We start from the raw sequence: 230,686 nt of genomic DNA, 5'->3' as shown, positions 1-230,686 counted from the left end.
GCCATTTAGCATCCTGCAAATTGCTACGAATATACTGTGAATCACTTTCGCTTACTGAATCTTTTATCAGTGAAGCATAGTGATTGTTAATACTTAGTTTAGGGATGCTATCTGTATTTAATTCAACTTGCCAGTGTCCATTGATTTTTTTCACTAAAACATCAGGAATGACATATTCAGACTCTCCGGTATTGATGGATTGGCCGGGTTTGGGATTCAACGTCAATATCAGATCAATAGCGGTTTTTAGTGCATCTTCTTTTAATCGAGTCAGCTTAGTGAGCTGGCGAAAATCGCGATTTGCCAGTAAATCGATGTGTTGGCGAATAATCGTGCGAGCTTCCTCTAACCCAGGGGTATTTTTCGGATAGAGAGATAGCTGAATGAGTAAACATTCTTTAAGGTCTTGTGCCGCCACTCCAAGGGGATCAAAATGTTGGATTCGTTTTAAAACCGCGCTCACTTCTTCCAAAGTGATATCAGGATTATCAATACCTTCATGGATATCGGTAATTGATGTGGTGAGATAGCCTGAATCATCAATAGAATCAATAATTGCTGTCGCAATAGCACGATCCGTATCGGTAAAAGGAGTTAACTCGGATTGCCACTGCAAATAGTCCTGTAGGGTTTGTGTCGTTTCCCCTTGGTAGACCGGTAATTCATCGAAACTGTAGTCGTTGCTGGTGCCTGAAGGTGTGCCAGCGGTGTAAATCTCATCCCAATTGGCATCCAGTGGGAGCTCATCGGGCATATCACCCTTTTCGAGAGCATCTTTGGTATCGATTTCGCTACTATCAGTGTCGATATCGATGTCATCCAGCGAATCTAATTCATTGGCATTTTCTTCTTGTTCTAGAAGGGGGTTGGTTTCTAGAGCGAGTTGGATTTCTTGTTGTAGCTCAAGTGTAGAGAGCTGCAACAGGCGGATAGCCTGTTGCAGTTGGGGTGTCATTGCAAGTTGCTGACTGATTCTGAGCTGCAAACTTTGCTTCATGAATGGTCTTTTATCTCCATCTCAAAAATATATTTGTCATACAACCAGTGACGGTATCGCTAGCGAATGTTGTTGACCTGCTTTCTGATTTATTAAGACATTCAACAAATCGTGTCTCTGTCACCTAGCGATGCTCGACTTATTTTAGAGTCTATGACTAATAACTTATAGACGGAAGCCTTCCCCTAAATAAACGCGTTTGACTTGTTCATTTTCGAGGATCATCTCAGGTGTTCCGTGTGCTATCAGGTGCCCTTGGCTCACAATATAAGCTCTTTCACAGACATCGAGTGTTTCTCGCACGTTATGGTCGGTGATCAACACGCCCAGACCATAGTCACGTAAATGTTGGATGATTTTTTTGATATCCAATACTGAAATTGGGTCAACACCAGCAAACGGCTCATCTAACAAGATAAATTTCGGATTCGCGGCTAATGCGCGAGCAATTTCAACACGGCGACGTTCCCCACCTGACAACGATTGACCAATACTATCGCGCAAATGGGTGATACTAAACTCTTCCATTAGCTCTTCAGCACGTGTTTTACGTTGGTCTGAATTTAAGTCATGACGTATTTCTAGCACTGCCATCAGGTTATCATAAACGCTCAAGCGGCGAAAAATTGAGGCTTCTTGAGGCAGATAGCCAATACCACGGCGTGCGCGTTCATGAAGAGGCAACAGGCTAATATCTTCGCCATCAATGGTAATCTTACCTGCATCTCGCTGGACGATTCCGACCACCATATAAAAGGTGGTCGTCTTACCCGCACCATTAGGACCAAGTAAACCAACAATTTCACCAGACTTCACCTCAAGGCTGACATCTTCAACGACCTTGCGTTTTTTATAGGCTTTTGCCAGATTCTCAGCGGTTAATGTCGCCATAACGATTATTTACTCTTTCCGTTGTTTGCCGCGGGGCCTTTCTCTTGTAACTGTGATGGCAATAATACTGTGGTGACGCGTTTGCCTTTATCGCTAAATGCTTCCATCTGTTGTGTCGGCACGATATAGGTAATTTTATCACCCTTAATATTGCTATCTAACTGCTCAAGATAGGCATTACCTGTTAATGTCAGCAGTTCTTTATCCACTTCGTAGCGTGCTTTCGCTGCTCGCCCTTTAATTGGCTTACCATCATCTTGTAGTTGATAGAACGTCACTGGATTACCAAACGCTTCTATCGTAATTTTGTCAGAGTTACTGCTAGGACGCGTAACCACGACTTTATTGGCTCTGATATCAATAGAACCTTGTTTAATCACAACATCATCTGTAAATGTGGTGACATTTTTCTCTAAATCAAGGGACTGCTTGACTGAGTTAATTGTCATCGGTTGTTGTGTATCAGATTTCAATGCGGAAGCTGGTACGCTAAGAGCAAAAATTGCGCTGGCAACGGCTCCTTGAATAAAACGCTTTTTATTTACTTGATTCATTTTTTTGCTCTTCTTTTTGTAGCACGTAATGAGTTTTTACATCTTCAATTAACTCTGCGGTTCTTGAACGCAGGTTACCGCGCATTTTTAAACCAGTAGAATTAAGGCCTTGCCCGATGATGGTAACTTTATCATCCGATGAAACATCTTGTGTTATCAGATTAACGACAGCACTTTGGGTTGAAATTCGCTGAATTTGTGAATCAGGGCTTAAACTATCGACTTGGACATCGTCATACAAATAGAGCACTCTATCATTCGTCAGTTTGGCCTTGAGTGACCGCACCGTCCATGTCGGTACGCCTGCTTCGTTATAAGTTGTCAAAACAGGGTTAGTAAACCAAGTGAGTTTGTCTGCCGTATAATTATCAATTTTATCTGATACAAGTTTATAGGCCAAATCACCTGCTGGATTATAGACGAATGTCACTGAATCATCAGTTTGATAATTAGGTTGACTGTTATCTATAACGCCTGCTGTTGGGGTGCTGGTATCATAACCAGCGAGGTTCCAACCGATCAGGCCAAGTGCTATCAAGGATAACAGGATAATTAACCACTTTTTAGCGTTACTCATGGGTGTCTTTATTCTTTAAATCGATAAGCCTTTAGCTTCTTCCAGTTTATTTTGAGCAATCAGGATCAAATCGCAAAGTTCACGAACTGCTCCTTTACCACCACCAATGCGTGTAACGTAATCGGCTTTTGGTAGTAGCAATGGGTGTGCATCAGCAACCGCTACAGATAGCCCAACTTTTGCCATGACAGGCCAATCAATAAGATCATCTCCGATATAGGCTGTCTCTTCCGCGCTTACTTTTAGTGTATCTAACAGTTCATGATACGCCAAAAGCTTATCGCTCTGTCCTTGGTAAAGATATGTAATACCGAGTGTCTTTGCGCGATCTTCAAGCAATTTTGCCTTTCGGCCAGTGATAATGGCCACGTCGATACCCGAGGTCAACAAACAGCGAATACCGTAACCATCACGCACGTTAAATGCTTTCAGCTCTTCGCCGTTATTTCCCATGTAAATTTGGCCGTCAGACATGACACCGTCGACATCACAGATTAACAATTTAATCTTAGCGGCTTTTTTTAAAACATTTTGGGTTACAGGACCGTAACACGTGTCCTGAAAGTGCGGATCCATAATCATTCCTTTTCTTTATACAACACCAGCTTGTAAAAGGTCATGCATATGTAAAACACCGACTAGCTTATTACCTTCTGCGACCATCAATGAAGTAATATGTTTAGACTGCATAAGGTTAAGTGCTTCTACCGCTAACATATTCGGGGTTATTTTGATGCCACCTGGCGTCATCACATCGGCTATTTTTGCGTTGTTAAGATCAATACCCATATCGAAGATGCGACGCAAATCACCATCTGTAAAAATACCAGCAATATTCATCTCGTCATCACAAATCACAGTCATGCCTAATTTTTTGCGAGTAATCTCAATTAATGCTTCACGTAACGTCGCTGTTTGTGGAATATGAGGAATATCATCACCGACATTCATTAAATCACGAACTAATAATAAAAGTTTGCGCCCAAGTGCGCCACCAGGGTGAGAAAGTGCGAAATCTTCCGGCGTAAAGCCTCTCGCGGTGAGTAAGGCAATCGCTAATGCATCCCCCATCACCAGTGTTGCGGTGGTACTTGTGGTAGGGGCCAAGCCTAATGGGCACGCTTCTTTTGGCACCTTTATGCAGAGGTGAACATCGGCATATTTACCCATATTACTATTAGGGTTATTGGTCATGCAGATCAATGGAACTTTAATTCGTTTTAAAACAGGCAATAGCGCTAGGATTTCACTCGATTCACCAGAGTTAGAAATTGCCAATACAATGTCTTTATGGGTAATCATTCCCAGATCGCCATGGCTAGCTTCGCCAGGATGCACAAAGAAAGAAGGTGTACCTGTACTGGCCAAGGTTGCTGCAATTTTTCGCCCAATATGACCCGATTTTCCCATACCCATAACAACGACCTTTCCTTGGCAAGCAAAAATGCGCTGACAAGCGTGGGTAAAATCATCGTTGATATATTGTTCTAAATTTTTTAGGCCTTCACTTTCGATATGGAGAACTTCTTTGCCTACTTGCTGAAAATCGATGTTTGACATTTTCTGTTCCATGCGTAGCTTTTCAGTTAATCGGATTAGCGAGCGCGAATTGTATAACGAATACTTACTATCAGTAAGTGCTTTGTCAAATCAGTCGAATATTAATTATATTTTAATCAATGATGACTGGCGGAGATTAACAAAAGCTTAAGTCAGTGGCTCTCGGTATTCATTAGCATCATAAACCAAATAAAGAATGATGAACTTTAGTATTCTCAACGAATAACAAATTTTTAAAGTCTAAGAGCTATCTGCTTCAATTGCGCAAAAATAATGTTTAACTATTAATAATTCTGTTGTTGTATGTATCTTTTAGATATAAAAAAACACATTTTTCACACCAATAACGCTATTTAGAACGTTATAATACTATAAATAAAATCAGATGTGATATTAGACGATTTTTGGTCTATTTTTCTGTAAAATCGCGAGCCTAGCGCTTTGAGAAAATAAAAATTGATGATGTGACGGGCTATCAAACAAATGCAAACAAAGACAGACAACTTAATCGAAGTGCGTGACATGTCTTTTACTCGTGGCAATAGGAAAATATTTGAAAATATTAACCTAACAGTACCACGGGGTAAGATAACGGCAATTATGGGGCCATCGGGAATAGGGAAAACCACGCTATTACGCCTTATTGGCGGCCAGTTACGCCCAAATCAAGGTGAAATTTGGTTCGATGGTGATAATATTCCGGAATTATCACGCTCAAAACTGTATCAGGCTCGTAAAAAAATGAGCATGTTGTTCCAGTCTGGGGCGCTATTTACTGATATGGATGTTTTTAACAACGTAGCATTTCCTTTACGTGAACATACTCACTTACCGGAATCATTGATCCATACTACGGTCATGATGAAGCTAGAAGCGGTAGGTTTACGAGGGGCTGCAAAATTGATGCCTTCAGAGTTATCGGGGGGGATGGCAAGACGAGCAGCTTTGGCTCGAGCTATCGCACTTGACCCTGAGCTAATTATGTTTGATGAGCCTTTTGTTGGACAAGACCCCATTACGATGGGTGTGCTAGTCAAATTAATTGATGAGCTGAATCAAGCATTAGGCGTGACCTGTGTGGTGGTTTCTCATGATGTGCCAGAAGTGCTTAGTATTGCTGACAATGCCTATATCGTTGCTCAGCAGCATGTGATTGCACAAGGGACTGGTGATGAGTTAAGAGATAACCAAGAACCACGCGTTAGGCAGTTTTTAGATGGTATTGCTGACGGGCCTGTACCATTCCGTTTCCCCGCCAATGATTATCTGGCTGATTTATTAGGGTAAAATAAGATGATAGTAGAGGCAATCGCTGCCTTCGGACGTCGGTGGATTGAAATTTTTTCGGCTTTTGGGCGAGCCGGCTATATGCTGTTTCGTTCATTGTTTGGAAAACCCGAATTTTCCAAACAATGGCCACTGTTAATTAGGCAATTGTACGCTGTTGGTGTGCAATCATTGTTAATAGTTGCAGTTTCAGGGCTATTTATTGGTATGGTGCTTGGGTTACAAGGCTATCTTGTTCTAACAACCTTTAGTGCTGAAGCCAGTCTCGGAATGATGGTGGCATTATCGTTATTGCGTGAATTAGGGCCTGTCGTGACAGCACTGCTGTTTGCAGGGCGTGCTGGCTCTGCATTAACCGCTGAAATCGGCCTGATGAAAGCGACTGAGCAAATATCAAGCCTTGAAATGATGGCTGTCGACCCCTTACGTCGAGTGATTGCCCCGCGTTTTTGGGCTGGCTTTATTAGTATGCCATTGCTATCACTTATCTTTGTTGCAGTAGGGATCCTCGGTGGTGCATTGGTTGGCGTTGATTGGAAAGGGATTGATGAAGGCTTTTTTTGGGCTTCAATGCAATCTTCTGTTGATTGGCGCATGGATATTGTGAATTGCTTTATCAAGAGTCTTGTCTTTGCCATCACAGTCACTTGGATTGCATTGTTTAATGGCTATGACGCTATCCCAACATCGGAAGGGATAAGCCGAGCGACAACACGAACCGTTGTTCATGCATCACTCGCGGTTCTTGGTCTAGATTTTGTACTTACAGCACTGATGTTTGGGAACTAAGTCATGCAAAGTAAAAAAAGTGAAATATGGGTAGGTTGTTTTATGCTGCTGGCAATTGCAGCAATTGTTTTTCTATGTCTAAAAGTGGCTGATTTAAAGTCAATTGGTAGTCAATCCACCTATCAGGTTTCTGCCTCTTTTGAAAACATTGGTGGCTTAAAAGAAGGTTCCCCAGTGAAAGTGGGCGGTGTTGTGATTGGTCGAGTTGCAAGCATTACGCTGAATAAAGATAACTATGTGCCTGATGTGAAAATTGATTTGTTGAGTGAGTATGACAACATTCCAGATTCAAGTTCGTTATCTATTCGTACTTCTGGTTTGCTAGGAGAACAATATATTGCAATGAATATTGGCCCTTCTGGTGAAGAATTAGGAATTGAAACCCTTAAAGATGGGGGGCGCTTAGAAGATACTAAACCTGCGATGGTATTAGAAGATCTGATAGGGCAGTTCCTATATAAGAGTGGAGATAGTCAAGGTGCTGATCCTACAGCAAATTGATTCGACATTAATACGGATTTAGAAGGAATAATTTATGTTTAAGCGCTTAATGATGATAGCCATGCTGGCGATTGCACCATTTGCAATGGCGATTGACCAAACCAACCCCTATAAACTCATGGATGAAGCGGCTGAAAAAACGTTTACACGATTGAAGGAAGAACAGCCTAAAATCCGTAAAGATCCTAACTACTTACGAACTATTGTTCGTGAAGAGCTGCTGCCTTATGTACAAATTAAATATGCGGGAGCACTCGTACTAGGAACTTACTACAAAAATGCAACGCCTGCACAGCGTGAAGCATATTTTGCCGCTTTTGAAGCTTACCTTGAACAAGTCTATGGCCAAGCATTGGCGATGTACCATGGTCAAACGTATCAAATAGCGCCAGAGCAGCCTCTTGGCGATAAAAATATCGTCGCGATCCGAGTCACCATTATCGATCCTAATGGTCGCCCGCCTGTGCGCCTAGACTTCCAATGGCGTAAAAATAGCAAAACAGGCCACTGGCAAGCTTATGATATGATTGCAGAGGGTGTCAGTATGATCACCACTAAGCAAAATGAATGGGGCGATATTTTACGTAAACAAGGTATTGATGGTCTAACAAAACAGTTAGAAATCAGTGCGAAAGCACCTATTACTCTGGATGAGAAATAATCACATGAGTCATGCGCTTACGTGGGACACCGCATCGTCAACAGTTAAACTATCTGGCACATTAGGCCGAGAGTCTTTGCTCGTATTTTGGGAGCAGCGTGAGACTTTGTTATCCCAAGTTGAGCAAATCGATGTGTCAGGCTTGGATCACGTTGACTCAACTGGACTCGCTATGTTGGTCCGTTTAAAAGGTGAGTTTGAGCAGCAAAAACGCTCACTACAAATAGTAGGAATGAGCGATAATTTAACAACCTTGATGGAACTGTATGGCGTTAAGTCATTATTGCTAAGTTAAGGTCAGTTTGTGTAAAAAAAGCGCCTCTGCGTGTTTTTATGCACCGGGGGCGTTTTCTTTGGTTTAAGATTTGTTTCGGATCCTTTAGGATAGACGTCTATTTATACCAAAATCGATGATGATAAAATTGAGTCATATATGGAAACCAACGAAATAAAACAAGTATTGATGGACAAGCTATCTCTGGATGAGGTGATTGTTAATGGTGATGGCAGCCACTTTCAGGTTATTGCCGTCGGTGCCATGTTTGAAAATATGAGCAGAGTCAAGCAGCAGCAAGCTGTTTATGCTCCGTTGATGGAGTATATCGCGGACAACCGTATTCATGCGCTTTCAATTAAGGCATATACCCCAGCTGATTGGGCACGTGACCGCAAGCTAAACGGTTTTTGATAAAAAACTGCGAACAGTATTTAAAATCTATACTCAAAACTATCTCGGGTTGCATGCAGTGAGTCAATAAAGATAGCACTAGGCGTAAGGAACGCGATAGTCCTACTTTTCTGAAGACATTTGCAATCCGAAATAGGATGAATATGAATACGAGAGTAACCGAATGGATAAATTTTTAGTTAAAGGGCCCACTCGTTTAGAGGGTGAGGTGACAATCTCCGGTGCCAAAAATGCTGCACTACCAATTCTGTTCGCTGCGCTACTAGCCGAAGAGCCAGTAGAAATACAAAATGTCCCTAAACTTAGAGATATTGATACGACTATCAAACTTCTCAATCAATTAGGAACCAAAGTTGAGCGCAATGGTTCCATTTATGTTGATGCAAGACATGTTACAGAATATTGTGCTCCCTATGATCTAGTTAAAACCATGCGCGCATCAATTTGGGCTCTTGCGCCGTTGGTTGCACGTTTTGGTCATGGGGAAGTTTCATTGCCAGGTGGTTGTGCTATCGGGGCACGTCCTGTTGACCTACATATTTCTGGGTTAGAGCAACTTGGCGCACACATTGTATTAGAAGATGGCTATGTAAAAGCGACCGTTGATGGCCGTTTAAAAGGCGCTTGCATCGTTATGGATAAAGTCAGTGTGGGCGCGACTGTCACCATTATGACGGCAGCCACATTGGCAGAAGGGACAACGACGATCGAAAATGCTGCCCGTGAGCCAGAAATTGAGGATACAGCTAACTTCTTGAATACGTTAGGTGCCAAAATTACTGGTGCGGGTACTGACCGTATTGTTATTGAAGGGGTTGAACGGTTAGGTGGGGGAACTTACCGTGTGTTACCCGACCGTATCGAAACCGGCACTTTCCTTATTGCAGCAGCCGTTTCAAGAGGAAAAGTGATTTGCCGCAATGCCTGTCCAGATACACTGGATGCTGTTTTGGCAAAACTGCGTGAAGCAGGTGCTAAAATTGAAATCGGTGACGATTGGATCAGCCTTGATATGGAAGGTAAACGTCCCAAAGCAGTGACGTTACGTACCGCACCACACCCAGGTTTTCCGACAGATATGCAAGCTCAATTTAGCCTTTTAAACCTAGTGGCTGAAGGGGCTGGTATGATCACTGAAACCATTTTTGAAAATCGCTTTATGCATATCCCTGAACTTATCCGTATGGGCGCTCATGCTGAAATCGAAAGCAACACAGTGCTATGTCATGGTGTTGAGAAACTGACGAGCGCGCAAGTTATGGCAACGGATTTACGTGCATCTGCAAGTTTGGTGATTGCGGGTTGTATCGCAGAAGGCACGACGACAGTTGATCGTATTTATCACATTGACCGTGGTTATGAGCACATTGAAGATAAGCTACGTGGCTTAGGTGCGAATATTGAGCGTATCCACTCTGAAGATTAAGGGTGCTGTTGCCAATACAGAAGAAAGTCTACATTTTGCTTGCCCTTTACGAAGGGCTTGCTTCACTTTCAATCCCTCTATTCGTTTAAAAGGTGATTCTGGTCGCTTAAGGCCGAGTATGAGGCTGAACATACGTTTCAATGCCCAGTAATGACTCCTAATCACATTATTGTGATATTTAATTTGTTGATGCTCGCCACTTACCGTGAGCATCTTCTCCCCCTCAAATGAACCTGTATTTATCACTTTTGATATGCCTCCTTTTACCTTTAATTGAAGACGTTAATTAACAAAGAGAAAAGAGAGCTTGGTCCTGCAAAATAAAAGCTAAGGCCAAGACGATTATTTTTGCTATTAACAGCGTTAATATAGATAACGTGAGATTTGATTAATTTTTTGCTGAGTTCTCATTTGACTATAAGTTTCATGATTTGATTGAAGGAGGCCAACAACATCGCAGTTGTTTGGCTATTTTTAGTGGGAATCATTGGGTCCTATGGGAAAGAGGAATTCAATCTTTATATCTTCTTAGTAAATCATTCGTTAAGTTCACGCTATTTGCTACTGTATCGATAATATTAACAGTGCTCTCATTGTTTTTAACCGCTTAATTAAATAGTTTTAATATCAATATAAACATGTTTTCATTAAAAATGAAAAACGTTAGTGAATATTGTCACTAACGTTTCGTGGAGAACATTTATTTTATTGCGCGCATTGGTCTAATTTTACTTTGGCCGGATATTGAGCGACATTTAAATAACTTTCTCCAACCGGAGATGCAGTAATAACTCCGCTAGAATTATTTAAATTATCATTAATACCAGGGCCAATAAATGCGACAATTCCACGGGAAACACCCGCAATTGTTTGTTCACCATTAGGGACATTCATATTATCTGAGCGAATTTGTAAGTTTCTAACACCTGAAAAATCTTTTAATTTTACTTCGATTTTATTCGGTTGTGTTACAGATGGGCTAGATGATATTTTTTTCATTGTTTTATATGGAAGGAATTCATATTCAGAACCTTCACCCAAGAAAAACTGGAAGTAAACTCCCACAGCACTTGTTTTAAAAAATTGAATCTTATTTTCACTGTATGCCGGTGTTGCATTATCAGCCCAACCATAAGGTCTATAGGCTAACTCATAGAGTTTATCTTTATCTGATTCATCACAAACAAATAATACTTTTTCTAAATCAATATGGGTTTGCAGAGATATTTCTTGTGGTGTAACAAGCGTGTCAGCTAAAACTTTTCCAGCTTGTTGGATATTGCTAACAATCATGGGATTTTTTTTCACCAGCGTATATTGTTTTATTTTGCAATCCGGAGTTCACAATTTTACAAGCAGCTTGTGCACCAGAAGCAAATAGCAATGATAGCATAATGGTTGCTGAGATTTTCTTAATCATAATTATTCCTTAAATGAGATTTGTTTTTTATTTACATGGCATCTGTAAATTTCAATTTAAAGATAGATGACAGAAATATCTTGCACAAGAAAGTGATTAAATTAAAATTAAATCACCATTATTTTTTATGGTTGGTTTTTTAAATGCTCTTTTTTTTCTAAAATAGAGGTTGGATATAAATTAATTAACCATTTTTGGTTGATATTCCTTATTTGCTGGCATGAATAGAATATAAAACTTGCTCTATAAACTGATAATCAATTTATTCATGGCTTTTTATCTATTTCATTTTTGAAATGGAAATGTTTTTTTATTTAGTCTATTTAAGTCTTCTATTTTAAATCGTATTGTTTTATTTTTAGACGAGAGTTTATTAAATATCGAATTTTAGAGTTCATTGATTAATAATGAAATCAGACATGTAGCAATGTGTCTTATTAAACTGATATAAGAACGTTAGTCATGCGCTAATACTCGTAGCGTTTAAAAGGAAAAGAAATATTGGCAATACTCTGTATGAGTCACATTGGATATCATTTTTGGCTCAGCGATAAGGCTAATGATCGGCTATCCGAGCAGAAAAGCGTAATACGTCAATTGGCTAAAGTGTGTTGAACTGAAAAAGGCTATTTAAAGATAAAAGTGACTACGCATTTTCTGAAGGGAGAAAATAGATAATGAGATAATGAAAATTGACATCTACCGATAAATTAAAAATAAGGCAATAAATATATATCACCCAGTAATCACACTAACGTTAAAATAACCGTAAATGGTAACGGCCTATTTTATACGGGGCTGAAACCTAGTTTTATGGCGTGAATTAGCGTAAAGGAACCCTTCGCAGCCGTTTGCTAGCCAGCTTGGCCTTCAGGAATTTCTTCAATAATAACATCCACATCCTTTACTTCACCATCACGTAAAATTTTTACGGGTACTTTACTGCCAGGGCGAATTTCTGCGACTAAATCCATTGTTTCTGCGGCGGAAACGGCGGGTTTATTATCTACCGATAAAATAATGTCGCCTTGAAGAATCCCCGATTTCGCCGCAGGGCCGTTAGCTGCAACTTGGAATACACGTAGCCCTTTGATTTGGTCAATATTGTTATTGTTAGTTCTAATCTGTGGTAGTTCACGTGCCGTGATCCCAATATAACCACGGATCACACGGCCATCACGGATTAATTTTTCCATTATTTTTGTCGCTAGGGCGGTAGGAATAGCAAAACTTAAACCTTCTGAACTGATCCCTTGGCCCGCACTGAAGGAGAGGGTATTAATACCGACTAATTCCCCTTCTGTATTAATTAAGGCTCCCCCTGAGTTACCTGAATTAATAGAAGCATCCGTTTGTAGAAAGTTTTGACGTCGGGTGGAGCTTAAGCCAACTCGGCCCGTTGCACTGATAATTCCCTGAGTCACTGTTTGCCCTATGTTGTATGGGTTACCAATGGCAAGGACGACATCTCCAACATGGGTGACACGCAATTTATTAATAGGAATGACAGGAAGGTTTTCGGCATCTATTTTGAGTACCGCTAAATCCGTTAATGTATCGGAGCCGACTAATAGAGCATCAAAGATTGAACCATCCTGTAAGGCAACTAGAATTTGATCTGGATTATCAACAACATGTTTATTGGTAATGATATAACCGTTGGCGCTCATAATCACGCCTGAACCCAGTGATTTTAATTCACGGCCTGATTGAGAAAAACTCCCTTTAGAGCTGCTATACACATAAACGACAGCCGGTGCGGCTTTCCGGACGGCTTTATTATAACTGATAGGTTCGTTATCTATTTTACCATAAAGCAAATCAGCTAACCCTTGAGGGCGTAGGGAAGGCACCGCAACAATAAGGATCATCGCGGTTATTAGACCTAGCATTGCTGCCCAGAGAAGCTTTTTCACCATAAGATATCGAGTATTCAACTTGTTGATGTTAGTACAGGGAGATTGAGCATAACATAAAAAAACAGGCACAGCAGTTTGTACTGTACCTGTTTTGATCTTTTACAACAATTTTGTGTTGTGATTAATTTTTCATGAGCAGATAGAGTGTCTCACCACCACGTAAGACTTTCATTGCCAGTACTGGCGGTTTTGCATCAATCACTTTACGGAACTGTTCAATACTTTCAACACGAACGTCGTTCACGCCAAAAATTAAGTCACCTTTAACTAAGCCAACCGCGGCAGCAGGTGATTTTGGTGCGACATTATCAACTTGTACACCTTTAGTGTTGCTAACGGTTGCGTTAGATAGTGTGGCGCCAAGTAATGATTCGCTCAGTTTTTCCGCTTTAGTCGCTTCGCCTTCATTGTTTTCTAAAACAACTTTAACATCCATTGGCTTGCCTGAACGGATCAGACCAATCGTGATTTCTTTACCGATCTGGCTGGTACCAATTTTAGCTCTCAGCTCAGCAAAGCTGTTAATACGCTTACCATCGACAGAGACTAAGACGTCACCTGATTTAATGCCAGCTTTAGCCGCGGAAGACTTAGGCAGAACTTCGCTCACGAATGCACCACGTTGAGCATCAATATTAAAGGCTTTTGCAATATCCGAATTCATTTCGGTACCTTTAATACCTAAAATCCCACGTTTCACCTCGCCGTGCTTAATGAGTTGTTCACTGAGGTTTTTAGCCATATTACTTGGGATTGCGAAACCAATACCAATGTTACCGCCACCCGGTGCTAAAATTGCGGTATTAATACCGATCAGTTCACCATTTAGGTTCACTAAGGCACCACCGGAGTTACCACGGTTGATAGAGGCATCTGTTTGGATAAAGTTTTCTAGACCTTCAAGATTTAAGCCGCTACGTCCAAGTGCTGAAATGATCCCTGAAGTTGCAGTCTGTCCTAGACCAAACGGGTTACCTACGGCAACGGCAAAGTCACCGACGCGTAATTTATCGGAATCGGCCATGCTAACGGCAGTGAGATTTTTAATGTCTTTTGCATTGGTGATTTTTAATAATGCGATATCTGTCTGTGCATCTTTACCGATCAGCTTAACATCGAGCTCACGACCATCATTAAGTTGGATTTGAATTTTATCTGCACCATCAATCACGTGATTATTGGTTAAAATATAACCCTGCGCAGCATCAATGATTACACCAGAACCTAACCCTTCAAATGGTCTAACACTTTGCTGTTGTGAAGGGATGTTCGGGCCAAAGAAGAATTTTAATTCTTCTGGGATTTGTTGGTTTTGAACACGTGTACCAGAAACATGAATGTTGACGACAGCAGGGAGCACTTTTTCAAGCATCGGTGCTAAGCTTGGCATATTTTGGCTCTGTGCCGTGGCTGGTAATGTTGCAGGTAAAGCCGCACTGCTAATCGAAGGTAAAATTGACAGGGATAACCCTAGGCTCATTGCGACCGCAGTGAGAAAGAAATTTTTTCTTTTCATCATTCCGTAGATTCTCTCAAGAATAAAATTTATCAGGTAGCAGCAATGCTGCACTCATCACGATATTTTTCTCATATCAGATTTGATTTTACTGATAGCTATGACTATGGATTATGCGCAAAAGTTCATACAACAGGTAGCAAATATCCACTCTTTTACATCTATTTACATGGATTGTAGATGAAATAGAACTTCTATACAGTTTTGAAATAAAAAGAAATACTTTAAATAAGACGATCTTTTGTCGTGTTGTATTTAACTGACTAGTTAGCAGCAGTAAACTCGCCAGTGCTAACGAAACAAAAAAGGATATGTGGTATTCACCAGTAAATGATTTTACTGGTGAATAAGTTAGCTATATTTCGTGTGATAGAGCAATTGAAGGTGTCGAACCACCTTCAAGACTCATTATTTTTCTTCATTCTGATTCACGAACCATTTAGATGATATATGAATAATTACTTTTCTTTTTCATCTAAAGGGCGGAACAGGCCAGAAGCACCATCTGAATAATCTCTCGGTGGCATTTTTACTGGCGCCTGATCATTATCAGCTTCTGATTCCGTTAAGCGATAATTGAACGGATTATCTTGAGCGGGCATATCTGGCATTAACTCTGAGGAGCTTTGTGCCATATGTTGATATAGCTGACGATAATCACGAGCCATTTTATCAAGTAACTCTGCACTGCGAGCAAAATGGCTGACGAGCTCCTTACGGTACTCTTCTAGCTCAGTGTTTTTCTTGTCTAATTCAGCTTGTGCTGTCTTTTGTTGGCGAAGTTTTGGGTTACCATAACGGACGACTAAGGCGCCGATAATGAAACCGATAACTAGTCCAATTAGTGCATACTCCCAGGTCATGCTGACTCCTTCGTTTACTTCACTGTTCGCAGAAATTAAGCTTATCCATCTATTACTATACTCTAAATCATTCGAGGTGCAGCGAGGCGACAAGTGAATAAGTCGCTAAGAGTATAGATAATGCTATGACGAGTCTGAATAAATGTCGTCAATAACGCTGCAACTTGAAGTATAACGAGTAAATTCCGGTTAATCACTAAAGAGTGGAATACTAAGACGAAATTCCTTACTCCTCTAACATTCGTTAACTAGACGTTAAATAATAAATGAATCTGGTTATAATAAGGGCAGTGTATACCATATAACGGTAAAAAAACCGAAAATTTTTCAAGGATTATTCAGTTAATGTCACCGATAACCCCGATTATGCGTTATCAACAGGCTCTTGCTGAAGGTAACTATCAGCCTGATGACGTACAAAGACGTGCAGTAGAGCGTCTAAATGAAATTTATCAGCAGTTGATCTCGACATCCTCTTTAAATGAACACAATGAGAAGCCTTCAGGCCTAAAAATGCGTTTAGGGCGCTTATTGGGCAAAAAACACACCTCAACGATCGAGCCTGTAAAAGGACTATACATGTGGGGTGGCGTGGGGCGAGGAAAAACCTGGCTGATGGATATGTTCTATGAAAGCTTGCCAGGAAATAGAAAACTCCGTTTGCACTTTCATCGCTTTATGAAAAAGGTCCAAGACGATCTGATGGCTTTACAAGGTCAAGAAAACCCATTGGATATTATTGCTGATGAATTTAAAAAGCAGACAGATGTCCTGTGTTTTGATGAGTTCTTTGTGTCTGATATTACTGATGCAATGATTTTAGGCACTTTACTGGAAGGCTTATTTGCTCGAGGCATCACCCTAATTGCAACATCCAATATTATCCCAGATGACCTATATCGCAACGGTTTACAACGTGCGAGGTTTTTACCCGCGATAGAGCAGATTAAAAAGTATTGTGAAATTATGAACGTGGATGCTGGGGTTGATTATCGACTAAGAACATTAACTCAAGCCCATCTTTTCTTATCGCCGATTAATGATGAAAGTCGTCAACATCTCAATGAGGTTTTTAACAAACTGGCTGGGAAAAAAGGCGAACAGCAACCGATCTTGGAAGTTAATCATCGTAAAATGCAAGCGATAAACGCCGCAGAAGGGGTGCTGGCAATTAGCTTTAAAGCGTTGTGCGAGGAGCCTCGTAGTCAAAATGATTATATTTATCTCGCCAATTGTTATCACACCGTACTTTTGTATGATGTGCCTGCTTTGGACGGTAAACAAGAGAGTGCGGCGCGGCGTTTTTTAGCGTTAGTGGATGAGTTTTATGAACGAAAAGTGAAGTTAATCATTAATGCGCAAGTGCCTATGGCATCGCTCTATCAAGGTACTTTGCTCACATTTGAATATCAGCGTTGCTTATCTCGTTTACAAGAAATGCAAAGTGAAGAGTATTTGAAGATGCCACATTTGGCTTAAGTCTCATTGGTAGTTTTTGTACAAAAAAACATCTAATATAGACAAGAAGAAAAAAAAGTGTTTTTGGGGTCGATTTTTATTGCTGACTTCTCTATAATCTTGCGACCCCACGTTACAGCGATGTTTTTTATTTCCCAAGAAATATCGCATTAATGCCGGCTAGGCTGCTCGAAGGGGTGGGTTTGCTGGACAAGAGTCGTGTGAACCTCACAAAGCTTATGAACATGAGTGTTCACCAACGTGTAACTTCAATATTGGGTAAGTTTTAATGAAAACTTTTACAGCTAAACCAGAGACCGTAAAACGCGACTGGTACGTTGTTGATGCAGATGGCAAAACTTTAGGTCGTCTTGCAACTGAATTGGCTCGCCGTCTGCGCGGTAAGCATAAAGCGGAATATACTCCGCACGTGGATACTGGTGATTACATCATCGTTCTGAATGCAGAAAAAATTGCTGTTACCGGCAATAAACGCGAAGACAAAATCTACTATCGCCACACTGGCCATGTAGGTGGAATTAAGCAAGCGACTTTCGAAGAAATGATTGCTCGCAGTCCTGAGCGTGTGATTGAAATCGCGGTTAAAGGCATGTTGCCAAAAGGGCCTCTGGGTCGTGCAATGTACCGTAAACTGAAAGTTTACGCAGGTAACGAGCACAACCACGCGGCACAACAACCGCAAGTTCTTGACATTTAATCGGGATTATAGGCAATGGCTGAAAATCAATACTACGGCACTGGTCGCCGCAAAAGCTCTTCCGCTCGTGTCTTCATTAAGCCAGGTAGCGGTAACATCACAATCAATCAGCGTACACTGGAACAGTACTTTGGTCGCGAAACTGCGCGCATGGTCGTTCGTCAGCCGCTAGAGTTGGTTGAAATGTTGGAAAAACTGGATCTGTACATCACTGTAAAAGGTGGCGGTATTTCAGGTCAGGCAGGCGCAATCCGTCACGGTATCACCCGTGCACTGATGGCTTATGATGAGACTCTTCGTTCTGATCTGCGTAAAGCTGGTTTCGTTACCCGTGATGCGCGTTCTGTTGAACGTAAGAAAGTTGGTCTACGTAAAGCACGTCGTCGTCCACAGTTCTCCAAACGTTAATTTATTGCCCTTTGGGCATAAAATTGATGAAAAAACCCGTCTTTATGGCGGGTTTTTTATTGGGCGCAATATATTGCTTGATGTTTATTGATGAGATGCGAGCGGTTTCTTTTATCTGAATTCGCACTATGGCGCGTGCTGGAAAAGATAAATATCATTGAATTTAATATATTAGTGATAGACTTCAAATTGAATTTTTATTGGAAAATCAATGCACATAATATTTGTGTATTATTATTTGAATAATATACCCAAGCACTCAATGAGTTGTGTTCGGAAAACAGGAAATAACCTAGGCTGAACTTCTTTGATATGCAAATTAATAGTATCTAGGTGGCAAGACAAATCGAATGGGTAAAAGCGTTCTTTTCTAAGACATATTATTGTTCATGTTGGCTTTCGTATTGTAAGGTGGGCCAATAAAAATGATCAAAATAAAACTTATTCATTTAATAACGGATTTTTGATGCTGAGATAGTATTTAGTTGATTGCGCTAGTGTAAGAGGTTTTGTCATTGATTTACCTGCCGGTTTAAGTAACTCGTGTCAGACGAGATTTCTATTATTCGAGCGAATCAAGCAGTTCAATCTTCATTAATGTTTATGCAGCGAAAGTGCGCAATACAGAGCCGTCAGCGGGGATAAAAATTTTTGTGGGTATGCGGACGGGTTGCATCATAGGGTTATTACTTGAGAATTCAGAATCGCACCACAAATCATTCGTCTATTGAGGGAAAAACAATCGAAACTGACAGTTTAAACGCCATTTTAAAGTGGAATAGTGTTCGCCTTCCAAGCTTCCCTAAATAAGCTTTTAGAAACGTTTGTATATTGAATCTCTAAGTTGGTTGTTTTATTTGCCATCTTACTTATTTCATGTTCGACTATACAAAATAGATATAACTTACCTTACCAGCATTTTTCTTTATGAGTAGGCGTTAGTTGAGGATTTTTAGGCTGACATTTTTTATTTAAAAAAACATTTTTTAGAGTTAGCTCTAAGGTTTTTTAACTAGTTTTACATGTATTATTGAATTGATATTCTAATTTTTTGTCTTTTATCTACTTTAAACTACATTTAGTTATGATTTTCTCATCTACGTCCCCCTAAGTTGTACAAAATCTGCTAGAATATGCGACTGCTTTTTATTTTCTTATTTCTCGCTGCACTACAGCGAGAGGGTTGTGCTGACTTTCTATATGGATAAATGAGAGCTTTGGCACAGGGGATTGTAAAATGGGCGGGCTCGTAATTATTCAAAAACTTATTACAGTTTAGTTCATTTTTATTCAACTTGGAGGTTTTAATGGCTGTCGCTCCTAACAAACGTTCGGTAATGACATTATTTTCAGGCCCAACCGACATTTTTAGTCATCAAGTTCGTATCGTTTTGGCTGAAAAAGGGGTTAGCGTTGAGATTGAGCATGTCGAACCTGGTCATCTGCCTCAAGATCTGATCGATCTAAACCCATATCAGAGTGTACCTACTCTTGTTGACCGTGATCTGACCCTATATGACCCACATATTATCATGGAATACTTAGATGAGCGTTTTCCTCATCCTCCTCTCATGCCTGTTTATCCAGTTGCTCGTGGTACAAGTCGCCAACTGATGCACCGCATTGAAAAAGACTGGTATTCTCTGATGTACAAAATTGAAAAGGGAACGGCACAGGAAGCGGATAACGCACGTCGTCAGTTAGCAGAAGAGCTGATTGCGGTATCACCTGTTTTTGCTGAAATGCCTTTCTTTATGAGTGAAGAATTCAGCTTGGTTGATTGCTACTTAGCCCCACTGTTGTGGCGTTTACCTGTACTAGGTATCGAACTCAAACCATCAAGCAGCAAACATCTGCAAATGTACATGCAACGTGTTTTTGAACGTGATGCATTCTTAGCTTCACTGACTGAGTTAGAACGCGAAATGCGTCTTTCGGCACGAGGCTAAGTGGCATGATGGAAATGGCGCCAATGACACCGAGACGCCCTTATCTATTACGTGCGCATTACGAGTGGCTGCTTGATAATGATATGACGCCCCATTTGGTTGTGGATGTCACTGTGCCAAATATCAATGTGCCAATGGAATTTGCTCGCGATGGGCAAATTGTATTGAATATAGCACCGCGCGCAGTAGGTAACTTTGAGATTACGAATGATGAAGTACGCTTCAGTGCGCGCTTTGGTGGTGTACCTCGTCAAGTATATGTGCCAATGGCCGCGATTATCGCAATCTACTCCCGTGAAAATGGCGCTGGGATGATGTTTGAACCGGAAGCCGCCTATGAAGAACAGCTATCAGCTGATCTTGAAGGGATTGAAGAAAACCCTGCGGATAACATCACGTTGGTCCATGAATCAGACCCAACAAGTGATCACTCGTCATCTTCAGATGATGAGCCTACGCCACCCCCTAAAGGTAGGCCATCACTCAGAGTCATTAAGTAATTCGTAAAGTATATCGATCAAAAAACAGAGGGTTTCCCCTCTGTTTTTATTTTGCGATCTGTTCGCTGATTAAACGCCCATAAAGCATAAGATACCATCTGCCGCTTTGCGCCCTTCAGCAATTGCCGTCACCACTAAATCAGAACCGCGAACAATATCTCCCCCAGCAAAAATTTTGGGGTTTGATGTTTGGTAAGCTAACAGCTCATCACTGCTTGCAATGATCCGCCCCTGAGCGTCTAGCTGCACATTATGCTCTGCTAGCCAAGGCATGGCATGTGGGCGGAAGCCGAATGCCGTGATCACCGCATCCGCTTGTAATAAGTGTTCAGAACCCTCTATAACCTCTGCTTGAGCGCGCCCATTTCTAGCCTCACTCATCTGTGTTCTGACTACTTTGACTCCACACACATTGCCTTTCTGATCGACTTCAATACTCATCGGTTGTAAATTGAATAAAAATTCAGCCCCTTCTTCTCGAGCATTTTTCACTTCTCGTGGTGAACCAGGCATACTTGCTTCATCGCGACGATAAGCACAAATCACCTTTTTCGCGCCTTGTCGAATAGCGGTACGCACACAATCCATTGCGGTATCACCGCCACCGAGGACGACAACCTGTTTGTTTTTAAGGTTGACATAAGGTGCATCGGCTGGGTTTTCAAAGCCCATTAATTGGCGAGTGTTGGCAATAAGGTAAGGTAAAGCATCATACACTCCCTTTGCATTCTCATTGGCGAGTTGTCCTTTGGTGGACTGATAAGTTCCTGTACCAATGAATACGGAGTCATATTCAGCAAGTAAATGATTTAATGGCAGGTCTTTACCAATCTCGGTATTGAGTTTGAATTCAATCCCCATTGAGGTAAAGATCTCTCGACGGCGAGTCATAATTTCTTTTTCGAGTTTGAAAGCCGGAATACCGAAGGTCAGTAACCCGCCAATTTCAGGATGGCGATCGTACACGGTCGCTTGTACGCCATTGCGAGCTAACACATCGGCACAGGCTAGACCAGCAGGCCCAGCTCCAATAATAGCAACGCGTTTATTCACAGGGACAACATGAGAAAGGTCAGGACGCCAGCCCATTGCAAAGGCGGTATCGTTAATATAACGCTCAATATTACCGATAGTGACAGCGCCAAAGTCATCATTTAAGGTACAGGCACCTTCACATAAACGATCTTGAGGGCACACTCTACCACAAACCTCAGGCAAACTATTGGTTTGATGAGATAGCTCTGCGGCCTCGATAATACGTCCTTCATTGGCAAGCTTGAGCCAATTGGGGATATAGTTATGCACCGGACATTTCCATTCACAGTAAGGATTACCGCATGAAAGGCATCGATCTGCCTGTGTCTGAGCTTGGATCGCGCTAAAAGGCTCGTAGATTTCTACAAATTCAATTTTACGTACATTTAACGTTTTTTTAGGCGGATCAACACGTTGTAAGTCGATAAATTGATAAACATTCTGGCTCATTTTTCTCTCCTTACTGTGCTTGGACGCGTAATTCAGCCGCAGAACGGCTACGGTGGCCTAAGAGTGCATTGATATCGCTTGATTTGGGTTTGACCAAAGTAAAGTGGCAAACCCAATTTTCCCAATCCGCGAGAATGGCTTCACCGCGCGCTGATTGCGTCAAACGGACATGTTCAGTAATTAATCCACGCAGATGTTCCGCGTGAATTGGGTAATCATTGACTGACAGTAGTTCCACCATCTCATTGTTGACCCGGCGTGAGAAGTGAGATTCTTCATCAAGCACATAAGCAAAGCCCCCCGTCATACCTGCACCAAAATTGATCCCCGTGCTGCCAAGGACACACACTATCCCACCTGTCATATATTCGCAGCCATTATCACCAATTCCCTCAATAATCGCCGTTGCGCCTGAGTTACGGACCGCGAAACGCTCACCCGCAAGGCCTGCTGCATAGAGTTTACCGCCTGTTGCACCATATAAACAGGTGTTACCAGCAATAGTGGTTTTATGGGTGGCAAATGAAGAGCCCACTGGTGGACGGATAGCGATAACCCCTCCTGTCATCCCTTTACCAACATAGTCATTGGCATCACCCGTTAAAATTAATTCCACTCCACCTGCATTCCAGACACCAAAGCTTTGCCCAGCCGTTCCTGTAAAATAGAGCTGTAATGGTGTGGCTGCGAAGCCTTGATCACCGAAGCGACGAGCAATTTCACCAGACAAGGCGGCACCAATTGAACGGTCGGTATTCATGATGTCATAGAAAAAGGTTTTCGATTGCTTCTGAGCCAAATAAGGTTCTGCATCTTGTAAAATGCGTTGATTCAGTAAGCCTTCATCAAATGGAGGATTAGTTTCTGTACAAAAAACGGCTTTCTCTGGCTGCGGTTCGCTCGTTTCTAACAAACTTTGCAGATTAATGCGGTTTTGTTTAGCAGTCGTTCCTTCAATAATCTCAAGTAAATCGGTACGACCAATGAGATCGGTGAGTTTAGTGACGCCTAATGCCGCCATCAGTTCACGCGTTTCTCTGGCAATAAATCGAAAGTAATTGATAACACGTTCTGGTAAACCATGGTAATGATGTTGTCTTAATGTTTCATCTTGTGTTGCAACACCCGTTGCACAGTTATTGAGATGGCATATGCGTAGATATTTGCACCCAAGGGCAACCATTGGGCCGGTACCAAAGCCAAAGCTTTCAGCACCTAGTATTGCCGCTTTGATGATGTCTAGGCCTGTTTTGAGACCGCCGTCCGTTTGTAAACGAATTTTATGGCGCAAACCATTGGCGACAAGTGCTTGTTGAGTTTCAACAAGGCCTAATTCCCATGGGCATCCCGCGTACTTCACTGAGCTAATAGGGCTAGCACCTGTGCCTCCATCATATCCCGCAATGGTAATTAAATCGGCATAGGCTTTTGCAACACCGGTTGCGATAGTACCAACACCGGGTTCTGAAACCAATTTAACGGAAATCAAAGCATGTGGGTTAACTTGTTTAAGGTCAAAAATCAGTTGTGCCAAATCTTCAATCGAATAAATATCGTGATGTGGTGGTGGGGAGATCAGTGTAACGCCCGGCACGGAATAGCGTAAACGTGCGATATATGGCGTGACTTTATCTCCGGGGAGCTGGCCGCCTTCACCCGGCTTAGCCCCTTGAGCGACCTTGACCTGGATAACATCAGCATTGACCAAGTACGCAGGCGTTACACCGAAACGCCCTGAGGCAACTTGTTTTATTCGAGAACGTTTTTGTGTGCCATAACGCGCAGGATCTTCACCTCCTTCGCCAGAGTTTGAAAAACCGCCCAATGTATTCATCGCAATCGCGAGGGCTTCATGGGCTTCTGGGCTCAATGCACCGATCGACATGGCGGCAGTATCAAAGCGAGAAAATAGTGCTTCTTCAGGTTCAACATCGGCTAAGGAAATGGCTTTATTTGTCAATTTTAATGCTAACAAATCACGAAACGTCGCCGTAGGGCGATTGTTCACGAGCTGAGCATATTTTTGGTAATCATCATAATTGCCGCTGTGCACTGCATTTTGCAGGGTTTTGACAACATCTGGGTTGTAGGCATGATATTCCCCATTATGCATATATTTGAGCAAGCCACCTTGTTCTATCGGTAGACGGGGTAACCATGCTTTACGAGATAAATTAAATAGATCTAACTCAAAGTCACTAAAATTAGCCCCGCTGACGCGGCTAACGACACCCTCGAAACACAGTTGAGTCACTTCTTCATGTAAGCCCACAGCTTCAAATAATTTCGCGCAACGGTATGATGCGATTGTCGAAATACCCATTTTCGACATAATTTTATATAACCCTTTATTGATGCCGTTACGATAATTCAATAACACTTTGCCAAGTGGTTTATCAAAAAGTTGGCTTTCAGACATAGCAGCCAGCGACTCGTAGGCTAAATAAGGATAAATCGCTGTCGCGCCAAAACCTAACAAAACGGCAAAGTGATGTGGATCTCTGGCACTTGCTGTTTCAATGATTAAGTTAGCATCACATCGTAAATTATTTTCGACTAAGCAGCGTTGGACCGCACCGACTGCCATCGCGGCAGGAATAGGGAGGCGCTCCGGAGAAATATTTCGATCAGAAAGTACGAGTAAAACAGCACCGTCGAGAACTTTTTGTTGGGCTTCTTGGCAAAGATTTTCAATAGCTTGTTTTAATGAGTGGGTTGACGATGCGTAAGTCATGTCGATAGTCTGTGTTTGATAATAGCGGCTATCTTGTTGACATAACTGTTGGAAATCAGAGTAGAGCAAAATAGGGGACTTGAAACTCAATCGATGAGCCTGCCCTTCAGCTTCGCAAAATACATTCATTTCTCGCCCAATACAGGTGGCGAGTGACATGACGTGAGCTTCCCTCAGCGGATCAATCGGTGGGTTTGTGACCTGTGCAAACATTTGACGGAAATAGTCATAGAGAATACGTGGTCGCTGTGACAATACCGCAAATGGAGTATCATCCCCCATTGAACCCGTCGCTTCTTGACCATTTTCACCAAGCACACGAATAACTTGTTCTAATTCTTCGCTCGTATAGGCAAATTGCTTTTGATAGGTTGCCAGCGTTTGATTATCCATTGAGCGCTGACCAACGGTATCTTGTTGTTGCTCCATCGCTTCAAAAGGAATTAAGCGAATCACATTTTTTTCAAGCCATTGCTTATAGGGGTGGCGGCTTTTTAAGTCGTTATCGGTCTCTGCACTCTGTAAGATACGGCCTTCTTGAGTATCGATAAGCATTAATTCACCGGGGCCAACACGCCCTTTTTCAACGACTTCATCGGGTTGGTAATCCCAAATACCGACTTCCGATGCACAGGTGATCAATTTATCTTTAGTAATAACGTAGCGTGCTGGACGTAAGCCATTTCTATCAAGATTACAGGCAGCGTAGCGACCATCGGACATGACGAGTCCTGCTGGGCCATCCCAAGGTTCCATATGCATGGAGTTAAAATCAAAGAAGGCTTTGAGGTCTTCATCCATATCAGGATTATTTTGCCAAGCCGGAGGTACTAGTAAACGAATCGCCCGAATCAAATCCATCCCGCCATTAAGTAACAACTCCAGCATATTATCTAGGGAGCTAGAATCGGATCCTGTTTCATTAACAAAAGGTGCCGCTGACTGCAAATCAGGGATAAGGGGAGTTCGAAATTTATATGAACGTGCTCTAGCCCACTGGCGGTTACCCGTGATCGTATTTATTTCACCATTATGAGCCAAAAAGCGGAATGGTTGCGCTAATGGCCAGCGTGGTATCGTATTGGTTGAAAAACGCTGATGGAACAGGCAAATAGCGGATTCCATGCGTAAATCAGCAAGATCAGGGAAAAAACGCGGTAAATCGGTGGCCATACATAGCCCTTTATAAACCGTCACAAGGTTAGAGAGGCTACAGATGTAAAAATCACTATCGGTAATACGTTTTTCGATACGACGACGGGCGATGAATAAACGTCTTTCGAGATCTCGAGGGCGCCAGCCTGCGGGCGCATTGATAAAGAGTTGTTCAATCTTAGGGAGACTTGCGAGGGCAATACTACCGAGAATTTCACGGTTAATAGGTACTTCACGCCAGCCAACAATCGCTAGAGTTTCATCTAAGATCTCTTCTTCAACAATACGCCGGCAGTCAGCGGCAATCGCGTCATCTTGACTTAAAAAGATCATACCAACAGCATAATTGCGTGCTAAGCGCCAACCCTGATCCTGTGCAACTAAATGAAAAAAACGGTCGGGTTTTTGCAATAGCAATCCACATCCATCGCCCGTTTTACCGTCGGCAAGGATCGCTCCACGATGCTGCATTCTTGCAAGTGCGTGGATTGCTGTTCTGACGATTTTATGGCTAGGCTCACCTTCAATATGAGCGATAAGGCCGAAGCCACAATTGTCTTTTTCTAATCTTTTATCGTACAGCATAGATTCTCCGTCGTCTTTCGTACTACAACGTTGTTACCTGCGTTTTGCTCCCTAGTCAGCTTGAACTGTGTCTAAGGATTCATTCTCCTATCGCCGAGTTGTAGTGTGAAATACAGGGAGGAAGAGTCCTGTAAAGACCATAACTACAACTGTTTTAGCGTACTTCTTTGCTCATTCATTACAAATCTAATAAATTCAAATGGTTAGTTTCTATAAGCAGAACGAACTCATTGTTTTTAATTTACTCATTTATTATTTATTCATTATTTTTAGTGGCTAATCTTCTGCGCACACCAAATGACAGCGTCAGTAATTCGCTGTTTTCATTATTAATAAAAATAAACAGTGTATGAGGGTAATCGTTATGTATACGTCATCAGATGAGAGGGCGGACACGGTAAGGTTTTAAATTAGCGAGATTCTTTTTCTAGGTCAAATAGCGCGTAAATAACATTATTTGCGATATAAAATAATGTTATTTAATTGATTAAGAAGAAAAAAGTTACCAAAAATGCTTTTGTGACACAGGTCTTGTTTTTGTAAATGCTGTGATATACATCACTAATAAGTGCGCTTTTTGGTCGCAACTCTATCGGGTTTTACTTATTAGGTAATGATATATTTTTAATTTTTAAATTTATCTGGTTTTTTGCTCTGTTTTTTGTCGTTTTATAAAATTAATAAGATAACGGGAAATCATCATAAATACTTATGATTTTGAAAAATAAAGTTTATTTTTCATTTTTGGTGCTATTTTGGCTTGATTATATTAAATATTACATTATTTTATTTGGTAATAATAAAGCGATGACCATAAAGATTTCACCGAGTACGGTGAAATATCGTGTCGATAAAAACACTTAAGATTAATGAGCCGGATCGACATTTTTTACCAACAATGAATCGAATGTGCCTCATTTGATATATGATTCAGTGAGTATCATATTAAGGGGTGGTTATGAAAGTACTTCGCGGTCTTGCGCAATATTATGTCGATCTCATGATGAAGCTAGGGCTAGTTAGGTTTTCTCTCCTGCTTGCATCTGCGTTAGTCGTTCTGGCGATGATAATGCAAATGGCAGTAACTATTGTGTTACGTGGGCAGGTCGATAGTCTCGATCTCGTCGGTTCTATTTTCTTTGGCTTAATTATTACGCCTCTGGCTGTTTATTTTTTATCTGTTGTTGTTGAACAGCTGGAAGAGTCACGACAACGCCTCTCTCGCATGGTTGATAAGTTGGAGGTGATGCGTAAGCGTGATGCAGAACTAAATAGTCAATTACAAGGCAATATTGAGCAGCTAAATCAGGAAATTATTGAGCGTGAAAGGGCAGAAAGAGCCCACCTTGAGTTGCTTGAGCAATTAAAACAAGAAATGAAGCATCGCGAGCAAACTCAAATTGAGCTTGAACAACAATCTGTGCTGTTACGCTCATTCCTTGATGCCTCACCTGACTTGGTTTATTACCGCAATGAGAATAACGAGTTTTCAGGGTGTAACCGAGCCATGGAGTTACTCACAGGTAAGAGTGAAAAACACCTCGTTGGTTTAACGCCGATGGATATCTATGATATTGAAATCGCTTCAAAAGTTATGGAAACCGATGAAAAGGTTTTCCGTCACAATGTCTCGCTTACCTATGAACAATGGCTTGTTTATCCTGATGGTAGAAAAGCGTGTTTCGAGCTACGTAAAGTTCCTTTCTATGACAGAGTGGGTAAACGACACGGTTTGATGGGCTTTGGTCGAGATATTACGGAACGTAAGCGTTATCAAGAGGCTTTAGAGAACGCAAGTAGGGATAAAACAACGTTTATTTCTACAATCAGCCATGAATTACGTACACCACTTAATGGTATTGTTGGGCTGAGTCGTATTCTATTAGATACCGACCTAACAGCTGAACAAATGAATTACCTAAAAACGATTCATGTCAGTGCAGTCACATTGGGGAATATTTTCAATGATGTGATTGAAATGGATAAAATTGAGCGTCGTAAGGTACAACTGGATAACCAGCCTGTCGTATTACCGCAATTTGTTAATGATTTAGAAAACCTTAGTGGCTTGTTAGTGCAACCGAAAGGCTTGAGATTTGTGATGGATGTTGCGACAGGCCTACCAGAGACAGTGCTGACAGATGGCACACGACTTCGTCAAATTCTATGGAATTTAATTGGCAACGCCGTCAAATTCACGCAGCAAGGTGAGGTTAAATTAAGCATCTGGCGAGAAGGAGAAGACAAACTGTTTTTCAGTGTGCAAGACAGTGGTATTGGTATTCCGAAAGACGAACTCGATAAAATTTTTGCGATGTATTATCAAGTGACCGATAGCGCTGGTGGTAAACCTGCAACAGGAACTGGCATCGGTTTATCGGTATCGCGTCGTTTAGCCCAAAACATGGGGGGAGATATTCAGGTTGAAAGTGAAATAGGCAAAGGTTCAACCTTTACGCTTTCGATCGTTGCCCCTGTTGTTGAAGAAGAAATTATCGATTCTCAAGAAAGTGATGATGACTATCCATTACCAGCCTTGCATATTTTGCTGGTGGAAGATATTGAACTCAATGTGGTTGTGGCGTGCTCTGTGCTAGAAAAATTGGGTAACACCGTTGATGTCGCAATGAATGGCAAAGAGGCGTTAGCGATGTTTACCCCTGGTGAATACGATTTAGTGTTGCTGGATATTCAGCTCCCTGATATGACTGGAATTGATATCGCACAACAATTAAACCAGCGTTATCGCAAAGACGAACTTCCTCCGCTCATTGCACTGACTGCAAATGTTCTAAAAGATAAGAAAGAGTATTTCGACGCAGGAATGGATGGCGTTTTAAGTAAACCACTAGCGGTATCCGCCCTTAAACAGGTCATAGAGCAATACTGGGGTGAGAATACCAACGAAACGCCTCAGGATGGCGTACAAAGCGTTTCTAGCGATACCGATGAGTCAGTACTCGATTGCGAGATGCTAGAACAATACTTGTCGTTGATCGGTCCGAAGGTCATTTACGATGGCCTTGAAGTCTTTGAAAAAATGATACCGGGATATTTGGCTATTTTAGATTCCAATATGGTGGCTAAAGATCAGAAAGGTATCGTTGAAGAGGCGCATAAAATTAAAGGGGCAGCCGGTTCTGTCGGGTTGAAGAACCTACAAAACATCGCTCAGCAGATCCAATCACCTGAACTTCCTGCTTGGTGGGATAATGTACAAGAGTGGGTTGATGAATTAAAGCAAGATTGGAAGTCGGATATAGAAACTTTAAGAAACTACGTTGATAGACGTACAAAAAAATAACCCCAACCGAAGTTGGGGTGCGCGAATACTGCGCCAACACCAGGGAAATCGTTGATCTACCTATGGTTTTCTTTTTGGGCAGACCTTTAAAATTTGATTACTGCTCAAGGGAATAATACCAAGATACCAAATATTAGCGATTTTGTTACAAGATTCATTAAAATCTGTGATGAAGATTGATGTTTATTCCCTTTTCGCGGTTCAGTGATAATTTACTACAAATGGAGCAAGATATGAAATCAATTGCGGTTATTTTAAGTGGATGCGGTGTTTTTGATGGAAGCGAGATTCATGAGTCAGTGTTAACTATGCTTGCTTTGAGTAAAAAAAATGCTGAAGTTCATTTTTTTGCACCAAATGAATCTCAACCTACTGTAATAAATCACATTACTGGTGAATTGAAAAAGGATAATCGTAATCAAATGGAGGAAGCTGCACGTATTTCTCGTGGGAAAATAGCGCCTTTATCCTCTGCTGACGCAAATAAGCTGGATGCCCTCATAATTCCTGGTGGTTTTGGTGCGGCAAAGAATTTATGTGATTTTGCGGTTAAAGGAAGTGACTGTGAAATTAATAAAGAACTATTAAGTTTAGTCCAACAAATGTACCAGCAGAAAAAGCCTCTAGGTCTGATGTGCATAGCACCGGTCATGCTTCCTAAGCTCCTCAATACTTCAGTTGAATTAACAATTGGTAATGATAAGGAAACGATTGCTCAGATCGAAAAGATGGGGGGTAAACACATTACCTGCACAGTGGATAATATTGTAGTCGATCATGCTAATAAAGTTGTTACGACTCCCGCTTATATGCTGGCTCAATCAATCTCCGAGGCTGAAGTCGGTATTAATAAGCTTGTTGAGAAAGTATTAGAAATGGCATAATTGACTCGATGAGCATGAGAATTTCTCGATTATGGCGCTGGTTACGGAAAGTTTTGCTTTCGCTAGTCGCGGTTTGGTTTTTGACTGTGATTGCGTTTAAATTCGTGCCAGTGCCATTTTCTGCTGTCATGGTAGAAAGGCAATTATCCGCATGGATAAACTTAAATTTTTCTTATGTTTCTCGTTCGGAATGGGTTGATGAAAATCACATTTCTCCTTACTTATATTTGGCTGTTATAGCAGCAGAAGATCAAAATTTTCCTCATCACTGGGGTTTTGATCTGGAAGCTATAGAGAAGGCTTATAAGCATAATATGAGTAAAAAAAGCACAATTCGAGGGGCTTCAACTATCTCTCAACAGACAGTAAAAAACTTGTGGTTATGGGATGGGAGAAGCTGGATAAGAAAAGGCCTTGAAACATTGATGACTCCTGTTATGGAGCTTATGTGGTCAAAAACAAGAATATTGACTGTTTATTTAAACATAGTTGAGTTTGATGAGGGGGTTTTTGGGGTTGAAGAGGCATCAAAAAAATTCTTTAAAAAGTCAGCAAATCAACTAACTATGGAAGAAGCTGCACTATTAGTGGCTGTTTTGCCGAATCCTCACAGGTTTAAGGTAAAATCACCCTCTTCATATGTGTTAAAGAGACAGGCTTGGATCTTGAATCAGATGTACCTTCTTGGGGGTAGGAATTATCTGAAAAATAATACCATCGGTCCTGACGAATAAAAAAGTCATGAATTTTCATTCATGACTTTTCTTTTTATAACAATATATTATTGTTTATGATTAATTGAGATAGGTGAAAGCGGTCGTGACACGACGAACACCTTCTGTTTCACTGGCTATTTTTGCCGCAGCATCCCCTTCTTGTTTGGTTAAAATACCCAATAAGAAGACTTCACCATTTTCAGTAATCACTTTCACGCTGGATGACTTCACAGCATCACTGGTGAGGATCTTTGATTTCACTTTCGTTGTCAGCCAAGTATCTTTTGACGCGGTGCCTAAATCAACAGGTTCACCTTGACGAACTTCATTATAGACAGCGTTAGTTCCTTCAACATTTGCTGCTATTTGTTTTGCTCGCTCAGCCCAAGATAAATCAGGGCTTTGACCTGTCAGCAAAACATTTCCTTTATAAGCGGTCGCAATAATGCGAGCTTTGCCTGTTATGTCTTTATCTTTATTCAATTGGCCGCTGACGCGCGCTTCTAATGTACCATCATCAACTTGTTGGCCGACAGAACGTGGGTCAGTTGCGCTTTTTGTCGCAACCGCAGCAGAACCGACAACGGCAGCGCCGATACAGCCTTGTAGCATTGTCATACTAAGAATAATGGCTACTATTGGGAGTAATCGCATTTTTGCTCCTTAATCATCCTGATGAGGGAAAAGTGTATTATCGATGAGATCACAAAGACAATTCACCGTAAGAAGATGAACCTCTTGGATTCTGACACTACGTTGTGATGGTATACGTATTTCAACATCTTGTGGTCCCAAGAGACCCGCAAGTTCGCCGCCATCATAACCTGTCAGAGCAACAATTGTCATATCACGAGTGACAGCAGCTTCAACGGCTTTGATAATATCACTGCTATTACCATGTGTTGAGATAGCCATTAAAACATCACCATGCTGACCGAGTGCTCTCACCTGTTTAGCATAGATTTCAGTGGGTTGTTTGCTACCGGAAATGGCCGTTAACACTGCATTATCCGTATTGAGAGCGAGTGCGGGTAGGCTTGGACGCTCAGTTTCAAATCGGTGGATCATGCTAGTCGCAAAGCGTTGCGCTGTTGCGGCAGAAGCCCCATTTCCACAACATAAAATTTTGTTACCGTTTAGCAGTGATTGAACCATCATCATTGCTGCGCGTGATATAGCATCGGGCAGCGCTTCTGCTGCTGCTATCTGAGTTTGAATACTTTCTGTAAAACAGACTTTAATTCTATCCAGCACTTGCTTATTTTCCTGTGAAATTAACCAACATGTTCACTATCGTTAAAGGCATTCTGTATCCATTCAAACTGACGATCAGTAATCGCACAGATATCAAAACGACATGCAGTAGTTTCGAAGCTTTCTTGTTTTTCGGCAAGCCAATATTTAGCAGCAGCAATCAGTTTCCTGCGTTTGCATCTATCGATTGATAAGAGTGCGCCACCATATCGTTTGTCTTGACGAAAACGTACTTCAACAAATACCCAACCAGTATCATCGCGCATAATTAGGTCGATTTCACCATGGCGATTTCTGGCATTTCGCTCAACAAATGTTAACCCCTGTTGTTGCAGGAAGGCCTGTACTTGACTTTCATAGTACCGACCAGCTAACCATTTTAATGTTTTTTTGAGAGGTTGCATGACGTCCTTGTCTTAAAGTTGGGCAATCATCCTAATTGCACGGCAAGATTATCTTGCTAATTTGATTTGTCCTTGGTTGAACTGTAACCAAGGAAGGTCGCGGTAAACAACACAGTTTTCTCCCACACTCAAAGTACCTGATGCACCTTGTAGACGGAATTGGGCATTTTGTTGTAGTTGATCGTAGTTATTCGCTAGCGACCAAGCATCGATACCTAACGCATAGAGGCGCAACAACGAATAATCATTATTTATCTTTTGTTGGGCCTGTTTGCGTAAATTGTTATTTGCACCAGCTAACAATGGGATATCACTGAATTTTAAGCCTTCCATTTCGAAACGAAAATCAGCGCCATTGCCTGCTTGGTTACTGCGTGAACTTGCATATAGGGCTGGGCGTTGACGGCTACTAATCGCCATTTCAATCATCGGCTTGATCAAGGTTAGCTCATCACGAGTAGCAACAATATAGACCGCATCGATAGAATTAGAGGAACTCATTTGAGGCTCTGGTTGTGAAAGCTCAGGATAGTTTTGCCCATCAATCGATTTTGCTGCAACTGGGGGATTGACGACGACAGGTGTACCGGTCATACGAATCCCCGCGCCTCGGTTAATCGACTCTTTCAGCGAGGCCACAGAACCAAAAGATTGTTTAAGGACGGTAGACCCCCCTTTTGATTGCCACTCTTCAGCAAATGCTTTGGCAATACGTTCACCAAAGGCATTGTTCGGCACTAAAATTAATGGCGCTCGTTTACCCTCCGCCATGATATGTGCCGCGGCATTCTTAGCTTCATCTTCAGGAGACAGTGAAAAATAGCAAAGGTTGGGGCGGGGCTGCAATTTATCGGCATCTAACTCATTCAGTGTTAGGACACTTAACGGCGAACCTGCTTGTGCAATCGCTTGTACTTCAGGTTTCAATAACGGGCCTACCACTAAAGTAAAGCCTTCACTTTGGGCTTGTTGCAACAACTGAGAGATTTGCTTTCCATTGGTATCAAATACTTTGATACTTTGGGAATTGGTTGGTGTAGCTGCAATACTCAAAGACGGGTTAACGATATCAGCATCATTGGTTGCATTATCATTACCTGTTGCCGCGGCCATCTCAGCGTAAATTTGCTCTAATACATCATTATGACTACTTTGCTCAGGCGTTGGTGCTGTATTTGACGTTGCAGCCGGCGCTTGTGGTAAACCTTTTTGTGCATCCATGAAGCCTTTCATGATAGCTTCACCGAAAACTTTTCCTTGACCACTCATTGGCAGAAAAAGGGCTATTTTAGGGTTTTTACCGACAGGTGGCTGCATGGATTGTAGCAGTTGGCTAGGCGGTGTTTGTGCTGCTGGGTGATTTGGATAACGAATTTTCCAATCATCAACACCTGCTTTTAGCGTTGCAACATCATCTCGATTATTGAGATAAATATCGAGTAAATCGACCCAGCCTGCTAAGGTGATTTCGTCAGCGCCAATGCCTTGAATTTGCTCAGGCGTCATTTGTGTTAACATTTGCCATGTGCTATCGATATTGGCTTGGCGGGCTGTTTGTTCGGTCAATAAGGCTTCTTGACCAATATAAGCTCGCAGAACATCGCTAGAAGGCTTACCTTGCGCGGAATCAATGATAGACTGATACCGATTTATTTCGGAACTGATCTGTTCCGGTGTCGTTGGGGTAATAGGTGCTTTGTTATCCCCTGTAAGCTGACAGCCTGACAGCATTAAAGCTGATAGCATTGCTGTGCAGATTAACCCTTTTTTTACATGCAAAAAAATTGAAGGACGCATACTGTATCCAGTGGTGTATTTTCAGTTGCTTAATTTTAAACCGGCTATTCGGATGAAACAATGAATCAACCTAATCAAGCAGTGGTTATGGCATCCACGCTGTATATCGTGCCCACCCCTATCGGTAATATGGGCGATATCACGCAACGTGCGTTGGATGTTCTTAAACATGTTGACCTTGTCGCTGCAGAAGACACACGGCATTCAGGAATACTGTTACAGAATTTTGCCATTAATGCACGCATGTTCGCCTTGCATGATCATAATGAACAGCAGAAGGCAGATCAATTAATTAGCAGACTTCAACAGGGCGATAGTATCGCATTAGTTTCCGATGCAGGTACACCTTTAATTAACGATCCTGGCTATCATTTAGTCACTCGTTGCCGTGAAGCGGGGATCCGTGTTGTGCCATTACCCGGTGCATGCGCTGCAATCACGGCGCTTAGTGCCGCGGGTTTGCCTTCTGACCGTTTTTGCTATGAGGGATTTCTGCCCGCCAAAAGTAAAGGCAGAAAAGATGTCCTTAAAGCACTTGAACGAGAAACGCGTACATTAATTTTTTATGAGTCAACACATCGCTTACTCGATAGTTTAGCAGACATGATTGAAGTTTGGGGACCCGAGCGTCATGTGGTGCTTGCTCGTGAAATCACAAAGACTTGGGAGTCAATTGAAGGGCGGCCTGTCGGGGAGCTATTCGCTTGGGTAAAAGAGGATGAAAATCGTCATCGTGGTGAGATGGTGCTGATAGTCGAAGGCTATAAAGCAAATCCGGATGACGATGACATTTCACCTGATGTTATCCGTACGTTGAATCTGCTACAGCAGGAGCTCCCCCCTAAAAAAGCGGCAGCGATTACTGCTGAAATTTATGGCTTAAAGAAAAATCGCCTTTATAAATTGATGCTTGAACAACCTAATAACGATTGATAACTGCATAAACCCCTATACAAGGCTAGGCAAAGTGCCTATAATCCGCAGCGGAGTTGGCCAGACAACCGCTGCTCTATCGTTGTCCTTCGGGAGACGGGTAGAGGGGAGGAAAGTCCGGGCTCCATAGGGCAGGGTGCCAGATAACGTCTGGGAGGCGCAAGCCTACGACTAGTGCAACAGAGAGCAAACCGCCGATGGCCTGTTTACAGGCACAGGTAAGGGTGAAAGGGTGCGGTAAGAGCGCACCGCGCGACTGGCAACAGTTCGTGGCACGGTAAACTCCACCCGGAGCAAGACCAAATAGGGGTTCATATGGTGCGGCCCGCATTGAACTCGGGTAGGTTGCTGGAGCCAGTGCGCAAGTGCTGGCCTAGATGAATGGTTGTCCAAGACAGAACCCGGCTTATCGGCCAACTCCAATTTTTTCATCATACATCAAACCGTGGCTGCGTTGGCCCTAGTGACATACCTTAGTATGCACCTAGGGATATCTTCGTTTTGCCGCCTTGCCACAACTGGAATGACTGAGCAAAAATTCCAGTGATCCAGTTGCTGCCTTACCATAACGTGAGTTACTGAGAAAAAACGTCAGTGCTATTCAAACTTATTAAAAAAGAATCACTGTTGATGGTTTTTTAAATAGCTACTTAACGGCTTGTTTAACCATTTCTAGCAACTTACGCACATCGTCTGGACGGGTGTCGCCGCTTTCTTTATCAATGATTGAACTGTAAATGTGCGGAATAATTTTCTTCACACCAGCATCGAGGGCGATTTGCAGGATTTGTGGAAAATTCTCCAAATCAATGCCACCTGTTGGTTCTAGTGAAAAATCAAACTTAGCACAGGCTTTAGCAACCGCTTTATATTCTTCAATATAAGTTAATCCTTTCATATTAAAGAACTTGATAGAGCTTGCACCCATATCTTTCAGCATCATAATGGCGGTTTCAACAGGAACGATTCCTTCTGGCGCCTGAGAGCTGAGTGGGCCAGTAGAGATTTTTACCATACCAACAGTACCACTCGGTGACACTAACGCGTTGACAAACGTTTCATTTTGTCCAAGCAGTGCACGGCTAATCGGTGCACCTGTGAACACTTGGTTGACGTGCTGTGGTTGGATTTCCTGAGAAATTAATGAAACTATGGTGGATTGATTAGGGTCACCTGCCCCAAGTCCTACAGATAGCGCATTATCGGTCTCTTTTGCGTAAACACGCATATCCGCAATCGCGCTATCTAAATCAGGGTAATTTTTCGATAGTACACCAACAACGACAAAGGTTTCAGCTGCTTGATAGATATCTTTGGCATTTTGATGGCTGCCAGCGAGGACATTCAGGCAAACACGGTTTTGGTAAAAATTTGGTGATAATTTCATGTTAAATTCCTTTGACTAACAAACGGATACGCTCTGCAATGATATTCAGTTGATCATTGCTGACACTGCGAATATCCGCTTCTACCTTACCTTCATTGGCTTTATATTCGCGAAAGTAGATTGCAGTATCCCCTTGTTTTAATTCGCTCATGATTTGATAGGTCGTTTTACCCATCATTTTTTCATCAAAGCTAATTTCAGCGCGGGCGATATCACGTCCGGCAGCATCCCATACGATGCGAGCCGAAATCGCAGGGATCTCATTGAGCTCTTCAATAAAGTCATTCATGCGATTCACCATGTCAGCGCCAGTTTCTTTTGTGGCGGTTAAGTATTGTTCTATCGCCAGTGTTAATCCTAAAATGCCTTCCTTGCCGACTTTCATTGCGCGGCCAATACCTTGGCTTTGGCGTTTTACCCATTCGATATAGGTTTTTTTACCCACAACGAGGCCGCTGGTTGGTCCTTCGATCGCTTTAGCGCCACTGTAAATCACTAAATCAGCGCCTGATTGATAGTAGCTGGTCAGATCTTCCTCTGCCGCGGCGTCAACGATCAGTGGCACATGATGTTGACGAGCAACAGCCGCGGCTTCGCTCACGCTAAGCATACTTTTTTGCACTGTGTGGTGGGATTTGATGTACAGAATAGCTGCTGTTTGTGGCGTGATCTTCGCGGAAAGTTGAGCCGCCGAACATTCATTAGCAAAACCCGCTTCAATCACTTTGCCGCCACCGAGTGTGATCATCGTATCGACGGGGGCACCAAAATTAACGTTATGACCTTTGGGTAAGACGATTTCACGTGGAACAGCCTTAGAGGATGAGTGTAAATTTAGCAGCAAGTCATCGTCATCACGTACAATCACAGCAGCAACGGCTTGTGCGATCCCCGCGGAAGCACAAGAAACCACAACGGCACTTTCAACATCAAGTAATTTCGCAATGTAATCGCCAGTTTTATTCACTAAATCTTTAATTTCAAAATAGTGATTAAGGCCATAAGCGACACGTTCAACCACCTCTGGTGTTGGGGTTGAAACGCCAAGAATGGTCATGCGGCCAGAGGCGTTAATCACGTGTTTTAGTTGATACTTCTCATAAATCGATTGCATGTTCAGATTCGCCTTCTGCATGAATAATATGTTTTCCACCAATAATCGCGGCAATGGGCACAAAGCGATGAGTACCGATGCGGCGTTCGCCTTCAGCATCCGTGAGTTCAGTGGCTTCTTCTTTTAAATCAAACAGTGTGATGTCGGCATCAAAGCCAGGCTTTAAATAACCTTTTGCAGGTAGAGCTAATAAATCGGCGGCTTTTTCTGTCACACAGCGCAATATTTTTTCTGCGCTAAAGCCCATACACAGGAATTTGGTCATCACAAAAGCAAGGCTATAAACTGGACCATTAACCCGATTTCGATGATAGATATCAGAGCTAATAATGTCTGGATAGGTACCAATACGCATCGCTTGTTCTGCGACTTTAAAACTAAAGCTTTCACCGCCATGACCGACATCTAAGATCACACCGCGCGCAAGTGCACGTGCAATCGACGGTTTTAAATTTCCATCATTATCAAGAATGCGATTCGGCTTACCATTAAAGCAGTGAGTAATAATATCCCCACGCGTCAATAAATCTGCAATCTCATCAATATTAGGTGGGTTATTACCAATGTGTACCATTAATGGCAATCGATGCTTTTTCTGCATCTGTTTGGCTTTGAGGAGGGGGGCAATACCGTTGTCACCAACGACACTTTTACTCATGCGTGCTTTCATTCCAACAACAAAACCTTCGTGGCGTTCTATCGCCTCTTGGAAACAGGTTTCGTCGATATTATTCATATCAGATAATTCATTTTGCGCGATAATACCGATACGTGAAATGTTTAATAAGGAAAATACGTTAGTCTGGGCTTTTTGTGTTAGCTGATAAAATTTATCAATATCATCAGCACCGACACTGCCTGCATCAACCAGTGAGGTAACCCCACCAGCAGCACCTGCTAAATCGGGGTCATCGAAGTAAATAGGTGACTCCACAAAACAGTGAGCGTGCGAATCAATCCACCCTGCGCTGACATAGGTTTTTCCTTTTAGATCAATCCATTTTTCAGCTTGTTGGTTGCAGGCCAACGCCGGGCCCGCAGCTTCGATCTTTCCATTTTTAATCAGAATATCGATTAATGTTCCATCGATATGTTTACCCTGTTTGATGATTAAAGAATACATAATTACCTTCTTTGCTATTTAGTCATTAGGCGGCGAGAGGGAAGAAATAACCAAATAACATCGCGCCTAAAATTGCACCACCTGCGACAGGTTTCTGCCATACATAGAAGATGAGTGAACCAATCAGCGAACCAATACCAATCGGAATGGAGGCAGCCATCGCAGCCAAAATAATTAAAGGACCTAAGAAACGACCGGACGTATTACCTGCTCCCATCATTATGTCAGCACCGAATGTCGAGTTGGCTTGTGCGATGGTAAATTTACGCGCAAATACAATGATCAAGCCAATTAACACGCCGAGTAACAAACCAGTAATCAGGGAGATCCAGAAATTGGTAACCAAAATATCCCAACCCGCCGCAAGAAATAGCGCTGGGACGCCAAGGCCAATACCTGTTTGTAATGCACCACCGATATCCAAAATACCGACTAGGGAGCCTTCGATGATCCGTGCGAACAGAAAGCTCGCACCAAATGCCGCAACAGCGCCATAAACGCCTGTATCTAAGCCTGCTTTTAACATTGCGACGAAAGCAACTTCGTTAAATGCGCCGAATCCGTAAACAACATACATGTGAGTCCCTGCAAAAATGCCTGCTGATAATAGCCCGACAAAAATAGGGAACGACCACTCAGCGTACCAAAAATCTTGTTTGTTAATTTCAGTTGTCATAATTATTTCCCGCTCAGTAATCCATGGATGTATTCAAGCCACAGAGGTTTATCTAAGTTGAAAGAGGTGATCATCTTCAGGTCAAACTCACGGAAGAAGCCACTTAAAACAAACAGTAAGACAACGGTGATCATCATTGTACGTGTGACACGGTTCCAGCCGTTATCATCAACACCTTTACCGATCAGGATACCCAGAACCAAGCCAGGGATAGCATTTCCCATAATGAGTTGTGCACAGCCACCGAAAAGGGTAGCCCAAAAACCTGAGCGTCGACCTGCATCCATCGCGGCTAACCAGAAAATAACTGGCATTACGGTATTTACCAGTAGGTTTGCAGCAGGCACTAATACGTTGATTGCTGTCGTTTGTAACGCAGCAGGAACAGCGGACGCTGTTGTATTTAAGAAGGCAACAACCAATGCACCGATAATGGTACAAGCTAGAGCCATTTTTTTCGGGTTATGCAGTGTTTCAGCGACATTACGGTTTTTAGAGAGCAATGCAGCCGCACCCCAGTTAGGAATGATGCGGTGGTCAACGTCTTGTGTGAATGCACCGGCGGCAACCGAGGATGCCCATGCGTTAAAGAAGAAGCCTAAACCGAACGAGAAGTGAGAAGCAGGATCGCCTTCACATGCATTCAGTTCGCCGAGTGTACGGAATGCCCCCATCCCTTGGACTGTAGGAGCGTGGAACATGCGGGCAGCACCTGCACCAAGGCCAAAGCCACATAGGCCGCCTATAATGAGGGACATACCCAGTATTTCTAAGAAAGATGCAGTTTCACTCATGGAAATGCCTCCAGACCTGAATTGTTTTTATTGTTCTGTAAATGGTATTTCGTTGACAGAAAGTAGGGTGACATCTAGCGAAACGTCGAGCACCACACGGAAATGTTCACGTTTGCGCGGCAGAAAAACGAAAAGAAACTTTTCTGTCCGCGAGTGCGAATATGCACTCACAACGGCAACATCCTTAGGTTCGATTCGCAGGATAATGTCATTGCTCTCTTTTAGTACCGTGCGTTGAATCGAGTTCAGTGCATCAGCAATGGCTTTTTGTTTGCTGTCACCTTGCCCAGAGACTCGCACAACCGTTTCGATAGATTTCTTCATTACGCGTCGCCGTATTTTTTGAGGTAAGCTTTAACTAAACGCTCGCCTAATTCTTCTTTATCCATAAAGCCAAAGCCTAAAACAGTGCAACCCTCAGCAATCGCGGTTTCACCTTCCTCAATCGAGCGCATGCCATAACGCGCCTTATAGCCGTATTTAGTTTGTGCTGTGATAGCACCTGCACCACCACTTCCACAAAAGGAGATACCTAAATCAGCGTGTTCAGCATTCATAACATCACCGAGCTTCATATCTGCCGCTACACCCGGGACAACAATGGCTTTACCGCCTGCACTTTCAACTCCTACTGCCACTTTTTGGCCTTTTCCTAAACGGTCTCCGATAGCAACAACAACTTGTTTCATAGTGATATTCCTCAAAAATTAATCATTCGAACGGATAACTTCAAAGTGAACAGAGAGTAAAAATGTCTCTTCTGGCGCGAGCCCTGGTAGGGTATCGACAACACGTTGCGATAAAGCAATCGAGTGTTCTGAAATCTCATCAAATAGGCTGATATCGACTTCAGGTAAGGCTTCACCCGTTTTAGCTCTAACCACCATGGCTCTAAGATGAGACTCCAACATCTGTTGTTGTACATCCGTGGTGTAGCAATTTTCCTGTTTAAGCCAGCCACTAATGACGGCCAGCAGTTCTTGTGTTACCTCATCGATATCGAGGTTATTTTCCGACATCTTAAAAACGACAACTGATTCACTCATAACTGTTTAAAATCCAAGGTAATAATGCAATTAAACTGCTTTGTTCCTTTATGATAAATACCTTAGTCGCTTCAAGAGAACTTGTGCAGACATTGAATTTCCACTTGTAAGTGGAAATTAATTGGAAGGATATAACGTGCTTTTGTGTATGAAATCCGAGCTAATCGGAAATTAAATGGAAACTTAGACTTTTTTCGAGTATTGAAAATAAGTAGTCTTAAGTAGGGAGCTACATTAATGTATTAAAATTCAACCTATTAATGATTTTCTGCTAGTGATGGAAAATAGGCATTGTGATTAAAAAAGAAGTGGAAATGAAAAAGTGGAAATAGGCGCTAAAGGTCATTTTGCATTTCCACTTACGAATATGGCACAACAAAAAGGCGATTTTGGTGATAAATAAAATGATGGATTTGCGGTCATGATCACGCAAAATGCCGGAATAGCGATTTTTCCAATAATAAGTGGAAGTGTAGGTTTGACTCAAAAGATCTTTCCAGAAGGATAAATTCATCATGCTAAGGTATAGAAGCAATAGGTTATTTGATGATGATGATATTCATGGTTAGTAATTAAAATTGATTGTTGATGAATTCATAATAACTTGAGTCGACCTGTATTTATCTAGGCTGTCTTTACATCCATAGGAAAGAATGATGGTTGGTTTAGCTAATAATCCGCTAGATAATTGTAAACGTTAAAGCTAGCCCCACCATTTTCTATTATTTATGAGTAAGGGGTCAGTCTTATTTCAATCAATAGACCACAAAAACCCTTATGAACTTATTTTGTTTGCAATCGGCTGTAAATTGAAATGTTTTATATTGTTTATCAAGGTCTCTCTCTTAGTTGAGGTTAAACATATTTTTCACCGTGGATTGAGTCATGCCTTAATTTTTATGTGCTGTCTACGCGTAGAATAATCGTAATTTAGTGTGATTGTTATAACACTTGTCGTTCTGCCGTACTCTTAAATCTATTTGCTTTACCCAAGAAGCATTCGGACGTTCAGCCATATTAATACTTCTATTAAACTGAAGTAATATCATATTGCTAGAGTTTTCAGTCCTTGGGTATGACCTCTACGTTTATTAATGGCCATCTTTTGTGTATTTCTTGCTTAAATGATTTATTTCGACTGAATTTTTAACCCCTATATTCGCGCTAGGCTGTCCTTAGCAATGACTTGGAACTCATTGAAATTCTTAACAGTGATAAGTCTACGGGTGGTTTTTTCTTTCACAAACGTGACAAACAGGTCGTAGATCGCCATGGCTTCTTCATAGTCAGCTTTACTGATTGCCAGCAGGAAAATCACGTACGCGTTTTCTTTCGTCTCTCTATTCCATTCAATACCTTTGGGGGCGACAATGGTGACAACCACCGTTTTATTTGCCAGTAAACCTAAAGAGTGGGGTAATGCAATTCCTTCACCAAGCAAAGTAGAAACAATCGATTCACGTTCTTGTAATGAGGGATAGAAATCAGCAGTGACATAGCCATCTTGTTGTAATTTATGGCAAACGGTTTGGAATAAAGTTTCTTGGCTGATCTTGTCATTAATCACCATAAAGTAACGTTCATCAAAGAAGCGTTCAATAATATAAGGACGAGTTTGATCCATCATTGCCAATTTACCGACTTGTTCTAATTGATAAGGCGTCGGGAAAGGGGCTATTTTTATGACAGGCTTATTCTTTTCCGAAATACGCACTGTGGTGATCACAAAGTCTTCCTCGACCTCATCTAACGACTCATATTCTTGCAGTGTTAGTCCTCGGCTAAATTTGAGTTGTGGAAACTCACGCATGATCTTTGATTCAACAACTCGAAATGTTGAATTTCCAGCATCGGTGACGACAAGCACTTCTGTTTGACGAATTGACCCTGCACCATAATTCCTTTCTAGACTGACGCCGATATGCACCGCAAGATAGCCAAGTTCATCTTCATTGATGGGGTAAGGCAGTAATTGCTTACTGGCACTGGTGAGTGCGCTGAGAGTGACATCATATGCAAAGGGATAATATTGTTTTATATCACTTAATAATGGATTAGGGGTAATAATGTGATATTGAAGCCGTGTCATTAATGCAGCGATGTGAGTATTGAGATCCTTTTTCAGCTTTTCATCACTGCGTAGGTCATAGTTATACAATTCGTTAATATAATTAAGAATATATTCAACCAATTCATTGTGATTAGCACTTTTTTGCTGAGCGGCATCTTGATGACTGATCCGCTGGGCGATGATTTGATCATGTAGGTAACTCAGCTCTGCACTGGATAAGTCGTTTCCAAGAAAATAGATCAATCCTTTAGAGACTTCTTCACAGGCTTTACGTAGCGTCTCTTCACTATCATGGTTTTTCACCGTAGATGTTAATTCATGACCACGAGTAATACGTAAGATCGTCACAGCACAGTTGAAAACCAAATATAAGTGCCCCTCATTACTTAAGCGAACATCGAAACGGTTCATGCTGTTATGAAGAACCTTATCGATATAGGTTAAATCGAGGTTATCTAAACACTCAGGCTGAAAAATGGATAAGTCCTGATTGATTTGCAATGAAAAACGTCGCCAAAGGGTTTCTGTCATACAGGCCCGAATAGCCCATTCGCTTCCGTTTAAACGGATTCCTTGATGTGGAATGCTTTCTAATAAGATCTGATATTTCTGCAAATGTTCTCTGACAATGCTCATGTCTTGTTGCAGGGTTCCACGGCTAATAAACCACTCTTCGGCAATATCATCCAATTTTACTGGCAAAGACAGCATTAATAGTTTTAGCAGTAAGGCATCGACACGCTCTTTACTTGTCCGAGGGATACTATTTTCGACTTGAGTTTGTTGGGTCAGTTTAGCAAAAAGCCCTTCATCATCGATTTTTAAGCGATAGCCACGGCCTCGCTCATAGAGAATATGGGCACTGTAGTTTTGTATTAGCTCATTTATTTCATTGATATCAGAGCGTATCGTCCGTGTTGAAACAGAAAAACGCTTTGCGAGCTCATCTTGAGGGACAACCTCTTCGAGTATACTTGCAAAAATTTGATTAAGTCGCTGCTGAGTGAATAAAGCCACAAAAATACCTTCTAGACCTAAAATAATAAGCTTAATAACCAAAATACCCACTCTATTTTGGCTGACTATTGCTTGGACTCTATCATAAGGCTATCAACATGCGGAGTATGGAAGATCATAAATTTGAGAATATCTTCGCAAAAAAAGAGGATTTTTAGGAGGAAGGCATTTTTTGAGGGGCCAAAAAAGAAAGTTGGCCCTTCAAAGGTTATTCACCAATATCAATAAGTAAAGCGCGCATTGATTTTACTGATGAGAGTGTTAACGTATTTTCGTCCTGAATGAAAACGCCATCATTGCAACTCATTTCTATTGTGTTACCACTACTACCTTGTAGGCGAGCTCCACCGTGAATAGATTGGAGATAAGCATTTTTTCCCCTCAACTGAATGTGTTGTGGATTATCTGACGTGACATTAAGCTGTGTAACCCAAATTTGTTGACGTAATTGAATACTGCCATTTACCCCATCGGGTGAGGCGACTAACATGTTACTTTCTGTTGGTAAACTGATCTTTTGAGTCGGATAATACTCTTGTTGCGGGCAAGCATTTAACCACAACTGTAGGCGTGTTAAGGGTTTATGTGAACACATATTGTGTTCGCTGTAACTTAAATCAGGGCGTGGTGAGAAGCGGATACATTCACCTTCACTGACTTCAATTTTATTTCCTAAACTATCGCGATACTCTGCACTGCCTTGTAATACAAAATTAAGAATATCCACATGTGGGTAGGTTTTAGGCTGAAAAGCACTCTCAGGTGCGATAACTTCCTGATTAAGTACTCTTAATGTCTTAAATCCCATAAAATCAGGATCAAAGTAATGGCCGAAGGAAAACGCGTAACGCGCTTGTAACCAACCATAGTCAGCCTTACCACAGTGTTTTACTTGTCTTAATGTCATCATGGTGGCTAACCCTCCTTCAATCGACAAAAATATACAAAAATTTATATTGTTATAATAAATAGCTGGACGTTGAATTGTTAGCCAGTTAATCTGTTTACTTCATTCAAATTTACTGAAAGAGATATTCCATGAGTAAAGAGAGAGCATTAACACTTGAATCATTAAGGGTGATGGATGCAATCGACCGGCGTGGTAGTTTCGCTGCTGCTGCTGACGAATTGGGTCGAGTGCCCTCGGCGCTCAGCTATACGATGCAAAAATTAGAAGAAGAATTAGATGTTATTCTATTTGATCGTTCAGGGCATAGAACGAAATTCACTAACGTTGGCAGAATGCTGTTAGAGCGAGGCAGAGTATTACTTGAAGCCGCGGAAAAGCTAACCTCCGATGCTGAAGCGCTGGCTAAAGGCTGGGAAACTCACCTGACAATTGTATGTGAAGCATTAATACCTGCATACTACTTATTCCCCTTGGTTGATAAGTTAGCAGAAAAATCAGACACGCAACTTTCTATTTTAACGGAAGTACTCGCGGGAGCGTGGGAGCGGCTTGAGAGTGGTAAAGCTGATATTGTCATCGCTCCAGATATGCATTTTCGCTCATCGTCTGAAATTAACTCTAAATCCTTATACAGCATTAACCATGTATATGTGGCTAGTCCAGAACACCCGATTCATCAAGAACCAGAACCGCTTTCGGATACAACTCGCATTAAATATAGGGGGATTGCTGTTGCTGATACAGCACGGGAGCGTCCTGTTATCACTGTGCAACTATTAGATAAACAGCAAAGATTAACGGTATCAACGATCGAAGATAAGCGTAATGCTTTATTGGCTGGATTAGGCGTGGCAACGATGCCATATCCTATGGTTGAACAGGATATACGTGAAGGACGTTTACGCGTTGTTAGTGCGGAATATAGCCATCAAACGAATATTATTATGGCATGGCGCCGAGATAGCATGGGAGAAGCAAAATCTTGGTGCTTACGAGAAATACCTAAATTATTTGTTAATAAATAACGAATAAAAAAGCACCTCTATACAAGATATATAGAGGTGCAAACCAAAGTCGGTTATCAAGCTAAGATAAGGCTAATGATGAAAAAGACGTTTATTACCACTTTTTATTGAGTAAGTGGTCAATGCTCAATTTACCAGGGCCTGTGACTGCTAGTAATAAATAGCCGCCAGCGATGGTCATATTTTTCATAAACATCAAGCTATTAGGCGCTACACTGAAATCAATATGGAAAAGCAGCGATGTTAATACACAAAAAATCGCAGTAAAAATAGCCACTGTTCTTGTCAGAAAACCAAACAGAACAGCGAGTCCACCCCCAAGCTCTAATAAAATCGTTAGAGGCAGTAAAAATCCTGGAACGCCCATCGCTTGCATATATTGTTGAGTACCTGCGTAAGCATCACCTAATTTGCCATACCCAGCGACGATAAACAGAATTGGCATCATAATTCGAGCGAGTAATAACACGCTACTTTCTAAATTTTTCATTAAGATTCTCCAGCTAACGAGGGTCAGCAAATATCAATAAAATGCGACTTTTATCGCGATATATTGTTTTTTTTAGCACTAAATGATTAGAAATCATTTGATGTGGCTATATTAGTTATTTGTAGATTCAATAAAAAGCAAAGGTTATTAACAAAGATGGGCAAAAAATTTGAATAAGAGACGAGTGAAGAAAAACCTGAAAGAGGTTACTTCAGGTTTAGAGAGGAAAAAGATTATTTTTTACTTATATTTACCGCATTCTGGATAGAGCGCACTAATCCCCATGTTGTTAGTGCTTTTTTTCCTAGAGAGAAGATCCGCTTAGGTTGCTTTAGGGTATAAATAGATATCAAACCAGCGGCAGCAATGAAAATAGGGCGAAAAGAGACAAAAATTTGCCACGACCGATCGTAAGGTTCAGTGACTTCCAGCCATTCCTTTGACGCCATAGATAGCTGATGACGCTGCTGTTCAATTTGCTTGATCAAGCGTTGTTTTTTTTCAGCCACTGATTGTCGCTTATTTTTGTTCATCTTCTGCGCTCGTTAGTGCCTTCGAATCTTCCTTCAACTGTTCTCGGGTTGCACCTAATAAAGTCGACTGCCTTGCTTTTTTTAGCGTCCAAATGGCGCCAGTGATGGCGAGCAATATGAGAACTCCGGTCGTAATAGCAAGAGCTTGATAGCGATAAATCGGATCAACTGACCAAAAAATTAAGCCGATAAGGCACATTAAACCGAATGCAGTGAAGAGTAGGGTGATACCCGCCATTAAAATAAGTTGAATCAGTGTGGCTTTTTCTTCCTCTAATTCAACGGCAATTAACTGGATGCGAGTCTCAACCATTTGTACCGCAATGCCTGCGATACGTTGTAGTGTGTTAAGGACCCCTTTACCGGGGCCCTGACGCTCTTGTTGTTCCATACAAATTAACGCTTAGCGAGTAGTACGCCTAGAACGACACCAACGGCAGCACCAATGCCAATACCCGTCCATGGATTTTCACGGACATAGTTATCTGCTCGGCCTGCAATTTCTTTGGTCTGCTCTGTAATTTTTTCACTTGCTTGGTTTAGTTTAGCGCGTGAAGTATATAGAGCGTCCTGAGCTTTTTGTTTTAGGCTGTCTATTTCTTCTTTCGATTTGTTTCCAGTATCGTTAAGCATCGCTTCGAGAGAGTCAGCCAGTGATTTTAGTTCTGCGCGTAGATCTTCTGATGAATTGTTCGATGACATAATGGAACCTCCTATCAATAGAAAAAATATAAATTGTAGTTATTAACAATAGCTATTTTTACAGTAAGTGCAATGACTAATAGGCTAATTATTGATTAAATTAATGTAAAAGAGTGTGCGATTTTAAATAAGAAAAAATAATGTAAAAGTTATGTAAAATAAAAAGCAGAATTCATCAAAAATAGATTATTCAATAGTGAGTTATCGGGAAGGTAAGAGAAACATGAGAGGCTTATAGAGCCTCTCATCGGTTAGTTCGCTTTTTTTGTGGAAAGCTTTTTCTTAATCACCACTGCAATGCTGCCAATCAGGCCAATGATAAGGAGGCCTACAGGGATTAGCATCAACACGTTCATAATATGATGTTCATACTGAAGAAATATTGGGCTCTTCCCGAAACCAAAACCGATGGCTGTCAGGATTAATACCCAAAGTAGGCCACTTAACCAGTTAAAGACTTGAAAGCGACCATTTTGCAGTCCCGCGAGCCCAGCAATTGTTGGTAGCAGTGTTCTAACAAAAGCAAGAAAGCGGCCAATTAATAATGCAGCCAGACCGTGACGATGGAATAAACCATATGCACGTTGGTGATAATGCTCAGGGAGATGCGCTAGCCAACCCTTAACGAGTTTGGTGTTGCCAAGCCATCGACCTTGAATATAACCAACCCAACAGCCAAGGCTAGCTCCTGCTGTCAAAATGACAATCGTTAACGGGTAGCTTAGTGTTCCTTTTGCTATGAGAACACCAACGAGGATCAATAAACTGTCACCTGGTAGGAATGCGGCAGGAAGCACCCCATTCTCAAGAAAAAGAATCGCGAATAACATAAAATAAATAGCCCAGACCAACGCTGGGTTGGATAGGGTTACGTAGTCTTGATGCCAAAGGGCAAAAAATAGTTCTTTAACTAATTCCATTAATGTTTCCTAAACGGCAATAACAGCAACAATCTTATTGTTGGGTAGGGAAGACATGGATTATGCGAATACCTAAAAGAAAAGTCATATTTCCTCAGGCTGTTAGTTTAAAGCATGCCCACTTTAACAAAACAAAAAATAACTAAACAGCAAATTCTCGTTCTATTTTTAGAATTCATTTAAGTTTTTGAGTTAGTGGCCCTTCTTGGTGACTATCACTATAAGGGATAGATAACGTAAAAATAGCGTCTATTAGTGTATTTTTTGATGAAAATGGTAAAAAAAGCGCTTTGCTAGTGCAAGGGAATTTGAAAAATTATTCGTTAAATAGGCTTTGCTAATTATTGCTTTTTAGGACTAATTACCCTATCTTATGCATCATAGCAAAGGGGAGTAACTTCTTCTTGTCGGTTTATCGTCATTACGGTGCATAAAAAGCACCCGGTAACCGAGCACCACGATTTCCAATCTTGGGTTATTGTGTTGTAAGTGAGACCTTGCCAGAAGGCGAGGTATGCTCATTGTTGACAACCAAAAGATAATAACTCTAGGTTAAAGCATTTAAGCGGCTGATGTCTTCTGAAGATGTCAGCCGTTTTTTGTTATTAAGGAAATAATATGCACTCTGTTGGTAACCCTGTTTTATGGGGTAGTTTCGCCGTTATCATACTCATTATGTTACTTGTTGACCTGTTTTGGCAGGGTAAACATAAAGGCCAAGCGATGTCGATGAAACAAGCCGCTGCTTGGAGTACGGTTTGGGTCACTCTATCGTTAATTTTTGCTGGCGGCTTTTGGTGGTATTTAAATGATACGGTTAGCCCTGAATTCGCCAATAGCCAGACCATGGCTTTCTTAACGGGGTATCTGTTAGAAAAAGCGTTGGCCGTTGATAATGTTTTTGTATGGCTGATGTTATTTAGCTATTTTGCGATCCCTGCTAATTTGCAACGAAGAGTGTTGGTCTACGGCGTACTGGGTGCGATTGTTTTACGTACCATAATGATTTTCGCAGGGAGTTGGTTAGTTTCTCAATTTAGCTGGATTCTATATATTTTTGGCCTGTTTTTGTTGTTTACAGGGATTAAAATGGCTTTCGCTAAAGAGGATGATTCTCCGATTACGGATAAGCCATTAGTGAAATGGGTGCGCTCTCATTTACGTATGACGGATGAATTGCACGGCGAGAAATTTTTCATTAAACGCAATGGCTTACTTTTCGCGACCCCACTGATTTTAGTGCTGATCCTCGTGGAAATCAGTGACGTCATCTTTGCTGTTGATAGCATTCCTGCAATTTTTGCGGTGACAACAGACCCATTTATTGTATTGACCTCTAACCTATTTGCGATTTTAGGCTTACGTGCGATGTACTTTTTATTGGCAGGGGTAGCTGAGAAATTCAGTATGTTGAAGTATGGCTTAGCTGTCATTTTGACCTTTATCGGCATAAAAATGTTGCTAATGGATATTTATCACATTCCAACAGCAATTTCGTTAGGTACAGTCGCGGCTATTTTAATTATCACACTAGTGATTAATGCGATCGTAAATAAGAGAAACGAAGCGAAAAACTAACATTTCACTCCTAGTTGGATTCAAGCACTCGACTTAAAAAATCGAGTGCTTTTTTATTTAAGAGACTGAAAAATATCATACATTTTCAATGTTGAGATCCTACTATAAGAAACAAAATACAATTAGGATCACAGATATGTAAATATATTGTTAAATAAAATAAATTATTGTCTATATTTAAAATAATCGCCTTTTAATAAGGTATTTATTCCTTATACTGGCAAGGCAAACACATTTTATTCCTAATAATGATTAATAAAATATAGGTCTTCTATGGAAACGAACAAAACAGGGTTATGGCAAGTTATCACTAAGGGCAGCTTAGTTAAGCAAATACTCGTTGGTTTGATTGCGGGTATTTTATTGGCGTGGTTATGGCCTTCAGCCGCTAAAAATGTTGGGTTATTAGGTGATTTATTCGTTAGTGCGTTAAAAGCAGTTGCACCGATATTGGTTTGGGTATTGGTCATGGCATCGATCGCTAACCACCGTAAGGGGCAAAAAACTAATATTCGACCCATTTTAGTATTGTATATTCTAGGTACCTTCTTTGCGGCATTAGTGGCAGTGGTTGGCTCATTTATGTTCCCATCGAAGTTGGTATTGGTGATAGGTGATACACAACTGACGCCACCGGGGAATATAGGGGAAGTACTTAAAGGGTTATTAATCAATATATTTGCCAACCCCGTTGATGCACTGATTAAAGGTAATTATATCGGCATTCTTGCTTGGGCAATTGGTCTTGGTATTGCTTTACGTCATGCAAATGACACGACGAAAAGTATGATCCAAGATTTCTCAGAAAGCGTGACTCAGTTAGTGAGAGTGGTCATTCGCTTAGCGCCATTGGGGATTTTTGGCTTAGTATCTTCAACGATTGCAACCACTGGATTTGCAACGTTAAAAGGTTACTTCCATGTCCTCGCGGTATTGATTGGCTGTATGTTAATCGTTGCATTAATTGTTAACCCATTAATAGTTTATTGGAAAATTAAACGCAATCCATATCCATTAGTGTTTGCATGCTTACGTGAAAGCGGTGTTACCGCCTTCTTTACTCGCAGTTCAGCGGCGAATATTCCTGTGAATATGGGGATGTGTCGTCGTATGAATTTACATGAAGACACTTATTCAGTTTCTATTCCGCTAGGAGCGACGATTAACATGGGCGGTGCAGCAGTGACAATCACTGTACTGACACTCGCTGCTGTGCATACCTTAGGCATCCCTGTTGATATTCCAACGGCTCTGTTGTTGAGCGTAGTAGCGGCAGTCTGTGCGTGTGGCGCTTCAGGTGTGGCTGGCGGTTCTTTATTACTTATTCCATTGGCTTGTAACATGTTTGGCATTTCAAACGAAATTGCGATGCAAGTGGTTGCGGTTGGTGTCATGATTGGTGTGCTGCAAGACTCGGCTGAAACAGCGCTGAACTCTTCAACGGATGTCTTGTTTACCGCTGCGGTTTGCCTAGCTGAAGATGAAAAGCTGGCTGATCCAATAGCGCAATTATCACAAGAAGACTAATACATTATTTAATCATAAAAACCCGCTTCAATAGCGGGTTTTTATTGTCTATTCATGATGACAAATAACGCTTGTTATATCTGGTAGGCGACCTTCATTCCTTGCTCTATCGCTCTTCTTGCATCAAGTTCTGCTGCAACATCGGCACCACCAATGACATAAGCCTGAATACCTTGCTCTGCAAGCGACTCTTTCAACGGATGATAGGGTTCTTGGCCAGCACAAAGAATCACGTTATCAACGGGAAGGCAATGTAATTTGTCTTGGTAGCGAATATGTAGCCCTTCATCATCAACTCGCATATATTCAACACCGTTAAACATCTGCACCCCGCGTTTCATTAATGATAAACGGTGCACCCAACCAGTTGTTTTTCCAAGACCAGCACCGACTTTACTATTTTTTCGTTGCAGTAAATAAAGTTGGCGAGATGATTGTACTGGGGTCGGCCGGCTATTAAAAATCCCTCCCGCAGAATGAATACGGGTGTCAATATTCCATTCTTGGTTGAATAGTGAGCTATTTAAGCTGCTGCTTTCACCTTTTTGACTTAAAAATTCGGCAATATCAAAACCAATACCTCCGGCTCCAATAATGGCCGCCGACTGGCCAACAGAACGCTTACCAGTTAAAACATCAATATAAGATAATACTTTTTGATGCTCTCTTCCTTCTAGACTAATGGTTCGAGGGACCACACCTGTCGCGATAACCACGTTATCAAATCCAACGAGATCACTGGCTTTTGCTTGATGTTCAAGTTTGACATCAATATTCAATATTTCTAATTGACGACAAAAATAACGGATTGTTTCATGAAATTCTTCTTTACCTGGGATCTGCTTTGCCATGTTAAATTGGCCACCGATTTGATCAGCTTTTTCAAAGAGTGTGACTGTATGGCCGCGTTTGGCTGCATAAATCGCACATGAAAGCCCCGCGGGACCTGCACCGACAACGGCAACCGATTTTATCTGCGTTGCTTTTTCATTTGGAAAATCTAGCTCTCTAACCGCTTGTGGATTAACGAGGCAAGTCGCAAGTTTGCCAATAAAAATTTGATCAAGGCAAGCTTGATTGCAACCAATACACGTGTTGATTTCATCGGCTCGATTCTCTTGGGCTTTACGAACAAACGCTTCATCGGCAAGAAATGGTCGAGCCATTGAAACCATGTCAGCTTGGCCTGATTCGAGGATCCGTTCAGCTACAAATGGATCATTTATTCTATTGGTTGTAATCAGTGGAATAGCGACTTTGCCCATTAGTTTTTCAGTTACCCAGCTAAAAGCATGCCGTGGAACTTGTGTGGCAATCGTTGGAACCCTTGCTTCATGCCAGCCGATACCAGTATTAATCATTGTTGCACCGGCCTGCTCAATGGCTTTTGCGAGATGCTCGATTTCTTCCCAATTGGAGCCATCCTCAACAAGGTCTAACATAGAAAGACGGTAAATAATAATGAAGTCGCTTCCTACCGCTTGGCGAGTTTGGCGCACAATCTCAAGCGGAAAGCGGATCCGATTATCGTAGCTACCACCCCATTCATCGGTCCTCTGATTGGTACGTTTTGCAATAAATTGATTAATTAGATAGCCCTCAGAACCCATAATTTCAACGCCATCATAACCAGCTTGTTGCGCCAGCTTAGCGGTGGTGACAAAATCACTTATTGTTTTCTGGATTTGCTCGGGCGTTAGTTCTTTCGGTGCAAAAGGAATGATTTCTGCTTGAATGGCGCTTGGTGCCACGATATCAGGGTGTAGGCCATAGCGGCCCGCATGTAAGATCTGTAGAGCGATTTTACCGTCAGCACGATGTACCGCTGAGGTTATTTCTTGGTGGAAAGGGAGCTGTTCAGTTTTATCGAGTACTGCGCCATGTTTAGTCAATGCCCCTTCTTGATTCGGTGCAATCCCACCAGTAATAATCAGACTTACGCCATTTTCTGCCCGTAGCCGATAAAAGTGAGCTAAACGGCGGCTTCCTTCAGGATGTTCTTCAAGACCCGTATGCATGGATCCCATTAAAATACGATTTTTTAATACGGTGTGCCCCAAATCAAGAGGGGTGAAAAGATGTGGAAAATTGCTCATATTTATACTCCCCAGCGGGATTTGGTAACAGGTCAGATGAGTTAACTCTAGCTCAATGGGGCTATCAATAGAAAAATATGTTAAAAAAATGTGATATTTATCATATGATTTATGAGTAAATTGCTGACAAGTTGACTGAGCAACGGTTATTTTATTTTTTTGTCATACTTAAGGTGTAAAACAATTTTGTTATCAAGGTCGTTAGCCAATAAGTCGTTAGTTTTTCCGTCACGTACTGATAAAGAGGATTAATTATGAAAGAACTTCACCAAGCTATTGAACTTGAAGGCAAGTACGTGAGACTTGAGTTGCTAACCCATCAATATGACCAGCAGTTTAGGGAAATTATCCAGCGGGATAATCTGCATAAGCTGTGGTATACCTCAGTACCCGAGCCAGAAAATGTCACTAAAGATGTGGATCGTCGTTTAAAGCTCTATCAGCAAAAAGAGATGCTGCCTTTTACCGTTATCGATAAAAGTTCTAATCAGCCAGTTGGGATGACTTCTTACAATAAAATTGATCAAGAGACTCGTCGTGTGGAAATTGGAGCGACATGGTATAGCAAAGAAGTGCAACGAACGGCTATTAATACAGAAGCGAAGTTTTTATTGCTGCAACATGCGTTTGATAGCTTATCTTGTGTCGCTGTTGAATTCAGAACGCATTTTTTGAATCAACAAAGCCGAAGAGCAATTGAAAGGCTTGGCGCAAAACTGGATGGGATTTTAAGAAGCCATGTTTATACCCGAACAGGGGAGCTACGCGATACCTGCGTTTACAGTATTATTATGTCTGAATGGCCATCAATCAAACGACATTTGCAGTGGCAGATGGAGAGACCGCGTTAGTATTAACTTTGGTGTTTGGCTAGCTATTAGATAGTCGTTTTGATCCTTATCTATATGTTCATATGGTCAATTTCAAAGAATTGGGAGCAGCCTCTAAATGCTATGATTTAATTGAGAATGATAGTTTTTGATAATGATATGTTGCTGAACAATAAGGCGGTTAATGGAGATGGACAGAAAATCACCATACAGTTTTTAAAGACTAGACCTGAGAGAAAACAGCACGTATAATCGCTCCCACTTCGGCCCCTTAGCTCAGTTGGTTAGAGCAGTCGACTCATAATCGATTGGTCGCTGGTTCAAGTCCAGCAGGGGCCACCAAATTTATTAAGGAGTTAGGTGTTAATCACCTAACTCCTTTTTGTTTTTACCTGATTTTGGGTCAGGTAAAGTTTTGGGGCAGAATGGCTCAATTATCTAATTCAATACACCCATGCTGACCTCTTCAGTAGAGGTGAGCCGATCCGTTTCGTCTTCCCTCGAAATCACCAGTACACCTGCATCATGTTTGGATAAATTGACAATGCCAGTATTGTAATCCAAATAAATGTATTGGCTTTTATTCGTTTTTGTATTGACGACCCAATAGTCATTGATAAATTCTACGCCATACTGCGGGTCAGTCAGGACATTATCGTCAAGTGTGATCATTGAGTTTATCGATCACGCGTGCGTTATGGGGAACGGGTTTAGTGTGGACGGCTCATGCGTCGATATTTAATGGGTCGAAATATACCACGGTATTCGCGAAGACTTGAAAAGACACCTGTACGCCGATGATCAGTAACATTATTTTTTATTTTAATCTCAATATTTTTATTAAGCTTTTGTTGTAAAACACTAAGTTCATTTTGTGAAAATGTTGTAGATGGTTTGACACCCCTAACCGAGGTAAACTCAATCCCAACTCACCTTAATCGGTAATTGATTGAATGAGTAGGATATTTTAAGTAGGCAGTCACTACCCCCTCACTTGCCAAGCCTAGCAGTTGATTATCCGGCTGAGTGGGGGGAGTAAGATTTTCAAGGAAGATCCCAGCACTGAACTGGGATCTTTATACATTTAAAAATCAGACCACTCTGCGTAGCTAATATCATCTTCGGTTAATTCAGTAAAGCCATCTTGACTCAGCATTTTATTAAAATAAAGGATCGTGTCTTCTAACGCCTCCTCAATAGTATCTCCATACCCAATAGCACATTCGGGAGAACCATCAAATTTTCTTTTTATTGCTCAATCAGTCATTCCAGTGAAATTTCCAGATTGGCTTTCATAAATTTTCACCTTCATTTTTGAATAAGGTAAAATAGGGATCATCGTAACCGTGAATTCAGCAACTGTTTTTCTTATCCGACCCACATTCGTAATATGTAAATCATGCCACATAACGTATTCACCTTTTATTGTTTTCCAAACGATATTATCTTTCCATCGACTGTTTTATCTAGATATTTTCCATTTTTATAATAACGAGTTACATTATCAGTCGCGCCTCTTATCTTAGCAGTTCGAGCGCCTTTTAAATTACAGTCTCGGTTTAAAGTCTGGATCTTCATCATCATGATCCCAAAATGGGTGGGGTTCCATGTAATCGCCGTTTTCAATGACTGAACACCATCCAAAATCGCTATAAAAAACGCAGAGATCAACGACTCTATATATCCCTCTACTAGCGCGACTTAATGTTATTAAAGATGGCTCATTATAGATATAATTGCCACCAGCTCTGGCTATAACTCTTTGTTCGAACAATGTTCTATTATATTCGCTCACTTCTCCAATAATTCTTGTTGATTCAATTTCAAAAACGACTTCAAACTTATTAGATACTTGTATGTGACAAGGTATTTTTTTTTGCTGTTCTAGTTGACTTAACAATAAATTATCTGGAAATTCGATTTGTAAAATCATTTCTGCCATCCTTTAGGAATAATCACTTCCCCTGTAAAGTGTTTTCCCATGGTTCTCTAATTGCGACAACAGGGATGCCATTCCTACTCGCTACTCTATCAACAGCAAAACAACAATATGAAGAAAATATTCCCATCATTTTTATCTATAATTCTAACCATAATAGGTGCTCCATTCGAAGTATAACGAGATATGTCATTAACTTTACGACCAGCCCATGCACTTGCTTCAACATCTTCTGCTTTTAAAATTCCAGCGACTTGCATAGGTGTTGTTCCCCTCGGTGCTGAGGGAGTTTTATTGATCAAGTCTACTATATTTACAGGTTTACCCATTGTATCTAAAACCATTCCATAAGAATTATGCCCACATGTAGGTAGCACTCCTTGGTTAACAATAGCTCTATCACCATTTCGAGGAATTGCATCATCTAGCAAAGGATGTTTTGTACCAGATGGCGATGTTGCTGTAGGAGGAAGCTTTTCTATCTCATTTTTAGATTGAGCAACCTTCTGAAGTGTTTTTGCCATTGCTCCAGAAACTACGACGCTCCTACCTGCATTTCCAAGAATTTTACCTTGTCATGCACCTAATATTGGCTCTACCAAATTAGGATCATTAGCTAACGCATATTCATACAGCTCATCCCATTGAATTGCTGAAACTTTAATTGCATCAATAGTCTGATCATAATTCGAAATAGCTGTCGATAAACCTATAACAGTATCAATAGGATAAAGAATTGAGTTAACAATGCCTTCTAAAACGTCAACAGCACCATCTTTTAAACCTTCTTTTCTTACTAAACAAACCCAAAGCATAGCCTTTGTCGGTGATTCGATTTATTGCCCGTCGTGTAAAAGCAGAGACAATTATTGAAGGTGATAGCGTAATGAAAGTTAAGGTTATTCCTGTTACGTTAGAAGGGAACAAAATCGTTTTTGAATGTTCAGGTGGCTGTCTATTTTCCGCAGCAAAGTAGATTATAATACAGACAATAATTAATCAATATTCTCTATGTATTTAACTGTTCGATAATAATGATTAAAAAATAGTGAGTTTATACTTTTTATTTATATTAAAAGAGTGTGATTTTTCTTTTTAATTAAAACTTAAATACGTGGTGTGTTAAATGTATAAACATAATTGTCGTTGTTGGTTTATATATGACAATGATTATGAATGAATCGTTCTATTTTAAAATTAGAAATTCTATAGGGGTGAATTTATCATTCATTTATGAAGCTGAGTAAGTTTTAATTATTTTTCATTTGGTTAATGTCAATATTATGATGTATTCGTTTATTAATTATCTTAATTGGATGTTCTTTATTGGTCTTTTTTGTATCTAGTGAATACGAGTCATTAATTTAATTAATGTAATTGTTCTCTAGCCTTATGTGGGTATATTCAAAATATATAATTTAGGGTTTATAGTGATTGTTGATTTTGGATTATCACTTAAGTTGAATATGTTAATAATTTATATTTTATTAATAATAATGTTGATAATCGTTATGCTTATTCTATTATATAAGTAATTTAATATTGTAAGAATGGGCTTATTTATAACATTAATAAGAATAAGTGTTTATAGGTTTATATGACTATCAGATGAGATAATGTTTATGGAAAATATATTGTCGGTTTTGGATGTTCCAAATACAGCCTTTATGTTGCTATGTACAAGTTTAGTTATGTTAATGACTCCAGGACTGGCTTTTTTTTATGGTGGCCTAGTTTCTCGTAAAAGTGTTATTACCATAATGTCCCAAAGTTTCTTCTCTATGGGATGGGTGGCTATTATTTGGTTTGTTGTCGGTTATTCATTATCTTTTGGCCCATCGATTAATGGCATCATTGGCGATCCGTTTTATTATGCGTTTTTAAATAACATTAGTCCTCAAACGATGTATACAGGAAATGATGGCGGGCTACCCATACTGGTGCATTTCAGCTATCAGATGATGTTTGCCATTATTACACCTGCATTAATTACAGGCGCTTTCGCAAATAGGGTTAACTTTCCTGCTTACCTGATCTTTTTGACCTTATGGACGTTATTTGTTTACTGTCCATTTGTTCACATGGTGTGGAGCCCAGAGGGGCTTTTTGCTAAGTGGGGTGTTGTTGACTTTGCGGGTGGGATTGTTGTTCATGCAACAGCAGGTTTTGCTGCTATAGCATCAGCGCTGTATGTTGGCAAACGAATGGTGCCATCAGACGGAACACATAATATTCCTTATATTGCATTAGGTGCTGCTTTACTGTGGTTCGGTTGGTATGGCTTTAACGCTGGTTCTGAGCTGCAAGTGAATACAGTAACGGTTTCTGCATTTTTAACTACTGATATTGCGGCGGCTTTCGCAGCAGTCACTTGGTTTATCATCGAGCGTCTGCATACTGGTAAGCCAAAACTAGTTGGTTTCTTAACGGGAGCCGTGGCCGGTTTAGCAACGATCACACCGGCTTCAGGTTATGTGTCAATCAGCTCAGCGGCAATCATTGGTATTATTGCTAGCCTTGTTTGTTATTTCTTTGTTTTCTTAGTGAGACGCCATTTAGACGATGCACTTGATGTTTTTGGTGTGCATGGTGTAGGTGGGATCACGGGTTCTATTTTGGTCGGGGTATTTGCTTCAACCGTTTGGAACCCTAAAGGACCTGCTGGTTTACTTGAAGGAAATGGCATGCAAATTGTTAAGCAACTTGTTGCTGTTGTCTTTACGAGTTTATGGTCGTTCGTATTTACATTGTTAATTCTATGGGTCATCAATAAATTTACCCCAGTCAAAGTGAATCAACAGACTGTAGGTGATGATTTAGATATCACTGAATTTGATGAAGATGCTTATAGAGAAAAATCCAACTAGTGTTTAGTCACTAAGCCACTTAGGTGGCTTAGTTTCTATTAAACCTATTTTTAAAAAACAATATTATAAAAATGAACAAAATACGAAGAGGATAATATGAAAAAGAAATTAGCAATAGCGATCCAAGCCGCATGCTTAATGGGGCTATCTATGGGTGCTTTAGCCGATTCTATCCCACAAGATCAACATACTTTACGTCTGGCGATTGGTTCTGAGCCAACAGAAGGTTTTGACCCTATGTTAGGGTGGAGCCATGGCAGCTATATGCTTCTTCATAGCCCTCTGTTAAAACAGAATGCAGATTTATCATGGCATAGTTATATGCTTGATAAATATGAACATTCTGATGATGGTAAAATTTGGACGCTAAAATTAAAGAAAGATTTAAAATTTTCTGATGGTTCACCATTAGCGGCAAAAGATGTGGTTTTCACTTATAACAATGCCGCTGCAAGTGGCGGTAAAGTGGATATGGGGAATTTTGCTAAGGCTGAAGCGATTGATCCGTTAACCGTTAAGATTACATTATCATCGCCTCAAAGTACCTTTATTAACGTATTAGGTTCATTAGGTATTGTTTCTGCTGATAAGTATGATGCTAAAAAATATGCACATAATCCGATTGGTGCGGGTCCATATCGTTTGGTGGAGTTTCAACCTGGGCAGCAATTGATTGTTGAACAAAATCCATACTATGCGGGGCCAAAAAACGATTTTAATAAGATGGTTTTCGTATTCCTTGATGAGGACTCCGCTTTTGCGGCGGCACAGAGTCGTCAACTTGATATCGTGCGTATTCCTGCTGCTATCGCAGCTAATGCTAAAAATGTCAAAGATATGAAATTGGTTGAACGCCATAGTGTAGAGAATCGAGGGATCTCTTTCCCTATTCCTCCCGCAGGTGAAAAAGATGCGCAAGGTAATCCAATTGGTAACGATATCACCTCCGATGTAGCAGTGCGAAAAGCGATTAACTATGTGATCGACCGTAAATTATTGGCTGAAACAGTACTCGAAGGATTTGCTATCCCTGCTTATACAGGGGTTGAAGGGCTACCTTGGAATAACCCTAAATCATCGTTTAAAGATGGTGATGTAGAAAAAGCGAAAGCTATTTTAGAAGAGGCGGGCTGGAAATTAAATAAAGATGGTCTGAGAGAAAAAGACGGTAAAGTTGCCAAGCTGACCCTATGGTATGCCAGCGGTGATACGACTCGTCGTGATTTAGCTCAAGCGGTCAGAGCAAGTTTGAAACCTATCGGTATTGAGATGGATCTGAAATCAGGAAGTTGGGAAACCGTTGAACGCTACATGCATGCCAACCCAACATTATTTGGTTGGGGTAGCCTTGATCCAATGGAACTTGTGCATAACTATAGCAGTAAGGCTGCTGGTGTTGGCTTCTATAACCCTGGGTATTATAAAAATCCAGCCATCGATGAAGTTATTGAAGAGGCATTGCGTCAACCAGACCAAACCGCAGCGATTCCATTATGGCAGCAAGTGGACTGGAATGGTCAAACAGGAACGGGTATCCAAGGGGATGCGGCTTGGGCATGGTTGATGAATATTCAACATATCTATTTATTAGATAACTGTGTTGAATTAGGTAAAGGCGCACCTGAAATTCATGGTTCTTGGTCTGTATTGAATAACGTTGATGATTGGGCTTGGACCTGTAAATAATGCGCACAACAGTAGGGCTTTTACTGCGATTTATTTGTTTGTTATTGGTGACAGCGATAGGGGTTTTTATCCTCTTAAGCTATTCACCTATTGATCCGATAAAAGCTTATATTGGTAATGATTTAATGCATGTTCCCCCTGAGCAGTATCCACTGATTGCTGCTCGTTGGGGACTTGACCAGCCATTATGGATGCAGTTCTGGCGTTGGTTTTCGCAGCTATTACAAGGTGATATGGGCTATTCTATGCTCTATAACACGCCAGTATCACAAGTCATAGCTGATAGATTAGCGCCTTCATTAGCATTATTGATATCAGCGTGGTTATTTTCTGGGATTATAGGTTTTGTCTTAGGATTAGTGGCGGGGCGTTACCTGAATCGTTGGCCAGATAGGGTGATTTCAACATTATCTTACTTATTAGCTTCTATCCCTGTGTTTTGGATAGGATTGTTATTACTGTCATTATTTGCAGTTTCGTTGCATTGGGCACCAATTTGTTGTGCGTGGCCAATCGGCTTAGATGAACAAACAGCGACATGGTCACAAAAAATCCATCATTTGGTGCTACCAGTGATTGCTCTAGGGCTGCTGGGAGTGGGAAATATCGCCTTACACACTCGTTCTAAAGTGGCGGAAGTGATGAATAGTGAGTTTATCCACTATGCGAAAGCGCAGGGTGATAAAGGGTGGCCAATGGTGAGTTTTCATGTTTTAAAACATGCGATTACACCAGCGATGTGTTTACAGTTTGCTTCGGTGGGGGAATTACTCAGTGGTGCATTATTGGCTGAAAAGGTATTTGCGTACCCCGGTTTAGGGCAAGCGACTATTGATGCAGGGCTACGGGGAGATATTCCATTGCTGATGGGGATTGTTATGCTGTGTGCAGTAGTGATCTTTTTCAGCAATAGCCTTTCAGATTTGTTATTGAAAAAGATTAATCAGGGAGTGATTAGAGGATCATGACCTATAACCCAAACCGAGCTTTACTGAAGTTAGTTATTTCTTTAGTTTGTTTATGTGTGTTAGCGATTTATGCCATATGGCTTTCACAAACGGATATCGAAGTAAACCTGTTAGATCGTCGTCAAGCACCGTCATTAGTTCATTTATTCGGTACTGATAATTTGGGGCGTGATTTATGGGATAGGGTATTTCAAGGTTTAGCGACTAGTTTACAGATTGGTACGACGGCAGCGATATCGAGTGGTTTAATCGCAGTCGTGATGGCGGGTTTATCGTCATTTAGCAAAACAATGGATTACATCGTACGTGGTATCATCGATTCATTATTAGCACTGCCTCATTTGCTTTTGCTGATCTTAATCTGCTTTACCCTCGGGGGAGGGAAGGCGGGCGTTATTTGGGCGGTTGCATTAACTCACTGGCCAAAATTAACGCTTATCTTACGTTCTGAGTTATTGCGAGTGCAGCAAGCAGATTACATCATGTTATCGCGTCGCATTGGTAACAGTGCGCTATACCGTTGCCGATATGATTATCTGCCAATGATTTTACCGCAGTGGATGGTTGGAACATTATTGATGTTTCCACATGCTATTTTACACAGCGCTGCATTGAGTTTTCTGGGTTTTGGCTTGTCACCACATGAGCCATCGTTAGGGATCTTATTATCGGATGCGCTGCGTTATTTAAGTACAGGTGCTTGGTGGTTAGCGATGTTTCCGGGGCTTGCATTAGTAGGATTGGTATTGTTATTTGACCAGTTTGCTAAATCTGTCCAGAACTTATGGTTAAGGGGAGCATGATGTTAAGTTTTGATCATTTAACCGTAGATGTGGCACAGTTTCGTTGGCTAGGAAAGAAACGTTGGCAGCCATTGTTGAACGATATCTCATTGGATGTTCGCCCTGGAGAGATGGTTGCGCTAGTGGGCGGCAGTGGTGAAGGCAAAAGCCTATTATTACAAAGTGGCTTAGGCCTATTACCTGACAATATGCGCTGTCATGGCAATATCGTGTTAAATGGTAATAAGCTAACGGAAAAAACTAAGCAGCAGTATCGTGGTAACTCTTTATGTTATATACCACAAGGGGTGAGTGCTTTAAATCCTTTAATTCGGATCGGCCCTCAACTAGAAAGGGCTGCCGTGCTCAGTGGGCAACATATCAAAATGCATGATGTGGCTCAGCATTTGCAGCAATATAACTTGCAATCAAGTGTGGTGAATAATTATCCAAGTCAATTATCAGGTGGAATGGCAAAACGTGTTCTAGCCTGTAGTGCTACATTATCACGTGCTGAATATATCTTAGCCGATGAGATTTCTTCTTGGCTGGATGATGAACATGCCATCCAACTATTGGAACATATCAAGTCATTGTGTAGAGATGGGAAAGGTATTTTGTGGGTAACGCACGATCTTGCGATGGCTGTTCGTTTCGCTGATCGTATTGCACTTTTACGCAATGGGTCACTGGAAGAAGTATTAACGAGTGAAAAATTACAAAATGGCGGAGGGGGTAAATGGCTTCAATCGTTATGGAACTCTTTACCTGAGCATCAATTTATGAAGTTTAAACAATAACTATTTTGCGCTTAATTAAATAGGATGCCAAATTTTTTAATCTAAAATCATTAATAATATTAACAAACTTATTTTGACTAATCATTTAATGATTATCTTTTTAATAAAATAAGATGCTTTTAATATGAATGTTTTTTAAATACAGCGAACTTGTTATTTGTTTTTACAAGGAGTCATATCGCAACGGATTGTTTATATTTGTCATGCTTTAAGTTTCAGTGGGAGTGACTACGCTCAGCGAGCCGGACTATATCGTTTATCTATGTCCACGCCTATTTTCGATTGTCGCTAACCTACATCTCGTATTATTTTTAGTATGGCTATTTAACGCGTTTAATAAATATTTATCTGTATTGATAAATACAAACTTTTATCAATCGAGGAGGCGTTATGCAATTAACCCCAAGGGAAATTGAAAAATTGATGGTTTATACACTCGCAGACGTTGCACAAAAACGTCGTGATCGTGGTGTGAAATTAAATTATCCAGAAGCGGTTGCCATTATTACGGTTACGGCTTTAGAAGGTGCACGCGATGGTAAAACCGTTGAAGATGTGATGAAAGAAGCCGCATCTGTCTTAACTAAAAAAGATGTTATGGATGGTGTGTGGGATTTAATTCCAAACGTACAGGTTGAAGCTATTTTTACTGATGGTACACGTCTGGTGACTGTTCATAATCCGATAAAATAAGCTAATGACGAGGTGAACATATGAGCAACGCGAAAACAGATACAAAAGCACCTACACCTTTAGGTGGGGTTATTTTAGCGGATACCCCAATTGAATTTAACGTAGGCAAACCTGAAACTAAAATAAAAGTGCGAAATACAGGTGACCGCCCGATACAAATAGGTTCTCACTTTCATTTTTTTGAAGTTAACCACGCATTAGAATTTGATCGTTCTGCGGCTTATGGTAAGCGTTTAAATATTGCTTCTACGACTGCAATACGTTTTGAGCCAGGCGATGAAATTGAAGTATCACTTATCCCTTTCGGTGGAAAACAAACTGTTTATGGATTTAATAACCTCGTTGATGGTTGGGCAGGTAATAACGTCGCAACAACAGAACGTCCAGCAAAAGCGATTGCATTAAATGAAGCGATCGCTCGCGGTTACAAACATAAAGAACAGTAATTGTGTTGTTTATCGATAACGATAAATAACTATGTACCTTATTAACTTTAAAGGTAAATAAAATGCCACAAATTTCTAGACAAGAATATAGCGGCCTATTTGGCCCAACAGTCGGCGATAAAATTCGTTTAGGTGATACAGATCTGTATATTGAAATCGAGAAAGATTTGCGTGGATATGGCGAAGAGTCTGTCTATGGTGGAGGTAAATCTTTACGTGATGGTATGGGGGCAAATAATACCTTTACCAGTGATAACGGCGTTCTTGATCTCGTTATTACCAACGTCACGATTGTGGATGCACGTTTAGGTGTGATCAAAGCTGATGTAGGGATTAAAAACGGTAAAATTGTTGGGGTTGGTAAAAGTGGTAACCCAAATGTTCAAGACAATATTACCCCTGGAATGGTCGTGGGTGTCGCAACGGATGCTATCTCAGGTGAACACTTAATTTTAACTGCCGCAGGTATCGATACCCATATTCATTTAATTTCACCTCAGCAGGCTTATGCGGCGTTATCAAATGGTGTGACGACTTTCTTTGGTGGGGGGATTGGACCCACTGATGGCACTAACGGTACCACAGTAACTGCGGGTCCATGGAACATGCGTGCGATGTTGCGTGCCATTGAAGGCTTACCAATCAACGTCGGTATTTTGGGTAAAGGTAACTCATATACGCGCGAACCATTAATAGAGCAATTGGTTGCTGGTGCAGCAGGTTTAAAAGTACATGAAGACTGGGGCGCAACAGGTAACGCAATCCGTCACGCACTGCGTATCGCGGATGAGTTTGATGTGCAAATTTCTGTGCATACAGACAGCCTGAACGAAGGTGGTTATGTAGAAGATACGATCGAAGCTTTCGAAGGCCGTACTATCCACACCTATCACACTGAGGGGGCGGGTGGCGGTCACGCACCAGATATTATTAAAGTTGTTAGCCAGCCCAATGTGTTGCCAAGTTCAACTAACCCAACACTTCCTTTTGGTGTTAATAGCCAATCAGAATTGTTTGATATGATCATGGTTTGCCACAACTTAAACCCCAATATTCCATCAGACGTTTCTTTTGCTGAAAGCCGTGTTCGTCCTGAAACTATCGCAGCGGAAAACGTATTGCATGATATGGGCGCAATTTCGATGTTCTCGAGTGACTCACAAGCGATGGGTCGTGTTGGTGAGAACTGGTTAAGAATCATTCAAACTGCTAATGCCATGAAAGCTTCACGTGGCAAACTGCCTGAAGATGCACCGGGTAATGATAACTTCCGCGTTCTACGTTACGTTGCAAAAATCACCATTAACCCAGCGATTGCTCAGGGTGTGAGTCACATCTTAGGTTCAATCGAGGTTGGCAAAATGGCTGACTTGGTGTTGTGGGATCCAAAAATGTTTGGTGCTAAACCAAAACTGGTTATTAAAGGTGGCCTGATTAACTGGGCGGCAATGGGGGATCCAAATGCATCACTGCCGACACCACAGCCAGTATTCTATCGTCCAATGTTCGGTGCTATGGGTAAAACAGTTAATGACACATGTGTCACATTTGTTTCCCAAGCGGCATTAGATGATGGTGTTAAAGAAAAAGCAGGTTTAGAGCGCCAAGTTGTTGCGGTTAACAACTGCCGTGCGATTGGTAAGCGTGATTTAGTTCGTAATGGTGAAACTCCGAACATTGAAGTTGATCCTGAAACTTTTGCTGTAAAAGTAAATGGCGAACATGCTACTTGCCAACCGATTAGTGAAGCAGCGATGAACCAACGTTATTTCTTTGGTTAATACTGTGACACGTCCCGTAATTTGATTGTTTTACTTTCTGCCTGCTTTAAGCAGGCAGAATTAACGTAATAGGTAATGCGATGATCATCATTGAAAAAATTCTTGGAAATGTAAAAAAGGATCCAGTTTGGCAAGAAAAAAGTCAAAAAGCGCAGCTAGATGTTTTGATACTTGACCAACGTGAAGCACAGAAGAGTCGTTGTCGTAAACATACAGAAAAAGGCCTAGATCTCGGTATAGCATTAGATCGTAATGTTTTGCTTTCTGATGGCGATGTAATTTTATTTGATGAAGCTGCCAATACGATGGTTATTGTGCAAATTTCTTTGCGTGACGTGATGATGGTTAATTTGCAGCGTCTGCAAACGCTCAGCGCTGAAGAGCAAATTCGTGTCAGTTTTGAACTGGGGCATGCGTTAGGAAACCAGCACTGGAAAGCAGTTTTAAAAGATAATCAAGTTTATGTGCCATTAACCGTAAGTGAAAAAGTCATGGAATCGGTCATGCGTACCCATGGTTTTTCTCCAGATACCTTTGCCTTTGTAAAAGGTGAGTCTATTTTACCAAAACTGACTCATTCAGAAGCACGTTTATTATTCGGTGGCGCAGAAGATACTGATACGCATGTGCATGTTGCAATTGGTCAAATCCATGAACATGCACATAGTCACTCACATGACCACGATCATGACCACGATCATGACCACGATCACGACCATCACCATCATGGGCATAGCCATACACATAAGCATTAATGGTCATTGCCGGTAAGGATTATGGTATGAAGGCATCTGATTTAATTAGGATAATGCAGTTTGGTGACTCAGCGCTACCTATCGGTGCATTTACCTTTTCGAATGGCGTAGAGGCGGCAATACAAAAAGGCGTTGTGCATGATAAAGAAACGCTAAAGTCATTTGTCCGTACATCACTCAATGTCGCGGCAAGCTCTGATGGTATTGCGGTAGTTGCTGCCCATAGAGCTGTTATCGCACAAGATAATGAGGCATTAATTAATATCGATTGGGCTGTACACAATCGTAAATTAAATGAAGAAGCGAGAATAATGACTACCCGTATGGGAAAGAAACTCGCTGAGATATCAGTACATATATTTGAAAACCAGCAGGTTGCTTGGTGGCTAGAACAAATAAAAAATGGCACAGCGCCAGGAACTCAGCCAGTGACACAAGCCATTGTAATGGCGGTTCAAGGGATAACAGAAAGAGATGTGGTGGTCATGCATCAATATGGTATTGCCATGACTATTTTGAGTGCGGCGATGCGCTTGATGCGTATTACGCATTATGAAACACAACATATTCTGTTTGAATTGAATGAAGATATCGACATTTTTTGTGACATTGCAGCATGTGGCGATATTCAACAAATGGCCTCGTATGTGCCAGTGATTGATGTACTGGCAGCGGTACATACAAAATCGTTTGTTCGCTTGTTTATGAACTGATGATTAACTAAAAAATTTTTGAGGAATAATGATGAAAAAAATGACTCGGATTGGTATCGGTGGACCAGTAGGTTCAGGAAAAACAGCAATTATTGAAGTAATTACTCCGATCCTCATTGAGCGTGGTGTTAAACCGTTAATTATCACTAATGACATTGTGACCACTGAAGATGCGAAACAAGTTAAACGTACTTTAAAAGGAATTTTAGACGAAGAGAAAATTTTAGGTGTCGAGACCGGAGCATGTCCACATACTGCTGTTCGTGAAGATCCAAGTATGAACATTGCCGCAGTAGAAGATATGGAAGAGCGTTTTCCTGATAGCGATGTGATCATGATTGAAAGTGGTGGTGACAACCTAACATTGACCTTTAGTCCAGCATTGGCTGACTTTTATATCTATGTTATCGATGTGGCTGAAGGCGAAAAAATTCCCCGTAAAAATGGTCCTGGTTTAGTACAGGCTGATATTTTAGTGATTAACAAAATTGACTTAGCCCCCTACGTTGGCGCGAGCCTTGAAGTGATGGAGCACGACACGAAAGTGGTTCGTGGTAATCGCCCGTATGTGATGACTAACTGTAAAACTGGGGAAGGTGTTGTTGAACTGGTTGATATGATTATGGATAAATTCTTATTTACCCATCAATCATCAAGGGGCTAAATATGACTCAATTCAGGGCAGATATCGCAAATACACCATCACGTGTTCAAGCACATACACTCGGTAACAATGCACCTGAACTTGCCATCTATCAAGATGAGCCTAAACAAATGCAAAGCGGTGCGGTGGGTAAAAGTGGTTATCTCAAGCTAAGATTCGCACAAGGCGAATATCGCAGCGAGCTCGTAGAGATGGAACGTCGTGTTCCATCTTTGGTGCAAAAAGCACTCTATTGGGATGAAATGATGCCACAGTTACCTTGTGTCACCATGATTTCTACGTCAGGGTGCCTATTGCAGGGTGACCGCCAAGCGCTAGATATCATTGTTGAAACGGGGGCATGTGCTCATGTAACCACACAATCTGCAACGAAAGTGCATATGATGGAAGCAAATTATGCAACACAATTCCAAAATATTATCGTTGAAGAAGATGGTTATTTAGAGTATTTACCTGATCCCATTATACCTCATCGTAATTCACGTTTTATTACTGATACTCGGATTAATATTCATCCGAGTGCGACAATGATATATTCTGAAATATTGATGTCGGGGCGTAAATATCATCACCAAGATGAGCAATTTGGTTTTGATATTTTTTCTTCGCATATCAGAGCAGAGTCTTCATCAAATAAAGAGTTGTTTGTTGAGAAATATATTTTAGAGCCTAAAAAAGAACAATTAATGACTACTGCGGTGATGAATAAGTTTGATACGTTCGGTAATGTTATTTTGCTAACGCCAAAAATTCACCATAGTCGTATTTTAGAGCGCCTAGAAGCTATTTATGATACAGAGAACAATATTGCATTTGGGGCGACTCAATTACCGAATGATTGTGGTTTAATTTTTAAAGCATTGGGTGTTGATAGTCCAAAAGTGAAAGAGGCTGTGAGATATTTCTGGCAAATAGCACGTGAAGAAATATTGGGAATAACTTTACAAGAGCCTTTTTTATGGCGTTAAACCTACGAGCTTATTAAGTTACAAAGATAATTCGTCAAATAATGATAATTAGGATCGTTGATTAACGATCTTAATTATCCCTATGCCAAGGACTAGAAGGGACATTACGATGAACACTTCAACAATAAATAAGAATGCTTGGAATCAGCTTGCTGATAAAAATATAACAGTACAGTTTATTGATGTCACACTTCGTGGCTGTGCTCAAGTGATGTTTCAAAATAACCCATTAACTGGGCTGCTATTTTTTATCGCAATTTTTATCGGGGCATTTTTAGAAAGTATGCCCGCAGTGGCTTTTGGTTGTTTACTTGGTACGGTTGTATCAACGCTAACCGCTTATATTAGCAAGCTGGATACAGCCTCATTGCGCTCAGGGCTATATGGCTATAATGGTTGTTTAGTCGGGGTGGCTTTACCCACCTTTTTAGAAAATACTCCCTTTGTTTGGTTATCGATTGTTTTAGGTAGTATTGTTTCGGTGATCGCGACCATATCATTAATGGATTTCTTGAAAAACTGGAAAGTTGCGGCATTAACTGCGCCTTTTGTATTGGTTTCTTGGACTATCTTATTAGCAAGTTATAGTTTTTTAGGCATAAAAGGTGTTGCTTTACCAGCACCAGCACTTCCTCAACAATTTATTGAACCAATTGGTAGTATTCCACATAGTGATATTGTTGCTGATATTTTCCGTGGCGTTTCTGAAGTCTTTTTACTGAGTAGTGTGATTGTCGGTATTATTTTTGTTATTGGACTTGCTGTGAGCTCAATATGGGCGGCGGTGTTTGCCATTGTTGGTTCGTTATTAGCATTTATTGTTGCAATATTATTGAAAGGCGATTTTGTTAGCATCCATACTGGATTATATTCATTTAGTGCCGTTTTAACGGCAATTGCTTTAGGTTCAACATTTAATAAGCCGAGTTATCGAGTATTAGCCTATGCCATCGTTGGCGTTATTTTTACTGTTTTTGTTCAAGGTGCATTAGACATTATTTTGGAGCCATTTGGCATACCGACATTAACGATGCCTTTTGTATTAGCGTCATGGCTATTTTTAGTACCGAACCAAGATATTATGCCTGAGCATAGGCAGTCATAATTAGAATATAATTTTAGGTCATATCAATATGAAAAAGAATGCAATTTATAAATACATTCAAAATATGACGATAATAAGGACAACATTAGCTTTATTGATCTTGCTTGATGGGCTATTGATAATACTCCCTATTTTATCATCATATAATATTAATTTATCCTCACAACACCATAATTTTGTTGATTGGTTGCAATCCTTAGGTTTTATTAAACTGCTCGATATCCCTCGGTTTGCTATCGGGGTTGTATTGATTATTTTGGCATTACCTATTTATTTAGGTATCAGAATAGGATGGGTATTTAGTTGCTTTATGCTGTTTGTTCTTGTTCTCATTAACTTGCTATTAGCAAGAGAAAATGTATTAACGGGAACTCTCTCATTGCTGATATTAATTGCATTGATTGCAAATTGGAAAATATTTCACCGTCATAGCTTATCAGGTGCTGGCTTTGTTGCATTTGTCAGTTTGATTGCTTTACTGGGATATTCCGTATTTGGGTCATTGTATCTTGGTGACCAATTCCAACCTCATATAACCGATATCTCCTCTGCATTTTATTTTGCACTGGTTTGTATGACAACGGTAGGATTCGGGGATATTGTTCCTATTAGTGTAGAGGCAAGATTATTTACCATTTCTATTGTGATATTAGGTATTACAATTTTTACCACTTCTATTGTTTATTTTTTAGGCGTGTTTGCAAAGAGCACACAAGAGATTGTCAAAAAGAGATTATTCCGTATGAAAGATCATTATGTCATTATCGGTGCTAGCCCTTTAGCGTTAAACACCTACCATGGATTAAAAAAGCGTGATTTAGATGTCATGGTGCTGTGTAAAGAAGAACACAAAAACAATTATCCAGATAATGCTCCAGTGATCACGACATCACAAATCAATAAAAAAAGTTTAAACCAAGTGAATTTAGCTGATGCTAAGGCATTGTTTATACTTGGAGATTTAGATGCCGAAAACACGATTGCCATGCTGGCGGCTAAAGAGATCGTTGGTGCCAATATTAAAAGTGTTATGGTCGTCAATGATGATAATAACTACGAAAATCTGAAATTACTGCACGCGGATCTGTTGATCTCTTTGTCGTCATTAGGCAGTGAAGTATTAATTAAAATGATTTTTGGTGAGAATATTAATAGCCAAATAATTGAAAGTATTATTTTCTCGAACAATATTCTAGATACTTAGAAGATGAGTAGAGAGATGACTATGAGCTGTGAAGTGACGACAGCTCATTATTTTATTTTAGTTCAAATGAAATAATACAAGAATAAAAATGGTGAGCTAAATATGGATTCAATTATTATTATTTTCGTGCTTGTTTATATCGCGATGGCCTTTGGCACGTTTCCAGGAATAAAAATTGACCGTACGGGGGCGGCTGTTGCAGGCGCCTTGGCAATGATTGGTTTTGGTTTTATTACTCCGCGAGCTTCTTGGGATGCGATTGATTATCAAGCCGTTGGATTACTATTTGGGTTGATGGTGGTATCGGCTTCATTCACCGTTTCTGGCTTTTATCATAAAGTCGCGAATGAAATGGCTATCCTCAAAATTAGTCCACCAAAGTTGTTACTTGTCTTTATTATTGTTGGTGCTGTGCTAGCGTCGATACTGACTAATGATGTGGTGGTTGTGGCAATGACGCCATTATTAATTTCAATCACATTAGCAAGAGGACTGAACCCAATTCCATTTTTATTGGGTTTTTGTTTCGCAGCAAACAATGGGGCGGCAGGTTCATTGATTGGTAGTCCTAAAAATATGATAGTCGCCCAAGGCTTAGACCTTTCATTTATCGGAGTGCTACATATTACCGCTATTCCTGTCTTGCTTTCTTTACCTGTCGTTTGGTGTGTCATTAGCTTACTTTATCATAAAAATTGGTATTTACCTGAAAGCCAAAAAGCTGCGTTACCTCCTAAAACACATACGGTGATCCCATTTAATCAATGGGAAACGGGCAAAGCAGCCATTGTAATTGCCATTGTGATTATTGCGTTTTTGTTTACAGACTTACCTAGAGAGTTAGTTGCACTCTCCGCGGCTTGTTTTTTATTATTAAATAGGAAAATCGCCTCTAGTGATATGCTAAAACATGTCAATGGTGACTTGTTGCTGCTAATAATGGGGCTGTTCATTATTAATGCCGCATTTGCTAAGACCGGCGTCCCGCAGGATATTTTGCATTATTTGTTAAATAAAGGCATCGACCTGAGTAGCCCTATTACGCTATTTTTGGTCTCAAGTATTATGAGTATCTTTATTGGTACAACACCGACTGTGATGCTGTTAATTCAATTCGTCTCCCTAGATGGTAATGCCGACCCACTCGGTGCAGCACTCATTTTTGGAGCCTGTTTTTCAAGTAACATTTTTGTTTTTGGTAGCCTTGCAGGCATTATTGCTGTCGATCAATCAGCTCAACATGGTATTAAAATTTCATTTTTAGAGTTTACAAAGTCAGGCGGTATTATTGCATTAATCTGTATGTCGATTGCAGCGGGTTGGATCTTATTTAGCTAATAATGATTATTTTTGAGTGTAAGGAGGAGGGGGGATGTTAGAAGTAAAAAATATACGTATCACTCAGGGAGGGAATACACTATGGAGCGACCTTTCTTTTTGCTTACATAATAATGAGCGCTTAGGATTTTCTGCACCAAGTGGTTTTGGTAAAACCACGTTAGGTCGAGTATTAGCGCAATGGCAAGCGCCCTCTAATGGTTCAATTTTATTTGAAGGTAAGCCATTACCGGCAACAGGTTATTGTCCAATACAGTTGGTACCTCAACATCCAGAGAAAAGTTTTAATCCATACCGAACGGTTGGCTCGAGTGTCAATGATGCATGGGAACCAGTCGCGGAATATCTTGAACGTTTGTCAATTAAAGCAGAATGGTTAGAAAGACGCCCGAGTGAGCTTTCGGGTGGAGAACTTGCACGTATTGCGCTATTAAGAGCACTTGATCCCCGCACTAAAGTATTAATCGCCGATGAAATAACCGCGCAGCTTGATGCGCATTTGCAAAAAGATATTTGGCAATTTCTGATTGAATTATCACAAGAAAGGCCATTAGCAATGATTATTTTTAGTCATAATAAAATGTTATTAGAAAAGGTATGTACGTCAGTTTGGGAAATATCCTCTACTTGAAGTATGACAATGATATTTTAAATTAAATAAATTGGGGCACTCAATATGGTTGCTTTTGATATAGCGTTAGTCGGTGCTGGTGGTGGAATCGGTTCATTATTACGCTGGTGGATTGGGCGTTTAGTCGGTGAAAAATACCACGGTAAGTTTCCTTTATCGACATTCATTATTAATGTGTCAGGTGCTTTTATAATCGGTTTTTTAAGCAGTTATTTTTTGTTAGATTGGGATGACCGTTATGGCTCATTCTTACAATCAGCCATATTAACTGGCCTATTAGGCGGTTATACAACATTTAGTAGTATGCAGCTTGATGCGTTAAAGCTGACACAAACTAAACAAAAAATGTTAGCGTTGCTTTATTTATTACTGTCAATTATTGCGGGTCTGATTGCTGCGTTTTTTGGCGCATGGTTGATTAACTAAAGGATAAGAATATGAATATTGCAATCTTAGTTTTTATCGGTGGTGCTATTGGCGCAATTTTTCGCGAGCTATTAATGATTTCTGTACCGAAAATGGCAGACCAGTTCCCTTTAGATATCTTTATCGCCAATATTAGTGCTTCGTTTTTATTGGGTATTGTTGCAGGGCTACTCACCAGTAAACGCATTGGCCAATCAATGAATGCTTTTTTTGCCACAGGCGTGATGGGAGGGCTGTCTACATTTTCTAGTTTTGTGTACGGTGCAGTAGAGATAATAAAATATCCTCAATATGTATGGACTGGCGTCGTATATTTAATATTGAGTGTTGTCGTTGGATTTATGGTTATTTATTTCGGTTATATATTAGGTAGCAAACAATACAGAAACAGCCCTAATCATAGTGTTTGATTTTAGTATATGCTCGTCATACTTCAAATTTCAGCAATTTTGTTAAGGTGTAGTATTTCTAGCGACTGACTCAATGGTTAGGAATCTCAGTCAATACAGTGTGCATTAATGGGGATCTCTATATCTCCATTAAATTCAGGCTATTTTATTGTTGCCTAACCATGAGAAAAGAAAATTGATTAAACTATCATCTAAAAGCCAAATAATAGGCTCTCAGTTCCTAAATTGTGTTTTGCTAGTGGCACCTTTAGCTATTGGTATTTGAGTAAGGGATAATATTAGTTAAATGCATGGTTTGTTATATGGGCTAAGCGACTGTACTTGCCAGAGTAATCATTTTATCGTTATATAGAAAAATAATATTGAGATTATCATTTTTATTCTCGTAGCTTCTATAGCTATCCATTTCCTTTTCTTAAAAATCAATTTTTTAACTTTAGAGCCAATTTAAACATCAAATCTAACTTATAAACAATATAAGTTAGATTTAATTTTGCTGTTTATTTTTGATAAATGGTTCTATAAAAATTCACCAGTAATCTAAAAAAAATTGTGTTTTGGGTTTTAAATCTGTATTTTTATTGTTCTCTGGCTTTCTTTAATTTTTTATTATGTTTTTTTATAATTTTAATGTTGTAAATTTTGCTGGTTGAGTTTTTATTGGATTTTTCTACTGTTTTTTTATCTATTTTGTTGGGATTAGTCTTAAATGGCACTTTTTTATTTGCGTTAAGGCCTGCTTTTATTGCTTTTTTTATTATTTGATTTTGTTTAATGCATTGATTTTATTGGCTTTTGATTTTTTGTTTGATGTGTTTTTTAAATTTATATATTGAATTAGGCACCTTTTCAGTATTGAAATTTTGAAAGTGCTAGAATAATATTGAACACGAATTAGGTGTAACGACGATTTAAATATGTTGGTTAAATTTAGATTATACTCGCTGTATAAATAGCTTGTTCCTCCCAGGTTTAGCTTTAATAGCGATACTATATTCTTAAGTTTAATTTTTTGTCTATATTGCTATTTCTACAATCACAATTATTTATTAACTTTTGGTTACTGTATATTTGTGTTGTAGAAATGGTTTTTTTTTAGTGAAAATCTTTGTGCATTAAAATCTGTTATCTTGATGGTCTATCTATCGGTCATTAATCTGATGAGGACTTAAGGTAAATAATGTCATTTATTTTCTTTAAGTAAACGGTATCTAGCATCATATAATACTGAGTTACATTTAGGAAAACGAAATATTTTAATAGGTATAACCTATTAAAATAACCTGATATTCTCAGCTGAAGTATGATTTATCAAAAAGTTATTAAAGTACTTTATACGGCTGATAAAACTGAATATTCGTCTATCTCCTGACTAGCCGCATTCGTGATTTTGTGAGATTGATATTATATAGAGTCATCAGAGAATAGCTGTGTTCTCGATCTATTGAATATCTAATTTGGTATTTTATTCTTTATTATTAAGGACTTTGATATTTAGGAGGCTAATACCTAAGTCCTTATGTCATTTATTTAAATGTCATGGCTTTGAACGCACCATAAAATAAGCAGCTAAAACCAATGAACATAGAATACATAAGATAGCAAAACTGATAAATGGCATCATGTTTGTCGAGTTCGCTATTATATATCCACCAATAGCAGGCCCAATCGCCATCCCTCCACCAATGACTAAATTCATGTTGTTCATTAACCTACCGCTGGTATCTAGCTGAGATACCGCCCCCATAATAAATGGGAGTACAAATGTCCACGTGAATTTAAATAATAGCGCGGCTATGACAAATCGTACTACAGTCGGTGAGGCAATTAATAGAAGAACGCTTATCACTAATAGTGCATATCCTAGCAAAACTAATTTGCTGGTTTTAAAGCGGGTAGAAATAACAGCCGCGATAATTGCTCCAATCATGCCTAAAATCGTCGCAATTGCCAAAACTTGGCCATTTTCTTCAGCATTTAATCCACTGTTCTGACCAAATACGCCTATAAAGGTCCAAACTTGGCTCAAAAAAATATAAAAAATCAATACGGCTAAAATGGCGATCGCTTTATTCGCGAATGTACTTTTTAAATTGACGGGTGTTGATTGATGTTGCTCTTCGCTCATTATGACATTGGGAAATGCACGAATAAGAGGAAAAGAAAGGAGCATACAAGCCGCAAGTATAAAGTAAACAATACGTAGCCCGTATAGTTCAAATAAAGGTGGTAAAACAAGCAGTCCTATACTCCCTAATGCGAGTTGTCCAAGTACCCAAAAAGCATACATTCGGCTTGGGTTTTCTGTTTTGCCAGCGCTTGATATGCATAAGATCATCAGCGTTCCACCTGCAAATGATGCAATAAAACGAATAATCAGTAAAACGGTGTAGGTGGTTGCGAATGCAGAAATTAAGTTACCAATAATAAAAATGATTGCTGAGATAATCGCTATTTTTTGCCAGCTAATGCGGTTGATCCAATACCATGCGGGAATAGTGGCAAAGCTCATTGCACCTAGCTCTGCTGAAAATAAATAACCGATTTTGTCAGCAGATAAATGCCATTGTAAGCCCAGTTGTGCTGCAACAGCGGGAGCCGTCATTAGAATACCGGGTGCAATAGCGGAAAAAATAATAATCGCAAGCAATAAACTTAATGAGGATTTTAGAACAACGGTAGAAGGTGGAGCATTGACATCTTGTGTGTGCAGCGATTCGCTCATATTAGCACCTCGGTCAATAATGAATATTATTTTATGATATTTGTTAAATAAAGGTTAAATCACGGTCGATTTTAGTGTGAAATTACGGATAGTGACTATCATTCTAAAGAACGAATATTAGGATTTTATGGTGATATACGGAGTAGGTATAAGAAGTAAACGGAATCAATGTAGAAAGAGGGAGACCGTGAGCCCATTTAAACTCACGGCTATAGATTCTAAAAATGGGTAGAGCTTTGCCTTTCCAATTCTAAACAAGCTTTTTCTAAACCCCCCTTACAAGCCAGCTCAAAATAGTAGCGTGCGGCATAGGGTGAAGCATTTTCTACTTCACCTTTTTGCATTAACCACCCTAAATTATATTGTGCATAAGCATTACCTTGCTCTGCTGAGCGCATAAACCATTTTTGAGCTTTTTCAATTGAAGCAGGAATCCCATCACCTTGATAATAAATTAAGCCAAGGTTTAATTGTGCATCTTTATCACCTAACTCTGCGGCCTGAATAAAGTAGTTCAATGCTTTTTCTTTATCAGTGATCCCTGATTTACCTTCCCAATAAAACCACCCTAGGTTATTTAATGCATATGGATTATCTTGGTTTGCCGCTGCTTGATACCATTTTAATGCTTCACTGATATTCGGTTGCCCATCTGCACCATTTTCATATAACCAGCCTAGCATATTTTGTGCGGATGCATGCCCTTGCTCAGCGGCGGCTTTAAACCATTTCATGGCAGATTGTTGTGAGGTTTGATTGCTTTCATTTTCTTCCATATATAGCCAACCTAATTGGTGCTGTGCATCTGGGTCCCCTTGCTCAGCAGCAAGAGTCAGCCAATACAATGCTTGGCTACGTGATTTCTCGACTCCTTCCCCCTTTTCATAAATCAAACCTAATTGATATTGGGCGGGTAAGTTACCTTGTATAGCGGCTTCTTTAAACCAATGGACTGCTTCTGACCATGATTGTTCTACACCTAATCCTGATTCAAATAATGCGGCTAAATAAAGTTGGGCGTCTTGGTTACCATGTTCGGCGGCTTGTTTAAAATATTTGGCAGCCTGTGAGTAATTAGGGGGATCAGCGTTATAATAGGCTAGGCCTTCCATAAAGCTGTTTTTGGCATCAATAGAAGGTGACGCTGTTTCGGCTGATTGTGAACTTTCAGGAGAGGCATTATCACCACAACCTACAACCAAAACTGAAACTATTATAGAAAAAATTAAGATTGATATTCTCATAGCTATTTCTGATCTTAACGTGCTGTTGTCGGTTTTATATCGGCAATACGTAAGGTATACATAATGGATGCTCCAGGCGGTACTGCCGGTGGATAACCTTCATCACCATAGGCTAATTCAGGTGGGACAATAAAAGTGATTTCCCCATGATTTTGTAAATGCTTAATTGCTGATTGGAAGAGAGGAGGATAACTATCTAAAGGGAGTGTTAGCGATTTGTCTTGTAAATCCATGTCACTTACCACGGTACCATCTAATAATGACTCTTTTACAACAATACTAACGGTATCGTTTTCTTGAATTTTACCTTGCCCTACATAGTTAATTTTATAGGAATAGCCTAGCGGGTCAGAAACAACGCCTTTTTGTTTTGACCAATTAGATAAAAAGTTTTTTGCCAGTTTAGCTTGTTCTTCTTTTTTAGCATCACGATTTTTTGTGACTGCTGAATTAGAGGCAATTAATGCTGTCTGTAATTCGGTTGGTGAAAGTAAAGAGCGACCCTCAATAGCATCGGTAATACCGGCTAAATATGCTTTTTTATCCATATCTTGACCAAAAGATTGATTCTCTTTATGGATAGTCATTGCATCTTGGCCAATAGCAATACCGGCAGCATAAGCTTGTTTTAAAGCTTCACTGCCTTTTAATTTTTCAACCGCTATGGGTTGTTTGAGAGATAGCGCTTGTTCGATTGCTATTTTTTGTGCTTTTTCTGATTCTTCGAGTCTTTGACTTAATAATTTTATATTGTTGCTCAAATTGAGATTGTCATTTTTGGATTTATTTAGAGATTCTTCTATTTGAGACTGTAGTTTTTCTTGTTGTTGTAACTTTAGTTGCATATTTTGCTTGTTCAATAAAATTGATAAGTCATCATTAATTTTATTCATCTTAGCTTGTAATAGCTCTTTCTCTTGTTGTTGAATTCGTATTTTATACTGTCTCTCATTAATACTTAATGCCTGAATTTTCTGGTTGAGTATCTTCAGTTTTAGTTGAGGTAATTGAATTCCACTTTCTTCATCATCATAAGGTTGGTTCTCCTTAATACCGTTCAACCGTTTTTTTTCTTCATACTCATTAGCAAACTTTAATAACCCAGGAAGTTGATTTTCATTTGCTGATAGAGAATGTGAAAAGATAAAACTTGATGAGGTTATCGACAAATAAGCGATATAGTGAATGATTTTATTCATAATAAGATCTCGAAAATAAGTAAGCCACCTTCACTTAATGATGACTTTTCCAAAGTGGATTAGGTATTAATGATAATTTTTCTTAATTAAGAAGGATTCTATCAGAATATAAATAAAAAAATAAATGTTCAATAAAAATAAGTTTTCTATCTCATTTAATGTTGAATAATTAGTGTTATTAAAATTGTATTACAGATATTACAAAATATAATATCCAAAAAAGAAGGAAACATAAAAAGCAGGCTGTCATATAACTATTTGATTTTAATGTATTTGCTTTATTTTAATTATCGAAATAAAATTTTTTCACATTATCATACCTAGGTGTTATTACTTAATATCTGAAAAAGTGTAAATTTCAGAATTATTTATCTATTTAACAATCTTTTTGGGATTTTTTCAAGATAAAGCTCTGGGCTAATTTGTACCTTCTTAATAAGAATGTTGAATGTATCAGGGGAATGTGATTTTTTGTGCTCTGATTACTCGTTATTTGGATATTTAGCTTATATCAATAACTGCTTGATAGATATTGGCTTGTTTGATTTTATGTGGCAGGTAAAGTAAATTTATTTGCAACAAAGCGAGGCAATAAACATTTTCGTACAAGCGGGCTTTAATAAATGAAGTTAGTTGTATCAGGAATTGGGAGCCTAATATGATAGTGGAACAAGAAGTGTCAAAAAGTATTTTTATGACTGCGGTAGGAAAAGAGATATTTCGCTTAAGGAAGAAGCGAGGGTTGACGGGTAAACAGTTAGCTGAAAAATTAAATGTCTCTCAGCAGCAAATATCTCGGTATGAAAGAGGGGTCTGCAATATTAATGTTGATACACTCTTTGTTATTTTACATGAGTTAGATTGTAGTTTAAGTAATTTCTTCAGTTCGGTTTATCTTAATATTAATGATATGGAAAAGAATGTCAGTTCTCATTATATTAATTTATTTTTGCCTCCAGCTCCTTACTATAAAGGTGAGAATGCTCTGTCAGCAAAGATGAATAATTTAGTCGGCTAATGCTAACGTAGTCGATTAATATTTCACTGAAGAATATTGAGTTATTTAAAGTTTTAAATTTAACTGAGAATAAAGAAAATACTTTCTGTTCTCAGAAAGTATTCTATTTGTTTTTATTTATTAAAAATAAATACCATTAATTATTTAACCAAGTGAGCTTATTAATAGCTTGCTCTTTTTAGTGTTCATCGTAAAGGCGTAACCAATATGAAAAAGATTATTTTAGCAACCCTGATTTCTGGCGCAATGAGTGCATCGGCTTTAGCTGTTGATGCAGGCTCAGGTACTGTAACGTTTAACGGTTCAATCATCGAAGCACCTTGCTCAATCGCGCCAGGTGAAGAAAACCAGACTGTTGAGCTGGGCCAAGTTTCTAACGTCACTTTGGCTGCGGGTGGTGAATCTTCAGCGCAACCTTTCTCTATTAAATTGGAAGGTTGTAACTTGGAAAAAAATAACCAAGTAACTATCACTTTCGCGGGTACAGAAGCCGTTGATGGCGAAGCAGCAAACACGGGTTTACTGCAAATCACTGGTGATGCAGCGGGTGCAGCTGTCAAAATCATGAACTCTTCTAGCGCACAAATCAATGTTAACGCTGGTAGCACTCAAAACTATGTTCAAGGTAGCAACGAACTGAAATTCCAAGCTGCTCTGAAAGGCCTTGCTGGTGCAACTGTTATCCCAGGCAACTTCTCTGCGGTGACTAACTTTACTTTAGCATACAACTAATTTTTAAAAATTAAGGTATGTACGTCATGAAGTGCTTTTGCACTTCATGACTTATTCAGTAATGGAGGTGATCGTGAAGCGAACAGGACTGTTAAAGGCAGCACTATTGTCGGTTAGTGCATTAGGCGCAATGCCTGTACATGCGGCTCCAGGGGAACTTTGGGGTAAGGTGAGTATGCAAGGTAGCATCGTTGATACCGCTTGTGCCATTGATACAGGCTCTTATGAGCAATCTATTGATATGGGTATTTTACCAATTGGTTTGTTACGCCAAGTTGGGCATGGACCTATACAGCCTTTTTCGATCACCTTGATTGGTTGTCAATTAACTCCCCAAGATGGCGACAATTGGCAAACTTTTTCTGTCACTTTTGATGGTCCTGCAAATGGTGAATGGTTCAGCGTTTCAGGTGCAGCAAAAGGTGTCGCTCTATCATTGCAAGATGCGTCAGGACAGATAGTTAGACCTGGTTTAGCGACAGCAAAACAAGATATCAAACCCGGTAATTATATTCTTAATTATGGTTTAAGACTGGTATCAGATGAAACGCCGCTCCGTCCAGGCGAATACCAGACAGCGATTCGTTTTAAGCTCGACTACTACTAATAAAAATGCTGATTCTTCCTGATACTGAATTTTAGGGATGTTACTTATGTCTTTGTTCAATGCTTGTTTACCAAAGCCTCGCTTGTTGAGCGTGATTATTGCGATGGCGCTTCACGGGGTCGCTTTACCTGTTATAGCGGCAGAAGCTATTCAATTTAATACCGATGTATTAGACCTCGAAGACAAAAGTAACATTGATTTAAATCAGTTTGCGCGCGCTGGTCATATTATGCCAGGAACTTATTCATTAACACTGAAAGTGAATGATGAAACATTACCTGAAATCAGTGTGCCATTTTATGTTCCCGAGAATGATCCGGAAGGCAGTGTAGCCTGTTTAGCGCCTGAATATATTAATCAACTTGCTTTGACCTCTTCATCGCTAAAAGAGTTAACGTGGTGGCATGATGGGCAGTGTTTAAACCCTGAAAGTCTACCAGGCATGCAGATCCGCGGTGATCTCGCAACGTCATCACTGTATGTCAGTATTCCACAAGCCTATATGGAGTATACGGCACCTAATTGGGATCCTCCCTCGCGTTGGGATGATGGTATTCCAGCGATTCTGGCTGATTACAGTATCAATGCCAATGCAAATAACTCTTACCGTAAAGGTGGTAACAACAGTTATCAAGTGAATGGTAATGGCGTTGTGGGGATTAACGCAGGTGCATGGCGCTTGCGTGCAGATTGGCAAGGCCGTTTAAGCCATATGAACGGTAGAAATGCAAATACACAGAAAGATTTTCAATGGAACCGTTTCTATGCTTATCGCGCGGTGCCAACATTACGAGCTAAATTGACGCTGGGTGAAGATTATCTTGAATCGAATATGTTTGACAGCTTCCGTTTTACAGGGGCAAGTTTGCGTTCAGATAACAATATGATGCCACCAAGCTTACGTGGTTATGCACCGGAAGTGACAGGGATCGCTAAAACTAATGCCACAGTGACGGTAAGTCAGCAAGGCCGTGTGTTATATGAAACTCAAGTCGCACCGGGGCCATTTAGGATCCAAGACCTAAGTGACGCTATTAGCGGTAAGCTTGATGTCACGATTAAAGAAGAAGATGGTTCTGTACAAGAGTTTCAAGTCGATACGGCAAACCTACCGTATCTGACTCGTCCGGGGCAAATTCAGTATAAGTTAGCGCTGGGGCAGCCAACTAATTATGACCGCCATAGTCAAGGGAATAGCTTCTTAACGGGGGAATTCTCTTGGGGGGTTAATAACGGTTGGTCACTGTTTGGTGGGAGCTTAAATAGCCAAAACTATAATGCCTTATCAGCGGGTATTGGTCGTGACTTACTGGCCTTTGGTGCGGTGTCATTTGACGTGACACAATCATTTGCCCGTTTACCCGGTGAAAGCACCATTAGTGGTGGTTCATACCGTGTTAACTATTCAAAGCGTTTTGAACAGTACGATAGCCAAGTGCAGTTTGCGGGCTATCGCTTCTCTGAACGTGACTTTATGTCAATGTCAGATTACTTGAATGCGAAAGAAACCGGCGTACGTTATGGGGGAAGTAAGGAACTGTATACGATCTCCGTTAACAAAAACTTCCGCGACGCTGGTATCTCTTTGTATGCCAACTACAACCACCAAACTTATTGGGATCGTCCAAGCAACGACTATTATAGCGTGATGCTCTCGAAATACATGGATATCGGTTCGATTAAAAACATCAGTGTTAACTTATCGGCTAACCGCAGTGTGTACAACGGTGTCAATGATGACAGTGCCTACTTATCGCTGTCATTTCCTTGGGGAAATAGTGGGAGCGTCGGTTACTCACTAAATACCAGCCGTAATGATACCACTAACCGTGCTACCTATTATGACCGTATCGATGATCGTACTACTTATCAGGTCAGTGCGGGGAGTAGCCGTTACGGGGCTTCAACCAGTGCGTTTGTCAATCATCAAGCTGACAGTGCGCGTGTTAGTGCAAACGCCAGCTACCAACATGGTCAATATAGCTCATTTGGTTTGTCCGCTTCAGGTGGATTTACTATGACAGCTGAAGGGGGCGGGTTCCACCGTGTGAGCAACATGGGGGGAACACGCATGGTCGTTGATACCGACGGTGTTGCAGATGTTCCCGTTAAAGGTTTCGGTGCACCCGTTAGCTCGAACATGTTTGGTAAAGCCGTGGTCGGTGATGTGAACAGCTATTACCGCAGTAAAGCACAGATTGATTTGAACGCGTTGCCGGATGACGTGGATGCCCAGCAGTCCGTGGTACAAGCTACTATGACCGAAGGAGCGGTTGGCTTCCGCCGCTTTGAGGTGGTATCAGGTCAGAAAGCCATGACGATTCTAAGTTTGACTGATGGTTCACATCCACCGTTTGGTGCGCAGGTAAAAAATGCCAAAGACCAAAATACAGGCATTGTCGGGGATGCGGGTAGTGCTTATATCAGCGGTATAAATCCAGGGGATGTGATGACGGTGACATGGGGCGAAAATAAGGCCTGTAAAGTGACTTTCCCTGCACAGTTAGGCTCACTTGAACAAGCGCTGTTATTACCTTGTGTCCCTATTGTGGTTGCGAGTACTCAGCCTCAAGAAATTACGCAACGTTAAGTGTGATTAACAATCGGTTTTTAATGTAAATAGGTTGCTCGGAAGATTAACCGAGCAACAAAAAATAGGTTACTACAGCATGAAAAAGATAACTCAACTCAGTGTTGTTGCAAGTTTAACGGGTCTTGTTCTGTGTTCTTCGGTTGCACATGCAGCGGTATCAATGGATCGCACCCGCGTCATTTATGATGGCGGTCAAAAATCCATCTCATTAAATATTTCCAATAACAATAAGCAGTTGCCTTACTTGGCTCAAGGTTGGATGGAAAACGCAGAAGGCGAAAAAATCAACTCACCACTGGTGGTATTACCGCCTGTTCAACGCTTAGAGCCCGGTAAATCAAGCCAAGTCAAAATTGAAGCATTGCCAGCAGCCAATATGCTGCCTAATGACCGTGAGAGTTTGTTTTACTTTAACTTGCGTGAAATTCCACCCAAAAGCGATAAGCCGAACACATTGCAAATTGCTTTACAAACTCGAGTGAAGTTGTTTTATCGCCCAAAAGCCATTATTCCTGAGAAAAATGCCGCACCAGCGCAAGATAAACTCACTTTAGAAAAACAGGGTGAAACGGTGATGTTGAAGAACCCAACGCCTTACTACGTCACCATTATTAATGCTGGCGCAACCGCAAAATCCGACGCAAAAGATTTTACGCCAGTGATGGTTGCGCCTTTTGCGAGTGAAAATCTCGGGGTAAGTGCTAGTAAGCTGGGTAACTCACCGGTACTGACGTATATCAATGATTACGGTGGTCGTCCAGAGCTGAATTTCCGTTGTCAGGCATCAAGCTGTCAGGTTGTTACTGAAACAAAATAATCGATTATCTCAGGCCTGTCGGCATGAATGGAAAGGAGAGAACCATGACTCAACAAAAATTGACTCAGCATATTCGCAACAGCCTTTTAGCTTGCTTATTTGCAGGGGCAAGTAGCTTATCTGCATTTGCAGATGATAATAAGCGTGCTTTGTACCGTCCTGTCGATAATTGGAATACCGATGGTCAACATGGTGTGCTCTATGTGTCTGGTTCATTGACTGAAAGCCCATGCCGATTAGCAATGACTTCAAGTTATCAATCTGTCTTACTCGGCAACGCTGAAACGGCGGATTTTAAAGGCACGGGGGGGCAAGGGCGTCCAATTCCTTTTCAAATTGAGTTACTGGATTGTTTAGAAACACCAACGTCATTAGAAAATGTTCAAACAGGGCAAACGGCTTGGAGTTCAACGCAACCCGCAGTCAAAGTGCGTTTTTTAGCCCCCACGGTTCCGTTTATGCCGAACTATGCGCGAGTGAATGGCGCACAAGGCATAGGCTTAGTGCTTAGTGATAGCCAAGGTCAAACCTTGCCATTAGGTGAAGAAAGTAACCCTATATTGCTAGCTTCTGGACAAGATAAACTGACCTATTATGTGACCCCGGTCAGAACGACTGGGCCATTAGAACCGGGTGCGTATTCAGCATTGATCGCCTTTGAAATGATTTATGAGTAAGGGGCGGAAGATGAATTCTATCACAAAAAAAATAGTAGGCTACAGGCCAGTGAAATCATTACTTACAGCAATGATCTCGGGGGGATTATTGCTGGCGGGTGGGCAAAGTAGTGCTGAAATTTTTACTATCGAAGTGAAAATGACTGTTGTTGAAAAAACCTGTGATATTTATGGCAATGGGGGAAAAAATGGCCCTATTACGGTGACTTTCCCTGATTTAGTGATTAGGAATATTGATGGTATAGCATATGGCGCTACACCAATTGAATATCAATTAGATTGTGAAGATGCGGCAGATAACCCTGCGTTAAAAATCCAATTTATAGGTGCGGATGCTCAGTCGGTACCAAATAGTACCTTTAAGGAAGCAGGGAAATTAAAAACAACTGACAATAACCTAGCGATTAAAATAACGGCAAATGGTCAACAATTAAAATTAACGGATTGGTTTCCTTTTAATTATAAAACAAAGCCAACATTAATGGCGGTTCCTGTATCTAGTGATGCAGGGGGAATTCGTGGTGGTGAATTTACGGCTACTGGCACACTAAGCGTGGAGTATCAATAATGTTCATTCAGAGTTCTAAGAATAGGGTATTAGGATTACTTGGCGGTGTAGCATTATTGACATTTAGTACCGCGCAGGCGGTTGAAGTTAATTTTTCAGGAAATTTAATTGAAAATCCGCCTTGTGATGTCGCTGGCCCTGATGGCCCAAACCAACCAATTAAAATCGATTTTGGCGAAGTTGGTATTACTAAAATTGATGGTGTCAATTACCAACAAGATTTCACGTTAACGCTGACGTGTGGCCCTGAGTTAGGCAATGAAGTCCCGTTGTTTTTACAGTATATGAGTCCGTTGATTGCGTCCTATGACAATAAAGCACTTCGTACTAATGTTACTGGTTTAGGTATTCGCTTATATCATAACGGTGCCGTGATTGGCCCAGGTACAGGCTCAGCAATGAAAATGTCAAGTAATGGTACGGCCACATTACCGTTATATGCAGTGCCAGTACGTGATCCTAACCCATCTGTGGTTTTGCGGGAAGGTCCTTTTACAGCATCAGCCACTGTACAAATGCTATACCCTTAAGGAGATAACAATGAAAAAACATTCTGTTATTAGCACGTTATTGTTTGCTTTAACGGCGGCGTTATCTTCTGTGAGTTATGGCGACAGCAGTAATACGATTGAATATAGCGGCAGTTTAATTGCCTTGCCTTGCACAGTAGAGCCTGATGAGCAAAATGATTGGGTGAATTTTGGTCAGAATATCAATACTAAGGATCTTTATAATGGACTACGTATTGATAGAGAAATTGAATTTTATCTGAAAGATTGTGATACCTCATTAGGTAATAGTATCTCTGCCAAATTTACTGGTAATGCAACAACGGATGGTTTGCTCAATGTGGATGCTGGCAGTGATGCGTCTGGTGTGGTGATTGGTCTAGAAACCATGAGTGGTAAACCTCTACCCATTAATGGTAGCAAGGTTGAACCTGTTTATCCGATTAAAGATGGCGATATGACGGTGACATTGCGCAGCTATTTAATCGGCGATGCGCAAGCGATTGAAAATAAAACTTTGAAGCCCGGTTGGTTTAATGCCACGCTGACTTATACCTTGGTGTATGAATGATAAGTGGCGTCATAATTGGGTTTTAGCCTATCACTGGCTTTGCCAATGGCGACAACATTATCCTGCGAACGCAGACATTTGGCATTTACGTTTTAATTGGCTGGATGATGGGGAAAAGCTCTGGAACTTAGTTCGTTCTGGTCAGTATTGTTTAAAGCCAATGGAAGTGATTACGGCTTGGGATGGGCGGCGCACAGTACAATGGTGTGCAGAGGATGCATTAGTTCTTAAATGGTTAGCTTTATGCTTAACGCTATTATTACCGAAACACTCAGCTTGTCGTCACCTCAAAGGTCATGGTGGTGTACAGGGATCCATTTTGGCGACACAACAGGCGATAGCGGGTGGGGAATATCAATTTGTTTATCGTACCGATATTAAAGGCTATTACGAGCACTTTCCTAAAGAACATTTATGGAAGTGGCTAAACGGTTATACAACGTCGCCTGCGTTATTAAACCTATTGTACCAATATATTTATTACAGCGTAGAAGAGGGTGGTGAGTTTTTTTCGCCAGAACAAGGCATTTGCCGAGGTTGTGCTCTTAGCCCATTAATTGGGGGGAGCTATTTATTTACCTTAGATACGGCACTTAGCCAATGCCGAGGAATATTCTATGAACGCTATATGGATGATTTTTTATTGCTATCGCCAACGCGCTGGCCCTTAAGGCGTGCGATAGCTGAACTACAAAATGCTTTAGCACAGGATAATTTTACCTGTCATCCTGATAAAACCCAAATGGGTCGCATCGAAAAAGGGTTTGATTGGTTGGGAATGTGGTTTACGGAGAATGAAATAACGCGTTAACCGAGATCGTTGGCATATGTCATCCAAAATAGATACTGTCTTAATAAGCAAAGCGTTAATGATGGCCTATAACTTACGTTCGCCCTCAAAGGGTTGTGTGTTTCACAGTGACCGAGGAAGCCAATATACAAGTGGGCAATATCAAGCGTTACTGAAAAATGATGTGCGTTCAAGCCAAGGTGATATAGGTGCTTGCTGGGATAATGCGGTAGTTGAGCGTTTTTTTGGAAGCTTAAAACATGATTGGTTATTTAAAAAGCCACATGCGAATCGGTCAGAAATGAAACAAGACGTACTCGATTATCTTCGTTATTACAATTTAACGCGATTACACACGACAAATAATTATTTATCGCCTGTGGAGTACGAAAACTCCTTCAGAAAAGTGTCCTAATTTTGTTGTGCAGAACACTCCAGTTTTAGATTGGAAAAGTGTCAACCTTATTTAGGACGGGTCACTATTTAGAATAAAGGATTCGTATGAATTATTTGATTGTTTTTTCTATGATATTTTTTGCTACAAGTACCGCTTTTGCTAGTAACATGGTCGGATGGATGGGGAAAATCTCTCCAGAGGGGCCTGTCTACCGTTCCATTGGATACCAGGGGTGGGTAGGGGCTGAACCTCCTAACAATGGCTGCCATATGACGTCCAATGGTCTGTTCACCGTCACTCAGAATTCTGCGTGGATCCGTTGTCAGAAAGTTTCCTTCAGATCAGTTCCTGTCGCTCTCCCTGGGGATTTCGTAACATCAGCTCCATCAGGGGATTGCACATTTCGTTTGATAGTGTTCCCTGGACATCCCCAGGGAGCGTATCGTGGTTCTTACCCACGTGGTATGCAAGGTGGGGCATCCGTGCGTACCTTTACCGGGTGGGAACAAGAATACACGCGAACGTCTTCGCGATGCCGTGAAGATCTAGGATCTTATGGCGTGACATGGGCTTCTGGTGAATTCTATACTGGGATATTTGGCTTCCGTTACTATACAGAGGAAGATGCTCAGGAGGCTGCCCCCTATTATGAGGTCACTGAATATAGCGTTTCGCTCTGTTTTACGAGCTCTGTAGGCGAGCGGTGTACAAATGGGTCATCATCTTCTTTAACCCCTGACCCCGAACCACTTCCCGTATGCAGTATTAGCCCAGAGGCCGACACCATCGATTATGGAGTTCTAGGTGCCAATGATATAAATGGTGCTCTTAGAAGCCTATCTTTTAACTATACCTGCGACCAGACTGCAACCGTTTCTCTTTCGATACTCAATTCTGAGGGAACTGACGGCAGCGCAGTTATATCTTTAGATCCTAACATTAAATTACACGCTTGTTTTGGTAATCTACCTAACTGTAATAATAGCAGTTATAAAATGGAAGGAACTGTTGGCTCTGTTTTTTTACAAACTAAATTAGTTAGTAATGCTGGCATATCAGGGGGCGACTATTCCGCGCCTATCATTATTTTAGGTTCTTATATGTAAAGAAACCAAAAAGTGAAGTGATCCCATTCAATTGGACTTTTTAGTTATGAGTCCTTGTGCGGCTTGGTTATGAACTTAATTAGAACCAGGCCATTTTTGAATTGGCTTCGTCCAGCTACGTACTGATCCACCAATACAACACTTCGGTTATTTCGCTTCTGGACAATCATATTCATGGTACTTTTCTTATTTTGAAACCGCTATATCCCATCGTGATACTATTATGAGTGTCTTCCTCAGTGAACTATGCTCGCTAATCTTTTTGGAACATCAAGACAAACATTTTCAGTTTACCGTTCTAATCTCAAGATGTCTTGATGTAAAAATTACTTCGTTGCCTGCTCGATACTTGTTCATCACTCTAACACAATTGATATTGTCCTATGAAAATTCAAATTGATGGATAGCTCAGTTGTTGTATAAGCTTATATTACAGATAAAAGTGCCTTCGATTATAATCCAACTGATCAAACGTTGATGGCTCATCAACTATAGAATTATATTATTATTAATGGTATTTAATAATTTATTAGAGGAGTGATAATCATAAAAATCTAAATAAAACGTTTTTTTGGTAATATGCCAAAAATAATCTATAAATGTGTAAAAGCATTATTAGCTACTCAATTGGTTTCATAATAAAGTGAGATGTAATGGGTTATTTGATTTAAAATAACTAATTATACTTAATTTCTTCTTGTTATAACGAGTTGAACCATGGAAAAACAAATTATAAATACACTCATCGAGTTAACCTTTCGTGGTAACGATGATGTCAAAATTGCAGCGATCTCTGCATTGGGTGATTATAAAGCGACAATAGAGCAGCAAGAAGCTGTTGTTAGATTAATTGATTTATGCAAAGACCCAAATAAAGAAGTGGCGGTATCTTCCATCCGCTCTTTAAGCAAGCTATCTGAGCATTTTAGTCGCTTAGTTACATATAATGACTGAGGCTCTCTTATAAATTGATTTTATGATATTGACCAACCTTTAATTAGTTTAAAAATATTAAACAATAATAATTTATACTCTCTTTAGTATGTATTTTTATTTCAGCTTTTTAACAGCAAAAAATTTTTTGTTATGTTGTTAATTAGTTGTCATTAATAATGACTTATTTTTTTTATTAAAATGCCTTAATTGGATGGTCGTTTTTGTTTTATTATAATCTTATTATCCTAATAAGATTATATAAACTTTAATAAGTTTGTGATAAAAATAAACAGCCACATTGTTATGCATTATTTATACACATAAGAGGTTTATAATGAAAAAGATTGTTATCTCTAGCGTTTTAGCTGCAATGGCAGCATTCTCTTTTAATGCGATGGCTGCGGACTCGAATATTGTCACGCCTGAAAAAATGACTTGTCAGGAATATATTAACCTGAACCCACAAAGCTGGGCACCTGTTGCATTGTGGATCACCAATATGGATACACAATTTAAAGGTGGTGATTATGTTGCGTTAACAGAGCAAAGCGTTGCTGAAGCGCCACAGATTGTTGAATTCTGTAAGAAGCACCCTGAAGGTACGTTACAAGATTACTTAGCGTCAAAAAAATAAGTTAAATTTATGCCCTAGATAATTTCAATTTAGGTTAGTTGATAAGTGAGTAAGTCGTTAGGCACAGATAAATGTTGTGGCGAGTACGAGCGAACCTAATCAGCAACGTTGTCACTTGAAATATCATGGGTAGTACAAAATCAAAGCCTTGTTAATGTGGTGTTTGTTTTTAGTTTAATTAAAGGCAAACACCCTACTATTTGTTTTATATATCGTTTTAATTAGAGCAACGCTTTCTAGCCACTTTATTTATAAGTGTCCATTAATGGCAATTCAAGATTCGATAATCCTGCTTTTTGTCTGACCTTCTCCAACATTTCTTTTTCTGATTTATAAATATTCTGCTTTTCCCTCCTCTTTCCGTCGGCGATGTCTAAAAAAAGACGCAAGAATGATAATAGTTCTTAATAGTATGTTTATTATCAGTTAAAATTATCCGCTAATTTAGCCGGATAAAAAGCCGTAATGTTATCGGCAGCGGTCTGTAAAAAAACACGACAACCTATTAGGATCTTAGGCACATGAAAATTAGGCATCTTTGGATACTCTCTCCATGTTTTGCTTCTTTTATTGCACCAGCAACATTCGCAGCAGAAAACAAACAAGATGAAATGACTGTCTCGGCAACGCGTTCTTATCGAAGTGTGTCGGAGATGGCTCAAACTACTTGGGTTATCGATAATGCGGAAATAGAACAGCAAGCAGAAGGAGGTAAAGAGTTAAAAGATATTCTGTCACAATTGATCCCCGGCATGAGTGTTAGCGGTCAAGGGCGTACTAATTACGGTATGAATATGCGTGGCCGCTCAATGATTGTGATGGTGGATGGGGTCCGTTTAAATTCTTCACGTATTGATAGCCGCCAATTAGATTCTATCGACCCGTTTAATATTAACCATATTGAAGTGATTTCTGGCGCCACTTCTTTATATGGTGGCGGTAGTAGTGGTGGATTAATTAATATTGTCACCAAAAAAGGCCAAGAAGAAAAACAAGTCGACTTACAAATTGGCGGAAAAACCGGCTTTAGTAATGGCAAAGATCATGATGAAAATATTGCCGCGGCCATGAGTGGGGGGAATGAAAACGCCCATGGTCGTTTATCCGTTGCCTATCAACGTTATGGTGGTTGGTATGATGGCAAAGGTAAGGCAATTAATATTGATAATACACAAACAGGTCTACAATTTTCTGACCGCTTGGATGTCATGGGCGCTGGGGTTATTAATATTGATGATAATCAGCAGCTACAAGCCACGGTTCAATATTATAAAAGTGAGTCCGATGGTAAACATGGGCTTTATTTAGGCAAAGATTTTGCGGCGGTGAAAGGCCAAGGCGAGGCTCATAATAGTGATAAATTAAATTCAGATCGCTTACCTGGGACTGAGCGTCACATGCTGAATTTACAATATTCGAATGGTGACCTTTGGGGGCAAGATTTTGTTGCCCAAGTTTATTATCGTGATGAGTCACAAAAATTCTATCCATTCCCTACGCTAAATAAGGCAAAGGATGTCACCAGTATTAGCGCCTCTGATCAAAAAACCAATTTCTATGGTACTAAGCTGACGTTTAATAGCGAGCCGGTTGAGCATTTGACGCTGACGTATGGTGCTGACGCTGAGCACGAACAATTTCGTGCCAACCAAATGTTCTTTAATTTAGATAAAGCGAAAGAATCGGGTGGCATGGATTTGAAAAAAGCCTATCAAGTTGGGCGTTATCCAAGTTATACCACAACCAATATGGCCGCTTTCTTGCAAAGTAGCTACGATATTAATCCAATATTCACTTTAAGCGGCGGTGTGCGCTATCAATATACTGAAAACAAAGTGGATGACTTTGTTGGGTATGCGCAACAACAGCAAATAGCAGAAGGTAAAATTAAATCTGCCGATGCTGTGCCGGGGGGGAATACCGATTATAATAACTTGTTATTTAATGCAGGCTTATTGGTGAATTTAACTGAAAACCAGCAAACATGGTTTAATTTCTCTCAAGGTTTTGAAATTCCCGATATTGCCAAATATTATGGAACAGGGAAATATGCAGCAACCCCAGATGCTAATGGGCATCTTGCATTAGAAAATAGCGTTAATATTAATGATACTAAAGTGAAAGGTATTAAAGTTGACTCCTATGAACTGGGGTGGCGCTATACTGGAGATAATTTACGCACACAAATTGCCGCTTATTATTCATTGTCAGACAGAAGTTATGACATTAATAACGCGGATATGACTATCTATATGAAGTCAGATAAACGTCGTATTTATGGCGTGGAAGGGGCTGTTGATTATTTCTTTGAAGATAGTGATTGGAGTGTTGGTAGTAACTTTAATCTGCAAAAATCAGAAACCAAAGTGGATGGTAAATGGGAGAAATGGAGCGTTAAATTTGCTAGCCCATCAAAAGTGACTGCATATGTGGGATGGGAGCCAAATGATTGGTCTCTACGTTTACAAAGCCAGCAAACCTTTAATGTTTCCGATGCGGATGGTAACAAGCTTGATGGTTATAATACCGTGGATTTCTTAAGCAGTTATTTATTGCCAGTTGGTAAAGTCAGTTTTGCGGTAGAAAATTTACTGGATGAAGATTACACCACGATTTGGGGGCAACGTGCGCCAAAATTATATAGTCCGAATTATGGTGCAGCAGATCTGTATACCTATAAAGGTAGAGGAAGAACTTTTGCGTTGAATTATAGTGTGACGTTTTAAGTTGAATATCTTGTGAGCCATCTTATTGATGGCTCATCTTTATGACTCAATGAGGTTATTGAATGAAATGGCTATTAACTGGGTTACTATGTTTAGTCAGTGTGATTGCATCAGCTAAAACGCCCACTGTGATGACTGATTTGCAAGGCCGCAAAGTGAGTGTCGATCTTCCCGTCGACAAACTATTTTTGATCGATGGGCGAGATATTTTATCGGTCGATATTGCGGGGGGAAAAGACGCTTTCTCACGTATTGTTGGCTGGAGTGATTCGTTAGAACAGTACGCGCCTGATTTAAAACAGGCTTATTTTTCTGCGGTTCCTGAATTAGCTAACATACCAACCTTAAGAAAAACCCGCGAAACGGGCATTCAAATTGAAAAATTACTTGAGCTGGCGCCTGAAGTGGTATTAATGCATAAATCTAATTATGCAGCGATGCGCGATAGCCAATTTATGCCACAACTGGAAGCCGCAGGGATCAAGGTTATTTTTATTGACTTCCGTATGGATATCGCCAATAACACGCCAAAAAGTATTGTGTTATTAGGCGAATTATTAGGAACTCAGGAACGTGCAAACCGCTTTGCGACACTGTACCAAGAAAAACTAGCCGCCATTGAAGGGCAGCTGAAAAAACCGTATCCGTCGGTATTAATTGAGGCTAATGCAGGCTTATTTGCCGATAGTTGTTGCCAACTTTATGGTCGTTCAGGTTTTGGGGTTTTAGCAAGTCTTGCGGGTGGTAACAATTTAGTGGAAGACAGTTTTCCGGCTAAAGGTGCTGAAAGCTCAATTGAAAATATTATTACCTTAAACCCTGAATTTTATGTATTAACCGGTGCAGATTGGCAGAATTTTAATCGTCGCTCAACGGCCGTTAAACTGGGTTATGATGCAGATGCAACGGTGGCTAAAAAGCAATTGGCTAAGCTTGTCGATCGCCAAGGAATTTCATCGCTGACAGCAGTGAAAGAGAAGCATGTCATGGCGATTTATCATAACTTCTATAATAACCCAATGAATATTTTTGCTATTGAAGCTATGGCTAAGTTTATGCATCCGCAAACTTTTACAACTTTACAGCCTGAACAAAATTTGCAGGAATTCTTACAGCAGTTTACGGCTATTAAAGCGAATGGGGTGTTTTGGATTACCCTTTAATATATGCGTCATACTTTAATATTTCACTATTGCTAATGACGCTCATTCATACATAGTCTGGCCTAGCTCTTTCATTATTAATTGCTGAGTCGTTTTTAGCGTTATTAACCGTAGAAATGTTATTTTTAGGCCGTGTTGCGATAGGACACGGCTTTTTTATAGGCTAAATTTTCCAACTAAGTAATCAATAAATACACGAGTTTTTGCAGGTAGAGTGGTGCTATTGGGATAAAGTAGCTGAATATTCTGTGAAGGTAGATAAAACTCAGGTAGTAAACGAATGAGACGCCCTGCATGAATATCATCATTGACGAGCCAATCAGGACAGATAGCGACCCCAAGAGAGGCCAGTACCATTTGGTGGATCACCGCTGCCGAATTCGATTCATATTGGCCTTTTATGATGGGAAGAGGGTATTTTTCCCCTAGCGTATTTTTTAGGACGTATTGTGTATCTTGCCAATTCAGTAATGAATGGGTTATCCAAGGAATTTGTGCTAAATCGTTAATCCCTTTAACGGGATAGTGTTTTAATAATTCAGGGGCTGCCACAATAGAGATTTGGTATTCACCAATTTTACGTATTTTTAGGGATGAGCTTTTTAAATTACCTAAACGTATTGCAAGATCTAATTTTTCGGTGACTAAATCATCTAATGAAGAATTGAAACTGTATTGCAATCGTAATTTAGGATAAAGACGGCAAAATTCAGGGAGTAATGGCAAAATATAACGTTGTCCAAATTCATTAGTGGATGAAAAACGCAGTAAGCCTGTGACATTGGTTGCTAAATTTTGGCTTCTTTCAAACGCTTCTTCTATCTCTAATTGGATACGTTTAAAGTCATCATAAAAATGTTTTCCTGCTTCGGTGAGGGCAATATTACGTGTATTACGTATGAGCAGGCTGACATTCAACCGTATCTCTAATTGTTTTATATCAATACTGACCATAGAGCGGCTCATGCCTAAAATATCAGCCGCTTTGGTAAAAGATCCCGAATCAACCACTTGTAGAAAAGTGGTTATTTGCTTAAGGTTTTTTTGCATAATCAGTCTGATTGTTTGCCATTATTAAACAATGAGTTTAATCCTCTTATATCGACAAAGAAAGGGGGAATACCTACTCTTGTGCGCCGGAGGTAGGTATGTCTTATCGATATAAAATCGCAACTGTTTTTTTAATTGGCTTCTTTATCGACTGTATTAATATTTTTATGTCAGCGATTGCATTGCCTGATATTGCTTCAGCGTTTTCTACCAGCCAATCAATGGTGGCTTGGGTCGCTAATAGTTATATCTTAGGTTTAGTCTTGATCATGCCATTGAGTTTATGGCTAGCAGGACAATTAGGTAACCAAAAGCTGCTCAGTCTGTCTATGCTGTTATTCTCAGTCAGTGTTTTATTGTGTGGACTGAGTCATTCAATTTATAGCTTGATCATTTGGCGTTTTATTCAAGGTGTTGCTGGTGGGTTACTGATCCCTGTGGGACAGGCGCTTGTTTTTGAGCTATTTCCAGGTAAAGAGCGCCATCGTATTTCAACCTTAATTATGGTTGTCGCCCTAATTGCACCTGCATTTTCTCCGGCGGTAGGGGGAATGATTATTGATTCATTCTCGTGGCGCTGGGTATTTTACGCAAATCTGCCTTTTTCATTATTTGCGGCAATTTTAGCGTGGTCATGGGTGAAAAATGATGGACGGCAACAAAGAGAAAAGCCTGATGTATTAGGGTTGATTATGGTGAGTTTTAGTTTACTGTTCTTGTTGTTATCTTTTTCCTTTTATAACGATTATCACAGTACCGTACTAGCTCTGAGCAGTTTTCTATTTTCTGCTTTTATTCTGGTTTTATATCTTCAATACGCCAAAAAATGTTCGGCGCCTATTTTGAATTTTCAGTTACTCGTAAATAGTCATTTGCGTAATGCTTTTATTGTTTATTACGCAGTACCTGGTGTATTTACCGGTGTCAATTTACTCAATATTTTTAACTTACAAAATAATTTACATTTTAGCGCAGCTCAGACGGGCATGTTTATGCTGTTATATGCCGCGGGGGCTTTGCTATCAATGTTAAGTGGTGGTTATCTCTATCACCAGATTGGTAAGAAAACGCTATTTTTTGTAGGAATTACGACTCATAGCTTAGGGATTATGTTGCTGTTTTGGGTATCAAGTTACTCAGATTTGGCCTTACTCATAGTTGCTTATTTATTAATGGGAGCAGGTGGAGGGCTGTGTACTAATACTGCTCAGATCAGTGCATTAATTGATTTTACAGGGAAGGATTTATTGCAAGGTAGTGTGTTATGGAACATTAATCGCCAAGTTGCGTTCAGTGTAGGAACGGTCGTGTTGGTGTCTATTTTTAGTGTCGTCAGCGTCCAAAATGACTTATTGCGCTATCAATATACTTTTATGGCCGCAGCGATTATCGGTTTACTGTCATTAGTCGCAGTATTAAAAGAGAGATAAATTATGGGGAACATGGAAAAAGCATTGCAGAGTGTGATAGATCTGCATATTTCGATTGAAAATGTATTTACTGGTAAAGATCAGAATGCATTAGGGCCTTTATTAGCTAGCTTTGATAAAAATTTTGCCATGGTGACAATAAAGGGAGAACGCATCGGTTTAGAACAGATTAACGCCTTATTTAATCATAATATGGGAACAAGACCTTCATTAAAGATCACGCTTTCTGATATTAAACCTATTTTAGATACAGGGGAGTATTGTTGGCTACAATACCAAGAACGACATGAAACAGCGGATTCATGGCTATTACGAACTTCCACGGTATGTATTAAGGTAGATGGAGAGCATTGTCTTTGGGTATACTTACATGAAACTCCTCAGCAATAAATATTAATTGATAGGTTTAAGTGTTAGCTTTTAGTCAACGCTAACACTTAACTAGATGATTTTTTTAATTGTTTAATCTATTTTTCTGCTTATTTTCTTGCATTATTTCAATATAAATACCATCCAAATTTTATCTACAGTGCATTACTACACGTTCGTTAATTTGCTTTTTAAATCGAACTTATTTCACTTCTATCGTTAACTTAACCTATTTTCTTTATTTGAATAATAAAGATATTACAAAATAGATGATTATGACTCGTTTGATGAGTTATGTTATATGTCACTAAAAACGACTTATTTAGATTGTCTTTTTTAAAAATATAATGCGCTAATTTTTGTAGCGCATGCAGTAAATGACAATATTTTTGAGTAAAAGTGTTTTTATCTCATCGTCAATTTAAATCACAGGGGGTAAAAATTGAGAAACGCATAATAAGAATTATCTTATGCGATAAAAAGTTTTGTACTGACGCTATTTGTCACTGAGTTTGATATTCTTTGTGCAATCAATCTTAACCTAAATCATAGTTGGTGATAAAATGGATGACTATAAAAAAAATCAAGGAGCCAGATTAGCGACAATTATTCTCGAAACTTATCTTTATGGTGAAGTCGATAAATGTGAGCTAGCTTCTCGTTTTAAAGTCAGCGAGCGGACAATTTATCGAGATTTGAATTCATTAAGCTTAATTTTAGAGCATAAAGGGAATTCGAAGTACGGTTTTTCGACAGTTGTCGAATATTATAAAATGATTTCTTTTTTTGGCATAGATAAGTATTTACCTGATTTTAGTCAATCTTTTCTGAAAAGTATTCCTGAGACTATTCAGAATAGAAGTGTTCTCATTAAATTTAATGGTATTGAGCATAAGATTAAGAGTTACTTAAAAAAACATTATGAAAAAATCAGGTATGCAATTGATAATAAAAGAGAATGTCATATTCTCTATAAAAACAAAAATCGGACAATACATCCCTATAAACTGGTATGTCACAATACGATTTGGTATTTGAATGCAATGGAAGAGGGGAAGCTTAAGTCATTTTCATTGAATAGAATTGAATGGTTAGATGTAAGAAAAGTAACATTTTCACCAGATGATAATATTTTGAATATATTAATGGGAAGTAAGGACCCATGGACTAGCCATAATAATTTTAATGTTCGAGTACAGGTTTCATCATCAATATCTGATTACTTCAAGAGAAGGGATGTGTTACCAAATCAGTATATTGTTGATGAAAATAGTGAGTATTTAACAGTTTCATGTTCTGCAATGAGTGAAAAACAGATTTTACCTTTAATCCAATACTGGATCCCAAATATTAAAATATTAGAGCCAGAATGGTTAAAGGTAAAGTTTGAAAAAAAATTACAAGATTATATTAGTCACTTGTAACGAGTTATTTTAATTTTATCAAAATTGAGAGGATTGTATGGCAATACCATTTATTATTGCAGGTGCGGCTATTGCTGCCGCCGCGTTTGGTGGAAAGAAAGCTTATGACGGTTACCAAACAAAATCAGAAGCGGATGATATGTTAGCGAAAGCTCAACGCCGTTATGATGAAAATAAAGAGGTTCTGGAATCTATTAATGTCAGTACGACCAATGAATTAGAGAAGCTAGGTACGCTTGAATTACAAATTGGTGAAAGTTTCAGTAAGTTTAATACTATCGCACAATCAATATTAAAACAGCTAAATGAATCAGGACAGGATATTTCTATCTCTATTCCTCGTCATGAAATTAATAAAATTGAAAACTTAGCGATTTCAGCAACAGAGTATCTAGGAACCTTAGTCGGTGCCGGTGCATCAAGTGCTGCGGCAGGTTTTGCTGTTTATGGCGGTGTGATGGCATTTGCCGCGGCATCGACGGGAACACCAATTGCAGCGCTTTCAGGTGCGGCTGCTTATAATGCGACAATGGCGGCTATCGGTGGTGGTTCACTGGCCGCCGGGGGATGGGGGATGGCCGGTGGCGCAATGGTGTTAGGCGGTGCCGTTGTTGCTCCTATCTTAGCTATTGCGGGTTGGGCTTATAATTCCCATGCCGAAAAAGCGTTAGATAATGCTCGAAAAATTCGTTCTGAAGTTAATGGTGCCGTTGCAAAAATGACTTTAGCACATGAGAATTTAACGAAAACTAAAGAGTATGTTGTCGCTATTTATCATGTTTTGGAAGCACAATTCAATGTGTTTAAACCCTATTTATTGGCGCTTATAGAGGCAGACAAGATAATTCAACGTAATAAAGCATTGGGCAACACAAATACCCATGGTATTACGGATGAATTAAAATTGACCATTAATAATGGCTATAAGCTCGCCGCTATTATGACTAATCTAATTACGACACCATTATTTAAGCCAAAATTAAATGAAAATAATGAGGTTGTTATCGTTGATGAAGTTATCGAAATTGAAACGGATAGCCACGGGCTAAAAGTTATCAATCAGGATTGCCTAGATAAACAGTTAGATGAAACTGAGCGTTTTACTCTATCTTAATGACATCATAAATTATAAGTAGCAGTGCTCGGCTGCTACTTATCGGTAAAGCATATGCAGCAGAAAAATTATAATTGGCAAAAGGAAGTGAACGATACAATTGTTCAAAGTTTAGTGACTTCTTTTGGTTTGGATTTTTTATTATTAAAAGATAAAAAAGGGGGCGATGTTGATACCATCCATAATGTCAGAAACGATATTTGGGCGACAGAAGTAGAAAAAGATCGTTATGAGAATCGTGGGCAATACGATTCTCATGAATATCACAGTCATGAAAACTACAAAGAAACAAACCGTAGAGGTAAGCAACAAAAATTATCCGGTGAATTAATTGATTCTTACACTGGCGAAACTTTTAGTCAGCAAGATGTGACTAATCTTGATCACATTATTGCCGCTTATGAGGTTCATAATGACCCTGCACGTGTTCTTGCTGAAATTGATGGTGCGGATTTAGCGAACCGTGACTCAAATTTGACCTTTACGAATGAAACATTAAATAAGTCGAAAAAAGCCCAAAAAATGGCAGACTTTATGGTGAATTTAAAATCACAACAAACACAGATTAAAACAGAAATTAATGTGTTAGAAAGTAAAAGGCAACTAACCGATATTGAGCTAAAAAAACTCAAGACACTTAAGAATAAGCAAAAAGCCAATTTTGATGTCATGGAGGCTATCGATAAAAAGGCCAGAAAACAGTATGACGCTGAAATTAGTCGTAAGTACTACAGTAGCAGTAAGTTTTTTGTGAATACGGCCTCAGCGGCCATTAACACTGGGTTGAGAATGGGAGCAAGGCAAATGCTAGGGATTGTATTTGCAGAGCTTTGGTTTGAATTAAAAGACGCTATCCCGAAGTTGATTGAACAGCATAAAACAAACTTTAAACTTAAAATTTTCATTGAAGATTTGAGGGATGTTGTCACAAATATTTGGGAAAGATTAAAGGTCCGTTTTAAAGACTTTTGGACTGAGTTTAATAATGGGCTGTTTGGTGGGCTATTAGCGAGTGTAACAACTACGATGCTGAATATCTTCCTGACATCCACAAAACTGATAGTAAAATTAATTCGAGAGTCAGTAAATAGTTTATTTTCAGCGGCTAAGCTACTATTTTTTAACCCTGAAAATTTAGCATTAGGCGATTTGCTAAAATCAGCCATTAAAATTATTTCGACCAGTATCTCTGTTATTTTAGGTTCAATGATAACAACATACTTGAATGGAATATTATCATTTCCCTTCGGTAATGATGTGGCAGTATTTATTGGCGTTTTGATTTCCGGTTTATTGACATTGGCGATGTGTTATTTTTTAGAGCATAGTGAGTTCATGCAAAAAATTTGGAATTTTTTGAATAAATTCCGAAATAAATATGAGCTGACATTACAGTACTACCGAGAAGTTAATGCGGCTTTAGATGAATATCTTGTCAAACTTGTTCAGCTCGAGTTTAACTTTAATGTGACTGAAATGCAGGTATTTACCAATGCATTACAAGTGACGAATTCAGAATATGAGCGAAAAATTATTCTCAATCAGGAAATTAAGAGAAATAATATTGTATTGCCCTTTGATGCAGAAAGTGATGATTCATTCAGCGAGTGGCTGGACTCATTATGAGCTTAGAAACCGAGTCGCTATTTCCTTGTGATAAATGTGGGGCATGCTGCCGCCATGTTGATCGTGCGCATGAAACTCAATTTCTTGATCGAGGTGATGGCGTTTGTAAGAATTATAATGAAACTAATATGTTATGTACTATCTATGATGAGCGTCCAGATATCTGCCGTGTCGATAAACAGTATTCGCTTCATTATCACAAGCAATATACATGGCATGAATTCATTGAAATTAACAGAATTGCTTGTGAGATAATACTGAGCAGTGAATAGTGTTGATGTATGACATGCGATTAATGAAGTCATGACTAAAATGGTCATTTATCGTTTAGTGACATAAAAAAACACCTGCCGAAGCAGGTGTTTGATGACTAATTAAAGGCTCATTATTCGTCAAGGAAGCTACGTAGAACTTCAGAGCGGCTTGGATGACGCAATTTACGTAGAGCTTTAGCCTCGATTTGACGAATACGCTCACGCGTAACGTCGAACTGTTTACCCACCTCTTCTAAGGTATGGTCGGTGTTCATATCGATACCAAAACGCATACGTAGAACTTTTGCTTCACGAGCCGTCAGACCTGCTAGCACTTCATGAGTTGCTGAACGCAGACTTTCTGATGTCGCTGAGTCTAATGGTAGCTCTAACGTGTTATCTTCAATAAAGTCGCCGAGATGTGAATCTTCATCATCACCGATTGGCGTTTCCATTGAGATTGGCTCTTTAGCGATCTTCAGGACTTTACGGATCTTGTCTTCCGGCATCATCATACGTTCCGCTAACTCTTCAGGGGAAGGTTCACGGCCCATTTCCTGTAGCATCTGACGAGAGATACGGTTCAGTTTGTTGATGGTTTCAATCATATGTACCGGAATACGAATGGTACGAGCCTGATCCGCGATAGAACGTGTAATTGCCTGACGGATCCACCAAGTTGCATAGGTCGAGAATTTATAACCACGGCGATATTCAAATTTATCAACCGCTTTCATCAGACCAATATTACCTTCTTGGATTAGGTCAAGGAATTGCAAACCACGGTTGGTATATTTCTTCGCGATAGAAATTACCAGACGTAAGTTTGCTTCAACCATCTCTTTTTTCGCACGGCGTGCTTTCGCTTCACCGATAGACATACGACGGTTAATATCTTTTACCTGTTCAATTGTCAGGCCAGTTTCTTCTTCAATTTGACGTAATCTTTGCAGACAACGCAAAATTTCTTCTTCAACTTCTAGCAGCTTTTCACACCAAGGCTTGTTCATCGCTTTGGCTGCTGTTAACCAAGTTTCACTGGTTTCATTGCCACTGAATAACGTGATGAAGTTTTTCTTAGGCATTTTGCACTGTTCAACACATAGCTTCATGATAGTACGTTCTTGGAAACGAACGCGATCCATCATTTCACGCATGTTATTGACCAGATAGTCAAATTGCTTAGGCACTAAACGGAATTGCTTGAAGACTTCAGAAAGTTCTTCGATAGCAAGTGCTGTTTGTGCATTGCTACGACCAAACTGCTTAATGTGCTGACGCGTTTTTTCGTATTGCGTACGCAATTCACCGAATTTTTCACGGGCTAGTTCAGGATCGATGCTGTTATCATCATCGCTATCGCTGTCATCGCCGTCTTCGTCTTCATCATCGTCTTCATCATCGTCTTTATCCAACTCTTCTTGTGGAAGCTCAGAACCAACGTGTGTTGCGGTTGGTGCTAAATCTTCTTCAGCGTTAGGATCGACGAAACCAGTAATCAAATCGGATAAGCGGCTTTCGCCTGCTTCAACGAGGTCATACTGTTCGAGTAGATAAGTAATGGCTTCAGGGTACTCTGCAACAGAGCACTGAACTTGGTTGATGCCATCTTCGATACGTTTTGCTATGTCGATCTCACCTTCACGGGTTAAGAGTTCGACGGTACCCATTTCACGCATGTACATGCGCACAGGGTCTGTAGTACGACCAATTTCACTTTCCACACTGGATAGAACTTGAGCAGCGGCTTCTGCTGCATCTTCATCCGTATCGGAAGTGGTTTCAGCGAGTATCAAATCATCGGCGTCAGGTGCTTCTTCCATGACCTGGATGCCCATGTCATTAATCATCTGGATGATATCTTCAATCTGATCTGAATCGACGATATCTTCCGGCAGATGGTCGTTGACCTCAGCATAGGTTAAGTAACCTTGCTCCTTACCCTTGGTTACGAGTAGCTTAAGCTGCGACTGCGGGTTTTGCTCCATAAGACGGTATCCACACTTCTGAGTATTTAGATTGGTGTCGGTCGGCGAAACAATCGGCCAACAAGAACATTCAAAGGGGATTTTTATTGTTACGCTACGCCCCTTTAATTTCGTAGCATTTTACAGGCATTTGCCTTTAGTAAATCGGCACTTAAGCCGTTTGGTATTCATTATATTTTCACACGTGACAGTGTGATAAGGCGGACTTCGGCGCGTTCTTCTGGGGTCAGCCCTTCAGTTCGTTCTTTGGCTATCAAATAGTCAAAACGCTCATCAAGCGCGCTGTTAAATAGATGGTTTAAAGCATCTTTAAATGTCTTTTCCGCTATTTCCTCTATTTCTATATCGTTCCAAGTTGCCAGTTTTTCAAGTTGATTCGCAAATTTATTATCACGATACAGCTCAAGCAACTGCCCAGTCGTCATTCCGGGGTTGGATTGGCAAACATCGACCAATTCCTGAAATAGAGAAAGCCCCGGCATTTGAATATGGGCGATCCCCTCTAATGAGGGAACGGATTCCGAAAAACTCGGATTCTGCACCAACAAAGCGATTAAAATTCGCATTGTGGTTGGTTTTAATTTTGGTGCTTGGTAACTGACCGGTTCAGCATTCTCTCTATCAATCATAGCAAGAACCTGAGAAATATCAGGTATACCGATAAAATTTCCCAATTCTTGTGCCATATAGAGGCGCAATGTTTCACCAGGTATTTGTTTTATCAAAGGGATGGCAAGTTTACTAAATTTTGCTCTCCCTTCTTGTGTCTTTAAATCAACCTGTGGTACGAGTGAGTCGAACAGAAATGACGATAATGTTTGTGCGTCATTCATTCGTAATTCAAATGCCTCTTTACCTTCTTTGCGGACTAAAGAGTCAGGATCTTCACCATCAGGTAAAAACATAAATCGTAACTGGCGGCCATCAGTCAAATAAGGCAGTGCTGTTTCAAGTGCACGCCACGCTGCTTCTCTTCCTGCTCGGTCACCGTCATAACAACAAATAACAGTATCTGTTGAACGATAAAGCAATTGAATATGCTCAGACGTTGTCGAGGTACCGAGTGATGCAACCGCATAACGGATGCCATATTGGGCTAACGCCACGACATCCATATAGCCTTCAACAACCAGTAACTTATTAAGTTCATTACTGTGTTGTGTCGCCTCATAGAGACCAAATAATTGACGGCCTTTATGAAAGATATCGGTTTCGGGCGAGTTTAAATATTTAGGTAACGCATCACCTAAAACTCGGCCACCAAAAGCAATAACACGACCACGACGATCACGAATTGGGAACATGACTCGTTCCCTGAATCGGTCATAAGTACGGCCATTATCATTGGTCACTAACATGCCTGCATCATCAAGCTGTTTGCGACTTTCTGGGTTTACAGCAAATTTTTTGAGCAAATTATCCCACCCCGCTGGGGCAAAACCTATCGAAAAATGCTCAATAATGTCAGCTGTTAAACCACGTTGGCTTAAATAATCTTTAGCTTTAGTTGCCGATGGATGACTTAAGGCAGCGTGGTAAAAATGGTTTATTTTCTCCATCAATTGGTACAGATTTTGCCGTTGATGAAGTTCGATTTGGCTTGCGCCTGTTCCTGTTTCATAAGGAACATCAAGGCCATGTAAAGCAGAAAGTTCTTCGATGGCTTCGACAAAGTCGAGTTTGTCGTAATTCATCAAAAAGTCGATCGCATTACCATGTGCACCACAGCCAAAACAGTAATAAAACTGCCTTTCACTATTTACGGTGAAAGAAGGTGTTTTTTCGTTATGGAACGGACAGCACGCGTGATGATTTTTACCCTGTTTTTTTAACGGGACTTTTGCATCGACTAAATCGATGATGTCGGTTCTCGCTAACAAATCATTGATAAATGAACGCGGGATTCGTCCAGCCATAAGCCTCTTTTTCGCCTGTTGATGAACGATAATAAGCCGCGCTTCCCTCAGGAAAGCACGGCCTTTAACTGCTAACTAATACTGCCTGCTATGGTTGCGGTGGCTACCGCGCCCAAATTAGTACAGACGAGTACGGCGTGCGTTTTCGCGAGCCAGTTTCTTAGCGTGACGCTTAACAGCAGATGCTTTAGCGCGTTTACGCTCAGTCGTTGGTTTTTCATAGAATTCACGACGACGTACTTCAGCTAAGACTCCTGCTTTTTCGCAGGAACGTTTGAAACGACGCAGTGCAACGTCGAATGGCTCGTTTTCACGTACTTTAATTACCGGCATGTGCCTCTCACCTCAATAGAAATCGGGTTGTTGCTGGCTTTATTCAACCAGCCGTCATTTAAAATGGTGCGGAATTTTACTTCAATGAGTACGGGTTTGTAAAGTGCCGTATAAAATTGAAACACACAAGATTACCAGTTCGTTGTTTTATTTGATGAAAAAAACAGCGAAGTAGGGTAATAATGAAATTAGCCACACGAAATTTATTACAGGGTAGTGATTATAGACTATACAACAGGAAAAGTCAGCCTTTTGGCATCATAAATTATACGATAGATTGAATTTAATGGTAGACTTTGCCTTATGCAATAAACAAGGGTAGTGCAATGCGCGTTTTAGGTATCGAAACATCCTGCGATGAAACCGGAATCGCAATCTATGATGATAAGGCCGGTCTATTAGCTAACCAATTATACAGTCAGATAAAAGTCCATGCTGACTACGGTGGGGTGGTCCCTGAACTGGCTTCTCGCGATCACATTCGTAAAACGGTTCCACTGATTCAAGCTGCGCTCAAACAAGCCAACCTGACAAGTGCCGACATCGATGCTGTCGCTTATACAGCAGGCCCAGGGCTTGTTGGAGCATTAATGGTTGGTGCGACAGTGGGACGCTCGCTCGCGTTTGCATGGGGCGTACCAGCAGTTGCTGTTCATCATATGGAAGGGCATTTACTCGCTCCTATGCTTGAAGAGAAAAGCCCTGAATTTCCATTCGTTGCTTTGCTCGTTTCGGGGGGACACACCCAGTTAATTAGCGTAACGGGTATTGGTGAGTATGAATTACTTGGTGAATCGATTGATGACGCAGCGGGCGAAGCGTTTGATAAAACAGCAAAACTATTAGGGTTAGATTATCCGGGTGGTCCAGCGTTATCACGTATGGCGCAGCAAGGTACGCAAGGGCGCTTTGTTTTTCCGCGGCCAATGACCGATCGCCCGGGACTGGATTTTAGTTTTTCAGGCTTAAAAACGTTCGCAGCAAATACCATTCGAGAAAATGCAGACGATGAGCAAACACGTGCGGATATTGCCCGTGCTTTTGAAGATGCGGTTGTCGATACGTTAGCAATAAAATGTAAGCGTGCACTTGAGAAAACAGGCTTTAAACGCTTAGTGATGGCGGGCGGGGTTAGCGCAAATCGCACATTACGCGCCAAAATGGAAGAGGTGTTGAAACAACGCGGCGGTGAAGCATTTTATGCACGCCCTGAGTTTTGTACCGATAATGGTGCCATGATCGCATTAGCTGGGCTAATTCGTTTAAAAGGTGGCACAACAACGGGATTAGGTATCACAGTTCGTCCTCGTTGGCCGTTGGCAGAATTACCTCCGTTAGTGGAAAGTGATCAATAAGCCATCCGGATTGATTAAGAAAAATCAACGGCGACATTAGGTATTATGGTGAGTCACCGTTGATTTTTTACTGTGTTATTTCCCTTCTGTTTTTAATCAAAAATAGCGTTTTTATGACGCTAATTCATTGATGATTAATGTAAAATAACAATGGCATCATCAAGTCGTATGGCATGTTTTTGGACGATTTCTGATGCGTTGGCACTTTGTTCTACCAAAATGGTATTTTTCTGAGCGATCGACTCAAGTTCAAATACCGCTTGAGTGATTTCTGTCAGTCCAGCGGCTTGTTCAGAGGTTGCATGGCTGATGTGATTAATTAATTGGGTCACATTTTGCACTTGATTGACCACGTCTTGTAATGTGTCTCCAGTGGTATGAACATGAAGTTTTCCGGAGTGCACTTTATTCTCACAGTCATCAATAAGATCTCGGATATCATTAACCGCGCTGGCACTGCGACTGGCTAGACTACGAACTTCATCGGCGACAACGGCAAAGCCTTTTCCTTGCTCTCCGGCTCGGGCCGCTTCAACCGCGGCATTGAGTGCCAAAATATTGGTTTGAAAAGCGATGGTTTTTATCACATCGGTTATGGCGTTGATTTTGCTGGTACTGTGAACGATCTCATCCATGGTGTGTACCACGTTTTTCATGGCTTCTGCCGCATGTAACGCGGTATCACTGGTTTCGCTGGACAGTTTATCTGCTCGAATTGTATTTTCAGCATTCATTTGTACTGAAACGGATATTTGGTTCATTGCTGCAACGGTTTGTTGTACATAGCCAACGGTTTTTTGCGTGTGTTGCTCAAGCTCATCACAGTCTTTTACTAATAATTCACTTTCTTGATGTACATTGCCAATTTGGCAAGACACATCATTGGTTAGCCAACGACAGACTAATCCTAACTGGCCAATAGAGCGTAACATCATGCCAATTTCATCAACACGATGTAGAGGATTGATGCTATGTTTCTGACCTCTAGCAACATCAAGTGCTTGTTTGGCTACATTTTCAATAGGTTTGGCAATCATCTGTTCAAGTAAGAAATTACCGGTGCCCAGTATGATTAAAGCGAGCAGTGTCGTGAGAAAAAGAGCAGAGCCTTGCAGGCTTGATAACGCAGCCAAGCTTATCCACGTTGTTAATAATAGCAGCATGAGTCCGCGAATTCGCCAGCGTATTGACAGGGCGGGGTATTGGCTAAACCAATACGACGTCAGCACCAATCCTTTATGAAGTTTGCGATGACGATGACCTTCATTTAATGATTGATAGAGTGGCTCAGCCACGGCAATTTCCTCGCGTGAAGCCTTAGTGCGAATTGACATGTAACCCGTCATCACGCCTTCTCTCACCATCGGACAAATATTGGCTCTCACCCAATAGTGGTCACCATTTTTACGGCGGTTTTTCACTATCCCCGTCCAGGGTTCGCCATTTTTTAACGTGTTCCACATGTCGGCAAATGCCGCTTTAGGCATATCGGGGTGGCGGATGATATTGTGAGGCTGATGCATGAGTTCAGAAAGTGAATAACCACTAACTTTTATAAAGTCATCGTTTGCGTGTGTGATATTTCCCTCTAAGTCGCTAGTGGTCATGAGGGTGGTATCGTCTTCTAGTTGATATTCGTTTTGTGTAATAAAAGGAATGCTCGTCATAAGTACACCATTATAATTGTTGAGTTTCTCAATGGTATATTTCGACTTATTTCAAATTATCATTAGGCATTATTTAGAATTATTTGAAGTTTATCTTATTTTTTTCGCAATATGCCTTAAGTTTGGTACAGAGTTTGGTTAAATACAGTGAGATGTGAAAAAAAGGCTGTTATTACAGCCTTTTAATATTAATCCTCTTGTTCTTGCTCTTTTGCTTCTTGGGCTATCTCTTTCGCCGTTTTTTTCTTTTTATTTTTTAGTTTTTGCCAAATCCGACTTTCTTGGCCTCGCCATAGTCGTTGGATATTACCATGGTGACGTACCAAGATAAGACACGAGAGCATCGCAACGGGAAAGGTGAATTCTGGCTTAAACCACCACACGTAAAAGGGGGCAAGTAGGGCACCAACAATAGCGCCTAATGATGAATAACCACTGAGAAGCACAGTCAGCAGCCAAGTACCAGCGATGACTCCAGAGAGATCCCAACCGATAGCCGCAATAGAACCGAATGCTGTCGCGACGCCTTTTCCTCCTTTAAAACGGAAGAAAACGGGATAAATATGCCCAAGGCAAGCTGCAATTGCGACAAAGCCAAGATAGAATGGTGGAACTTTTAAATAGTAAGCCAACCAAACGGGTATCATCCCTTTGAGGATGTCGCAAATGAGGACACCAGCAGCAGCTAATTTACCGCCGACACGCAAAACGTTTGTTGCTCCGGGGTTACCTGAGCCATGTTGACGAGGATCGGGTAATCTTGCCAATCGGCAGATCAGTATAGCACTCGAAACTGAGCCACAAAGGTAGGCAAAGATTATCATGCCAAGCGCGGTTGCACTCATAGCTAACTCCAAAACAGTTAGTGTAAAGACTCTGAATAATTCGAGTTGCAGCTAGGCGACAAGTTAATGAGCCGCTTAGAGCAATATCGGTCTGTGACTCGTGCAAAATGCGCGTAGTCAACAATGCTACAACTTGAAGTATAACGAGCGTAGATTCACAATTTATTTCACTTCTTGGATAATACGCACATTTTCCAAGAAGTGGTATCAATTCAGCACATAAACGAGAAAATGACGTGATGGATATCGTATTTATTGAACAATTATCAGTCATCACCACTATTGGTATATATGACTGGGAACAAGAAATTGAGCAGAAACTGGTGCTCGATATCGAAATGGGATGGGATAACAAACGAGCATCAAGGAGCGATAAAGTAAAAGATTGTCTCGATTACGCGCAAATTAGCCAAGCCATCATAACTCATGTTAGCAAAAATAAATTTGGCTTAGTAGAGAGAGTTGCTGAAGAGGTGGCTCAACTTTTATTAAATGACTTTTGTAGTCCTTGGGTGCGCATTAAAGTCGCTAAACCCGGTGCCGTTGCCCGCGCTAAAAGTGTCGGTGTAGTGATTGAAAGAGGCACTAAAAGGGCTTAACTCCTGTCATTGGCGGTCAACTACCGCCAATGATTATGGATGAAGTGATAAGGTGGTTTGTTGTTGTCGCCACTGTTCTACATGTGCAATACGTTGACGAGTGAGTTCTTCGCGGATTTGTGGCCCTTGAAAGCCTTGCTCGATAATAGGTTTAACACTGACTGTTTGCGCGGTGGCAAAGGCTTGGCGCAGGAATTCTCCTTGTGGGTAAGCTTGCTGTTCAAGGCCAGCTCGTCCACGTGCGTCAGCCTCACTGATTAGGCTTAACTGAATAATTCGTTCAGGTTTACGCCAACTATCCAATCCATCAAACAATTGAATGAGTTCTGTCGCGCTTAGCCTATTAATCACATGGATTTTGTCATGAAAACGGGCACTGAGTCGTGCCAGCTCTCTAGCACTATTGGGAACTTTCAATCGATCGCATAAATTATCTATCAGCGCGACACCTGCTTCACCATGATTAGGGTGGCTAGGCCAAAGATGTTTTGGTGTGAGTGCCTTACCGACATCATGGCAGAGTACAGAGAAGCGAATGTCGACGTCAGAGCTGAGTTCTGCTGCCATACCTAATGCCATGAGAGTGTGGATACCCGTATCAATTTCAGGGTGCCACTTGGCTGGAGCTGGAATACCAAACAGATTATCAATTTCAGGGAACAGAACCGCAAGGGCGCCGCATTGACGCAATACTTCAAAGTAGACCTGTGGCGAGTTTGACCTCAGCACTTTTTCAGTTTCGGCCCAAACACGCTCTGCGGTGAGATGTGTTAGCTCACCGGATGCGGTCATGGTTTGCATCAACGTCATGGTTTCAGGCGCGATCTGAAACCCCAGTGCTGAGAAACGTGCGGCAAAACGTGCAACACGCAGTATACGTAGTGGATCTTCAGCAAAGGCATCGGAAACGTGGCGTAGAATACGTGCGTTGAGGTCATCTACCCCATGATAGGGGTCAGTGAGTTGGCCTTGGTCATCTTTAGCGATGGCATTAATGGTGAGGTCGCGACGTAAAAGGTCATCCTCAATAGTGACATCTGGCGCTGAATAGCAACTAAATCCAGTATAGCCAGAACCTGTTTTACGTTCTGTTCTGGCTAAAGCATACTCTTCATGTGTTTTCGGATGCAGAAAGACAGGGAAGTCCTTTCCCACCTGTTGAAAACCTTGTGCCAACATCTCATCGGGTGTTGACCCGACTACCACATAGTCTCTATCGGAGACTGGAAGCCCAAGCAATTCATCGCGAACGGCTCCGCCCACCAGATATATTTTCATCATTAACGTGTTAGCTCATCCAACGGTCATTACGTTTTTTACGGCGTGGAATAATATGTGGCAAGATCAGACCAAAAATAAGCCCAGCACCAGCAACACCACCACCATACATAAACCATTGTAGTATAAGTTCACGACGGCGATCATCCAGATTGACCTCGGCAATTTCTAATTTCTTACCTGATTTGATCAATTCGTTTTTCAGTTTTTCATTTTCTGCTTTCAGCTGATTGACGATTTTATCGTTATCAGCGACGCGTTGTTGCATATCAGCGGTTCGGGTATTCCAAGTGCTATCAATGTTTTCGAGTTGCTGGCGTAATTTTTGATTTTCGGCTTCTAACTCAGGAATACGAACTTTCATACTGGGGGTGTCACTAAGTTGGTTTTCTGGCAGCCATACTGTGCGCCCGCGTTCGTCTTTGACTTGAGCGAAATTACCATCCGTTGAAATCAATTCAACACTTTCACCCGCATTGAGCGTACCAACAATGCGGTATTTCGTTCCTGGTCCACTATGCACATAAGTTGATAAGTCGTCAGAAATATAGCGTTTTTCAGCCGCAAAGGTGCTGACTGATAGGCTTAGCCCCATGATTGAAAGGAGTAATAATGGTATTTTTCGCATAATCGTATTTACTTTCTATTCTTTATGGTGAATGAATGCGGCATATGTGTGTAGTTCTACTTTACATAATTCGAGATACAGCGTGTCGATAAGTGTTTAACTCATGCTACAACTTGAAGTACGACGAGTATAGATACTAAAGAGTTAAGTTTGCGTGTGCAAATGTAAAACCAGAATGGGAACTATCCTAACTCACTATATAGCGTATAATTCCTTGCATTTCTTGACACAAATATCTGGAATAAATAGAGACGATAGAATTTTTGGTTTCAGTGCGCTTTATTTTCTCACTCTACGCTGATTGGGGTAATATGATGTCAGAGATATTATCAATTAAGGAAATGTATGAGCCACATCGAAGTTGAACTTAAATTGGCTGCTCAAACTGCCGCAATAGAGCCAGTACGCCAATTTTTATCGACGCTTGCCCACCAACATATTGAGCCTAAGAAACTGACTAACATTTATTTCGATAGCGAAGATCGCTTGCTCCGTCAATGGGATATGGGCTTACGTATTCGTGGTTGTGATGGGCATTATGAAATGACGATAAAAACCGCGGGTCAAGTTATCGGCGGATTACATCAACGCCCTGAATATAATGTGGACATTGATGTACCAGAATTGAATTTAGCTGCTTTTCCTACCGAAATTTGGCCGGAAGGAACGGATACGCAACAGTTACAATCTCAATTACACATTCTGTTTAGTACGCATTTTATGCGTGAAAAGTGGTTGGTAACATTTGAAGACAGTGAAATTGAAATTGTTTTTGACCAAGGTGAGATCTCCGCTGGAGCCCGTGAACTGCCTATTCAAGAATTTGAGTTGGAACTCAAACAAGGTTTTGTTGCTGACGTACTGAATTTAGCAAAAAAGTTAGCAGATATTGACGGCCTACGTCTGTCTTCCGCCTCGAAAGCGGCTAGAGGATACTCTTTGATGCAAACCGAAGAGGCTCCACTGCAACAGCCTGAAACGATATTCGATTATGAACAGCTGCCAATAGAGCAAGCGTTGTTGCATATACAACAGTTATGCCAACAGCATGAGGCTTATTGGCTGGCAGATGAAACCGCAGCTCGTGAAGGGTTTGATGTATTTTTGCGTTTTGTCCAAGCATTCTTAGTCCACTATCGCAATTCTGCACCACAGTTTATCCAAGATATCCCATTAGACCAGCTTAGAGCCGACCTCGCAGATGAAAGCTTAAGTGCGGAAGCCTTTTGCTACAGCAGTCGTTGGCTAAAATGTAAGCTAGCCTTTACGCAATGGCTAATTGCTTTGAAGTATACTGATATTCATTAAGGTGTTGATATGCATCCTTTCCCTGAATTATTACATCGCCAACGTCAACACGTTCTCGCACGTTTAGCGGATCAGCAAAGTGAATTGTTGCCATTGAACGATGAAGAAATGACTGTCTTAAGCTTCAGTGATTTTGTGTTAAAGCAGGTGTTATCCCACTCTCGCTTTTTGCAAAATATCCGTCAATCCGAGCCAAAGCCTGATGAATGGCAACATTACACATCGTGGTTGGCCGAGGATCTTGCATCGGTTGTCGATGAAGAGCATTTGATGCGGGTGTTACGAATATTTCGTCATCAAATGTTAGTCAGGGCTGCTTGGATGCAGACATTAAATGTCAGCACTGAGAATGAAACATTACAACAATTGAGCCAGCTAGCCGAAACGTTGATCGTTGCAGCAAGGGATTGGCTATATCAGCAATATTGTCAATCATGGGGCACGCCTAGCGATAGTGAAGGAAATCCACAGCCATTATTAGTTTTAGGCATGGGAAAACTGGGGGGTGGGGAGCTTAATTTTTCTTCTGATATCGATTTGATTTTTGCTTATCCCGAAAATGGCGTGACCCGTGGGGGACGCAAAGAACTCGATAATGCGCAATTTTTTACCCGTTTAGGACAAAAATTGATCCGCGTACTCGACCAAGTCACTGTTGATGGTTTTGTTTATCGTGTTGATATGCGTTTACGTCCATTCGGCGATAGTGGGCCTTTGGTTTTCAGTTTCTCCGCTTTAGAAGATTACTATCAAGAACAGGGGCGTGATTGGGAACGTTACGCCATGGTCAAAGCCCGTATTATGGGGCCAGATAGCCTACATTATACAGATACTTTGCGTCGGCTACTGCGGCCTTTTGTTTATCGTCGCTATATTGATTTTAGTGTGATTCAATCGCTACGTAATATGAAAAATATGATTGAGCGAGAAGTCAGACGCCGTGGCTTGGTTGATAACATTAAACTTGGCGCAGGCGGTATTCGAGAAATTGAATTTATTACCCAAGTGTTCCAATTAATTCGTGGTGGGCGTGAACCCGCATTGCAGTCTCAATCATTATTATTAGCGATGAAAGGCATCCGTGAGCTTGGGTTGCTTCCTGATGAGCAAGTGGAGCAACTAGAGGATAGCTATTTATTTTTGCGGCGCGTTGAAAACTTATTACAAAGTATTGATGACCAACAGACCCAAACGCTTCCTGATGATGCGCTTAATCAAACGCGTTTGGCGTGGGGAATGGGGTTTGAGTGCTGGAATGATTTCTATCAAGCGCTAATGCAAAGAATGGCGATGGTTCATCATGTTTTTACTGAGCAAATTGGTCAGGATGACGAAGACGATAATCAAGATACGTTCGATGAAATTTATATCACACTGTGGCAAGGCGAGTTGTCTAAAGACGAACTCGCGCCTTATTTGCCTTCTCAAGATGAAGAGATAGCACAGAAAATCATCCATGGCATTTTGATGTTCCGCCATGATCTCAATAAACGCACCATAGGCCCTCGAGGGCGAGACGTCCTTGATGAGTTAATGCCAAAATTGTTGGCAAAAGTTGGGGAAAGGGCAGATGCGGGGCAAGTCATTGAGCGCTTAACACCCTTGCTATTGAGTATTGTTAGTCGAACAACTTACTTAGAGTTGATACTTGAATTTGATGAAGTGCTTACGCATGTTATTCGTTTATGTGCGGCATCTCCGATGATAGCAGAGCAACTCGCTCGCCACCCTTTATTGCTCGATGAATTACTTGATCCTAAATCCCTTTACCAACCATTACCTTTAACCTCATATCGTGATGAATTGCGTCAATATTTAATGCGCGTGCCTGAAGATGATGAAGAGCAACAACTAGAGGCTTTAAGGCAATTTAAGCAAGCGCAATTATTGCGTATCGCAGCGGAAGACATTACGGGTGTTTTGCCTGTTATGAAAGTGAGTGATCACTTAACGTATTTGGCTGAGGCGATTATTGATGCTGTTGTCCGCCAAGCTTGGCAAAAAATGGTCAAACGCTATGGCGAGCCTGCGCACCTAGCCCAAGAAGAAAATAAGCAATATGGTTTCGCAGTATTAGGTTATGGAAAATTGGGGGGATGGGAGCTTGGTTACAGTTCTGATTTAGATTTAGTGTTTTTATTTGATTGTCCTATGGGCGTTGTGACGAACGGCGACCGTTCTATCGATGCCAGACAATTTTATTTGCGTGTCGCCCAACGCATTATCCATTTGTTTAGCACTCGTACTGCCTCAGGAGTGCTGTATGAAGTGGATGCACGTTTAAGGCCATCAGGTGAGTCAGGCATGTTAGTCAGCACTATTGAAGCCTTTGATGATTATCAAAAAAATGAAGCTTGGACATGGGAGCATCAAGCTTTAATTCGTGCTCGAATGGTTTTTGGTGATGCCAAACTGCAACAAGAATTTCATCGAATTCGTCATGAAACCTTATGTATGCCACAAGAGGCAGAAACGTTGCGTCAACAAGTACGTGATATGCGGCTAAAAATGCATCAGCATTTAGGGAGTCATCAACAGGATCAGTTTGATTTAAAAGCCGATCCCGGTGGAATTACCGATATTGAATTTATCGCACAATATCTCGTTTTACGCTATGCATCTGAGAATCCCACATTAACGCGTTGGTCGGATAATGTCCGTATTTTTGAGTTGATGGTACAAAATCATTTAATGGCCGCGGATGAAGCGAATGCCCTCACTCAAGCCTATGTCACCATGCGTGATGAACTGCATCATCTTGCTTTACAGTCGTTGCCTAGCCGTGTTGATATCAGCCGGTTTGTTGCTGAACGGGAACAGGTGCTAGCAAGTTGGGCAAAATGGTTGGGGGTAGGTGAACAGCGTGATTAACGCGAACTATTGCTTTGTGATAATATCGCATTAATTAATGATAGCTTCCTTTTGAAAACTGGAGTTTTGGGATGAAAGTGATACTCCCTGATTATAAACAAGCAGGCGTACTTGTTGTTGGTGATGTCATGCTAGATCGTTATTGGCATGGTCCAGCAAGTCGTATTTCACCAGAAGCACCGGTTCCGGTGGTTAAAGTCAACATGGTTGAAGAGCGTCCTGGTGGTGCTGCAAACGTTGCAATGAATATTGCTTCATTAGGGGCGCAATCTTATCTTGTCGGCTTAACGGGTGTCGATGATGCGGCTAAAGCCCTAACTGACAGCTTGCATGCCGTTAAAGTACGTTGTGACTTTGTGCCTATCCCAACACATCCCACGATCACAAAATTACGCGTTTTATCACGTAATCAACAATTGCTACGCCTTGATTTTGAGGAAGGCTTTGAAAATGTTGATGTACAACCAATGCTGGAACGCATTGAGCAAGCCTTACCTAATATCGGAGCGTTAGTGCTCTCTGATTATGCGAAAGGAGCGCTCTCTCAAGTACAGAAAATGATCGCGTTGGCAAATAATGCGGGTGTTCCTGTGCTGATCGACCCGAAAGGAAACGATTTTGAACGCTATCGTGGTGCAACGCTGTTGACACCAAATATGTCTGAATTTGAAGCGATCGTCGGTCGCTGTCGTGATAATCAAGATGTTGAAGAGAAGGGAATGCATCTTTTGCAATCTCTCGATTTAACTGCATTATTGATCACGCGCTCTGAGCAAGGCATGAGTCTGATCCGCCGTAATGAACCCCCATTACATTTACCGACCGAGGCGCAAGAAGTTTACGATGTGACAGGAGCTGGGGATACTGTTATTGGTGTATTAGCCGCATCTATCGCGTCAGGTCGTCCATTACATGAAGCTTGTGCATTAGCGAATGCCGCTGCTGGCGTGGTGGTCGGCAAATTGGGAACTTCGACAGTCTCGCCAATCGAACTCGAAAATGCAATCCGCGGGCGTGCTGATAATGGTTTTGGCGTTATGGATGAAAACCAATTAAAACAGGCCGTAGCAAATGCGAGGCAGCGTGGTGAACGTGTTGTGATGACCAATGGCTGCTTTGATATTCTGCATGCAGGGCACGTATCTTATCTCGCGAATGCGCGTAAGCTTGGCGATAGGCTTATAGTGGCCGTTAACAGTGATGCATCGACACGCCGTTTAAAAGGGGAAACTCGTCCGGTTAATCCATTGGAACAGCGTATGATCGTGCTCGGCGCGCTAGAGTCGGTTGATTGGGTGGTTCCCTTTGAAGAGGACACACCACAACGCTTAATCAGTGAAGTCCTTCCTGATGTACTGGTAAAAGGTGGCGATTATCGTCCAGAAGAGATTGCGGGGAGTGAAGAAGTTTGGGCAGCGGGTGGTGAAGTTAAAGTCCTGAATTTTGAAGATGGTATTTCGACCACTAATATCATTAAAAATATAATGAAAAGTAGCTAAGACACCTTAAATATCCATGAGATAAGGCCTGTGATAGGAAAATTCACAGGTCTTACAGAAAATGATTAATGTTCTGACGGTTTCTCTTCAAGCGCTTTTGTATCGTTAAAACGTTCTTCTAACGCTTTTACACGCTGTTCCATTTGCGCTAATTTTTCGCGAGTACGCAGCAACACTTGAGTTTGAATATCAAACTCTTCACGGCTAACCAGATCAAGCTTGCCAAGCTGTGATTGCAGCAGTGAGCGTAGTTTCTTATCAAAGTCTTCACCCAGATCACGGACACCTTTTGGTAAAGCGCCTTGAATTTGACGGGCTACTTGTTCAATTTTTTTCGGATCGAGCATTCGCGGGTCCTTAAGTTTTAAAAGATCAATTTGCCGATAGTGTAATACTAGAATGCTTTGTAATAAAGCCCATATACCTACCGAACATGAAGTTAGGCTAACGATATCGCAAGTTAAGCTAACCCTTGATACCTTTTCGTTTCTGTATTCACTCATTTTAACAAGTTCATGCCCAATTTGTTATTAAGCATTGAGCTATCTTGTTAGCGCCTTATTTTTTATTGATTTTTTTGACTTAAAATGTGAGTTGAATGCCAAATTTAGGCTTGCCCGTTGCACGTTATAATTATTGGCGCTATATTGGGGACGCTTATCTCAGGGCGGGGTGGAAGTCCCCACCGGCGGTAACATGCTTATGCATGAAGCCCGCGAGCGCTTTATCATCGATTAGGGTAAAGGTCAGCAGATCCAGTGTGAATCTGGAGCCGACGGTTATAGTCCGGATGGGAGAGAATAACGGTATTAGCATCATTGTGCTGTTAGGCACTGTATTGCTTTTCATATCTGAATATGCAGAAAGCACGTTTACGGCTATTGTGTTTATTCAGTTCTCGTACTCCTAAGACTGCCCTGATTCTGGTAACTAATAAATTATCACTTAAGAGGTTTTTACCATGAATCAGACGCTACTTTCCGAATTCGGTAATCCAATCGAACGTGTTGAACGTGCTATTGAAGCATTGCGCCAAGGTCAAGGCGTACTCGTACTTGACGATGAAGATCGTGAAAACGAAGGTGACCTTGTTTTTGCTGCTGAGACGATGACACCAGAACAAATGGCAATGACAATCCGTTATAGCAGCGGCATTGTTTGTCTATGCATTACTGAAGAACGTCGTAAGCAGCTTGAATTACCAATGATGGTTCAAAATAATACGAGCCAAAATAACACCGCTTTTACGGTTACGATTGAAGCCGCAAAAGGAGTCACGACAGGGGTTTCAGCCGCTGATCGTATTACCACTATTCGTGCCGCTATCGCTGACAATGCAGTGCCTGCGGATCTTCACCACCCAGGTCACGTATTTCCATTACGTGGTCGTGATGGCGGTGTTCTCGTACGTCGTGGTCATACCGAAGCAAGTATCGACCTTGCAACATTAGCCGGCTTTAAACCTGCGGGCGTATTGTGTGAATTGACGAATGATGATGGCACGATGGCGCGCGCTCCAGAAGTTGTCGCTTTCGCAAGAGAGCACAACCTGACGGTATTGACCATTGAAGATTTAGTTGCATATCGCTTACAAGTCGAAAAGAAAGCAAGCTAAATCAGATAACATACAGAAACGTTTAGCTTATAAGATGAAAGCCACAAAGTTGCACACCTTTGTGGCTTTTTCAATTTATTTGATGAAGATAGTCAAGCCTACCTTACTGTCATTCACCCTAAAACTGAGTATTCTGGCAATAGAATTCGTAAGATGGAGCATGAAATATCATGTCAACGAACAGAATGCCAGCTCTTTTCATTGGTCATGGCAGCCCAATGAATGCCGTGTCAGATAATCCTTATACTCAGGCATGGGAAGCTCTCGGTCGCTCTTTACCTAAACCTAAAGCGATATTGATGGTATCGGCGCACTGGTATACTCGCGGAACAGCTGTCACTGCGATGGCTCAACCAAAAACAATACATGATTTTGGCGGTTTTCCTGAGGCGTTATACCAAGTGCAATACTCTGCCTCCGGCTCCCCTGAACTCGCACAACAAATTGCAAATTTATTAGCCCCATTACCCGTTTATTTAGATAACCATGAATGGGGGTTAGACCATGGTACATGGGAGATCCTTGTTCGTATGTACCCTCAGGCAGATATCCCTGTTGTACAACTCAGTATAGATGGCACAAAACCTGCCACTTGGCACTTAGAAATAGGGCGTAAATTGGCTTTATTAAGGGAGCAGGGCGTGATGATTATGGGCAGCGGAAATGTGGTACATAATCTACGTGAAATGGATTGGCAAAATGCAGCGGCTAAGCCTTATCCTTGGGCGCGTACATTTGAACAATTTGTGATTGAGCACTTAGGAAGCAAGCAGTCACCTCATCCTTTAACACAGGCTCTTGAAAGAGAAGATGGTCAGCGTTCAAATCCATCACCTGAACATTTTTTACCTTTGCTGTATGTTATTGGTTGCTGGGATGGTAAAGAACCGATATCAACACCGACAGAAGGCATTGTATCTGGTTCATTGAGTATGCTATCGGTGCAGATAGGCGAATAAAATGGATAATCGTTATTTTATTCTGGTTGCGAGATAAATAATTATTGTGTGTTTTATCGTGGCCATGAAAGTCAACGGCATGCATTCACATGCCGTTGATGAATCAATCAATGATAACGTGAGGATAGAAACGAGAAAGATCTTGAGTGATTAGCTCTTTATCTTCACGAATACAAATCCCAGCAGGTTGATCATTAACCAGCCAACTCCCCACTAAGGTATAGTTACCTTCAAATTGTGGTAATGGATGGAATTGTTGGATGATCATTCCTTCCTCACCGTAGGGGCCATCCGCTGATGCGATTTCTTTACCGTTTTCAATAACACGGATATTCGCACCTTCGCGAGAGAATAATGGTTTTACCACATAGCTTTCTAATGCTGGCTGATTACCATCGGCAAAGTAGGCAGGTAGTAAATTAGGATGATCAGGGAACATCTCCCATAACATAGGCAATAATGCTTTATTGGAAATAATGCTTTTCCATGCAGGTTCTAACCAACGTACACCAGCATCTTCCAATTTGGTTGAGAACATCTCTCTAAGCATAAATTCCCATGGATACAGTTTGAACAGATTACTAATGATCTGATCTTGTGTATCCGTAAATTCACCGCGTTCACCTAAACCGATTTCATCCATATAGAGAAATTCAGTTGCCACACCAGCTTCATGAGCACAGTCTTGTAGGTACTGCACGGTACCGCGATCTTCTTCGGTATCACGGCAGCACGCCATATGTAACAGGCGGAAACCATGTTGATCTTTAAGCTGGGTGAAGCGTTCGATCAATTGTTCTTGAATGCTATTAAACTGATCAGCACCTTCAGGTAAGTTACCTGCCTCTAATTGATCTTCTAGCCAAATCCATTGGAAAAATGCCGACTCGTATAATGAAGTTGGAGTATCAGCATTATTTTCCAGCAGTTTAGGTGGGTTAACACCATCGTAAGCTAGGTCAAGACGCGAATAGAGAGAGGGTTGGCTCGTTTTCCATGAATGGCGTACGAAGCCCCAGCAATGTTTTGGAATTTGAAAACGGGTGAGTAACTCGTCGCTTTCAATAACACGCTCAACCACCTTCAAACACATTTGGTGTAGTTCAGCCGTCGCTTCTTCAATTTCGTCAATCTGCGCCATTGAAAATTGGTAATAAGCATCTTCAGACCAGTATGGTTCGCCATACATAGTGTGAAAACCAAAACCAAATTCAGCTGCTTTTTCGCGCCAATCAGGGCGCTCAATAATTGGAACTCGTTTCATTACTTATCAACCACCCATTGAACGGGAAGATGAAGAAGATTTAGAAGACGACGACTTCTGAGCCATTGCTTGTTTATTTACTGTATCGCCAAATCCACCACGCGTGATAGTTGATGTGGTTGGTGGCTTAGGTGCCATTGCGGTTTTTGGTACGCTGATCGAACGGCCACCGGCAACCGCTGGGCCATAGCTTTTACCTGTCGCATCAACAAATTTTCCGTTTGCTGGGCTAGCTGGGTTTTTAGAACTGAATAATGGTTGAGAAGGTGCACCTCCGCCCATCATACGGCCCATCATATAACCCATCATAAGAGGCATCCACATGCTACCTGAGCTGCTTTGTGCTTGAGCGGTTTGTTCCCCATTCCCTGTGTTCGTGGATGAAAAACTTGCTTGTGCTGGTGCTTGGGTACACATAGCTTCACCAAATTCAGCAATACAATCTTCTTGAGTCGCATACTTAGGGGCGGTCTTCGCTGCTTCTTGTAATGCATTGTTATAGGCTAGTGTGCATTGCTCCGCCTGAGAAGGGTTAGCTTGGCTACAATCTTGTGCGTTAGTATACAAAGAAACAGTTTCATCACTTTCTTCACAAGCAGAAAGCATAAATACAGCACTGACAGCGATAGCAACAGGTGCTAAACGATATGAACGCCAAGACTTACGAAATGCGTCTTGATTGATATTCTTGGTACGCTTCATGGTCATGGTAATTACCCTGAATTAAGAGTGAGTAAGATGTGAGTTTTGTTAACACTAGGATAGGGGAAATACGCTGAAAATTAAAGCAGAAATACCAATGAAATGAGATTTAATAATAAATTTTGCAAATTCATGGGGACAAGTAATACGTAACACGAGAATTTTCTGAAAAAACAGCGTTATTTTTGTTGGATTTCAATAAATTGTATTTTATTTATTTATTGATGTATCACCTAATATTTATTATCGATATTCATGATTTCTGGCTAAGAAAGGTATAATAAGGCGATGTTAGATACATTTATAGGATAAAGAGAATATTTATATTAGTTTCTATGGTGACGATATGCTGTTGTAGGTTTTTTTGAGCCTTGAAAGTGTAGGTTTAAGTGATTGTTACCACAAAATCGAAGGGGCTTTATGGGGAAAGATGGCTAGCTTGCGACATAATGGGTGACTTACATACATAAGTGCACCCATTCATGTGAAAACGGACTATGGTCTTGGTGGTGTTTTCGCTTTAATTTTTTTCGGTGCTTTTTTCTTTTTCGGTGGCGGTATTGGTTTTTTGTTTTTATGTATTTTCATTGGTGATGCAGCCGCTTTTACCTCAGGATGGTGAGGCTGTGGTGCTGCTTGTACATTCACTGTTGGTAATATAAGTGTTGTGCATAAAGTAAGAAGAATAACTCTCTTCATAATATTTCCATCTGTTATCTCTTTATTCAGAAGCCAGCGTTATATCACTCTCTTATTTTTGATAAAAATGGCTTTGCACTCACTGACATAAACTCCATAATGTATACTTATTTCTTGTTTAATATATTGATTTTATTTATAAAACTATTCGCATAAGATTTATGAATAACCTTATTATTATGAGGTATTAAATAATAAAAAATAAATTAATAGCGTTGTTAGAGGTAAAAATGAGAAAGGAAGTTAGGCGAGGAATAATAAATCTGAGGGGGTCAGTTGATTGACCCCCTTTGCAACACATTACTTAATTTGTGGTGCTTCGATATTACGAATGATGCTGCTGGATGAGGTTGAAACCTCTTTTCCTAGGCTTGCATTCAAGCGAGCAATATCTTCTTCATTCAGTGTGCCACGTGCAAACTCAATGTTTAATTGATTAATCATATAATCATAACGTGCATTAGACAGGTTTTGTTTAGCCTGATAAAGGGCTGTCGTCGCGGTTAACACGTCAACGATAGTACGAGTTCCCACTTGGTAGCCAGCTTCCATCGCATCTAATGAACTTTGCGCCGAAACGACGACTTGTTTATATGCATTGATACTACTAATAGAAGATGACACGTTATTGTAAGAAGAACGGACTAACTGAATCACGTTACGATACACACTTTCAAGCTGTTCACTCGCACCTTGGAAACCATATTGTGCTTGTTCTACTTGTGAACTTACCGCCCCCCCACTATATAATGGTAGGCTTAATGTCAGGCCGATCGAGTTTTGTCCTGTGTAGCTATTACGGTCAAGACCTGTGTAATTACTACCATGGTTATGGGTATTTGCCACACTGGTCGCCGCATCAAGATTAACGGTTGGCATATGGCCAGTTTCCGCTAAACGAATGTTCTCACGCGAAACGTCTTGCGCTAAGCGAGCACTTAGAAGGCTGAGGTTACGCTCTTCCGCTTCTTTTAGGATCGCTTCAACTTGATCTGGGTTTACCGTTTTGAAGCGGTCGATATTCAGTGATGCTAGCTGGTTATAATAGACGCCGCTGACTTGACGAAGTTTTTCAACCGCATTTTCTAAGTCATTACGACCAGCAACTTCTTGTGCTAATACGCTGTCATAGTTAGCACGGGCGTTTTGTACGTCAGTAATAGCAACTAAGCCAACATTAAAACGTTGAGTCGTTTGGTCTAATTGGCGGTAAACAGCTTCTTTATTTGCTTCAATATAGGATAAGGCATCAATCGCCTTTAATACGTTGAAATAAGCGGTCGCAGTATCCAAAATCAGCTGTTGTTGATTGGTTTGATACGTCACATCAGAGATACCAGCCGTTTTTTCTTGCACACTGAGTTGGCGCCATTTTGACATATCAAAGACGACTTGAGTCAGTTTTAAAGAGGCATTTAAACCATTGCTTTCAGTGTCTCTCGCATCTCGATAACCACTTCCATAAGTCATACCAGCACCTAAGCCTAATTGTGGTAACAATGGGCTACGAGCTTCATTAATCTTTTCGAAAGCTTGGTTGCGTTCTGCTAATGATTTTCTCAAATCAGGGTTGCTTTCTTTCGATTTTTGGTAAACCTGAAGTAGATCTTCTGCGTAGCTATTCGTACTGAGACCCACAAAACTCAATGCAATAAAAAGGGGAAGCAGTTTCTTCATTTGGATTCCTTGATTAAACAGCAAATAGGTGGAGTCTGTTACCTATATGCTCACCATACTTCAAGTTGCCGCGTTGTTGGCGACGCTCACTTGCGTGAGTCACATACCTCAGTATGCTTCTAGCGACTCGCTGACTTGTCGCCTAGCAGCATCTTGAATGATTTAGAGCATAGCCCATCTGAGATTAAGACGGATAAATAGGGCGATCACCGTAAACTAAATCATCAGCACTATAAACAAAATATTAAAACAGACTCTGTTGTTGCCCATAAATTTAAATAATGGTGCTTATTGTAGCAGAGTATCGCTTGTCTTAACGGTAGCGTTTTGTGCCATTTTGTCTCAATTTATTTAAACATTAACTCAAATAAGGAGAAAAAGCCCTAAAAACTATTTTATTCCATCATTTTTCCTTAATATGGAAATGAGCAGCTTAGGAGATTGTTATGACAAATCGTGTAGAACAGCCAATTAAATACAATAAAAATGATGTTGAAATTATATCTAAGCGTAAATTATTTAATGGTTTTTTTCAAATGGTCGAATATCGTTTTCGTCATCGGTTATTTGAGGGGGGATGGAGCCCAGAAATTACCCGTGAGGTTTTTGAAAGAGGGCATGCTGGCGTCATTCTCCCCTACGATCCAAAGGCAGATAAAGTTGTACTCATTGAACAAATTCGCTTACCTGCAATTGAAACCAGTGAAACACCTTGGCTACTCGAAGCCGTTGCCGGCATGATCGAACCCAATGAAACCGTTGAAAATGTGATCCGTAGAGAGGCAGATGAAGAAGCGGGGCTTGCCATCGGTCGTACTGAAAAAGCGTTAAGTTATTTATCTAGCCCAGGTGGTACTTCTGAACGCATGTATGTTTATGTGGGAGAGGTTGATAGCTCTCAAGCCTCTGGAATTCATGGCTTACAGTCAGAAAATGAGGATATCCGTGTTCATGTGGTGAGCCGTGAGCAAGCCTATCAGTGGGTTGAGGATGGTGTAATTGATAATGCGGCAACGGTTATTGTCATTCAGTGGTTACAGCTCAATTATGAAAAATTGCAACAAAAGTGGGTGAAACTGTCTTAAATAACCATTAATCTAATGAAATGTGTGCTATTTAGCAGATATTAACCTTACGTTAACGCTAGAATAGCAAAACAACAGTGACATTTTTTATGGGAACAAGGAAAACTTTTGGACAGCCAGCTCGAAGTGACTGCTCGTAATTCGAAGGTAGTCAGGATTTTACAAGTTACTGATACGCATCTCTTTGCTGATACAGCGAATACCTTATTGGGAATTAACACGCACCAGAGCTATCATGCCGTCCTTGATGCTATTTTAGAACAAAATCAGCCTATCGACTTGATTGTGGCTACGGGAGATTTGGTTCAAGACCAATCGCCGGAAGCCTATCAGCACTTTGCAGATGGCATTGAGCTGATACCCGCCCCTTGTGTTTGGTTACCAGGTAACCATGACTATCAGCCGGCTATGGTTCGTTCTTTAAAGCTCGCCGGTATTTCCAGCGCGAAAGAAATATTGATTGGCGATGACTGGCAAATTTTGATGCTTGATAGCCAGTTACAAGATGTCCCGCACGGTGAATTATCTGAACAGCAACTTGATTGGATGAAAGCGTGTTTGGATAAACAGCCACAGCGCACCACGCTTATCATGCTGCATCACCATCCATTGCCTTCAGGCTGTACTTGGTTGGACCAACACAGTCTACGCAATTCGCATATTCTTGCTGAATATTTAAAAGGATACCCACAAGTGAAAGTGATGCTTTGCGGTCATATTCATCAAGAAATGGATGAGAATTGGCATGGTATTCGTTTACTTGCTACCCCTTCAACTTGCGTACAGTTTAAGCCTCATTGTACAAACTTTGCCTTAGATACTGTCGCTCCGGGATGGCGTTATCTTGAACTAACGCTTGATGAAAAAGGTCATAGGCATATTAGTACTCAAGTACATCGTCTAAATACACAAAAATTTAGTCCTGATTTTGATTCGGACGGCTACTAATGTCGACACTTCTTTATATCCATGGGTTTAATAGCTCACCTCAATCAGTGAAAGCCAATGGTCTAAAACAGTGGGTTAATGAGCACTATCCGCATATTAAGATGATTGTGCCGCAGTTGCCTAATTATCCGCAGCAAGCGGCGTCGATGTTAGAAGAGATTGTATTACAGCATAAAGATGACCCAATGGGGCTAGTGGGCTCCTCATTGGGCGGCTACTTTTCTATTTGGTTTTCGCAACGTTTTAATTTGCCTGCTGTTGTGGTCAACCCAGCAGTTCGTCCTTTTGATTTACTGCAAGACTATCTTGGCGAAAATATCAATCCTTATACCCATGAGCGTTATGTTCTTGAACCTAAACATATGCATGAGCTTAAAGCATTGCATCTGCCTCAGGTCGAAAAACCGGATTTAATTTGGTTGTTACAACAAATGGGTGATGAAGTGCTTGATTATCGTCAAGCGGTTTCCTATCTTGAAAAATGCAAACAAACTGTTGAACCACAAGGCAATCATGCATTTGTTGGCTTTGATACTTACTTTCCTCAGATCATTCGTTTTCTGAGATTGGCAGAGAAATAATGCCAAAACGTATGTACACTGTTATTATCAACAGTAAATCACTGATTGAGCGATTTGAATCGTTCAATTAATCACCTATTACCGCAGAATGACAACATGACTCAATCTAGTTATAACGCAGAGGCCATTGAAGTCCTCAGTGGTTTGGAACCTGTTCGTCGTCGCCCTGGGATGTATACAGACACCAGTCGACCGAACCATTTAGCACAAGAAGTAATTGATAACAGTGTCGATGAAGCACTGGCAGGGCATGCAGGACATATTGAGGTTATTCTATATCCTGATCAGTCACTTGAAGTGATTGATGATGGGCGAGGAATGCCCGTCGATATTCATCCTGAGATGAATGTCTCTGCTGTTGAGCTTATTCTTGGACAATTACATGCTGGTGGTAAATTTTCCAATAAAAACTATCAATTCTCAGGTGGCTTGCACGGTGTAGGTATTTCCGTTGTTAATGCTCTGTCTAAACGTATTGAAGTGACAGTGCGCCGTGATGGTCAAATTTATCAAATAGCTTTTGAGAATGGTGAAAAGGTTGAAGAATTACAGGTCATTGGAACGTGTGGCAAACGTAACACTGGAACCAGCGTACACTTTTGGCCTGATGAAAGTTATTTCGATAATCCACGTTTCTCCGTTTCTCGGTTAGCTCATAACTTAAAAGCAAAAGCCGTTTTATGTCCTGGCGTGAAGATCACGTTTAAGGATCAGCTTAATAATACGGAGCAAAGCTGGTGCTACAGTGATGGGTTAACGGATTACTTAATGGAGGCAGTAAACGGCTTAGAACTGTTACCTCCTCAGCCGTTTACAGGGGAGTTTTCTGGGGAAACTGAGGCCGCTGAGTGGGCTCTTCTTTGGTTACCTGAAGGGGGAGAATTACTCACCGAGAGCTATGTTAACCTTATACCTACTGCGCAGGGCGGTACCCATGTCAATGGCTTGCGCCAAGGCTTGCTCGATGCCATGCGTGAATTCTGTGAATTCCGTAATATTTTACCGCGTGGTGTAAAACTTTCGGCTGATGATATTTGGGAACGCTGTGCTTATGTGCTCTCCGTTAAGATGCAAGACCCACAATTTGCAGGGCAAACGAAAGAACGTCTGTCTTCTCGCCAATGTTCCGCTTTTGTTTCAGGCGTAGTAAAAGATGCCTTTAGCTTGTGGCTAAACCAAAACGTTCAGGTAGCGGAACAGCTAGCGGAAATGGCAATTGCCAGTGCTCAGCGCCGTATGCGCGCCGCCAAGAAAGTGGTTCGTAAAAAATTAACCAGTGGGCCTGCTCTACCGGGGAAATTGGCTGATTGTAGTTCTCAAGATTTAAGTATGACAGAATTGTTTTTGGTCGAAGGGGACTCTGCGGGCGGATCTGCAAAACAAGCTCGTGACCGTGAATACCAAGCCATCATGCCGCTACGAGGGAAAATCCTGAATACATGGGAAGTCTCCTCTGACGAAGTGCTGGCGTCTCAGGAAGTCCATGATATTTCTGTCGCCATCGGTATTGATCCTGATAGTGAAGATTTAAGCCAATTGCGTTACGGAAAAATTTGTATTTTGGCGGATGCTGACTCCGATGGGTTACATATTGCGACACTTTTATGTGCGTTGTTTGTACGCCATTTCCCGACATTGGTCAAAGCCGGTCATGTGTACATGGCTATGCCGCCATTGTATCGGATCGATTTGGGCAAAGAGACTTTTTACGCATTAGATGAAAGCGAAAAAAATGCGGTACTTGATAGGCTTAGCCGTAAAAGAGGCAAACCGAATGTCCAACGCTTTAAAGGATTAGGGGAAATGAACCCAATTCAATTGCGTGAAACGACGTTAGATCCGAATACACGACGTCTTGTCCAGTTGACTATAGATGATGAAAACTACAAAGAAACATTGGCCGTTATGGATATGCTGTTAGCGAAAAAACGCTCAGAAGATCGCCGTAATTGGTTACAAGAAAAAGGCGATATGGCTGAAATTGAAGTTTAACATTCATCACGCTATCAAAAAGAGTAAGGAAAGTATCGAATGAGTGAAATTACTCATGACGGCGTAGAGCGTTTACCCCTCCACGCGTTTACTGAGAACGCCTATCTGAATTATTCGATGTACGTCATCATGGATAGGGCGTTACCGTTTATTGGGGATGGGCTAAAGCCTGTTCAGCGTCGTATTGTTTATGCCATGTCCGAATTAGGGCTAAACAATACAGCTAAATATAAGAAGTCGGCTAGGACGGTGGGTGATGTATTAGGTAAATATCACCCTCATGGTGATATTGCCTGTTATGAAGCGATGGTATTAATGGCTCAGCCATTCTCCTATCGTTATCCATTGGTCGACGGGCAAGGGAACTGGGGGGCACCCGATGATCCTAAATCCTTTGCCGCGATGCGTTATACCGAGTCACGCCTATCAAAATATGCAGAAGTGCTACTCAGTGAGCTTGCTCATGGCACGGTGGATTGGATTCCGAACTTTGATGGCACCTTAAATGAACCGAAAATGCTGCCGGCACGTTTACCGAATATTTTACTTAACGGTACAACGGGTATTGCCGTCGGGATGGCGACGGATATCCCTCCTCACAATGCGCGCGAGGTGGCTCAAGCGCTGGTGGCATTGCTGGAGAGTAAATCCGCGTTGTCACTTGATGACATCATGACTTATGTGCCAGGTCCTGACTTCCCAACTGAAGCGGAAATTATCTCATCTAAGGATGATATTCGTAAGATCTATCAAAATGGTCGCGGCTCAGTTCGTATGCGTGCAGTGTGGGAAAAAGAAGACGGTAATGCTGTTATTACCGCGCTGCCTCATCAGGTTTCTGGCGCTAAAGTGCTTGAGCAGATAGCGAGCCAAATGCGCGCTAAAAAATTACCAATGGTTGAGGATTTGCGTGATGAATCGGATCACGAAAATCCAACACGTTTGGTTATTGTGCCACGAAGTAATCGTGTTGACCTTGAGCAAGTGATGACTCACTTATTCGCGACGACAGATCTAGAAAAAAGTTATCGCGTTAACCTCAACATGATTGGTCTTGATAATCGTCCCGCAGTCAAAGGTCTCGTTGAGATACTCAATGAGTGGATTGTTTATCGCCGTCAAACAGTACGAAATCGTCTTAACCATCGTTTAGATAAGGTTCTGAAACGATTGCATATTTTAGATGGCTTATTAATCGCTTATCTGAATATTGATGAAGTGATTGAGATCATCCGTAACGAAGATGAGCCGAAAGCAGTATTGATGTCGCGCTTTAATATTACTGAGACACAAGCTGAAGCCATCCTAGAGTTAAAATTACGTCACTTAGCAAAACTCGAAGAGATGAAAATTCGCGGTGAGCAAGACGAATTAGCGAAAGAACGTGATGAGTTACAAGGGATCTTAGAGTCTGAGCGTAAACTGAATAACGTCATTAAAAAAGAAATTCAGGCTGATGCTAAGACTTATGGTGATGAGCGTCGTTCTCCATTACAGGAGCGCGAAGAAGCAAAAGCGCTGAGTGAACATGAAATTCTACCTTCAGAGCCAATTACCGTTGTGTTATCTGAAATGGGATGGGTACGAAGTGCCAAAGGGCATGATATCGAGCCTTCTAATCTCAATTATAAGGCCGGTGATAGTTTTAAAGGTGCAGCACGAGGTAAAAGTAACCAGCCGGTTGTTTTCCTAGATACGACAGGGCGCAGTTATTCCGTTGATCCATTAGAGTTACCTTCTGCTCGTAGTCAGGGAGAGCCACTCACAGGACGCTTGACGTTACCACCGGGGGCAACAGTTGAGCATGTATTGATGGCTCAAGATGAGCAAAAATACTTGATGGCATCGGATGCGGGTTACGGGTTCATTTGCACATTCAATGATCTGGTCACTAAAAATAAAACCGGAAAAGCGCTAATCAATTTACCCGATAATGCTAAAATTCTTTCCCCTATTGAGGTGAATAATGAGCAGGAAGATATGTTGCTCGCCATTACTAAGGCTGGCCGCATGTTAATGTTCCCTGTATCTGATTTACCGCAATTATCAAAAGGGAAAGGAAATAAAATTATTAACATTACAGGCGCTCAAGCCGCAAGCGGTGAAGATCTGCTTGTTTGGCTACTCATCTTGCCTGCTCAAGCTTCAATTACGCTTTATTTTGGCAAACGGAAATTGAGACTTAAGGCGGAAGAGTTACAAAAATATCGCGCAGAGCGTGGACGCAAAGGAACATCGTTGCCACGAGGCTTGCACAATATTGAGCGAATTGAAGTTGAGTCTGCCAATACAGACCAATAATCATTTTATATTATTATAAGGCGGGATTTTACCGCCTTATTTTTGAACAGGACAGAGGTCACTATGTTAGCGCTTATTCGTACCATTATTGTGATTATCTATACAATATTGGTGTGTGTGTTTGGGGGGATTTATTGTTTATTTAGCCCTCGAAATCCAAAACATGTGATGACATTTGGTCATATGTTTGGGCGATTATCCGTCGTTTTTGGTATTAAAATTATTAACCGTGTACCTGAAAAAGCGAAAAAATATGGTCCGAGTATTTATATTGGTAACCATCAAAACAACTATGACATGGTCACCATGTCAAATGGTGTGGTACCAAGAACGGTTACCGTAGGCAAAAAAAGCTTAGTATTTATTCCTTTCTTTGGTTTTCTGTATTGGATCACGGGGAATATTTTGATTGACCGCGCTAATCGTTCGAAAGCGCATAACACGATTTCACAAGTAGCGGATCAAATTAAAAAACATCAAATCTCAGTGTGGATGTTCCCAGAAGGCACACGTAGCCGTGGGCGGGGTTTATTACCCTTTAAAACGGGGGCATTCCATGCCGCGATTGCTGCTGGTGTTCCTATCGTACCTGTATGTGTTTCTAGCACCCAAGGACGGATTAAATTAAACCGTTGGAATAATGGTCATGTGATTATTGAAATGTTAGAGCCAATAGACACAAAAAACTATTCAAGAGATCAAGTGAGAGAACTTGCTGAATACTGTCATACCTTGATGGAAGCCAAAATCAAAGAGCTTGATAAAGAAGTCGAAGAAATAGAGAAGAATAATAAATAAGAAAAGATTATATTTAATCATGCCCTTTTTTGTATTTTTAGTATCGTCAAAAAAGGGCTGCTTTAGCCAGTGATTACTTGATCCTGTTTACTCTCCTAAATGTATTTACTCTTGTCATTTTTGACTATTAAATTTTATTTATCGTCATAGATATTTTTAGAGTTTCATCTATTTTCGCGATATCATTATACCTATTTATATCGAGTTTAAAGTAATAGCCCTACTGTGGGCTATGCTAGCGCGAACCAAAAATTAATGCTTAATTGAGCGGGTATTACCAACTTCTAACAATAATTAGCGCTGCTATTTTTAGTTTAGTGGAGAATTTATGTCATTCAGTCGACGCCAACTTCTGCTCATGGCAGGGTTGGTTTTATGTTTGGTCAATGTGCCAAATAGTGCTTTTGCAAGCGGTAATGGGAAAACACCGCTTCCTGTTCCTCCATTGTTAGAGTCTAGATCGGGGCAACCACTGTTTTTGACATTACAAAAGATACATTGGTCTTTTGATGGCAAATATTCGGCCGATGTATGGGGGGTAAACGGCACTTACCCTGGGCCGACGGTGAAAGTTAAAAATGGCGATGATATTAAGCTTATTTACAGTAATCGATTACCTGATCCTGTCTCAATGACGATCAGTGGTCTACAAGTGCCCGGCACGCAAATGGGAGGCGCAGCGAGATTAATTTCTTCAGGTGCTGATTGGTCTCCTGTCATTCCTATTCGGCAGCCAGCAGCCACACTTTGGTATCATGCCAACACTGAAGGCAAAATGGGGCCTCAAATTTATAATGGCCTGCTGGGAATGTGGATAATTGAAGATGATGCGACAAAAAATCTGAGAATACCAAAACATTATGGTGTAGATGATTTTCCAATTATTATTCAAGACAAACGATTAGATAACTTTGGGGTTCCAGAGTATCAGGCGAATGAAGATGGGTTCTTAGGGGATACATTATTAGTTAATGGTGTTCAAGATCCGTATGTTGAGGTTTCTCGTGGTTGGATCCGTTTGCGCTTACTGAATGCTTCAAACTCCAGACGCTATGTTATGAAGATCAGCGATGGGCGCCCTTTCGTGATGGTTGCCTCTGACCAAGGATTATTGACGGCACCTGTTAGTATTCCAGAGCTTTCTTTGGCTCCGGGTGAGCGTCGAGAAGTGTTAATTGATATGGCCAAAACAGAAGAGCTGACGATCACGGCTGGTGAGTCAGCGACTTTTATGGATAGAGTGAAAAGCTTATTTGAGCCGTCGACCACACTCATCTCTACGAATGTATTAACTATTAAAGCGACAGGGTTAATGTCATTAGTGACCGATGATGTGCCTACTCAATTAGTTGAAGACAAGACGCAAATTACCTCATCTATTCGCAATCGTGATATCCATCTTAATGAGCCTTATGGAATAAATAATGCGACAAAAGATACGCGTCGTATCGATTTATCCAGTCAACAGGGCGGATGGGAGCGTTGGGCGGTGACGAGTAATGTCCCTCAGTCTTTCCATATTGAAGGTGTACGCTTTAAAGTCATTAACCATAATGGGAAACCAACTCCCCCAGAGGATTTTGGCTGGAAAGATACGGTGTGGGTTGATGGTAAAGTCGAGTTGTTAGTCCAGATGATGCAACCTTCGTATGAGCACTTTCCATTTTTATTCTACAGTAATAACTTAGAAAAGGCGGATTTAGGCTCAGTGGGGCAATTGGTTGTCACACCTGAAAATTAAACATTCTTGCGTGAACGAGCAGGCTAGCGATATGAATTAGCCTGCTTTTTTTATTCTCAAAATTAGCTCAGTGCGACACGTATTCCAAAAGCAATTAATACCGCACCTAGCACTTTATCAACATACTTTTGTACTTTGGCTAGGCCTTTTCTGACCGGTGCGCTTTGAATTAAACAAACCAGCAGAGGCCAATAAATTGCAGCCAATCCCCAAATAATAAAGGCGAACCATAATTTTTCACCAAAAGTGGAGTCAACACTTAAAACTTGCGTGAAAACAGCAAGAAAAAACAGGGTTGCCTTTGGATTGAGGACATTACAGAGAAACCCTTGCATAAAGGCTTTCTTGAAGGTAACAACCTCATGTTGCGTGTTGTTGAGATCTATCTTTTGCCCTGAATTTGGCATTAAGCTTTTGATACCGATCCAAATTAAATAAGCGGCGCCAGCATATTTCAATACATTAAATAGCCAAGGGGTTGTCGTAATCAAAACGGCAAGTCCAGCGACACAATAGGTCATATGGAGCGCAACTGCACTAATCACCCCCATTGCGGTCATTAAGGCTGCTGAGCGTTGATAACGCGCTGCATTTTTAAGAATAAGGAAGAAGTCAGGTCCAGGGGAAAGCATACCTAATGTAGCGATGGTGGCGATTAATATGGAGGTTTCGTACATTCGTTTTCTCTATAAGCTAAATTTGTTTTTTAATGTTATTTTTAGTCGGTCGGATCACTATTTGAGTATAAATTAATAACCACTTTTTAAGGAAGATTAAATTTAGTCGACGAAGCATTTCTGTTTACGTATAGTGGGCACAAAATTGTATATTAGCCTCTAAGGTGACTAAATGAATATTAGTTTAATCGCAGCTATGGCGATTGACCAAGTTATCGGTATGGAAAAAACGATGCCTTGGCATTTACCTGGCGACCTTGCTTGGTTTAAACGTAATACTTTAAATAAACCAGTGATAATGGGAAGAGTAACATATGAATCAATTGGCCGTCCGCTTCCTCAGCGAGTCAATATCGTCTTAAGCAGCAAGGTAGGCGCTGATGATAGTGTCATCTGGGTTTCTTCTGTCGAAGAGGCATTAGCTGCCGCTAAGCAAGCTGGCTCGGGTTCAGATGATGATGAAATTATTGTCATTGGAGGCGGTAAAGTCTACCAGCAGTTCTTACCCCTTGCGAGTAAACTGTATTTAACTCATGTCGATGCAGAAGTGATTGGTGACACACACTTCCCCATTTATGAACCAGATGAGTGGGATTCTATTTTTACCGAGTATCATGAAGCCGATGAAAATAACTCCCATGGTTATTGTTTTGAAATATTAACCAAAAGAATTTAATGTTGTTCTCAGTTTAAAAACGGAGCGTATTGCTCCGTTTTTTATTATTGGTATGAATGTTGTCTTTTTTAATTAATATATTTAATTTAAAAAATTATCCGTCATTTTACGATATGTAAAATAACTGTTGTTTAATTAACTTTATTTAAGTATGAAATAAAGTTAATTAAACGATTAATCTTTATGGCGCTTTTGCAATGATTTTTGATGGTAATATTGTTTAGTTTCCCAATGGAACAACGTTAACTCTCCACCCCAGCAACAGCCAGTATCTAAACCATAAATATTTTCAGGGGTATGTTTACCTTCCAAGGATGCCCAATGACCAAAAAAGACAGAATAGCCTTCAGGTAACTTACTCGGTAGGGCAAACCAAGGTTTCAGTGGTGACGGGGCTTTAGCTGGGCTTTCCTTACAAATCATATCGAGTTGCCCATGAGGGAAGCAGTAGCGCATACGAGTTAATACGTTGGTGCTAAAACGTAGGCGTGGGAGCCCCATTAAGTTTTCAGACCAATTATTCGGCATATCGCCATACATAGCGTCAATAAAGAGTGGGTAAGCATCACTGGATAAAACGGACTCGACTTCTCGCGCGCACATACGAGCCGTCGGCAGATCCCATTGTGGTGTGATACCAGCATGGGCCATGATAATTTTTTTCTCTTCATCAACTTGTAATAAGGGTTGGCGACGCAACCAATTAATTAACTCGTCAGCGTCAGGCGCATGGAGTAACTCATCAAGATGATCTTTGGGTTTATTACGGCTTATTTTGCAATAAATACCAAGAAGATGTAGGTCATGGTTGCCGAGTACTAAGCGTACCGATGAACCAAGGCTTTTAACATAGCGAAGGACTTGCAATGACTCAGGGCCTCTAGCAACGAGATCCCCTGTAAGCCACAGCGTATCTTTTTGTGGCTCAAAATTGACTTGTTCTAGCAATGCACGTAATTCGCGATAACAGCCGTGTACATCACCAATAAGATATGTTGACATAATTAATTAATCAAAGTTGGTAGCGCAAGGCGAAATGCAGGGATATCAACGTGAAAATGTTCCCCACGATGGTTTAACATGACGTAATATCCTTCCATCGTTCCCATTGGTGTTTCCAGTATAGCTCCGCTTGTATAGCGATACACAGTACCCGGTTGAATGATAGGTTGTTCACCTACAACACCTTCGCCTTGGACTTCAGTTTTATGACCATCACTGTTAGTAATGAGCCAGTAACGGCTCATTAATTGTAGAGCCTCTCGGCCTAAGTTACGGATCGATATAGTATAAGCGAATACATATCGCCCCATTTCAGGCTGAGACTGACTGACGATATAGACACTCTGTACTTGAATGCTAACATTCGGTTCGTTAAGCATAGTGCCTCCTTTTCAATCCTTTATACTCGTTATCTTTCAAGTAGTAGTATTGTTGTTGACTACTTTCACTGGCTTTTGTTGGCCAGTGTTATCTCAAATTATACAGAGTACATTTGGCTAATTTGCTAGATAGTTTGCCATTTTGCAATAAGCCTCAACGGAAATATTCTCAGCGCGAGTACCAGGATCAATACCGAGTTCAGTGAGCTGTTCAACACTGAGTAAGTCCCCCAAACTATTGCGGATGGTCTTACGGCGCTGGTTGAACGCTTGCGTAGTAATACGGCTAAGCATTTTGATATCTTTCAGTAAATAAGGGTTTTCTCGATGAGGGATAAGCCTAACCACTGCTGAGTCAACTTTAGGGGGTGGTGCAAATGCAGTTGGTGGGACTTCTAGCACAGGAACAACTTGGCAATAATATTGTGCCATCACACTCAAACGACCATAGGCTTTACTTCCAGGACCTGCGACAAGTCGATTAACCACTTCTTTTTGCAGCATAAAATTCATATCTGCAATAGAGTTAGTAAATGTGAATAGATGGAACATTAACGGTGTTGAAATATTATAAGGTAGGTTGCCAAATACACGTAAAGGCTGCCCAGCTTGTTTTGCTAATTCACCAAAATCCACCGTCATGGCATCTTGCTGGATAATTGTCAGCTTATCTTTTAATTGTGGGTGCACTTGCAAGCGTGCCGCGAGATCGCGGTCTAGCTCAACAACGGTCATTTTATCAATTCGGCTACCGACTGGCTCAGTAAGCGCACCAAGACCTGGGCCAATCTCAACGATAGCTTGTCCCGGTTGCGGATGCATTGCATCCACAATACTGTCGATAATAAATTGGTCAGTTAAAAAGTTCTGCCCGAAACGTTTGCGGGCAAGATGCCCTTGGTGGACTCTATTATTCATGAATTCTTATATGTCATTTGGATAGCTAACTTTAATGCGGTGATAAAACTGCCCGCATCAGCACGACCCGTACCTGCTAACTCTAGCGCTGTGCCATGATCAACGGAGGTACGAATGAAAGGCAGACCAAGCGTAATGTTCACGGCTCTACCAAAACCTTGGTATTTTAACACAGGAAGGCCTTGATCGTGATACATTGCGAGTACAGCATCTGCATCTTCTAAATATTTAGGTTGAAATAAAGTATCGGCAGGAAGCGGCCCGATCAGATTGATCCCTTCAGCACGAAGTGTCTCTAGTGCCGGAATAATGGTGTCGATCTCTTCCATGCCCATATGGCCATTTTCGCCCGCATGTGGATTTAGACCACACACATAGATATTTGGTGCTTCTACACCAAATTTTGTACGTAAATCACGATCTAAAATCGTGATCACTTCACGTAAGCTTTGTTGACTAATGGCTGCGGAAACCTCTTTCAAGGGCAGATGAGTTGTCGCAAGAGCGACTCGTAACTCTTCTGTTGCTAACATCATCACGACACGTTGGCAATGACTTCTGTCTGCAAAAAATTCGGTGTGCCCGCTAAATGCAATACCTGCATCATTAATGATCCCTTTGTGTACAGGCCCGGTCACAATAGCAGAGAACTCACCACTCAAACAGCCATCACACGCTCTTGCGAGTGTTTCTGTGACATACTCACCATTGGCAACATTCAAAACACCGGCTTGTGCGGGAGCTTTTAAATGCACTGGAATAATCGATAAACTACCGGGCACTTGCGTGTCATGTTCATCGTGTGGGTTATAGATTTTTAATGTGAGTGGGAGGTTAAGCTGTTTCGCGCGAGTGAGAAGTAATTCAGGATCCGCACAGGCAATAAGCTCGACGGGCCAAAACTCTTGAGCGAGCTGGATGAGTAAGTCCGGACCTACCCCGGCGGGTTCGCCGGGGGTTATAACAATGGGTTTATTGAGATTTTTCGTCATTAGATTGGTTATCACGTCCATCGATGACATTAACGTATGCCGCTGCACGTTGTTCTTGCATCCAACTTTGCGCTTCTTCGTTAAATTTACGGTTAAACAGCAAACGATAAGCCTGATCTTTTTGTGCCGCATCTGTCTTATCAACATTACGGGTATCTTCTAACTGAATCAGATGCCAGCCAAAGTTTGAACGAACAGGTTGGCTGATCTCGCCTTTATTCAGTTTCATGAGAGCATCACGAAAAGCAGGGTCATAAACATCAGGCATGTTCCAGCCTAATTCACCTCCTTTTAAGGCGCTACCTGGATCTTCAGACACTTCTTTTGCTGCATCTTCAAACGTTGTTTTGCCGTTACGGATATCTTGTGAAATCTGAACTAGCTTTTGTCTCGCTTGGTTATCATCCATAATTGGCGATGATTTAATCAAGATGTGACGAGCCTTAACTTCGGTAACAGAAATCGTTTTATTCGCGCTATTAATATCGTTCACCTGCAAAATGTGGTAACCGACACCTGAACGGATTGGGCCGACAATATCGCCTTTTTTCGCACTTTTCAGTTGTTCTGCAAAGACAACCGGCAGTTCTTGTAGACGAGACCACCCCATATTGCCGCCTTTCAGCGCTTGAGGGTCCGCAGAGTAGGCAATGGCTAATTTACCGAAATTCGTTCCCTTTTTCAGTTCCCCCATGATTTTGGTTACAATAGCGTCTGCTTTTTGTAATTGCTCTTGGGTTGGGTTTTCAGGGAGAGGGATCAGGATGTGACTTAAATTCACATTCGCTTCGTAGTCAGCTTGGTTGCTGATCTGCTTAGCCAGCGAATCCACTTCTTGCGGCAAAATAGTCACACGGCGACGAACTTCATTATTACGAACTTCGGCGATCAACATCTCTTTGCGGATCTCGCTACGGTATTTGGCCATATCGATGCCATCTGCTTTTAGGCGGGCTTGCATTTGTTCGAAAGTTAAGCCGTTTTGACGTGCAATATCCGCAATCGTGGCATTCACGGCATCTTCAGGGATATTAATCTGCATCTGATTGGCCATTTGCAGCATGATGTTATCAGTAATCAAACGATCAAGGATTTGATGGCGAAGCGTTTGATCATCAGGAACTTGTTGGCCTGCATTGCGTGCGTTTAATTTTACGGTGTTCAACATGTTCTGGACGTCACTTTCCAGTACAACCCCGTTATTGACAACAGCAGCAACTTTATCCATTTGCTGTGGTGCAGCCAATACTGTGGAGTTTGTAAACATCAGTCCCAGAATAAGCGTTTTCCAATTCTTCATAATGGTCCTATTCATTGATTTAGGTTCCGCCCAAGGCAGGTTAATCGTTTGATTCGTGCTGCTTTTACGTTCTCGTTTGCGAGCTGAAAAGGGTATAGCTCGAAGTATTTGAAGTTAGTTAGCAGCACATGTAAGTATATAATTATTATCAGAATGCACGCTGATAAGGCATGATACCTCTATTCAGCATTTCCTGACTACCTAAACTATGATTGTTATTTAGGCCTCTAAGTTCCACATTGAATGACCATTTATTATCATATTCGCTGCTAAACTTATCTTCTTGCCAACCAACAATCTTACGTTCATAGCCTACGTTAAACGCCCAACAACAGGTGTTGTATTGTAAACCAACCAATTGGCTGGCGGACTGTTGTTGTTTCGTATCATAGTAGTAAGAGCCAACAAAGCCCCAACGTTCACTCAGTGGCCAACTTAATACGGCACCAACCTGTGAGATACCTTTTTGGTATTCAGGGAGGGTGTAAGTATAGCCGCCTGATTCATCACGACGGAATGTTGCTTGAATATAGTCACGGTCAACAAAGCGGTAGTTTAACTGTAACAAACGATCCGCATCAATGCGATACTCGGTAATCGCATTTCCCATCGTGACGTTGCCTAAACGGCGGTCATATTGAAGCCCACCACGGACACCCCACTTATCATTAATACGCCAGTATGAATCTGTCGCCCATAATAAGGAACCGGTATTACTCTTATCGTCGATCTGTAGGCTTGAGTTACCTGCGCGAGGACGTTCAAAGTAGTAAATTTGTCCAACAGAAAAATTAAAACGCTCTGTTAGGGTTTCATCATAAATACGCGTCGTCACACCAGTGGTAAATTGGTTTGCCGAAGCAATGCGGTCAAGACCACTATAAATACGGTCACGGAATAAACCGTTATAGTCGGATTGAAGCAGTGCGGAGTCATAGTTATTAATATTGTCCTGATCTTTATATGGAATATACAGATACTGAACACGCGGCTCTAACGTTTGGACAAAATCACTGCCTTCAAGCAGGTTACGCTCGAAAACAACTTTTGCATCGCTTTTAAACATCGGCAACACACGGGTGACATTTTTTTCTAAACTCTCATTTTTATTCGATTTAGGGATGTCTTGATCATAATGTGTTGCTAACAGTTTGAAGCTGTTATTCATATTTGCCCAACCGTTTGATAGCGGTAGGCTGAGTTCTGGTTCGATATGCAGACGAGTTGCATCTGGGTTGTTTTTACCTACACTCGTGAAACGCGCGGCTTGCGCATAGGTGTGTAAATCAAAAGCACCTAAATTATTCTTGTAGTAGTTAAAATCCAGTTGAGGCTCGGCTTTGTATGCGCGTCGATTTGGATCTTCCACAAAAATTTGGAACTGTTTATGAGTTAAAGTGGCATTCCAATTTTCAGCGGAATAACCCGTACTGAATTTTTGGGTCGCATAGCCGTCAGTAGTACTACCATACTGAGAACTAAAGTCTGTAAAATATTGACGATCGCTCACTTTGGTATAATCGGCATTGAAGTTCCAATGCTGGTTATACGTCCCTGAATGGCGCCAATAGAATAACCAGCGGTCATTACTGTCACGTGCATCCCGTTTATTACGCTCTTTGTCTTTGATATAAGCACGGTCGTGATTAATAAAATCAAAGGCGATTGTTCCCGTACCTGGCGTAATTAAATAACGGAATTCATTATTTAATTTTACACCTCGATGGGTCATAAATTGCGGCGTAATTGTGGCATCGTAGTTTGGTGCAATATTCCAATAATATGGCAGTGAAAATTCCAGCCCATCATTATTGGAGTAACTGCCTGTTGGAATTAAGAAGCCTGAACGACGTTTATTACCAATCGGTAATTGCATGTACGGGCTATAAAATACCGGCACATCGCCAAGGCGAAAACGGGCATGCCAAATTTCAGCGACTTCTTCTTCACGGTCAATGATGACTTCTGAGCCAGCGACACTCCAGCTATTATTGCCGGGTAGGCAGGTGGTGAATGTGCCGTTTTCCATGATGGAATAACGGTTTTCACCACGCATTTTCATTTTTTTCGCTTCGCCGCGTCCTTGGCGGCCAACCATCATGTAGTTGCCATCATCGACATCGGTATTCTTATTATTCAAATTAGACCATGCGCTTGGGCCTTTTAGAATAATCTGTGGGTCGTCATAGTGAACGTTACCTGTTGCGGTGACTTCACGGATCGGATCAGCACTATCTGGGTTTGTTTGTGTCAATCTTACGGTATCAGCGGTTAACGTTTGGTTACCCTGTTGAATATCAACATCACCTTTGTATTCGACAAAGTTAGGGTATTCACCCTGAACGTCTTCAGCAGTGATACGTATCGGTAAATCTTTAGGATCGCCCTTAACCAGCGGTTTGTCATAAACAGGGACGCCCAGCATACATTGTGCTGCAAGGTCAGCATGCGCTTGCTGACTGTAAATTGCCGCCCATACCATGGTGGCAAGTAGTGTTGGATAGCTTTTTTTCATCATTAAATATGCGGTTCCGTCGTAATTGGCATAGCCGGCAAACGCTCAAAGACTAACTTAGCCAACTACATTGCGCCAGTATAATGTAAAAAACTTTACGCGCTTGTAGTTATGCACCGAGCAGAATGGATAGTATGATAATGCAAAATTGCATTCTGAGCATTGAAGAATTGAGGGATATATGCACTATTGGGGCAAAATTATAGGTGTTGTACTCGCAATAGTCTCGGGTTTAGGCTTCTGGGGCGCACTTGTAGGGTTAATTTTAGGTCATGGTTTTGATAAAGCATCAGCGCAACGTAAATTTTCTGGTGCGATGAATAAGCGCGATCGCCAGATCATATTCTTCGCCAGTACCTTCCAAATTCTCGGACATTTAACAAAAGCAAAAGGCCGTGTAACCGAGACAGACATTCAATTAGCATCAAACTTGATGGACAGAATGCAGATACATGGCGAAACACGTAAGGCGGCTCAACAAGCATTTAGAGAAGGTAAATCACCTGATTTTCCATTGCGTGATGTCCTTAAACAATTACGTATGGCTTGCTATGGTCGCTTTGACTTAATTCAGATGTTTCTGGAAATTCAACTACAGGCGGCATTTGCCGATGGCAACCTGCACCCAAATGAAAGAAAAGTCCTGTTTATTATCGCTGAAGAACTGGGGATCTCGAAAACACAATTTGAGCAATTCTTAGACATGATCCAAGGAGGGCGGCAATTTGGACATGGCTACTCGCATCAATCAGGTGGTCATTATCAGTCTTCTAATGGGCCAACAATTGAAGATGCATGCAAAGTGCTTGGCGTCTCCATTAATGATGACCCCACAACCATTAAACGCGCATACCGTAAATTAATGAGTGAGCACCATCCAGATAAACTGATAGCAAAAGGTTTGCCTCCAGAGATGATGGAAATCGCGAAACAGAAAACGCAGTCAATACAGGCTGCCTATGATTTGATTAAGAGAGAGCGGAATTTCAAATAATCTCTTTTCCCGTCATATTTCGTTCTATAGCATTGTTATTTTCATTGGCGAGTCCTTAGTCACATACTGATATATGCTGCTAGGGAGTCGCATCACAGGATGCTTAGCTTTAGCACGAACTATTGAGGAAAATGCCTATCCGATATTGAGTATTTATGAAGTATCGCGTTAAAGGCACATGTTATATCAAAAACAGAACAATACTTTTTAAACCATCATAACGTGGTGCTATTGGCATTACGTATGATGGTTTTTTATTCATATGATTAAATAAACCTAAAAATCGGGTTGGCAGCTAAAATGCATAGGAGTGCCATAGGCTGGGTGAGTAATATAAAGCGCTTGCGCATGTAATTGTAAACGTGGAGCCAGTGCACGTGCTTGTTCATGAGCATAGAACCGATCACCGAGGATAGGGTGGCCTAGCGCTAACATGTGAACGCGCAATTGATGTGAACGGCCGGTGATAGGGGAAAGTTTTACACGAGTTGCCTGCTCTTCATATTCCAAAACTTGGTATTCAGTTTGTGCCGATTTCCCAGTCTCAAAACACACTTTTTGTTTTGGGCGATTTGGCCAGTCGCAAATTAGAGGCAAATCAATGAATCCTTCTTGCTTCTCCAGATGGCCCCAAACACGCGCAATATACTGTTTTTTCGGTTCACGTTCGCGAAATTGGCGTTTAAGTTCCCGTTCTGCTGGCTTGTTCAGAGCAACAGCCATGACACCACTGGTCGCCATATCTAAACGATGAACAGATTCTGCATTCGGGTGATCTCGAAGGATACGACTCATAATACTATCATGATGTTCAGGGGCTTTACCGGGAACAGACAGTAACCCACTTGGCTTATTTACGACAATGATATGTTCATCTTGATACAGAACATATAGCCAAGGCTCGATAGGGGGATGGTAGGGTTCCATCATAAAAAATAAAGCTCCTGAGTCTTATAAAAATGATTTCTCCCTCATTTGAGGGAGAAATCATTGACGATTTAACATTAAAAGGATGTGATTATTGATGAGTCACAACAACTAATCGAATCGCATCAAGACGCCATGTCGCTTGTCCGATATTATCGATCAATTGTTTACGTTCCTCTTCAATGACAGACAACTCTTCATCACGAATATTCGGGTTAACTGCTTTCAGCGCTTCAAGTCGTGCCAGTTCCAGTGATAGAGCCTTATCTGCGGCTTCTTTTGCATTAGCAATCAGCACTTCAGCTTCTTTTTCTACCATAGGCTCCGACAATTTTAGTACCGAATGCACTTCATTTTGAACCGCATTAACCAATTTGCTTGCCATATGGCGATTGATCGCATTGAGTTGGCGGTTAAAACTTTCAAACTCAACTTGTGATGAAAGGTTATTCCCTTTGAGATCAATTAATAAACGAATCGGCGTTGCTGGTAAGAAACGGCTAATTTGCAGATTTTTCGGTGCTTGCGCTTCGAGAACATAAATTAATTCCGTTAGCAATGTACCGACAGGTAGCGCTTTGTTTTTCAATAAAGAAACGGCACAGCTACCCGTGTCACCAGATAAAACTAAATCTAACCCATTGCGAATAATTGGGTGTTCCCAGCTAATAAATTGAGTGTCTTCACGAGACAGCGCTTGCTCACGATCAAAGGTGATGGTGCAGCCATCTTGTGGTAAGCCAGGAAAATCCGGTACTAACATATGATCTGAAGGGGTTAAGATCAGTAAGTTATCACTCTTGTCTTCTTGATTAATACCTACAATATCAAACAGATTGAGTGCAAAATTGACCAATTCAGTATCATTGTCTTCAGCACCGATGGTTTCAGCTAATTTAATACCTGATTCCCCCCCATTAGAGTGCATTTCGAGCAAGCGGTCACGGCCTTGTTCTAGCTGTGATTTTAATGCTTCATGCTCTTCACGGCAGGTTTTTAAAAACTCATCAAAGCCGTCTGTGACTGTTGGCTCAGCCATGTATTGCAACAGTTGTTGATAGTATTTATCGTAGATGGTGCGGCCTGTAGGACAAGTGTGCTCAAAAGCATCTAAGCCCTCATGATACCAACGTAATAGCACGGCTTGTGCGGTGTTTTCTAAATAAGGTACGCTTAAGATAATATCGCGAGTTTGACCAATACGATCTAATCGACCAATACGCTGTTCTAAAAGATCAGGGTTAAATGGTAAGTCAAACATCACCAATTGGTTCGCAAATTGGAAGTTACGGCCTTCAGAACCAATTTCAGAACAAAGTAGCACTTGTGCGCCATCTTCTTGAGAAGCAAAGTAAGCAGCGGCACGGTCACGTTCAAGCAATGACAAGCCTTCATGGAATACCGCGGCTCGGATCCCTTCACGTTCACGTAAAACTTGTTCTAATTGTAGCGCTGTTGCAGCTTTCGCGCAGATAACCAGCACTTTTTCATTGCGGTTTGCCATTAAGTAGCCGAGCAGCCACTCAACCCGAGGATCGAAGTTCCACCACGTTGCGTTTTCACCTTCAAATTCTTGGTAAATTTGCTCAGGGTATAACATCTCTTTAGCGCGGGTTTCGAGATCTTTTTTCGTCCCCATAATACCTGCAACTTTAATGGCTGTTTGGTATTGGGTAGGCAGTGGCATTTTTAATGAGTGCAACTCACGGTGTGGGAAGCCTTTAACGCCATTACGTGTATTTCTAAATAATAGGCGGCTGGTACCGTGTCGATCCATTAGCATGCTGATTAACTCTTGACGGGCGGCGGTGCCGTCTGCACTGTCAATATTTGCTGCTTTCAATAATGGCTCGATATCTTGTTCTTTGATTAACTCATTGAGAAGATTTTGTTGATCATGCGTGAGCGTTTCACCTGATAACAATAATGAGACAGCGTCGGCGACAGGGCGATAGTTAGCCTGCTCATCGATAAATTCTTGATAGTCATGGAAGCGATTTGGATCAAGCAAACGAAGGCGCGCAAAATGGCTTTCTTGGCCTAATTGTTCCGGCGTTGCCGTCAGTAGCAACACAGATGGAATATGTTCAGCTAAGCTTTCAATGACCTGATATTCACGACTTGGTGCAGCCTCACTCCACTGTAAGTGGTGAGCTTCATCCACAATCATCATATCCCAGCCAGCCTCGACAAGTAGGTCGAAACGTTGCTTGTTACGACGAACAAAGTCTAATGAGCACAGAACCAGTTGTTCTGTTTCAAATGGATTATCGCTGTCATGTTGCGCTTCACTATAACGACTATCATCAAACAGAGAAAAGCGTAGGTTGAAACGACGCAACATTTCAACCAGCCACTGATGTTGTAAGCTTTCAGGTACAATAATCAGAACACGTTCTGCTCGGCCTGCCATCAACTGTTGATGGATAATCATACCGGCTTCAATTGTTTTACCTAAACCGACCTCATCTGCAAGTAATACGCGCGGATGGTGACGTTTACCGACTTCATTGGCAATATGCAATTGGTGAGGTATTAAACTGGCACGAATGCCTCGTAGACCTGTTGCTTGGTGTTTCACTTGCTCACTTTGAAACTTGCGGGCACGATAACGTAAGGCAAAGCGATCCATGCGGTCAATTTGACCTGCAAATAGACGGTCTTGTGGCTTATTAAATGTTAATTTACTGTCGAGAAAAACTTCTCTCAGGGTAACATCTTGTTCATCTGTATCAAGGCGAGTACCACTGTAAATAAGTAGGCCGTTATCCTCGTTGACACTTTCGACCTTGAGCTGCCAGCCTTCATGACTGGTAATGGTATCACCTTCATTGAACATCACTCGGGTAATAGGTGCATCATGACGTGAGTAGAGACGATTCTCACCACTGGCGGGAAAAAGTAAAGTCACCATACGGGCATCAATAGCCACAACGGCGCCTAATCCGAGCTCGCTTTCTGTATCGCTGATCCAGCGCTGACCAAGAGTAAATGGCATAGGTTTAACTCAATTCCATAATTTTGATAGTTTGTTTTTAGATTTTTTCAGGCTAATTATATATTTGCCGTCACTTTGTGTTGGTAAAACAAGGGCAATATGAATATTAATTGTAGTCGTTGCCCGAAGGACAATTATTGCTAATTGTCTCGCAAATTTTTGTGTAGTAACGAAGTGCGAGATACCAAAGGGGCGTTATATTAATTCAAGCAAGGCTTATCGTCACCTGTTAAAAAAACAACAACGTATTATAAAATACTATTTTTTTTATTGTTGCTTAATATTGTGTTTTCTCTTTGCATTTACAAGAGAGGCTCCCACTTTAAAACGGGATGGATAGCCCATTATTTTAGCAAAAAATTGCACAAAAATTAATCCTTTTAAAACAGTAAATTTATCTGGCCTGTCAAAATGGTATCAAAATCGTCTTGTAAAAAAGGCAAAATAGCATCGGCGATAGGTTTTATCTGTTTCAGAATATAGTGCTCATAGTCAGGTTTAGCCGTAATAATCTCAAGGGGTTCAGGACCTGCAAGCGTGATGATATAGCTTATCCAACCGCCATTTTGATATTGTTGGGGACGCTGTTGTGCCAAGTTATACTCATCTGCCTTGCGGGCGGCTTTGACATGTGGTGGTACATTACGTTGATAGTCAGATAGTTTGCGGCGTAACCGTTTACGGTAAATGAGACGTTTATCATAGTCGCCATGACGAATAGACTGTACATATTCGCGGATAAACTCACGATAGGGCTGACGATGAAAGATACGTGTATAGAGCTCTTTTTGAAAATATTGCGCTAAAGGTGTCCAATCGGAACGGATTGTCTCTAATCCGCGAAACACCATGTTATCGCCACTGAGTCCAGCATATCGCTTTTTACTGCCAGAGTCTGACCCTCGAATAGTTGGCATTAAAAAACGTCGATAATGCGTTTCGAATTCAAGTTCAAGAACCCCATTCAATTGCCATTCATCACGTAAATGTTCCTTCCACCAATTATTCACGTAATCACGGAGTTCAAAGCCAATTTGTTGTGCTTGCTCTTGTGTATGCGACTTTTTTAGCCACACAAAGGTTGAGTCAGTATCGCCATAAATGACTTGGTAGCCTTTTTCCTCAATTAATTGCTTAGTGATTTTCATGATTTCATGGCCACGCATCGTAATGGATGCGGTAAGGCGAGGATCAAAAAAGCGACATCCTTCAGCGCCTAACACCCCCGCAAAGGCATTCATAATGATTTTTAACGCTTGCGATAATGGCGCATTATTTTGTTGTTTCGCTTTATCTCGTCCTTGCCATATATGGCTAACAATATCAGGTAAGCAGTGAACGGTACGTGAAAACCATGCATCACGAAAACCGCTGACAGACGCGTGTTGATTCGGGGAGGCAAGTCCTTCAACCATGCCTGCGGGGTCGATTAAAAAGGTGCGAATAATGGATGGATACAAGCTTTTATAATCAAGAACTAAAACCGAGTCATATAAACCAGGCTGTGAATCCATCACAAAACCACCGGGATTATGCTGTAATTTTTGTTCGGTAAGATTTGGTGCGACAAACCCTAGTCGATGCAGGCGCGGGATATATAAATGTGAAAATGCAGCGACAGAGCCACCCATTCGATCAACGGCAAGTCCTGTGACGGTGGAACGCTCTTGCAAGAAAGCCATTAAATCTGTTTTCTCAAAAATGCGATGGACTAAAATACAGTCTTGAATGTTATAGTGTGCAAGCGCTGGTTTATCATGATGAAACCGCCGATTGATTTCATCCATACGGTCATAAGGACTATCGATTGCTTTTCCTTCCCCCAGCAATTCTTGTGCAACAAATTCTAAACTGAATGAAGCGAAATTCCACGTGGCAGCTTTGAGAGCATCAATCCCATCGATAATTAGCCTCCCTTCAGCAGAGGCAAAAAATACACCTTGTTTAAAGCCATGTTCACGCCATTCTAACTTTTTTCCTTGGCGGCCAAGCAACAGTGGGACGCCGTAGCGCTCGGCATGTTTGTGTAATATGTTTAAATCAAATTGAATGAGATTCCAGCCGATAATGGCGTCAGGATCATACTGTTGTAGCCATTGATTGAGCTTTTCCAGTAATAGAGGGCGACTATTCACATAGACTAGCCGGTGCTCTTGAGTGAGTGCAGCTCCTTGCTCAGGCCCTAGCATAAACACGACATTATCACCGCAGCCTGAAAGCCCAATGGAGTATAGCTCGCCATGTTGACTGGTTTCGATATCTAGAGAAACAGCTTTAATTGAGGGGCGATAACTTTCACAAGGTTTAAGGTGATATTCACCATATTGATTTTGTGAAAACCAGACTGGTGCAGTGATAAAACGTTCCATGAGATAGCGCTCGCAAGGGCGAATATCCGCTTCTAGCAGTTTTACGCCCAGCTCTTGGCAATGCTTATCGAGATTTTGTAACTGGCGGTATTGATGGCAATAGATTGCGCACACTTTTTCACGATGAAAATCGCGCAGTTCGACGGGGCGATATGTCAAATTAGCTTGCTTGTCTAACCAAGGTTGTATTGTGGGGAGCGATGAAATAGGAATAAATGCGATGGCTTGTTGGATAGGTACAGTGACCTTGCGAGCGCCATGATCAGTCAGCAGCCAATAGCTGACTTCAACCCCTTGGCGGGTATCTTTCCAATGACGGCTGAGAATAAAGCCTTTTTCAGCAGGAGACATAAATTGAGGCATAGAGAGGCTCGCGTCAACAATTAACGAACCTACTATACGATATAGGTGGGGTTTTATACAGTATTTTTTGTAATGCCCAGTAATTCTGACGCTGGATTGCTCCCTGATAATAATGTCTTGGTGCTACCATCGTACGCAATAGCGCCATCATGAATGATCATTGTTCTAGGTGCTATTTGTAAGGCATCTTCTATATTATGCGACACCATTACCAGTGTTATGGCTTTAGATAGGCAAATTTCATCGAGTAGTAACAACATCTCATTACGTAAGGCGGGATCGAGGGCAGAAAATGGTTCGTCTAGCAACAAGATAGGCTGTTGGCGGATTAAACAACGTGCTAATGCGGCTCGTTGGCGCTGACCTCCTGATAACTGAGCCGGTAATCTATCTAAAAATTCATCAAGGCTGACCTGAGCTGCGATCAATTCGACTTGTTGTACCTGTTGTTGATTTAACCGTAAACCGGGGTGTAGCCCTAATCCAATGTTTTGCCTAACACTCAAATGAGCAAAGAGATTATTTTCCTGAAATAACATGGATACAGGGCGTTTCGCTGGGGGCGTATAGGTATGATCCTCTCCATTTAATAAAATGGCGCCACTTTTTGCTAATTGAAAGCCGCTAATGAGGCTTAACAATGTGCTTTTTCCTGCACCACTAGGCCCCATGATGGCAACTCGCTCGCCTGCTTGTATGGAAAAATTAAACTGCATATTCAGGCTATCATATTGATAATCAATTTTATTTAACTCTATCATGATCTTTTCCTGATATACGTTCGAGTAGGCTAAACAAAGCAAAACAGATTAAAAGTAGCAACATAGCGGTAACGGCACCATCATTTGTTCGATAAGCCCCTATTTGTTGATACAGGTAATAGGGTAGGGTGCGAAAATCTTCATTGCCAAATAGTGCCACCACACCAAAGTCACCAATAGAAATGACACAAGCAAAGGCAAGGGCTTGAGAGAGTGGTTTTTTTAAGGCTTTCAATTCAATGATACGTAATCGATGAACACCGCTAATACCCAATGAATGGCAAAGTGGATTATAACGCTCTGCGAGGTCTCGCATAGGGTTTTCCAATACTTTTAGTGCATAAGGGATAGCCAGTAACGCATTGGTCATTATCACTAACGCATACGGGGAGTCAGGTAGGCCGATTGTTTCATTAAATAGAATAAAAAAACCGGTGGCGAGGACAATTCCCGGCATCGCTAAAATCAATAATCCACTAAGCTCCATTGCTTGTCCTAGCTTGATTGCACGGCGTAAACGAAGTTCACGGCTGCTCCAGAGCAGCATCATTGTGAGTAAAACACACAGTAGGCCAGCACATAAGGCGATAAATAGTGATGTAGCAGCGGCTTGCCAAAGCGCGGATTGACTGAGAACATCAAGTAGACGCCCGTTTAAACCATCAACGATAATTGCTAAGAGCGGTGGCACAAGAAATAAAATAGCCGCAATAATCACAATGGCGTCACGTATGCGACGGAAATTATTATCTGAAGGATCATACCATTGAGCATGCTGACTATGGCCTATTGAAAATAGGCTGTTTATCTTTTGGCTCAGAAACATTAAACCGACACAAAAGGCAAGCTGGATTAGAGCAAGAATGGCTGCACGTCCAAGGTCAAAGTCGTAGTTTAAGGCTTGATAAATCGCAAGCTCGATAGTTGTTGCTGCTGGGCCTCCGCCAAGAGCCAGTACAGTAGCAAAACTGGCGAAGCAGAGCATAAAAATAAGTGCTGCGGTAGGCAACATCTGCCTACGCAAGTAAGGCCACTCTAAAAGACGAAACTGTTGCCATTCATTTAGGCCTAGTTGTGCGGCGATTTGACGTTGTTCTATCGATATACTCTCAAGTGATTGCAACAACATACGCGTCGCGAGTGGCATATTAAAGAAAATATGCGCGAGCAGTATGCCTTGAAGGCCATAGGGGGTGAAATGATATTCAAGGCCAACATATTGAAATACGAGAGCAAGCCAACCTGTTTTTCCGTAAATAGATAAAATACCAAACACAGCCACAAGCACGGGTAAAACGAGCGTCATAGCACAAAGACGTAATAACAGGGTCCTACCTAAAAACCTACGCCGATAAAGCGCTCTAGCAAGTATAATCGCGGGAAGAACAGAAAATAGGGCAGAGAGAAAAGCTTGCCAAAAAGTAAATCCAATGACATGCCATAAATAGCTGTCGTTAAAAATGTCGTTAACGGAGATGACGGGCGAAAAAATCCAAAGTGCACCAAAAGCCAATAGTGCAACCGTGACTAATAAACCGGAGGCTAACGCCCCCGGAATCAGCGATAAATTAATTAACGGCTGACGGCGGATTGCCATAACCGGATCCATGATTGACGTTCTTTAGCTACCTCTTGAGCACTAAACTGTAATGATTTTTTAGGCATAGGAAGAACCTTGTATACGTCAGGTAGCGGTATATCAATCACGGGATACATCCAATTGGTGGTGGGTAAGGTATTTTGAAATTCAGGGGTTAACATAAAGGCTAAGAATTGCTTAGCTAACTCAGGTTGAGAACTCGTCTTTAATCTTGCCGCAACTTCAATTTGCATGTAATGCCCTTCATCGAAGAGGGCTGCGGCATAGTTATCTTTATTATCATTAAGGATCTGATAGCCGGGTGATGATGTATAGCTAAGGACAAAATCCCCTTCACCTTTTAAAAACAAACCATAGGATTCGCTCCAACCTTTTGTCACGGTAAGGGTTTTGCTAGCCATTTTTTGCCATGCATCTGCTGACTTATCACCATAAAGTTTTTCAATCCACAACATTAAACCGAGGCCCGGTGTGCTTGTGCGTGGATCTTGATAGATAATTTTCCAAGGTTGTGTGCTATCTAATAATTCACTCATACTCTTGGGGGGATTTTTGATTTTGTTGGTGTCATAGATAAAAGCAAAATAACCATAGTCATAAGGAATAAACGTGGTGTTATCCCACGCTATGGGTAATTTCATGGTATCGGTGTTGATATCTGCGGGTGCGAATAAACCCGTCTCTTCAGCGGAAACAATAAGATTATTATCGAGGCCTAATACAATATCAGCTTTCGTTTTTTTCCCTTCCATGCGTAAGCGATTGAGGAGGGCTACACCATCTCCAAGTGACACAAGTTTGAGTTCACAACCACATTGTGCTTCAAAATTCTTTTTAATTTGTGGCCCAGGCCCCCACTCGGCAGCAAAAGAATCATAGGTATAAACAGTTAATGTTGGTTTTTCTGCCCATGCAAAATGGGCCAAACTGAGTGTTGTGAATGCCAACAAAGAGCGAAAGAGTGAATTTTTTAACATTTTATTTCCTGCGTTAGAGAGAAAACTACACAGGATTTGAGAAGGCACCTTAGCAATATTATGCTGCTGGTAGCTCAAATCCCTACGCCGGCATTGCCCGGATCAGGTTCTACGGGTTAATTCTCAGCCTAAATAACCATTTCGGCACCCCGTTGAGACAGAGGCTATTGTAGTGTCTTTGCTCATATCTGCAAACTCTATTGATATAGGTTTACCAGTTTGGGTATGTGTGAAACAATTAGCCATCTTTCAAATTTGGTTATTGAGGTAGTCTGGTGATCGATGATGATGGCTACCGCCCGAATGTAGGAATTGTAATTTGTAATCGGCAAGGGCAAGTTTTATGGGCTCGCCGTTATGGTCAACATTCATGGCAATTCCCTCAGGGGGGAATAAACCCAGGGGAATCGCCAGAACAGGCTATGTACCGTGAACTGTACGAAGAAGTTGGCCTACAACGAAAAGATGTTAGGTTATTGGCTTCAACTCGCAATTGGTTGCGTTACAAATTACCCAAGCGTTTGGTGCGTTGGGACACAAAACCTGTTTGTATTGGGCAGAAACAGCGTTGGTTTTTACTACAACTTCAATGCAATGAAGCAGATATAAACGTTCAGCGCAGTAAATCGCCAGAATTTGATGGCTGGCGATGGGTCAGTTATTGGTACCCTGTAAGACAAGTGGTCTCTTTTAAACGGGAAGTGTATCGCCGCGTCATGAAAGAGTTTGCACCCGTTGTAATGTCATTACAGGAACAAAAACCGGCACAGAGACCTGCGTTTACTCACCGTAGACGCGGGGCGAGATAAAATCATGTTGACGCGTCTACGTGATATTGTTGAAAAAGTAGCAATGGCGACAAGCTTAACCGAGGCGTTAGAAGTCTTAGTTAACGAAACTTGTTATGCGATGCAGACGGATGTTTGTTCCATTTATTTGGCCGACCATTCGCGCCAGTGCTATTACTTAATGGCAACCCGCGGGTTGAGAAAACCTAGCGGTGTTGCTATTCGCCTTGGATTTGATGAAGGGGTAGTGGGGGCGGTTGGACGCCAATCTGAAATGCTAAACCTCGCTGATATCCGCGAACATCCCGAATTTAAATACCTTCCCCAATTAAAAGAAGAGCGACTAAAAGCCTTTTTAGGTGTGCCTATTGTCTACCGTCGTCAGCTATTAGGTGTTTTAGTTGTTCAGCAGCACGAGCGGCGTTTTTTCAGTGAAACCGAGGAATCATTCATGGTGACACTGTCAATGCAACTGGCGGTTATCTTATCACAAGCTCAGGCTAAAGGCGTGTTTGGTCAGTACAGGCAGAGCCGTATTAAAGCAATTCCTGTTTCTCAAGGGATTGTGATGGCTTATGGCTGGCAAGATAGTTCACAGCCTTCATTTGACAGTATTTGTGAGGCCAGTGCATTAGACCAAAATGATGAAAAACTGCGTCTCATTACCGCTATCGAAAATGCAGCATCTGAGTGTCGACGTATTAGTAAACGCTTTATTGCTCATTCTCAAAAAGAAAGTGCGGCAATTTTCGATTTATATAACCATTTATTGCATGATCCTCAACTGAAAAATAGGCTGTTTTCCGCTATAGAACAAGGCTTTGTCGCTGAGTGGGCGGTGAAGACAGTTATTGAGGATTATGTTGAGCAATTCTCTCGTTTACGTGACCTCTACCTACGAGAAAGAGGAGCCGACCTTCGTGCATTAGGCCAACGCTTATTATTCCATCTAGATGATAGTTTATCTTCAATAGATCAATGGCCAGAACGCTTTATCCTCGTGGCCGATGAGCTAAGTGCTAGCCTATTGGCAGAAATGCCTTTAGAGCAGTTGGCTGGGGTGATCGTTCGTGATGGTGCGACACATTCTCACTCCGCTATTTTGATCCGCGCGATGGGGATCCCTGCAATCATGGGAGCAGATATTGATCCATCCCTATTGCATAACCGCTTTTTGATCCTTGATGGCTATCGAGGAGAAGTTTTTATTGAACCTGAAAATATTATTACTCAGGAATATAAGCAAATCATCGCAGAAGAGGATGTGCTTAGCCGTTTAGCGGAAGGAGCCCTTGAGCAAGAATCTGTGCTGAAAAACGGTGAATCAGTTCATATTCACCTAAATGCAGGATTAAGCCCCCGTTATGAGCAACAAATTAATGTCGCAGTTGATGGTGTTGGGCTGTATCGGACGGAATTGCCTTTTATGCTGCACAATGGTTTTCCATCAGAAGATGAGCAGAAACTGTTGTATCAAGAAATCTTGCACTTGTTTGCAGATAAACCGGTGGTACTTAGGACGTTGGATATCGGTGCAGATAAGCAATTGCCTTATATGCCTATCAGTGAAGAAAACCCCTGTTTAGGTTGGCGTGGTATACGCGTTATGTTGGATCAACCCGAAATTTTCTTGATCCAATTAAGAGCGATGCTACATGCAAACGTGTTAACAAAAAACTTGCGCATACTGCTGCCGATGATCACCAGCATCAATGAAGTCGATGAAGCTATTGCATTGATTAACAGAGCAAAAGAGGAAGTCAGCTTAGCGATCGGCCAAACGGTACAAACACCTAAAATTGGCGTAATGTTTGAAGTTCCTTCTTTACTGTTTTTGCTTCCTGAGTTAAAAGAACGAGTAGACTTTATTTCAATTGGTACAAATGACCTGACTCAGTATTTGCTTGCCGTAGACCGCAATAACACGCATGTGGCTGCTATCTACGACAGCCTTCATCCCGCAATGCTCCGCTTTTTAGCTAAAGTTTATGAAGAGTGTCATCGTCTTGATTTGCCGGTGAGTGTGTGTGGTGAAATGGCAGGACAGCCTTTAGGTGTGATAGCGTTGATTGCTTTGGGGTATCGTTCTTTAAGTATGAGTGGAAGAAGTGTACCGAGAGTTAAGTACCTTATCCGTGGGCTACAGTCTGATATGGTCGAAAAATTAGTTCCTGATATCTTAAAGGCTGAGACAAGCGAGAACATCAGGTTGATCATTAGCCAATTTATGGAAAAAAACGGGCTTGGTGGTTTTGCCCGAGGTGGGATCTAATCAGCCTTATTCACCTGCGTATGAGCTGTGCTATGATGCGCAATGATTTTAGATTAACAAATAAAGTGGGGAACGATGAGTAACAGCTACTTAGCATTTCCGGAAATTGATCCCGTAATGTTCTCGATTGGGCCAGTATCGCTTCACTGGTATGGGTTTATGTATCTTGTAGGGTTTGTTTTTGCTTTATGGCTGGCAGGTCGTCGCGCAAATAAACCTAACAGTGGTTGGACAAAAAATGAAGTTGAGAACTTACTCTACGTTGGCTTCGTAGGTGTATTTGTTGGTGGAAGACTCGGTTATGTCTTCTTCTATAATCTTCCTGTTTTCCTTGATGACCCACTTTATTTATTTAAAGTTTGGGATGGCGGCATGTCCTTCCATGGTGGTTTGATTGGTGTGATCTGTGCAATGTTATGGTTTGCACACCGTACTCGCCGCCGTTTTTTACAAGTTTCTGATTTTGTTGCACCGTTAATTCCTTTTGGTCTTGGAATGGGGCGGATCGGTAACTTCATTAATGGTGAGTTATGGGGACGTGTGACACTTGATACACCGTGGGCTTTCTTATTCCCTCATTCGCGCAGTGAAGATATTCAGCTTGCGGCACAAGACCCTTCATTGCTACCTACTTTAGAGCAATATGGTGTGCTTCCACGACATCCTTCCCAACTTTATGAGATGTTTTTAGAAGGTATTGTTCTGTTCCTGATCCTGAACCTATTTGTGCGCAAACCTCGTCCTATGGGGAGTGTGTCAGGTTTATTTTTAATTGGTTACGGCGCATTCCGGATTATTGTTGAATTCTTTAGGCAGCCAGATGCGCAATTAGGTCTATTTGGCGGTATTAGTATGGGACAAATTCTATCCATACCAATGATCATAATTGGTATCTTAATGATTATTTGGGCCTACAAATACGGTAAAAATATTCCAGCGCATAAGCCAGAAAAAGTAGAGCAAGCCAGTAAATAAAGGTTGCTTTGCCATACTCAAGTTATCGTGTGGTTGAAAACGTTTATGCATGTTTACCCCATTCTTGAGTATGTTTTGCGTGGCTTACATTGCCATTTAGCTAGGGGCTGATGAGTTAAAGCATTATAAATACAATAAGGTAACGGATGTTGATGACATTTGTTATCTCGCGAGTAAGAGAGTCACTATGAAGCAGTATCTTGAGTTATGTCAGCGTATCATTGACGAGGGGCAGTGGGTTGAAAATAAACGTACGGGAGTACGTTGTTTAACCGTGATCAATGCCGACTTAGAATATGATGTCGCGAATAACCTGTTTCCATTAATCACAACCCGTAAAAGCTTTTATAAAGCAGCGATTGCTGAATTATTAGGTTATTTACGTGGCTATGATAACGCAGCACAATTTCGTGAAATTGGTTGTAATACATGGAATGCCAATGCCAATGAAAACCAAGCTTGGTTAAGTAATCCTCATCGTAAAGGAGAGGATGATATGGGGCGTGTGTACGGTGTTCAAGGACGCTCTTGGCAACGTCCTGATGGCACACACCTCGATCAACTTAAAAAGGTGGTGAACAACCTAAAAAATGGCATTGACGACCGAGCGGAAATTATTACCTTTTATAATCCTGGTGAATTTGAAATGGGGTGTTTGCGTCCTTGCATGCACACCCATACATTTTCTTTATTAGGTGATACTCTCCATTTGACCTCTTACCAACGTAGCTGTGATGTGCCGCTTGGTTTGAACTTTAACCAAGTACAGTGTTTTGTACTATTGGCACTCATGGCGAGAATTACGGGTCATAAAGCGGGTAAGGCTTATCATAAAATTGTGAATGCACATATTTATGAAAACCAATTGCCACTAATGCGTGATGTACAGCTAAAGCGTGAGCCTTTCCCTTTGCCTTCATTGCTGATAAACCCTCAAATTAAAACATTAGAAGATATTGAAACTTGGGTGAGCACAGATGACTTCACGATTGAAGGCTATCAATGTCACGAAGCTATCAAATACCCCTTTACGGTATAACGCAGTTTAAACTGATTTAAGAGAGCTAAGGCGATGGTCATTCCTACCGTGCCTTAGCTTTTTTTATCGCATTTCTAACGCACTTCATGCTCTTTTCTTTAACTTGTTCTGCTTGTTACGAAGCGCTACCTAAAATGGCTGAAAATGATTGCCAGTTTTACATTTTATTGCGAAGCATCGCGTAACTTAGACGTTTGGGGCTATTTTTATGCTGTCTTGCTATCCATAGTAAACACTCATTTTGCAAAGGACATTGCAGCAATATATGGATATTGAAATAGAAAAGCATAACAAAGGCTTCACGCTTATTGAGATGTTAGTGGTGATGTTCATTTGCTCTGTAGCATTGCTACCCGCTTTATACAGCTGGCAACAACAACAGAAAAAATTACAGTTAGTTGATGCCGCTCGGCAAGTGAGCGTATTTATTTATCGCCATTTCATGGAGGGTATTTATTTAAATCAGCACCGTGTTTTATTCATTGATACCACACAAGGGGATTGGAAGCTTACCTTTAAAGAAGCAACAAACCAGAGGCAAATAGCGGTATTAGCATCGACTCCGTATGCAGGTGTTGAAATACAATCCGTAAGTCGTTTATCTGTCGATTTCTATGGTAAACAAGGAACAAGTCGTGCTTTTAGTCTCAAGCTAAAAAATAATTTTGGGCAGATAACCATTGTTCTGTCAGCTTTAGGGCGCTTGAGACATTGTAGCAATAACAAAATCGTAGGCATTCCTCGTTGCTAGGGTTTTTCAATGAATATAAATAAGCAGCAAGGGTTTTCATTAATAGAGGTATTGCTCGCAATGGCAATCAGCAGTTTGGTTTGTATTGCGGCAACGGCCGTTTTTCCTCGTCTATTTAAACAAACTCACCAGTCGTATATTCAATACGAGATTGACAGGGAGATCAGACAAGTGCTTATTAATATGGAAAAGGATTTTAGACGAATTGGGTACTGTAGTAGCGCCTCATGCCAAGGTGAGGCAATGAAAATTGATGCGAAATTTTTAAGTCATCATCCTAATTCATGCATTATTTTTGCTTACGACCAAAACTTATCGGGTTCATGGCGGCCTGTTAGAGCGAGAAGCAAAGAGTCTGATTTTTTTGGTTATCGATTAAATGGTCACAAATTGGAGTCGAATCGAAATGTGGAAGATTGTGACGGTAAACGATGGCAATCCTTGTTTGATCCTTTAAGGATTAGCGTGAATTCATTGCGATTTAATTGGTATGAAGCGGAGTCAATACTTGAAATGTATTTAAGCGTTGAAAGCCCCAATTTACCTAATAAACGATTTCACTATAAAACAGCTGTTTTGTTGAGAAATCTGTGATGCGTCTAGGTGGCAACCAAACAGGCAGTATCGCTTTGGTGATGGTAATGATATTGATGACGATGGGGCTGTTGTTGTTAAAGGCATTACACATTTATCAAGAAAATGCACGTGATGAGTTTTTTCGTGAAAAGAAATATATAGAAGCTTTCAATCTGGCGGAATCAGCGCTGGCATGGGGGTTGCAACAATCTTGGCGCTTAAGCACCTATCGGGGGGCGACTTGGCAATGTCAGTCCATGCCAATACAGGGAGGAACAAGCTGCATTAAACATTATAAAGGAGGGCAATTTGTTTTATTAGGCCGAGGAGAATATCAAGGACGATATCATGTCACCGTTTATCGCTGGGTAGCTGCGATTCCAAAATCGCAAAAAATTCGGCCACGCATAAAAGGTTGGATTGATTATTGCCCTGTTACACAAAAAGGATTTTGTTGATGAAAGCTCTCTATGATAAGCAGCGAGGTTTTATATTAATAGAATCAATGGTTGCTGTGGTCGTTTTTGCTATCCTGTTAATGGCGTTATTAAGCTATAATCAACACATAGCCTTAAATTTCAATTGGATATATCATCATTCGCTCGTATTTCGAGTGTTGCAAAATAATTTAGAGCGTCAAGCGGTGCTGATGGAGCCACAGCTTGAAAATACAGAGTTTATTTCTCCCGATTGGCAGATAAACTTACAGACTCTCTCAGTGTCTGAGAGTTGTAGTGATACAACAATCATGCTATCAACGGCTAAGCAATCATTTTCTCTAAACCGCTGGTTTTGTAGAACAGGAGATAACAATGTTTCAGGTTTATCATTCTAATCAATTAGAGCTACTAAAGGAGTTAATAGCTCATTTAATGGAGAATGAACCGCTTTCTCATCCGTTCGCACAAGAAATCATCTTGGTACAAAGCCCCGGTATGTCTCAATGGCTTCAGATAGAATTAGCAAAACGTTTTGGTATTGCTGCGAATATTCATTACCCTTTACCTGCAACTTTTATTTGGGATATGTTTCGGCGGGTATTGCCTGATATTCCGAAAGAAAGTGCTTATACCAAGCAAGCAATGACATGGAAGTTAATGAAAATTTTACCTACGGTGATTGATGAGGATGACTTTGAGCCGTTACGTCATTACCTTGAGCATGACTTAGATAAAAGAAAGTTACACCAGCTTGCAGGGAGAGTAGCAGACTTATTTGACCAATATTTAGTTTATCGGCCTCAATGGATTGAAAAATGGCAGCAAAATGAGCTTATTGATGGTTTAGGGGTAAACCAATTATGGCAAAAACGATTATGGTTGCAGTTGGTCGATTATACTCAATCACTGGGTCAATCACCGTGGCATCGAGCTAACCTGTATCAGAGTTTTATTGATAAGTTATCTAACAGTCAAAATCTACATAATGTGCTGCCAAAACGTATTTTTATTTGTGGTATATCTTCATTACCCCCCGTTTATCTGCAAGCATTAAGTGCCATCGCGGAGCACACGGATATTCACCTCATGTTTACCAATCCCTGTCGTTATTATTGGGGGGATATTCACAGCCATTCTTTTTTGGCAAAGCTACAGAAAAGAAAATTACGTCATTATATTGATAAGAATGAAATATCGCGTTTTAAAATAGAGGAGCATGCACAAGAACTGTTCAATGATGAGGGGGAGCAAGAATTAGCTAATCCATTACTTGCCTCATGGGGAAAATTAGGACGAGATAACCTCTACTTTATTTCGCAAATTGATAGTGCAAATGAGATTTCAGCATTTGTCGATACGAACCGCAATAGCCTGCTAGAGAATTTGCAGCAAGACATTTTAGACCTCGAAAATCACGCTCAGCTTGGAACAGATTTAAGGGCTTATAGTACTAGTATCGGTAAGCGAGTTTTAACACTCTCTGATCAATCTGTTACTTTCCACTCTTGTCATAGCGCACAAAGGGAAGTGGAAGTATTGCAAGATAAATTATTGGCGTTATTTGAACAAGATTCCACTTTAACGCCGAGAGATGTCATTGTGATGGTTTCAGATATTGATAGTTATACCCCCTTTATACAAGCGGTTTTTGGAAATACCGCGACTAAGCGATATATCCCTTTTTCTATATCTGATAGAAAAGCCTTGCAGGCTCACCCCATTTTGCAGGCATTCATACTCTTGTTAGACCTGCCACAAAGCCGTTTCTCTACAGAGCAAGTCCTTACGTTACTGGAAGTTTCGGCTTTTGCTGAACGCTTTGATATAGATGAAAGTGAGCTAGGGTTACTACGCCGTTGGGTGAATGAATCAGGCATTCGCTGGGGGTTAGATGATGATAATGTGCGTGCATTATCACTGCCTGTTATAGGGCAAAATACGTGGCAGTTCGGATTAAGTCGAATGTTACTAGGCTATGCGATGGACAGTCGATATGGCCCTTGGAATGGTGTTCTACCTTACGATGAATGTAGTGGTTTAGCCGCACAGTTAGCGGGCAAACTGGCTTTACTGGTTAGCACATTAAAAGAGTGGCGAACGTTATTAGCAACGGAAAGAACACTTGATGAATGGCAAGATATTTGCCAGCAACTCATTGAGAGTTTCTTTCAAACAGATAGTGAGACAGAGTTAGTACTCACTCTTGTGACAGAGCAATGGCATAAGATACTGCAAAATGCCATAAACTCAGGCTACGATGAGCAAATATCTTTACGTTTAATTCGAGATGAGTTGGCGGTGTGCTTTGATGATGAAAAAATTAGTCAGCGTTTTCTGGCCGGGTCAGTTAATTTTTGTACTTTAATGCCAATGCGGTCGGTACCTTTCAAAGTGGTTTGTTTGCTAGGGATGAATGATGGTATCTATCCAAGAAGTATTCCGCCACTAGGGTTTGATTTAATGGCAGAAAAGCCTGCTAGAGGAGACAGAAAACGTAGAGATGATGACCGCTATTTATTTCTAGAAGCGTTGAACTCAGCAGCCAAACAGCTTTATATCAGTTACATCGGTTTATCAATACAGGATAATCAAGTTTGCAATCCATCGGTGTTAGTGACTGAATTGTTGGACTACATTTGTCAGAGCTTTTGCCTACAAGGCGATGACAAACTGAATATTGATGAAAGTGCGTTAAGGCTTAAAAAACATCTTGTATTTCAACATAACAGAGTTCCGTTTGCTAAAGAAAACTTTATGGCTAATTCACCATATCAAAGCTTTGCTAGTGAGTGGTTACCCGCAGCTGAAACAGTGCTGCAAGAGGGCAAGCCATTTATCTATGAGCTAGATGAACGTGAAAGAGTGACAGATATCTCTATTGAACAGTTATTACGTTTTTATCGGCATCCTATTCGCGCGTTCTTCCAACAGCGCTTAAAAGTTCATTTCACAATTGAAGAAACAGAATTACCAGAAGATGAGCCATTTCTTTTGGACAAATTGCAGCGTTATAAAATGAATGAACGGATTTTGGCGCTGTTAATCAAAGATGAAAATCCGCAGCCTTTATATCAAGCGCTAAAAGCTTCAGGGCAACTGCCAGCGAAACAGTTTGGTCAATTGTATTGGGAGCAACAAATTAACGATATAGCGCCTTTAGCGGAAAAAATAAAACAACAAAATGTCCAACCAACTGATTATGTTATTGATCTTCAAATTAATGGCATCAAAATAAGCGGAGTGTTAAGAAATGCCCATGAGAAGGGAATACTCAGATATCGGCCCGCTTATTTAACAGCACACGATGGTGTTCAGTTATGGATAGAACATCTGTTATTTAATTTAGCGATTAATGACGGTGAAAGCGTTGCCTTGGGTCGAGAGAATAGCATTTGGCATTTTTCTAGTGTAAAACAAAGTGATGCGAAGAATTACTTAGAGCAACTAATCGCTGGCTACTGTAAAGGGTTAAACACACCTTTATTATTACTGAACCAGAGTGGTTGGAACTGGCTGTCAGCTTGTTTTGATAAAAAGACAAAGCAGTATGACTTTGCTTCTGAAGAGATCCAACAAAAAGCATTGTCTATTTTAATGCAGAGCCTTCAGGGGTCTTCGATGAAAAGAGGTGAAATGGAAGATGACTATGTCTTACGTATCTGTAGGAATATCGACCAACATTTAATTCAGGCGCTGTTAGAGAATACTCAGCGTTACCTTCTGCCAATGGCAGAACATTTAAAATAAAAAAGGAGAGCATTAAAGGATGCTACGTTTATCCAAAAGTATCGCTCAATTTTTCTTATTGTTAACCTTAATGGTTTGGGGGGCGACGGTTATCGCTCAGCCCCTTTGGCAAGTTTTGCCTGAAACTATCAATAAGAGTGAAAATGATCCAAGAACTTATCAAGCCATTAAGCTGAATAATGGGATGATAGTTTTATTGGTTTCAGATCCAAAAGCGACAAAATCATTAGCCGCGGTGTCGATTCCTGTTGGGAGCTTAGAAAACCCAGACAGCCAGCTAGGTTTAGCTCATTATTTGGAGCACATGGTATTAATGGGTTCTAAAAAATACCCAGAGCCAAGCAGCTTATCTGAATTTTTACAAAAACATGGTGGTAGCCATAATGCTAGCACTGCTGCACATCGCACCGCGTATTATTTAGAAGTTGAAAATAGTGCACTCAAAGAGGCAACTGATAGGTTGGCTGATGCATTAGCTGAACCATTACTTGATCCCACAAATGCGGATAGAGAGCGCAATGCGGTCAATGCTGAGCTAACAATGGCGCGTTCTCGAGATGGAATGCGTTTATGGCAAGTTCGTTCAGAAACATTGAATCCTAAACATCCAAATTCTCGTTTTTCTGGTGGAAATTTAGAAACACTAAAAGATAAGCCGAACAGCAAATTACAAACTGAGTTAGTCGATTTTTATAAAAAGTATTACTCAGCAAATTTAATGAATGGGGTGCTTTATGGTGACCAATCGATTGAATCATTAGCAAAGATAGCCGCAGATACTTTCGGGCGTATTCCTGATCATAAGGTGACGGCTCCTTCAACAGAGGTGCCAGCTGTTACTGATAATGAAAAAGGAATTGTTATTCATTATGTGCCAGCTCAGCCTCAAAAAGCCATTCAGCTTGAATTTAGTATCAAAAATAATATGGCTGATTTCCGGAGCAAAAGTGATGAATATATTGGCTATCTAATTGGCAATCGTAGTCCCGGTACACTTGCTGATTGGTTAATATCGCAAGGGCTTGCGGAAGGGATCAGTGCATCATCGCTTCCGAACGCGGACCGTAATTATGGCTCTTTCTCCATCTATATTACGTTAACGGACAAAGGTCTGGCTGAGCGTGATGAAATTATTGCGGCTGTTTTTTCTTATATTGATTTGCTGAAAAAACAAGGTGTTAATAAAAATTATTTTGATGAAATAGCGAATGTACTAAATCTTTCGTTCCGCTATGGTTCTATTGTTCGGGACATGAACTACATTGAGTGGTTATCTGACCAAATGATCAATGTTCCTGTGAACCACGTACTGGATTCCGATTATATTGCCGATAAATATGATCCTGCGGCTATAAAATCTCGCTTATCTGAGCTGACCGCTAAGGATGCTAGAATTTGGTTTATTAGCCCAGAAGAGCCCCATAATAAAAAAGCTTATTTTGTTGATGCACCTTATCAAGTCGATAAGATTACAGCTCAACAGTTAGCTAAATGGGAACAGCTTGAATCTAAAATGAAATTTAGATTACCGGAGTTAAATCCCTATATACCAGATAATTTGTCTTTAATTAAAGTGGATAAGGAATATAAACATCCCGAATTAGTGTACCAAGATCAGAATACCCGTGTTCTGTATATGCCAAGTCAGTACTTTGCGGATGAACCTAAAGCAACCATTAATTTATTGCTGAAAACTAAAGTTGGTGAGCAGGACGCTAAATCTCAAGTCACAGGCGCCTTACTGCAATATATTGCCTCTTTAAAAATGGATGAACTGCAATATCAAGCCTCAGTGGCGGGGATGTCTGTTTCTGTCTCACAAGGGTTAGGTTTACAGTTTAATGCAAGTGGTTATACACAGCATTTGCCTGAGCTGTTTTTATCCATGACTAAGCTTTATCTTAGCTTTGAACCCACTGATAGGGAATTAGCTCAAGCCAAATCTTGGTATCAAGAGCAAATTAAAGTCGCTAATAACGCTAAAGCTTATGAGTTAGCGATGCAACCTTTGCGTCGAATTGATACTGTACCTTATTTCGAGCAAGAAGCGCGGTTAGCAGTACTGGATGATATTTCGCTAAAAGATCTTACCGATTATCGTACTAAAGTTGTGGACAGTGCCGCACTACAAGCCATGGTAATTGGTAATTTGACTTCAGAGCAAAGCATAAAAGTCATTCAAGATGCACAGGCATTACTGAAGAGCAAAGGTACCAACTGGTGGCGGGGTGATATTGTTGCCATTGATCAAGCCTATTTGGCTGATTTCCATCGACAAGCTCAAAGCTCGGATAGCGCATTAGCAGAGATCTTTATTCCTGAAGGCTATAGCCGTATTGAGGGGGCTGTTCTCTCGGGATTACTATCCAATATCATTCAGCCATGGTTTTATGACCAGCTCAGAACGAATGAGCAACTTGGCTATGCTGTTTTTGCTTTCAAAGTCGGTATCGGCGACCAGTGGGGTATTGGTTTCTTATTACAAAGTAATGCGCAAACGCCAGCTTATCTCAATACTCGTTATCAAGAGTTTTATAATGCAGCGTTTGATAAATTGAAAAAATTACCGGCTCAAGAGTTTGAACAGTATAAACAATCAATTATTACTCAAATGAAACAGCCTCCTCAAACTTTCTATGAGGAAGTAGGACGCTATTCATCTGATTTTAGTCGTAATATTTTTACTTTTGATACTCGCGATAAGGTTCTGGCGCTTTTTGAAAAAGCAACTCAGCAACAGGTTATTGATTATTATCAGCGTGCTGTTATGAAACGTCAGGGATTGGCATTAGCCTCTCAAGTCATTGGTCAAGACGTGAATGAGAAAACGGGCTATGCGCCATTAAAAGGCTGGGTGTTTTATCCTAACGCTTCAGAATTTCAAAAGATTTTACCTATTAAGGATGATTTACAGTGAGTAAAATGCAGATAAGTTCCCAACTGTTAGATGCTTTTTCCCTACCCTTACAAGGGCAGCGGTTAATTGAGGCATCGGCGGGTACAGGTAAAACCTATACGATAGGGATCCTCTATCTGCGTTTATTATTAGGGTTAGGTCGAGAGAATGCCTTCTCTCGGCCCCTTACTGTAGAAGAAATCCTAGTTGTTACCTTTACAGAAGCTGCCACTAATGAACTACGAGGACGTATCCGTGAGCGAATCCATAAAATGCGTCTTGCTTGTATTCGTAATGGCGTTGGTTTTGAAAAAGAACCTGAATATTTAGAGTTGCTTTCACAAATTACGACACCAGAGCAACGAGAGTTTGCGATTAGTTGGTTGCTGACAGCTGAACGCCAAATGGATGAGGCGGCGATTTATACCATTCATGGATTTTGCCAAAGAATGTTGGTGCATAATGCTTTTGAATCAGGGGTTTTATTCGAACAAACCATGATCCAAGATGAACTTCCGATTCAAAAGCAAGCTTGTGCAGACTTTTGGCGACGACATTTTTACCCGCTAGATTATTCAATGACGAAGGTTGTTTTGTCGCAATGGAATAGCCCTGAAGCACTGCTGGCGGAAATTAAACCTTTTTTACAGGGTGATATGCCCGATATCGTTAACGAACAGCAGCGTACGGAAACGTTTGAAGAGCGCCATCAACGCTTAATTGAGCTGATCATTCAGGTGAAGTCGTTATGGCTAGCGAATTGTTCTGAATTTGAACGGCTTATCTCTAATTCAGATGTTGATAAGCGGAGCTATAGCTCTCGTTTTTTACCTAGCTGGTTAGAAAAAATGCTGCGTTGGGCGGAAGAGGAAACTCAGGATTATCAATTACCAAAAGAAATTGTGCGTTTTTCTCAAGCAGTTTTGCATGAGAAATCAAAAAGTGGTTCAGGGCCAGAGCACGCCGTTTTTGCGCGTATCGACGAGCTACTTTCCCAATCATTAACAATTAAAGACTTGATCATCCCACTGGCAATAACTGAAGTGAGACAAAATATTATTCAGGAAAAACATCATCGTGGGGAGATGGGGTTTGATGATTTACTTACTCGTTTAGACAGCGCACTAAAGCAGCAAGGTGGAAAATATTTAGCAGAAGCAATTAGCCAACGTTATCCCGTGGCAATGATTGATGAATTTCAGGACACAGATCCCCAACAATATCGTATTTTTCAACGAATTTATGGTGGTGTCGAAAATAGCGCATTGCTGTTTATCGGTGATCCAAAGCAAGCGATATATGCATTTCGTGGTGCTGATATTTTTACTTATATTGAAGCGAAAAAACAGGTCAATGCCCATTACACATTAGAAACTAACCATCGTTCATCACAACATATGGTGGAAGCGGTTAATCATGTTTTTAGCTATTGTGACAATCCGTTTATTTTTGAACAAATTCCATTTAATCCCGTCAATTTTGCAGAAAGAAACGCTGGTAAGATGCTTTGTCATAATGGTGAGGCAGTAAAAGCGCTAACTTTTTGGCAAATTAATGCTGAAGCCGTTTCTATTGCTGATTATGAACACACGATGGCCGCACAATGTGCCGCACAGATTAGCCAGCTATTACAAGGTGGCTTGAAGGGAACCGCCGTTTTTCAGCAGCAAGATGGGAAAGAAATACCCGTCTCTGCTGCTGATATTACGGTACTGGTAAGAAGTCGGCGCGAGGCAATGTTAATACGCGATGCCTTAAACCAGCTTAGTATCCCATCTGTTTTTCAATCGAATCGAGAGAGTGTGTTTTCAACCCAAGAAGCACGAGACTTACTGTGGATCCTTCAGGCCGTATTGTCACCTGAGAAAGAGCGTGTTTTACGTAGTGCATTAGCGACAGGCACATTAGGATTAAACGCTAAAGAAATTGATACTCTCAACTATGATGAAAAAGCGTGGGAAGCTTTAGTTGATGAATTTACCCGATATTCCATTATCTGGCGTAAGCAGGGCGTTCTACCGATGCTTAGGGTGTTAATGTCTGAACGCCATATTGCTGAAACTTTTCTTTCTTCAGTTGACGGTGAACGACGTCTAATGGACTTTATGCATATTGGTGAGTTGCTGCAAGAAATGTCTCTTCAACTCGAAGGGGAGCATACATTGGTTCGTTGGCTAACTCAGCAAATAGCAGATCCTGACCATCAATCTAACGCGCAGCAAATGCGTTTAGAAAGTGATAAACACCTTGTTCAAATTAGTACTATTCATAAATCGAAAGGGCTTGAATACCCAATAGTTTGGTTGCCTTTTGCCAGTAATTTCTTACCTCAATCAAAGGCGCTTTATCATGATAGGGATAATTATCGGACACGTTTAGACCTTGCGGACAACGAAGAAAACATTGCTTTGGCAGATGAAGAACGTTTAGCGGAGGATCTACGATTACTCTATGTCGCCTTAACTCGAGCGATTTATCATTGTAGCGTAGGTATTGCACCAATCATCAAAGGCAACCGTAAGAAAAGTGGAGAAACTGACCTGCATTTATCGGCTTTAGGCTATTTAATTCAAAAAAGTGAAGCGGGTGATTTTACTTTGCTCGATAAAGGGCTAGCAGAATTAACGAATACAGTGATTAATGTTGAGCGAATTGAACAAATAGAGCCAATTTCGCTAGCGTTGAATCAAGGTGACTCAGAGGCGCTATCAGCAAGAAATGTGACGCGCTTCTTTGATGATCACTGGAGAGTCACGAGTTATTCGGGGTTAAATTATCGCAGGTCTTACGGTGAGAGTGAGCAAGTAATTAGTGCAGAGCAGTTGGCAAGTTCGCTTGCACCAAAGATGGATATTGAAGTCAGTATCGATACCACTTTACCCTTAGCGGATGAGCACATTTTAACACCACACCAATTCCCTAAAGGGACCGCACCCGGAACATTTCTGCATGAATTAATGGAAGAAATTGAGTTTTCAAAAGACGTTCCTCTAGAGTGGTTGCAGGAAAAGCTTCAAATATCGGGCTTTGATACGCAATGGGCTGAAATGCTACAGGAGTGGTTAATGGCGATTGTTCAGGCGCCACTTGCGGAAGATGGCCTATGTTTATCCGCTTTAGCGCCTCAAGATATGCTCGATGAGATGCAATTTTATTTACCTATAGATAAGTTATTAGACCCCCAAGCCGTTGACCGCGTTACTCATCAATATGATCCTATATCTGCTGCTTGCCCTCCACTGAGTTTTGAAGAAGTACAGGGCATTTTAAAAGGTTTTATTGATTTAACATTTTTGTGGAATGGTAAATTTTATCTACTTGATTATAAATCAAATTACCTTGGAGGGGATGCCAGTTGTTATACGCAATCGGCGATGGTCGAGGCCATGATAGATCATCGTTATGATCTCCAATATCAATTGTACTCATTAGCATTACATCGTTATCTAAAACAACGGGTGCCTAACTATCAGTACGATATCCATTTTGGCGGTGTTTATTATCTCTTCTTACGCGGTATTGATAAGGCTGAGTCAAATAACGGTATTTTTTACTATCGACCTGAGCCTGAATTTATAGATGCATTTGATCAGCTATTTCTCAATGTACAAGAAGGGAGCACATCATGATGAAAGCGCTGTTCAATAAAGCGATCGAAGCTCGTTTGTTTACGCCTCTTGATATTCAATTTGCCTATAACATCACAGAAGAACGCAGCCCAATATTACTTTTTATTACTGCATTATTAAGTGCAGAAACGATGACGGGGCATGTTTGTTTATCCTTAGCAGACGTCAGTTTGGAAAAGATATTTGCTGGACGTCATCCTGAATTAGCTCATGAATTTTGGTGTGCAATAGGAAAGCCTGATCAAGAAACAATTTATCAAGCAGTTAAGAACGCACCTTTTATTACTTTAGCGGATGAAAACCAGCCATCACCTTTAATATTATCAGGTGAATTTCTCTATTTTCAGCGGTTATGGCAATACGAACGTTGTGTCTCTAGGTACTTTTCACAGACTGTATTCGCGCAATATGATTCATTGCATCTTAAATCAATTTTAGATGCGCTTTTCCCTCACAGTCGTGAGATAGATTGGCAAAAAATTGCAGCTGCGGTGGCTGTGACCAGCCAAGTGTCGGTTATATCTGGTGGGCCCGGTACGGGCAAAACAACAACGGTTGCTCGAATTCTTGCGGCATTAGTGAAACTTGCTGTTGAGAATAAACACAATGTTCAAATTGAATTAGCTGCCCCAACAGGTAAAGCGGCTGCTCGTTTGACTGAGTCATTAGGCGCTGCTCTGGACGGTTTATCATTAAGTGATGAAGAACGAGGCATGCTCCCTAATCAAGCTAAGACGTTACATAGACTATTAGGGGCTCAGCCGGAAAGCCAGCAATTCCGCTATCATAGCGATAATTTATTATCATTAGATATCTTAATTGTGGATGAAGCTTCAATGGTAGATTTACCTATGATGGGAAAACTCATCGAAGCTTTACCTTCTCATGCAAAATTAATTTTTTTAGGTGATAAAGACCAGCTAGCTTCAGTCGAGGCGGGGGCAATACTCGGTGATATCTGTCAGTTTGCTGATTGTGGTTATAGCCCCCAAAGAGCGCAAGAACTTAGCGATCTGACGGGCTATTCACTGGCGCATTTTGTCTCTGAGGACGGACCTTTTATCAGAAATAGTCTGTGCTTATTGCGTAAAAGTTATCGGTTTTCTGCCTCTTCTGGCATAGGGCAGCTTGCGTTTGCGGTTAATGAAGGGGATGTGAAGCGCGCTGAGAAAGTCTTAAATAGTTCCTTCAATGATGTGCAGACCTATGGACAGGAAAGTGAAGACGATTACGCTCAGATGTTAATGGACGCTGCGAAGTTTTATCAAGATTACCTCTTATCAGTGAAAGCCGCTCATGACCCAGCAGAGATATTGTTTAAATTTAATCAATTCCGCTTACTTACCGCTTTAAGAGATGGGCCTTATGGTGTGATCGGAATAAATGAAAAGCTGGAAAAGCTACTGCATCGTCAAGGGCTTATTTATCGGCCATTTAATCAGACCAATAAACACTATGCAGGACGGCCAATTATGATTAGCCGAAATGATAGCCCGCTAGGGTTATTTAATGGTGATATAGGCATAATATTGCCCGATGAGGAAGGGGCTCTTAGAGCTTACTTTCAGTATCCAGATGGTTCGATTAAAGGCATTCAGCCTAATCGATTACCTCTACATGAAACGGCATATGCTATGACGGTGCATAAATCTCAAGGTTCAGAATTCGCCCATACCGCATTAGTATTACCGAAGGTATATTCACCAGTAGTGACTCGTGAACTGGTGTACACCGCGATAACGCGAGCTAAAAAAACGCTTTCTTTGTATTGCAATATGAAAATTTTACGTCGAGCTATTGAAACGCCAACAAAACGGCGTAGTGGTTTAGCAATACAATTAATGAATGTAAAATAGAGTCACAAGCAGTAGCTGTGGCTACGTAAATCAGACTTAAATGCAAAAGGTAATAATATGGATAACCAGCCAACTATGACGGCGTTAACGGTAACACTGAAAGCGAGAATCGAGCCGGAAAGACGTGCTGATTTAGAAGATGCATTTACACAAGTCATGCAGGGGATGAATAAAGATATTCAGGTGACTGGAGGTGGTACTTTACTTTCAGACAGCGGTGAAATTGAAGAATGTGATATCGAGCTTTCTGTGGCTGAGGCTAACGACGAAAATATCAGTCTGATAATTCAATTGTTCTCGTCTATGTTAGCGCCAAAAGGTTCTCGATTGATTGTGCATGGAGAAGATACGGTAATTGAATTTGGTGATGAAGAAGGCTTAGCACTCTATTTAAATGGCACTGAATTGCCTGATGAAGTTTATGAGAATAGTGATATCAATGATATTTTCGACAAAATGGATGAGGCTGTCGAAGATATTGGTGCTATCCATGGGGTATGGGAAGGGCCGACTGAAACCGCTTTCTACTTCTATGGTTCATCCTTTGCCGAAATGTCAGCATTGCTACAGCCCATTATCGACAGTACGCCACTTTGCCAGAAATCACGAGTAGTCCAAATTGCTTAAGCTGATTTATTGAATAACTAACCTGATCTCAATAAAGGATCAGGTTAGTTTGGCTTGCGTTATTTGTCGGTAGGCGCTTTTAAATCTAACATTAAAATTTTTGAGCGGCGTTGGTAGTTATATAAAGCTTGTTTTTTCAATGGCAACATTTCAATCTCAGCAGGAATAAAGCCTCTTTCTTGAAACCAATGAATGCTACGCGTCGTTAGCACAAATAATTTTTCTAATCCTATTTGCTTAGCTTGTAGCGCTATACGGTGTAGCAGTTCTTCTCCCCGCGAAGAACTACGATAGTCAGGATGTACTGCGACACAGGCCATTTCACCCAGTTTTTCTTCTGGGTAAGGATAGAGTGCTGCACAAGCAATGACTAAATTATCTCGTTCAATGATGGTAAATTTATCGATTTCCATTTCGAGTTGTTCTCTTGAACGCCTAACTAAAATACCTTGTTGTTCTAGTGGGCGGATTAATTCAAGAATACCACCAATGTCGTTAATATTGGCGCGGCGAATTTGCTCTGCACTTTCCATGACGATTTGAGTACCGATACCATCGCGTGAAAACAGCTCTTGAATCAAAGAACCATTTTCTTGGTAGCTGAGCAAATGACTACGACGCACACCACGGCGACAGGCTTTCGCTGCGCCACGTAAAAAACGCACTGTTCCTGAATAATAATCGCCTTCAGCTTCCAGTTCTTGGATCCTATTTTCTGCCTCATTGGGAAATAATTCAGATAGAATATTCCCTTCTTTATCGGCAACCCCTTGCGAAGAGCAAAATCCTATTAATTTTTCTGCTTTCATTTTGACTGCAAGCTGAGTTGCGATTTCTTCTGAGGTGAGATTAAAACTTTCTCCTGTTACAGAAACTGCAACTGGCCCAATTAATACAATAGAACCATTATCAAGTTGCTTATTGATAGCATCTTCATCGATACGACGAATACGACCACTATGACAATAATCAATACCGTCATCGACACCAAGCGGTTGGGCGATGACAAAGTTTCCACTGACAACGTTGATGTGAGCGCCTTGTAAAGGAGTATTGCTAAGACTCATCGATAAACGAGCAGTGATATCAAGTAATAAAGCGCCTGAAGCTTGTTTCACATATTCAAGTGTATTCGAATCTGTCACCCGAGTATGTTTATGATAAACCGCTTCATAATTGTGTTCAGCCAAGATGTTCTCAATCTGAGGGCGAGCGCCGTAAACAACAACAATGCGGATGCCAAGGCTATGTAATAAACCTATGTCATTGACAATACTTGGAAAATTTTCATGCGCAATTGCTTCTCCGCCAAGCATAATAATAAATGTTTTGCCGCGGTGGGCATTAATATAAGGTACCGAATGGCGAAACTCATCAACCAGCTCGGTGCTGCGCTCTTTCATAACCATCCTCATAATTGAATTTTTATTCGCTATTAATGTATTTTTATTCTTTTTGGCGATAAATATCAAGTAAAAGATAGAACAAGACTTGTAACATTTTTATTATTTGAGTTTACATATCTCTATATTTAAATGTGTATTCTTGATGACAGCATGCGAATGATTCGCTAGAGTTTATGTTTCTGGCCTCAATTTGGCTTTTATTCTAAAATCACCTGATATTCAGTTTTAGGTTCGGAATTATTGATGAGTCACCAAGATCACTGTCCATCTAAACGTCGCCTTATACAGGGGGCGGCTGCGGTTATGTTACTTAGTGTCAGCCCATTTGGTTTCGCTGCGAATACAAATGTTATTGCGGTGCGTATATGGCCGGCATCAAGTTATACGCGCGTAACGCTAGAATCTAATGCTCCATTAAAATATCGTCAGTTGGTATTGCATAACCCTGAGCGCATAGTGATTGATCTCGAAGGGGTACAACTGAATAACATCCTGAAGCAAATGGGAACTCAGATTCAATCGCGAGACCCCTACCTTAAACTCGTTAGAGTGGGGCAGTTTGACCCGAAAACTGTACGTCTCGTTTTTGAAGTAAAAAATAAGGTTAGTCCACAGATCTTCACGATGGGGCCTGTTGCCGAGTTTAAAAACCGTTTAGTGATGGATTTTTATCCAGGGCAAGGTGTGGAAACATCCGATGACCCTCTGTTGGCTTTGCTAGAGGATTATAATAAAGGTGACTTAGAAGAAAAAATGCCTGCTCAGGCCAAAAAGCCCGGTAAAGCAGGAACTGATCGCCCAATTATCATTATGATTGACCCAGGGCACGGCGGTGAAGACCCCGGAGCGATGGGCAAATATAAAACACGCGAAAAAGATGTTGTGTTACAAATTGCACGGCGTTTGAAGGCGTTGATTGATAAAGATCCTAAAATGCGTGCCTATATGACCCGTAATGAAGATGTGTTTATTCCATTGAAAGTTAGGGTCGCTAAGGCTCGTAAAATGCAAGCAGACCTGTTTGTGTCTATTCACGCGGATGCTTTCACGAATCGCTCTGCTCATGGTTCTTCTGTATTCGCACTATCGACGAAAGGGGCGACAAGTAATACTGCACGTTACCTTGCGCAAACTCAGAATGAGGCCGATTTAATTGGTGGTGTTAGCAAAAGTGGTGATGCGTATCTGGATCATACAATGCTCGACTTAGTTCAAACTGCAACAATTAATGATAGCTTGAAGTTCGGCGATGAAGTTTTAAAACGTATGGGGAAAGTCAATCGACTGCATAAAAACAAAGTCGATCAGGCGGGTTTTGCGGTACTAAAAGCACCAGAGATCCCATCAATTCTCGTGGAAACGGCTTTCATTAGTAATTTGGAAGAAGAGCGTAAGCTGAAAACAGCTAAGTTCCAGCAACAAATGGCAGAGTCTATTTTTCAAGGAATTAAAGCTTATTTCCGTAATGGTGGTGAGTTAGCGATTAGAAATTAGTTTCTGTATTGCAAAATTTTAAATAGTGTAGGGTGATGAACTGAAAAGTGAGTCACCTTTTTTCTTTCATGGTAGGTTTGGGAAGATAAGGGAAGTATAACAAGTGGTTGCGGGGGCCGGATTTGAACCGACGACCTTCGGGTTATGAGCCCGACGAGCTACCAAGCTGCTCCACCCCGCGACTGAAGAGGTCAATATAACAGGGGATATTGGTTGCGGGAGCCGGATTTGAACCGACGACCTTCGGGTTATGAGCCCGACGAGCTACCAGGCTGCTCCATCCCGCGCCTGAAATATTTTTGATGCTGATTTTTTATTGGTTGCGGGGGCCGGATTTGAACCGACGACCTTCGGGTTATGAGCCCGACGAGCTACCAAGCTGCTCCACCCCGCGTCCGATAGCGGGCACTATACTCGGGATGAGACCTGATGCAAGTTTTTTTGTGTTTTTTTTTCAAAATCCAGCACGGATAGAACAAAATATCATCATTGTGGTGTTTTTTTAATCGTTAGGGGCAATCATTGAAGTCGTAATGGGTTTTGTCTAAGGTTCTACTTAAAAACGTTTAACTGGATAATTTATCGACAATAAAATGAATTCACGATGCCGATAGAGCCTGTGTTCAGTAGCATTTTTGGGAAATTAGGTTGAAACCATTCTAGCGACCATGAGTATATATATGATTAGCCGTTTCATTATTTATTGGGGTTTGCTATTGTGCGCTTCATATTGGATTGATGTGGGCGATATCATATGAAATTATGGAAAAAGTGGTGTATAGCAAGTGCGCTTGTTACTTTGCTTGTTGGCTGTCAGTCTCATCCGACAGACAAAGGACAGCAATATAAAGATGGACGTTTAAATCAAGACCTTCAGCAAGTCAGTCAACTGAATGTTCAAGGACGCCCTATCAATTCACACGATTTTAGTCAGCAAGTTTATGAAATCAAAAATGCATCGCCGCGTTTATTTCAAAATAACAATGACACCTACCATGCTATCGAAAATTGGTTAATGGCAGGGGGAGACCCGAAAAAGCTGACTAATTTCAATTTAACGGCATTCCAAATGGAAGGTGTCGATAATTATGGCAACGTACAATTTACAGGGTATTACACCCCAGTTATTGAAGCGCGCCGCACAAAGCAGGGCGCTTTTCAGCATCCCTTGTATGGAATGCCGCCAAAGGGGAAAAAACGCTTACCAAGTCGAGCCGCGATTTATAATGGCGCTTTAAGTGACAATTTAATTTTAGCTTACAGTAATTCTGCTATCGATAATTTTATGATGGAAGTTCAAGGTAGCGGTTATGTTGACTTTGGCGATGGTAGCCCTTTGAATTTCTTTGGTTATGCAGGTAAAAATGGCCATGCTTATAAGAGTATTGGTAAAGTGCTTGTTGACCGCGGTGAAGTACCCCTAGAAAAAATGTCACTGCAAGCCATCCATGATTGGGCCAATAGTCATAGCGAACAAGAAGTGCGCCAATTGCTTGAGGAAAATACTTCTTTTGTCTTCTTTAAGCCACAATCATTTGTGCCAGTCAGAGGAGCGAGCGCGGTTCCGTTAATCGCTAAAGCGTCAGTTGCTTCAGATAAAACCCTTATCCCCCCAGGCACAGCGCTGTTGGCAGAGATTCCAGTACTTGATAACACAGGTAAATTTACGGGACGCTATGAAATGCGTATGATGATTGCCTTAGATGTTGGTGGTGCGATTAAAGGTCATCACTTCGATATTTATCATGGAACAGGCCATGAGGCAGGAAAAATGGCCGGTTATTATAATCATTACGGAAGAGTGTGGGTCTTGAAAAAGAGCCAGCCACTGTTCGGTAGCAAGTAGTTATTAAGGTTGTTATTGACTATGCAAACTAAGCTTTCAGATGCTTGGATGCAGCGCTTTGCTGGGATCGGGCGCCTTTATGGACAACATGCATTATCGCTTTTTGCCCGCTCCCATGTTTGTGTTATTGGCGTTGGAGGGGTAGGGGTTTGGGCTGCTGAAGCCTTGGCTCGAACTGGAATAGGCGCGATTACGCTGATTGACATGGACGATATCTGTGTCACTAACACTAATCGCCAGTTGCATGCCCTAAAATCAACGATTGGTCAGCCAAAAGTTTCAGTGATGCAAGCTAGGCTGCTCGAAATCAACCCTGAATGTACAGTGAATATTGTTGATGATTTTGTGACGGTAGACAATGTGGCAGAATTGCTCTCGACTGGGTTTGATTATGTGATTGATGCGATTGATAGTGTCAGGCCTAAAGCGGCGTTGTTAGCCTATTGCCGTCGTTATAAAATTCCTGTCATCACGACGGGAGGCGCTGGCGGACAGATCGATCCAACGCAAATTCAAGTAACCGATTTGGCAAAAACCATTCAAGACCCGCTCGCGGCTAAATTACGGGAACGTTTAAAATCTGATTTTAATGTGGTTAAAAATAGCAAAGGTAAATTAGGCATAGATTGTGTCTTTTCAACGGAACAATTAGTCTATCCACAAAGTGATGGCTCAGTCTGTGCTGCTAAGAGTACTGCCGACGGTTCCAAAAGAATGGATTGCGCCTCAGGCTTTGGCGCGGCAACAATGGTCACGGCAAGTTTTGGATTTATTGCTGTTTCACATGCGCTTAAAAAGATGGTTGCAAAATTAGAGCGAGAAAATAGAGCAAACAACTGAGGCTATAGCAATAGCCTCTAGTGCATTATTCGGTAGGTGTCATTTCGCTAGCAAAATTACGGATAGTCGTGATTAATGCGGCTATTCCATTTTGTCGTGATTCGCTTAACTGACCAGACAACCCGGTGCTATTGAGGATCTCTTTAAAATCGATAGCAAGGATTTCTTGACTGGTTTTGTGTTCTACCGCCGCTAATAAAATCGCAAACAACCCTTTAACGACGCGTCCTTCACTATCACCGTAAAAATGGAAGGTGTTGTCGTCATTCAATCTCGCGCCAATCCAAACTCTATTTTCACATCCTTTCACTTCCTGAGTGTGTTGTTTCTGTTCTTCAGTCAGCGTTGGTAATTGGCGAGCAAGTTGGATGAGTGAACGATATTTATCTTCCCACGCCTTTTGTGTTGAAAATTGCTCTACTATTGCCTCAATTTTCAGTTCTGTTCCAAAAGGATGCGGCGCAAATGTTGGTGTTATTGAAGTCATTAGGCTTCCTTATTCATCATTCAGTATTGAGAGTGCAAACTTTAGCGCATTAATAAATTTATCAATATCTTGCAGATTATTGTATGGCATGACAGAAATACGTAAGCAGCCTCTAATATCGAGCGCATCCATTAATGGTTGCGCACAATGTTGCCCATAGCGTAATGCAATTTTTTGTTCAGTCAATAATAGGCCCAAATCACTATGGTGTATGCCGTCAAAATTGAAGGAAAGCAAAGGGGTATTGGGTTCGCTGTAGCAAGTAAATCCTGGGAGTGACTTCAGTTGCTCATGGGCATAATTTATCAATGAGCAGCAATGCGCTTCACGGTGGTGTAAATCGATTTCAGATAACCAATCCAGCGTCGCTGAAAAAGCGATGACCCCAGCAATATTCGGTGTACCAGCCTCAAAACAATGGGGAATAGGAGCAGGGGTAAAGTGGTCAAAACTGACTTCTGACAGCATTTTTCCGCCGCCGTGCCAAGGAGACATTGCTGCCAGTAAATTAGGTTTACCGTAACAAACCCCTAGGCCAGTCGGCCCATAAAGTTTGTGAGCGGAGAAAGCATAAAAGTCGATATCCATGGCACAAACATCCATTGGGCTATGTACAACGCCTTGTGCGCCATCAACGACAACGAGAGCACCTGCCTTATGTGCCAGTGAAGTAATCGCTGTTAAATCCGGTTGATAGCCTGTTACGTTTGACATTTGAGTGATAGCAATCACTTTGCTATTAGGGGTAAGCAATTGCTTCAATTTCTCAATATGTAGAGTTTGGTCTTGATTGATCGGCCATTTGATTATTTTTGCGCCCGTTTGCTGAGCGAGGATTAGCCAAGGCAGTAAATTTGAATGGTGTTCTAATTCGCTGACAATAATTTCATCATTAGGCTTTAAATGATGCCTAAAATAGCTTTGCGCAATAAGATTAATTGATTCTGTGGTGCCGCGTGTCCAAATAATTGTGTTTTCATCTTCTGCGTTAATCAATTTCGCAACACGTACTCGGCCTTGTTCGTAATTTTGAGTTATTTTCAATGATTCAGGAGATTGCCCGCGATAAACCGAACTACCAGAGTGGAGATAGTAGTCATTTGAGGCTTGAGACATGGAGATTGGTTTTAAGGCTGTCGCGGCACTATCTAAGTGAACGGTATGAGACTGGATAGCGGGAAATTGTTCTCGAAACTGCTTGGCAGAAAAATGATCCATTGTATGTGTTCTTTGTCTGAATATGTGTTTTTTTAACCGACGTTGTTAATACTTTTTAAATTTACGCGCTGCACTTTTTATTGTGTTAATTTTTGATGGTGACCCGTGATGGTGCGAGAAATTTAGAAAGTATTTTGGAATGATTATGTCTTTTGCGACAGATTGCAATCACTTTTCTTTTATCATTATTGGTGACGAGATATCTCATTACGTTAACTTCAAGATTAATCTTAAATATCTAACGATGAAGATTTTCTGTAAACTTGTTTACACGTTGTCTTTTTTAGATTTTTTCTTTTGCTTGTCTGCAAAAAAAGCACCGCAACTTAGGCGGTGCATCACAAAAATCACTATGGACAGACAGGGTAAATGTACAGGAAGTGAAAAAACAGTAGCTAAAGCTACAAAGTCTGGCATTCCCAGACAACTTGCAAACACAACATCACAACCACAAAGCCAAAAGTTTCAAAGTAACCAAACTCTGTAACTTTTCGTTCCGGCTTAGGAAGTGCGCATACTATAGGTATTTACTGGCGTATCCTCAATGGACAATTTATAATGCTTCGGATGAAAAAAACTAATGCATATAACCCTGTCGAGTAGAAGTGATTATGTCTAAAAGATTACCGCCACTTAATGCGTTAAGAGTATTTGATGCAGCCGCTCGTCATTTAAGTTTTACTAAAGCGGCAGAAGAGTTGTTTGTAACCCAAGCTGCTGTTAGCCACCAAATGAAAAGCTTGGAAGATTTCCTTGGGTTGAAATTATTTCGCCGCCGTAATCGCTCTTTGCTATTAACGGAAGAGGGGCAAAGCTACTACCTTGATATTAAAGAAATATTCTCCTCTATCAATGAGGCTACAAGGAAATTACAGGCACGTAGCGCCAAAGGGGCACTAACAGTCAGTTTATCTCCTAGCTTTGCGATACAATGGCTTGTGCCTCGTCTTTCTAGTTTTAACCAAGCATATCCAGGGATCGATGTGCGGATTCAAGCAGTTGATCGAGAAGAAGATAAATTAGCCGATGATGTTGATGTCGCTATTTTCTATGGACGAGGGAATTGGTCTGGGCTTAGAACAGACAGATTATATGCTGAATATTTAATGCCGGTTTGTTCTCCGGTATTATTGACCGGACAATATCCATTAAAGCAACCCGAAGATTTGGTGAATCATACTTTATTGCATGATTCTTCTCGTCGGGATTGGCAAGCTTATGTTCGCCAATTAGAATTGCATAATGTTATTAATGTCCAACAAGGGCCTATTTTTAGTCACAGTGCGATGGTCATTCAGGCTGCCGTTCACGGGCAGGGTGTGGCATTAACGAATAATGTTATGGCTAAAAATGAAATAGACGCAGGTCGTTTAGTTTGCCCATTTAGCGAAGTTTTGGTGAGCAAAAATGCGTTTTACCTTGTGTGTCAGGAAAACCAAGCTGATTTAGGTAAAATAGCCGCATTTCGTCAATGGATTTTGGCTCAAGCGGCAAGCGAACAAGAAAAATTGGGTTTTATTACAGGTGATCAAGATATTGCACTTATTTAGTAATTATACATGCCCATTATTCTTCAAATTGTAGTTAGTTGCATAGTGAAAACGGCACTCAGTTGATTGAATGTATAGGAATGTTATTAGGTCATCTTAAGGCGACTGGGGTTATTTCGGTTATAGTAAATAAAAGGTGTTACTGTGAATAGTCGTTTGATGTTAATTTTTGCTGGGATTAGTGGGTTTTTTACGGTGGCCTTTGGTGCTATTGGTACTCACGCACTGTCATCGATTATGAGTGCCCATCAGATGGAATGGATTGAAATTGGTTTGCGTTATCAAATGCTACACACAGTCGCCTTAATGGTACTGGGGGCTATTTTATTACGCAAAGTGATCCTTTGGTTTTACTGGTGTGGTGTTTTTTTTGCTGTAGGCATACTTCTTTTTAGTGGTAGCCTTTATTGTATGGCCTTGTTACAGGTAAAATACTTTTCCTATTTTACGCCAGTAGGGGGAGTTTGTTTTCTTATTGGCTGGCTGTTGGTCGTTATCGGCGCTATGCGTCTAAGGAAACCGGCGTTACGCCATGAGTAATAAAATTGCATTATATTGTCGTCCTGGATTTGAAAAAGAGTGTGCGGCAGAAATTACAGATAAAGCAGGGCAAAAAGACGTTTTTGGTTTTGCTCGAGTCAAAGAAAATAGCGGCTATGTTATTTTTGAGTGTTATCAGGCTGAAGATGCCGATAAACTTGCCCGTGAGCTGCCTTTTCGTGAATTGATTTTTGCACGTCAAATGTTTGTGGTTGGCGAATTGCTGAAAGATTTGCCTCCTGAAGATCGCATTTCACCGATTGTAAGTGTACTCAGCCAGCAGGTGGAGCGGGCTGGTGATCTTCGTGTTGAAGTTGCTGATACTAACGAAAGCAAAGAGCTACTGAAGTTTTGCCGTAAGTTTACAGTGCCTTTGCGTAATGCACTGCGTAAAGAAAAAATTTTGCTGGCTAAAGAAAACTTTAAACGTCCTATTATTCATGTTTTCTTTATTGCGCCTGGTTGCTGCTATACAGGCTATTCATATAGTTCGAATACTTCCCCATTTTATATGGGGATTCCGCGTCTTAAATTCCCATCGGATGCGCCTAGCCGTTCAACGTTGAAGCTAGAAGAAGCGTTCCATGTCTTTATTCCCTATGATGAGTGGGAAGAGCGTTTAGCGAGTGGTATGAATGCGGTTGACCTTGGTGCATGTCCTGGTGGTTGGACGTATCAATTAGTTAAGCGAAGTATGATGGTACATGCCGTGGATAACGGCCCGATGGCACAAAGTTTGATGGATACAGGGCAGGTTAGGCATCATCAGGTTGATGGGTTTAAATTCGAGCCAAATACCAAAAATATCACTTGGTTAGTCTGTGATATGGTTGAAAAACCTGCAAAAGTTGCTGCGTTAATGACGCATTGGTTATTAGAAGGTTGGTGCCGAGAAACCATTTTCAACTTAAAATTGCCAATGAAGAAACGTTATGAGGAAGTTTCTCATATTCTGGATAAAATGTTTACTCAGTTAAAAGAGCAAGGCATTAATGTCCGTATTCAAGCAAAACAGCTTTACCATGACCGTGAGGAGATCACCGTACATGTTCAGCGAATTTGGTCGGCTTATGCGCCAATACGTGATTAAACATTAGACGGGTCACCTCACTTATCACTGCACCCCAAACGCTGATAAATGGCGAAGTAAGGTGCAGTTTTTTATGAAGATGATTTAATCTGATAACGTAGTTGGTTTAGGTTGCCTTGTAATGCGATATCCGTTCTTAATGTCGCAATATCACGGCAAGTTGTGGCAATATCGAGCTGGCCAATGAGTTTTTTTCGCCATTTCTCGTCAACATTCTCTAAGTTAGCAAATAAATTTTCAATTGAGTGATACTGCTGTAAAAGTAATGTGGCGCTTTTCGCTCCAATCCCTGTAACGCCGGGGACTTTACTGCTACTAATGCCCGCTAATCCCCAGTAATCAGGTAGTTGGTGTGGCTGTACGCCAAATTCTTTCTCAATAAATGGGACATCTAGCCAACGTTTTTGAAAATAATCACGGATGCGAATGGCGGGGGAGAGTAATTGGCAATAGCCTTTATCGGTCGACACTATGGTGACGGTTTGTCCAGCATCGGCGATTTTTTTTGCTAAGGTGGCCGCAAGATCATCGGCCTCATCCCCATGTGATTGCCAACAATGAATACCTTTGGATTCAAACTGGTTGATTAATGTCGGGAGCTCAGCCTGTAAATTATCAGGCATGGGTTGTCGGCCCGCTTTATAGTCAGGTAACTTTTCATGCCGCCAGCTATTATGCCTACCTTCTTCATCAAATACCGCAACGATATGGGTGGGAGAGGTATGCGAAATCAGCTGCAATACAGCGGATATACAGCTGTCACCACAAGGGCTACCTTGTACCGCATGTATGCGACGAATTAAATTAAGTGCATCAATAATAAGTAAGTGGATCATCATGTTTTTGCCATCCTTGGCTTTTATCCATTTATTTCACAATTTCATAGCAAGGCTCATAGGCAGTCCCGCCTGGGAGCTTCATACGATGTTGGCTTACAAAGCCTCTTAGCAGAGTATCCATGCGTTGCATGATCTCTTTATCTCCATGAATTTTAAATGGTCCATGCTGTTCGATAGCTTTCATTCCAACTTCTTTCACGTTACCTGCCACGATACCAGAGAACGCTCTACGCAGGTCGGATGCCAGTTTCTCTGGTGATTGACCTGGGTGTAAGTTCAAAGATGCCATGTTTTCATGGGTTGGCTCGAAAGGATGCTGTAGCTCTGGGCTGATTTTGATTGACCAGTTAAAGCTATACGCATCACCTGTACTACGGCGATTATCTTTTACTAGAGGCATGTGTTTTTTCATAACACGAGCCACCTCTTGGGGATCATCAATGATAATTTGGTAGTGTTTACTTGCCTCATCACCAAGGGTATGACGAATAAAGTCATCAAGTACAGCGAAGTATTCTGCACTTTCTTTTGGCCCCGTTAACACCAAAGGGAGAACCTGTGCACTATTTTCAGGATCCATCAAGATACCTAATAAATAGAGTAGTTCTTCTGCGGTACCCACACCACCTGGGAAAATAATAATGCCATGCGCTAGCCGTACAAACGCTTCAAGACGTTTTTCGATATCAGGCATAATAACCAACTCATTCACCAATGGATTCGGTGGCTCAGCGGCAATGATAGACGGCTCTGTTAAGCCAATAAAACGGCTATTTTTATAACGTTGTTGAGCGTGACCAACCGCCGCACCTTTCATTGGTGCTTCCATAGCGCCTGGCCCACACCCCGTACAGATATTCAGCTCTCTTAAACCAAGTTCGTTACCGACTTTTCGGCCATAAAGGTACTCAGTTTCATTGATTGAGTGGCCGCCCCAGCAAACGATCATGCTGGGATCTTCATCAAGATGAAGTGTGCGAGCGTTACGTAGTATAGAGAAAATGATGTTAGTCAGGTGCGCGCCATTTTCCAAATCTAATTGCAGTTTTTGTTCTGCGTAGATAATTTGCGCATGAACGAAGAGGATATCACGTAGGACAGCAAACAGGTTTGCTTGTATAGAGCGGATGATTTTACCATCGACAAAAGCATCTTGAGGTGGATTGATGAGCTCTAGTTTTACGCCACGTTCACGGCGTAATACGTTGATATCAAAGTCAGTATGCTTATCCAATAAATCTTTACTGTTATCTGTTAAGCTTCCTGAATTCAAAACCGCTAATGAGCAGTTTCGAAATAGCCGATAAAGATGGCTGCTAGCAGTGCGCTTTAACATATCAACTTCAAGTTGAGATAGTAGATCCATGGATCCTAATGGACTGATATGAGTAATCAAGTAACTCTCCTTTATCCCAAAGGGATCTTGATATAAAAATATAACAATGAACTTAAAGTACTTATTGCCGTGCTAAACGTCCTACGTCGGGCGTAAATTGTGTATTGCTACGCCATGGGTTGATATCGAGACCACCTCGGCGAGTATAGCGCGCGTAAACACTGAGTTTTTCGGGTTTACACAATTGCGTTATATCATTAAAAATACGTTCGACACATTGCTCATGAAACTCATTATGATGGCGGAAAGAGACTAAATAACGTAGCAGAGCTTCACGGTTAATCTTAGGGCCACGATAATGAATTTGTACTGAACCCCAGTCGGGCTGGTTAGTAATCAAACAATTTGATTTTAATAAGTGGCTAACCAGTGTTTCTTCCACAAGTTCATTTTCTGTGCAATTTGTTAGGTAATCACGATTAAATTCATAGTGATTAATTTCAATATCGAGTTCATCGATACAGATCCCGTCGAATGGGCTAATCGCACACTGTGAAAATTCATTTAGTTTATGGAGTGTAACGCTAACTTCCCCATTAGCACAATTGCAGAGGTCGTTTTGCAAAACGCTTCGCACATTTTCCCAAGTTTCAAAGCGAGTTTGGTTAAAACTATTCAGGTAGAGCTTGAAGCTTTTTGATTCGATCAAATTCTCACTTCGCGCATCAACATGCACTGAGCCAATAGCCACTTGCGGTACACCTTTATTATTTAGCCAAGAAAGCTCATATAAGGTCCAAATATCAGCACCATGAAAGGGGAGGTTACCCGCATGAATATTCAATGGATCTCTATTTAGACTACGAGGAACCGCTTGAAGCAGGCTCGGATCATATTGATCATAATAGGCCGTTTTTTTTCCGAGAGTCAGTTTATCCAGCGCTGGGTTATTTTGATATTGTGACATGTTGATCCTTAAACTTCATTTACTGAGATAGCGACCTACTATAAGCAGCTAAAAATAAGAGCAATTCATTCATTGGTTAACTTCTGTCATAATATCACTTATTAGTGATATTACCGCTATTTCAATTAAATCCAATCATTAGACAATGAAATAATTATGAATATAACAGTCTCTGAAGCACTGACTCAGTTTACCGAACAATATGTGAGCAAATGGATGGCACAAACAGGCTTACCGCCTGCTTCTAGCGATCTATATGGGGTTCCTTCACCTTGTATCGTTCGTACAGGTGAAAATTGGGTTTATTGGGAGCCTCAATCATTTTCTTTACAAGATAAAAATTTAAATAAAGTGGCGACTGCACTCGATATTGAATTACAGCCGATGATCCATCCTTTTTACACAACTCAATTAGCTGGAGATATGAAAGCGCAGTTCCAAGGTCATACGCTGAATCTAGTGCAAGTGTGGAATGAGGATGATTTTATACGGTTACAAGAAAATTTAATTGGGCACCTAGTGACCCAGAAGCGTTTAAAACTATCCCCCACACTGTTTATAGCCACATTAGAGTCCGATTTAGAAATGATTTCTTTATGTAATTTAACAGGGGAAATTATTTTAGAAAAATTTGGCAGTAAGGAAAAACAAGTATTGGCACCTGATCTTATCCATTTTATTCAGCAGTTATCGCCAGTGGTAGAGCCATTAGCGTAAGTAGCTATAGATAGAATTTGTAGGAAATAACTTACAAATTAATTAGGAAATACGCTTTAAATTTCCTCATTTATCTAAATCGGTATTATTTAATATTTAATTTCATGTAGTTACTATCAATTAAAGAAACTCAAGTTTTACAGCGATTATTTAGTTTGTTTTACTAGGTTGTTTCATTAGTGTTTTTAATACATTCTTAATTGGCTGTGTGAAGACAGGGTTTTCGTTTTCTACCAGTAGAACAGCGGTCAAGGATGGCTAAGTGAGGTGACTCACTAAACTGTTTACAGAAGACAGGATGTCGAACGGCAGGAAGTCGTTTTTTGCAGGATGCTGTATACCATTTAAAACATGAGATAAGCCAGTCAACCCAATTGTTGGCTGGCTTTTTTTTAATTGAGTGTTTTCGTATTACGATTTGAGGAAACTGAGTATGCGGCCAATGAGCCTAAAACACTTTGGTACATTGCCTCTCTTAATGCCTCGCGCTTACGAAATGCGGAGCGATGCTGGCTTTTTACCGATTCAATATCGCGAACGGGTTCAGTTAAAGGCAAGTGATACCAACCGTCAGCGGAAATAACACCATTACACTCTTGCCAAAAGTGGTCATAGCTTGACTTGAGATGCTGACGTTTGATGTGGCAGTTATTTGAAATACCCATTATTGATGTGCAATGGAAAAAAGCGGCAACAGCATAAATAGATGACATCAATAGGTTTTTAGGGCGCATGCCATGCATTTGCTTAGTAATTGATTTAACTTGCTCGGTGCTCTGTTCTGTTGAAGGTCCTTGCAGAGAGCAAATATAAAGTTGCCCTTCCGTTCCAAACGAAAAGCTCATTAAATAGATATCGTCACCCATTTCATTAAGCAGGTGTAAGGTCAGGTCACCCTCTCGAGGATATTGAGAATATACGAGTCTTAACTGCGCATAATCACCTGATTTTAATTCAATATCTGCAACTTTAAGACCTTGACGTTCTGTTGAGAACATCTCTTTAATGGCCTCAAGTGTGAATGTTTTTTCTATCTGCTCTAAGGTATGGCTAGCGGTGAGTAACTTCTGCTTCCCATTCCACTCGCGATGTAAATACTTATTTAAAGGGCGTTCAGCAAAATCAGGGATATTATCGAATTGTTTAGACATGCGAGCACAAGTGTAGTTTTCACACATCATTTGGAATTGCTGATAAGGTTTAGAGGGGAGTTTGGCAATACGTACCTGTCGTTTTAACTGTACATAACTATTATTAATAGATTGCCAAAATTTATTTTGTTTACGCCACTGCTTCAATAAGCCCATATATAAACCATATTTATCGTTGACTATTTTTTATTCAGAGAATCAAAAAACGTTAATCATATACTTATTAACTACAACAATAGATAAATAAACTTTAAATAAACTGACAAAAGGGCTTGAAATGTAAATTTTTAATTAACAGTGATTGTGCTTTTGATAGTGATTGATGATTTGGGATTGTGTTGCACCCCATATTTACGACAGAATTAATGAGCAATATGCCGTATATTTCAGACTACGTTTATTAAGTGAGTTTTTATATGAATATTGAACAACGTATCATTGAAAAGCTTTGTCATATTGAAGAAGAAATGAAGTCAAAAGCACTTTGGCGGGAATTACCGCCAAGTCCTGAAGCATTTGAAAGCACTGAGCCTTTTTCAATTGATACGATGGAAGCGATTGAATGGTTGCAATGGGTCTTGATCCCGCGTTTATATGCCATCATTGAGCAAGGCGCGGTTTTACCAAGCGCATTTGCTATTGCCCCTTATTTTGAAGAGGCTTATAAGCATGATGAAGAAGAACAATATCAATTATTACTTATGCATCTTCGTGAGTTAGATAGTTTTTTTAACAGCCAATCAGGTAGGTAACTCATTGATGTTAGAAATTATTTATCAAGATGAGTTTATAGTCGCGGTGAACAAGCCAGCCGGAATGTTGGTCCATCGTAGCTGGTTAGACAGCAAAGAAACGGTTTTTGTCATGCAGACCTTACGTGATCAAATTGGCCAATTTGTATATCCAGTTCATCGTCTTGATAGGCCGACGTCTGGGGTGTTACTGTTTGCCCTCTCAAGTGAGGTCGCGAGGCAGTTGGCGACGCAATTTGAGTCACATCAGATTGAAAAAATTTATCATGCCGTGGTTCGCGGCTATGTTGAAGAAGCACAAACCATTGATTATCCCTTGCTTGAACAATTGGATAAAATTGCAGATAAGCATGCAACCAAAGAGCCTGCATTGCAGGAATGTATTACGCATTGCCTGCCAATTGCACGAGTAGAATGCCCCGTTGCGATAGGGCGTTATTCGACAGCTCGCTTTAGCCTGTTAGAGCTAAAACCTGAAACAGGTCGTAAACATCAATTAAGGCGACATATGTCGCATATTCGTCACCCTATTATTGGTGACAGTAAACATGGTGATTTGCGTCAAAATCGCGGTGTCAGCGAAAATTTTGCCGTTTCACGGCTCATGTTACATGCCACCCAGTTAGTATTAGATCATCCCATTACCGGAGAACGCCTATCACTTGTTGCGCAGTGGGATGCGTTATGGTTGTCATTGATAAATCAGTTTGGCTGGCAAAATGAGGCTAATAAACTGGGAATGAGTGGGATGAACCCATCCATGTAGGTACTGAGTTAATAGGAGGTGTTCGTGTCAAAAATTGGTATTTTTGTAGGTACTGTTTATGGAAACTCCTTAGCAGTTGCGGAATCGGCTCAAGAAATATTGGAACAACAGGGTCACGAAGTCACTATTTTTGATGAGCCAACATTGAGTGATTGGCAACAATATAATGCAGGTGAAGGGATCGCATTAGTCATAACATCGTCAACAGGACAAGGCGATTTACCTGATACGATAGCTCCATTATTTTATGAAATTCAAGATATTGTAGGCTATCAACCCGAACTGCGTTACGGCGTAATTGCGCTTGGTGACAGTAGTTATGACAACTTTTGTGGTGCGGGAACACGCTTTGATGAGTTATTAACTGAGCAATCAGGAACGCGAATCGGCGATGTGCTGTTGATCGACGCAATGGAAGAAGATGTGCCAGAAGAATATGCTAAGCCGTGGATTCAGTCTTGGGGCGAATTGTTGTAAATGTCTGCACCGTGAAAATATTTCTCGGTGCAGTAACGATCTGAAACTTGCGTATAAAAACTATTTGCGAGTTAATTTTTCAAGGTCAGCTTCAATTTCAGCAATTTTATTGGATACGACATGTTCCAGATGGCGTAAGTCATCCAAAATTTTGTGTTTCAAGTCGATATCATTAGTGTCGTTTTTGCAAATTTGGTCTAATTCTTCAATCGCATAGCGAAGATTAGAGTTAATTTCGTTAATTTCTTTGAAATTGTTGCTGCCATCAGCTGCCGCGACTGTTTTGCGTTGGCGTGGATATTTAAATTTCACGCTTTTCGCAAAAAACTCCCCTTTATCTTTGCGAAAATAGATTTTCAAAATGTCGTTATTTGCTTCTTGGCGTAGCGTGTAACGATCAATGTCTTGAGGATTGCTAATACCTAAACTTTTCAGATTATCATACATGTTATTCACCGAATTATAGGAAACCAAAATTTGTAGAGACACAGAGAGCGATAGCCTTGTCGACTGGAACAATATTATTCTATTTTGGGCATAAATTAAAAACGCCAATATTAAAGTCAACAATACTTCAATATGCAGGTAATAAGCGCTTTTACTAGGCAAAAAATAAAATCATACAGTTTATATGCTAAAAAGCCTGACAATGGCTAAGCTAATATTATGCGCGAAATCAGAAAATTGACAAACCCCTCTTCACAAGAAAAAGAGGTCTATCATTTTTTAGATTGGGTAGAGGAGGTCTTTTTCTCTCTAGCCATATAGGGAGGAAGGATTAATCGATGCTTCTTAATAGCTCGTTAATACCGACTTTACCGCGGGTTTTTTCATCGACTTTCTTAACGATAACAGCGCAATAAAGGCTATAGCTACCATCTTTAGATGGCAGGTTGCCTGATACAACAACTGAGCCAGCAGGTACACGTCCGTAGTGAATTTCACCCGTTTCACGGTCATAAATTTTTGTGCTTTGACCGAGATAAACTCCCATTGAAATGACAGAACCTTCTTCGATAATGACGCCTTCAACAACTTCAGAGCGAGCGCCTATAAAGCAGTTATCTTCAATAATCGTTGGGTTTGCCTGTAATGGCTCAAGCACACCACCAATACCCACACCTCCAGATAAATGGACGTTTTTACCAATTTGAGCGCATGAACCCACTGTAGCCCATGTATCAACCATTGTCCCTTCATCAACATAGGCACCGATATTGACATAAGAAGGCATCAATACGCTATTTTTGGCAATATAAGCGCCTTGACGAACCGCTGCCGGCGGAACGACTCGGAAACCTTCACGCTCAAAACGAGCTTGGTCATAATCGGTAAACTTCATAGGAACTTTGTCAAAATAACGGCTTTCAGCACCATCAATCACTTGATTGTCATGAATGCGGAATGAAAGTAATACGGCTTTTTTCAGCCATTGGTGGGTGACCCAAACGCCAGCGATCTTTTCTGCGACACGAAGTTTGCCACTATCTAATAGGGCAATAGTTTCTGTAACTGCTTGGTGGACAGCGGGTGTTACCGTAGACGGTGTAATGGCAGCCCTGTCTTCAAATGCTTGTTCAATGATGGCTTGTAAATGCTGCATTGATTGTTTTTCCCCTTTAAGGACACGAGTAATAATATTGCTTTATGGCCTATCATTTATCCTTCGAGTTAAGGGTTTCTGTCAACCTTTCTGATAACTCTTGTTGCATTTTTTTATCGAGAGCTTTGTGATTTTTATCAGCCAGCACGAAAAAATCCTCTACCTTTTCGCCAATGGTTGTGATCCGAGCACCATGCAGTGAAATTTCCATCTGCGCCAGCACATGACCGACTCGGGCGAGTAGGCCAGGTTGATCGAGTGCAAATAACTCCATATAACTGCGACGTTCATTGGTGGAATGTAAAAAATTCACTTTCGTGGGAACCGTAAAGTGACGTAGTTTTGAAGGTAGAGTGCGTGTCTGAGGCAATGGTACAGCTGGTTGTTGAACCGCGTGTAGTAACGTTTTACGGATTTGCTCATACCTATCTTTCGATAATGGCGCACCATTAGGTTCCAATACGACAAAGGTATCCATTGCCATATTATCTTTATTGGTAAAAATTTGTGCGCTATGAATACTGAGATTGCGCCTATCAAGTTCCCCAGCAACCGCTGCAAATAGGTGAGGTTTATCTGGGCACCAAATGAAAATTTCAGTTCCACCATGTTTAGGTTGTGTGCTAATCAATACAAGAGGCTGCTCAAGATCATGTTTTAATAAATGACAAGCGTGCCAAGCCAGTTGTGATGGAGTGTGCCGTAGAAAATAATCGGCATGGCACCGAGACCATAATTTGTTCAGCTTTTCTTCATTAATGGGTGATTGGCGCAGTAATGCCAATGCTTGATGACGATGGTGACGAATACGTTCACGTAAATCAGGTGTGCTTTGCATACCTTGATTGAGTTGATGTTCCGTTGAAAGAAACAGCTCACGGATTAGGCTCTGTTTCCAACTATTCCATAGGGTACTGTTCGTTGCGCAAATATCTGCAACGGTTAAACACATTAAGTAATTCAATCGTGGAACCGTTTTGACTTCCAGAGCAAATTGTTTAATCACATCAGGATCTTGGATATCTCTACGCTGTGCGGTGACCGACATTAATAAATGCTTTTTAACTAACCAACACGCCAGTTCCGCTTCTTTTTGTGGAAAGTTATGTTGTAAAGCAAACTCATACACAAATTCAGCGCCCAAATCGGAATGATCGCCTGAACGCCCCTTAGCAATATCGTGAAATAGCGCCGCGAGTCTCAAGGTTTCAGGGTGTAATAGCTTAGGGTAAACGCTAACGCAGAGAGGGTGGTTACGACGATTTTCTTCATGAGTGAAGCTGTCGATTTTTTGTAATACACGGATGGTGTGCTCATCGACAGTATAAGCATGAAAAAGGTCAAATTGCATTTGCCCGACAATGTTGCTCCAAAGCGGAGTATAGGCGCTCAAAACACTATGTAGATGCATTGGAACAAATGCGCCTTTAATGGCTCTAGGGTGGCGCAATATTTTAATGAATAGTTGTCTTGCTTCCGGTAATTCACATAAAGGGGCGGTCAAATTACGTCTCGCAAAGCGTAGTTGACGTAAGGTGGTTGAATAAATTCCTGTGATATTTGGGTAGCGAGCCATCAAATAGAACATTTTTAATATGGCTGCGGGCTGCTTAATAAACAGCATATCATCAATGACATCAATTAATGGGCCACGTAATTGAAATTGCTCATCAAGGGGACGAGGTTTTTCATCTGGGTTAAGTGCAAGAATGGCATCGTCAAACAGCTGCAATAACATTTGATTGAGTTCACGAACACGTCGAGTAACACGATAAAAATCTTTCATCATTAATTCAACGGGTTGGTTTTTTTCGCCTTGATATCCAAGCAAGCGCGCCACACTGAATTGACGATCAAATAAAAGACGGTTGTCGTAACGTTTGACGACTAAATGCAAAGCAAAGCGAATTTTCCATAGAAAGGCAAGGCACTCTTTCAGCTCTTGACGCTCTTCCTCAGTGAGAAAGCCAAACCCAACCATCTCATCAACGGTTGTAGCGCCAAAATGGCGCCTACCGACCCAAAGTAGGGTATGGATATCCCTTAAGCCGCCGGGGCTACTTTTAATATCAGGCTCTAGGTTGTAGCTGGTACTGTGGTAGCGTTGATGACGTTCTTGTTGTTCTTCTTGCTTAGCGGCAAAAAAGGTGGCTGATGGCCAAAAATTGTCACTGAAAATCGTTTTTTGTAGGCGTAAAAAAAGCGCAATATCCCCACAAATAAGGCGCGATTCAATCAGGTTTGTCGCGACGGTTAAATCGGCGATACCAGCATCGATGCACTCTTGTAACGAACGCACACTATGGCCAATATCAAATTTTAGATCCCATAAAAGTGTAATAAATTGCCCAACCTTCAGGGCAATGTGGTCAGCGAGGGGCGCTGCGCTTAAGACTAAAATATCAATATCTGATAACGGGTGAAGTTCATGTCGACCATATCCGCCAACCGCAATTAAAGACATATTTGGTTGTTGGTCAAATTGATACTCTTTCCACAAACGCGTTAGTAGGGCATCTAAGTAATCACTGCGGGCATGAACCAAATCAATGGCGGATTCACCTTGGTTGAAGGCTTCTTCTAAGTAATTATGGAACGATTCTACATGTTGTTTTAGTCGAAGTAGCTCAAGGTCAGAAGCTTGAAATAAAGAAGGTGATAAAAACGCTACAGGAGAAGGTGTCATCATTATCTTTCCGCATCGATAGCCTGAACAGGGGAATTTACAGCTTACTGGGGATTGTTGAGGATGAACAGACTGAAGTTGAATTATTTCACATGAAGTCGTTGGTAGGGGAAATGAATAGGTGACATGTCATGGTCATCAGCCGTTGCCATATGCATGGCATGCCACAATTCATTTAATTATTCATTAAGCATTGACTAACACCGCTGAGATAAAAGGCTCTTCTTCTTTACGCAATGTCATAATTTCACAACCGTTGTCGGTCACAACGAGAGTGTGCTCATATTGTGCAGACCAGCTTCTATCTTTGGTTTTTACCGTCCAACCATCATTCATGGTACGGATGCGATAGTCACCAACGTTGACCATAGGTTCAATGGTAAAGGCCATCCCTTTTTGCAGCACAACACCGCTGTCATCGGCATCGTAGTGCAAAACTTGGGGTTCTTCATGGAAGCCTTCACCGATACCATGACCACAATATTCACGAACCACGGAGAAATCATTTTTCTCGACAAACTCTTGGATTGCTTTACCTAAAGTGCGTAGGCGAATACCCGGTTTAACCATGCGTAGTGCTAAATAGAGGCTTTCTTGAGTGATGTGGCAAAGACGTTCGCCTTGGATCGTTGGCTTGCCAACAATAAACATTTTCGAGGTATCGCCATGAAAACCCTCTTTAATAACAGTTACATCAATATTGACGACATCACCGTCTTTGAGGATTTTATCATCACTAGGAATGCCATGACAGATCACATCATTAACTGAAATACAGACTGATTTTGGGAAACCGTGGTAGTTCAAACAAGCAGGAATGGCTTGTTGTACATCGACAATATGTTGATGGCAGATACGGTCAAGCTCTCCCGTACTGACGCCCGGTTTCACGTGGGGGGCAATAATTTCGAGTACTTCCGCTGCTAGACGACCAGCAACACGCATTTTCTGAATATCTTCTTCAGTTTTGATAATAATAGCCATGAATTCAGTCCATTTATGTCAGCAATTGGTAGGTGACATAGTTTAAATAAAAAAAGGTCAATAAATGGGTAATAGCGCCATTTATTCAACATCAATGATGATTATATGGTATCAGGCACCGCATTTTCTGCCAACTAAACATCAAAGTCTCTTAGCTGCTTGGCATAGGCTTAGGGTACGCTGGATGGCTTAGTCGGTTTATCATTTTGAGCTTTGGGTAGCACAAATTGCAAAAAATAGGGAAGATAAAAAATCAAATCAGTGACACTTTTGGGTCAGGCTACCCAGCCATTCAAGCCCGTTAATTAGGTTTTTTTGCACAGTAAAAAAACAACAAAAGTTGGCTTATTAATCCGATTTATGGTATAAAGCGCGCCGGAAATCCATTATCTATTCGAAATGTTATTCGGTCTAAGGCCAAGAAGCTTATCTGATTAGAGTTTTGGAATACCGTAAACTAAACTCAATTGTGTATAACACACACGGGTCGACACATGCACCGGGGTGCTCTTATGCGTTTAGGCGCAGCTTTAGAGTCGGTGTTATGGGATTCGTGGAGGCATAACCCCAATTACTTAAATACAGAGGTATTAAATGGCAACTGTTTCCATGCGCGATATGCTACAAGCGGGCGTACACTTTGGTCACCAGACTCGTTACTGGAACCCTAAAATGAAACCATTCATTTTCGGCGCTCGTAACAAAGTACATATCATCAACCTGGAAAAAACTGTTCCAATGTTCAACGAAGCTCTGGCTGAATTGAATAAAATTGCTTCTCGTAAAGGCAAGATTCTGTTTGTTGGTACAAAACGTGCAGCAAGCGAAGCCGTTCAAGAAGCTGCTAACAGCTGTGATCAGTATTTCGTTAACCATCGTTGGTTAGGCGGTATGCTGACTAACTGGAAAACCGTTCGTCAGTCAATCAAACGCCTGAAAGATTTAGAAGTTCAGTCTCAAGATGGTACTTTCGACAAACTGACCAAAAAAGAAGCGCTGATGCGTTCTCGTGAACTTGGTAAGTTAGAAAACAGCTTAGGCGGTATCAAAGATATGGGCGGTTTACCTGACGCTCTGTTCGTTATCGATGCAGAACACGAACACATTGCTATCAAAGAAGCAAACAACCTGGGTATCCCAGTATTTGCTATCGTTGATACTAACTCTGATCCAGACGGTATCGACTTCGTTATCCCTGGTAACGATGACGCAATCCGCGCAATCAAATTGTATCTGAGCGCTGTAGCTACTGCCGTTCGTGAAGGTCGTTCTCAGGATCTGGCTGTTCAAGCAGAAGAAGGCTTAGTAGAAGCTGAATAATAAGGCCTGCTCTAATTAAGAGCCCTTATAAACCAGGTATTGCTATATGGTTAGAAGGGGGCCTATCTGGCCCCTTTTTTATCTATCTGAATCAGAATGATCCTTGTAGGGATTCTCCTATGAGGTATATCGAGGAATAAATCACATGTCTGGAATTACCGCTGCATTGGTAAAAGAACTGCGCGAACGTACTGGCGCAGGTATGATGGAATGTAAAAAAGCGCTGGTTGAAGCTAATGGTGATATCGAATTAGCAATCGACAATATGCGTAAATCAGGTCAGGCTAAAGCGGCTAAGAAAGCAGGCCGTGTAGCAGCTGAAGGTGTTATCCTTGCAGAAGTTTTTGCTGATGGCAAAAGCGGTGCTCTGATCGAACTGAACTGTGAAACTGACTTTGTTGCTAAAGATGCTGGCTTCTTGGCATTTGGTAAAGAAGTGATGGCTTCTGTTATCGCTGACAAAAATACAGATGTTGAAGCTGTTAAAGCAAAATTCGAAGATGCTCGTACGGCTTTAGTCGCTAAAATCGGTGAAAACATCAATATTCGCCGCGTAGCGATCCTTGAAGGTGCTCAAGTTGGTAGCTACCTGCACGGCGCACGTATCGGTGTTCTCGTTGCAGCAGAAGGTGCTGACGAAGAACTGCTGAAACACATCGCGATGCACATTGCTGCAAGCAAGCCTGAATATGTGACTCCTGACGATGTACCAGCTGACGTTGTTGCTCACGAGCATCAAATCCAGCTAGACATCGCTATGCAGTCAGGTAAACCACGCGAAATCGCAGAAAAAATGGTTACTGGCCGTATGAACAAATTCACTGGCGAAATCTCTCTGACTGGCCAGCCTTTCGTTATGGACCCAAGCAAATCTGTTGGTGACCTACTGAAAGAGAAAAATGCGAAAGTCACTAACTTCATCCGTTTCGAAGTGGGTGAAGGTATCGAGAAAGTTGAAACTGATTTCGCAGCAGAAGTTGCTGCAATGAGTAAATAAGTCGTCAGCTTTAAAGGAGCCGCCAATAGGCGGCTCTGTTTTAATATCGCTCATAAGTAAGACAACGAATTAAATCATTAAGGTACGTAGAAGCTGTTTTTAACCATTCTACGTGTGTTACCCCAATAAATTATCTGTGTAGGACAGAACACCATGGCAACCAGTGCAAAACCCGTTTATCAGCGTATCCTGCTTAAGCTCAGTGGCGAAGCCTTACAAGGCGCAGAAGGTTTTGGAATCGATGCTAGCGTTTTAGATCGTATGGCTCAGGAAATTAAAGAACTCATAGAACTGGGTATACAGGTCGGTGTCGTTATTGGCGGTGGTAACCTGTTTCGTGGAGCTGGTTTGGCACAGGCGGGCATGAATCGTGTGGTCGGTGACCATATGGGAATGTTGGCAACTGTGATGAACGGGCTCGCCATGCGCGATGCTTTACATCGTGCTTATGTGAATGCAAGACTGATGTCTGCTATCCCATTAAACGGCGTGTGTGATAACTATAGCTGGGCTGAAGCTATTAGTTTATTGCGTCATGGCCGTGTTGTCATTTTTTCTGCTGGAACAGGAAACCCATTCTTTACAACAGACTCAGCTGCTTGTTTACGTGGTATTGAGATCGAAGCTGATGTTGTATTGAAAGCGACAAAAGTGGATGGTGTTTATTCAGCAGATCCTGCAAAGAACCCAGATGCCGTACTGTACGAAACTCTCACTTATCAAGAAGTGCTGGAGCGCGAATTAAAAGTGATGGATTTGGCTGCATTTACGCTAGCTCGTGATCATAACTTGCCTATCCGTGTTTTTAATATGAATAAACCGGGTGCTTTACGCCGCGTTGTAATGGGTGAAAATGAAGGAACTCTGATTTCTCACAATTAATACTCAGAGACATCAACTGAGTTTAACTGTATTATCTAATGTAAATTCAGAAAATTTAAGCGAGGCTGCATAGTAGCCTTTAATAACCAGTTCTTAAGGGTTGAAAACGTGATTAATGAAATCAAAAAAGATGCTCAAGACCGCATGGAAAAGAGCGTTGAAGCACTAAAAAACCAAATCAGCAAAGTGCGTACGGGTCGCGCATCACCAAGCTTACTTGATGGTATTATGGTCGATTACTATGGCGCGGCAACACCGTTGCGTCAATTAGCAAACGTCACCGTAGAAGATGCTCGTACTTTAGCTATTTCTGTTTTTGATCGCTCAATGTCACCTGCGATCGAAAAAGCAATTATGGCATCGGATTTAGGTTTAAACCCATCTTCAGCTGGAACCGTTATTCGTGTTCCGCTTCCTCCACTGACGGAAGAACGTCGTAAAGATCTGATCAAAGTTGTTCGCGCTGAAGCAGAACAAGGTCGTATCGCTGTACGTAACGTTCGTCGTGATGCTAACGATAAAGTTAAAGCATTGTTGAAAGACAAAGAAATCAGCGAAGATGATGAACGTCGCTCACAAGATGACATTCAAAAACTGACTGATGGCTACATCAAGAAAGTTGATGAGGCGTTAGCGCAAAAAGAAGCTGAGTTGATGGAATTTTAATCTATCCTGTAGCTTATAAAGCCATCAAGAGAAAAATCTTTGATGGCTTTATTCATTCATATCAAAATATCTAATAAAAATCCTTTCTTCCCTTTCAAGCTGATATAATCTCAGTATTGAGTAAATACAGAGCATCCGCATAATGAAACGTCTTACTATTCTAGGATCAACAGGGTCAATTGGTAAAAGCACACTTTCTGTTGTTAGAAATAATCGCGATAAATTCCAAATCGTCGCGTTGGTTGCAGGCCGAAATGTGACTGAGCTGGCGCATCAATGTCTTGAATTTCAACCTCAATATGCCTCAATGGCCGATGAAGCCTCCGCACAATCACTACGTGCAATTTTGTCTGAAAATAATTGCCAAACAGAGGTTCTCTCAGGAAGCGAAGCTGCTATTCAATTAGCCGGTCTTGATGACGCCGACCAAGTTATGTCAGCGATTACGGGAGTTGCTGGGCTTTTACCTACACTAGCCGCCATCCGCAAAGGTAAACGAATTTTATTAGCGAATAAGGAATCGTTGATTACCAGCGGTCGTCTATTCTTTAATGAGATTCGTCAACATGGTGCAACAGTCTTTCCAATTGACAGTGAACATAATGCGATTTTCCAGAGTTTGCCTGAAAATATTCAATTGAATTTAGGCTTTGCTGATCTCTTTGCATCTGGAATATCAAGTATTATCCTGACAGGCTCCGGTGGCCCTTTTAGAGAGACACCATTGTCATACTTAGACAATGTTACACCGGATGAGGCTTGCAACCATCCTAATTGGTCGATGGGGCGTAAGATTTCTGTTGATTCGGCAACCATGATGAATAAAGGTCTGGAATATATCGAGGCTTGCTACTTCTTCAATGCATCTCAACAGCAAATGGAAGTGATCATCCATCCTCAGTCAGTTATTCACTCTATGGTGCGTTACCGTGATGGCAGTGTGATTGCTCAGTTAGGTACACCCGATATGTGTACACCAATATCTTATAGTATGGCTTACCCGAGCCGTATCTCTTCAGGGGTCGAACCGTTAGATTTTTCTAAACTATCTTCATTAACTTTTGTTCAGCCTGATTATCAACGTTATCCTTGCTTAAAACTGGCTATCGACGCATGCCATCAAGGTCAGGCAGCTACAACAATTTTAAATGGCGCTAATGAAATAACGGTTGCAGCCTTTTTGGAAGGGCGTATCCGTTTCACAGATATTGCAAAAATTAACTTGGCTACATTAGAAAAATTGCATTTATCTGAACCTGTTTCAATCGATGAGGTCTTAGACATCGATAATCAGGCGCGTCGTGAGGCTGAACAATTAATCAGACAGACATTTTCAGTCTAGTATGTGATTTATTTAGTTGCTGATAAGCACAATAAGTCTTTAATATGTGACGCTTATAAAAAAGAAAGATAATGTCAGTATTTAGCGGAGAATTAAGGATGTGTCTTATCAGCAAATTCAACAATAGCGGTTATGATGATGCTGAATTCTCAACGCTATGCACACAAGGATTACTATTTAATGAACTCTAGTGGTGAAAATTCCTCCAATTCAGTGTTGCCAAAGCATGTTGCTATCATTATGGATGGTAATGGGCGCTGGGCAAAACAGCGAGGTAAGTTAAGAATAACTGGGCATAAGGCTGGCGTTGAGTCTGTGCGTAATTCGGTGCGTTTTGCAGTAAAAAATAAAATTAATTCACTCACACTGTATGCTTTTAGTAGTGAGAATTGGAGACGGCCGGAAAAAGAAGTCAGTTCACTGATGGAGCTTTTTGTTTTTGCATTGGATAATGAAGTCAAAAATCTGCATAAGAATAATGTAAAATTATTGATTATTGGTGATAAAAGTCGATTTAGTGAACGCCTTCAAAAACGTATCCAAAAAGCCGAAGAACTGACTGCAAATAATACTGGGTTAAGGTTAAATATTGCAGCAAACTATGGTGGTCGTTGGGATATTGCCAATAGTATGAAGCAAATTTTTGAGCGCGTGCAAAATGGGCAATTGTCTATTGATGATATCAATGAAGAAACAATCAATAGTTATGTATGCATGCATGACCAAGATAATGTTGATTTAGTTATCAGGACAGGTGGTGAACATCGTATCAGTAACTTTTTATTATGGCAGGTTGCTTATGCGGAATTCTATTTCACCAATGTACTGTGGCCAGATTTTGATGAAATGGTGTTTCAGGATGCAATTAATGCTTTTAGTCAACGCGAGCGGCGTTATGGTGGGGCTGAGTCAGATGATGAGCTCGTTAAATAAAAGGGGTCAATTGTGCTGAAATATCGTTTACTAACAGCGATAGTGTTAATACCGCTGGTCATTGCTGCGCTCTTTTTACTGTCACCCGCTGCTTTTGGTTATGTGGTGATCGCGGTATGTGCATTAGGGGCGTGGGAATGGGCACAATTTGCAGGTTGGCGTACTCAACCTAAACGCATTGGCCTCGCGATTGTTTTTGCTGTCGTGTTATTGGCGATGCAATGCTCTTTTGCTGACATGATACATTTGGAGAATGAGCCGCTAATATTATATGGTTTATGGGCTGGCCTTGTTTGGTGGCTTGTGGCAATTTTGCTTGTCGTTACTTTCCCGACATCGGCAAAAACATGGGGTCAATCAGTGGTGATACGCCTACTATTTGGTGTGTTAACGATCATTCCTTTCTATTGTGGGATGATGGTACTCAGAACGATTGGTTACCACAGTGACACTTTCTTTGGTGCTTGGTGGTTACTCTATGTTATGTTGCTGGTATGGGGCGCAGATTCTGGCGCCTACGCATTTGGGCGTACGATGGGACGCCATAAAATGGCACCAAGAGTCTCCCCCGGTAAAACGTGGGAAGGATTAGTCGGTGGCTTAATCACGGCAGGTATCATCTCTTGGCTATTTAGTTTATTCGCGCCAATCCCTGTCATGCCGGATTATTTGCTAGTTACATCAATTATTGTTGTTGTAGTATCTGTATTCGGTGATTTGACTGAAAGTATGTTTAAGCGCCAATCAGACATTAAGGACAGTAGTCATTTAATTCCGGGGCATGGTGGAATTCTTGACCGAATTGATAGTCTAACAGCAGCGATACCAGTATTTGCGGGTTTAAATTTATTAGTTTTTAATGGATTTGGTCTCTAGGATAAGACATGGGCTTTTTTTGGAGTTTAGCGGCATTTATTATCGCCATTGGCGTGTTAATTACCGTACATGAATTTGGGCACTTTTGGATCGCACGTCGCTGTGGCGTTTATGTCGAACGTTTTTCGATCGGGTTTGGGAAAACGTTATGGCGTAAGGTAGACCGACAAGGTACTGAATTTGTTATTGCCATGATCCCATTAGGTGGCTACGTCAAAATGCTTGATGAGCGTGTCGGTGATGTGTCACCTGAACGTCGTCATATGGCATTTAACAATAAAACCATTGGACAGAGAGCCGCGATTATTAGCGCAGGACCAATTGCGAACTTTTTACTAGCAATTGTTGTCTACTGGGTGGTGTTTATGATTGGTATTCCGTCAGTACGCCCAGTGGTTGAAGATGTCAAATCCGGATCGATTGCGGCGACAGCCAATATTTCGCCGGGTATGGAACTAAAATCGATTGATGGTATCGAAACGCCTGACTGGAATGCAATTCGTTTAGCGCTAGTGGGAAAAATTGGTGATCGTGAACTCACGATGGAGGTGATACCTCAAGGGTTTAATGAACCTATCACCAAAACGGTTGATTTAACCACATGGCAATTTGATCCTGAAACACAAGACCCTGTTCTTTCCATAGGGCTCATGCCTGTTTCTGCTCGAATCGACCCTGTGATATCGAAAGTGTCACCGGGCCTTGCGGCTGAACGCGCGGGTTTACAACCTGGGGATAGAATTGTTAGCGTAAATGGGGAAGCCGTCGATCTGTGGAATCCAGTGACTCGATTTATTCGTAATAGTCCGAATCAGCCATTGAAATTAGAGGTTGAAAGAAATAATCAGGTCATTGCGCTGGTATTGACGCCAGACAGCCAAAATGGAAAGAATGGAAAGCAAATTGGATTTGCGGGAGTTGAACTAACAGTGTTACCGTTAGCGGATGAATACAGAATGGTACAGCAATACGGACCATTCGCTGCTATCTATCAAGCTAGCGATAAAACATGGCAGTTAATGAAACTGACCGTCAATATGATGGGTAAATTAGTTGTTGGGGATGTCAAACTTAACAACTTGAGTGGACCGATATCGATCGCTAAAGGTGCGGGGGTATCGGCAGAATCAGGCTTGGTATATTATTTGATGTTCATTGCGCTGATAAGCGTGAACTTGGGCATTATCAATTTGTTTCCATTGCCTGTTTTAGATGGGGGGCACTTGCTCTTCCTGTTAATTGAAAAAATTAAAGGGAGTCCAGTGTCTGAGCGAGTACAAGACTTTAGTTATCGGATAGGTGCAATGGCATTGATTCTGTTAATGGGACTTGCACTTTTTAATGATTTCTCTCGCTTCTAACAAGTAAGCTGGGGACCAGTAAGGAATACGCATAACAACGATGGCGATGAAAAAGTTGCTCATAGCGTCGCTGCTGTTTGGCAGCGCCACTGCATACGGTTCAGACGGATTCGTAGTTAAGGACATTCGTTTCGAAGGTCTACAACGCGTCGCCGTTGGTGCAGCATTATTGAACATGCCTGTTAGGGTAGGTGACTCGATTGATAACGAAGATATTAGCCGTTCAATCCGTTCTCTATTCTCTACCGGCAACTTCGAAGATGTTAGGGTCCTGCGTGATGGAAACACGCTGATCGTTCAAGTTAAAGAGCGACCAACCATCGCGAGTATCACTTTTACAGGCAATAAATCTGTTAAAGATGATATGCTCAAACAAAACTTGGAAGCATCAAACATTCGTGTCGGTGAAGCTCTTGACCGTACGACGATAGCGAACATTGAGAAGGGTCTAGAAGACTTCTACTATAGCGTTGGTAAATACAACGCGACAGTAAAAGCCGTTGCTACGCCACTGCCGCGTAACCGTGTTGATTTAAAATTTGTGTTCTCTGAAGGCGTGTCTGCAAAAATTCAGCAGATTAACGTTGTGGGTAACAAAAATTACACGACGGCAGAATTGGTTAACAAATTCCAATTACGCGATGATGTACCATGGTGGAACTTAGCGGCAGACCAAAAATATCAAAAACAAAAACTGGCTGGTGACTTAGAAACTCTGCGTAGCTTCTATCTTGATCGTGGCTATGCGCGTTTCAACATCGACTCCACTCAAGTCAGCTTGACGCCAGACAAAAAAGATATCTACATTACGATTAATGTCACTGAAGGCGATCAATATAAGATCTCTGGTGTGGAAATTAATGGTAATACCGCAGATCATCTAACGGAAATTCAAGAACTCATTACGATCACGCCGGGTGAATTGTATAACGGCACCCAAGTGACGAGTATGGAAAATAAAATTAAGGACCTTCTCGGTCGTTATGGTTATGCCTATCCTCGTGTAATGACGCAGCCTGAAATCAATGATGAAGATAAAACAGTTAAACTGCATGTTAATATCGATGCAGGTAACCGTTTCTATGTTCGCCAAATTCGTTTCCAAGGTAATGATACGAGTAAAGACTCTGTTCTCCGTCGTGAAATGCGTCAGATGGAAGGGGCTTGGCTGGGGAACGACTTAGTTGAATTAGGTAAAGAACGTCTCAATCGTACAGGTTTCTTTGAAACAGTTGATGTTGAAACTCAACGGATCCCAGGTAGCCCAGACCAAGTCGATGTGGTTTACAAAGTGAAAGAACGTAATACAGGTTCCATGAACTTTGGTGTCGGTTTTGGTACTGAGAGTGGTGTGAGTTTCCAAGTTGGTGTCACCCAAGATAACTGGTTGGGAACAGGTAATGCTGTTGGGATCAACGCAAGTAAAAATGATTACTCAACCAACGTTGAGATGTCATTTACGGATCCTTACTTTACCGTTAACGGTGTGAGTTTAGGCGGTCGTATATTCTATAATGACTTCCGAGCAAAAGATGCAGACCTGTCTGGTTATACGAATAAGACTTATGGTTTAGATAGCTTCTTAAGCTTCCCATTCAATGAAAATAACTCATTCCGCCTCGGCGCAGGTTATGTTCATAACTCATTGTCTGATATGCGTCCGCAAGCCGCGATGTGGGATTACCTCTACTCAATGGGAGATAAACCACCAATCAATGATGATGGCCGCAATAAAGAGAAGTTTAATGCAGATGACTTCACTGTTAACGTAGGTTGGACTTATAATTCATTGAACCGTGGTTTCTTCCCAACATCGGGTAATAAAACCAGTGTTTCAGGTAAGATTACTGTTCCAGGCTCTGATAACGAGTACTATAAACTGCGTTTCGACACCGCTCAATACGTTCCACTCAACGAAGATGAAACGTGGGTTATCTTAGGTCGTGCACAAGCAGGTTTCGGTGATGGTATCGGCAGTAAGCAAATGCCATTCTACGAAAACTTCTATGCGGGTGGTTCAAGTACTATTCGTGGTTTCCGCTCTAATAACATCGGGCCAAAAGCGGTTTATCTGAAAAATGTGAATGGCAAAGTCGGCCCAGAACCGGGTAGCCCATCGAGTGATGCCGTTGGTGGTAACGCAATGTATGCAGCGTCTTTTGAGCTGATTACACCAACACCATTCATTGATGAGAAATATGCGAATACGGTGAGAACATCATTATTTGTTGATGCAGGAACCGTGTGGGATACCAATTGGAATAGTATTAATCCTGAGTGGCGTGCAGGCATGCCTGATTATGGTAAAGCGACGAATATTCGAGCTTCCGCTGGGGTTGCTTTACAATGGATGTCACCACTTGGACCTCTGGTCTTCTCCTATGCGCAGCCTATTAAGGACTACGAAGGGGATAAATCAGAACAGTTCCAATTTAATATTGGTAGAACATGGTAATCTAGACTGTGTCTATTTAAGGAAAGCCCTCACACATTAATGTGAGGGTAACTAAAATTTCCAGCCATAAATATGGGTTAAGGAGTTTCGTGTGAAAAAATTGTTGTGTGCGGCGGGTGTGAGTCTGGCTTTGGCTATGTCTGCGGGTGCTTATGCAGATAAAATTGCTGTCGTGAACGTTGGTGAAATTTTCCAAAACATGCCAGCACGCGAAGCCGTTGCTAAACAGCTTGAAAGCGAATTTAAAAGCCGTGCGACAGAGTTGCAGAACTTGGAAAAAGATCTACAGTCACGTGTCGAAAAACTGCGTCGTGACGGTGCAACAATGAAGCAAAGCGAACGTGAAAAACAAGAAAAAGAGCTGATGACCAAGCGTGATCAGTTTGCAGAAAAAGCTCAGAAATTTGAAGAAGACAATCGTCGTCGTCAAATGGAAGAACGTAACAAAATCCTAAGCCGTATTCAGGATTCTATTAAATCTGTCGCTGCCAAAGAAGGCTATGATGTGGTTATCGATGCAAATGCAGTTGCTTATGCAAAAGATAGCGTAGACATTACCAGTCAGGTTCAAAAGCAGGTTAAATAATAGATGTCCTCAATTCGATTGGCTGACCTTGCTCAGCAGTTGAATGCACAGTTACACGGTGATGGCAATATTGTCATCACCGGTATTGCTCCGATGTATTCAGCAAATAATCAACAAATCACATTCCTGTCAGATAGCCGTTATAGCGATAAACTTGCAGAGTGTCAGGCTGCTGCGGTTGTGTTAACAGCTAAAGACCTTAGTGCTTGTAAGGTTGCAGCGCTGGTGGTTGATAATCCTTACCTTGCTTATGCACGCATGGCACAAATCATGGATACCACACCAAGTCCAGCAGAAAACATTCACCCTTCAGCAGTTATCGCTGAAGATGCGCAGGTTGGGAGCAACGTGGCGATAGGTGCAAATGCGGTTATTGAAAGTGGTGTTGTGCTTGGTGATAACGTTGTAATTGGTGCTGGTTGCTTTGTGGGCAAACATGCCCGTATTGGTGCCGGTAGTCGTCTCTGGGCGAATGTTAGTATTTATCATCATGTTGAAATCGGTGAGCAATGTTTGATCCAGTCAGGTACAGTGATTGGTTCCGATGGTTTTGGTTACGCAAATGACCGTGGCAATTGGGTTAAAATACCGCAACTCGGCACAGTTATTATTGGTGATCGCGTCGAAATTGGTGCCTGCACAACGATTGATCGTGGCGCATTGGATAACACGGTTATTGGTAGCAATGTCATTATTGATAACCAATGCCAGATAGCGCATAACGTTAATATTGGCGAGGGTACCGCTGTCGCCGGTGGCGTTATCATGGCTGGCAGTTTAAAAATAGGTCGCTACTGTATGATTGGTGGCGCCAGCGTCATTAATGGTCATATGGAAATTTGTGATAAGGTGACCGTCACAGGTATGGGAATGGTTATGAGACCAATCACAGAACCTGGTGTATACTCTTCTGGTATTCCTTTACAGCCTAATAAAGTTTGGCGTAAAACAGCAGCGTTAGTTTTGAATATCAATGAGATGAATAAGCGTTTGAAAGCTGTTGAACGTGAATTGGACAGCCAAACTCAAAAAAAACAGTAATCATTTTGTAATTCAGGTTAAAATAAGTGACTGAGTTACGTTTTTCCGGCCTGCCAGTTAACCTAAGTTTATGGTTAAAGCAGGCCGATTCGTTAATTAAATTGTATTTATAGACAGGAAGAGTATTTCGATGAGTGATAATCATACTCTGAATATTGAAGAGATTTTAGAACTACTTCCACACCGCTATCCGTTCCTTTTGGTTGATCGCGTACTGGATTTTGAAAAAGGAAAATCTCTGCGTGCAGTAAAAAATGTTTCATTTAATGAGCCATTTTTCCAAGGGCATTTTCCAGGCAAACCGATTTTCCCAGGCGTATTGATTCTAGAAGCCATGGCACAAGCTACAGGTATTCTGGCATTTAAAAGTGTCGGTAAACTAGAGCCGGGTGAATTGTATTATTTTGCAGCGATTGATAATGCGCGTTTCAAACGTCCTGTATTACCGGGAGATCAAATGATCCTCGAAGTCGAGTTCATTAAAGAACGTCGTGGCGTTGCACGTTTTAAAGGTGTTGCAAAAGTAGATGGAGAAGTGGCCTGCGAAGCTGAAATGATGTGCGCCCGTCGCCGTGAGGTCTGATATGATTGATAAAACAGCCTGTATTCATCCCTCATCGATTGTCGAAGATGGAGCTATTATCGGTGCCAATGTTCGTATTGGCCCTTTTTGTTATATTGGTGCTAACGTTGAAATAGGTGAAGGCACTGAGCTCAAATCTCACATTGTCATTAATGGCTATACCAAAATTGGTCGTGATAATGTGATCTTTCAGTTTGCTTCGATTGGTGAAATTAACCAAGATCTGAAATATCAAGGTGAGCCAACACGCGTCGAAATCGGTGACAGAAACCGGATTAGAGAAAGTGTGACTATCCATCGTGGCACAACCCAAGGTGGTAGCTTGACCAAAGTGGGTGATGACAACCTATTTATGGTCAACGTGCATATCGCTCACGACTGTATTATTGGTAACCGTTGTATCATTGCCAACAACGGTACATTGGGTGGCCATGTTATTTTAGGTGATTTCGCGATAATTGGCGGTATGACTGCTGTTCACCAGTTTTGTCAAATTGGTGCTCACGTTATGGTTGGTGGTTGTTCTGGTGTGGCACAAGATGTCCCCCCTTACGTTATCGCGCAAGGTAACCATGCAACGCCTTATGGCCTAAACATTGAAGGCTTAAAGCGCCGCGGCTTTGATAAAGAGTCTTTGCATGCGATCCGTAATGCTTATAAAACCCTTTATCGTTCAGGCAAGTCACTTGAAGAAGCACGTAGTGAAATTGCCGAGCTTGCTCAAGCAAATCCTCACGTAAAAGTTTTCAGTGATTTCCTTGAAAACTCGGCTGAGTCTAACCGTGGTATTATTCGCTAATTGTTCTTTACGCGAGTGAAGTCAGGCCGTTAGCCGGGGGTTGTTTACCTTTGTTGTTTATTATTACCCTGATTTAGGGGAATTAATAAGCTGATGATTCAAGTATGATATTGAATAAAATTAGGTTCATTTAAACCGAAAATTAGAAAGCGTAGCCCTCGGGTTCGATAAAAACCGTTTTTCTTATGTTAAGAATTTTTGTCGAGATAAAACGGTTTAATGCGAATAAAAATTGACCACCAAAGGTAAGCAGCCCCTAAGGAGAGAATTTTGGCGAATCATAACCGCCCACTGACTATCGGCCTTGTTGCTGGAGAAACATCTGGCGATATACTCGGCGCTGGGCTTATCCGAGCACTGAAAGAACAAGTTCCTGATGCACGTTTTGTTGGCGTGGCGGGGCCTTTAATGCAAGCGGAAGGTTGTGAAGCTTGGTATGAAATGGAAGAGTTGGCAGTGATGGGTGTCGTTGAAGTATTAGGTCGGCTCCCTCGGTTACTTTCTATTCGTAAAGACCTGACCAAGCGCTTTACACAGTTGCAGCCAGATATTTTTGTCGGTATTGATGCACCTGATTTTAATATTACCCTTGAAGGCAAATTAAAATCAAAAGGCATTAAAACTATTCATTACGTTAGTCCATCCGTTTGGGCATGGCGACAAAAGCGTGTTTTCAAAATTGGGCGCTCGACAAACTTAGTGCTTGCTTTTTTACCTTTTGAAAAAGCGTTTTATGATCGCTTTAATGTTCCGTGCCGCTTTATTGGGCATACCATGGCCGATGCAATTCCTCTTCATGTCGATAAAATAGCGGCAAGACAACGTCTTGGTATACCTGAGGAAGGAAAATGTTTAGCGCTATTACCGGGAAGTCGGCACTCTGAAGTCGAAATGCTCAGTGCTGATTTTTTACAAACCGCTAAAATTTTGCACCAGCACTTTATTGACCTGCATATTGTTGTACCTCTCGTCAATCAAAAACGTCGTGAGCAATTTGAATCGATTCGTCAACAGGTCGCCCCTGAGTTAACGATTCATCTGTTAGATGGGCAGGCTAGAGATGCCATGATCGCGGCGGATGCGACCCTACTTGCCTCGGGTACTGCTGCGTTGGAATGCATGTTAACCAAGTGTCCGATGGTGGTTGGCTACCGTATGAAGCCTTTCACTTTTTGGTTAGCAAAACGGTTAGTGAAAACACCTTATGTTTCACTGCCAAACTTACTGGCTGAAAAAGAAATAGTTAAAGAGTTGCTCCAAGAAGAGTGCCAACCTGATAATTTAGCTCAGCAGTTAATTCCATTATTGGAAGGGGGGGAGCAGGTGGAACAGTTAAAAGCAACATTTTTACAGCTTCACCAATTGATTCGCTGCGATGCAGATAAACAAGCGGCTGATGCTGTATTGGATTTGGTTCGAAATTAATGGATTTTATATACCCTAAAGCCAACTTAATTGCTGGCGTAGATGAAGTCGGACGTGGCCCGTTGGTGGGGGCGGTTGTCACCGCCGCGGTCATATTAGATCCTACCAAACCGATCATCGGTTTGACGGATTCGAAAAAATTAACGGAAAAAAAGCGCGAAAAGCTGTTTGTTGAAATCCAAGAAAAAGCCTTATGTTGGTGTATTGGCCGAGCAGAACCAGAAGAAATTGATGAACTCAATATTCTGCATGCAACAATGTTGGCGATGCAGCGGGCCGTTGCTGGTTTAAGTATGACACCGGATTTTGTCTTAGTGGATGGCAATCGTTGCCCTACATTATCGATGCCTTCACAAGCCGTCGTCAAAGGTGATAGTTTAGTTCAGGAAATCAGCGCCGCTTCCATTTTAGCCAAAGTGGTTAGAGATCGTGAAATGGTTGAGTTGGATATAGCTTACCCTGAATATGGTTTTGCTAAGCATAAAGGCTATCCAACCGCATATCATTTAGAAAAACTCGCACAATTTGGTGCAACAAAATTTCATCGTAAGAGTTTTGCTCCAGTGCGTCGTGCATTAGAAGCGAAAAATTGAGTATAAATTAGATGGCTGAACCTCGTTTTATTCACTTACGTGTTCATAGTGATTATTCAATGATTGATGGGCTGGCAAAAACTGGCCCATTAGTCAAAAAAGTGGCAGCAATGGGGATGCCAGCACTTGCTATTACCGATTTTACGAACCTGTGCGGTTTAGTAAAATTCTATGGAGCAGCGCACGGTGCTGGTATCAAACCCATCATTGGGGCTGACTTTTTTGTTGAAAGCGAGCAACTCGGCGACGAAATCGCACACTTAACCGTGTTGGCTCGTAACAATGAAGGGTATCAAAACCTAACTCTTTTGATCTCAGAAGCGTATCAAAAAGGTTACGGTGCGATTGGCCCGACCATTCACCGTGATTGGCTGGTAAAACATAAAGAAGGACTGATTTTACTGTCTGGTGGCCGCCAAGGGGATGTCGGGCAGTTTTTATTACGTGGTAATCAAACGCTGGTTGATGAATGCTTAGCATTTTATGAAACCCACTTTCCTAGTTGTTATTATCTTGAATTAATTAGAACAGGAAGGCCTGATGAAGAAAGCTATTTGCATGCGGCGGTAGAGCTTGCTACACAGCGTGGTTTGCCGGTTGTTGCAACGAATGATGTACGCTTTATTGAAAGTAGCGATTTTGATGCTCATGAAATACGTGTAGCTATCCATGACGGATTTACCTTATCTGACCCTAAAAGGCCTAAAAAATATAGCCCTCAGCAATACTTACGTACGGAAGAAGAGATGTGCGAGCTATTCGCCGACATCCCTGAAGCGCTTGAAAATAGTGTAGAGATTGCTAAGCGTTGTAATGTCACCATTCGTCTCGGTGAGTACTTTCTCCCCCAATTCCCTACTGGGGACATGAAAACAGAAGACTTTTTGGTTATGCGCTCAAAAGAAGGATTAGAAGAGCGCCTCGAGTTTCTATTCCCTGATGAGAAAGTGAGAGCAGAAAGACGACCTGAATATGATGAGCGTTTAGACATTGAGCTTAACGTTATTAACCAAATGGGGTTCCCTGGTTACTTTTTGATCGTGATGGAGTTTATTCAATGGTCGAAAGATAATGGCGTACCAGTCGGTCCAGGGCGTGGTTCCGGTGCGGGGTCACTTGTTGCATATGCGCTGAAAATTACCGATTTGGATCCCTTGGAGTTCGACCTCCTTTTTGAACGATTCTTAAACCCAGAACGTGTTTCCATGCCGGACTTTGACGTCGACTTTTGTATGGAAAAACGTGATCAGGTGATTGACCACGTTGCTCAAATGTATGGGCGAGATGCCGTTTCTCAGATTATTACATTCGGTACTATGGCCGCAAAAGCGGTGATCCGCGACGTAGGGCGAGTATTGGGGCATCCGTATGGCTTCGTGGATCGGATTTCGAAATTGGTTCCCCCTGATCCGGGTATGACTCTAGATAAGGCATTTGAAGCCGAACCACAGTTACCTGAAATTTACGAGGCAGATGAAGAAGTTAAAGCGCTGATTGATATGGCGCGTAAACTTGAAGGTGTCACGCGTAACGCAGGAAAACATGCGGGGGGCGTTGTTATTGCCCCCACCAAAATTACAGACTTTGCGCCGCTTTATTGTGATGCGGAAGGTAATAACCCAGTTACTCAGTTCGATAAAAATGATGTCGAATATGCGGGGTTGGTCAAGTTCGACTTTTTGGGGTTACGTACCCTAACGATCATCAACTGGGCATTAGAGATGATCAATGCAAGGCGAGCCAAGAAAGGGCTTGAGCCTATCGACATTGCCGCAATCCCGCTGGATGATCAAAAAAGTTTTGATATGTTGCAACGTTCAGAAACGACCGCGGTATTCCAGCTGGAATCCCGAGGCATGAAAGATCTGATCAAGCGGCTACGTCCTGACTGTTTTGAAGATATGATCGCATTGGTTGCCTTGTTCCGTCCTGGTCCATTGCAATCAGGGATGGTAGATAACTTTATCGACCGTAAACATGGTCGTGAAGAGATCTCATACCCAGACGTACAGTGGCAACATGAATCATTAAAACCTGTCTTGGAGCCAACTTACGGTATTATCTTATACCAAGAACAGGTTATGCAGATTGCACAGGTATTAGCGGGTTATACGCTAGGTGGCGCAGATATGTTGCGCCGTGCAATGGGGAAAAAGAAACCCGAAGAGATGGCGAAACAGCGTTCTGTTTTTGAAGAGGGCGCGATCAAAAATGGAGTCGATGGGGAACTGTCGATGAAAATCTTTGATCTGGTAGAAAAGTTTGCTGGTTATGGATTTAACAAGTCTCACTCAGCGGCTTATGCTCTGGTTTCGTATCAAACATTGTGGCTGAAAGCTCACTATCCAGCTGAATTTATGGCTGCGGTAATGACGGCGGATATGGATAATACCGAAAAGGTTGTCGGTCTCGTCGACGAATGTTGGCGGATGGGATTGAAAGTATTACCACCTGATATTAATAGTGGACTTTATCATTTTCATGTTAACGATGAAGGTGAAATTGTTTATGGCATTGGTGCCATCAAAGGGGTTGGTGAAGGGCCGATCGAAGCCATTATCGAAGCTCGCCAGAAAGGTGGTATATTTAAAGAAATATTTGATCTTTGTGCTCGCGTTGATCTGAAAAAAATTAACCGCCGTGTTATGGAAAAACTGATCATGGCGGGGGCATTTGATCATTTAGGTCCCCATCGTGCGGCCTTGATGTCTTCATTAGAAGATGCTTTGAAAGCGGCTGATCAGCATGCAAAAGCAGAAGCTATCGGGCAAACGGATATGTTTGGTGTGCTGGCGGAAGCACCCGAACAAGTAGAAAGTTCATACGCAAGCGTACCCAAATGGCCTGATCAAGTCGTACTTGATGGCGAGCGAGAAACATTGGGGCTTTACTTGACAGGGCACCCAATAACGCGCTACTTAAGTGAGATCGAGCGCTATACTAATGGTTTAAGATTAAAAGATGTGAACCCAACCCCTCGTGGTCAAGTGACAACTGTGGTAGGTTTAGTACTTTCGGCCAAAGTTATTACGACTAAGCGTGGCAATCGAATCGGAATTTGTACGCTTGATGATCGTTCCGGTCGTCTGGATATTATGTTATTTTCAGATGCACTAGATAAATACCAGCACTTGCTGGAAAAAGACACTATCCTGATTGCCACCGGTCAGGTCAGCTTTGATGATTTTAACGGTGGTAATAAAATGACAGTACGGGAGTTAATGGATATTAGTGAAGCAAGGGAAAAATATGCGCGAGGACTTGCTATTTCACTGTCAGATAAACAAATTAATGATCAGTTGCTGAACCGACTTCGCAGCACTCTTGAACCCCATCGTTCAGGAACGATTCCGGTTCATTTGTATTATCAGAAGGATGACGCCAGAGCCAAACTTAAATTTGGGGTTATTTGGCGTGTGACACCCGTTGATGACCTTCTGAACTCTCTGCGAACTCTGCTGGGTAATGAGCAGGTAGAATTAGAATTTGACTAAAATAGGAATATTATGAGTCTGGATTTTCTTGATTTTGAACAGCCAATTGCTGAATTGGAAGCGAAAATTGATTCGCTGACTGCAGTTAGCCGTCAAGACAACAATTTAGAAGTCAACCTAGATGACGAGGTTGCTCGTTTACGTGAAAAAAGTCTTGAGCTGACGCGTAAGATTTTCTCTGATCTGGGTGCATGGCAAATTGCTAAGCTTGCTCGTCACCCACGTCGCCCTTATACATTAGATTATATTGCTCGTATATTCACAGATTTCCAAGAGCTGGCAGGTGATCGTGCTTATGCCGATGATAAAGCTATCGTGGGTGGCATCGCGCGTTTAGATGGTCGTCCAGTGATGGTGATTGGCCACCAAAAAGGCCGTGAAACGAAAGAAAAAATTCGCCGTAATTTTGGTATGCCAGCTCCAGAAGGTTACCGTAAAGCATTGCGCTTAATGGAAATGGCTGAGCGTTTTAATTTACCTATTATTACCTTTATCGATACGCCGGGGGCTTATCCTGGTGTTGGCGCTGAAGAACGTGGTCAATCCGAAGCAATTGCACGTAACTTGCGTGAAATGTCTCGCTTATCTGTCCCAGTCATTTGTACTGTTATTGGCGAAGGCGGCTCTGGTGGTGCATTGGCTATTGGGGTTGGTGATAAAGTGAATATGCTGCAATACAGCACCTATTCGGTTATTTCTCCTGAAGGCTGTGCCTCTATCCTGTGGAAGAGCGCTGATAAAGCCCCATTAGCGGCAGAAGCGATGGGGATCACCGCACCTCGCCTTAAAGAACTCAAATTAATTGATAATGTGGTGACAGAGCCTTTAGGTGGTGCGCATCGTAATTACGATGAAATTTCAGCTTCTTTAAAAGCGCGTATTGTTGAAGATTTGGACGAATTGCTTGAGCTTGATGAAGAAGCATTAAAAAATCGTCGTTACCAGCGTTTAATGGAATACGGCTATTGCTAATTAAGGTTGGCTAGTCACGAAAAACGGGGGTTTGGTTTATCCAGCTCCCGTTTTTTATTATGATTTCTCGAACAATTGAAAGTAAACCTAAGTAAGGGAGATGGATGAGGCAATATAACTATTTAATCTATGCCTTAATGTGTGTACTGATATGGAGCTTTATTCCGATTGTTTCTCGTTTTGGGCAAGAGGGCTTAGATAGCTTTCAATTTTTATTTTGGTCCAACCTAATTTCAGTAATTGCGGTGATATTGGTCGCGATGAGTGCGGGTTATAAACCTGCTAAGCTATTTATTTTGCCGTCTAATACGCTAATTAAAGTGTGTATTTTAGGTGTCTTAGATTGCTTGTTTTATTTGCTTTTGTATTATGGCTACTCGATTGAAAATGGTATTGCCGTACTCGTTATTCAGTATAGTTGGCCTTTAATTATTATCTTATTGTCTGTTTTTTTATTAAAGGACAAGCTAGCAACTCGGCAAATAGCCGGTGTGATTATCGGCTTTATCGCGGTGATTATCACCTTTACCAAAGGTCATATAACCCAGCTGCAAGTTGAACATCCTCTAGCTTTACTATTAGTGTTTAGTGGTGCATTTTGTTTTGCGTTAATGTCTGTATTCTCTCGTCAGTATTCTATCGACCCCTATATTAGTACTGTTTGGCTCTTTATTTTTTCGACCTTAACATCATTGGTATTATTACTCTCATTCAGCGCATTTCAGTTGCCCACGGAGACATCGCTTTGGCCAACGATAGTGAATGGGGTACTGATTAATGGCGTATCCTATATTTTATGGTTTAAGGCGATGAATACGGGGCACTCCGCTAAAATTGCCTCTATTGTGTTTTTATCTCCAGTATTATCGGTACTTTGGTTAGTTGTTATTCTAAGCGACCCATTTGAAATTGCTTATATTATCGGGGTGTTGTTAGTGATTATTTCCGGTATCTTATGTGTTGGGCAAGCTAAAAAGCATTAATCATCGTTTAGAAGGGCAGCGAAGAGTGAAACTACCACAAACAATCATTGAGCACGTATTCAATAAGATTGGTAACTATAGCAAAATACTGGTTGGATTTAGTGGTGGTGTTGATTCAACGGTATTACTGCATGCTCTTTATCAAATAAAGAAACATCAACAACCGTTTCTTGAAGTGCGCGCTATTCATATTCATCATGGGCTAAATTCGAAAGCAGACGCTTGGGAAGCGCACTGTTCGAGTTTGTGTGCACAATGGGAAATTCCCTTTATTTGTACGCATGTCACGGTTGATTCTACAAATAGTGGCATTGAGGCGGCTGCGCGAGAGGCTCGCTATCAAGCTTATCGTGATGCGCTGTTAGAAGATGAAATTATCGTGACGGCACAACATCTGGATGATCAAGCAGAAACATTTCTGTTGGCATTAAAACGAGGTAGCGGGCCAGCAGGGCTTTCATCGATGCCAGAATTATCGACATTTAATGGCCACTACGGGCAAACTTGCCTGCTTCGTCCATTGCTAGCGATATCTCGCGATGATTTAGAGACATATGCCAATAAAGAACAGCTTCCGTGGGTAGAAGATGATAGTAATCAAGATGACCGCTATGACCGTAATTTCCTACGATTGAATATTATGCCTGTTCTGGCACAGCGCTGGCCTCATTTCGCGAAAGCCGTATCACGTAGCGCGGCTTTGTGCGCAGAACAGGAAAACTTGCTTGATGAGCTATTACAAGATGCCCTAGAGGACATGATGGATTATCGTGGTGGTCTATTCATCGATGCATTACAGCCTTGTTCTAGCGCTAAACGTAACGCATTGCTACGACGTTGGATTGGCCTACATCAATTACCCATGCCGCCTTTTAATCAATTACACCGTATTTGGCAGGAAGTCGCGCTTGCTCGTCAGGATGCTGAGCCTATTTGCCAATTAGGCCATATTGATATCCGTCGATATCAAGGCGCTTTATGGGTTGTGCGTCGTATCAATCAGTTATTGGGGCAGCAGTATGCTTGGCATTATCCTGACCCGTTTATTTTACCTGAAGCTTTAGGCATTATTGAGGTCATTGCTGATGAAGGGCAAATCCGTCCTCCATTACCAACAGAAAAAGTCACCGTGCGCTTTGGTTTGCAAGGAACACTTAAAATTGTTGGGAGAATGCATTCAAGAAGCAGTAAGAAAATTTGGCAAGAACTGGGAATTCCTCCGTGGATGCGAGAAAGAGTTCCCCTGATTTACTACAATGAGCAGCTAATTACTGCAATAGGGTGTTTTATTACACCGGAAGGCCTTGCCGATGATGATAAACTTGGCATTGCTTTTCATTGGGTCAAATTCGATGAATATCGGTTTAATCAGTAAATGAAAAGAAGAAACCCCTTATGACTGTGATCTTTCATAAGGGGCATAGAAGGACTCAATGGTGTATGAGTTTTAGTGAGAGCTATCGACAACGATAGTGCCGATCTCAGGATGACTGAAGGTATTGATATAATCCAATCGCAGCTCTTTCGTCCCATCTTGAGTTTCTAAAATTAAATACTCAACTTTCTTCCGTAAGAGCAAATCGCTGGCTTTACCCTCAATGATTTCGCCGCCATGAAGCTTTATTTCAAGTTTCAACTGACGTTGGCATGCGATTTCAAGATATTCGTAATCATCACAATTGATAGGTTGATATTCAGTATCTGTAGACATATTCCCTCACCACTGTGTTAGTGGCGGTTATTGCCGCCTTGACTATTTTCACCAAGCATCATGTGCTTGATAGGATAATAGCACAGTAATTTTAATAACAATAATCAGTGATAGATGAAAACTTAAATAGACAGTTCGTGAATGCTTCTCGAGCCCCTATACATCAGCAAAGTCCGAAATATAATAATAACAACATTTTTATTAGTGTAAGATGCTATGATGTAAATGCAGACTAAAAATATAAGAATGAAATAGTTAGGAGACAAAGGTAATGAAAAAAACACTATTTTTAGCATTAATGGCGACAGGCATAATGGCATTAGCTGGATGCCAAAGCGCGGACAAACAACCTAGCGTGACTTATATTGATAGAGCATATACGGGCACTTTGCCATGTGCAGATTGCTCTGGTATCGAAGCAACCTTGCTGGTGAACCAAGATGGTACTTATGTTGAGCAATTAGTTTATTTAGGCACGCGTGATGGCAACCAAACTTTTTATGAAACAGGGTCATGGGCAAAAGAAGGGGATAAATTACGCATGACCAATGCCAATGGTGAACGTTCATATTTCTTACCTTCTGCTGATGATAAGTCAATGGTATTGCTTGATCAGGAAGGAAATAAAATTCAATCACAATTGAATTACACATTAAATCAAGTCACAGCAAGTAAAAAAGTTGGTGAATACCGTTATTTAGCTGATGCTGCAACATTTACTGAATGTAAAACTGGGCGTACTTATACTGCTTCAGGCCTTGATCTGGAAAAAGGATACAGTGCGACAGGTGTAACGGGCGGAACGCCAGTTTATGCTGAAATTGAAGGCTATTATACCGTAAGACCTTCAATGGAAGATGGTCAATTTGACCCTGCATTAGTACAAACCGGTCATATTATGTTTGATAAATCTAGCTCATGTAAATAATAGATTTAATTTATATAATTAAATACCTTAAATATCGACTCAATAAGAGTCGATATTTTTTTAGCCATAAAAATATTGGTAAGGATTGAAGTCAATATAAGGTAAAGTGATTATATTTACTGATATCAAGTAAATTATAATTAATTGATAATTTATATATAAAAATATATTTTTTTGAAATGTGAGGGGCGTCATAACGATAAGTCAATGAGAAACAATTCTCCATAGCCACGAAATATCAACAGTAAAGGAGATTACGTATACTTTATTCAACTAGAAGCAACTCGCGGATAACGCCAGCTGAATTTAGAGAATAAAAACGTAAAATATCTCATGAGGCTAATAGATATTTATAGTGGGCAGTATGACTGGGAGAGCTTATTGTGGAAAAAAAGCTTATTTATCTGTTTTGTTCGGCGGGAATGTCAACCTCTCTTCTTGTATCAAAAATGCGTCAACAAGCTGAAAAATATGATGTTCCAGTTGTTATTGAAGCGTTTTCGGAAACCCTTGTAGCACAAAAAGGTATCGATGCGGATCTTGTTTTACTTGGTCCTCAGATTGCATGGAAAAGTTCTGAAATCCAGAGAATACTTCCAACTAAACTCGTTGAAGTTATTGATCCGATATTGTATGGAAAAGTTGATGGTCTGGGCGTGTTAAAAGCAGCAGTGGCAGCAATAAAAAATAAATGATGTTAATTAATTTTAGTTTTTAATAACTTCAATTCTTTATCTATTTGTTATGGTTGTTTTAGCAAACAAGATATGTGATTAAAGTATCTAAGGATATTCTATGAATCATATGCTCACTTCTCTTGAAAAAGTATTGCTACCAATTGCATTAAAATTGGGCAATCAACCTCATATTAATGCAATTAAAAATGGCTTCATTAAATTGATGCCTTTAGTATTAATTGGGGCTATGTTTGTTTTGATTAATAACGTTTTTCTTAGCTTTGGTGAAGGGTCATTTTTCTATTCGCTAGGTGTTCGCTTGTCACCTGAAACAATAGAATTTTTAAATAAGTTCAAAGGAATTGGCGGTAATATTTACAATGGAACATTAGGTATTATGTCGTTAATGACCCCTTTTTTTATTGCAATGGCCCTGGCTGAAGAACGTAAAGTGGACTCAATAGCGGCAGGGATTATCGGTATCGCTGCATTTATTACGGTAACGCCATTTGATGTTAATGGTGCTTATGCGATAGGGGCTAATTGGTTAGGTGGGGCCAATATCATTTCAGGTATTGTCATCGGTTTAGTGATTGCCGAAGCTTTTGCTTTTATTGTTCGGCGTAAATGGGTTATTACATTACCGGATACAGTTCCACCTGCTGTCAGCCGTTCATTTTCAGCATTAGTTCCTGGTTTTATTATTCTTTTAGTTGTCGGAATTATTGCATGGATTTTGTCAGCTCAAGCAACTAATTTCCACCAATTTATTATGGATACGATCGCAACGCCATTAGCTTCTTTAGGTGGTGTTGTTGGTTGGGCTTACACCATTTTTACCTCCTTATTATGGTTTTTTGGTATTCATGGTGCGTTAGCGCTGACAGCCCTTGATTCAGGAATTATGACTCCTTGGGCGTTGGAAAATGTGGCACTATATAATGAATACGGTTCTATTGATAATGCAATTGCCGCTGGGCACACTTTCCATTTATGGGCGAAACCTTTATTAGATTCTTATGTCTTTCTGGGAGGGACAGGTGCGACCCTTGGATTAATCATTGCAATATTTATTGCATCACGCCGTCCTGATTATCGACAAGTTGCTAAAATAGGTTTACCCGCAGGCATATTTCAAATTAATGAACCTATTATATTTGGTATTCCTGTTATCATGAACCCGATACTTTTTATTCCATTTATTATCATTCAACCGCTATTAGCTGCAATTACCGTTATTGCTTATTATATGGGAATAATACCGCCAATAACCAATATAGGACCATGGACAATGCCTGCTGGCTTGGGGGCATTCTTTAATACAAATGGGAATATTTCGGCTTTATTATTAGCCTTGTTTAACCTCGGAGTTTCCATCCTTGTTTATTTACCCTTTGTTATTATTTCTAATAAAGCTCAGGGAATGATAGATAAAGATGAAAGTGAAGAAGATATTAAAGATGCACTGAAGTTTTAATTGATAAATATAAAGCAGAGAATAAAAAAATTATGATTGATATAGATAATAATGGTGTTCTTTCTTTTGATGGCCTCGAAGAGGTCGTGATGGGGCTTATCATTAATTCTGGGATGGCAAGAAGCTTAGCCTATAAGGCATTAAATTGCGCCAAGGAAGGCCAATTTGTTGAGGCCATGGAATTAATGGAGCAATCAAAACATGCATTGAGTGAAGCTCATCAAGTTCAAACAAAAATGATTGAAGCTGATATGGGAGAGGGGAAAATTAAAGTTAGCTTAATATTGGTTCATGCTCAAGATCATTTAATGAACACCATACTTTCGCGTGAGTTGGTCATAGAGCTAATAGAGCTTCATAAAAAAATAAGCCAATAACTGAGGAGGAATGATGCAGCCACTAATAAAAAACGATAATTCTAATATGGATATTAGAATGGTTTGTGAGAACGATATATTTAATGACAAGGATTTTCATGTTGTTATTTATAATAAAACTGAAAGCGTTACAGGGCTGCATCAACATGATTATTATGAATACACTATCGTTCTCACTGGGCGCTATTATCAGCAAGTGAATGGTAGAAAGGTGTTACTTGAAAGAGGTGATTTTGTTTTTTTACCCATTGGCTCTAGTCATGAAAGTTTTTATGAGTTTGGAGCAACTCGAATTTTCAATGTTGGAATAAGAAAGGCATTTTTTGAAAGCTATTTTTCACCTTTGCTTCCCTCATTTTTTGTTGCTTCACAAGCCTATTCGCTGAAAAGTGAATTTATGGCTTATATTGAATCCGTCATCGCATCATTAAATTTTCGTGACAGTGAGTTTAATGAATTTATTGAAGTAGTCACTTTCAATGTCGTTAATCGATTACGTCACTACAGAGAAAGAAAATTACATGACGATACACCTCAATGGTTAAAAAATACCATTGAAGAAATGCATGAAATTGCAATGTTTAATGAGCATGCATTAGAAAATATGGTCGCAATTACAGGGAAGTCTCAAGAATATTTGACGAGAGCTACAAAGCGTTATTACGGCAAGACGCCCATGCAGCTTATTAATGATATTAGGATTAACTTTGCTAAAAAACAGCTGGAAATAACAAATTACTCTATTACAGATATTGCTTTTGAATCTGGTTACAGTAGCCCGAGTTTATTTGTTAAGAAATTTAAAGAGGCAACATCGTTAACACCAAGTGAATATAGAAAAAGCTTACAGTAACTTAATAAATATGATGAAGATAGGATGAAACATAACGTGGTATAAGTTAACTGAACACTACCATTCATAGCTATTAATAAAATAGGTAGAGGATTAAATGGAACATAAATTAAAAATTGTGACTATTGGCGGTGGAAGCAGTTATACCCCTGAATTAATTGATGGTTTTATTAAACGTTATCCTGAACTACCTATTAGTGAATTATGGCTAGTGGATATTGAAGAAGGAAAGGAAAAGTTAGACATTATCTATGATTTAAGCTTACGGATGATAAAAAATGCCAATATTCCGCTTAAATTATATAAAACGTTAAATCGTAGAGAAGCGCTCAAAGATGCTGATTTTGTGACGACGCAGTTAAGGGTCGGGTTATTAGATGCACGAGAAAAAGATGAAATCATACCTTTACGCTATGGCTATTTAGGGCAAGAGACTAACGGTGCTGGCGGATTATTTAAAGGATTACGGACTATTCCAGTGATCTTTGACATTATTAAAGATGTTGAAGAGCTCTGTCCTCAAGCTTGGATAATTAATTTTACTAACCCTGCCGGTATGATCACAGAGGCTGTGCATAGATACACGAATTTTCAGCGTTTCGTTGGGGTCTGTAATGTGCCTATCGGTATGAAAATGTTTATTACAGAGGCACTTAAATTAACTGAAAAAAATCACTTATCGATAGACCTTTTTGGTTTAAATCATATGGTCTTTATTAAAGATATTTTTGTCGATGGAATCTCCCGGTTTGATGAAATATTGAAGGGTATTATTGCTCATTCATACAGTACAAACTCAGTTAAAAACATTACGGGGTTATCATTCGATAGTGGTTTTTTAAGCGCTCTAAAATTGATACCTTGCTCATACTTGCAGTATTACTTTAAATATAAAGAGATGCTAGCTATTGAGATGGCTGAATTCTACAAAGCGGGCACTAGGGCACAGGTGGTTAAAAAACTTGAAAAGTCACTTTTTGATTTATATCAGGACCCTGAATTAAACGTTAAGCCAAAACAGCTTGAACAGCGAGGGGGAGCCTATTATTCAGACGCTGCCTGTGAAGCCATCAATGCTATTTATAACGACAAGCAAACTGAACACTATGTCAATATTCCTCACCGTGGACATATCGATAATATCCCATCGGATTGGGTGATAGAGATGACATGTCAATTAGGGCGTAATGGCATAACACCACACAAAAGAATGACGCATTTCGATGAAAAAGTATTGGGACTCATTTATACAATAAAAGAATTTGAGATAGCCACATGTGAAGCGGCTATTAGTGGTAATTTCAATGATATTTTATTAGCGATGAACCTAAATCCATTAGTGAGCTCTGATCATGATGCACGAAATATGGCTAAAGACCTACTTTTAGCGCATAAAGAGTATTTGCCTAATTTTGCTGAGGCTATTAAGCACCTTGAAGAAGAATCAATGCGTCGCTAAATTTTAAATGGTAGCGGAATATGACACCTTTACTTATCGTCAATGCAGATGACTTTGGCTTATGCAAATCAGTTAATTATGGAATTGTTGAGGCACATCATCACGGTATTGTGTTATCAACGACAGCTATGGTAAATATGCCGGATGTTCACCATGCCGCCAAACTTGCCGCGGACTTACCAACATTAACAGTGGGTATGCATTTTGTATTAACTGCGGGCATGCCATTTACGCCAATGCCATCGTTAGTTCGCCAAGGTATACTTGGGAAATGGTTATGGGAAATCGAAAAACGTGGCCAATTACCGATAGAGGAAATTGTGCAGGAATTACATTTTCAGTATGACCAATTTTGTGAAATTTTTGGTCATCCGCCAAGTCATATTGATGGGCACCATCATGTACAAATGATACCGACTCTCTTTCCTCGCATTGTTGAATTTGCCAATAAAAAAGGGGTTGCAGTGCGTGTTGTTCGTGATGGAAATATTGACGATAAAACCACACATATTGCGCGCACAACGGATTACTTTTCAGCTGAATTTTATGGGGAACCTCATTCTATATCTGAATCTCTCTTTTTAAATATTCTCGATACTGCGAAACAGCGAGGGGATAGTTCACTTGAAATAATGTGTCATCCAGCGTTCCTAGGTAAGGAATTATTAAAAAGTCGTTACGCTTATCCGAGATTAAAAGAGTTAGAAATTTTAACTTCAAAAAGATTAAAAGAGACGATTACTGAGAAGGGTTTTTTACTTGGGTCATATTTAGATTTATAACAAAAATGCCCAACCTATATGGATAAACAGGTTGGGCAGAGCATCATTAACGTAAGGTATTCGCGAGTTTTTCTTTTAAGAAACTCACTACGTTATCAAGACCAACAAGGGCTTTCTCGTCACTGCGACGTGCTTTGTACTCAACTTGATTGTTATCTAAGTTTCTATCGCCAATAACAATCGTGTATGGCACACCGATAAGCTCCATATCAGCAAACATAACACCAGGACGTTCTTTACGGTCATCAAAAATGACCTCTATGCCTTGTGCTTTTAAATCCGCATAGAGTTTTTCTGCAACCTCTTTGACACGGTACGATTTGTGCATGTTCATTGGCAGAATCGCAACATGGAATGGTGCGATCGCATCTGGCCAAATAATGCCGCGTTCGTCGTGGCTTTGCTCAATTGCCGCTGCAACAATACGAGTAACACCAATACCATAGCAACCCATAGTGACGATTTGATTGTGGCCTTCTTCATTCTGCACTGAAGCTTTCATCGCTTCTGAATATTTAGTGCCTAATTGGAAGATATGACCCACTTCAATGCCACGTTTGATAAGCAGTGTTCCTTTTCCATCTGGGCTTGGATCACCTTCAACCACATTACGGAGATCGAATGTTTCTGGCTGCTCTACATCGCGTTCCCAATTGATACCGAAATAGTGTTTACCATCAATGTTAGCACCAGCGCTAAAATCACTCATGACAGCGACACTGCGGTCAATAATCATTGGTAATGGCATATTAACTGGGCCTAATGAACCTGGCGCAGCTTTAATTGCCGCTTTGATTTCTTCTTCTGAAGCGAATTCCAATGGGCTTGAAACGAGAGGGTGTTTTTCCGCCTTCACTTCATTCAGTTCATGATCACCACGGATCAATAAAGCGACTAATTGATGACCCGAATTTGGTTTTGCACGGACAATCAGCGTCTTCACCGTTTTTTCAATCGGCAAAGAGAATTGTTCAACCAGCTCGGCGATTGTTTTTGCATTTGGTGTATCAACGAGACGCATCTCTTCTGTTGCTGCTGCACGTGGTGTTAATGGCGCAATCGCCTCAGCAAGCTCGATGTTGGCTGCAAAATCAGATTCTGTAGAGAAAACAATATCGTCTTCACCGCTTTGCGCGAGAACTTGGAATTCATGAGATGCGCTTCCACCGATAGAGCCTGTATCTGCTTGTACTGGGCGGAAATCAAAACCGATACGAGTAAAGATTTTGCTGTAAGCTTCATACATTGCATCATAGGTTTCTTGTAATGATTCCTGTGATGTATGGAAGGAGTAAGCATCTTTCATGATAAATTCACGTGAACGCATGATGCCGAAACGTGGGCGCACTTCATCACGGAATTTAGTTTGAATCTGGAATAAGTTCAGTGGTAGCTGTTTGTATGAAGTAATTTCATTGCGAATTAAATCAGTAATCACTTCTTCATGAGTTGGACCCAAAACAAATGGGCGTTCACCACGATCAGTAAAACGCAGTAATTCAGGACCATACTGCTCCCAGCGACCACTCTCTTGCCACAAATCGGCAGGTTGAACTACGGGCAAAGATACCTCGATTGAGCCCGCATTTTCCATTTCTTCACGGACAATGTTTTCGACTTTACGTAGAACGCGGACACCAGTCGGTAACCAGTCATAAAGGCCTGATGCAAGTTTACGGATCATTCCTGCACGAAGCATCAACTGATGGCTGATCACTTCGGCATCTGCAGGAGTCTCTTTTAGTGTTGAGAGCAGATATTTGCTAGTACGCATTGTATAGGTTCCATTAGAACAACGGGTGATGGCAAAAGGTTTTATTGCCAAATCAATCTAGGCTGCAAAAGCAGCATGATAAACAGCTAGTCTACCAGTGACCGTGCTTTGCCAAAAGGGGTTAGATGATTTTTTCATAAGGCTCGATGGCGAAGACTTCTGTTACATTATTAATCACCCTCCAGCGCACATTAAAATCAAGTAAATGGACGGCATAATCACGGGGCTCTGTCATCGCTTGTTTTTTATATGCGGGGCGGGGATCTTGCATCAATACTTGTTGAATAAATTGTACAATTCCCGGATAGCGTATTTGGTATTTCTCTAAATCTTGTTGAACTTGCGGGTGAAAAATAACGTGCATATCCACAGATGGTGCATCTTGTGCAAAGCCGGCTTGTGCATTTGGAATGGCTTCTGCAAAAGGTAAATAAGGTTTAATATCAATAACCGGAGTACCATCAACTAAATCTAAACTGCCTAACTCCAAAATCACTTGATTGTGTTTTTGGATAACCCCTTTCAATTCGATTAATGACATACCAATAGGGTTTGGTCTAAAGGTCGAGCGGGTGGCGAAGACGCCCATTTTATCATTCCCACCGAGTCTTGGAGGACGTACGAGTGGCTTCCATCCCCCATTCATCGTTTGATGGAAAATAAATAGCAC

At 41.1% G+C, this 230,686-nt stretch carries 207 protein-coding genes, 4 tRNA genes, 1 other RNA gene, 1 pseudogene and 2 riboswitches (2 of these 215 running past the window's edge); of the genes and pseudogenes, 129 read left to right on the top strand and 84 right to left on the bottom strand.

Annotated elements, in window-relative coordinates:
- From rpoN to kdsD, 6 genes are all read right to left on the bottom strand, one after another.
- Nucleotides 1-997: the 5' portion of an RNA polymerase factor sigma-54 gene (gene rpoN, locus ACWPW6_RS15635; RefSeq protein ID WP_154624897.1), read on the bottom strand. It extends 449 nt beyond the left edge of the window; only the first 997 of its 1,446 coding nucleotides appear in the window; it begins with the start codon at nt 995-997; its stop codon lies beyond the left edge, outside the window.
- 165 nt (nt 998-1,162) lie between these two features.
- Entirely contained in the window at nt 1,163-1,888 is a 726-nt protein-coding gene (gene lptB, locus ACWPW6_RS15630; RefSeq protein ID WP_154624898.1) for an LPS export ABC transporter ATP-binding protein, read from the bottom strand.
- A gap of 5 nt (nt 1,889-1,893) precedes the next feature.
- A complete protein-coding gene (lptA, locus tag ACWPW6_RS15625) occupies nt 1,894-2,442 on the bottom strand; it encodes a lipopolysaccharide ABC transporter substrate-binding protein LptA (protein WP_154624899.1) in 549 nt (182 codons plus the stop codon).
- Nucleotides 2,426-3,019, bottom strand: a complete 594-nt coding sequence (lptC, locus tag ACWPW6_RS15620; protein WP_154624900.1) for an LPS export ABC transporter periplasmic protein LptC — start codon at nt 3,017-3,019, stop codon at nt 2,426-2,428. The genes lptA and lptC overlap by 17 nt, the downstream gene beginning before the upstream one ends.
- A gap of 15 nt (nt 3,020-3,034) precedes the next feature.
- Entirely contained in the window at nt 3,035-3,595 is a 561-nt protein-coding gene (gene kdsC, locus ACWPW6_RS15615) for a 3-deoxy-manno-octulosonate-8-phosphatase KdsC (RefSeq protein WP_154624901.1), read from the bottom strand.
- 15 nt (nt 3,596-3,610) lie between these two features.
- A complete protein-coding gene (gene kdsD, locus ACWPW6_RS15610) occupies nt 3,611-4,579 on the bottom strand; it encodes an arabinose-5-phosphate isomerase KdsD (protein WP_154624902.1) in 969 nt (322 codons plus the stop codon).
- A 483-nt stretch (nt 4,580-5,062) separates the two neighbouring features.
- Between kdsD and mlaF the strand changes: the two genes are divergently transcribed.
- From mlaF to murA, 7 genes are all read left to right on the top strand, one after another.
- Nucleotides 5,063-5,866: a phospholipid ABC transporter ATP-binding protein MlaF gene (mlaF, locus tag ACWPW6_RS15605; RefSeq protein ID WP_249999315.1), complete on the top strand. Its 804-nt coding sequence runs from the start codon at nt 5,063-5,065 to the stop codon at nt 5,864-5,866.
- A 6-nt stretch (nt 5,867-5,872) separates the two neighbouring features.
- Nucleotides 5,873-6,655 (top strand): lipid asymmetry maintenance ABC transporter permease subunit MlaE, encoded by a 783-nt coding sequence (gene mlaE, locus ACWPW6_RS15600; RefSeq protein WP_154624904.1) that lies wholly within the window; start codon nt 5,873-5,875, stop codon nt 6,653-6,655.
- 3 nt (nt 6,656-6,658) lie between these two features.
- Nucleotides 6,659-7,156, top strand: coding sequence for an outer membrane lipid asymmetry maintenance protein MlaD (gene mlaD / locus ACWPW6_RS15595; RefSeq protein WP_163863002.1), 498 nt, complete (start codon nt 6,659-6,661; stop codon nt 7,154-7,156).
- A gap of 34 nt (nt 7,157-7,190) precedes the next feature.
- Entirely contained in the window at nt 7,191-7,817 is a 627-nt protein-coding gene (mlaC, locus tag ACWPW6_RS15590) for a phospholipid-binding protein MlaC (RefSeq protein WP_163863000.1), read from the top strand.
- Nucleotides 7,818-7,821: 4 nt separating this feature from the next.
- Entirely contained in the window at nt 7,822-8,112 is a 291-nt protein-coding gene (mlaB, locus tag ACWPW6_RS15585) for a lipid asymmetry maintenance protein MlaB (protein ID WP_154624907.1), read from the top strand.
- A 138-nt stretch (nt 8,113-8,250) separates the two neighbouring features.
- Nucleotides 8,251-8,505 (top strand): BolA family iron metabolism protein IbaG, encoded by a 255-nt coding sequence (gene ibaG / locus ACWPW6_RS15580; RefSeq protein WP_154624908.1) that lies wholly within the window; start codon nt 8,251-8,253, stop codon nt 8,503-8,505.
- Between the two features lie 163 nt (nt 8,506-8,668).
- Entirely contained in the window at nt 8,669-9,931 is a 1,263-nt protein-coding gene (murA, locus tag ACWPW6_RS15575; RefSeq protein WP_154624909.1) for a UDP-N-acetylglucosamine 1-carboxyvinyltransferase, read from the top strand.
- 705 nt (nt 9,932-10,636) lie between these two features.
- Here murA and ACWPW6_RS15570 read toward each other — a convergent pair.
- The 5 genes from ACWPW6_RS15570 to zapG all read right to left on the bottom strand — a co-directional run bounded on the left by ACWPW6_RS15570 (nt 10,637) and on the right by zapG (nt 15,649).
- Nucleotides 10,637-11,224: a hypothetical protein gene (locus ACWPW6_RS15570; protein WP_249999314.1), complete on the bottom strand. Its 588-nt coding sequence runs from the start codon at nt 11,222-11,224 to the stop codon at nt 10,637-10,639.
- Nucleotides 11,214-11,351, bottom strand: a complete 138-nt coding sequence (locus ACWPW6_RS15565) for a hypothetical protein (RefSeq protein WP_249999312.1) — start codon at nt 11,349-11,351, stop codon at nt 11,214-11,216. Before ACWPW6_RS15565 ends, ACWPW6_RS15570 begins: the two co-directional genes overlap by 11 nt.
- Nucleotides 11,352-12,205: 854 nt before the next feature.
- The gene (gene degS / locus ACWPW6_RS15560; RefSeq protein ID WP_154622912.1) at nt 12,206-13,270 is read right to left on the bottom strand and encodes an outer membrane-stress sensor serine endopeptidase DegS; all 1,065 of its coding nucleotides are present in this window, start codon (nt 13,268-13,270) and stop codon (nt 12,206-12,208) included.
- 121 nt (nt 13,271-13,391) lie between these two features.
- Complete coding sequence (locus ACWPW6_RS15555; protein ID WP_167520937.1) at nt 13,392-14,786, bottom strand: Do family serine endopeptidase; 1,395 nt, start codon at nt 14,784-14,786, stop codon at nt 13,392-13,394.
- Nucleotides 14,787-15,244: 458 nt separating this feature from the next.
- Nucleotides 15,245-15,649, bottom strand: a complete 405-nt coding sequence (zapG, locus tag ACWPW6_RS15550) for a Z-ring associated protein ZapG (protein WP_154622910.1) — start codon at nt 15,647-15,649, stop codon at nt 15,245-15,247.
- A 345-nt stretch (nt 15,650-15,994) separates the two neighbouring features.
- Between zapG and zapE the strand changes: the two genes are divergently transcribed.
- The 5 genes from zapE to sspB all read left to right on the top strand — a co-directional run bounded on the left by zapE (nt 15,995) and on the right by sspB (nt 20,682).
- Complete coding sequence (zapE, locus tag ACWPW6_RS15545) at nt 15,995-17,128, top strand: cell division protein ZapE (RefSeq protein WP_163862997.1); 1,134 nt, start codon at nt 15,995-15,997, stop codon at nt 17,126-17,128.
- 268 nt (nt 17,129-17,396) lie between these two features.
- Nucleotides 17,397-17,825: a 50S ribosomal protein L13 gene (rplM, locus tag ACWPW6_RS15540; protein WP_004925433.1), complete on the top strand. Its 429-nt coding sequence runs from the start codon at nt 17,397-17,399 to the stop codon at nt 17,823-17,825.
- Nucleotides 17,826-17,840: 15 nt separating this feature from the next.
- Nucleotides 17,841-18,233: a 30S ribosomal protein S9 gene (gene rpsI / locus ACWPW6_RS15535; protein WP_004258235.1), complete on the top strand. Its 393-nt coding sequence runs from the start codon at nt 17,841-17,843 to the stop codon at nt 18,231-18,233.
- Between the two features lie 1,307 nt (nt 18,234-19,540).
- Nucleotides 19,541-20,182 (top strand): stringent starvation protein SspA, encoded by a 642-nt coding sequence (gene sspA, locus ACWPW6_RS15530; RefSeq protein WP_154621896.1) that lies wholly within the window; start codon nt 19,541-19,543, stop codon nt 20,180-20,182.
- Nucleotides 20,183-20,190: 8 nt separating this feature from the next.
- On the top strand, nt 20,191-20,682 hold the full coding sequence (sspB, locus tag ACWPW6_RS15525; protein WP_195848132.1) for a ClpXP protease specificity-enhancing factor: 492 nt from the start codon (nt 20,191-20,193) through the stop codon (nt 20,680-20,682).
- 69 nt (nt 20,683-20,751) lie between these two features.
- Here sspB and ACWPW6_RS15520 read toward each other — a convergent pair whose 3' ends face one another.
- Nucleotides 20,752-22,167: an FAD-dependent oxidoreductase gene (locus ACWPW6_RS15520; RefSeq protein WP_249999310.1), complete on the bottom strand. Its 1,416-nt coding sequence runs from the start codon at nt 22,165-22,167 to the stop codon at nt 20,752-20,754.
- A 10-nt stretch (nt 22,168-22,177) separates the two neighbouring features.
- The gene (gene gltB, locus ACWPW6_RS15515) at nt 22,178-26,641 is read right to left on the bottom strand and encodes a glutamate synthase large subunit (protein ID WP_257759859.1); all 4,464 of its coding nucleotides are present in this window, start codon (nt 26,639-26,641) and stop codon (nt 22,178-22,180) included.
- Between the two features lie 958 nt (nt 26,642-27,599).
- On the opposite strand from gltB, the gene arcB reads away from it, so the two are divergent.
- The 3 genes from arcB (at nt 27,600) to mtgA (ending at nt 31,563) form a co-directional block, all read left to right on the top strand.
- On the top strand, nt 27,600-29,945 hold the full coding sequence (gene arcB, locus ACWPW6_RS15510; protein WP_249999307.1) for an aerobic respiration two-component sensor histidine kinase ArcB: 2,346 nt from the start codon (nt 27,600-27,602) through the stop codon (nt 29,943-29,945).
- A 233-nt stretch (nt 29,946-30,178) separates the two neighbouring features.
- The gene (gene elbB, locus ACWPW6_RS15505; RefSeq protein ID WP_154621955.1) at nt 30,179-30,829 is read left to right on the top strand and encodes an isoprenoid biosynthesis glyoxalase ElbB; all 651 of its coding nucleotides are present in this window, start codon (nt 30,179-30,181) and stop codon (nt 30,827-30,829) included.
- Between the two features lie 8 nt (nt 30,830-30,837).
- Nucleotides 30,838-31,563, top strand: coding sequence for a monofunctional biosynthetic peptidoglycan transglycosylase (gene mtgA, locus ACWPW6_RS15500; RefSeq protein ID WP_249999305.1), 726 nt, complete (start codon nt 30,838-30,840; stop codon nt 31,561-31,563).
- Between the two features lie 60 nt (nt 31,564-31,623).
- Here the strand turns inward: mtgA and dolP are convergent, their stop codons facing one another.
- The 4 genes from dolP to ACWPW6_RS15480 are packed head-to-tail and all read right to left on the bottom strand — an operon-like array spanning nt 31,624 to nt 35,000.
- Nucleotides 31,624-32,199 (bottom strand): division/outer membrane stress-associated lipid-binding lipoprotein, encoded by a 576-nt coding sequence (gene dolP / locus ACWPW6_RS15495; protein WP_154621957.1) that lies wholly within the window; start codon nt 32,197-32,199, stop codon nt 31,624-31,626.
- Between the two features lie 9 nt (nt 32,200-32,208).
- Nucleotides 32,209-32,799: a DnaA initiator-associating protein DiaA gene (gene diaA / locus ACWPW6_RS15490; protein ID WP_070928925.1), complete on the bottom strand. Its 591-nt coding sequence runs from the start codon at nt 32,797-32,799 to the stop codon at nt 32,209-32,211.
- A gap of 20 nt (nt 32,800-32,819) precedes the next feature.
- Nucleotides 32,820-33,203, bottom strand: a complete 384-nt coding sequence (locus ACWPW6_RS15485; RefSeq protein WP_154621958.1) for a YraN family protein — start codon at nt 33,201-33,203, stop codon at nt 32,820-32,822.
- 48 nt (nt 33,204-33,251) lie between these two features.
- Nucleotides 33,252-35,000, bottom strand: a complete 1,749-nt coding sequence (locus ACWPW6_RS15480) for a penicillin-binding protein activator (RefSeq protein WP_247047012.1) — start codon at nt 34,998-35,000, stop codon at nt 33,252-33,254.
- A 60-nt stretch (nt 35,001-35,060) separates the two neighbouring features.
- Between ACWPW6_RS15480 and rsmI the strand changes: the two genes are divergently transcribed.
- Complete coding sequence (gene rsmI, locus ACWPW6_RS15475; RefSeq protein ID WP_154621960.1) at nt 35,061-35,933, top strand: 16S rRNA (cytidine(1402)-2'-O)-methyltransferase; 873 nt, start codon at nt 35,061-35,063, stop codon at nt 35,931-35,933.
- 52 nt (nt 35,934-35,985) lie between these two features.
- An RNA gene (gene rnpB / locus ACWPW6_RS15470) (RNase P RNA component class A) lies at nt 35,986-36,358 on the top strand.
- A 221-nt stretch (nt 36,359-36,579) separates the two neighbouring features.
- Here the strand turns inward: rnpB and dagF are convergent.
- The 10 genes from dagF to ACWPW6_RS15420 all read right to left on the bottom strand — a co-directional run bounded on the left by dagF (nt 36,580) and on the right by ACWPW6_RS15420 (nt 46,071).
- Nucleotides 36,580-37,320 carry a 2-dehydro-3-deoxy-phosphogluconate aldolase gene (gene dagF / locus ACWPW6_RS15465; RefSeq protein WP_163862989.1) on the bottom strand — a complete coding sequence of 247 codons (741 nt, stop codon included), beginning with the start codon at nt 37,318-37,320 and terminating at the stop codon, nt 36,580-36,582.
- A gap of 1 nt (nt 37,321) precedes the next feature.
- A complete protein-coding gene (locus ACWPW6_RS15460; protein ID WP_249999303.1) occupies nt 37,322-38,434 on the bottom strand; it encodes a DgaE family pyridoxal phosphate-dependent ammonia lyase in 1,113 nt (370 codons plus the stop codon).
- Nucleotides 38,418-39,557 (bottom strand): amidohydrolase/deacetylase family metallohydrolase, encoded by a 1,140-nt coding sequence (locus tag ACWPW6_RS15455; RefSeq protein WP_154621963.1) that lies wholly within the window; start codon nt 39,555-39,557, stop codon nt 38,418-38,420. The genes ACWPW6_RS15460 and ACWPW6_RS15455 overlap by 17 nt, the downstream gene beginning before the upstream one ends.
- 25 nt (nt 39,558-39,582) lie before the next feature.
- Nucleotides 39,583-40,233, bottom strand: a complete 651-nt coding sequence (locus tag ACWPW6_RS15450; protein ID WP_154621964.1) for a DUF4310 family protein — start codon at nt 40,231-40,233, stop codon at nt 39,583-39,585.
- 2 nt (nt 40,234-40,235) lie between these two features.
- Nucleotides 40,236-41,027: a DUF4311 domain-containing protein gene (locus ACWPW6_RS15445; RefSeq protein ID WP_163862983.1), complete on the bottom strand. Its 792-nt coding sequence runs from the start codon at nt 41,025-41,027 to the stop codon at nt 40,236-40,238.
- Nucleotides 41,028-41,054: 27 nt separating this feature from the next.
- Nucleotides 41,055-41,351 (bottom strand): DUF4312 family protein, encoded by a 297-nt coding sequence (locus tag ACWPW6_RS15440; RefSeq protein WP_154621966.1) that lies wholly within the window; start codon nt 41,349-41,351, stop codon nt 41,055-41,057.
- Nucleotides 41,351-41,716, bottom strand: a complete 366-nt coding sequence (locus ACWPW6_RS15435) for an SFCGS family glycine-rich protein (RefSeq protein ID WP_154621967.1) — start codon at nt 41,714-41,716, stop codon at nt 41,351-41,353. Before ACWPW6_RS15435 ends, ACWPW6_RS15440 begins: the two co-directional genes overlap by 1 nt.
- 18 nt (nt 41,717-41,734) lie before the next feature.
- Nucleotides 41,735-42,073, bottom strand: a complete 339-nt coding sequence (locus tag ACWPW6_RS15430; protein ID WP_163862981.1) for a transcriptional antiterminator — start codon at nt 42,071-42,073, stop codon at nt 41,735-41,737.
- A 1,153-nt stretch (nt 42,074-43,226) separates the two neighbouring features.
- The gene (locus ACWPW6_RS15425; protein WP_196713616.1) at nt 43,227-45,161 is read right to left on the bottom strand and encodes a BglG family transcription antiterminator; all 1,935 of its coding nucleotides are present in this window, start codon (nt 45,159-45,161) and stop codon (nt 43,227-43,229) included.
- A gap of 208 nt (nt 45,162-45,369) precedes the next feature.
- Complete coding sequence (locus tag ACWPW6_RS15420) at nt 45,370-46,071, bottom strand: pirin family protein (protein ID WP_247047011.1); 702 nt, start codon at nt 46,069-46,071, stop codon at nt 45,370-45,372.
- Nucleotides 46,072-46,199: 128 nt separating this feature from the next.
- Here ACWPW6_RS15420 and ACWPW6_RS15415 point away from each other — a divergent pair, with 128 nt between their 5' ends.
- Nucleotides 46,200-47,096 carry a LysR family transcriptional regulator gene (locus tag ACWPW6_RS15415; protein ID WP_154622010.1) on the top strand — a complete coding sequence of 299 codons (897 nt, stop codon included), beginning with the start codon at nt 46,200-46,202 and terminating at the stop codon, nt 47,094-47,096.
- Nucleotides 47,097-47,190: 94 nt separating this feature from the next.
- Here ACWPW6_RS15415 and ACWPW6_RS15410 read toward each other — a convergent pair whose 3' ends face one another.
- From ACWPW6_RS15410 to ACWPW6_RS15390, 5 genes are all read right to left on the bottom strand, one after another.
- Complete coding sequence (locus tag ACWPW6_RS15410; protein ID WP_154622011.1) at nt 47,191-47,586, bottom strand: DoxX family protein; 396 nt, start codon at nt 47,584-47,586, stop codon at nt 47,191-47,193.
- Nucleotides 47,587-47,819: 233 nt separating this feature from the next.
- On the bottom strand, nt 47,820-48,119 hold the full coding sequence (locus ACWPW6_RS15405) for a YqjK-like family protein (protein WP_163862971.1): 300 nt from the start codon (nt 48,117-48,119) through the stop codon (nt 47,820-47,822).
- A complete protein-coding gene (locus ACWPW6_RS15400; protein ID WP_154622013.1) occupies nt 48,106-48,510 on the bottom strand; it encodes a phage holin family protein in 405 nt (134 codons plus the stop codon). Before ACWPW6_RS15400 ends, ACWPW6_RS15405 begins: the two co-directional genes overlap by 14 nt.
- 5 nt (nt 48,511-48,515) lie before the next feature.
- Nucleotides 48,516-48,821 carry a DUF883 family protein gene (locus ACWPW6_RS15395; protein ID WP_154622014.1) on the bottom strand — a complete coding sequence of 102 codons (306 nt, stop codon included), beginning with the start codon at nt 48,819-48,821 and terminating at the stop codon, nt 48,516-48,518.
- Nucleotides 48,822-49,072: 251 nt separating this feature from the next.
- Nucleotides 49,073-49,741, bottom strand: coding sequence for a DedA family protein (locus ACWPW6_RS15390; protein ID WP_154622015.1), 669 nt, complete (start codon nt 49,739-49,741; stop codon nt 49,073-49,075).
- Between the two features lie 618 nt (nt 49,742-50,359).
- Between ACWPW6_RS15390 and ACWPW6_RS15385 the strand changes: the two genes are divergently transcribed.
- Nucleotides 50,360-51,319, top strand: coding sequence for a TerC family protein (locus ACWPW6_RS15385; protein WP_154622016.1), 960 nt, complete (start codon nt 50,360-50,362; stop codon nt 51,317-51,319).
- Nucleotides 51,320-51,592: 273 nt separating this feature from the next.
- Entirely contained in the window at nt 51,593-52,846 is a 1,254-nt protein-coding gene (sstT, locus tag ACWPW6_RS15380; RefSeq protein ID WP_196713613.1) for a serine/threonine transporter SstT, read from the top strand.
- A 74-nt stretch (nt 52,847-52,920) separates the two neighbouring features.
- Here the strand turns inward: sstT and ACWPW6_RS15375 are convergent, their stop codons facing one another.
- A complete protein-coding gene (locus tag ACWPW6_RS15375) occupies nt 52,921-54,942 on the bottom strand; it encodes an NADPH-dependent 2,4-dienoyl-CoA reductase (RefSeq protein ID WP_154622943.1) in 2,022 nt (673 codons plus the stop codon).
- Nucleotides 54,943-55,196: 254 nt separating this feature from the next.
- Here ACWPW6_RS15375 and ACWPW6_RS15370 point away from each other — a divergent pair, with 254 nt between their 5' ends.
- Nucleotides 55,197-55,793 (top strand): GNAT family N-acetyltransferase, encoded by a 597-nt coding sequence (locus ACWPW6_RS15370; RefSeq protein WP_154622942.1) that lies wholly within the window; start codon nt 55,197-55,199, stop codon nt 55,791-55,793.
- A 244-nt stretch (nt 55,794-56,037) separates the two neighbouring features.
- A tRNA-Ile gene (locus ACWPW6_RS15365) sits at nt 56,038-56,114 on the top strand.
- 96 nt (nt 56,115-56,210) lie between these two features.
- Here ACWPW6_RS15365 and ACWPW6_RS15360 read toward each other — a convergent pair.
- From ACWPW6_RS15360 to ACWPW6_RS15340, 5 genes are all read right to left on the bottom strand, one after another.
- Entirely contained in the window at nt 56,211-56,444 is a 234-nt protein-coding gene (locus tag ACWPW6_RS15360) for a hypothetical protein (RefSeq protein ID WP_196713612.1), read from the bottom strand.
- 583 nt (nt 56,445-57,027) lie between these two features.
- A complete protein-coding gene (locus ACWPW6_RS15355; RefSeq protein WP_196713611.1) occupies nt 57,028-57,180 on the bottom strand; it encodes a hypothetical protein in 153 nt (50 codons plus the stop codon).
- A 138-nt stretch (nt 57,181-57,318) separates the two neighbouring features.
- Entirely contained in the window at nt 57,319-57,705 is a 387-nt protein-coding gene (locus ACWPW6_RS15350; protein WP_196713610.1) for a hypothetical protein, read from the bottom strand.
- Between the two features lie 98 nt (nt 57,706-57,803).
- Complete coding sequence (locus tag ACWPW6_RS15345; protein ID WP_163862961.1) at nt 57,804-58,235, bottom strand: hypothetical protein; 432 nt, start codon at nt 58,233-58,235, stop codon at nt 57,804-57,806.
- Nucleotides 58,236-58,286: 51 nt separating this feature from the next.
- Complete coding sequence (locus ACWPW6_RS15340; RefSeq protein ID WP_196713609.1) at nt 58,287-58,526, bottom strand: hypothetical protein; 240 nt, start codon at nt 58,524-58,526, stop codon at nt 58,287-58,289.
- A gap of 5 nt (nt 58,527-58,531) precedes the next feature.
- On the opposite strand from ACWPW6_RS15340, the gene ACWPW6_RS15335 reads away from it, so the two are divergent.
- The 19 genes from ACWPW6_RS15335 (at nt 58,532) to ACWPW6_RS15245 (ending at nt 75,948) form a co-directional block, all read left to right on the top strand.
- On the top strand, nt 58,532-58,687 hold the full coding sequence (locus tag ACWPW6_RS15335) for a hypothetical protein (protein WP_163862957.1): 156 nt from the start codon (nt 58,532-58,534) through the stop codon (nt 58,685-58,687).
- Nucleotides 58,688-59,333: 646 nt separating this feature from the next.
- Nucleotides 59,334-60,578: an ammonium transporter gene (locus ACWPW6_RS15330; RefSeq protein ID WP_163862955.1), complete on the top strand. Its 1,245-nt coding sequence runs from the start codon at nt 59,334-59,336 to the stop codon at nt 60,576-60,578.
- A 138-nt stretch (nt 60,579-60,716) separates the two neighbouring features.
- Nucleotides 60,717-62,264 (top strand): ABC transporter substrate-binding protein, encoded by a 1,548-nt coding sequence (locus ACWPW6_RS15325; protein WP_231131823.1) that lies wholly within the window; start codon nt 60,717-60,719, stop codon nt 62,262-62,264.
- The gene (locus ACWPW6_RS15320; RefSeq protein WP_163862951.1) at nt 62,264-63,232 is read left to right on the top strand and encodes an ABC transporter permease; all 969 of its coding nucleotides are present in this window, start codon (nt 62,264-62,266) and stop codon (nt 63,230-63,232) included. The genes ACWPW6_RS15325 and ACWPW6_RS15320 overlap by 1 nt, the downstream gene beginning before the upstream one ends.
- The gene (locus ACWPW6_RS15315) at nt 63,229-64,035 is read left to right on the top strand and encodes an ABC transporter permease (RefSeq protein ID WP_163862949.1); all 807 of its coding nucleotides are present in this window, start codon (nt 63,229-63,231) and stop codon (nt 64,033-64,035) included. The genes ACWPW6_RS15320 and ACWPW6_RS15315 overlap by 4 nt, the downstream gene beginning before the upstream one ends.
- The gene (locus tag ACWPW6_RS15310; protein WP_163862947.1) at nt 64,035-64,814 is read left to right on the top strand and encodes an ATP-binding cassette domain-containing protein; all 780 of its coding nucleotides are present in this window, start codon (nt 64,035-64,037) and stop codon (nt 64,812-64,814) included. The genes ACWPW6_RS15315 and ACWPW6_RS15310 overlap by 1 nt, the downstream gene beginning before the upstream one ends.
- 390 nt (nt 64,815-65,204) lie before the next feature.
- Nucleotides 65,205-65,507: an urease subunit gamma gene (locus ACWPW6_RS15305; protein ID WP_163862945.1), complete on the top strand. Its 303-nt coding sequence runs from the start codon at nt 65,205-65,207 to the stop codon at nt 65,505-65,507.
- Between the two features lie 20 nt (nt 65,508-65,527).
- Nucleotides 65,528-65,953 carry an urease subunit beta gene (gene ureB, locus ACWPW6_RS15300; RefSeq protein WP_163862943.1) on the top strand — a complete coding sequence of 142 codons (426 nt, stop codon included), beginning with the start codon at nt 65,528-65,530 and terminating at the stop codon, nt 65,951-65,953.
- A gap of 62 nt (nt 65,954-66,015) precedes the next feature.
- The gene (locus ACWPW6_RS15295; RefSeq protein ID WP_053110486.1) at nt 66,016-67,734 is read left to right on the top strand and encodes an urease subunit alpha; all 1,719 of its coding nucleotides are present in this window, start codon (nt 66,016-66,018) and stop codon (nt 67,732-67,734) included.
- A gap of 80 nt (nt 67,735-67,814) precedes the next feature.
- On the top strand, nt 67,815-68,489 hold the full coding sequence (gene ureE / locus ACWPW6_RS15290) for an urease accessory protein UreE (RefSeq protein WP_249999302.1): 675 nt from the start codon (nt 67,815-67,817) through the stop codon (nt 68,487-68,489).
- Between the two features lie 26 nt (nt 68,490-68,515).
- The gene (locus ACWPW6_RS15285) at nt 68,516-69,202 is read left to right on the top strand and encodes an urease accessory protein UreF (RefSeq protein ID WP_196713607.1); all 687 of its coding nucleotides are present in this window, start codon (nt 68,516-68,518) and stop codon (nt 69,200-69,202) included.
- Between the two features lie 31 nt (nt 69,203-69,233).
- Entirely contained in the window at nt 69,234-69,866 is a 633-nt protein-coding gene (gene ureG / locus ACWPW6_RS15280) for an urease accessory protein UreG (RefSeq protein WP_053110480.1), read from the top strand.
- Between the two features lie 2 nt (nt 69,867-69,868).
- Nucleotides 69,869-70,834: an urease accessory protein UreD gene (locus tag ACWPW6_RS15275; RefSeq protein ID WP_163862935.1), complete on the top strand. Its 966-nt coding sequence runs from the start codon at nt 69,869-69,871 to the stop codon at nt 70,832-70,834.
- A gap of 109 nt (nt 70,835-70,943) precedes the next feature.
- Nucleotides 70,944-71,939: an urea transporter gene (gene yut / locus ACWPW6_RS15270; protein ID WP_163862933.1), complete on the top strand. Its 996-nt coding sequence runs from the start codon at nt 70,944-70,946 to the stop codon at nt 71,937-71,939.
- 28 nt (nt 71,940-71,967) lie between these two features.
- Nucleotides 71,968-73,143: an ion channel gene (locus ACWPW6_RS15265; protein ID WP_163862931.1), complete on the top strand. Its 1,176-nt coding sequence runs from the start codon at nt 71,968-71,970 to the stop codon at nt 73,141-73,143.
- Between the two features lie 102 nt (nt 73,144-73,245).
- A complete protein-coding gene (locus tag ACWPW6_RS15260; protein ID WP_249999300.1) occupies nt 73,246-74,481 on the top strand; it encodes an ArsB/NhaD family transporter in 1,236 nt (411 codons plus the stop codon).
- Between the two features lie 34 nt (nt 74,482-74,515).
- Nucleotides 74,516-75,112 (top strand): ATP-binding cassette domain-containing protein, encoded by a 597-nt coding sequence (locus ACWPW6_RS15255; RefSeq protein ID WP_163862927.1) that lies wholly within the window; start codon nt 74,516-74,518, stop codon nt 75,110-75,112.
- Between the two features lie 45 nt (nt 75,113-75,157).
- Nucleotides 75,158-75,538 (top strand): fluoride efflux transporter CrcB, encoded by a 381-nt coding sequence (crcB, locus tag ACWPW6_RS15250; RefSeq protein ID WP_154622752.1) that lies wholly within the window; start codon nt 75,158-75,160, stop codon nt 75,536-75,538.
- Nucleotides 75,539-75,549: 11 nt separating this feature from the next.
- Entirely contained in the window at nt 75,550-75,948 is a 399-nt protein-coding gene (locus tag ACWPW6_RS15245; RefSeq protein ID WP_196713603.1) for a CrcB family protein, read from the top strand.
- 1,537 nt (nt 75,949-77,485) lie between these two features.
- Here ACWPW6_RS15245 and ACWPW6_RS15240 read toward each other — a convergent pair.
- From ACWPW6_RS15240 to ACWPW6_RS15230, 3 genes are all read right to left on the bottom strand, one after another.
- Nucleotides 77,486-78,673: an MFS transporter gene (locus ACWPW6_RS15240; RefSeq protein ID WP_196713602.1), complete on the bottom strand. Its 1,188-nt coding sequence runs from the start codon at nt 78,671-78,673 to the stop codon at nt 77,486-77,488.
- A gap of 218 nt (nt 78,674-78,891) precedes the next feature.
- Nucleotides 78,892-79,917, bottom strand: coding sequence for a tetratricopeptide repeat protein (locus ACWPW6_RS15235; RefSeq protein ID WP_196713601.1), 1,026 nt, complete (start codon nt 79,915-79,917; stop codon nt 78,892-78,894).
- 14 nt (nt 79,918-79,931) lie between these two features.
- Nucleotides 79,932-81,116, bottom strand: coding sequence for an FKBP-type peptidyl-prolyl cis-trans isomerase N-terminal domain-containing protein (locus ACWPW6_RS15230; protein ID WP_154622579.1), 1,185 nt, complete (start codon nt 81,114-81,116; stop codon nt 79,932-79,934).
- A gap of 658 nt (nt 81,117-81,774) precedes the next feature.
- Between ACWPW6_RS15230 and ACWPW6_RS15225 the strand changes: the two genes are divergently transcribed.
- The 16 genes and pseudogenes from ACWPW6_RS15225 (at nt 81,775) to ACWPW6_RS15150 (ending at nt 96,960) form a co-directional block, all read left to right on the top strand.
- A complete protein-coding gene (locus tag ACWPW6_RS15225; protein ID WP_196713600.1) occupies nt 81,775-82,134 on the top strand; it encodes a helix-turn-helix domain-containing protein in 360 nt (119 codons plus the stop codon).
- A 207-nt stretch (nt 82,135-82,341) separates the two neighbouring features.
- Nucleotides 82,342-82,866, top strand: coding sequence for a fimbrial protein (locus tag ACWPW6_RS15220; protein WP_154622312.1), 525 nt, complete (start codon nt 82,342-82,344; stop codon nt 82,864-82,866).
- 61 nt (nt 82,867-82,927) lie between these two features.
- Nucleotides 82,928-83,473 carry a fimbrial protein gene (locus tag ACWPW6_RS15215; protein WP_154622313.1) on the top strand — a complete coding sequence of 182 codons (546 nt, stop codon included), beginning with the start codon at nt 82,928-82,930 and terminating at the stop codon, nt 83,471-83,473.
- 37 nt (nt 83,474-83,510) lie between these two features.
- The gene (locus ACWPW6_RS15210; RefSeq protein WP_249999298.1) at nt 83,511-86,063 is read left to right on the top strand and encodes an outer membrane usher protein; all 2,553 of its coding nucleotides are present in this window, start codon (nt 83,511-83,513) and stop codon (nt 86,061-86,063) included.
- A 79-nt stretch (nt 86,064-86,142) separates the two neighbouring features.
- Complete coding sequence (locus ACWPW6_RS15205; protein WP_163862914.1) at nt 86,143-86,883, top strand: fimbria/pilus periplasmic chaperone; 741 nt, start codon at nt 86,143-86,145, stop codon at nt 86,881-86,883.
- Nucleotides 86,884-86,927: 44 nt separating this feature from the next.
- Nucleotides 86,928-87,560: a fimbrial protein gene (locus tag ACWPW6_RS15200; RefSeq protein WP_249999297.1), complete on the top strand. Its 633-nt coding sequence runs from the start codon at nt 86,928-86,930 to the stop codon at nt 87,558-87,560.
- Between the two features lie 49 nt (nt 87,561-87,609).
- Nucleotides 87,610-88,128, top strand: a complete 519-nt coding sequence (locus ACWPW6_RS15195; RefSeq protein WP_249999295.1) for a fimbrial protein — start codon at nt 87,610-87,612, stop codon at nt 88,126-88,128.
- Nucleotides 88,128-88,658, top strand: a complete 531-nt coding sequence (locus ACWPW6_RS15190) for a fimbrial protein (protein ID WP_249999293.1) — start codon at nt 88,128-88,130, stop codon at nt 88,656-88,658. Before ACWPW6_RS15195 ends, ACWPW6_RS15190 begins: the two co-directional genes overlap by 1 nt.
- Nucleotides 88,659-88,668: 10 nt before the next feature.
- Nucleotides 88,669-89,208, top strand: a complete 540-nt coding sequence (locus tag ACWPW6_RS15185; protein WP_249999291.1) for a fimbrial protein — start codon at nt 88,669-88,671, stop codon at nt 89,206-89,208.
- Entirely contained in the window at nt 89,201-90,019 is an 819-nt protein-coding gene (locus ACWPW6_RS15180; protein ID WP_249999289.1) for a reverse transcriptase domain-containing protein, read from the top strand. The genes ACWPW6_RS15185 and ACWPW6_RS15180 overlap by 8 nt, the downstream gene beginning before the upstream one ends.
- Nucleotides 90,020-90,029: 10 nt before the next feature.
- Nucleotides 90,030-90,413 (top strand): annotated as a pseudogene (locus ACWPW6_RS15175) (IS3 family transposase); the annotation flags it as partial.
- A gap of 86 nt (nt 90,414-90,499) precedes the next feature.
- Complete coding sequence (locus ACWPW6_RS15170; RefSeq protein WP_308227123.1) at nt 90,500-91,501, top strand: hypothetical protein; 1,002 nt, start codon at nt 90,500-90,502, stop codon at nt 91,499-91,501.
- A 717-nt stretch (nt 91,502-92,218) separates the two neighbouring features.
- Nucleotides 92,219-92,455: a HEAT repeat domain-containing protein gene (locus ACWPW6_RS15165; protein WP_249999285.1), complete on the top strand. Its 237-nt coding sequence runs from the start codon at nt 92,219-92,221 to the stop codon at nt 92,453-92,455.
- Between the two features lie 316 nt (nt 92,456-92,771).
- Nucleotides 92,772-93,071 carry an HdeA/HdeB family chaperone gene (locus ACWPW6_RS15160; protein WP_014657621.1) on the top strand — a complete coding sequence of 100 codons (300 nt, stop codon included), beginning with the start codon at nt 92,772-92,774 and terminating at the stop codon, nt 93,069-93,071.
- A gap of 521 nt (nt 93,072-93,592) precedes the next feature.
- Nucleotides 93,593-95,797, top strand: coding sequence for a TonB-dependent siderophore receptor (locus tag ACWPW6_RS15155; RefSeq protein ID WP_249999283.1), 2,205 nt, complete (start codon nt 93,593-93,595; stop codon nt 95,795-95,797).
- A gap of 62 nt (nt 95,798-95,859) precedes the next feature.
- Entirely contained in the window at nt 95,860-96,960 is a 1,101-nt protein-coding gene (locus tag ACWPW6_RS15150; protein ID WP_154623510.1) for an ABC transporter substrate-binding protein, read from the top strand.
- Nucleotides 96,961-97,116: 156 nt separating this feature from the next.
- Here the strand turns inward: ACWPW6_RS15150 and ACWPW6_RS15145 are convergent, their stop codons facing one another.
- Nucleotides 97,117-98,010: a LysR family transcriptional regulator gene (locus tag ACWPW6_RS15145; RefSeq protein WP_196713594.1), complete on the bottom strand. Its 894-nt coding sequence runs from the start codon at nt 98,008-98,010 to the stop codon at nt 97,117-97,119.
- Between the two features lie 98 nt (nt 98,011-98,108).
- Between ACWPW6_RS15145 and ACWPW6_RS15140 the strand changes: the two genes are divergently transcribed.
- From ACWPW6_RS15140 to ACWPW6_RS15115, 6 genes are all read left to right on the top strand, one after another.
- Nucleotides 98,109-99,440 carry an MFS transporter gene (locus ACWPW6_RS15140; RefSeq protein ID WP_249999282.1) on the top strand — a complete coding sequence of 444 codons (1,332 nt, stop codon included), beginning with the start codon at nt 98,109-98,111 and terminating at the stop codon, nt 99,438-99,440.
- Between the two features lie 3 nt (nt 99,441-99,443).
- A complete protein-coding gene (locus ACWPW6_RS15135; RefSeq protein ID WP_247047760.1) occupies nt 99,444-99,830 on the top strand; it encodes a hypothetical protein in 387 nt (128 codons plus the stop codon).
- Nucleotides 99,831-100,372: 542 nt separating this feature from the next.
- Nucleotides 100,373-101,233, top strand: coding sequence for a helix-turn-helix transcriptional regulator (locus ACWPW6_RS15130; protein ID WP_249999278.1), 861 nt, complete (start codon nt 100,373-100,375; stop codon nt 101,231-101,233).
- Nucleotides 101,234-101,270: 37 nt separating this feature from the next.
- Nucleotides 101,271-102,347: a chemotaxis protein gene (locus ACWPW6_RS15125; protein ID WP_154624194.1), complete on the top strand. Its 1,077-nt coding sequence runs from the start codon at nt 101,271-101,273 to the stop codon at nt 102,345-102,347.
- A 54-nt stretch (nt 102,348-102,401) separates the two neighbouring features.
- Complete coding sequence (locus ACWPW6_RS15120) at nt 102,402-103,973, top strand: cobalamin adenosyltransferase (protein ID WP_247046673.1); 1,572 nt, start codon at nt 102,402-102,404, stop codon at nt 103,971-103,973.
- Entirely contained in the window at nt 103,970-104,245 is a 276-nt protein-coding gene (locus ACWPW6_RS15115) for a YkgJ family cysteine cluster protein (RefSeq protein ID WP_249999276.1), read from the top strand. Before ACWPW6_RS15120 ends, ACWPW6_RS15115 begins: the two co-directional genes overlap by 4 nt.
- Nucleotides 104,246-104,358: 113 nt before the next feature.
- On the opposite strand, the gene rpoD is transcribed toward ACWPW6_RS15115, so the two are convergent.
- The 3 genes from rpoD to rpsU all read right to left on the bottom strand — a co-directional run bounded on the left by rpoD (nt 104,359) and on the right by rpsU (nt 108,464).
- Entirely contained in the window at nt 104,359-106,269 is a 1,911-nt protein-coding gene (gene rpoD, locus ACWPW6_RS15110; protein ID WP_257759871.1) for an RNA polymerase sigma factor RpoD, read from the bottom strand.
- 116 nt (nt 106,270-106,385) lie between these two features.
- Entirely contained in the window at nt 106,386-108,131 is a 1,746-nt protein-coding gene (gene dnaG / locus ACWPW6_RS15105) for a DNA primase (RefSeq protein WP_154624198.1), read from the bottom strand.
- A 117-nt stretch (nt 108,132-108,248) separates the two neighbouring features.
- Nucleotides 108,249-108,464, bottom strand: coding sequence for a 30S ribosomal protein S21 (rpsU, locus tag ACWPW6_RS15100; RefSeq protein WP_001144069.1), 216 nt, complete (start codon nt 108,462-108,464; stop codon nt 108,249-108,251).
- A gap of 326 nt (nt 108,465-108,790) precedes the next feature.
- Here rpsU and tsaD point away from each other — a divergent pair, with 326 nt between their 5' ends.
- Nucleotides 108,791-109,819, top strand: a complete 1,029-nt coding sequence (gene tsaD / locus ACWPW6_RS15095; protein ID WP_249999275.1) for a tRNA (adenosine(37)-N6)-threonylcarbamoyltransferase complex transferase subunit TsaD — start codon at nt 108,791-108,793, stop codon at nt 109,817-109,819.
- Between the two features lie 134 nt (nt 109,820-109,953).
- Here tsaD and ACWPW6_RS15090 read toward each other — a convergent pair whose 3' ends face one another.
- Entirely contained in the window at nt 109,954-111,486 is a 1,533-nt protein-coding gene (locus ACWPW6_RS15090) for a methyl-accepting chemotaxis protein (protein ID WP_154624200.1), read from the bottom strand.
- A 188-nt stretch (nt 111,487-111,674) separates the two neighbouring features.
- Nucleotides 111,675-112,331 (bottom strand): glycerol-3-phosphate 1-O-acyltransferase PlsY, encoded by a 657-nt coding sequence (plsY, locus tag ACWPW6_RS15085; RefSeq protein WP_154624201.1) that lies wholly within the window; start codon nt 112,329-112,331, stop codon nt 111,675-111,677.
- A gap of 239 nt (nt 112,332-112,570) precedes the next feature.
- Between plsY and folB the strand changes: the two genes are divergently transcribed.
- A complete protein-coding gene (gene folB / locus ACWPW6_RS15080; RefSeq protein ID WP_250000530.1) occupies nt 112,571-112,930 on the top strand; it encodes a bifunctional dihydroneopterin aldolase/7,8-dihydroneopterin epimerase in 360 nt (119 codons plus the stop codon).
- A 33-nt stretch (nt 112,931-112,963) separates the two neighbouring features.
- On the opposite strand, the gene ACWPW6_RS15075 is transcribed toward folB, so the two are convergent.
- Together ACWPW6_RS15075 and ACWPW6_RS15070 are read right to left on the bottom strand one after the other, a co-directional pair.
- Nucleotides 112,964-114,208: a multifunctional CCA addition/repair protein gene (locus ACWPW6_RS15075; RefSeq protein ID WP_250000528.1), complete on the bottom strand. Its 1,245-nt coding sequence runs from the start codon at nt 114,206-114,208 to the stop codon at nt 112,964-112,966.
- A 10-nt stretch (nt 114,209-114,218) separates the two neighbouring features.
- On the bottom strand, nt 114,219-114,836 hold the full coding sequence (locus ACWPW6_RS15070) for a TIGR04211 family SH3 domain-containing protein (RefSeq protein ID WP_154624202.1): 618 nt from the start codon (nt 114,834-114,836) through the stop codon (nt 114,219-114,221).
- A 345-nt stretch (nt 114,837-115,181) separates the two neighbouring features.
- On the opposite strand from ACWPW6_RS15070, the gene ACWPW6_RS15065 reads away from it, so the two are divergent.
- The 3 genes from ACWPW6_RS15065 to hldE all read left to right on the top strand — a co-directional run bounded on the left by ACWPW6_RS15065 (nt 115,182) and on the right by hldE (nt 120,514).
- On the top strand, nt 115,182-116,144 hold the full coding sequence (locus tag ACWPW6_RS15065) for a CYTH domain-containing protein (protein ID WP_154624203.1): 963 nt from the start codon (nt 115,182-115,184) through the stop codon (nt 116,142-116,144).
- A 9-nt stretch (nt 116,145-116,153) separates the two neighbouring features.
- Nucleotides 116,154-119,015: a bifunctional [glutamate--ammonia ligase]-adenylyl-L-tyrosine phosphorylase/[glutamate--ammonia-ligase] adenylyltransferase gene (gene glnE, locus ACWPW6_RS15060; RefSeq protein WP_249999273.1), complete on the top strand. Its 2,862-nt coding sequence runs from the start codon at nt 116,154-116,156 to the stop codon at nt 119,013-119,015.
- 71 nt (nt 119,016-119,086) lie between these two features.
- Nucleotides 119,087-120,514, top strand: coding sequence for a bifunctional D-glycero-beta-D-manno-heptose-7-phosphate kinase/D-glycero-beta-D-manno-heptose 1-phosphate adenylyltransferase HldE (gene hldE / locus ACWPW6_RS15055; RefSeq protein ID WP_154624205.1), 1,428 nt, complete (start codon nt 119,087-119,089; stop codon nt 120,512-120,514).
- Nucleotides 120,515-120,579: 65 nt separating this feature from the next.
- Here hldE and ubiK read toward each other — a convergent pair whose 3' ends face one another.
- A complete protein-coding gene (gene ubiK / locus ACWPW6_RS15050; protein ID WP_154624206.1) occupies nt 120,580-120,861 on the bottom strand; it encodes a ubiquinone biosynthesis accessory factor UbiK in 282 nt (93 codons plus the stop codon).
- A gap of 308 nt (nt 120,862-121,169) precedes the next feature.
- A riboswitch (FMN riboswitch) is annotated at nt 121,170-121,320 on the top strand.
- Nucleotides 121,321-121,475: 155 nt separating this feature from the next.
- Between ubiK and ribB the strand changes: the two genes are divergently transcribed.
- The gene (gene ribB / locus ACWPW6_RS15045; RefSeq protein WP_247046676.1) at nt 121,476-122,129 is read left to right on the top strand and encodes a 3,4-dihydroxy-2-butanone-4-phosphate synthase; all 654 of its coding nucleotides are present in this window, start codon (nt 121,476-121,478) and stop codon (nt 122,127-122,129) included.
- Nucleotides 122,130-122,299: 170 nt separating this feature from the next.
- Nucleotides 122,300-123,088 carry a 4,5-DOPA-extradiol-dioxygenase gene (gene ygiD, locus ACWPW6_RS15040; RefSeq protein WP_154624208.1) on the top strand — a complete coding sequence of 263 codons (789 nt, stop codon included), beginning with the start codon at nt 122,300-122,302 and terminating at the stop codon, nt 123,086-123,088.
- 103 nt (nt 123,089-123,191) lie between these two features.
- On the opposite strand, the gene ACWPW6_RS15035 is transcribed toward ygiD, so the two are convergent.
- From ACWPW6_RS15035 to tolC, 4 genes are all read right to left on the bottom strand, one after another.
- On the bottom strand, nt 123,192-124,352 hold the full coding sequence (locus ACWPW6_RS15035; RefSeq protein ID WP_163862886.1) for a glutathionylspermidine synthase family protein: 1,161 nt from the start codon (nt 124,350-124,352) through the stop codon (nt 123,192-123,194).
- A 6-nt stretch (nt 124,353-124,358) separates the two neighbouring features.
- Nucleotides 124,359-125,060, bottom strand: coding sequence for a DUF1190 family protein (locus ACWPW6_RS15030; RefSeq protein WP_163862884.1), 702 nt, complete (start codon nt 125,058-125,060; stop codon nt 124,359-124,361).
- Between the two features lie 489 nt (nt 125,061-125,549).
- Complete coding sequence (locus ACWPW6_RS15025; protein ID WP_163862882.1) at nt 125,550-125,753, bottom strand: hypothetical protein; 204 nt, start codon at nt 125,751-125,753, stop codon at nt 125,550-125,552.
- A gap of 300 nt (nt 125,754-126,053) precedes the next feature.
- Complete coding sequence (gene tolC / locus ACWPW6_RS15020) at nt 126,054-127,430, bottom strand: outer membrane channel protein TolC (RefSeq protein ID WP_154623793.1); 1,377 nt, start codon at nt 127,428-127,430, stop codon at nt 126,054-126,056.
- Between the two features lie 446 nt (nt 127,431-127,876).
- Here tolC and nudF point away from each other — a divergent pair, with 446 nt between their 5' ends.
- From nudF to ftsP, 7 genes are all read left to right on the top strand, one after another.
- Nucleotides 127,877-128,515: an ADP-ribose diphosphatase gene (gene nudF, locus ACWPW6_RS15015; protein ID WP_154623792.1), complete on the top strand. Its 639-nt coding sequence runs from the start codon at nt 127,877-127,879 to the stop codon at nt 128,513-128,515.
- A gap of 108 nt (nt 128,516-128,623) precedes the next feature.
- Nucleotides 128,624-129,463: a 3',5'-cyclic-AMP phosphodiesterase gene (gene cpdA / locus ACWPW6_RS15010; protein ID WP_196713586.1), complete on the top strand. Its 840-nt coding sequence runs from the start codon at nt 128,624-128,626 to the stop codon at nt 129,461-129,463.
- Nucleotides 129,463-130,044: an esterase YqiA gene (yqiA, locus tag ACWPW6_RS15005; RefSeq protein ID WP_154623790.1), complete on the top strand. Its 582-nt coding sequence runs from the start codon at nt 129,463-129,465 to the stop codon at nt 130,042-130,044. Before cpdA ends, yqiA begins: the two co-directional genes overlap by 1 nt.
- A gap of 96 nt (nt 130,045-130,140) precedes the next feature.
- The gene (gene parE, locus ACWPW6_RS15000; RefSeq protein ID WP_154623789.1) at nt 130,141-132,036 is read left to right on the top strand and encodes a DNA topoisomerase IV subunit B; all 1,896 of its coding nucleotides are present in this window, start codon (nt 130,141-130,143) and stop codon (nt 132,034-132,036) included.
- 39 nt (nt 132,037-132,075) lie between these two features.
- Nucleotides 132,076-134,337: a DNA topoisomerase IV subunit A gene (gene parC / locus ACWPW6_RS14995; RefSeq protein ID WP_249999271.1), complete on the top strand. Its 2,262-nt coding sequence runs from the start codon at nt 132,076-132,078 to the stop codon at nt 134,335-134,337.
- Between the two features lie 63 nt (nt 134,338-134,400).
- On the top strand, nt 134,401-135,135 hold the full coding sequence (locus tag ACWPW6_RS14990) for a 1-acylglycerol-3-phosphate O-acyltransferase (protein ID WP_196713585.1): 735 nt from the start codon (nt 134,401-134,403) through the stop codon (nt 135,133-135,135).
- 328 nt (nt 135,136-135,463) lie between these two features.
- Nucleotides 135,464-136,876, top strand: coding sequence for a cell division protein FtsP (gene ftsP, locus ACWPW6_RS14985; protein ID WP_249999269.1), 1,413 nt, complete (start codon nt 135,464-135,466; stop codon nt 136,874-136,876).
- Between the two features lie 62 nt (nt 136,877-136,938).
- On the opposite strand, the gene ACWPW6_RS14980 is transcribed toward ftsP, so the two are convergent.
- The gene (locus ACWPW6_RS14980) at nt 136,939-137,553 is read right to left on the bottom strand and encodes a LysE family translocator (RefSeq protein WP_154623785.1); all 615 of its coding nucleotides are present in this window, start codon (nt 137,551-137,553) and stop codon (nt 136,939-136,941) included.
- A gap of 172 nt (nt 137,554-137,725) precedes the next feature.
- On the opposite strand from ACWPW6_RS14980, the gene folA reads away from it, so the two are divergent.
- Complete coding sequence (folA, locus tag ACWPW6_RS14975) at nt 137,726-138,229, top strand: type 3 dihydrofolate reductase (protein WP_154623784.1); 504 nt, start codon at nt 137,726-137,728, stop codon at nt 138,227-138,229.
- A gap of 174 nt (nt 138,230-138,403) precedes the next feature.
- On the opposite strand, the gene apaH is transcribed toward folA, so the two are convergent.
- The 6 genes from apaH to lptD form a co-directional block, all read right to left on the bottom strand.
- On the bottom strand, nt 138,404-139,231 hold the full coding sequence (gene apaH, locus ACWPW6_RS14970; RefSeq protein ID WP_154622519.1) for a bis(5'-nucleosyl)-tetraphosphatase (symmetrical) ApaH: 828 nt from the start codon (nt 139,229-139,231) through the stop codon (nt 138,404-138,406).
- A 2-nt stretch (nt 139,232-139,233) separates the two neighbouring features.
- Nucleotides 139,234-139,611, bottom strand: coding sequence for a Co2+/Mg2+ efflux protein ApaG (gene apaG, locus ACWPW6_RS14965; RefSeq protein WP_154622518.1), 378 nt, complete (start codon nt 139,609-139,611; stop codon nt 139,234-139,236).
- A 117-nt stretch (nt 139,612-139,728) separates the two neighbouring features.
- Nucleotides 139,729-140,529 carry a 16S rRNA (adenine(1518)-N(6)/adenine(1519)-N(6))-dimethyltransferase RsmA gene (gene rsmA, locus ACWPW6_RS14960; protein WP_154622517.1) on the bottom strand — a complete coding sequence of 267 codons (801 nt, stop codon included), beginning with the start codon at nt 140,527-140,529 and terminating at the stop codon, nt 139,729-139,731.
- The gene (gene pdxA / locus ACWPW6_RS14955; RefSeq protein WP_249999267.1) at nt 140,526-141,521 is read right to left on the bottom strand and encodes a 4-hydroxythreonine-4-phosphate dehydrogenase PdxA; all 996 of its coding nucleotides are present in this window, start codon (nt 141,519-141,521) and stop codon (nt 140,526-140,528) included. The genes rsmA and pdxA overlap by 4 nt, the downstream gene beginning before the upstream one ends.
- Nucleotides 141,502-142,821: a peptidylprolyl isomerase SurA gene (surA, locus tag ACWPW6_RS14950; RefSeq protein ID WP_454209925.1), complete on the bottom strand. Its 1,320-nt coding sequence runs from the start codon at nt 142,819-142,821 to the stop codon at nt 141,502-141,504. Before surA ends, pdxA begins: the two co-directional genes overlap by 20 nt.
- A gap of 148 nt (nt 142,822-142,969) precedes the next feature.
- The gene (gene lptD / locus ACWPW6_RS14945; RefSeq protein ID WP_167520935.1) at nt 142,970-145,336 is read right to left on the bottom strand and encodes an LPS assembly protein LptD; all 2,367 of its coding nucleotides are present in this window, start codon (nt 145,334-145,336) and stop codon (nt 142,970-142,972) included.
- 181 nt (nt 145,337-145,517) lie between these two features.
- Between lptD and djlA the strand changes: the two genes are divergently transcribed.
- Nucleotides 145,518-146,330, top strand: a complete 813-nt coding sequence (djlA, locus tag ACWPW6_RS14940) for a co-chaperone DjlA (RefSeq protein WP_247046685.1) — start codon at nt 145,518-145,520, stop codon at nt 146,328-146,330.
- 276 nt (nt 146,331-146,606) lie between these two features.
- On the opposite strand, the gene rluA is transcribed toward djlA, so the two are convergent.
- The 6 genes from rluA to thiB all read right to left on the bottom strand — a co-directional run bounded on the left by rluA (nt 146,607) and on the right by thiB (nt 156,325).
- Nucleotides 146,607-147,260, bottom strand: a complete 654-nt coding sequence (gene rluA / locus ACWPW6_RS14935) for a bifunctional tRNA pseudouridine(32) synthase/23S rRNA pseudouridine(746) synthase RluA (RefSeq protein ID WP_154622512.1) — start codon at nt 147,258-147,260, stop codon at nt 146,607-146,609.
- A gap of 88 nt (nt 147,261-147,348) precedes the next feature.
- Nucleotides 147,349-150,255 carry an RNA polymerase-associated protein RapA gene (gene rapA / locus ACWPW6_RS14930; protein WP_249999266.1) on the bottom strand — a complete coding sequence of 969 codons (2,907 nt, stop codon included), beginning with the start codon at nt 150,253-150,255 and terminating at the stop codon, nt 147,349-147,351.
- 380 nt (nt 150,256-150,635) lie between these two features.
- A complete protein-coding gene (locus ACWPW6_RS14925) occupies nt 150,636-152,987 on the bottom strand; it encodes a DNA polymerase II (RefSeq protein WP_247046691.1) in 2,352 nt (783 codons plus the stop codon).
- Between the two features lie 53 nt (nt 152,988-153,040).
- Nucleotides 153,041-153,748, bottom strand: coding sequence for a thiamine ABC transporter ATP-binding protein ThiQ (gene thiQ / locus ACWPW6_RS14920; protein ID WP_163862871.1), 708 nt, complete (start codon nt 153,746-153,748; stop codon nt 153,041-153,043).
- Nucleotides 153,732-155,345, bottom strand: coding sequence for a thiamine/thiamine pyrophosphate ABC transporter permease ThiP (thiP, locus tag ACWPW6_RS14915; RefSeq protein WP_247046716.1), 1,614 nt, complete (start codon nt 155,343-155,345; stop codon nt 153,732-153,734). The genes thiQ and thiP overlap by 17 nt, the downstream gene beginning before the upstream one ends.
- Entirely contained in the window at nt 155,321-156,325 is a 1,005-nt protein-coding gene (gene thiB / locus ACWPW6_RS14910; RefSeq protein WP_154622508.1) for a thiamine ABC transporter substrate binding subunit, read from the bottom strand. The genes thiP and thiB overlap by 25 nt, the downstream gene beginning before the upstream one ends.
- 61 nt (nt 156,326-156,386) lie before the next feature.
- A riboswitch (TPP riboswitch) is annotated at nt 156,387-156,487 on the bottom strand.
- 113 nt (nt 156,488-156,600) lie between these two features.
- Here thiB and rppH point away from each other — a divergent pair.
- The 13 genes from rppH (at nt 156,601) to ACWPW6_RS14845 (ending at nt 175,921) form a co-directional block, all read left to right on the top strand.
- A complete protein-coding gene (rppH, locus tag ACWPW6_RS14905; RefSeq protein WP_163862869.1) occupies nt 156,601-157,134 on the top strand; it encodes an RNA pyrophosphohydrolase in 534 nt (177 codons plus the stop codon).
- A gap of 4 nt (nt 157,135-157,138) precedes the next feature.
- Nucleotides 157,139-159,385 (top strand): phosphoenolpyruvate--protein phosphotransferase, encoded by a 2,247-nt coding sequence (gene ptsP, locus ACWPW6_RS14900; protein WP_249999264.1) that lies wholly within the window; start codon nt 157,139-157,141, stop codon nt 159,383-159,385.
- A 75-nt stretch (nt 159,386-159,460) separates the two neighbouring features.
- Nucleotides 159,461-160,360 (top strand): prolipoprotein diacylglyceryl transferase, encoded by a 900-nt coding sequence (gene lgt / locus ACWPW6_RS14895; protein WP_154622505.1) that lies wholly within the window; start codon nt 159,461-159,463, stop codon nt 160,358-160,360.
- A gap of 187 nt (nt 160,361-160,547) precedes the next feature.
- Nucleotides 160,548-161,399, top strand: coding sequence for a thymidylate synthase (locus tag ACWPW6_RS14890; RefSeq protein ID WP_154622504.1), 852 nt, complete (start codon nt 160,548-160,550; stop codon nt 161,397-161,399).
- Nucleotides 161,400-161,664: 265 nt separating this feature from the next.
- Nucleotides 161,665-162,150, top strand: a complete 486-nt coding sequence (locus ACWPW6_RS14885; protein WP_154622503.1) for a prepilin-type N-terminal cleavage/methylation domain-containing protein — start codon at nt 161,665-161,667, stop codon at nt 162,148-162,150.
- Nucleotides 162,151-162,159: 9 nt separating this feature from the next.
- Nucleotides 162,160-162,744 carry a prepilin peptidase-dependent protein gene (locus ACWPW6_RS14880; RefSeq protein ID WP_247046696.1) on the top strand — a complete coding sequence of 195 codons (585 nt, stop codon included), beginning with the start codon at nt 162,160-162,162 and terminating at the stop codon, nt 162,742-162,744.
- Nucleotides 162,744-163,184 carry a YgdB family protein gene (locus ACWPW6_RS14875; RefSeq protein ID WP_154622521.1) on the top strand — a complete coding sequence of 147 codons (441 nt, stop codon included), beginning with the start codon at nt 162,744-162,746 and terminating at the stop codon, nt 163,182-163,184. The genes ACWPW6_RS14880 and ACWPW6_RS14875 overlap by 1 nt, the downstream gene beginning before the upstream one ends.
- Nucleotides 163,184-163,561, top strand: coding sequence for a prepilin-type N-terminal cleavage/methylation domain-containing protein (locus tag ACWPW6_RS14870; RefSeq protein ID WP_154622501.1), 378 nt, complete (start codon nt 163,184-163,186; stop codon nt 163,559-163,561). The genes ACWPW6_RS14875 and ACWPW6_RS14870 overlap by 1 nt, the downstream gene beginning before the upstream one ends.
- On the top strand, nt 163,539-166,913 hold the full coding sequence (gene recC, locus ACWPW6_RS14865) for an exodeoxyribonuclease V subunit gamma (protein WP_249999262.1): 3,375 nt from the start codon (nt 163,539-163,541) through the stop codon (nt 166,911-166,913). Before ACWPW6_RS14870 ends, recC begins: the two co-directional genes overlap by 23 nt.
- Before the next feature lie 19 nt (nt 166,914-166,932).
- On the top strand, nt 166,933-169,830 hold the full coding sequence (gene ptrA / locus ACWPW6_RS14860) for a pitrilysin (RefSeq protein ID WP_249999260.1): 2,898 nt from the start codon (nt 166,933-166,935) through the stop codon (nt 169,828-169,830).
- A 5-nt stretch (nt 169,831-169,835) separates the two neighbouring features.
- Nucleotides 169,836-173,438, top strand: coding sequence for an exodeoxyribonuclease V subunit beta (gene recB, locus ACWPW6_RS14855; protein WP_249999258.1), 3,603 nt, complete (start codon nt 169,836-169,838; stop codon nt 173,436-173,438).
- A complete protein-coding gene (gene recD, locus ACWPW6_RS14850; RefSeq protein WP_250000526.1) occupies nt 173,438-175,294 on the top strand; it encodes an exodeoxyribonuclease V subunit alpha in 1,857 nt (618 codons plus the stop codon). The genes recB and recD overlap by 1 nt, the downstream gene beginning before the upstream one ends.
- A 57-nt stretch (nt 175,295-175,351) precedes the next feature.
- The gene (locus tag ACWPW6_RS14845; RefSeq protein WP_154622496.1) at nt 175,352-175,921 is read left to right on the top strand and encodes a hypothetical protein; all 570 of its coding nucleotides are present in this window, start codon (nt 175,352-175,354) and stop codon (nt 175,919-175,921) included.
- Between the two features lie 59 nt (nt 175,922-175,980).
- Here ACWPW6_RS14845 and argA read toward each other — a convergent pair whose 3' ends face one another.
- Nucleotides 175,981-177,324 (bottom strand): amino-acid N-acetyltransferase, encoded by a 1,344-nt coding sequence (gene argA / locus ACWPW6_RS14840; protein WP_154622495.1) that lies wholly within the window; start codon nt 177,322-177,324, stop codon nt 175,981-175,983.
- 246 nt (nt 177,325-177,570) lie between these two features.
- Here argA and amiC point away from each other — a divergent pair, with 246 nt between their 5' ends.
- A complete protein-coding gene (gene amiC / locus ACWPW6_RS14835; protein ID WP_154622494.1) occupies nt 177,571-178,821 on the top strand; it encodes an N-acetylmuramoyl-L-alanine amidase AmiC in 1,251 nt (416 codons plus the stop codon).
- A gap of 104 nt (nt 178,822-178,925) precedes the next feature.
- Here the strand turns inward: amiC and ACWPW6_RS14830 are convergent.
- The 3 genes from ACWPW6_RS14830 to ACWPW6_RS14820 form a co-directional block, all read right to left on the bottom strand.
- Nucleotides 178,926-179,002, bottom strand: a tRNA-Met gene (locus ACWPW6_RS14830).
- A gap of 29 nt (nt 179,003-179,031) precedes the next feature.
- Nucleotides 179,032-179,108, bottom strand: a tRNA-Met gene (locus tag ACWPW6_RS14825).
- Nucleotides 179,109-179,138: 30 nt separating this feature from the next.
- Nucleotides 179,139-179,215, bottom strand: a tRNA-Met gene (locus ACWPW6_RS14820).
- A 360-nt stretch (nt 179,216-179,575) separates the two neighbouring features.
- Between ACWPW6_RS14820 and mltA the strand changes: the two genes are divergently transcribed.
- Nucleotides 179,576-180,667, top strand: coding sequence for a murein transglycosylase A (gene mltA / locus ACWPW6_RS14815; protein ID WP_154622493.1), 1,092 nt, complete (start codon nt 179,576-179,578; stop codon nt 180,665-180,667).
- A 21-nt stretch (nt 180,668-180,688) separates the two neighbouring features.
- Nucleotides 180,689-181,507 carry a tRNA cyclic N6-threonylcarbamoyladenosine(37) synthase TcdA gene (gene tcdA / locus ACWPW6_RS14810; RefSeq protein ID WP_154622492.1) on the top strand — a complete coding sequence of 273 codons (819 nt, stop codon included), beginning with the start codon at nt 180,689-180,691 and terminating at the stop codon, nt 181,505-181,507.
- Between the two features lie 25 nt (nt 181,508-181,532).
- On the opposite strand, the gene csdE is transcribed toward tcdA, so the two are convergent.
- Both csdE and csdA read right to left on the bottom strand, forming a co-directional pair.
- A complete protein-coding gene (csdE, locus tag ACWPW6_RS14805) occupies nt 181,533-181,994 on the bottom strand; it encodes a cysteine desulfurase sulfur acceptor subunit CsdE (RefSeq protein ID WP_154622491.1) in 462 nt (153 codons plus the stop codon).
- 9 nt (nt 181,995-182,003) lie between these two features.
- The gene (csdA, locus tag ACWPW6_RS14800) at nt 182,004-183,212 is read right to left on the bottom strand and encodes a cysteine desulfurase CsdA (protein ID WP_249999256.1); all 1,209 of its coding nucleotides are present in this window, start codon (nt 183,210-183,212) and stop codon (nt 182,004-182,006) included.
- Between the two features lie 145 nt (nt 183,213-183,357).
- Between csdA and ACWPW6_RS14795 the strand changes: the two genes are divergently transcribed.
- The 4 genes from ACWPW6_RS14795 to rlmM all read left to right on the top strand — a co-directional run bounded on the left by ACWPW6_RS14795 (nt 183,358) and on the right by rlmM (nt 186,392).
- Nucleotides 183,358-183,699, top strand: coding sequence for a hypothetical protein (locus ACWPW6_RS14795; protein ID WP_454209918.1), 342 nt, complete (start codon nt 183,358-183,360; stop codon nt 183,697-183,699).
- A 124-nt stretch (nt 183,700-183,823) separates the two neighbouring features.
- Complete coding sequence (locus tag ACWPW6_RS14790; protein ID WP_154622489.1) at nt 183,824-184,762, top strand: transcriptional regulator GcvA; 939 nt, start codon at nt 183,824-183,826, stop codon at nt 184,760-184,762.
- Nucleotides 184,763-184,906: 144 nt separating this feature from the next.
- Entirely contained in the window at nt 184,907-185,302 is a 396-nt protein-coding gene (locus tag ACWPW6_RS14785) for a DUF423 domain-containing protein (RefSeq protein ID WP_163862859.1), read from the top strand.
- Nucleotides 185,295-186,392, top strand: a complete 1,098-nt coding sequence (gene rlmM / locus ACWPW6_RS14780; protein ID WP_154622488.1) for a 23S rRNA (cytidine(2498)-2'-O)-methyltransferase RlmM — start codon at nt 185,295-185,297, stop codon at nt 186,390-186,392. The genes ACWPW6_RS14785 and rlmM overlap by 8 nt, the downstream gene beginning before the upstream one ends.
- Nucleotides 186,393-186,463: 71 nt before the next feature.
- Here rlmM and xni read toward each other — a convergent pair whose 3' ends face one another.
- The 3 genes from xni to queF all read right to left on the bottom strand — a co-directional run bounded on the left by xni (nt 186,464) and on the right by queF (nt 189,534).
- Complete coding sequence (xni, locus tag ACWPW6_RS14775) at nt 186,464-187,228, bottom strand: flap endonuclease Xni (protein ID WP_247046717.1); 765 nt, start codon at nt 187,226-187,228, stop codon at nt 186,464-186,466.
- A 31-nt stretch (nt 187,229-187,259) separates the two neighbouring features.
- Complete coding sequence (gene ppnN / locus ACWPW6_RS14770) at nt 187,260-188,627, bottom strand: nucleotide 5'-monophosphate nucleosidase PpnN (protein ID WP_154622487.1); 1,368 nt, start codon at nt 188,625-188,627, stop codon at nt 187,260-187,262.
- A gap of 61 nt (nt 188,628-188,688) precedes the next feature.
- Nucleotides 188,689-189,534, bottom strand: coding sequence for an NADPH-dependent 7-cyano-7-deazaguanine reductase QueF (queF, locus tag ACWPW6_RS14765; RefSeq protein WP_249999254.1), 846 nt, complete (start codon nt 189,532-189,534; stop codon nt 188,689-188,691).
- A gap of 156 nt (nt 189,535-189,690) precedes the next feature.
- Between queF and syd the strand changes: the two genes are divergently transcribed.
- Entirely contained in the window at nt 189,691-190,251 is a 561-nt protein-coding gene (gene syd, locus ACWPW6_RS14760; protein WP_154623744.1) for a SecY-interacting protein, read from the top strand.
- 392 nt (nt 190,252-190,643) lie between these two features.
- Here syd and ACWPW6_RS14755 read toward each other — a convergent pair whose 3' ends face one another.
- The gene (locus tag ACWPW6_RS14755) at nt 190,644-191,558 is read right to left on the bottom strand and encodes a VirK/YbjX family protein (protein ID WP_196713512.1); all 915 of its coding nucleotides are present in this window, start codon (nt 191,556-191,558) and stop codon (nt 190,644-190,646) included.
- Between the two features lie 260 nt (nt 191,559-191,818).
- Between ACWPW6_RS14755 and ACWPW6_RS14750 the strand changes: the two genes are divergently transcribed.
- Genes ACWPW6_RS14750 through ACWPW6_RS14740 form a run of 3 tightly spaced genes read left to right on the top strand, consistent with a single transcriptional unit; the run spans nt 191,819 to nt 193,397 of the window.
- The gene (locus tag ACWPW6_RS14750; protein WP_154623746.1) at nt 191,819-192,154 is read left to right on the top strand and encodes a YqcC family protein; all 336 of its coding nucleotides are present in this window, start codon (nt 191,819-191,821) and stop codon (nt 192,152-192,154) included.
- A 7-nt stretch (nt 192,155-192,161) separates the two neighbouring features.
- Nucleotides 192,162-192,920 (top strand): tRNA pseudouridine(65) synthase TruC, encoded by a 759-nt coding sequence (gene truC / locus ACWPW6_RS14745; RefSeq protein ID WP_154623747.1) that lies wholly within the window; start codon nt 192,162-192,164, stop codon nt 192,918-192,920.
- A 24-nt stretch (nt 192,921-192,944) separates the two neighbouring features.
- Nucleotides 192,945-193,397 carry a flavodoxin gene (locus ACWPW6_RS14740; RefSeq protein WP_196713511.1) on the top strand — a complete coding sequence of 151 codons (453 nt, stop codon included), beginning with the start codon at nt 192,945-192,947 and terminating at the stop codon, nt 193,395-193,397.
- 60 nt (nt 193,398-193,457) lie between these two features.
- On the opposite strand, the gene ACWPW6_RS14735 is transcribed toward ACWPW6_RS14740, so the two are convergent.
- From ACWPW6_RS14735 to map, 4 genes are all read right to left on the bottom strand, one after another.
- On the bottom strand, nt 193,458-193,844 hold the full coding sequence (locus tag ACWPW6_RS14735; RefSeq protein ID WP_154623748.1) for a DUF3461 family protein: 387 nt from the start codon (nt 193,842-193,844) through the stop codon (nt 193,458-193,460).
- A gap of 331 nt (nt 193,845-194,175) precedes the next feature.
- Nucleotides 194,176-195,000 (bottom strand): 2,3,4,5-tetrahydropyridine-2,6-dicarboxylate N-succinyltransferase, encoded by an 825-nt coding sequence (gene dapD, locus ACWPW6_RS14730; RefSeq protein WP_154623749.1) that lies wholly within the window; start codon nt 194,998-195,000, stop codon nt 194,176-194,178.
- Nucleotides 195,001-195,052: 52 nt separating this feature from the next.
- A complete protein-coding gene (gene glnD / locus ACWPW6_RS14725) occupies nt 195,053-197,689 on the bottom strand; it encodes a bifunctional uridylyltransferase/uridylyl-removing protein GlnD (RefSeq protein WP_154623750.1) in 2,637 nt (878 codons plus the stop codon).
- Nucleotides 197,690-197,872: 183 nt separating this feature from the next.
- Nucleotides 197,873-198,670: a type I methionyl aminopeptidase gene (gene map, locus ACWPW6_RS14720; RefSeq protein WP_163862853.1), complete on the bottom strand. Its 798-nt coding sequence runs from the start codon at nt 198,668-198,670 to the stop codon at nt 197,873-197,875.
- A 594-nt stretch (nt 198,671-199,264) separates the two neighbouring features.
- Between map and rpsB the strand changes: the two genes are divergently transcribed.
- The 19 genes from rpsB to tilS all read left to right on the top strand — a co-directional run bounded on the left by rpsB (nt 199,265) and on the right by tilS (nt 221,353).
- Nucleotides 199,265-199,990: a 30S ribosomal protein S2 gene (gene rpsB, locus ACWPW6_RS14715; protein WP_154623752.1), complete on the top strand. Its 726-nt coding sequence runs from the start codon at nt 199,265-199,267 to the stop codon at nt 199,988-199,990.
- 145 nt (nt 199,991-200,135) lie between these two features.
- Entirely contained in the window at nt 200,136-200,987 is an 852-nt protein-coding gene (gene tsf / locus ACWPW6_RS14710; protein WP_154623753.1) for a translation elongation factor Ts, read from the top strand.
- Between the two features lie 153 nt (nt 200,988-201,140).
- A complete protein-coding gene (gene pyrH, locus ACWPW6_RS14705) occupies nt 201,141-201,869 on the top strand; it encodes a UMP kinase (RefSeq protein WP_154623754.1) in 729 nt (242 codons plus the stop codon).
- Nucleotides 201,870-201,977: 108 nt separating this feature from the next.
- Nucleotides 201,978-202,535 carry a ribosome recycling factor gene (gene frr, locus ACWPW6_RS14700; protein ID WP_163862852.1) on the top strand — a complete coding sequence of 186 codons (558 nt, stop codon included), beginning with the start codon at nt 201,978-201,980 and terminating at the stop codon, nt 202,533-202,535.
- Nucleotides 202,536-202,677: 142 nt separating this feature from the next.
- Nucleotides 202,678-203,877, top strand: a complete 1,200-nt coding sequence (gene ispC / locus ACWPW6_RS14695) for a 1-deoxy-D-xylulose-5-phosphate reductoisomerase (protein WP_154623755.1) — start codon at nt 202,678-202,680, stop codon at nt 203,875-203,877.
- A 180-nt stretch (nt 203,878-204,057) separates the two neighbouring features.
- Nucleotides 204,058-204,810: a polyprenyl diphosphate synthase gene (uppS, locus tag ACWPW6_RS14690; protein WP_154623756.1), complete on the top strand. Its 753-nt coding sequence runs from the start codon at nt 204,058-204,060 to the stop codon at nt 204,808-204,810.
- A gap of 12 nt (nt 204,811-204,822) precedes the next feature.
- Complete coding sequence (gene cdsA, locus ACWPW6_RS14685) at nt 204,823-205,686, top strand: phosphatidate cytidylyltransferase (protein ID WP_163862851.1); 864 nt, start codon at nt 204,823-204,825, stop codon at nt 205,684-205,686.
- Nucleotides 205,687-205,694: 8 nt separating this feature from the next.
- The gene (gene rseP, locus ACWPW6_RS14680; protein ID WP_154623757.1) at nt 205,695-207,047 is read left to right on the top strand and encodes a sigma E protease regulator RseP; all 1,353 of its coding nucleotides are present in this window, start codon (nt 205,695-205,697) and stop codon (nt 207,045-207,047) included.
- A gap of 40 nt (nt 207,048-207,087) precedes the next feature.
- The gene (gene bamA, locus ACWPW6_RS14675) at nt 207,088-209,502 is read left to right on the top strand and encodes an outer membrane protein assembly factor BamA (RefSeq protein ID WP_154623758.1); all 2,415 of its coding nucleotides are present in this window, start codon (nt 207,088-207,090) and stop codon (nt 209,500-209,502) included.
- A gap of 91 nt (nt 209,503-209,593) precedes the next feature.
- Entirely contained in the window at nt 209,594-210,088 is a 495-nt protein-coding gene (skp, locus tag ACWPW6_RS14670) for a molecular chaperone Skp (RefSeq protein WP_163862850.1), read from the top strand.
- 3 nt (nt 210,089-210,091) lie between these two features.
- A complete protein-coding gene (lpxD, locus tag ACWPW6_RS14665) occupies nt 210,092-211,129 on the top strand; it encodes a UDP-3-O-(3-hydroxymyristoyl)glucosamine N-acyltransferase (RefSeq protein WP_154623759.1) in 1,038 nt (345 codons plus the stop codon).
- A 130-nt stretch (nt 211,130-211,259) separates the two neighbouring features.
- The gene (fabZ, locus tag ACWPW6_RS14660; protein ID WP_004916757.1) at nt 211,260-211,712 is read left to right on the top strand and encodes a 3-hydroxyacyl-ACP dehydratase FabZ; all 453 of its coding nucleotides are present in this window, start codon (nt 211,260-211,262) and stop codon (nt 211,710-211,712) included.
- A gap of 1 nt (nt 211,713) precedes the next feature.
- The gene (gene lpxA / locus ACWPW6_RS14655) at nt 211,714-212,511 is read left to right on the top strand and encodes an acyl-ACP--UDP-N-acetylglucosamine O-acyltransferase (protein WP_154623760.1); all 798 of its coding nucleotides are present in this window, start codon (nt 211,714-211,716) and stop codon (nt 212,509-212,511) included.
- Between the two features lie 270 nt (nt 212,512-212,781).
- On the top strand, nt 212,782-213,936 hold the full coding sequence (gene lpxB, locus ACWPW6_RS14650) for a lipid-A-disaccharide synthase (RefSeq protein WP_154623761.1): 1,155 nt from the start codon (nt 212,782-212,784) through the stop codon (nt 213,934-213,936).
- Nucleotides 213,936-214,529, top strand: a complete 594-nt coding sequence (rnhB, locus tag ACWPW6_RS14645) for a ribonuclease HII (RefSeq protein WP_154623762.1) — start codon at nt 213,936-213,938, stop codon at nt 214,527-214,529. Before lpxB ends, rnhB begins: the two co-directional genes overlap by 1 nt.
- A gap of 11 nt (nt 214,530-214,540) precedes the next feature.
- The gene (gene dnaE, locus ACWPW6_RS14640; protein ID WP_249999252.1) at nt 214,541-218,023 is read left to right on the top strand and encodes a DNA polymerase III subunit alpha; all 3,483 of its coding nucleotides are present in this window, start codon (nt 214,541-214,543) and stop codon (nt 218,021-218,023) included.
- Nucleotides 218,024-218,035: 12 nt separating this feature from the next.
- On the top strand, nt 218,036-218,995 hold the full coding sequence (gene accA / locus ACWPW6_RS14635; RefSeq protein ID WP_154623764.1) for an acetyl-CoA carboxylase carboxyl transferase subunit alpha: 960 nt from the start codon (nt 218,036-218,038) through the stop codon (nt 218,993-218,995).
- Between the two features lie 104 nt (nt 218,996-219,099).
- A complete protein-coding gene (locus ACWPW6_RS14630) occupies nt 219,100-219,978 on the top strand; it encodes a DMT family transporter (protein WP_249999250.1) in 879 nt (292 codons plus the stop codon).
- 25 nt (nt 219,979-220,003) lie between these two features.
- Entirely contained in the window at nt 220,004-221,353 is a 1,350-nt protein-coding gene (gene tilS / locus ACWPW6_RS14625; RefSeq protein ID WP_249999248.1) for a tRNA lysidine(34) synthetase TilS, read from the top strand.
- A 72-nt stretch (nt 221,354-221,425) separates the two neighbouring features.
- Here tilS and rof read toward each other — a convergent pair whose 3' ends face one another.
- Entirely contained in the window at nt 221,426-221,689 is a 264-nt protein-coding gene (gene rof / locus ACWPW6_RS14620; protein WP_154623766.1) for a Rho-binding antiterminator, read from the bottom strand.
- A gap of 271 nt (nt 221,690-221,960) precedes the next feature.
- On the opposite strand from rof, the gene nlpE reads away from it, so the two are divergent.
- From nlpE to chbG, 7 genes are all read left to right on the top strand, one after another.
- The gene (gene nlpE, locus ACWPW6_RS14615) at nt 221,961-222,617 is read left to right on the top strand and encodes an envelope stress response activation lipoprotein NlpE (RefSeq protein WP_154635704.1); all 657 of its coding nucleotides are present in this window, start codon (nt 221,961-221,963) and stop codon (nt 222,615-222,617) included.
- Nucleotides 222,618-223,000: 383 nt separating this feature from the next.
- Nucleotides 223,001-223,312 carry a PTS sugar transporter subunit IIB gene (locus tag ACWPW6_RS14610; protein WP_163862843.1) on the top strand — a complete coding sequence of 104 codons (312 nt, stop codon included), beginning with the start codon at nt 223,001-223,003 and terminating at the stop codon, nt 223,310-223,312.
- A gap of 100 nt (nt 223,313-223,412) precedes the next feature.
- Nucleotides 223,413-224,771, top strand: coding sequence for a PTS N,N'-diacetylchitobiose transporter subunit IIC (gene chbC / locus ACWPW6_RS14605; RefSeq protein ID WP_154625046.1), 1,359 nt, complete (start codon nt 223,413-223,415; stop codon nt 224,769-224,771).
- A 32-nt stretch (nt 224,772-224,803) separates the two neighbouring features.
- Nucleotides 224,804-225,148 (top strand): PTS N,N'-diacetylchitobiose transporter subunit IIA, encoded by a 345-nt coding sequence (gene chbA, locus ACWPW6_RS14600; RefSeq protein ID WP_154625047.1) that lies wholly within the window; start codon nt 224,804-224,806, stop codon nt 225,146-225,148.
- A 46-nt stretch (nt 225,149-225,194) separates the two neighbouring features.
- Nucleotides 225,195-226,001: a transcriptional regulator ChbR gene (gene chbR, locus ACWPW6_RS14595; protein ID WP_154625057.1), complete on the top strand. Its 807-nt coding sequence runs from the start codon at nt 225,195-225,197 to the stop codon at nt 225,999-226,001.
- A 97-nt stretch (nt 226,002-226,098) separates the two neighbouring features.
- Nucleotides 226,099-227,460, top strand: coding sequence for a 6-phospho-beta-glucosidase (locus ACWPW6_RS14590; protein WP_249999247.1), 1,362 nt, complete (start codon nt 226,099-226,101; stop codon nt 227,458-227,460).
- 20 nt (nt 227,461-227,480) lie between these two features.
- Complete coding sequence (gene chbG, locus ACWPW6_RS14585) at nt 227,481-228,242, top strand: chitin disaccharide deacetylase (protein WP_249999245.1); 762 nt, start codon at nt 227,481-227,483, stop codon at nt 228,240-228,242.
- Nucleotides 228,243-228,288: 46 nt separating this feature from the next.
- Here the strand turns inward: chbG and proS are convergent, their stop codons facing one another.
- Complete coding sequence (proS, locus tag ACWPW6_RS14580) at nt 228,289-230,016, bottom strand: proline--tRNA ligase (protein WP_154625050.1); 1,728 nt, start codon at nt 230,014-230,016, stop codon at nt 228,289-228,291.
- A 121-nt stretch (nt 230,017-230,137) separates the two neighbouring features.
- Nucleotides 230,138-230,686: the 3' portion of a tRNA (N6-threonylcarbamoyladenosine(37)-N6)-methyltransferase TrmO gene (gene tsaA, locus ACWPW6_RS14575; RefSeq protein WP_154625051.1), read on the bottom strand. The gene runs 174 nt beyond the window's last position; only the last 549 of its 723 coding nucleotides appear in the window; the start codon falls outside the window, past its right edge; it ends in the stop codon at nt 230,138-230,140.

The sequence above is a fragment of the Providencia sp. Marseille-Q8014 genome (assembly GCF_965112055.1).
This window is presented reverse-complemented; position numbering and strand designations above follow the sequence as displayed.

Coding starts and splice junctions, on each gene's coding strand:
- ACWPW6_RS15090 (WP_154624200.1), bottom strand. CDS start 111,486: ATGACGAGCATTCCTTTTATTACACAAAACGAATATCAACTAGAAGAC.
- ACWPW6_RS15340 (WP_196713609.1), bottom strand. CDS start 58,526: ATGCTTTGGGTTTGTTTAGTAAGAAAAGAAGGTTTAAAAGATGGTGCT.
- rseP (WP_154623757.1), top strand. CDS start 205,695: ATGGGCTTTTTTTGGAGTTTAGCGGCATTTATTATCGCCATTGGCGTG.
- ACWPW6_RS15165 (WP_249999285.1), top strand. CDS start 92,219: ATGGAAAAACAAATTATAAATACACTCATCGAGTTAACCTTTCGTGGT.
- ACWPW6_RS14590 (WP_249999247.1), top strand. CDS start 226,099: ATGGAACATAAATTAAAAATTGTGACTATTGGCGGTGGAAGCAGTTAT.
- ACWPW6_RS15555 (WP_167520937.1), bottom strand. CDS start 14,786: ATGAAAAGAAAAAATTTCTTTCTCACTGCGGTCGCAATGAGCCTAGGG.
- ACWPW6_RS14795 (WP_454209918.1), top strand. CDS start 183,358: ATGTCTTTTGCGACAGATTGCAATCACTTTTCTTTTATCATTATTGGT.
- ACWPW6_RS15455 (WP_154621963.1), bottom strand. CDS start 39,557: ATGTATTCTTTAATCATCAAACAGGGTAAACATATCGATGGAACATTA.
- ACWPW6_RS15190 (WP_249999293.1), top strand. CDS start 88,128: ATGTTCATTCAGAGTTCTAAGAATAGGGTATTAGGATTACTTGGCGGT.
- ACWPW6_RS15435 (WP_154621967.1), bottom strand. CDS start 41,716: ATGAAACAAGTTGTTGTTGCTATCGGAGACCGTTTAGGAAAAGGCCAA.
- xni (WP_247046717.1), bottom strand. CDS start 187,228: ATGATCCACTTACTTATTATTGATGCACTTAATTTAATTCGTCGCATA.
- ACWPW6_RS15370 (WP_154622942.1), top strand. CDS start 55,197: ATGAAAGAACTTCACCAAGCTATTGAACTTGAAGGCAAGTACGTGAGA.
- ACWPW6_RS15285 (WP_196713607.1), top strand. CDS start 68,516: ATGAAGGCATCTGATTTAATTAGGATAATGCAGTTTGGTGACTCAGCG.
- ACWPW6_RS15160 (WP_014657621.1), top strand. CDS start 92,772: ATGAAAAAGATTGTTATCTCTAGCGTTTTAGCTGCAATGGCAGCATTC.
- ACWPW6_RS15065 (WP_154624203.1), top strand. CDS start 115,182: ATGAGCCACATCGAAGTTGAACTTAAATTGGCTGCTCAAACTGCCGCA.
- chbG (WP_249999245.1), top strand. CDS start 227,481: ATGACACCTTTACTTATCGTCAATGCAGATGACTTTGGCTTATGCAAA.
- sspB (WP_195848132.1), top strand. CDS start 20,191: ATGGAAATGGCGCCAATGACACCGAGACGCCCTTATCTATTACGTGCG.
- ACWPW6_RS14755 (WP_196713512.1), bottom strand. CDS start 191,558: ATGGGCTTATTGAAGCAGTGGCGTAAACAAAATAAATTTTGGCAATCT.
- ACWPW6_RS15295 (WP_053110486.1), top strand. CDS start 66,016: ATGCCACAAATTTCTAGACAAGAATATAGCGGCCTATTTGGCCCAACA.
- chbA (WP_154625047.1), top strand. CDS start 224,804: ATGATTGATATAGATAATAATGGTGTTCTTTCTTTTGATGGCCTCGAA.
- dnaE (WP_249999252.1), top strand. CDS start 214,541: ATGGCTGAACCTCGTTTTATTCACTTACGTGTTCATAGTGATTATTCA.
- ACWPW6_RS15170 (WP_308227123.1), top strand. CDS start 90,500: ATGAATTATTTGATTGTTTTTTCTATGATATTTTTTGCTACAAGTACC.
- ACWPW6_RS15405 (WP_163862971.1), bottom strand. CDS start 48,119: ATGAACAAAAATAAGCGACAATCAGTGGCTGAAAAAAAACAACGCTTG.
- ACWPW6_RS15345 (WP_163862961.1), bottom strand. CDS start 58,235: ATGGCAAAAACACTTCAGAAGGTTGCTCAATCTAAAAATGAGATAGAA.
- recC (WP_249999262.1), top strand. CDS start 163,539: ATGTTTCAGGTTTATCATTCTAATCAATTAGAGCTACTAAAGGAGTTA.
- mlaC (WP_163863000.1), top strand. CDS start 7,191: ATGTTTAAGCGCTTAATGATGATAGCCATGCTGGCGATTGCACCATTT.
- ACWPW6_RS15210 (WP_249999298.1), top strand. CDS start 83,511: ATGTTACTTATGTCTTTGTTCAATGCTTGTTTACCAAAGCCTCGCTTG.
- sspA (WP_154621896.1), top strand. CDS start 19,541: ATGGCTGTCGCTCCTAACAAACGTTCGGTAATGACATTATTTTCAGGC.
- rsmI (WP_154621960.1), top strand. CDS start 35,061: ATGAATCAACCTAATCAAGCAGTGGTTATGGCATCCACGCTGTATATC.
- ACWPW6_RS15385 (WP_154622016.1), top strand. CDS start 50,360: ATGCACTCTGTTGGTAACCCTGTTTTATGGGGTAGTTTCGCCGTTATC.
- hldE (WP_154624205.1), top strand. CDS start 119,087: ATGAAAGTGATACTCCCTGATTATAAACAAGCAGGCGTACTTGTTGTT.
- ispC (WP_154623755.1), top strand. CDS start 202,678: ATGAAACGTCTTACTATTCTAGGATCAACAGGGTCAATTGGTAAAAGC.
- ureG (WP_053110480.1), top strand. CDS start 69,234: ATGAAAAAAATGACTCGGATTGGTATCGGTGGACCAGTAGGTTCAGGA.
- gltB (WP_257759859.1), bottom strand. CDS start 26,641: ATGCTGTACGATAAAAGATTAGAAAAAGACAATTGTGGCTTCGGCCTT.
- rluA (WP_154622512.1), bottom strand. CDS start 147,260: ATGATGGAACCCTACCATCCCCCTATCGAGCCTTGGCTATATGTTCTG.
- crcB (WP_154622752.1), top strand. CDS start 75,158: ATGGTTGCTTTTGATATAGCGTTAGTCGGTGCTGGTGGTGGAATCGGT.
- ACWPW6_RS15415 (WP_154622010.1), top strand. CDS start 46,200: ATGAGTAAAGAGAGAGCATTAACACTTGAATCATTAAGGGTGATGGAT.
- thiQ (WP_163862871.1), bottom strand. CDS start 153,748: ATGATAGAGTTAAATAAAATTGATTATCAATATGATAGCCTGAATATG.
- ACWPW6_RS15315 (WP_163862949.1), top strand. CDS start 63,229: ATGACCTATAACCCAAACCGAGCTTTACTGAAGTTAGTTATTTCTTTA.
- amiC (WP_154622494.1), top strand. CDS start 177,571: ATGAGTCACCAAGATCACTGTCCATCTAAACGTCGCCTTATACAGGGG.
- ACWPW6_RS15565 (WP_249999312.1), bottom strand. CDS start 11,351: ATGATTAAGAAAATCTCAGCAACCATTATGCTATCATTGCTATTTGCT.
- chbR (WP_154625057.1), top strand. CDS start 225,195: ATGGATATTAGAATGGTTTGTGAGAACGATATATTTAATGACAAGGAT.
- chbC (WP_154625046.1), top strand. CDS start 223,413: ATGAATCATATGCTCACTTCTCTTGAAAAAGTATTGCTACCAATTGCA.
- nudF (WP_154623792.1), top strand. CDS start 127,877: ATGACAAATCGTGTAGAACAGCCAATTAAATACAATAAAAATGATGTT.
- kdsD (WP_154624902.1), bottom strand. CDS start 4,579: ATGTCAAACATCGATTTTCAGCAAGTAGGCAAAGAAGTTCTCCATATC.
- mlaB (WP_154624907.1), top strand. CDS start 7,822: ATGAGTCATGCGCTTACGTGGGACACCGCATCGTCAACAGTTAAACTA.
- folA (WP_154623784.1), top strand. CDS start 137,726: ATGAATATTAGTTTAATCGCAGCTATGGCGATTGACCAAGTTATCGGT.
- rpsI (WP_004258235.1), top strand. CDS start 17,841: ATGGCTGAAAATCAATACTACGGCACTGGTCGCCGCAAAAGCTCTTCC.
- ACWPW6_RS15180 (WP_249999289.1), top strand. CDS start 89,201: ATGAATGATAAGTGGCGTCATAATTGGGTTTTAGCCTATCACTGGCTT.
- ACWPW6_RS15390 (WP_154622015.1), bottom strand. CDS start 49,741: ATGGAATTAGTTAAAGAACTATTTTTTGCCCTTTGGCATCAAGACTAC.
- proS (WP_154625050.1), bottom strand. CDS start 230,016: ATGCGTACTAGCAAATATCTGCTCTCAACACTAAAAGAGACTCCTGCA.
- mtgA (WP_249999305.1), top strand. CDS start 30,838: ATGAGCATGAGAATTTCTCGATTATGGCGCTGGTTACGGAAAGTTTTG.
- ubiK (WP_154624206.1), bottom strand. CDS start 120,861: ATGCTCGATCCGAAAAAAATTGAACAAGTAGCCCGTCAAATTCAAGGC.
- mlaD (WP_163863002.1), top strand. CDS start 6,659: ATGCAAAGTAAAAAAAGTGAAATATGGGTAGGTTGTTTTATGCTGCTG.
- rpsB (WP_154623752.1), top strand. CDS start 199,265: ATGGCAACTGTTTCCATGCGCGATATGCTACAAGCGGGCGTACACTTT.
- dapD (WP_154623749.1), bottom strand. CDS start 195,000: ATGCAGCATTTACAAGCCATCATTGAACAAGCATTTGAAGACAGGGCT.
- ACWPW6_RS15140 (WP_249999282.1), top strand. CDS start 98,109: ATGTCTTATCGATATAAAATCGCAACTGTTTTTTTAATTGGCTTCTTT.
- ACWPW6_RS14990 (WP_196713585.1), top strand. CDS start 134,401: ATGTTAGCGCTTATTCGTACCATTATTGTGATTATCTATACAATATTG.
- ACWPW6_RS15265 (WP_163862931.1), top strand. CDS start 71,968: ATGAAAAAGAATGCAATTTATAAATACATTCAAAATATGACGATAATA.
- lptC (WP_154624900.1), bottom strand. CDS start 3,019: ATGAGTAACGCTAAAAAGTGGTTAATTATCCTGTTATCCTTGATAGCA.
- rapA (WP_249999266.1), bottom strand. CDS start 150,255: ATGCCATTTACTCTTGGTCAGCGCTGGATCAGCGATACAGAAAGCGAG.
- parC (WP_249999271.1), top strand. CDS start 132,076: ATGAGTGAAATTACTCATGACGGCGTAGAGCGTTTACCCCTCCACGCG.
- ACWPW6_RS14845 (WP_154622496.1), top strand. CDS start 175,352: ATGGATAACCAGCCAACTATGACGGCGTTAACGGTAACACTGAAAGCG.
- mlaF (WP_249999315.1), top strand. CDS start 5,063: ATGCAAACAAAGACAGACAACTTAATCGAAGTGCGTGACATGTCTTTT.
- ACWPW6_RS15235 (WP_196713601.1), bottom strand. CDS start 79,917: ATGAGAATATCAATCTTAATTTTTTCTATAATAGTTTCAGTTTTGGTT.
- lptB (WP_154624898.1), bottom strand. CDS start 1,888: ATGGCGACATTAACCGCTGAGAATCTGGCAAAAGCCTATAAAAAACGC.
- ACWPW6_RS15450 (WP_154621964.1), bottom strand. CDS start 40,233: ATGACAACTGAAATTAACAAACAAGATTTTTGGTACGCTGAGTGGTCG.
- ACWPW6_RS15130 (WP_249999278.1), top strand. CDS start 100,373: ATGGATGACTATAAAAAAAATCAAGGAGCCAGATTAGCGACAATTATT.
- ACWPW6_RS15220 (WP_154622312.1), top strand. CDS start 82,342: ATGAAAAAGATTATTTTAGCAACCCTGATTTCTGGCGCAATGAGTGCA.
- ACWPW6_RS15445 (WP_163862983.1), bottom strand. CDS start 41,027: ATGAGTGAAACTGCATCTTTCTTAGAAATACTGGGTATGTCCCTCATT.
- ACWPW6_RS15155 (WP_249999283.1), top strand. CDS start 93,593: ATGAAAATTAGGCATCTTTGGATACTCTCTCCATGTTTTGCTTCTTTT.
- dagF (WP_163862989.1), bottom strand. CDS start 37,320: ATGAAATTATCACCAAATTTTTACCAAAACCGTGTTTGCCTGAATGTC.
- surA (WP_454209925.1), bottom strand. CDS start 142,821: ATGAAGAATTGGAAAACGCTTATTCTGGGACTGATGTTTACAAACTCC.
- ACWPW6_RS15115 (WP_249999276.1), top strand. CDS start 103,970: ATGAGCTTAGAAACCGAGTCGCTATTTCCTTGTGATAAATGTGGGGCA.
- ACWPW6_RS15520 (WP_249999310.1), bottom strand. CDS start 22,167: ATGAGCCAGAATGTTTATCAATTTATCGACTTACAACGTGTTGATCCG.
- pdxA (WP_249999267.1), bottom strand. CDS start 141,521: ATGACGAAAAATCTCAATAAACCCATTGTTATAACCCCCGGCGAACCC.
- argA (WP_154622495.1), bottom strand. CDS start 177,324: ATGAAAGAGCGCAGCACCGAGCTGGTTGATGAGTTTCGCCATTCGGTA.
- accA (WP_154623764.1), top strand. CDS start 218,036: ATGAGTCTGGATTTTCTTGATTTTGAACAGCCAATTGCTGAATTGGAA.
- ACWPW6_RS14980 (WP_154623785.1), bottom strand. CDS start 137,553: ATGTACGAAACCTCCATATTAATCGCCACCATCGCTACATTAGGTATG.
- ACWPW6_RS14890 (WP_154622504.1), top strand. CDS start 160,548: ATGAAGCAGTATCTTGAGTTATGTCAGCGTATCATTGACGAGGGGCAG.
- ACWPW6_RS15325 (WP_231131823.1), top strand. CDS start 60,717: ATGGGGCTATCTATGGGTGCTTTAGCCGATTCTATCCCACAAGATCAA.
- ACWPW6_RS15440 (WP_154621966.1), bottom strand. CDS start 41,351: ATGAAGAAATCTATCGAAACGGTTGTGCGAGTCTCTGGGCAAGGTGAC.
- glnD (WP_154623750.1), bottom strand. CDS start 197,689: ATGATGACACCTTCTCCTGTAGCGTTTTTATCACCTTCTTTATTTCAA.
- ACWPW6_RS15230 (WP_154622579.1), bottom strand. CDS start 81,116: ATGAATAAAATCATTCACTATATCGCTTATTTGTCGATAACCTCATCA.
- plsY (WP_154624201.1), bottom strand. CDS start 112,331: ATGAGTGCAACCGCGCTTGGCATGATAATCTTTGCCTACCTTTGTGGC.
- ACWPW6_RS15355 (WP_196713611.1), bottom strand. CDS start 57,180: ATGTGGCATGATTTACATATTACGAATGTGGGTCGGATAAGAAAAACA.
- ACWPW6_RS15480 (WP_247047012.1), bottom strand. CDS start 35,000: ATGCGTCCTTCAATTTTTTTGCATGTAAAAAAAGGGTTAATCTGCACA.
- ACWPW6_RS15150 (WP_154623510.1), top strand. CDS start 95,860: ATGAAATGGCTATTAACTGGGTTACTATGTTTAGTCAGTGTGATTGCA.
- rlmM (WP_154622488.1), top strand. CDS start 185,295: ATGAGTAATAAAATTGCATTATATTGTCGTCCTGGATTTGAAAAAGAG.
- ACWPW6_RS15485 (WP_154621958.1), bottom strand. CDS start 33,203: ATGCAACCTCTCAAAAAAACATTAAAATGGTTAGCTGGTCGGTACTAT.
- mlaE (WP_154624904.1), top strand. CDS start 5,873: ATGATAGTAGAGGCAATCGCTGCCTTCGGACGTCGGTGGATTGAAATT.
- rnhB (WP_154623762.1), top strand. CDS start 213,936: ATGGATTTTATATACCCTAAAGCCAACTTAATTGCTGGCGTAGATGAA.
- ACWPW6_RS15030 (WP_163862884.1), bottom strand. CDS start 125,060: ATGACCATGAAGCGTACCAAGAATATCAATCAAGACGCATTTCGTAAG.
- recD (WP_250000526.1), top strand. CDS start 173,438: ATGAAAGCGCTGTTCAATAAAGCGATCGAAGCTCGTTTGTTTACGCCT.
- tsf (WP_154623753.1), top strand. CDS start 200,136: ATGTCTGGAATTACCGCTGCATTGGTAAAAGAACTGCGCGAACGTACT.
- ureE (WP_249999302.1), top strand. CDS start 67,815: ATGATCATCATTGAAAAAATTCTTGGAAATGTAAAAAAGGATCCAGTT.
- tolC (WP_154623793.1), bottom strand. CDS start 127,430: ATGAAGAAACTGCTTCCCCTTTTTATTGCATTGAGTTTTGTGGGTCTC.
- ACWPW6_RS14880 (WP_247046696.1), top strand. CDS start 162,160: ATGAATATAAATAAGCAGCAAGGGTTTTCATTAATAGAGGTATTGCTC.
- ACWPW6_RS15240 (WP_196713602.1), bottom strand. CDS start 78,673: ATGAGCGAATCGCTGCACACACAAGATGTCAATGCTCCACCTTCTACC.
- arcB (WP_249999307.1), top strand. CDS start 27,600: ATGAAAGTACTTCGCGGTCTTGCGCAATATTATGTCGATCTCATGATG.
- ACWPW6_RS15145 (WP_196713594.1), bottom strand. CDS start 98,010: ATGCAAAAAAACCTTAAGCAAATAACCACTTTTCTACAAGTGGTTGAT.
- ACWPW6_RS15120 (WP_247046673.1), top strand. CDS start 102,402: ATGCAGCAGAAAAATTATAATTGGCAAAAGGAAGTGAACGATACAATT.
- ACWPW6_RS15200 (WP_249999297.1), top strand. CDS start 86,928: ATGACTCAACAAAAATTGACTCAGCATATTCGCAACAGCCTTTTAGCT.
- murA (WP_154624909.1), top strand. CDS start 8,669: ATGGATAAATTTTTAGTTAAAGGGCCCACTCGTTTAGAGGGTGAGGTG.
- folB (WP_250000530.1), top strand. CDS start 112,571: ATGGATATCGTATTTATTGAACAATTATCAGTCATCACCACTATTGGT.
- thiP (WP_247046716.1), bottom strand. CDS start 155,345: ATGGCAATCCGCCGTCAGCCGTTAATTAATTTATCGCTGATTCCGGGG.
- mltA (WP_154622493.1), top strand. CDS start 179,576: ATGAAATTATGGAAAAAGTGGTGTATAGCAAGTGCGCTTGTTACTTTG.
- ptsP (WP_249999264.1), top strand. CDS start 157,139: ATGTTGACGCGTCTACGTGATATTGTTGAAAAAGTAGCAATGGCGACA.
- ACWPW6_RS15570 (WP_249999314.1), bottom strand. CDS start 11,224: ATGATTGTTAGCAATATCCAACAAGCTGGAAAAGTTTTAGCTGACACG.
- ACWPW6_RS14735 (WP_154623748.1), bottom strand. CDS start 193,844: ATGTATGATAATCTGAAAAGTTTAGGTATTAGCAATCCTCAAGACATT.
- rpsU (WP_001144069.1), bottom strand. CDS start 108,464: ATGCCGGTAATTAAAGTACGTGAAAACGAGCCATTCGACGTTGCACTG.
- ACWPW6_RS15350 (WP_196713610.1), bottom strand. CDS start 57,705: ATGATTTTACAAATCGAATTTCCAGATAATTTATTGTTAAGTCAACTA.
- ACWPW6_RS15035 (WP_163862886.1), bottom strand. CDS start 124,352: ATGAAACGAGTTCCAATTATTGAGCGCCCTGATTGGCGCGAAAAAGCA.
- ACWPW6_RS15330 (WP_163862955.1), top strand. CDS start 59,334: ATGGAAAATATATTGTCGGTTTTGGATGTTCCAAATACAGCCTTTATG.
- dolP (WP_154621957.1), bottom strand. CDS start 32,199: ATGCGATTACTCCCAATAGTAGCCATTATTCTTAGTATGACAATGCTA.
- syd (WP_154623744.1), top strand. CDS start 189,691: ATGAATATAACAGTCTCTGAAGCACTGACTCAGTTTACCGAACAATAT.
- csdE (WP_154622491.1), bottom strand. CDS start 181,994: ATGACTTCAATAACACCAACATTTGCGCCGCATCCTTTTGGAACAGAA.
- ACWPW6_RS14885 (WP_154622503.1), top strand. CDS start 161,665: ATGGATATTGAAATAGAAAAGCATAACAAAGGCTTCACGCTTATTGAG.
- ACWPW6_RS15025 (WP_163862882.1), bottom strand. CDS start 125,753: ATGAAGAGAGTTATTCTTCTTACTTTATGCACAACACTTATATTACCA.
- ACWPW6_RS15255 (WP_163862927.1), top strand. CDS start 74,516: ATGTTAGAAGTAAAAAATATACGTATCACTCAGGGAGGGAATACACTA.
- yqiA (WP_154623790.1), top strand. CDS start 129,463: ATGTCGACACTTCTTTATATCCATGGGTTTAATAGCTCACCTCAATCA.
- lpxD (WP_154623759.1), top strand. CDS start 210,092: ATGTCCTCAATTCGATTGGCTGACCTTGCTCAGCAGTTGAATGCACAG.
- lptD (WP_167520935.1), bottom strand. CDS start 145,336: ATGAAAAAAAGCTATCCAACACTACTTGCCACCATGGTATGGGCGGCA.
- ACWPW6_RS15225 (WP_196713600.1), top strand. CDS start 81,775: ATGATAGTGGAACAAGAAGTGTCAAAAAGTATTTTTATGACTGCGGTA.
- ureB (WP_163862943.1), top strand. CDS start 65,528: ATGAGCAACGCGAAAACAGATACAAAAGCACCTACACCTTTAGGTGGG.
- ACWPW6_RS15395 (WP_154622014.1), bottom strand. CDS start 48,821: ATGTCATCGAACAATTCATCAGAAGATCTACGCGCAGAACTAAAATCA.
- ACWPW6_RS15275 (WP_163862935.1), top strand. CDS start 69,869: ATGACTCAATTCAGGGCAGATATCGCAAATACACCATCACGTGTTCAA.
- ftsP (WP_249999269.1), top strand. CDS start 135,464: ATGTCATTCAGTCGACGCCAACTTCTGCTCATGGCAGGGTTGGTTTTA.
- ACWPW6_RS14870 (WP_154622501.1), top strand. CDS start 163,184: ATGAAAGCTCTCTATGATAAGCAGCGAGGTTTTATATTAATAGAATCA.
- ACWPW6_RS14750 (WP_154623746.1), top strand. CDS start 191,819: ATGAATATTGAACAACGTATCATTGAAAAGCTTTGTCATATTGAAGAA.
- pyrH (WP_154623754.1), top strand. CDS start 201,141: ATGGCAACCAGTGCAAAACCCGTTTATCAGCGTATCCTGCTTAAGCTC.
- djlA (WP_247046685.1), top strand. CDS start 145,518: ATGCACTATTGGGGCAAAATTATAGGTGTTGTACTCGCAATAGTCTCG.
- degS (WP_154622912.1), bottom strand. CDS start 13,270: ATGGTGAAAAAGCTTCTCTGGGCAGCAATGCTAGGTCTAATAACCGCG.
- ACWPW6_RS14875 (WP_154622521.1), top strand. CDS start 162,744: ATGCGTCTAGGTGGCAACCAAACAGGCAGTATCGCTTTGGTGATGGTA.
- ibaG (WP_154624908.1), top strand. CDS start 8,251: ATGGAAACCAACGAAATAAAACAAGTATTGATGGACAAGCTATCTCTG.
- fabZ (WP_004916757.1), top strand. CDS start 211,260: ATGAGTGATAATCATACTCTGAATATTGAAGAGATTTTAGAACTACTT.
- ACWPW6_RS15185 (WP_249999291.1), top strand. CDS start 88,669: ATGAAAAAACATTCTGTTATTAGCACGTTATTGTTTGCTTTAACGGCG.
- ACWPW6_RS14790 (WP_154622489.1), top strand. CDS start 183,824: ATGTCTAAAAGATTACCGCCACTTAATGCGTTAAGAGTATTTGATGCA.
- ACWPW6_RS15460 (WP_249999303.1), bottom strand. CDS start 38,434: ATGCAATCGATTTATGAGAAGTATCAACTAAAACACGTGATTAACGCC.
- truC (WP_154623747.1), top strand. CDS start 192,162: ATGTTAGAAATTATTTATCAAGATGAGTTTATAGTCGCGGTGAACAAG.
- sstT (WP_196713613.1), top strand. CDS start 51,593: ATGGAAACGAACAAAACAGGGTTATGGCAAGTTATCACTAAGGGCAGC.
- lptA (WP_154624899.1), bottom strand. CDS start 2,442: ATGAATCAAGTAAATAAAAAGCGTTTTATTCAAGGAGCCGTTGCCAGC.
- ACWPW6_RS15375 (WP_154622943.1), bottom strand. CDS start 54,942: ATGAGCAATTTTCCACATCTTTTCACCCCTCTTGATTTGGGGCACACC.
- ACWPW6_RS15135 (WP_247047760.1), top strand. CDS start 99,444: ATGGGGAACATGGAAAAAGCATTGCAGAGTGTGATAGATCTGCATATT.
- bamA (WP_154623758.1), top strand. CDS start 207,088: ATGGCGATGAAAAAGTTGCTCATAGCGTCGCTGCTGTTTGGCAGCGCC.
- rof (WP_154623766.1), bottom strand. CDS start 221,689: ATGTCTACAGATACTGAATATCAACCTATCAATTGTGATGATTACGAA.
- ACWPW6_RS15320 (WP_163862951.1), top strand. CDS start 62,264: ATGCGCACAACAGTAGGGCTTTTACTGCGATTTATTTGTTTGTTATTG.
- rplM (WP_004925433.1), top strand. CDS start 17,397: ATGAAAACTTTTACAGCTAAACCAGAGACCGTAAAACGCGACTGGTAC.
- ACWPW6_RS15430 (WP_163862981.1), bottom strand. CDS start 42,073: ATGAGTGAATCAGTTGTCGTTTTTAAGATGTCGGAAAATAACCTCGAT.
- ACWPW6_RS15400 (WP_154622013.1), bottom strand. CDS start 48,510: ATGGAACAACAAGAGCGTCAGGGCCCCGGTAAAGGGGTCCTTAACACA.
- glnE (WP_249999273.1), top strand. CDS start 116,154: ATGCATCCTTTCCCTGAATTATTACATCGCCAACGTCAACACGTTCTC.
- ACWPW6_RS15260 (WP_249999300.1), top strand. CDS start 73,246: ATGGATTCAATTATTATTATTTTCGTGCTTGTTTATATCGCGATGGCC.
- nlpE (WP_154635704.1), top strand. CDS start 221,961: ATGAAAAAAACACTATTTTTAGCATTAATGGCGACAGGCATAATGGCA.
- parE (WP_154623789.1), top strand. CDS start 130,141: ATGACTCAATCTAGTTATAACGCAGAGGCCATTGAAGTCCTCAGTGGT.
- ACWPW6_RS14925 (WP_247046691.1), bottom strand. CDS start 152,987: ATGCCTCAATTTATGTCTCCTGCTGAAAAAGGCTTTATTCTCAGCCGT.
- thiB (WP_154622508.1), bottom strand. CDS start 156,325: ATGTTAAAAAATTCACTCTTTCGCTCTTTGTTGGCATTCACAACACTC.
- uppS (WP_154623756.1), top strand. CDS start 204,058: ATGAACTCTAGTGGTGAAAATTCCTCCAATTCAGTGTTGCCAAAGCAT.
- rsmA (WP_154622517.1), bottom strand. CDS start 140,529: ATGAATAATAGAGTCCACCAAGGGCATCTTGCCCGCAAACGTTTCGGG.
- yut (WP_163862933.1), top strand. CDS start 70,944: ATGAACACTTCAACAATAAATAAGAATGCTTGGAATCAGCTTGCTGAT.
- tcdA (WP_154622492.1), top strand. CDS start 180,689: ATGCAAACTAAGCTTTCAGATGCTTGGATGCAGCGCTTTGCTGGGATC.
- ACWPW6_RS15410 (WP_154622011.1), bottom strand. CDS start 47,586: ATGAAAAATTTAGAAAGTAGCGTGTTATTACTCGCTCGAATTATGATG.
- apaH (WP_154622519.1), bottom strand. CDS start 139,231: ATGTCAACATATCTTATTGGTGATGTACACGGCTGTTATCGCGAATTA.
- zapG (WP_154622910.1), bottom strand. CDS start 15,649: ATGACCTGGGAGTATGCACTAATTGGACTAGTTATCGGTTTCATTATC.
- map (WP_163862853.1), bottom strand. CDS start 198,670: ATGGCTATTATTATCAAAACTGAAGAAGATATTCAGAAAATGCGTGTT.
- ACWPW6_RS15420 (WP_247047011.1), bottom strand. CDS start 46,071: ATGATGACATTAAGACAAGTAAAACACTGTGGTAAGGCTGACTATGGT.
- queF (WP_249999254.1), bottom strand. CDS start 189,534: ATGTCACAATATCAAAATAACCCAGCGCTGGATAAACTGACTCTCGGA.
- ACWPW6_RS15360 (WP_196713612.1), bottom strand. CDS start 56,444: ATGATCACACTTGACGATAATGTCCTGACTGACCCGCAGTATGGCGTA.
- ACWPW6_RS14630 (WP_249999250.1), top strand. CDS start 219,100: ATGAGGCAATATAACTATTTAATCTATGCCTTAATGTGTGTACTGATA.
- dnaG (WP_154624198.1), bottom strand. CDS start 108,131: ATGGCTGGACGAATCCCGCGTTCATTTATCAATGATTTGTTAGCGAGA.
- ACWPW6_RS15310 (WP_163862947.1), top strand. CDS start 64,035: ATGTTAAGTTTTGATCATTTAACCGTAGATGTGGCACAGTTTCGTTGG.
- lpxA (WP_154623760.1), top strand. CDS start 211,714: ATGATTGATAAAACAGCCTGTATTCATCCCTCATCGATTGTCGAAGAT.
- elbB (WP_154621955.1), top strand. CDS start 30,179: ATGAAATCAATTGCGGTTATTTTAAGTGGATGCGGTGTTTTTGATGGA.
- apaG (WP_154622518.1), bottom strand. CDS start 139,611: ATGCTTAACGAACCGAATGTTAGCATTCAAGTACAGAGTGTCTATATC.
- ACWPW6_RS15305 (WP_163862945.1), top strand. CDS start 65,205: ATGCAATTAACCCCAAGGGAAATTGAAAAATTGATGGTTTATACACTC.
- tsaD (WP_249999275.1), top strand. CDS start 108,791: ATGCGCGTTTTAGGTATCGAAACATCCTGCGATGAAACCGGAATCGCA.
- lgt (WP_154622505.1), top strand. CDS start 159,461: ATGAGTAACAGCTACTTAGCATTTCCGGAAATTGATCCCGTAATGTTC.
- csdA (WP_249999256.1), bottom strand. CDS start 183,212: ATGGATCATTTTTCTGCCAAGCAGTTTCGAGAACAATTTCCCGCTATC.
- zapE (WP_163862997.1), top strand. CDS start 15,995: ATGTCACCGATAACCCCGATTATGCGTTATCAACAGGCTCTTGCTGAA.
- ACWPW6_RS15075 (WP_250000528.1), bottom strand. CDS start 114,208: ATGAAAATATATCTGGTGGGCGGAGCCGTTCGCGATGAATTGCTTGGG.
- ACWPW6_RS15245 (WP_196713603.1), top strand. CDS start 75,550: ATGAATATTGCAATCTTAGTTTTTATCGGTGGTGCTATTGGCGCAATT.
- ACWPW6_RS15215 (WP_154622313.1), top strand. CDS start 82,928: ATGGAGGTGATCGTGAAGCGAACAGGACTGTTAAAGGCAGCACTATTG.
- recB (WP_249999258.1), top strand. CDS start 169,836: ATGCAGATAAGTTCCCAACTGTTAGATGCTTTTTCCCTACCCTTACAA.
- ACWPW6_RS15125 (WP_154624194.1), top strand. CDS start 101,271: ATGGCAATACCATTTATTATTGCAGGTGCGGCTATTGCTGCCGCCGCG.
- ACWPW6_RS15070 (WP_154624202.1), bottom strand. CDS start 114,836: ATGCGAAAAATACCATTATTACTCCTTTCAATCATGGGGCTAAGCCTA.
- kdsC (WP_154624901.1), bottom strand. CDS start 3,595: ATGGATCCGCACTTTCAGGACACGTGTTACGGTCCTGTAACCCAAAAT.
- ACWPW6_RS15205 (WP_163862914.1), top strand. CDS start 86,143: ATGAAAAAGATAACTCAACTCAGTGTTGTTGCAAGTTTAACGGGTCTT.
- ptrA (WP_249999260.1), top strand. CDS start 166,933: ATGCTACGTTTATCCAAAAGTATCGCTCAATTTTTCTTATTGTTAACC.
- ygiD (WP_154624208.1), top strand. CDS start 122,300: ATGTCAACGAACAGAATGCCAGCTCTTTTCATTGGTCATGGCAGCCCA.
- ribB (WP_247046676.1), top strand. CDS start 121,476: ATGAATCAGACGCTACTTTCCGAATTCGGTAATCCAATCGAACGTGTT.